The 230,686-nt window shown below is 56.1% G+C and carries 214 protein-coding genes, 1 tRNA gene and 1 pseudogene (2 of these 216 only partly in view); 93 read left to right on the top strand and 123 right to left on the bottom strand.

Features of this window, described 5'->3' with window-relative positions:
* On the bottom strand, window positions 1-1,419 hold the 5' portion of the coding sequence (locus ACFQUU_RS00230; protein ID WP_382240913.1) for a PAS domain S-box protein. Its footprint begins 495 nt before the window's first position; the window shows 1,419 of its 1,914 coding nt (coding positions 1-1,419); it begins with the start codon at window positions 1,417-1,419; its stop codon lies off the left edge, out of view.
* A gap of 172 nt (window positions 1,420-1,591) precedes the next feature.
* Between ACFQUU_RS00230 and ACFQUU_RS00235 the strand changes: the two genes are divergently transcribed.
* Entirely contained in the window at window positions 1,592-2,005 is a 414-nt protein-coding gene (locus ACFQUU_RS00235; RefSeq protein WP_382240916.1) for a response regulator, read from the top strand.
* Between the two features lie 47 nt (window positions 2,006-2,052).
* Here the strand turns inward: ACFQUU_RS00235 and ACFQUU_RS00240 are convergent, their stop codons facing one another.
* The 10 genes from ACFQUU_RS00240 to ACFQUU_RS00285 form a co-directional block, all read right to left on the bottom strand.
* Window positions 2,053-2,583 carry an aspartate carbamoyltransferase gene (locus ACFQUU_RS00240; protein ID WP_382240919.1) on the bottom strand — a complete coding sequence of 177 codons (531 nt, stop codon included), beginning with the start codon at window positions 2,581-2,583 and terminating at the stop codon, window positions 2,053-2,055.
* A gap of 65 nt (window positions 2,584-2,648) precedes the next feature.
* Window positions 2,649-3,398, bottom strand: coding sequence for an MBL fold metallo-hydrolase (locus ACFQUU_RS00245; RefSeq protein ID WP_382240922.1), 750 nt, complete (start codon window positions 3,396-3,398; stop codon window positions 2,649-2,651).
* 267 nt (window positions 3,399-3,665) lie between these two features.
* Window positions 3,666-3,881, bottom strand: coding sequence for a molybdopterin-binding protein (locus tag ACFQUU_RS00250; RefSeq protein WP_057289462.1), 216 nt, complete (start codon window positions 3,879-3,881; stop codon window positions 3,666-3,668).
* A 111-nt stretch (window positions 3,882-3,992) separates the two neighbouring features.
* Window positions 3,993-4,835, bottom strand: a complete 843-nt coding sequence (locus ACFQUU_RS00255; protein WP_382240926.1) for an ATP-binding cassette domain-containing protein — start codon at window positions 4,833-4,835, stop codon at window positions 3,993-3,995.
* 63 nt (window positions 4,836-4,898) lie between these two features.
* Window positions 4,899-5,729 (bottom strand): aliphatic sulfonate ABC transporter permease SsuC, encoded by an 831-nt coding sequence (gene ssuC / locus ACFQUU_RS00260; RefSeq protein ID WP_382240928.1) that lies wholly within the window; start codon window positions 5,727-5,729, stop codon window positions 4,899-4,901.
* A gap of 10 nt (window positions 5,730-5,739) precedes the next feature.
* Complete coding sequence (gene ssuD, locus ACFQUU_RS00265) at window positions 5,740-6,897, bottom strand: FMNH2-dependent alkanesulfonate monooxygenase (protein ID WP_382240931.1); 1,158 nt, start codon at window positions 6,895-6,897, stop codon at window positions 5,740-5,742.
* 12 nt (window positions 6,898-6,909) lie between these two features.
* Window positions 6,910-7,890, bottom strand: coding sequence for a sulfonate ABC transporter substrate-binding protein (locus tag ACFQUU_RS00270; RefSeq protein ID WP_382240934.1), 981 nt, complete (start codon window positions 7,888-7,890; stop codon window positions 6,910-6,912).
* A gap of 215 nt (window positions 7,891-8,105) precedes the next feature.
* Entirely contained in the window at window positions 8,106-8,705 is a 600-nt protein-coding gene (ssuE, locus tag ACFQUU_RS00275) for an NADPH-dependent FMN reductase (protein ID WP_382240936.1), read from the bottom strand.
* 33 nt (window positions 8,706-8,738) lie between these two features.
* Window positions 8,739-9,746 carry a sulfate ABC transporter substrate-binding protein gene (locus ACFQUU_RS00280; protein WP_382240939.1) on the bottom strand — a complete coding sequence of 336 codons (1,008 nt, stop codon included), beginning with the start codon at window positions 9,744-9,746 and terminating at the stop codon, window positions 8,739-8,741.
* 210 nt (window positions 9,747-9,956) lie between these two features.
* Window positions 9,957-10,178 (bottom strand): hypothetical protein, encoded by a 222-nt coding sequence (locus ACFQUU_RS00285; RefSeq protein WP_382240941.1) that lies wholly within the window; start codon window positions 10,176-10,178, stop codon window positions 9,957-9,959.
* 196 nt (window positions 10,179-10,374) lie between these two features.
* Between ACFQUU_RS00285 and ACFQUU_RS00290 the strand changes: the two genes are divergently transcribed.
* Window positions 10,375-10,545 carry a hypothetical protein gene (locus ACFQUU_RS00290; RefSeq protein ID WP_382240944.1) on the top strand — a complete coding sequence of 57 codons (171 nt, stop codon included), beginning with the start codon at window positions 10,375-10,377 and terminating at the stop codon, window positions 10,543-10,545.
* Window positions 10,546-10,630: 85 nt separating this feature from the next.
* Here ACFQUU_RS00290 and ACFQUU_RS00295 read toward each other — a convergent pair whose 3' ends face one another.
* The 5 genes from ACFQUU_RS00295 to ACFQUU_RS00315 form a co-directional block, all read right to left on the bottom strand.
* The gene (locus ACFQUU_RS00295; RefSeq protein WP_382240947.1) at window positions 10,631-11,149 is read right to left on the bottom strand and encodes a GNAT family N-acetyltransferase; all 519 of its coding nucleotides are present in this window, start codon (window positions 11,147-11,149) and stop codon (window positions 10,631-10,633) included.
* Between the two features lie 65 nt (window positions 11,150-11,214).
* The gene (locus tag ACFQUU_RS00300) at window positions 11,215-12,018 is read right to left on the bottom strand and encodes a dienelactone hydrolase family protein (protein ID WP_382240950.1); all 804 of its coding nucleotides are present in this window, start codon (window positions 12,016-12,018) and stop codon (window positions 11,215-11,217) included.
* 132 nt (window positions 12,019-12,150) lie between these two features.
* On the bottom strand, window positions 12,151-13,332 hold the full coding sequence (locus tag ACFQUU_RS00305; RefSeq protein WP_382240952.1) for an alpha/beta hydrolase family esterase: 1,182 nt from the start codon (window positions 13,330-13,332) through the stop codon (window positions 12,151-12,153).
* An 18-nt stretch (window positions 13,333-13,350) separates the two neighbouring features.
* Window positions 13,351-13,782 carry a CopG family transcriptional regulator gene (locus tag ACFQUU_RS00310; protein WP_382240955.1) on the bottom strand — a complete coding sequence of 144 codons (432 nt, stop codon included), beginning with the start codon at window positions 13,780-13,782 and terminating at the stop codon, window positions 13,351-13,353.
* Window positions 13,783-14,000: 218 nt separating this feature from the next.
* Window positions 14,001-14,423, bottom strand: coding sequence for a DoxX family protein (locus tag ACFQUU_RS00315; RefSeq protein ID WP_382240958.1), 423 nt, complete (start codon window positions 14,421-14,423; stop codon window positions 14,001-14,003).
* 319 nt (window positions 14,424-14,742) lie between these two features.
* On the opposite strand from ACFQUU_RS00315, the gene ACFQUU_RS00320 reads away from it, so the two are divergent.
* Entirely contained in the window at window positions 14,743-15,303 is a 561-nt protein-coding gene (locus ACFQUU_RS00320; protein ID WP_382240961.1) for an NADPH-dependent FMN reductase, read from the top strand.
* Between the two features lie 33 nt (window positions 15,304-15,336).
* On the opposite strand, the gene ACFQUU_RS00325 is transcribed toward ACFQUU_RS00320, so the two are convergent.
* The 3 genes from ACFQUU_RS00325 to dnaE all read right to left on the bottom strand — a co-directional run bounded on the left by ACFQUU_RS00325 (window position 15,337) and on the right by dnaE (window position 22,492).
* Entirely contained in the window at window positions 15,337-17,271 is a 1,935-nt protein-coding gene (locus tag ACFQUU_RS00325) for an ABC transporter ATP-binding protein (protein WP_382240964.1), read from the bottom strand.
* Between the two features lie 340 nt (window positions 17,272-17,611).
* Window positions 17,612-18,604: an aldo/keto reductase gene (locus ACFQUU_RS00330; protein WP_382240968.1), complete on the bottom strand. Its 993-nt coding sequence runs from the start codon at window positions 18,602-18,604 to the stop codon at window positions 17,612-17,614.
* Between the two features lie 438 nt (window positions 18,605-19,042).
* Complete coding sequence (dnaE, locus tag ACFQUU_RS00335; protein ID WP_382240971.1) at window positions 19,043-22,492, bottom strand: DNA polymerase III subunit alpha; 3,450 nt, start codon at window positions 22,490-22,492, stop codon at window positions 19,043-19,045.
* A gap of 215 nt (window positions 22,493-22,707) precedes the next feature.
* Here dnaE and ACFQUU_RS00340 point away from each other — a divergent pair, with 215 nt between their 5' ends.
* Window positions 22,708-23,586 (top strand): sulfurtransferase, encoded by an 879-nt coding sequence (locus tag ACFQUU_RS00340; protein WP_382240974.1) that lies wholly within the window; start codon window positions 22,708-22,710, stop codon window positions 23,584-23,586.
* Window positions 23,587-23,779: 193 nt separating this feature from the next.
* Here the strand turns inward: ACFQUU_RS00340 and ACFQUU_RS00345 are convergent, their stop codons facing one another.
* From ACFQUU_RS00345 to ACFQUU_RS00355, 3 genes are read right to left on the bottom strand one after another with little or no spacing between them, the layout of a single operon-like run.
* Window positions 23,780-25,261: a TolC family outer membrane protein gene (locus ACFQUU_RS00345; RefSeq protein ID WP_382240977.1), complete on the bottom strand. Its 1,482-nt coding sequence runs from the start codon at window positions 25,259-25,261 to the stop codon at window positions 23,780-23,782.
* A 9-nt stretch (window positions 25,262-25,270) separates the two neighbouring features.
* Window positions 25,271-26,620, bottom strand: a complete 1,350-nt coding sequence (locus ACFQUU_RS00350) for an HlyD family type I secretion periplasmic adaptor subunit (RefSeq protein WP_382240980.1) — start codon at window positions 26,618-26,620, stop codon at window positions 25,271-25,273.
* 5 nt (window positions 26,621-26,625) lie between these two features.
* Window positions 26,626-28,437, bottom strand: a complete 1,812-nt coding sequence (locus ACFQUU_RS00355) for a type I secretion system permease/ATPase (protein ID WP_382240983.1) — start codon at window positions 28,435-28,437, stop codon at window positions 26,626-26,628.
* A gap of 965 nt (window positions 28,438-29,402) precedes the next feature.
* On the opposite strand from ACFQUU_RS00355, the gene ACFQUU_RS00360 reads away from it, so the two are divergent.
* The gene (locus tag ACFQUU_RS00360; protein ID WP_382240986.1) at window positions 29,403-30,266 is read left to right on the top strand and encodes a DUF4214 domain-containing protein; all 864 of its coding nucleotides are present in this window, start codon (window positions 29,403-29,405) and stop codon (window positions 30,264-30,266) included.
* Window positions 30,267-30,467: 201 nt separating this feature from the next.
* On the opposite strand, the gene ACFQUU_RS00365 is transcribed toward ACFQUU_RS00360, so the two are convergent.
* From ACFQUU_RS00365 to ACFQUU_RS00385, 5 genes are all read right to left on the bottom strand, one after another.
* Window positions 30,468-31,235 (bottom strand): ABC transporter substrate-binding protein, encoded by a 768-nt coding sequence (locus ACFQUU_RS00365; protein WP_382240989.1) that lies wholly within the window; start codon window positions 31,233-31,235, stop codon window positions 30,468-30,470.
* 87 nt (window positions 31,236-31,322) lie between these two features.
* Window positions 31,323-32,096: an ABC transporter permease gene (locus ACFQUU_RS00370; RefSeq protein ID WP_382240992.1), complete on the bottom strand. Its 774-nt coding sequence runs from the start codon at window positions 32,094-32,096 to the stop codon at window positions 31,323-31,325.
* Window positions 32,097-32,234: 138 nt separating this feature from the next.
* On the bottom strand, window positions 32,235-33,230 hold the full coding sequence (locus ACFQUU_RS00375) for an ABC transporter substrate-binding protein (protein WP_382240995.1): 996 nt from the start codon (window positions 33,228-33,230) through the stop codon (window positions 32,235-32,237).
* Window positions 33,227-34,000 (bottom strand): ABC transporter ATP-binding protein, encoded by a 774-nt coding sequence (locus ACFQUU_RS00380; protein ID WP_382240998.1) that lies wholly within the window; start codon window positions 33,998-34,000, stop codon window positions 33,227-33,229. The genes ACFQUU_RS00375 and ACFQUU_RS00380 overlap by 4 nt, the downstream gene beginning before the upstream one ends.
* Before the next feature lie 237 nt (window positions 34,001-34,237).
* Window positions 34,238-34,648, bottom strand: a complete 411-nt coding sequence (locus ACFQUU_RS00385) for a diacylglycerol kinase (protein ID WP_382241001.1) — start codon at window positions 34,646-34,648, stop codon at window positions 34,238-34,240.
* 261 nt (window positions 34,649-34,909) lie between these two features.
* Between ACFQUU_RS00385 and ACFQUU_RS00390 the strand changes: the two genes are divergently transcribed.
* Window positions 34,910-35,701, top strand: coding sequence for an IclR family transcriptional regulator (locus ACFQUU_RS00390; protein ID WP_382241004.1), 792 nt, complete (start codon window positions 34,910-34,912; stop codon window positions 35,699-35,701).
* A 52-nt stretch (window positions 35,702-35,753) separates the two neighbouring features.
* On the opposite strand, the gene ACFQUU_RS00395 is transcribed toward ACFQUU_RS00390, so the two are convergent.
* Both ACFQUU_RS00395 and ACFQUU_RS00400 read right to left on the bottom strand, forming a co-directional pair.
* Window positions 35,754-36,584 carry a CheR family methyltransferase gene (locus tag ACFQUU_RS00395; protein ID WP_382241007.1) on the bottom strand — a complete coding sequence of 277 codons (831 nt, stop codon included), beginning with the start codon at window positions 36,582-36,584 and terminating at the stop codon, window positions 35,754-35,756.
* A gap of 56 nt (window positions 36,585-36,640) precedes the next feature.
* Window positions 36,641-42,364, bottom strand: a complete 5,724-nt coding sequence (locus tag ACFQUU_RS00400; protein ID WP_382241010.1) for a HAMP domain-containing protein — start codon at window positions 42,362-42,364, stop codon at window positions 36,641-36,643.
* Window positions 42,365-42,461: 97 nt separating this feature from the next.
* Between ACFQUU_RS00400 and ACFQUU_RS00405 the strand changes: the two genes are divergently transcribed.
* On the top strand, window positions 42,462-42,686 hold the full coding sequence (locus tag ACFQUU_RS00405; RefSeq protein ID WP_382241013.1) for a hypothetical protein: 225 nt from the start codon (window positions 42,462-42,464) through the stop codon (window positions 42,684-42,686).
* A 66-nt stretch (window positions 42,687-42,752) separates the two neighbouring features.
* Here the strand turns inward: ACFQUU_RS00405 and ACFQUU_RS00410 are convergent, their stop codons facing one another.
* From ACFQUU_RS00410 to ACFQUU_RS00430, 5 genes are all read right to left on the bottom strand, one after another.
* Window positions 42,753-44,090: a response regulator gene (locus ACFQUU_RS00410; protein WP_382241016.1), complete on the bottom strand. Its 1,338-nt coding sequence runs from the start codon at window positions 44,088-44,090 to the stop codon at window positions 42,753-42,755.
* 257 nt (window positions 44,091-44,347) lie between these two features.
* Window positions 44,348-45,472, bottom strand: a complete 1,125-nt coding sequence (gene pbpG / locus ACFQUU_RS00415; protein ID WP_382241019.1) for a D-alanyl-D-alanine endopeptidase — start codon at window positions 45,470-45,472, stop codon at window positions 44,348-44,350.
* A gap of 278 nt (window positions 45,473-45,750) precedes the next feature.
* A complete protein-coding gene (locus ACFQUU_RS00420; RefSeq protein WP_382241022.1) occupies window positions 45,751-46,191 on the bottom strand; it encodes an acyl-CoA thioesterase in 441 nt (146 codons plus the stop codon).
* Between the two features lie 3 nt (window positions 46,192-46,194).
* Complete coding sequence (locus ACFQUU_RS00425; RefSeq protein ID WP_382242138.1) at window positions 46,195-47,040, bottom strand: DMT family transporter; 846 nt, start codon at window positions 47,038-47,040, stop codon at window positions 46,195-46,197.
* 59 nt (window positions 47,041-47,099) lie between these two features.
* Window positions 47,100-48,017: a histone deacetylase gene (locus ACFQUU_RS00430; protein WP_382241025.1), complete on the bottom strand. Its 918-nt coding sequence runs from the start codon at window positions 48,015-48,017 to the stop codon at window positions 47,100-47,102.
* A 245-nt stretch (window positions 48,018-48,262) separates the two neighbouring features.
* On the opposite strand from ACFQUU_RS00430, the gene phaP reads away from it, so the two are divergent.
* Complete coding sequence (phaP, locus tag ACFQUU_RS00435; RefSeq protein ID WP_382241028.1) at window positions 48,263-48,838, top strand: TIGR01841 family phasin; 576 nt, start codon at window positions 48,263-48,265, stop codon at window positions 48,836-48,838.
* A 101-nt stretch (window positions 48,839-48,939) separates the two neighbouring features.
* On the opposite strand, the gene ACFQUU_RS00440 is transcribed toward phaP, so the two are convergent.
* Window positions 48,940-50,601 (bottom strand): ABC transporter permease, encoded by a 1,662-nt coding sequence (locus tag ACFQUU_RS00440; RefSeq protein ID WP_382242141.1) that lies wholly within the window; start codon window positions 50,599-50,601, stop codon window positions 48,940-48,942.
* A gap of 85 nt (window positions 50,602-50,686) precedes the next feature.
* Between ACFQUU_RS00440 and ACFQUU_RS00445 the strand changes: the two genes are divergently transcribed.
* The 13 genes from ACFQUU_RS00445 to ureG all read left to right on the top strand — a co-directional run bounded on the left by ACFQUU_RS00445 (window position 50,687) and on the right by ureG (window position 62,882).
* Window positions 50,687-51,802: an ABC transporter ATP-binding protein gene (locus ACFQUU_RS00445; RefSeq protein ID WP_382242143.1), complete on the top strand. Its 1,116-nt coding sequence runs from the start codon at window positions 50,687-50,689 to the stop codon at window positions 51,800-51,802.
* Between the two features lie 318 nt (window positions 51,803-52,120).
* Window positions 52,121-53,374 (top strand): urea ABC transporter substrate-binding protein, encoded by a 1,254-nt coding sequence (urtA, locus tag ACFQUU_RS00450; protein WP_382241031.1) that lies wholly within the window; start codon window positions 52,121-52,123, stop codon window positions 53,372-53,374.
* 143 nt (window positions 53,375-53,517) lie between these two features.
* Window positions 53,518-55,122: an urea ABC transporter permease subunit UrtB gene (gene urtB / locus ACFQUU_RS00455; RefSeq protein ID WP_382241034.1), complete on the top strand. Its 1,605-nt coding sequence runs from the start codon at window positions 53,518-53,520 to the stop codon at window positions 55,120-55,122.
* Window positions 55,119-56,204: an urea ABC transporter permease subunit UrtC gene (gene urtC / locus ACFQUU_RS00460; protein WP_382241037.1), complete on the top strand. Its 1,086-nt coding sequence runs from the start codon at window positions 55,119-55,121 to the stop codon at window positions 56,202-56,204. The genes urtB and urtC overlap by 4 nt, the downstream gene beginning before the upstream one ends.
* The gene (gene urtD / locus ACFQUU_RS00465) at window positions 56,201-57,046 is read left to right on the top strand and encodes an urea ABC transporter ATP-binding protein UrtD (protein ID WP_382241040.1); all 846 of its coding nucleotides are present in this window, start codon (window positions 56,201-56,203) and stop codon (window positions 57,044-57,046) included. The genes urtC and urtD overlap by 4 nt, the downstream gene beginning before the upstream one ends.
* 53 nt (window positions 57,047-57,099) lie before the next feature.
* Entirely contained in the window at window positions 57,100-57,798 is a 699-nt protein-coding gene (gene urtE / locus ACFQUU_RS00470) for an urea ABC transporter ATP-binding subunit UrtE (protein WP_382241042.1), read from the top strand.
* A gap of 8 nt (window positions 57,799-57,806) precedes the next feature.
* Window positions 57,807-58,667 (top strand): urease accessory protein UreD, encoded by an 861-nt coding sequence (locus ACFQUU_RS00475; RefSeq protein ID WP_382241045.1) that lies wholly within the window; start codon window positions 57,807-57,809, stop codon window positions 58,665-58,667.
* A gap of 42 nt (window positions 58,668-58,709) precedes the next feature.
* Entirely contained in the window at window positions 58,710-59,012 is a 303-nt protein-coding gene (locus ACFQUU_RS00480; protein ID WP_382241048.1) for an urease subunit gamma, read from the top strand.
* A gap of 8 nt (window positions 59,013-59,020) precedes the next feature.
* Window positions 59,021-59,329: an urease subunit beta gene (locus ACFQUU_RS00485; protein ID WP_382241051.1), complete on the top strand. Its 309-nt coding sequence runs from the start codon at window positions 59,021-59,023 to the stop codon at window positions 59,327-59,329.
* Entirely contained in the window at window positions 59,326-61,026 is a 1,701-nt protein-coding gene (gene ureC, locus ACFQUU_RS00490; protein ID WP_382241054.1) for an urease subunit alpha, read from the top strand. Before ACFQUU_RS00485 ends, ureC begins: the two co-directional genes overlap by 4 nt.
* A 9-nt stretch (window positions 61,027-61,035) precedes the next feature.
* Window positions 61,036-61,554, top strand: coding sequence for an urease accessory protein UreE (ureE, locus tag ACFQUU_RS00495; RefSeq protein WP_382241057.1), 519 nt, complete (start codon window positions 61,036-61,038; stop codon window positions 61,552-61,554).
* Window position 61,555: 1 nt separating this feature from the next.
* Window positions 61,556-62,236, top strand: coding sequence for an urease accessory protein UreF (locus ACFQUU_RS00500; RefSeq protein ID WP_382241060.1), 681 nt, complete (start codon window positions 61,556-61,558; stop codon window positions 62,234-62,236).
* Between the two features lie 16 nt (window positions 62,237-62,252).
* On the top strand, window positions 62,253-62,882 hold the full coding sequence (gene ureG / locus ACFQUU_RS00505) for an urease accessory protein UreG (protein ID WP_382241063.1): 630 nt from the start codon (window positions 62,253-62,255) through the stop codon (window positions 62,880-62,882).
* Between the two features lie 125 nt (window positions 62,883-63,007).
* On the opposite strand, the gene ACFQUU_RS00510 is transcribed toward ureG, so the two are convergent.
* The 5 genes from ACFQUU_RS00510 to ACFQUU_RS00530 form a co-directional block, all read right to left on the bottom strand.
* Window positions 63,008-63,808: a competence/damage-inducible protein A gene (locus ACFQUU_RS00510; protein WP_382241066.1), complete on the bottom strand. Its 801-nt coding sequence runs from the start codon at window positions 63,806-63,808 to the stop codon at window positions 63,008-63,010.
* A 75-nt stretch (window positions 63,809-63,883) separates the two neighbouring features.
* On the bottom strand, window positions 63,884-64,723 hold the full coding sequence (locus ACFQUU_RS00515; RefSeq protein WP_382241069.1) for an EI24 domain-containing protein: 840 nt from the start codon (window positions 64,721-64,723) through the stop codon (window positions 63,884-63,886).
* On the bottom strand, window positions 64,723-65,709 hold the full coding sequence (locus ACFQUU_RS00520; RefSeq protein ID WP_382241071.1) for a sterol desaturase family protein: 987 nt from the start codon (window positions 65,707-65,709) through the stop codon (window positions 64,723-64,725). The genes ACFQUU_RS00515 and ACFQUU_RS00520 overlap by 1 nt, the downstream gene beginning before the upstream one ends.
* A 102-nt stretch (window positions 65,710-65,811) precedes the next feature.
* A complete protein-coding gene (locus tag ACFQUU_RS00525) occupies window positions 65,812-66,564 on the bottom strand; it encodes a polysaccharide deacetylase family protein (RefSeq protein ID WP_382242146.1) in 753 nt (250 codons plus the stop codon).
* Between the two features lie 29 nt (window positions 66,565-66,593).
* A complete protein-coding gene (locus tag ACFQUU_RS00530; protein WP_382241074.1) occupies window positions 66,594-67,562 on the bottom strand; it encodes a cytochrome D1 domain-containing protein in 969 nt (322 codons plus the stop codon).
* A gap of 282 nt (window positions 67,563-67,844) precedes the next feature.
* Between ACFQUU_RS00530 and ACFQUU_RS00535 the strand changes: the two genes are divergently transcribed.
* From ACFQUU_RS00535 to ACFQUU_RS00550, 4 genes are all read left to right on the top strand, one after another.
* Window positions 67,845-68,150: a hypothetical protein gene (locus tag ACFQUU_RS00535; RefSeq protein ID WP_382241077.1), complete on the top strand. Its 306-nt coding sequence runs from the start codon at window positions 67,845-67,847 to the stop codon at window positions 68,148-68,150.
* Between the two features lie 104 nt (window positions 68,151-68,254).
* Window positions 68,255-68,611, top strand: coding sequence for an FKBP-type peptidyl-prolyl cis-trans isomerase (locus tag ACFQUU_RS00540; RefSeq protein ID WP_382241080.1), 357 nt, complete (start codon window positions 68,255-68,257; stop codon window positions 68,609-68,611).
* 144 nt (window positions 68,612-68,755) lie between these two features.
* Window positions 68,756-68,968, top strand: a complete 213-nt coding sequence (locus ACFQUU_RS00545) for a hypothetical protein (RefSeq protein WP_382241083.1) — start codon at window positions 68,756-68,758, stop codon at window positions 68,966-68,968.
* 306 nt (window positions 68,969-69,274) lie between these two features.
* Window positions 69,275-69,529, top strand: a complete 255-nt coding sequence (locus ACFQUU_RS00550) for an acyl-CoA-binding protein (protein ID WP_382241086.1) — start codon at window positions 69,275-69,277, stop codon at window positions 69,527-69,529.
* A gap of 116 nt (window positions 69,530-69,645) precedes the next feature.
* On the opposite strand, the gene ACFQUU_RS00555 is transcribed toward ACFQUU_RS00550, so the two are convergent.
* Genes ACFQUU_RS00555 through ACFQUU_RS00565 form a run of 3 tightly spaced genes read right to left on the bottom strand, consistent with a single transcriptional unit; the run spans window position 69,646 to window position 72,352 of the window.
* A complete protein-coding gene (locus ACFQUU_RS00555) occupies window positions 69,646-69,930 on the bottom strand; it encodes a polyhydroxyalkanoic acid system family protein (RefSeq protein ID WP_382241089.1) in 285 nt (94 codons plus the stop codon).
* 4 nt (window positions 69,931-69,934) lie between these two features.
* On the bottom strand, window positions 69,935-70,939 hold the full coding sequence (locus tag ACFQUU_RS00560) for a 2-hydroxyacid dehydrogenase (protein WP_382241092.1): 1,005 nt from the start codon (window positions 70,937-70,939) through the stop codon (window positions 69,935-69,937).
* A 6-nt stretch (window positions 70,940-70,945) separates the two neighbouring features.
* Window positions 70,946-72,352, bottom strand: coding sequence for a sodium:proton antiporter (locus ACFQUU_RS00565; RefSeq protein WP_382241094.1), 1,407 nt, complete (start codon window positions 72,350-72,352; stop codon window positions 70,946-70,948).
* Between the two features lie 462 nt (window positions 72,353-72,814).
* On the opposite strand from ACFQUU_RS00565, the gene fdxA reads away from it, so the two are divergent.
* Complete coding sequence (fdxA, locus tag ACFQUU_RS00570; protein ID WP_057289519.1) at window positions 72,815-73,138, top strand: ferredoxin FdxA; 324 nt, start codon at window positions 72,815-72,817, stop codon at window positions 73,136-73,138.
* A 173-nt stretch (window positions 73,139-73,311) separates the two neighbouring features.
* On the opposite strand, the gene ACFQUU_RS00575 is transcribed toward fdxA, so the two are convergent.
* Both ACFQUU_RS00575 and ACFQUU_RS00580 read right to left on the bottom strand, forming a co-directional pair.
* Window positions 73,312-73,809, bottom strand: a complete 498-nt coding sequence (locus ACFQUU_RS00575; protein WP_382241097.1) for a hypothetical protein — start codon at window positions 73,807-73,809, stop codon at window positions 73,312-73,314.
* A gap of 296 nt (window positions 73,810-74,105) precedes the next feature.
* Window positions 74,106-74,381, bottom strand: a complete 276-nt coding sequence (locus ACFQUU_RS00580; protein WP_382241099.1) for a hypothetical protein — start codon at window positions 74,379-74,381, stop codon at window positions 74,106-74,108.
* A 295-nt stretch (window positions 74,382-74,676) separates the two neighbouring features.
* Between ACFQUU_RS00580 and ACFQUU_RS00585 the strand changes: the two genes are divergently transcribed.
* Window positions 74,677-75,846, top strand: a complete 1,170-nt coding sequence (locus tag ACFQUU_RS00585; protein ID WP_382241101.1) for a GNAT family N-acetyltransferase — start codon at window positions 74,677-74,679, stop codon at window positions 75,844-75,846.
* 18 nt (window positions 75,847-75,864) lie between these two features.
* Here ACFQUU_RS00585 and nadE read toward each other — a convergent pair whose 3' ends face one another.
* The 4 genes from nadE to ACFQUU_RS00605 all read right to left on the bottom strand — a co-directional run bounded on the left by nadE (window position 75,865) and on the right by ACFQUU_RS00605 (window position 80,871).
* The gene (gene nadE, locus ACFQUU_RS00590; RefSeq protein WP_382242149.1) at window positions 75,865-76,716 is read right to left on the bottom strand and encodes an ammonia-dependent NAD(+) synthetase; all 852 of its coding nucleotides are present in this window, start codon (window positions 76,714-76,716) and stop codon (window positions 75,865-75,867) included.
* Window positions 76,717-76,956: 240 nt separating this feature from the next.
* A complete protein-coding gene (locus ACFQUU_RS00595) occupies window positions 76,957-77,478 on the bottom strand; it encodes a CinA family protein (RefSeq protein WP_382241103.1) in 522 nt (173 codons plus the stop codon).
* A 196-nt stretch (window positions 77,479-77,674) separates the two neighbouring features.
* A complete protein-coding gene (locus ACFQUU_RS00600) occupies window positions 77,675-79,984 on the bottom strand; it encodes an NADP-dependent malic enzyme (RefSeq protein WP_382241106.1) in 2,310 nt (769 codons plus the stop codon).
* Between the two features lie 98 nt (window positions 79,985-80,082).
* A complete protein-coding gene (locus ACFQUU_RS00605; protein ID WP_382241109.1) occupies window positions 80,083-80,871 on the bottom strand; it encodes an FRG domain-containing protein in 789 nt (262 codons plus the stop codon).
* A 367-nt stretch (window positions 80,872-81,238) separates the two neighbouring features.
* On the opposite strand from ACFQUU_RS00605, the gene rpoD reads away from it, so the two are divergent.
* Window positions 81,239-83,893, top strand: a complete 2,655-nt coding sequence (gene rpoD / locus ACFQUU_RS00610) for an RNA polymerase sigma factor RpoD (protein WP_382241112.1) — start codon at window positions 81,239-81,241, stop codon at window positions 83,891-83,893.
* A 132-nt stretch (window positions 83,894-84,025) separates the two neighbouring features.
* Here the strand turns inward: rpoD and ACFQUU_RS00615 are convergent, their stop codons facing one another.
* Genes ACFQUU_RS00615 through ACFQUU_RS00625 form a run of 3 tightly spaced genes read right to left on the bottom strand, consistent with a single transcriptional unit; the run spans window position 84,026 to window position 87,184 of the window.
* A complete protein-coding gene (locus ACFQUU_RS00615) occupies window positions 84,026-85,285 on the bottom strand; it encodes an ATP-binding protein (RefSeq protein ID WP_382241114.1) in 1,260 nt (419 codons plus the stop codon).
* Entirely contained in the window at window positions 85,275-86,756 is a 1,482-nt protein-coding gene (locus ACFQUU_RS00620; protein WP_382241117.1) for an RAD55 family ATPase, read from the bottom strand. Before ACFQUU_RS00620 ends, ACFQUU_RS00615 begins: the two co-directional genes overlap by 11 nt.
* On the bottom strand, window positions 86,753-87,184 hold the full coding sequence (locus ACFQUU_RS00625; RefSeq protein ID WP_382241120.1) for a hypothetical protein: 432 nt from the start codon (window positions 87,182-87,184) through the stop codon (window positions 86,753-86,755). Before ACFQUU_RS00625 ends, ACFQUU_RS00620 begins: the two co-directional genes overlap by 4 nt.
* A 9-nt stretch (window positions 87,185-87,193) precedes the next feature.
* Here ACFQUU_RS00625 and ACFQUU_RS00630 point away from each other — a divergent pair, with 9 nt between their 5' ends.
* On the top strand, window positions 87,194-87,358 hold the full coding sequence (locus ACFQUU_RS00630) for a hypothetical protein (protein ID WP_382241123.1): 165 nt from the start codon (window positions 87,194-87,196) through the stop codon (window positions 87,356-87,358).
* Between the two features lie 120 nt (window positions 87,359-87,478).
* On the opposite strand, the gene ACFQUU_RS00635 is transcribed toward ACFQUU_RS00630, so the two are convergent.
* From ACFQUU_RS00635 to ACFQUU_RS00650, 4 genes are all read right to left on the bottom strand, one after another.
* Window positions 87,479-88,105: an FABP family protein gene (locus tag ACFQUU_RS00635; protein WP_382241126.1), complete on the bottom strand. Its 627-nt coding sequence runs from the start codon at window positions 88,103-88,105 to the stop codon at window positions 87,479-87,481.
* A gap of 371 nt (window positions 88,106-88,476) precedes the next feature.
* The gene (locus ACFQUU_RS00640) at window positions 88,477-89,721 is read right to left on the bottom strand and encodes a b-glycosidase (RefSeq protein WP_382241129.1); all 1,245 of its coding nucleotides are present in this window, start codon (window positions 89,719-89,721) and stop codon (window positions 88,477-88,479) included.
* Window positions 89,722-89,737: 16 nt separating this feature from the next.
* Window positions 89,738-90,202 (bottom strand): DUF2269 family protein, encoded by a 465-nt coding sequence (locus ACFQUU_RS00645; protein ID WP_382241131.1) that lies wholly within the window; start codon window positions 90,200-90,202, stop codon window positions 89,738-89,740.
* Window positions 90,202-91,527 carry an NAD(P)H-binding protein gene (locus tag ACFQUU_RS00650; protein WP_382241134.1) on the bottom strand — a complete coding sequence of 442 codons (1,326 nt, stop codon included), beginning with the start codon at window positions 91,525-91,527 and terminating at the stop codon, window positions 90,202-90,204. The genes ACFQUU_RS00645 and ACFQUU_RS00650 overlap by 1 nt, the downstream gene beginning before the upstream one ends.
* A gap of 176 nt (window positions 91,528-91,703) precedes the next feature.
* Between ACFQUU_RS00650 and ACFQUU_RS00655 the strand changes: the two genes are divergently transcribed.
* Both ACFQUU_RS00655 and ACFQUU_RS00660 read left to right on the top strand, forming a co-directional pair.
* Window positions 91,704-92,183, top strand: a complete 480-nt coding sequence (locus tag ACFQUU_RS00655) for a hypothetical protein (protein ID WP_382241137.1) — start codon at window positions 91,704-91,706, stop codon at window positions 92,181-92,183.
* A gap of 704 nt (window positions 92,184-92,887) precedes the next feature.
* Window positions 92,888-94,633 carry a YsnF/AvaK domain-containing protein gene (locus ACFQUU_RS00660; protein WP_382241140.1) on the top strand — a complete coding sequence of 582 codons (1,746 nt, stop codon included), beginning with the start codon at window positions 92,888-92,890 and terminating at the stop codon, window positions 94,631-94,633.
* A 241-nt stretch (window positions 94,634-94,874) separates the two neighbouring features.
* Here the strand turns inward: ACFQUU_RS00660 and ACFQUU_RS00665 are convergent, their stop codons facing one another.
* The gene (locus ACFQUU_RS00665; protein WP_382242151.1) at window positions 94,875-95,210 is read right to left on the bottom strand and encodes a thioredoxin family protein; all 336 of its coding nucleotides are present in this window, start codon (window positions 95,208-95,210) and stop codon (window positions 94,875-94,877) included.
* Between the two features lie 143 nt (window positions 95,211-95,353).
* Between ACFQUU_RS00665 and ACFQUU_RS00670 the strand changes: the two genes are divergently transcribed.
* Window positions 95,354-95,728 (top strand): hypothetical protein, encoded by a 375-nt coding sequence (locus ACFQUU_RS00670; protein WP_382241143.1) that lies wholly within the window; start codon window positions 95,354-95,356, stop codon window positions 95,726-95,728.
* 89 nt (window positions 95,729-95,817) lie between these two features.
* Here the strand turns inward: ACFQUU_RS00670 and ACFQUU_RS00675 are convergent, their stop codons facing one another.
* On the bottom strand, window positions 95,818-96,348 hold the full coding sequence (locus ACFQUU_RS00675; protein WP_382241146.1) for a hypothetical protein: 531 nt from the start codon (window positions 96,346-96,348) through the stop codon (window positions 95,818-95,820).
* Between the two features lie 335 nt (window positions 96,349-96,683).
* Complete coding sequence (locus tag ACFQUU_RS00680) at window positions 96,684-96,857, bottom strand: DUF6726 family protein (protein WP_382241149.1); 174 nt, start codon at window positions 96,855-96,857, stop codon at window positions 96,684-96,686.
* 291 nt (window positions 96,858-97,148) lie between these two features.
* Here ACFQUU_RS00680 and ACFQUU_RS00685 point away from each other — a divergent pair, with 291 nt between their 5' ends.
* Window positions 97,149-98,102, top strand: coding sequence for a diguanylate cyclase (locus ACFQUU_RS00685; RefSeq protein WP_382241152.1), 954 nt, complete (start codon window positions 97,149-97,151; stop codon window positions 98,100-98,102).
* Here ACFQUU_RS00685 and ACFQUU_RS00690 read toward each other — a convergent pair.
* The gene (locus ACFQUU_RS00690; RefSeq protein WP_382241155.1) at window positions 98,034-98,612 is read right to left on the bottom strand and encodes a hypothetical protein; all 579 of its coding nucleotides are present in this window, start codon (window positions 98,610-98,612) and stop codon (window positions 98,034-98,036) included. The two genes, ACFQUU_RS00685 and ACFQUU_RS00690, sit on opposite strands and share 69 nt — an antisense overlap.
* Before the next feature lie 45 nt (window positions 98,613-98,657).
* Here ACFQUU_RS00690 and ACFQUU_RS00695 point away from each other — a divergent pair, with 45 nt between their 5' ends.
* Window positions 98,658-98,981, top strand: coding sequence for a hypothetical protein (locus ACFQUU_RS00695; protein WP_382241158.1), 324 nt, complete (start codon window positions 98,658-98,660; stop codon window positions 98,979-98,981).
* Window positions 98,982-99,081: 100 nt separating this feature from the next.
* Here the strand turns inward: ACFQUU_RS00695 and ACFQUU_RS00700 are convergent, their stop codons facing one another.
* Window positions 99,082-100,413, bottom strand: coding sequence for a hemolysin family protein (locus ACFQUU_RS00700; RefSeq protein ID WP_382241161.1), 1,332 nt, complete (start codon window positions 100,411-100,413; stop codon window positions 99,082-99,084).
* 126 nt (window positions 100,414-100,539) lie between these two features.
* Here ACFQUU_RS00700 and ACFQUU_RS00705 point away from each other — a divergent pair, with 126 nt between their 5' ends.
* Window positions 100,540-101,595: an EamA family transporter gene (locus tag ACFQUU_RS00705; protein WP_382241164.1), complete on the top strand. Its 1,056-nt coding sequence runs from the start codon at window positions 100,540-100,542 to the stop codon at window positions 101,593-101,595.
* 276 nt (window positions 101,596-101,871) lie between these two features.
* Here the strand turns inward: ACFQUU_RS00705 and ACFQUU_RS00710 are convergent, their stop codons facing one another.
* Window positions 101,872-102,888: a zinc-binding dehydrogenase gene (locus tag ACFQUU_RS00710; protein WP_382241167.1), complete on the bottom strand. Its 1,017-nt coding sequence runs from the start codon at window positions 102,886-102,888 to the stop codon at window positions 101,872-101,874.
* Complete coding sequence (locus ACFQUU_RS00715) at window positions 102,889-103,428, bottom strand: VOC family protein (protein ID WP_382241169.1); 540 nt, start codon at window positions 103,426-103,428, stop codon at window positions 102,889-102,891.
* Window positions 103,429-103,675: 247 nt separating this feature from the next.
* On the opposite strand from ACFQUU_RS00715, the gene ACFQUU_RS00720 reads away from it, so the two are divergent.
* The 5 genes and pseudogenes from ACFQUU_RS00720 to ACFQUU_RS00740 all read left to right on the top strand — a co-directional run bounded on the left by ACFQUU_RS00720 (window position 103,676) and on the right by ACFQUU_RS00740 (window position 109,242).
* A complete protein-coding gene (locus ACFQUU_RS00720) occupies window positions 103,676-104,275 on the top strand; it encodes a TetR/AcrR family transcriptional regulator (RefSeq protein WP_382241172.1) in 600 nt (199 codons plus the stop codon).
* 229 nt (window positions 104,276-104,504) lie between these two features.
* Window positions 104,505-105,029, top strand: a complete 525-nt coding sequence (locus ACFQUU_RS00725; RefSeq protein ID WP_382241175.1) for a hypothetical protein — start codon at window positions 104,505-104,507, stop codon at window positions 105,027-105,029.
* A gap of 364 nt (window positions 105,030-105,393) precedes the next feature.
* Complete coding sequence (locus ACFQUU_RS00730) at window positions 105,394-106,332, top strand: LysR substrate-binding domain-containing protein (RefSeq protein WP_382241177.1); 939 nt, start codon at window positions 105,394-105,396, stop codon at window positions 106,330-106,332.
* Between the two features lie 255 nt (window positions 106,333-106,587).
* Window positions 106,588-107,817, top strand: a pseudogene (locus ACFQUU_RS00735) (allantoate amidohydrolase); the annotation flags it as partial.
* 57 nt (window positions 107,818-107,874) lie between these two features.
* Window positions 107,875-109,242, top strand: coding sequence for an 8-oxoguanine deaminase (locus ACFQUU_RS00740; RefSeq protein ID WP_382241180.1), 1,368 nt, complete (start codon window positions 107,875-107,877; stop codon window positions 109,240-109,242).
* 132 nt (window positions 109,243-109,374) lie between these two features.
* On the opposite strand, the gene pyk is transcribed toward ACFQUU_RS00740, so the two are convergent.
* From pyk to gcl, 5 genes are all read right to left on the bottom strand, one after another.
* Window positions 109,375-110,802 (bottom strand): pyruvate kinase, encoded by a 1,428-nt coding sequence (gene pyk, locus ACFQUU_RS00745; RefSeq protein ID WP_382241183.1) that lies wholly within the window; start codon window positions 110,800-110,802, stop codon window positions 109,375-109,377.
* A gap of 105 nt (window positions 110,803-110,907) precedes the next feature.
* Complete coding sequence (locus ACFQUU_RS00750) at window positions 110,908-112,176, bottom strand: glycerate kinase (protein WP_382241186.1); 1,269 nt, start codon at window positions 112,174-112,176, stop codon at window positions 110,908-110,910.
* A 190-nt stretch (window positions 112,177-112,366) separates the two neighbouring features.
* Window positions 112,367-113,254, bottom strand: a complete 888-nt coding sequence (glxR, locus tag ACFQUU_RS00755; protein ID WP_382241189.1) for a 2-hydroxy-3-oxopropionate reductase — start codon at window positions 113,252-113,254, stop codon at window positions 112,367-112,369.
* Between the two features lie 38 nt (window positions 113,255-113,292).
* Entirely contained in the window at window positions 113,293-114,072 is a 780-nt protein-coding gene (gene hyi, locus ACFQUU_RS00760; protein WP_382241192.1) for a hydroxypyruvate isomerase, read from the bottom strand.
* Window positions 114,073-114,089: 17 nt separating this feature from the next.
* Entirely contained in the window at window positions 114,090-115,865 is a 1,776-nt protein-coding gene (gcl, locus tag ACFQUU_RS00765) for a glyoxylate carboligase (protein ID WP_382241195.1), read from the bottom strand.
* 682 nt (window positions 115,866-116,547) lie between these two features.
* Between gcl and ACFQUU_RS00770 the strand changes: the two genes are divergently transcribed.
* Window positions 116,548-117,459: a LysR family transcriptional regulator gene (locus ACFQUU_RS00770; RefSeq protein WP_382241198.1), complete on the top strand. Its 912-nt coding sequence runs from the start codon at window positions 116,548-116,550 to the stop codon at window positions 117,457-117,459.
* Window positions 117,460-117,710: 251 nt separating this feature from the next.
* On the opposite strand, the gene ACFQUU_RS00775 is transcribed toward ACFQUU_RS00770, so the two are convergent.
* A complete protein-coding gene (locus ACFQUU_RS00775) occupies window positions 117,711-118,409 on the bottom strand; it encodes a glycine-rich domain-containing protein (RefSeq protein WP_382241200.1) in 699 nt (232 codons plus the stop codon).
* 368 nt (window positions 118,410-118,777) lie between these two features.
* Between ACFQUU_RS00775 and ACFQUU_RS00780 the strand changes: the two genes are divergently transcribed.
* Entirely contained in the window at window positions 118,778-120,979 is a 2,202-nt protein-coding gene (locus ACFQUU_RS00780; RefSeq protein ID WP_382241203.1) for a CHASE domain-containing protein, read from the top strand.
* Window positions 120,980-121,009: 30 nt separating this feature from the next.
* On the opposite strand, the gene pcaQ is transcribed toward ACFQUU_RS00780, so the two are convergent.
* Window positions 121,010-121,954, bottom strand: coding sequence for a pca operon transcription factor PcaQ (pcaQ, locus tag ACFQUU_RS00785; protein WP_382241206.1), 945 nt, complete (start codon window positions 121,952-121,954; stop codon window positions 121,010-121,012).
* Between the two features lie 162 nt (window positions 121,955-122,116).
* On the opposite strand from pcaQ, the gene pcaH reads away from it, so the two are divergent.
* From pcaH to ACFQUU_RS00800, 3 genes are all read left to right on the top strand, one after another.
* Window positions 122,117-122,860 (top strand): protocatechuate 3,4-dioxygenase subunit beta, encoded by a 744-nt coding sequence (gene pcaH / locus ACFQUU_RS00790; protein WP_382241209.1) that lies wholly within the window; start codon window positions 122,117-122,119, stop codon window positions 122,858-122,860.
* A complete protein-coding gene (gene pcaG, locus ACFQUU_RS00795; protein WP_382241212.1) occupies window positions 122,857-123,486 on the top strand; it encodes a protocatechuate 3,4-dioxygenase subunit alpha in 630 nt (209 codons plus the stop codon). Before pcaH ends, pcaG begins: the two co-directional genes overlap by 4 nt.
* A 212-nt stretch (window positions 123,487-123,698) precedes the next feature.
* Window positions 123,699-124,562, top strand: a complete 864-nt coding sequence (locus tag ACFQUU_RS00800; RefSeq protein WP_382241215.1) for an NAD-dependent protein deacetylase — start codon at window positions 123,699-123,701, stop codon at window positions 124,560-124,562.
* A 1-nt stretch (window position 124,563) separates the two neighbouring features.
* Here ACFQUU_RS00800 and ACFQUU_RS00805 read toward each other — a convergent pair whose 3' ends face one another.
* The 5 genes from ACFQUU_RS00805 to ACFQUU_RS00825 all read right to left on the bottom strand — a co-directional run bounded on the left by ACFQUU_RS00805 (window position 124,564) and on the right by ACFQUU_RS00825 (window position 130,114).
* On the bottom strand, window positions 124,564-125,376 hold the full coding sequence (locus ACFQUU_RS00805) for an HpcH/HpaI aldolase/citrate lyase family protein (protein ID WP_382241218.1): 813 nt from the start codon (window positions 125,374-125,376) through the stop codon (window positions 124,564-124,566).
* Between the two features lie 24 nt (window positions 125,377-125,400).
* Window positions 125,401-126,753 (bottom strand): MmgE/PrpD family protein, encoded by a 1,353-nt coding sequence (locus tag ACFQUU_RS00810; RefSeq protein WP_382241221.1) that lies wholly within the window; start codon window positions 126,751-126,753, stop codon window positions 125,401-125,403.
* A 100-nt stretch (window positions 126,754-126,853) separates the two neighbouring features.
* Complete coding sequence (locus ACFQUU_RS00815) at window positions 126,854-128,032, bottom strand: CaiB/BaiF CoA transferase family protein (protein WP_382241224.1); 1,179 nt, start codon at window positions 128,030-128,032, stop codon at window positions 126,854-126,856.
* Between the two features lie 9 nt (window positions 128,033-128,041).
* On the bottom strand, window positions 128,042-129,202 hold the full coding sequence (locus tag ACFQUU_RS00820; RefSeq protein WP_382241227.1) for an acyl-CoA dehydrogenase family protein: 1,161 nt from the start codon (window positions 129,200-129,202) through the stop codon (window positions 128,042-128,044).
* A gap of 63 nt (window positions 129,203-129,265) precedes the next feature.
* Entirely contained in the window at window positions 129,266-130,114 is an 849-nt protein-coding gene (locus ACFQUU_RS00825) for a MaoC family dehydratase N-terminal domain-containing protein (protein ID WP_382241230.1), read from the bottom strand.
* On the opposite strand from ACFQUU_RS00825, the gene ACFQUU_RS00830 reads away from it, so the two are divergent.
* Window positions 130,107-130,277, top strand: coding sequence for a hypothetical protein (locus ACFQUU_RS00830; protein WP_382241233.1), 171 nt, complete (start codon window positions 130,107-130,109; stop codon window positions 130,275-130,277). The genes ACFQUU_RS00825 and ACFQUU_RS00830 overlap by 8 nt on opposite strands.
* Before the next feature lie 125 nt (window positions 130,278-130,402).
* Here the strand turns inward: ACFQUU_RS00830 and ACFQUU_RS00835 are convergent, their stop codons facing one another.
* Window positions 130,403-131,302 carry a LysR substrate-binding domain-containing protein gene (locus ACFQUU_RS00835; protein WP_382241235.1) on the bottom strand — a complete coding sequence of 300 codons (900 nt, stop codon included), beginning with the start codon at window positions 131,300-131,302 and terminating at the stop codon, window positions 130,403-130,405.
* 186 nt (window positions 131,303-131,488) lie between these two features.
* Window positions 131,489-131,764 (bottom strand): hypothetical protein, encoded by a 276-nt coding sequence (locus ACFQUU_RS00840; RefSeq protein WP_382241238.1) that lies wholly within the window; start codon window positions 131,762-131,764, stop codon window positions 131,489-131,491.
* Window positions 131,765-131,909: 145 nt separating this feature from the next.
* On the opposite strand from ACFQUU_RS00840, the gene ACFQUU_RS00845 reads away from it, so the two are divergent.
* Window positions 131,910-132,083 (top strand): hypothetical protein, encoded by a 174-nt coding sequence (locus ACFQUU_RS00845; RefSeq protein ID WP_382241241.1) that lies wholly within the window; start codon window positions 131,910-131,912, stop codon window positions 132,081-132,083.
* A gap of 23 nt (window positions 132,084-132,106) precedes the next feature.
* Here ACFQUU_RS00845 and ACFQUU_RS00850 read toward each other — a convergent pair whose 3' ends face one another.
* Both ACFQUU_RS00850 and ACFQUU_RS00855 read right to left on the bottom strand, forming a co-directional pair.
* Window positions 132,107-133,201 carry an acyltransferase family protein gene (locus tag ACFQUU_RS00850; RefSeq protein ID WP_382242153.1) on the bottom strand — a complete coding sequence of 365 codons (1,095 nt, stop codon included), beginning with the start codon at window positions 133,199-133,201 and terminating at the stop codon, window positions 132,107-132,109.
* Between the two features lie 182 nt (window positions 133,202-133,383).
* Window positions 133,384-133,521 (bottom strand): hypothetical protein, encoded by a 138-nt coding sequence (locus ACFQUU_RS00855; protein WP_382241244.1) that lies wholly within the window; start codon window positions 133,519-133,521, stop codon window positions 133,384-133,386.
* A gap of 327 nt (window positions 133,522-133,848) precedes the next feature.
* Here ACFQUU_RS00855 and ACFQUU_RS00860 point away from each other — a divergent pair, with 327 nt between their 5' ends.
* Both ACFQUU_RS00860 and ACFQUU_RS00865 read left to right on the top strand, forming a co-directional pair.
* On the top strand, window positions 133,849-134,607 hold the full coding sequence (locus tag ACFQUU_RS00860; protein ID WP_382241247.1) for a type 1 glutamine amidotransferase domain-containing protein: 759 nt from the start codon (window positions 133,849-133,851) through the stop codon (window positions 134,605-134,607).
* A gap of 323 nt (window positions 134,608-134,930) precedes the next feature.
* Window positions 134,931-135,242 (top strand): DUF2471 family protein, encoded by a 312-nt coding sequence (locus tag ACFQUU_RS00865; protein WP_382241250.1) that lies wholly within the window; start codon window positions 134,931-134,933, stop codon window positions 135,240-135,242.
* Between the two features lie 396 nt (window positions 135,243-135,638).
* Here the strand turns inward: ACFQUU_RS00865 and ACFQUU_RS00870 are convergent, their stop codons facing one another.
* The 5 genes from ACFQUU_RS00870 to ACFQUU_RS00890 form a co-directional block, all read right to left on the bottom strand.
* Window positions 135,639-135,833 (bottom strand): hypothetical protein, encoded by a 195-nt coding sequence (locus tag ACFQUU_RS00870; protein ID WP_382241253.1) that lies wholly within the window; start codon window positions 135,831-135,833, stop codon window positions 135,639-135,641.
* A gap of 564 nt (window positions 135,834-136,397) precedes the next feature.
* On the bottom strand, window positions 136,398-136,607 hold the full coding sequence (locus ACFQUU_RS00875; protein ID WP_382241256.1) for a hypothetical protein: 210 nt from the start codon (window positions 136,605-136,607) through the stop codon (window positions 136,398-136,400).
* A 371-nt stretch (window positions 136,608-136,978) separates the two neighbouring features.
* Window positions 136,979-137,449 carry a host attachment protein gene (locus ACFQUU_RS00880; RefSeq protein WP_382241259.1) on the bottom strand — a complete coding sequence of 157 codons (471 nt, stop codon included), beginning with the start codon at window positions 137,447-137,449 and terminating at the stop codon, window positions 136,979-136,981.
* A gap of 76 nt (window positions 137,450-137,525) precedes the next feature.
* Entirely contained in the window at window positions 137,526-138,212 is a 687-nt protein-coding gene (locus ACFQUU_RS00885) for a methyltransferase family protein (protein WP_382241262.1), read from the bottom strand.
* Window positions 138,213-138,254: 42 nt separating this feature from the next.
* A complete protein-coding gene (locus ACFQUU_RS00890) occupies window positions 138,255-139,124 on the bottom strand; it encodes an alpha/beta fold hydrolase (RefSeq protein WP_382241265.1) in 870 nt (289 codons plus the stop codon).
* Between the two features lie 300 nt (window positions 139,125-139,424).
* Between ACFQUU_RS00890 and ACFQUU_RS00895 the strand changes: the two genes are divergently transcribed.
* The gene (locus ACFQUU_RS00895; protein ID WP_382241268.1) at window positions 139,425-140,438 is read left to right on the top strand and encodes an isopenicillin N synthase family dioxygenase; all 1,014 of its coding nucleotides are present in this window, start codon (window positions 139,425-139,427) and stop codon (window positions 140,436-140,438) included.
* A 116-nt stretch (window positions 140,439-140,554) separates the two neighbouring features.
* Here the strand turns inward: ACFQUU_RS00895 and ACFQUU_RS00900 are convergent, their stop codons facing one another.
* The 6 genes from ACFQUU_RS00900 to ACFQUU_RS00925 all read right to left on the bottom strand — a co-directional run bounded on the left by ACFQUU_RS00900 (window position 140,555) and on the right by ACFQUU_RS00925 (window position 143,977).
* Window positions 140,555-140,947, bottom strand: a complete 393-nt coding sequence (locus ACFQUU_RS00900; protein ID WP_382241271.1) for a nuclear transport factor 2 family protein — start codon at window positions 140,945-140,947, stop codon at window positions 140,555-140,557.
* 156 nt (window positions 140,948-141,103) lie between these two features.
* Entirely contained in the window at window positions 141,104-141,406 is a 303-nt protein-coding gene (locus ACFQUU_RS00905) for a hypothetical protein (protein WP_382241273.1), read from the bottom strand.
* 479 nt (window positions 141,407-141,885) lie between these two features.
* Window positions 141,886-142,095 carry a hypothetical protein gene (locus ACFQUU_RS00910; RefSeq protein ID WP_382241276.1) on the bottom strand — a complete coding sequence of 70 codons (210 nt, stop codon included), beginning with the start codon at window positions 142,093-142,095 and terminating at the stop codon, window positions 141,886-141,888.
* Between the two features lie 201 nt (window positions 142,096-142,296).
* Entirely contained in the window at window positions 142,297-142,872 is a 576-nt protein-coding gene (locus tag ACFQUU_RS00915; protein WP_382241279.1) for a DUF3455 domain-containing protein, read from the bottom strand.
* A gap of 161 nt (window positions 142,873-143,033) precedes the next feature.
* The gene (locus tag ACFQUU_RS00920; RefSeq protein WP_382241282.1) at window positions 143,034-143,588 is read right to left on the bottom strand and encodes a fasciclin domain-containing protein; all 555 of its coding nucleotides are present in this window, start codon (window positions 143,586-143,588) and stop codon (window positions 143,034-143,036) included.
* Between the two features lie 215 nt (window positions 143,589-143,803).
* Window positions 143,804-143,977, bottom strand: a complete 174-nt coding sequence (locus tag ACFQUU_RS00925; RefSeq protein WP_382241285.1) for a hypothetical protein — start codon at window positions 143,975-143,977, stop codon at window positions 143,804-143,806.
* Between the two features lie 278 nt (window positions 143,978-144,255).
* Between ACFQUU_RS00925 and ACFQUU_RS00930 the strand changes: the two genes are divergently transcribed.
* A complete protein-coding gene (locus ACFQUU_RS00930; RefSeq protein ID WP_382241288.1) occupies window positions 144,256-145,485 on the top strand; it encodes a DUF2325 domain-containing protein in 1,230 nt (409 codons plus the stop codon).
* Window positions 145,486-145,633: 148 nt separating this feature from the next.
* Complete coding sequence (locus ACFQUU_RS00935; protein ID WP_382241291.1) at window positions 145,634-147,592, top strand: cytochrome c/FTR1 family iron permease; 1,959 nt, start codon at window positions 145,634-145,636, stop codon at window positions 147,590-147,592.
* Between the two features lie 167 nt (window positions 147,593-147,759).
* Here ACFQUU_RS00935 and ACFQUU_RS00940 read toward each other — a convergent pair whose 3' ends face one another.
* The 4 genes from ACFQUU_RS00940 to ACFQUU_RS00955 form a co-directional block, all read right to left on the bottom strand.
* Entirely contained in the window at window positions 147,760-150,255 is a 2,496-nt protein-coding gene (locus tag ACFQUU_RS00940; protein WP_382241294.1) for an EAL domain-containing protein, read from the bottom strand.
* A 585-nt stretch (window positions 150,256-150,840) separates the two neighbouring features.
* On the bottom strand, window positions 150,841-151,482 hold the full coding sequence (locus ACFQUU_RS00945) for a response regulator (protein ID WP_382241296.1): 642 nt from the start codon (window positions 151,480-151,482) through the stop codon (window positions 150,841-150,843).
* Entirely contained in the window at window positions 151,479-153,611 is a 2,133-nt protein-coding gene (locus ACFQUU_RS00950; RefSeq protein WP_382241299.1) for a PAS domain S-box protein, read from the bottom strand. The genes ACFQUU_RS00945 and ACFQUU_RS00950 overlap by 4 nt, the downstream gene beginning before the upstream one ends.
* A 10-nt stretch (window positions 153,612-153,621) precedes the next feature.
* Window positions 153,622-156,741, bottom strand: a complete 3,120-nt coding sequence (locus tag ACFQUU_RS00955) for a CHASE domain-containing protein (protein ID WP_382241302.1) — start codon at window positions 156,739-156,741, stop codon at window positions 153,622-153,624.
* Window positions 156,742-157,284: 543 nt separating this feature from the next.
* Between ACFQUU_RS00955 and ACFQUU_RS00960 the strand changes: the two genes are divergently transcribed.
* Window positions 157,285-157,446: a hypothetical protein gene (locus ACFQUU_RS00960; protein ID WP_382241305.1), complete on the top strand. Its 162-nt coding sequence runs from the start codon at window positions 157,285-157,287 to the stop codon at window positions 157,444-157,446.
* Between the two features lie 361 nt (window positions 157,447-157,807).
* Here the strand turns inward: ACFQUU_RS00960 and ACFQUU_RS00965 are convergent, their stop codons facing one another.
* Complete coding sequence (locus tag ACFQUU_RS00965; RefSeq protein WP_382241307.1) at window positions 157,808-158,212, bottom strand: FKBP-type peptidyl-prolyl cis-trans isomerase; 405 nt, start codon at window positions 158,210-158,212, stop codon at window positions 157,808-157,810.
* 321 nt (window positions 158,213-158,533) lie between these two features.
* Between ACFQUU_RS00965 and ACFQUU_RS00970 the strand changes: the two genes are divergently transcribed.
* Entirely contained in the window at window positions 158,534-158,998 is a 465-nt protein-coding gene (locus ACFQUU_RS00970) for a DUF3293 domain-containing protein (protein ID WP_382241310.1), read from the top strand.
* A 94-nt stretch (window positions 158,999-159,092) separates the two neighbouring features.
* Here ACFQUU_RS00970 and ACFQUU_RS00975 read toward each other — a convergent pair whose 3' ends face one another.
* Window positions 159,093-160,502 (bottom strand): alanine/glycine:cation symporter family protein, encoded by a 1,410-nt coding sequence (locus ACFQUU_RS00975; protein WP_382241313.1) that lies wholly within the window; start codon window positions 160,500-160,502, stop codon window positions 159,093-159,095.
* Window positions 160,503-160,703: 201 nt separating this feature from the next.
* A complete protein-coding gene (locus ACFQUU_RS00980) occupies window positions 160,704-162,221 on the bottom strand; it encodes a BCCT family transporter (RefSeq protein ID WP_382241316.1) in 1,518 nt (505 codons plus the stop codon).
* Window positions 162,222-162,924: 703 nt separating this feature from the next.
* Here ACFQUU_RS00980 and ACFQUU_RS00985 point away from each other — a divergent pair.
* Window positions 162,925-164,766 carry a DEAD/DEAH box helicase gene (locus ACFQUU_RS00985; protein WP_382241319.1) on the top strand — a complete coding sequence of 614 codons (1,842 nt, stop codon included), beginning with the start codon at window positions 162,925-162,927 and terminating at the stop codon, window positions 164,764-164,766.
* 34 nt (window positions 164,767-164,800) lie between these two features.
* Here ACFQUU_RS00985 and ACFQUU_RS00990 read toward each other — a convergent pair whose 3' ends face one another.
* Window positions 164,801-164,968, bottom strand: a complete 168-nt coding sequence (locus ACFQUU_RS00990) for a hypothetical protein (protein WP_382241321.1) — start codon at window positions 164,966-164,968, stop codon at window positions 164,801-164,803.
* A 59-nt stretch (window positions 164,969-165,027) separates the two neighbouring features.
* Here ACFQUU_RS00990 and ACFQUU_RS00995 point away from each other — a divergent pair, with 59 nt between their 5' ends.
* The 4 genes from ACFQUU_RS00995 to ACFQUU_RS01010 all read left to right on the top strand — a co-directional run bounded on the left by ACFQUU_RS00995 (window position 165,028) and on the right by ACFQUU_RS01010 (window position 168,227).
* Window positions 165,028-166,119: a tyrosine-type recombinase/integrase gene (locus ACFQUU_RS00995; RefSeq protein ID WP_382241324.1), complete on the top strand. Its 1,092-nt coding sequence runs from the start codon at window positions 165,028-165,030 to the stop codon at window positions 166,117-166,119.
* 373 nt (window positions 166,120-166,492) lie between these two features.
* A complete protein-coding gene (locus tag ACFQUU_RS01000) occupies window positions 166,493-166,876 on the top strand; it encodes a hypothetical protein (RefSeq protein ID WP_382241327.1) in 384 nt (127 codons plus the stop codon).
* 66 nt (window positions 166,877-166,942) lie between these two features.
* Complete coding sequence (locus ACFQUU_RS01005; protein WP_382241330.1) at window positions 166,943-167,518, top strand: hypothetical protein; 576 nt, start codon at window positions 166,943-166,945, stop codon at window positions 167,516-167,518.
* Window positions 167,511-168,227 (top strand): hypothetical protein, encoded by a 717-nt coding sequence (locus tag ACFQUU_RS01010; protein WP_382241333.1) that lies wholly within the window; start codon window positions 167,511-167,513, stop codon window positions 168,225-168,227. Before ACFQUU_RS01005 ends, ACFQUU_RS01010 begins: the two co-directional genes overlap by 8 nt.
* A gap of 200 nt (window positions 168,228-168,427) precedes the next feature.
* On the opposite strand, the gene ACFQUU_RS01015 is transcribed toward ACFQUU_RS01010, so the two are convergent.
* From ACFQUU_RS01015 to pepN, 4 genes are all read right to left on the bottom strand, one after another.
* Window positions 168,428-168,922 (bottom strand): hypothetical protein, encoded by a 495-nt coding sequence (locus tag ACFQUU_RS01015; RefSeq protein ID WP_382241336.1) that lies wholly within the window; start codon window positions 168,920-168,922, stop codon window positions 168,428-168,430.
* A gap of 141 nt (window positions 168,923-169,063) precedes the next feature.
* A tRNA-Thr gene (locus ACFQUU_RS01020) sits at window positions 169,064-169,139 on the bottom strand.
* Window positions 169,140-169,249: 110 nt separating this feature from the next.
* Window positions 169,250-170,251 (bottom strand): class 1 fructose-bisphosphatase, encoded by a 1,002-nt coding sequence (locus tag ACFQUU_RS01025; protein WP_382241338.1) that lies wholly within the window; start codon window positions 170,249-170,251, stop codon window positions 169,250-169,252.
* Between the two features lie 165 nt (window positions 170,252-170,416).
* A complete protein-coding gene (gene pepN / locus ACFQUU_RS01030) occupies window positions 170,417-173,104 on the bottom strand; it encodes an aminopeptidase N (RefSeq protein WP_382241340.1) in 2,688 nt (895 codons plus the stop codon).
* Between the two features lie 72 nt (window positions 173,105-173,176).
* Here pepN and ACFQUU_RS01035 point away from each other — a divergent pair, with 72 nt between their 5' ends.
* Complete coding sequence (locus ACFQUU_RS01035; protein WP_382241343.1) at window positions 173,177-173,518, top strand: hypothetical protein; 342 nt, start codon at window positions 173,177-173,179, stop codon at window positions 173,516-173,518.
* 326 nt (window positions 173,519-173,844) lie between these two features.
* Window positions 173,845-174,477 carry a DUF4136 domain-containing protein gene (locus ACFQUU_RS01040; RefSeq protein ID WP_382241346.1) on the top strand — a complete coding sequence of 211 codons (633 nt, stop codon included), beginning with the start codon at window positions 173,845-173,847 and terminating at the stop codon, window positions 174,475-174,477.
* A 76-nt stretch (window positions 174,478-174,553) separates the two neighbouring features.
* Here ACFQUU_RS01040 and ACFQUU_RS01045 read toward each other — a convergent pair whose 3' ends face one another.
* From ACFQUU_RS01045 to ACFQUU_RS01070, 6 genes are all read right to left on the bottom strand, one after another.
* The gene (locus ACFQUU_RS01045; protein WP_382241349.1) at window positions 174,554-176,488 is read right to left on the bottom strand and encodes a DUF1631 family protein; all 1,935 of its coding nucleotides are present in this window, start codon (window positions 176,486-176,488) and stop codon (window positions 174,554-174,556) included.
* A 40-nt stretch (window positions 176,489-176,528) separates the two neighbouring features.
* Window positions 176,529-176,687, bottom strand: a complete 159-nt coding sequence (locus tag ACFQUU_RS01050; RefSeq protein WP_382241352.1) for a hypothetical protein — start codon at window positions 176,685-176,687, stop codon at window positions 176,529-176,531.
* Window positions 176,687-177,661: a quinone oxidoreductase family protein gene (locus ACFQUU_RS01055; RefSeq protein WP_382241354.1), complete on the bottom strand. Its 975-nt coding sequence runs from the start codon at window positions 177,659-177,661 to the stop codon at window positions 176,687-176,689. Before ACFQUU_RS01055 ends, ACFQUU_RS01050 begins: the two co-directional genes overlap by 1 nt.
* Before the next feature lie 29 nt (window positions 177,662-177,690).
* Window positions 177,691-178,080: a methylglyoxal synthase gene (locus tag ACFQUU_RS01060; RefSeq protein WP_382241357.1), complete on the bottom strand. Its 390-nt coding sequence runs from the start codon at window positions 178,078-178,080 to the stop codon at window positions 177,691-177,693.
* A 134-nt stretch (window positions 178,081-178,214) separates the two neighbouring features.
* Entirely contained in the window at window positions 178,215-178,994 is a 780-nt protein-coding gene (locus ACFQUU_RS01065) for an SDR family oxidoreductase (RefSeq protein ID WP_382241360.1), read from the bottom strand.
* 40 nt (window positions 178,995-179,034) lie between these two features.
* Complete coding sequence (locus tag ACFQUU_RS01070) at window positions 179,035-179,955, bottom strand: DMT family transporter (protein WP_382241363.1); 921 nt, start codon at window positions 179,953-179,955, stop codon at window positions 179,035-179,037.
* A 227-nt stretch (window positions 179,956-180,182) separates the two neighbouring features.
* Here ACFQUU_RS01070 and ACFQUU_RS01075 point away from each other — a divergent pair, with 227 nt between their 5' ends.
* Together ACFQUU_RS01075 and ACFQUU_RS01080 are read left to right on the top strand one after the other, a co-directional pair.
* Window positions 180,183-180,629, top strand: coding sequence for an AAC(3)-I family aminoglycoside N-acetyltransferase (locus ACFQUU_RS01075; RefSeq protein ID WP_382242156.1), 447 nt, complete (start codon window positions 180,183-180,185; stop codon window positions 180,627-180,629).
* 197 nt (window positions 180,630-180,826) lie between these two features.
* On the top strand, window positions 180,827-182,275 hold the full coding sequence (locus ACFQUU_RS01080) for an FAD-binding oxidoreductase (protein WP_382241366.1): 1,449 nt from the start codon (window positions 180,827-180,829) through the stop codon (window positions 182,273-182,275).
* Between the two features lie 69 nt (window positions 182,276-182,344).
* On the opposite strand, the gene ACFQUU_RS01085 is transcribed toward ACFQUU_RS01080, so the two are convergent.
* Window positions 182,345-183,919 (bottom strand): helicase HerA-like C-terminal domain-containing protein, encoded by a 1,575-nt coding sequence (locus ACFQUU_RS01085; RefSeq protein WP_382241369.1) that lies wholly within the window; start codon window positions 183,917-183,919, stop codon window positions 182,345-182,347.
* A gap of 151 nt (window positions 183,920-184,070) precedes the next feature.
* Between ACFQUU_RS01085 and ACFQUU_RS01090 the strand changes: the two genes are divergently transcribed.
* The 15 genes from ACFQUU_RS01090 (at window position 184,071) to ACFQUU_RS01160 (ending at window position 196,489) form a co-directional block, all read left to right on the top strand.
* The gene (locus ACFQUU_RS01090) at window positions 184,071-184,796 is read left to right on the top strand and encodes a YebC/PmpR family DNA-binding transcriptional regulator (protein ID WP_382241372.1); all 726 of its coding nucleotides are present in this window, start codon (window positions 184,071-184,073) and stop codon (window positions 184,794-184,796) included.
* A 116-nt stretch (window positions 184,797-184,912) separates the two neighbouring features.
* On the top strand, window positions 184,913-186,187 hold the full coding sequence (gene purD / locus ACFQUU_RS01095; RefSeq protein WP_382241375.1) for a phosphoribosylamine--glycine ligase: 1,275 nt from the start codon (window positions 184,913-184,915) through the stop codon (window positions 186,185-186,187).
* A 323-nt stretch (window positions 186,188-186,510) separates the two neighbouring features.
* The gene (gene hemF, locus ACFQUU_RS01100) at window positions 186,511-187,392 is read left to right on the top strand and encodes an oxygen-dependent coproporphyrinogen oxidase (RefSeq protein ID WP_382242158.1); all 882 of its coding nucleotides are present in this window, start codon (window positions 186,511-186,513) and stop codon (window positions 187,390-187,392) included.
* Window positions 187,383-188,033: a nicotinate-nucleotide adenylyltransferase gene (locus ACFQUU_RS01105; RefSeq protein WP_382241378.1), complete on the top strand. Its 651-nt coding sequence runs from the start codon at window positions 187,383-187,385 to the stop codon at window positions 188,031-188,033. The genes hemF and ACFQUU_RS01105 overlap by 10 nt, the downstream gene beginning before the upstream one ends.
* Entirely contained in the window at window positions 188,033-188,656 is a 624-nt protein-coding gene (rsfS, locus tag ACFQUU_RS01110) for a ribosome silencing factor (RefSeq protein WP_382241381.1), read from the top strand. The genes ACFQUU_RS01105 and rsfS overlap by 1 nt, the downstream gene beginning before the upstream one ends.
* 6 nt (window positions 188,657-188,662) lie before the next feature.
* A complete protein-coding gene (rlmH, locus tag ACFQUU_RS01115) occupies window positions 188,663-189,133 on the top strand; it encodes a 23S rRNA (pseudouridine(1915)-N(3))-methyltransferase RlmH (protein WP_382241383.1) in 471 nt (156 codons plus the stop codon).
* A 13-nt stretch (window positions 189,134-189,146) separates the two neighbouring features.
* The gene (locus ACFQUU_RS01120; RefSeq protein ID WP_382241386.1) at window positions 189,147-189,779 is read left to right on the top strand and encodes a Maf family protein; all 633 of its coding nucleotides are present in this window, start codon (window positions 189,147-189,149) and stop codon (window positions 189,777-189,779) included.
* A 218-nt stretch (window positions 189,780-189,997) separates the two neighbouring features.
* On the top strand, window positions 189,998-191,461 hold the full coding sequence (gene rng, locus ACFQUU_RS01125; RefSeq protein WP_382241389.1) for a ribonuclease G: 1,464 nt from the start codon (window positions 189,998-190,000) through the stop codon (window positions 191,459-191,461).
* A gap of 311 nt (window positions 191,462-191,772) precedes the next feature.
* Window positions 191,773-192,525 (top strand): molybdate ABC transporter substrate-binding protein, encoded by a 753-nt coding sequence (gene modA / locus ACFQUU_RS01130; RefSeq protein WP_382241392.1) that lies wholly within the window; start codon window positions 191,773-191,775, stop codon window positions 192,523-192,525.
* Entirely contained in the window at window positions 192,522-192,926 is a 405-nt protein-coding gene (locus ACFQUU_RS01135; protein WP_382241394.1) for a molybdopterin-binding protein, read from the top strand. Before modA ends, ACFQUU_RS01135 begins: the two co-directional genes overlap by 4 nt.
* Window positions 192,923-193,603: a molybdate ABC transporter permease subunit gene (gene modB, locus ACFQUU_RS01140; protein WP_382241397.1), complete on the top strand. Its 681-nt coding sequence runs from the start codon at window positions 192,923-192,925 to the stop codon at window positions 193,601-193,603. The genes ACFQUU_RS01135 and modB overlap by 4 nt, the downstream gene beginning before the upstream one ends.
* Complete coding sequence (locus tag ACFQUU_RS01145; protein ID WP_382241400.1) at window positions 193,604-194,476, top strand: ABC transporter ATP-binding protein; 873 nt, start codon at window positions 193,604-193,606, stop codon at window positions 194,474-194,476.
* Window positions 194,477-194,793: 317 nt separating this feature from the next.
* A complete protein-coding gene (locus ACFQUU_RS01150; RefSeq protein WP_382241403.1) occupies window positions 194,794-195,138 on the top strand; it encodes a hypothetical protein in 345 nt (114 codons plus the stop codon).
* 395 nt (window positions 195,139-195,533) lie between these two features.
* Window positions 195,534-195,905, top strand: coding sequence for a hypothetical protein (locus ACFQUU_RS01155; RefSeq protein ID WP_382241406.1), 372 nt, complete (start codon window positions 195,534-195,536; stop codon window positions 195,903-195,905).
* Window positions 195,906-195,931: 26 nt separating this feature from the next.
* A complete protein-coding gene (locus tag ACFQUU_RS01160) occupies window positions 195,932-196,489 on the top strand; it encodes a dihydrofolate reductase family protein (protein ID WP_382241408.1) in 558 nt (185 codons plus the stop codon).
* A 243-nt stretch (window positions 196,490-196,732) separates the two neighbouring features.
* Here ACFQUU_RS01160 and ACFQUU_RS01165 read toward each other — a convergent pair whose 3' ends face one another.
* The 3 genes from ACFQUU_RS01165 to pyp form a co-directional block, all read right to left on the bottom strand.
* On the bottom strand, window positions 196,733-197,221 hold the full coding sequence (locus tag ACFQUU_RS01165) for a GNAT family N-acetyltransferase (RefSeq protein ID WP_382241411.1): 489 nt from the start codon (window positions 197,219-197,221) through the stop codon (window positions 196,733-196,735).
* Between the two features lie 602 nt (window positions 197,222-197,823).
* Window positions 197,824-199,047 carry an AMP-binding protein gene (locus tag ACFQUU_RS01170; RefSeq protein WP_382241413.1) on the bottom strand — a complete coding sequence of 408 codons (1,224 nt, stop codon included), beginning with the start codon at window positions 199,045-199,047 and terminating at the stop codon, window positions 197,824-197,826.
* A gap of 24 nt (window positions 199,048-199,071) precedes the next feature.
* Window positions 199,072-199,458, bottom strand: a complete 387-nt coding sequence (gene pyp / locus ACFQUU_RS01175; RefSeq protein ID WP_382241416.1) for a photoactive yellow protein — start codon at window positions 199,456-199,458, stop codon at window positions 199,072-199,074.
* Window positions 199,459-199,710: 252 nt separating this feature from the next.
* Here pyp and ACFQUU_RS01180 point away from each other — a divergent pair, with 252 nt between their 5' ends.
* Window positions 199,711-201,162 (top strand): amidase, encoded by a 1,452-nt coding sequence (locus tag ACFQUU_RS01180; protein ID WP_382241419.1) that lies wholly within the window; start codon window positions 199,711-199,713, stop codon window positions 201,160-201,162.
* Between the two features lie 103 nt (window positions 201,163-201,265).
* Here the strand turns inward: ACFQUU_RS01180 and ACFQUU_RS01185 are convergent, their stop codons facing one another.
* On the bottom strand, window positions 201,266-202,597 hold the full coding sequence (locus ACFQUU_RS01185; RefSeq protein ID WP_382241422.1) for a voltage-gated chloride channel family protein: 1,332 nt from the start codon (window positions 202,595-202,597) through the stop codon (window positions 201,266-201,268).
* Between the two features lie 336 nt (window positions 202,598-202,933).
* Entirely contained in the window at window positions 202,934-203,131 is a 198-nt protein-coding gene (locus tag ACFQUU_RS01190; RefSeq protein WP_382241425.1) for a hypothetical protein, read from the bottom strand.
* 249 nt (window positions 203,132-203,380) lie between these two features.
* On the opposite strand from ACFQUU_RS01190, the gene ACFQUU_RS01195 reads away from it, so the two are divergent.
* From ACFQUU_RS01195 to ACFQUU_RS01210, 4 genes are all read left to right on the top strand, one after another.
* Window positions 203,381-203,980, top strand: a complete 600-nt coding sequence (locus ACFQUU_RS01195) for a TetR/AcrR family transcriptional regulator (RefSeq protein WP_382241427.1) — start codon at window positions 203,381-203,383, stop codon at window positions 203,978-203,980.
* Between the two features lie 298 nt (window positions 203,981-204,278).
* A complete protein-coding gene (locus ACFQUU_RS01200) occupies window positions 204,279-205,385 on the top strand; it encodes an alkene reductase (RefSeq protein ID WP_382241430.1) in 1,107 nt (368 codons plus the stop codon).
* A gap of 59 nt (window positions 205,386-205,444) precedes the next feature.
* Complete coding sequence (locus ACFQUU_RS01205; RefSeq protein ID WP_382241433.1) at window positions 205,445-205,624, top strand: hypothetical protein; 180 nt, start codon at window positions 205,445-205,447, stop codon at window positions 205,622-205,624.
* A complete protein-coding gene (locus ACFQUU_RS01210; protein WP_382241436.1) occupies window positions 205,621-206,610 on the top strand; it encodes an LLM class flavin-dependent oxidoreductase in 990 nt (329 codons plus the stop codon). Before ACFQUU_RS01205 ends, ACFQUU_RS01210 begins: the two co-directional genes overlap by 4 nt.
* A 103-nt stretch (window positions 206,611-206,713) precedes the next feature.
* On the opposite strand, the gene ACFQUU_RS01215 is transcribed toward ACFQUU_RS01210, so the two are convergent.
* Together ACFQUU_RS01215 and senA are read right to left on the bottom strand one after the other, a co-directional pair.
* Window positions 206,714-207,097 (bottom strand): DUF2237 family protein, encoded by a 384-nt coding sequence (locus ACFQUU_RS01215; RefSeq protein ID WP_382241439.1) that lies wholly within the window; start codon window positions 207,095-207,097, stop codon window positions 206,714-206,716.
* A 22-nt stretch (window positions 207,098-207,119) separates the two neighbouring features.
* On the bottom strand, window positions 207,120-208,322 hold the full coding sequence (senA, locus tag ACFQUU_RS01220) for a selenoneine synthase SenA (protein ID WP_382241442.1): 1,203 nt from the start codon (window positions 208,320-208,322) through the stop codon (window positions 207,120-207,122).
* 33 nt (window positions 208,323-208,355) lie between these two features.
* On the opposite strand from senA, the gene senB reads away from it, so the two are divergent.
* The 4 genes from senB to ACFQUU_RS01240 all read left to right on the top strand — a co-directional run bounded on the left by senB (window position 208,356) and on the right by ACFQUU_RS01240 (window position 212,755).
* Complete coding sequence (gene senB, locus ACFQUU_RS01225; RefSeq protein ID WP_382241445.1) at window positions 208,356-209,381, top strand: selenoneine biosynthesis selenosugar synthase SenB; 1,026 nt, start codon at window positions 208,356-208,358, stop codon at window positions 209,379-209,381.
* A complete protein-coding gene (locus tag ACFQUU_RS01230) occupies window positions 209,378-211,726 on the top strand; it encodes a response regulator (RefSeq protein WP_382241448.1) in 2,349 nt (782 codons plus the stop codon). The genes senB and ACFQUU_RS01230 overlap by 4 nt, the downstream gene beginning before the upstream one ends.
* Before the next feature lie 307 nt (window positions 211,727-212,033).
* Window positions 212,034-212,507, top strand: coding sequence for a hypothetical protein (locus tag ACFQUU_RS01235; RefSeq protein WP_382241451.1), 474 nt, complete (start codon window positions 212,034-212,036; stop codon window positions 212,505-212,507).
* Window positions 212,504-212,755, top strand: coding sequence for a MoaD/ThiS family protein (locus ACFQUU_RS01240; RefSeq protein ID WP_382241454.1), 252 nt, complete (start codon window positions 212,504-212,506; stop codon window positions 212,753-212,755). The genes ACFQUU_RS01235 and ACFQUU_RS01240 overlap by 4 nt, the downstream gene beginning before the upstream one ends.
* A gap of 52 nt (window positions 212,756-212,807) precedes the next feature.
* On the opposite strand, the gene ACFQUU_RS01245 is transcribed toward ACFQUU_RS01240, so the two are convergent.
* From ACFQUU_RS01245 to ACFQUU_RS01260, 4 genes are all read right to left on the bottom strand, one after another.
* A complete protein-coding gene (locus ACFQUU_RS01245; RefSeq protein WP_382241457.1) occupies window positions 212,808-213,263 on the bottom strand; it encodes a hypothetical protein in 456 nt (151 codons plus the stop codon).
* A gap of 217 nt (window positions 213,264-213,480) precedes the next feature.
* Entirely contained in the window at window positions 213,481-214,146 is a 666-nt protein-coding gene (gene nth / locus ACFQUU_RS01250; protein ID WP_382241460.1) for an endonuclease III domain-containing protein, read from the bottom strand.
* Between the two features lie 320 nt (window positions 214,147-214,466).
* A complete protein-coding gene (locus ACFQUU_RS01255) occupies window positions 214,467-214,856 on the bottom strand; it encodes a hypothetical protein (protein ID WP_382241463.1) in 390 nt (129 codons plus the stop codon).
* A gap of 271 nt (window positions 214,857-215,127) precedes the next feature.
* Complete coding sequence (locus tag ACFQUU_RS01260; protein ID WP_382241466.1) at window positions 215,128-218,751, bottom strand: indolepyruvate ferredoxin oxidoreductase family protein; 3,624 nt, start codon at window positions 218,749-218,751, stop codon at window positions 215,128-215,130.
* 99 nt (window positions 218,752-218,850) lie between these two features.
* Here ACFQUU_RS01260 and ACFQUU_RS01265 point away from each other — a divergent pair, with 99 nt between their 5' ends.
* Complete coding sequence (locus ACFQUU_RS01265) at window positions 218,851-219,756, top strand: LysR family transcriptional regulator (RefSeq protein WP_382241469.1); 906 nt, start codon at window positions 218,851-218,853, stop codon at window positions 219,754-219,756.
* A 7-nt stretch (window positions 219,757-219,763) separates the two neighbouring features.
* Here the strand turns inward: ACFQUU_RS01265 and ACFQUU_RS01270 are convergent, their stop codons facing one another.
* Window positions 219,764-220,174, bottom strand: coding sequence for a PaaI family thioesterase (locus tag ACFQUU_RS01270; RefSeq protein WP_382241472.1), 411 nt, complete (start codon window positions 220,172-220,174; stop codon window positions 219,764-219,766).
* A 214-nt stretch (window positions 220,175-220,388) separates the two neighbouring features.
* On the opposite strand from ACFQUU_RS01270, the gene ACFQUU_RS01275 reads away from it, so the two are divergent.
* A complete protein-coding gene (locus ACFQUU_RS01275) occupies window positions 220,389-220,736 on the top strand; it encodes a four-helix bundle copper-binding protein (protein WP_382241475.1) in 348 nt (115 codons plus the stop codon).
* Window positions 220,737-220,949: 213 nt separating this feature from the next.
* Complete coding sequence (locus tag ACFQUU_RS01280; RefSeq protein WP_382241478.1) at window positions 220,950-223,742, top strand: EAL domain-containing protein; 2,793 nt, start codon at window positions 220,950-220,952, stop codon at window positions 223,740-223,742.
* A 58-nt stretch (window positions 223,743-223,800) separates the two neighbouring features.
* Here ACFQUU_RS01280 and ACFQUU_RS01285 read toward each other — a convergent pair whose 3' ends face one another.
* Entirely contained in the window at window positions 223,801-224,505 is a 705-nt protein-coding gene (locus tag ACFQUU_RS01285) for a GntR family transcriptional regulator (RefSeq protein ID WP_382241480.1), read from the bottom strand.
* 292 nt (window positions 224,506-224,797) lie between these two features.
* On the opposite strand from ACFQUU_RS01285, the gene ACFQUU_RS01290 reads away from it, so the two are divergent.
* Both ACFQUU_RS01290 and hutH read left to right on the top strand, forming a co-directional pair.
* On the top strand, window positions 224,798-226,039 hold the full coding sequence (locus ACFQUU_RS01290) for an allantoate amidohydrolase (protein ID WP_382241483.1): 1,242 nt from the start codon (window positions 224,798-224,800) through the stop codon (window positions 226,037-226,039).
* A 76-nt stretch (window positions 226,040-226,115) separates the two neighbouring features.
* Entirely contained in the window at window positions 226,116-227,744 is a 1,629-nt protein-coding gene (gene hutH / locus ACFQUU_RS01295; protein WP_382241486.1) for a histidine ammonia-lyase, read from the top strand.
* 124 nt (window positions 227,745-227,868) lie between these two features.
* Here hutH and ACFQUU_RS01300 read toward each other — a convergent pair whose 3' ends face one another.
* Window positions 227,869-229,410, bottom strand: coding sequence for a methyl-accepting chemotaxis protein (locus ACFQUU_RS01300; RefSeq protein ID WP_382241489.1), 1,542 nt, complete (start codon window positions 229,408-229,410; stop codon window positions 227,869-227,871).
* Window positions 229,411-229,565: 155 nt separating this feature from the next.
* Here ACFQUU_RS01300 and ACFQUU_RS01305 point away from each other — a divergent pair, with 155 nt between their 5' ends.
* Window positions 229,566-230,686, top strand: partial view of a sensor histidine kinase gene (locus ACFQUU_RS01305; protein ID WP_382241492.1) — the 5' portion only. The gene runs 355 nt beyond the window's last position; the window shows 1,121 of its 1,476 coding nt (coding positions 1-1,121); the start codon lies at window positions 229,566-229,568; its stop codon lies beyond the right edge, outside the window.

The raw sequence follows: 230,686 nt of genomic DNA on the forward strand, positions 1-230,686 counted from the left end.
GCCTAACCCGGTACCCTTGCCAACTTCCTTGGTAGTAAAGAAAGGCTCAAATGCCCTTGAGATGACTTCAGGCGACATGCCAAAACCAGTATCAGATACCGACACCTTGACATACTGACCCGCAGCGAGACCTGAAACCTGTTGATCGGATAACGCCACGTTGGATGTGGAAATCGAGATTTGTCCACCATGTGGCATGGCATCACGTGCATTCACTACCAGGTTCAGCAATGCGGTCTCGAAACGCGGCGCATCGACCATCACGGTATTCAAGCCATTTGCAAGAATCAGGTTGAAGGAGATAGTCGAATTGCCTGCGCGGCGCAGTACCGCTTCAAATCCGTTGATGACGCTATTCAGATTGTACTTTTCCGGGCGCAGCGGCTGCTGTCGGGCGAAAGAAAGCAATTGCTGGGTAAGCGTTGCGCCACGGTCGACGGCGCGTTTCATGCTCTCAACAATTTTCAGCTCAGCAGGCTCCTCCGTTTTCAACGGTAGCACTTCCAGCCCACTGCTAATCACAGAGAGCAGATTGTTGAAGTCATGTGCGATGCCACCGGTCAGCTGGCCGATGGCTTCCATTTTTTGGGATTGAAAAAGCGCGGTGTTCGCACGCTCCAGTGCTTCGGCAGCATTCTTTTTTTCCGTGATGTCGCGGGTAATCTTGGCAAAGCCGGCCAGTGACCCGTCATCGTTGTAAATCGCGTCAAGAATTACATGCGCCCAGAACCTGGTCCCGTCTTTGCGCATGCGCCAGCCTTCGCGTTCGAAGCGGCCTTCCCTCGCGGCTGTGGCCAAGGCAGCAGCGGGCAATCCTGCAGCCTGGTCCTCCGGTGTATGGAAGCGGGAAAAAGACGTCCCGATGACTTCGTCGGCGCTATAGCCCTTGATACGCTCAGCCCCTGCATTCCAGTTAGTGACCTCGCCGGTTGGCGATAACATGTAAATCGCATAATCGGTCACACCCTGCACCAGCATGCGAAACCGTTGTTCACTCTCACGCAATGCTTCCTGAGCCTGGCGACGTTCGGTGATGTCGCGCGTGACTTTTGCAAACCCGATATGCTGACCGCTGGTATCGTAAATGGGATCGATGACTACACTAGTCCAGAACTGTGTACCGTCTTTACGAACCCGCCACCCCTCCGCCTCGAACTTGCCTTCTCTTAAGGCAGTCGCAAGTGCTTTGGCCGGCAGGCCGGTTTGTTGGTCTTCAGGGGTGTAGAAGCGAGAAAAGTGTTGGCCAATAATCTCATCGGCGGTGTACCCCTTAAAACGTTGCGCTCCGGCATTCCAGCTTGTCACAATGCCGTCTGTGTTCAGCATGTAAATTGCGTAATCACTAATTCCGGAAACAAGCAGTTGAAACCGGTTCTCGGTCGGCGGGTTCTGGGACGACGAGGCGGACATGTCATTCATAGTAGGCTTATTCCTGTAAACTGCCGGACATGCGCGGCTAAGGCGTAATGTTACACTTCTACCGCCCGGCATGTCCGGGTGGCCGCTCCAATACTTGAGACAAAGCAACGCCAGCTGGTCGGCTTCTCTTATTTATTGCCGATTTTACATTTATATTCCGTTTTCTGATTAGATGACCCGCCCGATTCTGCTTGTAGAAGATGCCCCGAATGACATTGAATTTGCGCTACTTGCATTAAAGAGGTGCGGTGTAAGCAACGAAATAATTGTCGCTAACGATGGCGAAGAGGCGCTTGATTATCTTCTATGCAGGAAAGAATACCAGCATAGGTCACCGGGCAACCCGGGCTTGGTGTTGCTGGATCTGAAATTGCCGTCAGTGGACGGCATTACCGTACTGAGTACGATAAGGGCCACATCTGCGCTGGCCTCAATCCCGGTAGTCGTCCTGACCAGTTCCGCGCTGGAAGCGGATATCAATACGACGGTTGCACTGGGTATTGAGGAATACATAGTCAAACCGATGGATATTCAGCAGTTCATAAAGACGATGTGCGGCCTCGCGTCCCGATTCATCAGACATTGAGATCGACTGCAAGCTGCGCTTACACCGATGTGGTGAAACAATAATTCTTAACGACGATGTTGGCCATGATGGTGATGTAACTGACGATTGCCATCCGTCGCATCATTGCCATGATCAGATAACTGCGCATCGAACCATTGGTGCAGCGCGGCTGTGAACTTTGTTTCAGCCGTATGGTATTGCAGTTCGGCCCCGCCTTTTATGTCTCGGTATGAAATTGAAATCTGTCCTGGCCTGGCCTCACGCAGTGTGGAAAGGCCCGGCATGTTTTGACCATGAATATGCGAAGGGCCGGAAAAATCACCGGCCTTGAACTGCTGTTGAATATCACGAAGATGCTGGCGCACGAGTTTGACTTGCGCGTTGTCGTTACGGCGTTTAGTGATCACGCGTTGTATTCCGCCGTCTTTTGTTTTGGTAAATATATGCGTGGTTGCAGCAAGATCGAAAGGCATGACATCGGCACCACGCTGTGCCACTTCGGCCTGCCGCTGGTGTACCGACGTGGCGTGCTGGGCAAACACTGTTGCCCCTGGAACGGCAGCGGCAAGAACAACAAAGATAAGCGATCGTTTCATGGTCGGTGGTTTCGGCTAATACTCACTATACCCTGTGGAATCCGCGGCAACGCCAGATGCAAACGTTATCCTTGCGGGCTGTCGGTCATCTGCCTGCAATATTTTTCCAGGTTTTCCGGCAGCCCGCTGGGGCACACACCACACTGCCGGTTGCCGGGAACGGCATAATCAATGAACTTCGGATAAGGTAAATTCAGCCCCGCCATTATCTGCCTGAATTCATCCAGCGTCCTTTCCTCTCCCAATCGGGGATTCCGCTTCTTTTCCTGTCCAATGGTAGAGACGCGTCGGTCATGGTAATCATGGGCTGGATACACGAGTACGTCCTCCGGCAAGCTGAACAATTTTTCATGTACGCTTCTGTACAGGGCACCCGCGTCACCATTCTGGAAGTCGGTACGACCACAGCCATCGATTAACAGCGCATCGCCCGTGAAGACCCGCTCGCCAAACAAATAAGCAAAATGCCCGTCGGTGTGGCCGGGCGTATGCAAGGGGTGCAGTTCAATGCCGCCCGCCCGAAACGGCTTACCCTCTTCCAGACCAATGTCGGCGCAAGGCAGGTGGTCATGCGCCGGCGCAGCAATCTTGCTTCCCACCGCCCTCTTCAGTTCCAGTGCGGCAGTGATATGGTCTGCATGGATGTGTGTATCAACGGTGTAAGCGAGTGTCAATTCAAGGCGCCTGACTTCAGCGAGATCGCGGTCCATGGCGACAACAACTGGATCGATCAGGATGGCCTGTCCGGTTTCTTCGCAGCCGAGAAGGTAGGTGTAGGTACTCGACAATGGCTCAAACAGCTGGCGAAAAATCATGGCAACTCCTGATGATTACGGGAAATGCGATTCAAGCTGGTTAGTACGCTGAGGGCAAGCCGATTTTTTTATCACCACCATAAGGAAGCGATGGTCGGCGTGCCTGTCTTGTACAGCTTGTATTGTAAGCCGATATATTTGCACCTGGAGGTAATGCCCTTTCTGCTATTCCTGATATCAATGCTGGCCGGCATGCTGAAGTGTGAAGCAGGTGAATAGTGCAAAAATCAGTCCACCCGTCAACAGAATGAGCATCTTTGCGCAGGGTTAGAGCTTCGCGATCGACACTTCGGTGGCCTTGACCAGAGCCACGACTTCCACGCCAGGCGCCAATCCCAGGTCCCGCACCGAGCGTGTCGTAATGACGGAAGTGACAATGCCGGCAGGTGTTTCCACATCGACTTCCGATACCACCGGACCATCGATGATAGCCTTGACCTTGCCACGGAATTGATTGCGTACGTTGATTGCCTGGATGCTCATAATTTCTCCTCGGAAGAGCGATAAAAGATAAAAAATACCGGTTGTCGCCGGGCCTTAATGACTGACGATGGTTGAGATGGTTGACTATCGGAATTGGGTCCAGGACTGGTATTACACCGCCCACGACACCTGATTGACCGTCTTTAACAAGGACAGATCGCCAAGCGGGCCATCGAGCCGCGATGCAGGATGCTGCAGGACGCGCGAAAGAATCAGTTCCTCCAGCCGGGCAAATGCGGGATTACCACGCGCACGCGGGCGCGCCAGCGTAATCCGTTCGTCGAGGGTGATCCTGCCATCTTCAATCAGCACAACGCGATCGGCAAGCGCAATCGCTTCCTGTACGTCATGAGTGACCAGCACAGCGGTAAATCCCCTTTCCTGCCACAAGTCTTCGATAAGCTGCTGCATTTCGATGCGGGTTAATGCGTCGAGTGCGCCGAGCGGCTCGTCCAGCAAAAGCAACTCCGGGTCATGTACTAGAGCGCGGGCTAGCGCAACACGCTGACGTTGACCACCCGACAGGACCGCAGGCCATTCTCTGGCGCGCTCCTTCAACCCGACGTTGCTTAACGCCTGCGCAGCCTTGTCGCCGGGGTCATCCAGGCCCAGCGCGACATTATCCAGGACACGCTTCCATGGCAGCAGGCGCGAGTCCTGGAACATGATGCGGGTATCGGGCCGCCGGCCGGCATTGTCTGGGGTAACGAAAGCAATCTGCCCGTTATCTTGCCTTTCGAGATCCGCAATGAGCCGGAGCAAGGTGCTTTTCCCGCAACCGCTGCGACCCACAATGGCGATAAATTCGCCGGGCCGGATATCCAGCTCCACTGCTTTCAGCACGGGCCTGCCGGCGTATGATTTCCACAGGGCGTTCACGTTGACGCGCACGCCACGTTTGCCGGATGTGCCCGCTTTGACTGCCTGGTGATGCTCAATCGAGTCATTGATCATGTTGCTCTGTTCCTGTCATGTTTTTTCTGCGTGGTAGTCTCTATTGCATTGATGTGCATTCGCTCACTGATAACCGGGGTGCCAGCGCAACGTGTAACGTTCCAGCAGACGCGCGAGTACGTCGGCAAATTTTCCCAACAGTGCGTAGAGCAGGATGCCGACGAGAACCACATCGGTCTGCAGAAATTCACGGGCGTTCATCGTCATGTATCCAATCCCGGATTGTGCGGAGATGGTTTCGGACACGATGAGCAGCACCCATACGAGGCCCAGCGAAAAACGCACGCCGACCAGAATGGATGGCAGCGCACCCGGGAGGATCACATCACGATACAGTGCCCATCCCGACAGCCCGTAGCTCTGCGCCATCTCGATCAATCCCTTGTCCACCGAACGGATACCATGAAAGGTATTCAGGTAGACCGGAAAAAATACGCCGACGGATACCAGGAATAACTTTGCCGCCTCATCGATGCCAAACCACAGGATCACCAAAGGAATGAGCGCCAGCGCCGGGATGTTGCGCACCATCTGAATGGTGGTGTCGAACAAGGTTTCCGCTTGCCGGAAACTGCCGGTGAGCAGCCCCAGGAACAATCCGAGCCCGCCGCCGACGGCAAATGCCGATAGTGCACGCCATGTGCTGATTCTGACATGAACGAATAGCTCGCCCGACGCAGTCAGTTCCCATGCCGCCTTGAGGACGGCCATTGGCTCTGGCAGGATACGGCTGGACAGCCAGCCAAATTGCGCCGCGAGCTGCCATGTTGTAATCATAAGGATTGGCACGATCCAGGGAGCCAATCGTGTGGCCACGATCCTGCTCCACGACAGGTGTGCCGCATCAGTGGCAGGCGGCGTCAATGCCTCGAAATCTGCGGTAGTGACATGCATGATGACCCCTTTAGCTTTGTGATACCTGTGGCAGGATTTCGTTGGCGACGATTTCACCAAACGGTCCGGTCAGCGATCCCTGATGCAACTGACCGGGGGCTTGCTTGCCGATCAGCGGGAACACCAGTTCGGCAAAACGGTACGCTTCTTCAAGATGTGGATAACCGGAAAAGATGAAGGTGTCGATCCCGAGATCGGCATACTCTTTCATGCGTGCGGCGACGGTTTCGGGATCGCCCACCAGCGCAGTGCCTGCGCCACCGCGTACCAGTCCGACCCCCGCCCACAAATTGGGTGAGACTTCCAGCCTGTCACGTCGTCCGCCATGCAGCGCAGCCATGCGTTTCTGGCCGACCGAATCCATTTTCGAAAACGCGGCCTGGGCCTTGACAATGACGTCATCGCTGAGGTGGCTGATCAATTCATCGGCCGCCTTCCATGCGGCTTCATTGGTTTCACGCACGATGACATGCAAGCGAATGCCGAAGCGTACGGTGCGTCCGTGCCTTGCCGCACGCGCCCGGATATCCGCGATCTTTTCGGCGACTGCCGCCGGAGGCTCGCCCCAGGTGAGATAGACATCGACCTGTTCCGCTGCCAGCTCGTGCGCGGCGTCCGACGAGCCACCGAAATACAAGGGTGGATGTGGTTTTTGTACCGCCGGGTACAGGGTTTTGGCTCCCTTTACCTTGATATGCTTGCCATTGAAGTCAACGCCCTTGTCACCGCCTTCTCCGGCGAGTGCGTTGCGCCAGACATGCAAAAACTCCGAAGAGATTTCATAACGGGTCTCGTGATCGGCGAACAGGCCGTCGGCTTCCAGTTCCCCCTGGTCGCCGCCAGTCACGACATTCACCAGCAGGCGTCCGTTAGATAAGCGGTCAAAGGTTGCTGCAGTTCGCACGGCGAGGCCGGGAGTGCTGAGACCCGGTCGAATCGCGACAAGAAACTTCAGGTTCCTTGTCGCACCGATGAGACTGGATGCGACCACCCATGGGTCTTCGCATGAGCGCCCGGTTGGAATCAGCACCCCGTCATAGCCGTTCGTGTCGGCTGCAACGGCAACCTGCCGGAGATAGTCATAATTGACGGGACGCGCGCCACGGGAGGTGCCGAGATAACGGCTGTCGCCGTGTGTGGGTAAGAACCAGAAAACATTGAGGCTCATTTTTGCTCCTAATTACAGCCTTGCGCCAGTGACGGCACTGCGCACGTTGATCTTCTTCGGAATCAGTTTCAGATTGGCGAACACGTCGGCAATTTTTTGCTGTTCGTGCAAGACTGCGTCGTTGACCGGCGTGACGCCATACGCGTAACGTGACGCGGCCAGTTCGACGATATCGGCTGGCAAGCCAATCTGCCCGGCCAGGATGGCGGCGACTTCCTTCACGTTCTGACGGCTCCATTCATCCGTCCTGACCAGTTCATCGACGATGAGCTTTACAATGTCGGAATTTCTCTCTGCGTAAGGACGCGAAGCAAGGAAGAACTGGTGGTTTGCGACCAATCCCTGGCCATCAGCGAGTATGCGGGCACCGAACTGCTTTTCTGCAGCGGCGAGGAACGGATCCCAGATCACCCACGCATCGATGCTGCCACGTTCAAACGCTGCGCGTGCATCGGAAGGCGGAAGATAGATTGGCTCGATATCCTTGTAGTCGAGCCCAGCCTTTTCTAGCGCCTTGACCAGCAGATAATGCACGTTCGAGCCCTTGTTGAGGCCAACTTTTTTGCCTTTCAAATCCTTCACTGTTTTCAGCGTGGAAGTCTTCGGTACCACGATCGCTTCCGATAAGGGTGCTGGCGGTTCATTGGCGATATACACCAGGTTTGCACCCGCTGCTTGCGCAAATATCGGCGGTGCTTCGCCTACGGTACCGAAATCGATGCTGCCAACGTTCAGTCCTTCCAGCAGTGCCGGCCCCGCCGGAAATTCCGTCCATTTGACATCAATACCTTGTGCCGCAAGACGCTTGTCCAAGGTGCCTCGTGCTTTTAGGATGGTCAACGTCCCATACTTTTGATAACCGATGCGCAGACTGCCGGCTTTCGATTGTGCCAATGCGGCACCCGGCAATGTCGTGGCAATAGCGCCCAGTGCAGCCGCTGAAAGAAGTCCCAGGGTACGGCGCCGGGCGCTGCGTGTATTATTGTTGTCCATGTCATGTCCTTTCTTGCAGTTGGTATGCTTTGTATTCGTTGCGTGTGTTGATTGATCAGGCAAAAGTTCTCCCTGCCATCGCTCGCATTAGGCGCGATGGTCGCTCCCGCCACGACCAGGATCGGGCGGTGGATGTGTAATCAGTGAGGGACTAGAGCAGGCGATGCATTTGGAACGCTTCTGGCCTGACTGGGCCAGATGACGCCGACGGTGCTCTACACGCTACATCGCACCTGGGCGAAAGGCACCGATGTGAATTCGGTGGCGGAAGAAGTTTTTGTACGCCGCAGCGCATACAGGTTTGCCGAAAGATGTTCGATTCCTTCGGTAATGCGCCCGGCAATTGCGGGGTCGACAGTCAGCCCCTTGTCCGCGGTCCAGATGATCTGCGCTTCCGTTGCATAAATACTGGGCAACACATGCCGCGCTGCGAGCGCTGACAGCACAGGACGCAATGCGTAGTCAAGAGCAAGCATATGCGACTGGCTGCCACCGGTAGCGATCGGCAGGACCAGCTTGCCGGCCAACCCGTCCTGCGGCAGCAGATCGAGGAAGGCCTTCAGCACGCCACTGTATGCCGCCTTGTAGACCGGTGTCGCGATGACGACTGCGTCGGCCTGTTCGACCTGGGACTTCGCGAGCTTGATGTCCGCATTACTGAAATCAGCCTGCAACACCGCTTGCGCCGGCAGATCAAGGACGTGCAGCTTGCTGTAACGATGTCCCAGCAAAGCCAGGCGCTCGCCGACATGATGCAGCAGTCGCGTCGAGCGCGAAGGAATGGACGGACTGCCCGCTAACAAAAGGATGCTCATGGTGAATCCAGTCGGTGTCGGTTCTTGTGGTGATTACCTTTTGCCCGGCTGGTAAATCTGGTCGAACGAGCCGCCGTCGGCGAAGTGTGCCTTCTGCGCCTTGCTCCATCCGCCGAAGGTTTCATCTATCGTGAACAGCTTTACTTTCGGGAATTGCGCAGCGTACTTTTTTGCTACCTTGTCGGAAATCGGACGATAGTAGTTTTGCGCAGCGATTTCCTGACCTTCATCGGTGTACAGATATTGCAGGTACGCTTCAGCGACCTTACGGGTACCGCGCTTGTCGACGACCTTGTCGACGACGGCGACCGGTGGCTCGGCGAGGATGCTTTGCTGCGGCGCGACCACTTCAAACTTGTCAGGACCGAGTTCCTTGATCGCGAGGATCGCTTCGTTTTCCCACGCGATCAGCACATCACCGATGCCACGCTCAACGAAGGTGGTCGTCGCACCCCGTGCGCCCGAGTCCAGAACGGGAACATTCTTGAACAGACGTCCGATGAATTCCTTGGCTGTGGCGTCATTGCCACCGGGTTGCTTCAATGCATAGCCCCATGCCGCAAGATAGTTCCAGCGCGCGCCGCCCGAGGTCTTGGGATTTGGCGTAATGACGGATACACCGGGTTTGACCAGGTCGTTCCAGTCCTTGATGCCTTTCGGATTGCCTTTACGAACCAAAAAGACAATGGTGGAGGTGTAAGGCGAGCTGTTATGCGGCAGGCGCTTCTGCCAATCCTTTGCCAGCAGGCCCTTGTCGGCGAGCTCATCGATGTCATAAGCTAGCGCCAGGGTGACGACATCGGCGTCCAGCCCGTCGATGACCGAGCGCGCCTGCTTGCCGGAGCCGCCATGCGACTGTTTGATGTTGATGTTGTCGCCGGCTTTCGCTTTCCATTGCTTGGCGAATTCTTTATTGACGTCCTGATAGAGCTCACGTGTCGGATCATAGGATACGTTGAGCAGGCTGGTATCGGCGGCCCATGCGGCGGGCGCAGCGAAAGCCAGCAGCAAGGCGGACTGGACAAATTTCTTGAGCAACATCTTTATTCTCCCTGGCGATGATTCCGGTTTCAGAAGTCGTCAGGTTAAAGAAGTGCTTGTGAAATAAGAACGAATAGTTTTGCGGTTCTTTATGCGCTTTTCGTATTAAGCCGCAGTGTCCGCCGCCCCGCGTCACAGTCAGAAATTATCCGCAGTGCGTTGGTTACAGGAACCAGGCAGTACGTTAAGCAACCCGAGAAGGGAAGCCCATCAACGACCTTCAATAAAGTCCTTGATCGCCTTTCTCGCCTCGTGTTCGCGAGCAGACTTTACATTCCCTCGGCGCTGAAACATACCAACTGCGGTTACCACGGCAACGGGGGCTAGACAGGTTGCGACGGTCCATGGCGTCATCACTGTCAAGCCTGCCATCATCGATTCGGAGCCGGGCGCAAACAGAAGTGCAGGAAGATGTCGGGAATTATTCATCATTGCCATTCCTTTTTTCCATTGGCTTGGGTTGAATGTCGATGATGCGCGACGTGAAGTCTTTAATCTATATCAAGCTCTCCGGCATCGATAGAATCGAAATAATCGTTAGGTCGAGACGGAAGTTTCCTCTTGTGTCAGTCCACCGATTCAAAACCGGTGTAAATTGCAAGATAACCAGACAACCGGAAACCATGTCATGCACCCGATTAATTATGAACAGTTGAAAGCCGACCTGCGCAATCTGCTAAAACAGTCTGATCAGCCGATGCATGTACGAGATACGATCGCAGCAAGCCTGGAAGCGATCGAAGATCTGGAAAGGCAACTGGATGATGCAAGAGACCGGCTCGCGGACCGTCATACTTGAGCATTCAAGAATTTCCAGATGACTATATAAATTCAGATGGCCTTGCGATGTGCGAAGGCCTGTGTAGATTCATCCAGCTGAACTGCTAGGCCTCGGCAGCGCCGCACCGGCATGGGGCTTTCTTGCCATAACTTGCAGTGAGCCGCTTGGTAAACACAATGCCTTCCGTACCAAAGGCGGTCTGGGCGGTAGTGCCCTCAAGATAGCCATTGCGTGCATAAAAACATTTGGCGGTAATCGTGCTTGTGACCTGCAGGTTTGACAGGCCCAGTTCGGCCGCGCGCGTTTCCAGGGTGCGGAGCAAAACCTTGCCGATACCGAGAAAGCGCGCTTCAGGACTCACATAACAGAGGACGATCTTTCCCTGTCTCGTCATGATGGCAACGCCGGCGAGTATGCCGTCGGTCAAGGCCACGATGGAATAATTGGCGGGCGCAGCGAACCAGCTGGTTACGGTATCGGGAGTCTTGTTGCCAAGCCATGCTGCAAGAATGGCGGCATCATTGCGATGGTCAACCGTGCAACATTCGGATATCGAACGGCGAAGCACGTTGCAGGCATCATTGGCGTCTTCCGATCTGGCTGTTCGTATCTCGATGTTCATGTTCGCTGTCACTGGGTGTCACGGTGCAACTATAGGGTCTTTTTCAGGTCCTTGTCACGTCGCAATCACACGCCATGTTGCGCGAACCACGACTGCAGACGCTGCCAGCCATCTTCCGCGTCATCTTTACGATAGCTGGGACGGTAGTCCGCATAGAAAGCATGCGGGGCGTCGGGATACACGTAAATCTTCGATGCGTGGTTGCCTGCCTGCGCCAGCGCATCCTGCATTTGCTTCACGGTGGACAGCGGAATCCCCTGGTCCTGCCCGCCGTATAGTCCCAGTACCGGCGCATGCAATCGGGCGGCAACGCCAACCGGGTGGACTGGATTAAGCGAATTTGTATCGCCGGCCAATCGGCCATACCAGGCAACGGCCGCCTTGAGGTTGGGTTGATGCGCGGCGTACAACCAGGTAATCCGTCCGCCCCAGCAAAACCCGGTAACGCCAAGCCTGCGCGTATCACCGCCATGTTGTCCGGCCCATGTGACACAGGCATCGAGGTCGGTCATCACTTGTGCATCGGGCACGGTAGCGACGATCTTGCGGATTTCATCAATGGTTTGCAACGGCGCCACGTCACCCTGGCGAACATAGAGCTCCGGTGCGATGGCAAGATAGCCAAGCTTTGCAAAACGCCGCACGACATCCTTGATGTGTTCATGCAGGCCAAAGATCTCCTGCACAACAAGGACCACCGGATGCGGACCGCTAGTCGACGGTGCCGCGTAATAGGCGGGAATCGCCTGGTCGCTGGTCGCGACCTCGGTCATGCCGGCCACCAGGCCTTGCGTATCGGTTGTGATGACGGTGTCTTGTGCCACCGGTGTGGTGGCTGCTGCGAAGGTCTGCGTTGGTGTCGTTGTCACGATATATCCTCTGGAAGACGCCTTGTACGGCAAGCGTGCCTATTATGCAAGACTTCAGAGGTCCGTGTTCGGGGCGCGCAGACATGTCCCTTTCCACACCGACACGATGGCCGGTGTGGGGGAGTGCTCGCATTACTGCTTGGGCAAGCTTTGCGACAGGAAGAACCGCAGCATTTCCTGCGAGGCGTTCGGGCCTTTCGGATCGGTATAGGAACCGCGTGAGCTGCCGCCGAGCCAGGTGTGTCCAGCACCGTGCACGAGCCAGTGTTCCGCGGTCGAGGTGCCCTCCGCATTCTTGCGCAAACGTCGCGTATAACGACGTCCGCCAGCCTCGCCTGACTCTTCGCTGACTACATCGGCAGCCTGCTTCGATGCACCGGCACTTTGCATGAATGCCTGTTCCGCATTCATCGGATGAACCGTAGCGTCGCGATCGCCATGGAACACGATAACCGGAACCGCTTTCGGCAACGGCGCCAAGGGCTTCTTTGTGCTTTTCGGCAGGCCGGTTTTCATTTTGGCACCGCTCATGGCGGCAAAGGCAGACGGTACATCTTGCGCAACGCCGTAGGGCAACCCTGAATGAACGCCGACCGCCGCATACAGATCGGGATAGGTAGCCCCCATCACCAGCGACATTGCACCGCCGGCGGACAAGCCGGCCACATAGACGCGTTGTGCGTCAATGTGGTATTCGGCAATCACCTTGCGCGTCATGTCGGCGATGATCGAAGGTTCCCCGGCGTCACGTCGTTGATCCTGCGGCTGGAACCAGTTCCAGCAACCAGAGTTATTGGCCGATTGCGCCTGGCCAGGATAAAGCACGAGGAAGCCTTGTTCTTCCGCCAGTTTGTTCATGCCGGTGCCGGCCGCGAAATCGCTCGGGTTTTGTTTGCATCCGTGCAGCAGAACGATCAGTGGCATCGCCTGGCCGTTGTAGCTGGTCGGAACATAAAGCTTATAGTCGCGACGACCGGCCGCATTGGTCAGAGAGCCGGCGAGGAATTGGCCCGGCTCTGATGCGGTGTGCGTTTCCACATCTTCAACCGGTTGGCGGTCTGCCGAGGGAGACCATTTGCCGACCCATTTACCGGCTCGAAACGGATTTCTGGGCCGCTGGGCTGTGCCGGATGCTGTCGTGTTGGGCGCCTGCGTGCTTGTATCAGTACTTGTCTTTGGCTTTGGTTGGTCATCAGTTGGCGTTTCGCCGTGCAAGGCGCGCTGGATTGCCTCCGTGGCTGCCATGGGGCCGGCGCTTTGCAGCAATTGGGCGGCTTCGCGCATCCGCGCGAGAAAGCCTTCATCGATTTTCATGGAATTCCTTCGTGAGGTTTAGTGTATCCGTCCGGCCAGGGCGGCCTTGACGGGGGCACTGGCGTGTAGCGCACCCAGTACCGTGACAGACTCAATGGTGGCGACGGCGAGTTCAGGCGTGACATCGGCGGCGATGCTGGCCAGTCCCAGCACCTGGATCTGCAGCATCTGTCCTGCAGCCTGTACTGCTTCGAGATCCGCTTTTGAATAGTGCTGTAGGCCCAAGACCAGGCTCTTGCGGGCAACCGTCTGCCGGATCGCTTCGCCGTGAGATTGCAGCTGGTTGCGAATTGCCGTACGGATCAAATCCGTACGGTTTGTGTAAAAGCCTTCCTGCACAAGCAGATCAATTTGTCCCAAGTCCACGGGGCCAAGGTTGATCGTGATTTTTTCGCTATCACCAGCCTTCAGTCTCTGCTCTGTAGCAACAATGTTCTTACCATTCGCCATCTATATACCATCCATTAACCATCTGCATGGATGGTAGATTAGGTCGACGGCATAGAGTTCAAGAGGTAAATACCAAGAAATCGCACGGATGGGAAAAATCGCCGATTCATACGTTTTAAAAGAAGTACGGCGCGATGCCCTTGAGAAAGAACATCGCGCCGCATACAGACATATTATGTGAGCGTTTGTCTCAGGCTCGCCAGCCTGTGGCTCTGGTGTTAATTCCAGCGGCCGCTTTGTCCGCCAACACTGTAGCGACCAGCACCCAGGAAAGCCACCGCCAGCGCAGCAGCCAGGAACATACCTTGCAGCTCTAGTGCCCAGCCGCCGGTTTTGGCTAAGGTGAGTAATTCCGGCATGTGTACCAGCCCAACTGCCACGACCATGTTGATAGCGATGACAAGCGCTGCGGGACGGGTCATCAGGCCAAACAAAACCAGCAAGGGGGCAATGACTTCACCGACATAAACAAGGTAGCCAAGAGCTGGCGGCAAACCGGCTTTGGCGACCAGGCCGGTAATAAAATCCGGTCCATTAATAATCTTGGCTACCCCATGGAAAAGGATCAGCAGCGCAAGGCTGGCGCGGAGAATCAGCTTCCCAAAATCTTCGGATACATTGCCGGTCTGCCTGTTATTCATAATGTTGTTCCCTTCTTTTTGTTCAAAAATAGCTGTGGACGTTAAACTGGTCAGCGTCGTCCGGTTTTTGGCCGTATGATTATTTCAATAAGTTTCAGCTGCATCATATCGCCGAATCTATATTTGTGCCTATCTGAACCGCCCTTGGCATGCGGCACATCATGCCATTGCCGCAGGGTTGACCAATTGGACAGAACAAACATTCGAGCGGTCGGTCTACAGCCTTTAGGCGACATACCGTTCCATCAATCATGAGGGCCGGAAAGAACCGTTGCAAGCCGGCCTCTTCAGCCGTCTCATTCCAGAACAAAGGAGCACCATGAGTACAACAAGAAACGTTGCCGTCATCGTCGGCAGCCTGCGCAAGGAATCGCTGAATCGCAAACTGGCACTTGCCCTCCAGAAAATCGCACCTGATTCTTTAAAGCTTAACATTGTTGAAATCGGCAATCTGCCACTGTACAACCAGGATTTCGACCCCGACCCGCCGCAACCGGCGCACGATTTCAAGCAGCAGATTCAGAACGCGGATGCCGTGCTGTTCATTACGCCGGAATACAATCGCTCCGTGCCCGGCGTACTGAAGAATGCAATCGACATTGCCTCAAGGCCTTATGGGCAAAGTGCGTGGGACGGCAAGCCGGGTGCCGTTATCAGCGTGTCGCCTGGGGCGATTGGCGGTTTTGGCGCCAACCATCATCTGCGCCAGTCGCTGGTATTCCTGAATGTTCCAGTGATGCAGCAGCCGGAAGCTTATATCGGTGGAGCGGGTAACCTGTTCAATGACAACGGCGACATCGCAAACGATTCCACACGTGACTTCATGCAGAAATTCCTGCAGTCATTTGCACAGTGGGTGGAGCGCAACGCGCCGCGTTAATTCACACGTCCTGCCCGGCCGTTCTCACAACATTCAGTTGAGTGCCGAGACGCCGCCGTAAATACGGCGTCGGCCTGACTCGGCATCATTCAGCGGGGCCTGGCCGGGCACTTCGCCAACGTCGTGCTCCAGTGCTGCTGAGATATCACCGTTGACTGAAACGACATTATCGTCTGGAAGAAAACCATCGGACTGCTTGCTCCATAGCTGGAAATAGGTCCCCTGCTTTGCCAGTAATTGGGCATGGCTTCCGTCTTCGACAATCCGTCCTTTTTCAAAGACCAGAATCCGGTCGAGATGTGCAATGGTGGATAACCTGTGCGCGACTACCAGCACCGTCTTGCCTTTCATGACTTCATCGAGTGTGTCCTGAATCGCCTTTTCGGTCACGGTATCCAGGCTGGACGTTGCTTCGTCAAGAATAAGGATGGGCGCGTCTTTCAGAATGACCCTGGCGATCGCGATTCGCTGCCGTTGGCCGCCGGATAATTTCACTCCGCGCTCGCCGACCATGGACTGATACTGTTCCTTGATTTGCATGATGAAGTCGTGCGCATACGCTTTGCGCGCGGCATCGATCACCTCCTCATCGGTGGCGTCGAGACGGCCATAGCGGATATTGTCGAGCAGACTTCGATGGAACAGGCTGGGGTCCTGCGGAATCAGGCTCAACTGCGCATGCAAGGAGTCCTGACGCATGTCGCGGATATCGATGCCGTCGATGAGGATCTGGCCTGACTGGCTGTCGAAAAGTCGCAGGATGAGGCTGACAAAGCTTGATTTCCCGGAGCCCGAAAAGCCGACGAGCCCGACCCGCTGTCCTGCCGGAATATGCACATTGAGCTTGTCGAACACCTTACGATCCGGTGTGTAGCCGAATTCAATGTCTTTAAACGTAATCTCGCCACGCCGGATTGTTGGCGACTCGGCGCCAATCCCATCGACCAGTTCATGCGGACGCAGGATGGTTTGCACACCGTTGGCAACGTTGCCGATATATTCAAAGAATTCCAGGAAGCGCCGGCTCAGGTTACGCGCTTCGTTGATGATCAGCAGCGACAGGCTGACTGCCATGACAAAATCGCCAACACCGATTTCCCCCTTCCCCCACAAGGTCAGGGAGTAGTACAGCACGCCGACCTTGAGCAGCGCCGCAGCAGAAAACTGGAACCAGCGCACGCGCTCGTTATAGCCATTGGACTTGCGGATTGCCTTGAGTTCGCTGGACAGGGATTGCTCCAGCAGTTCACGCTCAAAACCCAGGCGGGCGAACAGCCGAGCACTACTCAGGTTGGTTACCGAGTCCACCACTTTTCCTGTCGTCTCGCTGCGCGCCGCGGCTGCCTTCAGTGCATAGGGCTGGCAGCGCCGGGCCAGCAGGTAGGAAATACCAATGAAGAAGAACGCCCAAACCGAGACGAAGACGCCGAGCTGCGTATGCGCATGGAATAACAGGACAATCGAGACGCTGAACACAATGGCTACTGGCCAGAACTCGGTAATGATGGCCCATAGTGTCTGGGTCACGCCCATCGATGTTTCACTGATGCGATGCGCAAGCGCTCCGGCAAAGTTATTGCTGAAGTAGCGATGCGAGTGATACTGCAAATAGTGATAGACCGCGCGCGTGACGTTTTGTCGCTGCCGCGGGCCCAGGCGTATATGGATGCTGCCAGCAATGCGCCCGAATACCACCTCACCGGCGGACAGGGCGATGAACAGCATGAGCGGCGCATGCAGGGCCGCGACCACTTCCATCGAATGGACTTTCGCACCTGTGACACTTTTAATAATGACATTGAGCGCATACGGAACCAGGATGCCGCAGGTTGACGTGGCGGTCTCACAGAGTATGAGAGCAAGGTAGCGCCAGCGATAGGCAGACACAAAGTGCCAGATGAAGCGAAATGGCGTAACAGGCAATGCCGGCGCGCCAGGTGCACGTTGAATATTTTCTTGGGTGGCCATAGTGCTCCATGCAGCACTCACGGCGCCACAACAATGCGGGTAGTGCGTCTGCTTATTTCTATTGGAAGGGGAAGAGATACTTTGGTGGGACAGACGGTTTATTGCCCGCACCAGGTACCCGTGGGAAATTTCGCAATAAAGTTAACAATGGAGTTAACAACGCATTGCTAAAATTCGCCTGACGTGGTTCGACCCGCGTCTGGTGCGGGTCGTTCATTCATCGCATAAAAAACTGTCACCGCCAAACTGATGCAACAGCGACGTGTTTGTATCGACCTCTATGCGCTACTGTGCGTTTGCATCAATGGCAATACATCCTTTGCGGACCATTCATTGATTATTACCTTGGCGCGTCCCCGCGGCGGTACTCGGCGGTGATTTCATCAAGTCGATTCTTGAGTGACGGATCAAGCCGCAATTCCACGGCGCGCAATGTATCGTCCAGCTGCTCGGCACGGCTGGCGCCAATAATTGCCGAAGTCACCACAGGATTGGCCAGCACCCACGCGACCGCAACCGTCGTCAACGGCAGGCCGGCCTCTTCAACGACAGCACGCAAGGCTTCGACCGTGCGGAATTCGCGGTCGTGCCAGTATCGTTCCTGATAGCGTTCTGCTGCGGTACCCAATGTGAAGCGTGTGCCCTGCGCAGGTCCCTCCTGCAAGCTGTGTTTCCCCGTCAGCAATCCGCCGGCAAGCGGGTTGTACGGAATCACACCCAATCGATCTTCAGCCGCAAGCGGCAACAGTTCACGTTCGATCTCGCGAAAGAGCAGGCTATAGCGCGGCTGTACCGACACGATCTTGGTCAGGTTACGCACTTCCGCACGTCCAAGTACCTTGGCAATCCGGTATGCGAGAAAGTTCGACACGCCGATATAGCGCGCCTTTCCAGAGCGGACAATGACGTCAAGGGCTTCCAGCGTTTCATCCAGCGGCGTAGTCGGATCGTCGGAATGCAATTGGTAAAGATCGACATAGTCGGTCCCCAATCGCAGCAACGATGCGTCAATGGCGTCGAGCAAATGCTTGCGCGACGCTCCTTGATCCCAGGCGCAGGGGCCGGTTCTGCCGACGGCCTTGGTTGCGAGGACGAAGCGGTTTCGTTTTCCTTTTAGCCAGCGCCCGACAATTTCTTCGGTGTTGCCGATACTGGCATCATTGCCACCAAGTGGATAAACGTCAGCGGTGTCGATGAAGCTCACGCCGGCTTCTGCGGCCCTGTCCATGATGGCCACTGCGCCTGCATCGTTGGTTTGCAGGCCGAACGTCATGGTGCCGAGGCAAAGGCGGGAAACAGTGAGGCCTGTAGCCCCGAGCTTGGTATATTGCATGACATCCTCCGGTCCGAGTAAAACATAAGAAGAGTGTGTGATCGGGCATTCCAGGGTATGCGTCCCGCCCGTGAAGTTGATACTAAAGCATTTAAGAATGTGCGGCTTGGGCGGCTGCTGAGCCGGCAGGGGAGCTATGGGAGGTACGACATGACGGAAAGCAAAGCTGGATTGCCAGGCGTTCTCCGTCACGCCGAGGATCAGTACCAGCCGTGTCGAACGCAGGAATAGCGGCAGGTGTCACTGTTACCGCCCGAGAAATTAAAGGAAAGTGACTCCAGCACTATGAACTTCATTTGAGTGACACATGTACGATACGCTAGCTGCGCCACGTCCGCCATCTCATGGACGCAGGAAGGTCTGGAGCGATTGTGTTGCTCTGCTTTCGTAAAAAACAACAACACTATTCGCACATTGACCAAAGCCGTACCTTGTCTGTCAATACTCGACGGTGGCGCCCTTCACTCCCAGCTTATCGGCCAGTAGTTGCTTCAAGCCGTCAGCGGGCGCGACACGCCAGTCGTCGGCCAGCCGAATTTCGCAACTGCCGACACCTTCCTGCATGTAACGCATCGTCAGAGGCAAGCCCGTATCGGAGCGGTATGGCGCAAGGATCTGTTTGATCTGCGCCGCGTCGATACGCGTATTCACAGAGAAGCAGAATTGGCGTCCGAACTGCACACGCGCCATGGCGATGTCCATCACCTTGTCGGCGGACACGCGTATCCCCCCGGCGAAACGGTCTTCCGACACCTTGCCTTGTACGGCAAGGAATTCGTCTTCCTTGAAGAGCTGCTTGTTGGGTTCATAGAGTTCGTTGTAGACCGTGACATCGACCGTGGCCGTGCCATCATCGAGCGTAACAATGACGATCTTGCCGCGTTGCGTCATCTGGGTACGCAGCGCACTGATGATGCCGGCCATCAGGCGAGGCTCGCGTGACGGCTCGAGGCTGGACAGTTTGGCGCGAGCGAACTTGCGTACTTCCTGTTCGTAGGCGTTGAACAGGTGGCCGGAAAGATAGAAGCCCAGCGCAGTCTTTTCCTCGGTGAGTCGTTGCTTCTCGGTCCAAGGCGCTGCCTTCACGTATTCGAGCGGCGCTTCCATACCGTCATCGGGTCCGCCAAACAGGCTGACCTGATTGGCCGACGCTTCCGCCTGGTCCGCGCACTCCATCGCGTAATTCACGGATGCGATCAGCACGCCACGGTCGACACCGAAGCAATCCATGGCGCCCGCACGAATCAAGGCTTCAATGGTGCGGCGATTGATCTGCCGCTTGTCGACCCGCTTGACGAAATCAAACAAATCCTTGAACGGGCCTTCCTCGCGCGCAGCAAGGATGGCTTCGATGGCGTTCTGTCCCGAACCCTTGACCGCACCCAGCCCGTAACGGATCTGCGTGGCCTTCTTGCCTGCCTCGCCGACCGGCGTAAAGCGGTAATCAGACAAGTTGATGTCCGGCGGCAGCAGTTTCAGGCCGCAGATATCAATGGCATCCTCGACCAGGATCTTGATCTTGTCGGTATCATCCATGGCCAGCGACAAGTTGGCTGCCATGAACGCGGCAGGATGGTGAGCCTTCAGGTAGGCGGTGTGATACGACAGCAATGCATAGGCAGCGGCGTGCGACTTGTTGAAGCCGTAGCCCGCAAACTTTTCCATCAAGTCGAAGATTTCGTCGGCCTTTTCCTGGGACAGGCCGTTCTTGGCGGCGCCTTCGCGGAAGATCAAACGATGCTCGGCCATTTCCTCCGGCTTTTTCTTGCCCATCGCGCGACGCAGCAAGTCCGCGCCGCCGAGTGAGTAGCCACCGATGACCTGGGCCATCTGCATCACCTGTTCCTGATACACCATGATGCCGTAGGTTTCGGAGAGGATGCCTTCGGTACGCGGATCCGGATAGTCGAATTTTTCGCCGTGCTTGCGTCGGCAGAAATCCGGAATCAGGTCCATCGGGCCCGGACGATAGAGCGCGACCAGCGCAATGATGTCTTCGAATCGGTCGGGACGCGCATCCTTCAGCATGCCCTGCATACCGCGGCTTTCCAGCTGGAACACGGCGACCGTCCTGGCCTTGGTCAGCAGTTCGTAGGATGGCCTGTCGTTCAGCGGCAGTTTCTCCAGCGAGAAATCCGCCATCGCCGGGTCGAGCTGCTTGATGTAACGCACCGCGCGGTCCAGGATGGTCAGCGTGGTCAGCCCCAGAAAGTCGAACTTGACCAAGCCGACCGCTTCCACGTCATCCTTGTCGTACTGCGACACGACACCGGAATCGCCGCCCTGCGTGTACAACGGACAAAAATCGGTGAGCTTGCCGGGCGCAATCAGCACGCCACCGGCGTGCATGCCGATGTTACGGGCAATGCCTTCTACCTGCTGCGCGAGATCGAGCAGCTGCTTGACCTCTTCCTCTTTTTCCATCCGCTCCTTGAGCAGCGGTTCTTCTTCAATCGCGTCGGCAATCGTCACCAGCTTGCCCGGCTTGAAGGGAATCAGTTTCGAAATGCCGTCGCAGAAGTTGTAGCCCATGTCGAGCACACGGCCGACATCACGCACCGCACCCTTCGCCGCCATGGTGCCGAATGTCGCGATCTGCGACACCGCTTCGCGGCCATAACGGTCTTTCACGTACTGGATCACGCGATCGCGGTTTTCCTGGCAAAAGTCGATATCGAAGTCGGGCATCGATACCCGTTCCGGATTCAGGAATCGTTCGAACAGCAGGTTGTATTCGAGCGGGTCGAGGTCAGTAATCTTGAGCGCATACGCGACCAAGGAGCCCGCACCCGAGCCGCGTCCCGGCCCCACCGGTACGCCATTGTTCTTGCCCCACTGAATAAAGTCGGCCACGATCAGGAAGTAGCCGGGGAAGCCCATCTTGATGATGGTGTCGGTTTCAAACTTCAGGCGTTCTTCGTAACGCTGTCGGTTCTTCTCGCGCTTGGCTTCATCGGGAAACAGCTGGACCAGGCGTTCTTCCAGGCCCTGCGTCGCCTGCTGCACGAGGAACTCGTCGAGCGACACGCCATCCGGTGTTGGGAACAGCGGCAGTTTCGGCTTGCCGAGTTCAAGCTGCAGGTTGCATCGCTTGGCGATTTCAATCGAGTTCTGCACGGCTGCCGGCATGTCTGCGAACAGCTCGGCCATCTCGGCCTGCGTCTTGAAGCACTGCTGTTCATTGAAGCGCCTGGCACGACGCGGATTGGCAAGGATTTCGCCTTCGGCGATACAGGTACGCGCTTCGTGCGCGATGAACTCCTCCCGCTTCAGGAATTGAATCGGATGCGTCGCCACCACCGGCAATTTGAGCTTGGTCGCCAGTGCCACCGCCTGCCGCACATGCGCTTCCATATTCGGCTGGCCATAGCGCTGCACTTCGATATAAAACTGGTTCGGAAAAATGGCTGCCCATTTTTCGGCGCAGCGTTGTGCGGCTGCCGGATTGCCATTGTCGAGCGCCATGCCGACATCACCGGAATGGGCGCCGGACAAGGCGATCAGATCGCTTGCGCCGCCCTGCTCCAGCCACTCGGTGCGAATCTCGGCGCGTCCGCGGTGGACGTTGGTCAGCCAGGCCTTGGACAACAGCTCACAAAGCTGCAGGTAGCCTTTGTGATTTTTCACCAGCAGCAGCAGCCGCGACGGTTTGTCGCGGTCATCATCGTTGGTAATCCATACATCACAGCCGGCAATTGGCTTGATACCCTTGCCACGGGCCGCCTTGTAAAACTTCACCATGCCAAAGAGATTGGCAAGGTCGGTGATGGCCAGTGCGGGCTGGGTGTCCTTGGATGCCGATTTCACCACGTCGTCGATACGGACCAGGCCGTCGACGATGGAGAATTCGGAATGCAGGCGGAGATGAATGAATTGCGGTGAGGTCATCCTGATATTTTACCGCGAGCCCTCCTTCCGGAAAGCAAGCGATTGTGACGTTACACACAACGTGGCGAGAACTGTGGCGACATTGACTATTGACAGATGGAATCGCGTTCTTCGCCTGTCCCTGCCGCCAGACTGATTTTGTAGCGCGGCAGACTACCTGATCGGCTGACGCAACGTATATAATGTCGGCAAATCAAAGACTTACCTAAATACTTATGCAGTCAAGCAATACTTACGTCAACATCGCCGCCTATAAATTCATTACCTTCGATGATACTGCGGAAAAACGTCCGCAATTCCGTGCTCTCTGCGAGGAATTGAACCTCAAAGGTACGATTCTGCTCAGTCCCGAAGGCATCAACCTATTTCTCGCCGGCCTGCGCGAATCGATCGATCAGTTCCTTGCGTTTCTGCGCTCCGATCCGCGCTTTGCGGATATCGAAGTCAAGGAAAGCTACTCCGACCGCCAGCCTTTCACCAAGATGCTGGTAAAGCTGAAGCGCGAAATCATTACGATGAAAAACCCGCTGATCAAGCCGGAAGAAGGTCGTGCACCAGCGGTCGACGCCAAGACACTCAAACGCTGGCTCGATCAGGGCGTGGACGACAACGGCAAACCGGTGGTCATGATGGACACCCGCAACGCCTTCGAAGTCGACGTCGGCACCTTCGAAAACACGCTGGATTACCGGATTGAAAAATTCAGCGATTTCCCTGAAGTTGTCGCCAGGCATAAGGACGAACTCGCGGATAAGACCATCGTGACTTTCTGCACCGGGGGCATCCGCTGCGAGAAGGCGGCGATCCATATGCAGAATGTCGGTTATGACAGCGTGTACCAGCTGGAAGGCGGCATCCTGAAGTATTTTGAGGAAGTGGGCGGTGCACACTACAAAGGCGACTGCTTCGTTTTCGATTACCGTACCGCGCTGAATCCCAAGCTGGAAGCGACCGATACCAAACAGTGCTTTGCCTGCCGCGCCGTCGTCACGCCACGCGAACAGTTGTCACCGTATTACATTCCGGGGCGGTCCTGCCCGCACTGCAAGAAGGAAATGAAGGAAGATGCTCAGCAAGCTCAGGAACAGGCCTGAGAAAAATCTCGATAGTTGTCGAGAGTCTTGCAGCATCAAAAAGGCAGCACGAAAAAAGCCGGTCTCCGTATTTTACGAGGACCGGCTTTTTTATTGAATAGCCATTACGGTGAAACCAGCAAAATCACGTAGCGCTGAGTTTGCCTTCTCAATGTGACAGCAGGATGCACGGCGCATCCTGCACACACTTGTACTAGTGGCTTGCCGATTGCTTCCCGGATTTTTTCGCATCGCTCACCGTCACTGTACGTGACAAATCCATCGACACTTTCGGCATACCTCCATGCGTGCCCGGACCGACCGGCATTGCTTCGGCACGCCCTCCCGGAACGAAATAGCTGGCAACCGTCTGCAGGTCATCCGAATTCAATGTCCCTGCCGCAAACCGCAGGCGCAGATAGCTGATCAAGTAGTTATAACGTGCCTGGGCAAGGTCACGCTGAGCCGTGTACAACTGTTGCTGTGCATTGAGCACGTCGAGGTTGATACGGACGCCACCCTTGACGCTCTGTTGCGTTGCCTGCACCAGCAGGCGAGCCGAATCAACTGACTTCACCAGTGCATCGATGCGTGAAGTGCTGCTCAGCGCGAGATTGAACTGCTTGCGCAGTTCGACCAGGATCTGGCTCGTCTTGGCGTCGAGATCGGACTTGGCTTTCTCATGGTTAGACACCGCCTGGCTGGTTGCCGCATTGACTGCGCCGCCGGAGTAGATGGGAATATTGACCTGCACGCCCACTGCGCGTACGGCTGAATCCTGATTCCGCGCGTTCACGGTCTCTGAGCCGCTCTTGTTATAGGCAGCGATGAAATCAACCCGTGGAGCATGTCCAGCGCGATTTTTCTTGATTTCCTGCTCGGCCACTTCCACTGCGTAGCGCTGTGCAGTGATTTCTGAATTGCGCGACAGCGCCAGTGCCTTCCACTCGTCAAATGACGAAGGCTGCATTGGACGGACACGGAAGTCATCTGCCAACGGATCAAGCTGTGTGACATCAGTGCCGACAATGGCCGCAAGGTTGTTGCGTGCTGTCGTCATGCTGTCGCGGGCTTCCAGCAATTGTGCCTCGGCGAGGTCGTAGCGCGCCTGTGTTTCCAGCATGTCGGTCTTGGTGCCTTCACCCTTTTGAAACATACGGTCGTTGACTTGACGCTGTTCGGCAAAGGTGTCGCGCTGGATGGTCGCTAATGCCAGTTGATCTTCAGCATACTTTGCTTCCGCATAAGCGCTGACCAGGCGTAAAACCAAATCCTGGCCACGCGCGGTAAACAGCGCATCGCTATAGTTGGTCTGGGCAATCCCTTGGTTATAGCGGGCGACGCCGTCCAGATTGAGCAGCGGCTGACGCAATGTCACGCCGGCGGCCTTGCTCGTATAGTCCAGAGGATCTGTTGTTTCGCCGGTCGGGCGTCCCAGGATATCCGTCGATGGCCGCGTAAGATCGCCCTTATTCTTATAAGTCGAATAGCTCGCGCTCAGACTGGGCAGCAAATTGGAACGTCCAAGGATCCTGTTCTGCTGCCCTGCTTCGTTTTCATGAACAGCCGACCGATAAGTCGGATCATTCTGCAGTGCCGATTCATACGCCTGAATCAAACCGATTGCCGAGGCCTGACCGGCCTGCGCGAACAGCGCAGCGGCCAGGACGGAAGCAATTACGCGCTTCTTCATCATCACTCGCAATTACTCCTCAGTCAGTGATGTCTTGGCACGATCGAAGATCGGCTTGAGCAGGTAACTCATCATGGTGCGCTCACCGGTCTTGACGAACAATTCCACTGGCATACCCGGGCGGACCTGGTGGTCCTTCAGCAACTGCTTGCCTTCCGGCGTTACCATGGCCTTCATTTTGTAGTAAGGCTGGCCGGTCTTTTCTTCAACCAGGCGGTCGGCCGAAACCTGCGTGACCTTGCCCGGAATATTTGGCGTCTGGTTCTGGTTGAATGCCGGGAAGATCAGCTCTACCGGCAGATCTGAATGCACCTTGTCGATCAGGTGTACCGGCACCTGCCCTTCGATGATCAGCGGATCATCGGTCGGCACGATATCCATCATGCGGAAGCCGCTCGGGACCACGCCGCCTTGGGTAAAGATATTCATGCCGACGATCGTGCCATCCACCGGGGCCTTGACCAGCACATTGTTCAGCTCGAAATCCTGACTCTTCAGGCGGTTTTCCAGCGCTTCTGCTTCCTTCTGCACTTCGGTCAATTGCGTACGCACTTCCTTTTGATAGTCCTGCTGGCGCTGCAGGCGGCGCAGGCTCAGTTCCGCGATTTGACGCTGCGAACGGCCGATGTTGCCGACGTTTTCAGAGATGCCGGCATTAACTTGGGCATAGGTACGCTCGACATCCAGCAAACGATTACGGGCGATATAGCCTTCTTTGGCCAGGTCGCGCATGCCGTCGAGTTGCTCCTTGAGGAAATTCTGCTGTTGCTTCTGGCTTTCGAGCGCGTCCTTCAAACCGGCAACCTGCGCCTTCAGGCCGGCGATACTTTCGTCGACGCCGGAAATCTCGCTTTGCAGCGATGCCTGACGTGACGTGAACAATTGCTGCTGCAGACTGATGTTGTTGGCAACGCGCGGATCGTTCTTGGCGCTTTCCAGTTCAGTCGGAAAAGCGATGGTTTTCTTGCCATCGCGCTCTGCGACAAGGCGTGCCTCAGCCGCACGTGCGGTGAAGTACTGCACACGCGTCATTTCCGCTGCGGCCTTGGCTTGCACATCGTTCATCTTCACCAGGGTCTGGCCGGCTTTGACCACATCGCCTTCCTTGACCAGGATTTCCTCGATAGTACCGCCGGTCTGGTGCTGGATTGCCTTGCGGTTGCCCGAGACTGTGACTGTTCCGCTAACCGGCACGCCCTTGTCAAGCGGCGCAAACATTGCCCACAACAGGAAACCGCCTACGCCGAGCAAGACGATCAGCCAGCCGAGCCGAGCGTGGCCGGTAGGATCAGTATCGACATCGATCTGGGTAACGTCATGAGCGACAACTTCTGTCGCTTCTTTGCTTTTCAACAGTTTCATATTGTTTATTCCTGTTCTGTCGCAACAGCTTCAGCGGTCGGAGCTTGCTGTTGTGCCTGCTGAGCTTGTTGCGCTTTTTGTTGCGCCTGCAGGGCCTGCTGCTGAGCGAGCTGTGCCTGTTGTGCCTGTTGCGCCTGCTGTGTCAATGCGGCCAATACATCGTTGGTCGGACCAAACATCTGCGCGACGCCTTCGCGTACCAGCAGAAGCTTGTTGGTGACGCCAATGATGCTGGTGCGATGCGTGATCAGGACAATGGTCTTGCCGCGACGACGAAGATCGAGAATTGCGGCGACCAGCGCCTGTTCGCCGACATCGTCCAGGTTGGAGTTAGGCTCGTCGAGCACGATCAGCGACGGGTCGCCATACATGGCGCGCGCCAGGCCGATACGTTGCTTCTGACCGCCGGACAAGCCTGCGCCAGCTTCGCCGAGCGGCGTGTCATAACCTTTAGGGAAGTGCAGGATCATGTCATGCACGCCAGCACGCTTGGCCGCTTCAATGACCTTTTCGGAATCGACCTCACCGAAACGGGCAATGTTTTCGCTAACCGTGCCGCCGAACAGCTCGATGTCTTGCGGCAGGTAGCCGATATGGGGACCGAGTTCGTCCTTGTTCCATTGGTAAATGTCAGCGCCGTCGAGACGCACCTTGCCTGCCGCAGCGGGCCAGACACCCACCAGCAGACGGGCCAGCGTCGATTTGCCGCAACCGCTGGGGCCAATCACGCCGAGCGCATCGCCCGGCTGGATACCGAAGCTCAGGCCTTTGATCACGGCGACTTGTGCACCAGGTGGCGCAGCCATGACGCCTTCAACACTCAGCGCACCCTGAGGCTTCGGCAAGGACATGCCAGCCTGACGGGCAGGATTGTCGGTCAGCAGCTTGGCAAGGCGCTCATAGGCGCTGCGTGTACTGCTCCAGGATTTCCATACGCCGATCACTTGCTGCACCGGACCAAGCGCCTTGCCCATCAGGATGGAAGCAGCGATCATCATGCCCGGGGTGATCTTTCCTTCCACGGCGAGCAACGCTCCGTAGCCGAGGACCAGGGATTGCAGGGATGTCTGGAAAAATTTGGTTATTGCCGTCACGATGCCGGCCTTTTCGCTGGCTTCGGCCTGCAGTTGCAGGAAGCGACCATGCAGCTTGAACCAGCGCTGCATCAGGTTGGGCAGCATGCCCATGGACTCAATCACCTCAGCGTTGCGCAGGTTGTTGGTGGCGAGCGTATTGGACGCGATAGCCAGCGTATTGGCTTCGCTCAGCGGCTTCTTCGAAACTCTTTCATTGATAAACGCAAGCGCAACCAGAATCGCGGTACCGACCAGCGCGAACACGCCGAGCGCGGGTTCAAACAGGAAGATGACGATCAGGTAGATCGGGAACCATGGCGCATCGAAGAAGGCGAACAACGCATTTCCGGTCAGGAACTGGCGCAGGTTAGTCAGATCCGCCAGCGCCTGCCCGGCGTTGCCACCGCCGCGTTTTAGGTTTTGTTCGAATGCCGCAGTGTAAACACGTTTGTTTAACTGCATGTCAAGTTTGGCGCCAACGCGAACCAGTACGAAACTACGCACAAACTCAAGCGCACTCATGAAGAGATAGGCACCAAGCATGATCAATGTAAGCATCAACAACGTAATTTCGTTGCGACTAGGCAGCACACGGTCATATACTTGCAACATATAGATGGAAGGCACCAGCATGATCAGGTTAATGATCGCGCTGAAAACGCCTACCGTTCTAAATGCGCCTTTAAAACTGGCCAGTGCCTGGCCAATCTCATTTTGCGGAATCTGAAATTTGGGTTTCATCGGTATGGGAATGGCTTATATATGCAGAAAAGTGGCAGTTCCGTGCAAAAACACGGGCAAATGAGCAATCCGACCACGATTTCTGGAGCAAATCGCTCGAGCGGCAATCGATCGTCGCCTAAAGGCAGCCTTCGAAAACCCCTCAAAAATGTGACGGATATCACATTTTTGGAAGCTTACCACAGCACAATCTTGACTACCAGACTTTTTCAGCACGGAAAAGAAGTGGTTTACGCGCCACACGTGGTGACTTGTAAAGGCGTCTGGCGGCGTGTCGGATAAGCATGGAAAACCAACCAATCCTTACAGGCCTTCGCTCTCTTCCTCACGCGTCGCACCGGCGAGCCGTAACCAGCAGTCACCATTCATCATGGAAACGTCAGTTGCGAACGATTAGTGTGCGGTCCGGCACATATGTTCCTCGTCGCAAAAAAAATTGAGTGGACGAAATAACCAGATGTGTACAGCATCCTAATTTGATTGCTCAAACCAGAAGCAGACAAGCAGTTTCAAAGACGGAGCAGGTAGACGGGGTTCATACAGCAGTGGAAGTATGAGTCTCACAAACAAGCGAAAGATATTTGTCTAATCGAGACGGCTTTTGCGCTACTAATTAATACACCTACAGAGAGCAGGCACTAAAACTGGAGTAGGTAAAAAACATTTGTGATGCGTCGATGTACGGAGCTCCGCATGCGCCATGCGTGTCGAGGTTTCTTGATACTGCAGAACGTTTGCACGACATATGCATTGCCATTTAGTTCATCCCTTTGAGCAATGTCCAATAATAATTTCAACCACGCACAATCCTCTACGTAAGTTTGCAATCCGTCAAAAATTCCTGAGTGCCACTCAATACACTTCCCTTACCGCAACCAGACACGCTTGCATTAAGCAGCATTGCCTGACGCGCTCGGACGCAACCGAGTCAACAAACGTGTTTTTAATTCAATAGGGGAATACAAATGGCACTCACCGCAAATCAAACCGCGATCACAAAACTTTACGTCGGCGCATTCCTTCGCGCTCCTGAACGTGAAGGCCTGATGTTCTGGGATTCGCAAATGTCCGGCGGCACGCCGTTCTCGGAAATCGTTAATACGGTGTTCAGCCTGCCAGTGGTAAAAGCGATTTACCCGGACTCGATGAGCAATGAACAGTTCCTGACCACCGTCTACACCAACGTGTTTGGCAAAACACCGGACGCACAGGGCCTGGCATTCTGGAACGCACAGATTGCCGCTGGCGAGCAGCGCGGTCAGGTTGTCACCCGGATGATTGACGCCGGTCTCGGTTCGCCGGACGGCACTGAAGGTAAAGCTTTCATCGTGAATCGTGTTGAGGCGGCAAAATATGTCGCCGAACTGCAGCTGATCCGCGGCACCACCGTCGATCAGCACAAGCTGATCGAAATCATCACCAGCATCGACGGCTCCCCCGAGAGCTATGCGGCTGGTTATGCAGCGCTTGACCGTGCGGTGGCGACACCGATCGATGCAGCTCCCGGCCTCAACGTCGCAACGGCAACTGCCGGTACGGATCTGTTCAGGTTTGGCGCAGTCGAAGCAAACAACTTCGACGTCATCAATGGGCTTACTCCGGGGGATCTCGTCAATGTTGCAACCCCGGCAGATACCAACGGCGACTACCAGCTCGTGTCCGCAGGCAGTGCGGCAGCCGTAGACGTACGCGGCGAATGGTTTTTTGATGCAGCAAGCGATAACCTGACTTACTTCAACGTGCTGACGAATTCGACTTCTTCGGTGCGGCTTACCGGCGTCAATACTGTCACCGTCGATTCAAATGCCGTTTTCACAGTTGTTAGTTAAATCTTATCGCCGCTGCAGCGCATAGTTCCAGCTACGCTGAAGTACGCGGCGACTCAAAGCTTGTCCACCGAGTGGACAAGCTTTTTTGCTTTGGTGTTTGGAAAACTTCGGCTGATGAGTGAGGCGCCGGGTAGCCGCACATGGCAGTTCACGCGATGTTCAAGCCTGCGTCCAGAGCAATTTCAAATTGACCCAGTGCAGTCAATGACAATCAGGCACGTCCTGATCAAGATATACCTCGAAGGCAATCTGACGTGCGCGTTTTTTGCTCAGCTGGTTCATGGCGTCACTGGACGACCATGCATTCACAACCCGCTTCAAGTTCGCCTGTCCTTGATTATCTGTAGCGGGAATAAGGAATACCAGTGAACTCGGCGAGCCCGGTGATAAACGTGCCGAAAACTTTTTCCATTCCGGCAGCCGGCTGATTTCTTCCAGCAACGCACTGTCATGTACCGCCGCATCACAAGCACCGGTACGCAAAGCCAGCAACGCGTCCGCCGGAGCTCTGACGACCTGCTCGATGGCGCCGTACTTTGCTGACAGCTTGCCGACGTATAAGCCGCCTTCCGACACGCAGACCTTACGGCCTTTCAGCTGCTCCCATGTCTTGATATCGGTATCGGAACGCATGATCGCCATTGGCCTTGAGGTATACCCGGTGTCGATCGCCATCATGGAGGAAGGAATGGACGCACGGTCGGAAATGACGGCCAGGACTACATCGACCTTCCGCGACGCCAGCATTCCGTTGGCTGATGGCAGATCCGACCGGATGAAGGAGACAGGCAATTTCAGTTGCTGTGCGGCGTCCTGCATCAGTTCGACATCGGGCGCTTCGGCGGTTCGGAATTTCATCCCGCCTTTGTATTCCGGAACCACGTAGTGGACACCGGCCACCAGGCCATGACGTGTCTTTGCTCTGTCAAGCAAACCTTCGGCCGATGTCGATACGGCCAAACCCGTCATTACCATGCCAGCGGCGGCAATGACCAGAATTTGAAAACGACTGTGACTGAAGGTGCGCATGACAAACAATATTATTAAACGGAACGATTAAACATACTGGTAACGCAGTACCCGATGCCTGAGGTTTTCCAACAGCAGTTGATCGATCAGCGGCGCCAGGATGGCAATGGCCAGAATATTCGTCATGACGCCAACCATGTCCGCGGTTTCTCCGGCATAGGAGAGGGAACGCCCGAGACCCTTGCCAAAGCCGACCAGCATTTCCGCTGAAATCAGCGCGCGCCATGCATTACCAAACGCCAGTTGGGCACCGGTAATCAGTTCCGGCATGACAGCAGGAAGGTACACGCGCTTGAGCATATCCCAGCGCGATGCACCCATGACGCGTGCCGCCGATACATGAACGTGCTGCACGCTTTCTGTCGCGTTCATGACCGACAAGGCTGCAGGGAAAAACGCGGCAATAGCCACCACCACAATGATCGGCATGCTGCCGAACCCCATGACGATCAGCAGCAACGGCACCCAGGCGATCGATGGAATGGATTGCAGGATGATAATCGCGGATTTCAGCACTTCGCGGAAGAAAAACTGCACCGCACCGAACAGGCCGAAACCCACGCCAAGTACGAGGGCCACGCCATAGCCTGCACCAAGCCGGCCGAGACTGCCTTGCAGCGCTTGCAGGAAGTTCGCCGACTGCAGTTCCTGCACCAGGCGGGCGATCACGGTGGGCACACCTGGCATCAGAAAGTCAGGCAGGGCCCATGCAGCGGCCTGCCAACCCAAAAGAATCAAGACGACCGCGAGAGCGAAAGCGAGTTTCTTCTGGTGTCCGGAAATGCGATTGCGAGTACTCATAATCTATCAAGTCAGATGGCCGGCGTATGCCGGCCATCGATAATGTTATTGGCGGTTGTCGAAGTCCGCATAGCTGGTCCGGTGGCATGCATACCGCACGCCGGACACAACAGTTTGCCTACCTTAAGCTTGGTGACCTTACAGCTTGCGGTCCTTTTGCCAGCTCAGATCGAGGATGGAGTTTACATTAAATGGCTTGCCATCCCGTGTTTTCAGCGAACCCTGCTCCTGGAGGATGTTGGCGATTTCCTGCATGCGTGCCTGCTCCTTTTGATTGAGAACCGGGCTGAACGTCTGGCTCTTGATCGCGTCGGTAATCACTGTTTCGCGCGGAACGTCCCCCTTCTTCAGCGTCTTCAGGGTCGGTTCAGAGATGAAATAGCCGGCAATCAGCTTGGATGCATCAGCGGGTTTCTTTTGCAGCAGATCGATGGCTTCCTTCTGCGCATCGAGCGACTTCCAGACGTCATCCTTGCGTTTCTTCAGCGTTTCGCCCGAGGTGATGACGACCATGCAGGGGAAAGGCCACACTTCGCCAATTTCATACACTTGTTTCACCGGTGCGATCAGCTGCGCAATGCTCGCCTGGGGCTCAAACAGGAAAGCCGCATCGACACGCTTGCCGACTAGCGATTGCACGGCGACCTGCGGACTCACGCCCATCACGTTGACATCATCCGGCTTCAGGCCGGCATCCTTCAGGACCACACCTTTCAGCACGGTGTCCGCAGTACTGCCTTCCGCCTGCGATGCAAGTGTCTTGCCCTTGAGGTCGGACACCTTGTTGATACCCGTGTCGTCGCGCGCGATGATGGCATGGTAACCATGCTGGGCACCACCCACGACTTTGAGATCCGCGCCCTTGGAAGCCCAGGCCACGGCGTTGGTGAATCCAAGAACACCGGAATCGAGCTGACCGCCGACGATGGCCTTGATGAGGTCGGTACCGGACTTGAATTCGACCAGCTCGACATCGAGGCCCTGCTTTTTGTAGTAGCCGGCTTCGTACGCGACGATGGCCTGTGCATCATCCATGACGCGCAAGTAACCAACCTTGAATTTATCGGCTGCAAACGTCTGTCCTGCGAATGTCAACGCCAGCAGGGCAGGAATCGCGAGTTTCATGAATTTCATACTTCTGCTCCTTCGAGTAATTTTGCCACTTCGTCCTGTTCCGCATGAATGCCGAGCAGTCCCAGAATTTGTCTACGCATCCCCGCGAACTCAGACAAGTCATGCGTCTTCTCATGCTGTGTCAGGTTGAATTCCCTCAGCACCGTTGCGGGACGGTGACTGAACACCAGAATCCGGTCTGCCAGAAACAATGCTTCATCCACATCGTGTGTCACCAGCAAGACGGTCGGTCGCACTTCGCGAATCAGGTCGCGCAGCGCATCCTGCAGCGTCATTCGGGTCAGCGCATCCAGCGCGCCGAATGGTTCGTCCAGCAGCAGCACCTTCGGATTGGAGACGAATGCGCGCGCCAGTGCGGCCCGCTGGCGCATCCCACCCGAAACCTGGTGCGGAAAATAATTCTCGAAGCCTTTCAGGTTGACCTTTTCAAGCCACTCGTACGCTTTGTCCTGCGCCTGCTTCTTGCTCACCTTCTGGAACTCGAGTGCCAGCGCAACGTTTTGCGCCAACGTCAGCCAAGGGTACAAGGCATTTTCCTGGAACATCAATGTGCGTTCCGGATGTGGCCCCTCGATGGGTCGATCATTAGCCAGCACCGTACCAGCGGTCGGCTTCTCAAGGCCGGCGGCAATATGCAACAGGGTCGACTTGCCGCAACCGGAAGGTCCTACCAAGGCAACAAGCTGACCTTCTTCAAATTCTCGGGTGAAATCCTCAATGACGTGCAGGTCACTGTAGTGTTTCTGGATATTGTTAAAGTTTAACTTCATGGAAACAGTTTCTCCTGAACGCAAATACATTTGATTTACGTACTACGATGCGGTTTCTTATTACTTTTTTCTATATAAGACTTTAATGACAATGGCTTTCCGCTACAACGACTTTAAGTTGCTTTGCTTATATGGATGAGGAATAAAGGAGGCGATCGTTCTTGGATAGGGGGCTTCTACTGTTGACTATTAATCATCATGTATGAGCTCGCCTTGCCGGACAAAAGCTTTCACAGTTCAAAGATCTGGCCTGCCTAGAATGACTGGGAAAAGAATAATTCCCCAGGTAATGGCTGCTAAGGTCAATGCAAGAAATACAGCGGCACTACCAAAGTCCTTCGCGTTTTTGGATAAAGGGTGGCGTTCAAAGGAGACACGATCAACCACTGCTTCGATTGCGGAGTTAATCAATTCCACAATCAGTACCAAGAACAGGACCGCGACCAGCGCAACTCTCTGCAGCACCGGCACGGGCACCAGAAATGCGATGATGCAAGCAGGTATGACCAACATCAGTTCCTGCCTGAAGGCGTGCTCACTTTTCCAAGCGGTTCTCAAACCGGCAATTGAATAACCAGTTGCGCGAAGAATTCTTTTCAAGCCGTTCTTGCTTTTAAATTCGCTAATCTGTAAATGGCTATCGTTCATGCGGTGACTATTTGATATTAAATCATTGCCAAAAACATACTTCGTCAATTGGCAGCATGATATTCGAGGTTCCTGAAGCGTACACCTATTTGCCAATATGGTTGGCCGATGCAGATCCTTCCGGCCCCACACGAAATCGCAAAGATGTGTCTTTTACGAGAAAACACGGCAAGGCAAAAACACCTCGAACTGCATGAATACGACTTTTTCATTTTTTCACAATGTGGTATAACCTTGTTATTGCAACGCACCAACCACATTATGAAAACTGAACAAGCTAACGAAAATAGTCAGATTTCGATTCAGGTGATTGAGCGCATGGTTTCACTGCTGGATGCACTCGCGCAATATCCGGACCCTGTCAGCCTGAAAGAGCTGTCGACCGTCACTGGCCTGCATCCGTCCACCGCCCACCGCATTTTGAACGATCTTGTCGTCAAGCGTTTCGTGGATCGTGCGGAAGCAGGTTCCTATCGGCTCGGTATGCGCCTCCTCGAGCTGGGCAACATCGTGAAAAGCAGACTGGATGTACGCGAAGCCGCGCTCGAGTTCATGCGAGCGTTGCACCGCAAAACACACCAGACCATCAACCTGTCGGTCCGGCAGGGCGACGAGATCGTGTATATCGACCGCTCTTTTTCGGAGCGTTCGGGCATGCAGGTGGTGCGTGCGATTGGTGGGCGTGCGCCATTGCATCTGACATCAACCGGCAAGCTGTTCCTGTCCGCCGACGACCCCAAGCAGGTACGTGCCTATGCAACCCGCACCGGCCTTGCCGGCCATAACAAAAATTCAATTACCGATCTGGTGAAACTGGAACGCGAGCTGAGCCTGGTCAGGGCACGCGGCTATGCAAGGGACAACGAGGAGCTGGAACTCGGCGTGCGCTGCATGGCAGCCGGCATCTATGATGATTCAGGAAAGCTGATCGCAGGCCTGTCGATTTCTGCACCGGCCGACCGCCTGCAGGAAGAATGGGTAGAAGACCTGATCAACACCGCAAACGAAATCTCCTCGGTGCTGGGTCACGTACCACAGGGCGCGGCTGCCTGAAGAAGCGTAGCCCGGGTACCCCTGTCGGTGCCGCACCACGCGCGGCCAACCCTCAGGCAACCCGACGATACAAGCCGCTCTCAGCGGAAAGCGGCTTGTATCGGGATACGAAAGGCGCCGCCATCAATCCGTCGCTTCGGTCCACGCTCAGGATGCCGAATAACGGCATGCTTTCATAAAACAGTTGCAGTGTCCGCCGCTGCAAATAAGCGCCGAAGTCCGGCATCGCTCGACGACAGACAATCAGCTGGAACTCATTGAACGATGCATCGGTTGCGAGGCTGTATTGCGCCCAGGTGATATTGCTGCGCAATTGCTCGCTGAATACCGCCCTTCCGTGCCGTTCATCGCAATAATCGCTCAGGCTGCGTTTTCCGCCGCTCTCTTCATAGTTCTTTGCATAAGCAGACAGTCGATCAAGCGAGAAACTGCCATCGCTCGCCTCTTCCAGCAGGCAAGGATTTTCCGCTGTCGCAAAGATTTGCGTCCTGTCATGCAAACCTTCTTCCGCAAGCAGAATAGCGAGGCCGCAGACGTCTTCCGCGGCCACGCATTCAGCGACCCAGATACGTGGTGACGGACAGGAACGCAGCCAGGGAACCATGGCATCACGTAGCGACCGATAATAAGCAGCATCGTCGAACAACGCGGCCGGACGGGTGCTGAGGCCGCGAAGCAACGCTGCAGCAGTGGCGGGCTGGTGCAAGACTTGTTCTTGCAACGCGGAGATGGTGGTTGCACCGACTTCTTTCATCATTGCGTGCAAACGCCGCTTCACCGGCTCGCGCTGGTATCCACGAAAATCATGGCCGAAAAGCCGGAAGACGCCCTCCAGCAGGAGGTCGACTTCCAGGTCTTCAACGTTGTGCGGCTGATCGTCCACTATGGGTCCTGTAGGTCCTATGGTTCTCTGTTCTTTTCCCCCATCCGCGCTGACGACTATTGATGCAGCCACACGCGCATGAGAGACAGTAACTGAGCAACGTCCACCGGCTTGGTGATGTAATCCGACGCGCCGGCCGCCAGGCACTTGTCACGGTCGCCCTTCATCGCTTTTGCCGTCAAGGTAATGATGGGCAGCGATTTGAACTTCGGAATTGCACGGATCGCCCGCATGGTGTCGTAGCCATCCATTTCCGGCATCATAATGTCCATCAGGACGATCTCGATCGTCGGATCCTTTTCCAGTACTTCAATACCGTCGCGACCGTTTTCCGCAAACAGCACTTTCATCTGTTGACGCTCAAGGACAGAACTCAGCGCAAAGATGTTACGCAGGTCGTCGTCGACGATCAGTACCTTGCGTCCAACCAATCCTCCATCGGACTCCTGGATATCGGCAAGCATGCGGCGCTGCATTTCCGGCAGACTGGTCGGCGAGCGGTGCAGGAACAACGCCGTTTCGTCGAGCAGGCGTTCAGGTGAACGCGCATCCTTGATCACGATGGTTTTCGCGATACGCTTCAGGTTCGTGACTTCCTTGCGGCTCAGTTCCTTGGCCGTGTAAATCACCACTGGCAAATTGCGCAGGCTGGCATCGTCACCAATTTTTTCCAGCAATTCGAAGCCGTTGATATCCGGCAGCGTGAGATCAAGCACCATGCAATCGAACTGGTTCGCATGCAAGGCTTCGAGTGCCTCCTTGCCGCTTCCGACAGCAACGATATGCACGTCGCCGGTGCCGATCAGGTTGACGATCGCGTCACGCTGCATGACGTCGTCTTCGACCACCAGCAGGCTGCGCTTGCCGCGAATTAGGAACTGCTGGATCCGGGTAAACTCTTCCTGCAGCCGCTCCCGATTCACCGGCTTGTGCAGGTAAGAAATTGCTCCCTGCCGAAGGACCCGCTCGCGCTCCTTCAGGTTGGTCATCACATGCACCGGAATATGACGGGTCCCGGGATCGCGCTTGAGGCGATCCAGCACGGTGAAACCATCGATGTCCGGCAAGTCAATGTCGAGCAGGATCGCAGCGGGCAGATAATCCCGGGCCAGTGTCAGCGCCGAATCGCCATGATGCGTCACAATGCCCTTGAAGTTCTTTTCGCGTGCGTAATCGAGCAGGATACCGGCAAAGCGCGCATCGTCCTCCACGATCAGCACCGACGGATCGCCGGGCGCGACGAGCGCACGGTCATCCGATGTGTTTTCAAACCCGGTCATCGGCGCCTGTACGCTGATCTGCGAGGGATGCAATTCTTCGACATCGGTCACCTCGGCAGACGTGTACATTGATGCCGAGTTGATTGCGATGGCAGGTGCTGATGCCTTCACCGTTTCCTGGTTGATGAAACCGGCGCGGTTGTAGGGCAGGAAAAGCGTAAACGTACTTCCCACGCCGACCACACTCTCAACGCGGATTTCACCGCCAAGCAGTCGCGCCAGCTCACGGCTGATCGACAGACCAAGGCCGGTACCGCCGTATTTACGCGCGGTACTGCCGTCAGCTTGCTGGAACGCTTCAAAGATCAGTTGCAGTTTGTCGGATGCAATACCGACACCGGTATCCGTGACGGAGAATGCAAGCACGGCGTCGGCGTGGTTCAGGTTTGGATGATCCGGCGTCCAGCCTGTCAACGCGCGGCCAATGTGCAGCGACACCTCGCCATGGCTGGTGAATTTGAATGCGTTGGACAACAGGTTTTTCAGGATCTGCTGGAGACGCGTGGTGTCGGTCATCATTGCGACCGGCAATTCGTCAGCCAAATCGACCGAGAAATTCAACTGTTTCGCTTCGGCCATGTGACGGAAAGTCCGCTCGACATAGCCGGACAGCGTACGGAAACGATACTCGCTGAGTTCGAGCGTCACGGTACCCGACTCGATCTTCGACAGGTCCAGAATGTCGTTGATCAGTGTCAGCAGGTCGCTGCCGGAGCCATAAATGGTTTTTGCGAATTCGACCTGGCGCTCGCTCAGGTTGCCGTCGGGGTTGTCCGAAAGCTGCTGCGCGAGAATCAGCAAACTGTTGAGCGGGGTACGGAGTTCATGCGACATGTTGGCAAGGAACTCGGACTTGTACTTGGACGACAGGGCCAGCTGCGTGGCTTTTTCTTCCAGCGCCAGTTTCGCCTGTTCCACCTCGCGGTTCTTGCGCTCCACCTCGATGTTCTGTTCAGACAGCAAGCGTGCTTTTTCCGCCAGCTCAAGGTTGGTCTGTTGCAGCTCTTGCGCCAGCGACTGGGACTGGGTCAGCAAGCTCTCGGTACGGCTATTTGCTTCAATGGTGTTCAACACGACGCCAATCGATTCCATCAACTGGTCAAGGAACCAGAGGTGGGTTTCGGTAAAGCGGTCGAGCGACGCAATTTCAATCACGGCCTTGACCTGTTGCTCAAACAGGATCGGCAAGACCACGATGTTGGTCGGTGGCGCAGCGCCGAGGCCAGACGACACCTGGATGTAGTCACGTGGCACATTGGTCAGCCAGATACGCTGCTTCTCGAGCGCGCATTGTCCAACCAGGCCTTCGCCTGGCAGGAAGGACGTCGGCAGCTTGCGGCTGGAACGATAACCGTAGCTGGCGATCATGCGCAGGCGGGCATCCTGTTCCTGCGAGTCCATCATGTAGAACACGCCGTGGTGTGCCGATACCAGCGGTGCCAGTTCCGACAGAATCAGGGTGGTCACCGCGGTCAGATCGCGCTGGCCCTGCAGCAAACGGGTGAAGCGTGCAAGGTTGGTTTTCAGCCAGTCCTGCTGCGCGTTCTTCTGCGTCGTTTCTTTCAGGTTGCGGATCATCTCATTGATGTTGTCCTTGAGGTCCGCTACCTCGCCTCGGGCTTCCACCTGGATCGAGCGTGACAAGTCGCCTCGCGTCACCGCAGTCGCCACTTCCGCAATCGCACGCACCTGCGTGGTCAGGTTTGCCGCGAGCTGGTTAACGTTTTCCGTCAAGTCTTTCCAAGTACCGGATGCGCCCGGCACCGATGCCTGTCCACCCAGCTTGCCTTCGACACCCACTTCACGCGCCACGGTGGTCGCCTGGTCCGCGAACACCGCGAGGGTATCGGTCATTTCGTTGATCGTATTGGCGAGCGCCGCGATTTCGCCTCGTGCCGCCACGGTCAGTTTCTTCTTCAGGTCACCGTTCGCCACCGCCGTCACCACGCCCGCGATACCGCGCACCTGCGCGGTGAGGTTCGCCGCCATGAAGTTCACGTTGTCGGTCAAATCCTTCCAGGTACCGGCCGCGCCCTCGACCTGCGCCTGACCGCCGAGCTTACCTTCGGTACCCACTTCACGGGCCACGCGGGTTACTTCCGACGCGAATGAAGACAACTGGTCCACCATCACGTTGATGGTGTTTTTCAGCTCAAGAATCTCGCCCTTCACGTCCACCGTAATCTTCTTCGACAGGTCGCCTCGCGCCACCGCCGTCGTCACTTCCGCGATGTTACGCACCTGACCTGTCAGATTGGACGCCATGAAGTTCACGTTATCGGTCAAGTCCTTCCACGTACCAGACGCACCAGGAACGTTCGCTTGTCCACCGAGGCGGCCTTCGGTGCCCACTTCACGCGCCACGCGGGTTACTTCCGATGCGAAGGAACGCAGCTGGTCCACCATGGTGTTGATCGTGTCTTTCAGCTGCAGGATCTCGCCGCGCACGTCCACCGTGATCTTCTTCGACAAGTCACCGTTCGCCACCGCTGTGGTCACGTCCGCGATGTTACGCACCTGTGATGTCAGGTTACCGGCCATCGAGTTCACCGAGTCGGTCAAGTCCTTCCAGGTACCCGCAACGCCAGGCACGTTCGCCTGACCGCCGAGCTTGCCTTCGGTACCCACTTCACGGGCCACGCGGGTTACTTCCGACGCGAATGAAGACAACTGGTCCACCATCACGTTGATGGTGTTTTTCAGCTCAAGAATCTCGCCCTTCACGTCCACCGTAATCTTCTTCGACAGGTCGCCTCGCGCCACCGCCGTCGTCACTTCCGCGATGTTACGTACCTGACCTGTGAGGTTGGACGCCATGAAGTTCACGTTATCCGTCAAGTCCTTCCACGTACCGCCGACGCCTTTCACCTGCGCCTGACCACCGAGCTTGCCTTCGGTACCCACTTCTCGCGCCACGCGAGTGACCTCCGATGCGAACGAGTTCAACTGGTCCACCATCACGTTAATGGTGTTCTTCAGCTCGAAAATCTCACCGCGCACGTCCACCGTGATCTTCTTCGACAAGTCGCCGTTCGCCACCGCTGTGGTCACGTCCGCAATGTTACGCACCTGTGATGTCAGGTTACCGGCCATCGAGTTCACCGAGTCGGTCAAGTCCTTCCAGGTACCCGCAACGCCAGGCACGTTCGCCTGTCCACCGAGCTTACCTTCGGTACCCACTTCACGGGCCACACGCGTTACTTCCGATGCGAACGAGTTCAACTGGTCCACCATCACGTTTATGGTGTTCTTGAGTTCAAGAATCTCGCCCTTCACGTCCACCGTAATCTTCTTGGACAAGTCGCCGTTCGCCACCGCTGTGGTCACGTCTGCAATATTACGCACCTGCGCAGTCAGGTTACCGGCCATCGAGTTCACCGAGTCGGTCAAGTCCTTCCAGGTACCCGCAACGCCCGGTACCTTTGCCTGGCCGCCGAGCTTGCCTTCGGTACCCACTTCACGGGCCACGCGGGTTACTTCCGACGCGAATGAAGACAACTGGTCCACCATCACGTTGATGGTGTCTTTGAGCTCAAGAATCTCGCCCTTCACGTCCACCGTAATCTTCTTCGACAGGTCACCGTTCGCCACTGCCGTCGTCACTTCCGCGATGTTACGCACCTGACCTGTCAGGTTGAACGCCATGAAGTTCACGTTATCCGTCAAGTCCTTCCAGGTACCGCCGACGCCCGGCACATACGCCTGTCCACCGAGCTTGCCTTCGGTACCCACTTCACGCGCCACGCGGGTTACTTCCGATGCGAAGGAACGCAGCTGGTCCACCATGGTGTTGATCGTGTCTTTCAGCTGCAGGATCTCGCCGCGCACGTCCACCGTGATCTTCTTGGACAAGTCACCGTTCGCCACCGCTGTGGTGACGTCCGCAATGTTACGCACCTGTGATGTCAGGTTACCGGCCATCGAGTTCACCGAGTCGGTCAAGTCCTTCCAGGTACCCGCAACGCCAGGCACGTTCGCCTGTCCACCGAGCTTACCTTCGGTACCCACTTCACGGGCCACACGCGTTACTTCCGACGCAAAGGAGGACAACTGGTCCACCATCGTGTTTGCAGTTGATGCCGCACGCAAGAATTGCCCCTTGAGTGGCCTGCCGTCCACATCGAGCGCCATGGTTTGAGAAAGATCGCCTTTTGCGACCGCGCCAATGACGCGCGCCATTTCAGTAGTTGGGTGTACCAGGTCATCGATTAGGGTATTCACCGATTTGACGATGGTTGCCCATCCGCCGGCGACACTTGGCACCGATGCGCGCTGCGTGAGACGCCCCTCCCGACCGACAACGCGGCTCACTTCCGTGATTTCACGGGTAAGCTGCTCATTGGTTTCCATGATGTCATTGAGAATATCGGCGATCTTGCCAGCCAGGCCGGTCAGATCGGACGGCATCCGGATCGAGAAATCGCCTTTTTTCAGTGCAGTCAGAACACCAAGCAGCAGCTTGGCGTCCAGCTCGTCGGTCAACTTCGTCCTGGTATCCATTTACAATCTCCGATGCTTCATGCAAGGTTCAAATTGAGTGACGCAGCGCCCATGCCGGGCCGCCGGTTATTAGTTCGTTCAAGTACGAAGAAGCAGCATGGCTACCGTTACCGAAACGGCACAGCCAGCGACGCATCATCGCAAGCATAATCTGGTAAAGAGTGTTGTGCACATTGAATTACCCCGTACGCAGAATGCTACTACCGCCAATATGTCGCGCGAGTTCATTTCCAAAAAGCAAGTAATTCCGTATTTTGTGCTAAACAGTGATGACAGGCAATTAAAGCGCGCGGCGAAAATCGGCAAGACGACCGAGATTTGAGAAAAATCAAATAGCCAACGTGCCGCAGATGAGTCGGTGTTGTGATTCGTGCCGGAAAGCGTCCAGTCAGGCTACGTCAACCTTGCGCCGACTAATGGCGGTCCGTTTGCGAGCCGGTTTTTGTGTCAGCGGAACATCGGTTGCACGACGGTCATAACTGGTCGACGAATTGTCCGCTGCGGCGAGAGGCATGCCGGATCCATGCTCAGTGTTTTCCAGCGGGATCGATACGGTCAGCGTGGTGCCGATGTCCTGCCCGGTATTAATTGCAAAGTCTCCGCCCAGGGTGCTGACGCGTTCCTTGATACCGACAAGCCCAAAGGAATTTGCTTTTCGCCGGCATCCAGGGAAGATGCCTACGCCATTGTCTGCGATGCTCATCAGCAGACGCGATCCCGTATGCTCGAGCTTAATCGTGGCCTTGGATGCCCGTGCGTGCCGGAAAACGTTGTTCAATGATTCCTGCAGAATACGGAACAACGCAGTCGCTCTGCCGTCATCCATCACCAGTTCGGCTTCCGGCATGAGAAGTTCGCAAGTAATGCCAGTACGACGCTGGAATTCCTTGACTTGCCATTCGAACGCCGCGTTCAAGCCCAGATCAAGCACAGTCGGTCGCAGGTTATTGATGATGGCGCGCATGGCTTTCATCGTGCTGTCGATGTGGTCAAGGACCGAATGCACCTTCTTGTTCAGTTTGGGATGGGTAGCGCCGGTGCGAGCATGCAGCATGGCGATATCGATCCGCAGCGCCAGCAAGTTCTGCCCTAGCTCGTCGTGGATCTCGCGCGCGATACGTTTGCGCTCATCCTCCTTGATGCGTTCCTGATAACTAGCCAGCTGGCGCAACTCTTCCTGGGATTGCCGCAATGCTTCTTCGGCAAGGCGCCGTTCGTTGATATGCTCCAAATCCTGCTTACGCTGTTCCTTGAGGTCGAGGTTCAGCTTTTCGAGCTCTTGTTTTTGATGCTGCAGCTGTAGATTTTTCTTGGCCAGTTCGACGAAGACGGCGACTTTGGTCTGCAGGATTTGCGGAATAATCGGCGTAAACAGATAATCAACGGCACCGCGCTGGTAGCCCTTGAGTCGATTCATTTCGTCAGCGTAGTGCGCCGTCACGAAGATAATTGGCACCGCAGCGGAGCGGGGATGCGAGTGAATTGCTTCGGCCGCTTCAAAACCATCCATGCTTGGCATGCTGACATCAAGCAGGATGACCGCAAAATCATTGGTCAATACTTGACGCAATGCTTCTTCGCCTGAGCGTGCGGTGATGACTTCATAGTCTTCACGGTCGGTGAGCAGGCTGGCGAGGGCGAGCAGGCTCGCCGCATCGTCATTGACAAGTAAGACCTTGGGCGTAAACACAGGTGATGAAGGCTTTTGCAATAGAAAGGCGGCCATGATTAACCTGCAAGTCCACAGCCGTTGACTGCAGCGCGAAGGTCGTTGAGGCCGCCATTCGTAATGGTTAATAAAAACTTCTGCACGAAGTCGTATGAGCGGGCTTCAGCGCCTTTTTGGCATTACATTACAGAAACATTCCGCCCATCACCACGAGTCAATGTAACATAAAATCGACTAACCCCTCTTGCCCACACATCGCGCACGTGGCGCGGACAACACGCGCAGCTCGCCTTCAAACGAGTTAAGTATCGAGATCAGCTTTGGTTTGCAGAGGCTTGCACGACCGTTTGCGGTCTCATATTGCCGAGCCATTTGCGAATACGCCCAGCGTCGGCGAGACGGGAATCCTTGCCTTTTGAATCAAGAAACACCATGACGACCGGGCGGCCATCGATGCGTGTCTGCATGACCAGGCAACGACCGGCTTCCGAAATATAGCCGGTTTTTTGCAGGCCGATTTCCCAGTCCGGATTCATCACCAGTCGATTGGAATTCATGTACTGCAGCTGATGACCGGTGCCGGTATCGACCGCATAGCGTGGATCGGTAGAGTATTCGCGGATGATTGGGTACTGATAAGCGGCAACCACGAGCCTGGAGAGATCACGCGCGCTCGCAATGTTCTGACTGGACAGACCGGTTGAATCAACAAAACGCGTATCAGCCATGCCGAGTGCCTTTGCCTTGGCATTCATGGCCGCAACAAAGGCAGACAGTCCGCCTGGATAATTGCGACCGAGCGCCGACGCAGCGCGATTTTCGGAACTCATGAGGGCAATATGCAACATGTTGGCACGCGTCATGTGCGCGCCAACACGCAGGCGGGAGCTGCTGTTTTTTTCACGATCGACGTCATCGGATGTCACTTCAAGAATTTCATCCATGTTTTGACGCGCTTCGACCACCACGACAGCAGTCATCAGCTTTGTCAGTGAAGCGATTGGCAGGGCAACCTTGGCATTCTTCTCAAACAGAACCTGAGAAGTCACTTGGTCAATGACCACCGCAGCACTGGATTTCAAGCCGACAGCGTCGCGGGTCAGGTTCAGGCCAGCGATGTCGCCGGCTGTCAGAACTGGCGGAGCAGGCGGCGTGGATGGAATGGACGGAGCAAATGCAACACGTTGATAACCCGACTTGGGAGGACGCTTGTGGGCGACGGCACCACGCATGGACGTCTTGACAACTGGGTGGGAGGCTTTAAGTGCGATTGCTTTCCTACTTTTGACCGCCGTTTTTTTTACTACCTGCTTTTTGGCGGTTTTCGTAGTTTTCGCCGTTTTAGCGGTTTTGGCAGCAGAGCTTTGCGCACTCGCTGCAGGTGCAGCCACGCTAAAGGCAACTAAAGAAATAAAGACACCCAGCGCGGACCTGAACATCTGCACCTCTCCCTGATTTTACAAGCTGGCATTATATCTTGCAGTCTAGCAAAATAGTGAAAATCAGCAAGCAAATTAAGAGCTTAGCGCAGGCTATTAAACAACTTTCTTACAAGCCGTTGAGAAATCGCAATCTTGAGGTGACCGCATTCCGATGCGGCCATCAATGCTATATCGATCCAGCATGCTCTTGACGTGCAACGCAAGAAACGTAGCGACGGTGTACCGTCCACCCCATGCCAACCGAGGATTTTAATACCGGCAGGGGCCGTCGGGGTTCAGGAGGGTGCGACTTCGACTGTCTTTAGCAACGCGCGCATTGCCTCGGGAATGGCACTTGGTTTTCGTGACTCCCGGTCGACGTAGACGTGCACGAAATGTCCCTGCGCGGAGGCCGTATCCTCGTCTTCCTTAAAGATCCCGACCTCGTAGCGCACGCTTGAATTACCAAGTTTTGTTACTCGAAGGCCGGCTGTGATCGGTTCAGGAAACGCAACCGACGCAAAGTAGTTGCACTGCGTTTCAATGACCAGGCCAATGACCGGACTACGTTCCACGTCGAGTACACCGTTTGCTATCAGGAACTGATTGACGACTGTGTCGAACCAGCTGTAGTACACCACATTGTTGACGTGTCCATAAGCGTCGTTGTCCATCCAGCGTGTTGTAATTGTGTGAAAGTGCTTGAAGTCGCACCGTTTTTTTGCTTCAGCTCGCATACGTTATTTTCTCACTACCAAAGCCACTCCAATAACGGCCAGCACCATGCCGATCATGCCAACGATGCTGAACGCCTCCCCGAACATCGCCCACGCCATCACCGCAGTGGTTGGCGGGGTCAGATACAACAAACTGGTCACCTGCGTTGCCGCGCTTTTTCGGATCAGGGCAAACAACAGGAATATCGCACCGATCGACAGTGCCAGGATGGACCACAGTAAGGCACCGACGAAACGCGGCGTCCATTGCACAGTGTCGACCAGAGGAGTGAGCCCCTCAAACATGATCGCAAGCGGCAACACGACGACAATGGAGGCGGCAAACTGGATGATCGTCCCGGTTCGCAGGTCGAAGCTCGCGCAATAACGCTTTTGATAAAGCGTACCTATCGTGATCGACAGTAGCGCAAACACACACAGTGCAATGGTTTGCCATGATAAGCCGATCAGCGAAATCTTGTTTGCAACCACCAGGCCAACGCCGCAAATACCGAACCCAAGTCCTATCCATTGGCGTCCCCGTACCGATTCGCCGACGAGAGGTGCGGCAAACGCAGTAAGGATGGGCTGCATGCCGACAATCAGGGCTGATAGGCCCGCCGGCATGCCAAGCTTGATGGCGCACCAGACGCCCCCAAGATAGCCGGCCTGAACCAGAACTCCCGCCAGCGCAATATGACCGATTCGCCCATGCGGCCAAGGTGCGCGCATGATGAACACTAACGGCAGCAGTACCGCTAGAACGCCAAGAAAACGCAGTAGCAGAAAAGTCAGCGGTGGCGCATACGGCAATCCGAACTTGGCGACGATAAAGCCCGTACTCCAGATCAGGACGAACACGAACGGCATGGCCGACAGCCAGGGACTTTGGGATGACTGCACAATGGGCTTGGATGATACTGAAGAACTCATGAATGGAGGGTGACCTGCGTGGGCCATATATATTGTGAAGCGATACCGATAGTCTGGACGTGGATTGCAACAGTGTCTTGGATGTTCTTGCCATAACCGCCGGCCATGGCAATGGCAACTGGAGTCTGACTTGCAGCCGCATGGTCCAGTACCATACGGTCGCGTGACGCCAATCCCTCCATCGTCAATCGCAGCCGTCCCAGCCGATCACCTTCGTGCGGGTCGGCACCGGCCAGGTATATGATGAGTTCGGGCGAAAACCGATGCGTCATCGAGGCGAGCGCCTGTTCCAGAGCAGTCAGGTAAGCCTCGTCGCCGGTTCCGTCCGGCAAAGCGACATCCAGATCGCTGCACTCCTTCCTGAATGGATAATTGTGTTCGCCATGAAGCGACAGCGTAAAGACGGAGTCGTCGCTGGCGAGTATGGATGCCGTTCCGTTTCCCTGATGGACGTCGAGATCGACGATAGCCACGCGCCTGACACGCCGCTCAGCTTGCATGAGCCGGGCAGCGATGGCTGCGTCATTAAACACGCAAAAGCCTTCGCCGTGATCGGCGTAAGCGTGATGTGTCCCCCCTGCCAGGTTAACGGCGACGCCCGATTCAAGCGCGATGCGGCAGGCGCTGATGGTAGCGCCGGCGGAACGCCGGGAGCGCTCGACCATCTGGCGTGTCCATGGGAAGCCAATTGCCTTTTGCTCCGCAGTTGACAGGCTGCCGTTCGAGACGCGCTCTATATACAAGGGATGATGAGCAAGTGCGAGAACCCCGTCCGTGGTGAACGGTGCTTCGTGAAACTCTATCGAGGGGACGTGTACCTGCACACCTTCGCGCACCAGCCGATATTTCTGCATCGGGAAACGATGTCCTTCAGGCAGGGGGAGAACGAAATGATCGCTGTAGAACGCTTTCACTGAGCAAGGGCGGAATAATCGGGACAAGCTGATGAGTTTAGCACGCAGTCACAAATGAACGCTTTCCCGAGAAAGTTAAATAAAAGCTAACTAAACTGGGAGGCCCATCATTTTTGTGCTTTGCAACAAAGTTGTTGACTGCACCCAAGTTTTAATGAAAAATATGTTTGTTGCGACGCACAAAAAGAGGGACTGTGTGTCACATATCCCAAATTTGAGCCGTACTTTCTCTTGAGGAGACCGTCATGTTTGCAATTCCCGAGCAGTTTTCCGCGACTTCCAAGGCTAACTTCGAAGCACAACTTGCCTTGTTTAACAGCTTGACCGCCAAGACCTTTGAAGGCGTCGAGAAGCTTATCGAACTCAACTTGAACACTGCAAAAGCTTCCCTGGAAGAATCCAATGCTGCAGCGAAGCAATTGTTGAGCGTAAAGGACCCGCAAGAATGGCTGTCTATCGCTACTGCGCAAGCACAGCCAAACGCTGAAAAAGCCCTCGCATTCGGCCGGCAGCTGAGCGCAATCACCAGCGGCGTGCAAGCTGAATTCGCCAAGGCTGCAGAAAGCCAGATCGCGGACAACAGCCGCAAGCTGCTTGAGTTACTGGACGAAGTCACCAAGAATGCTCCTGCCGGTTCAGAAAATGCGATCGCCCTGTTTAAATCCGCGATCGGCAACGCCAGCGCGGGTTACGAGCAGTTCACCAAGTCCACCAAGCAAGCAGTTGAAACGATTGAAGCGAACGTGAACAATGCGGTGACGCAGTTTGCACAGCCTGCAGCGACTGCTGCCAAGGCAGCGGCACGCGCAGCGAAGAAGTAATCGGCATTAGCCGGTAAGTAAAATAGCCTCGCAATGCGGGGCTATTTTTTTGTCCGCACGACGATCCGCACAAGGTTGGACGGAGTTGGAAAGTGCTGTCTTTAGCGATCGGCTTTTGCAATGGATCGAGCCAGAACGGCCACCGGGATGAACGCAATCAATACGATAGTCAGTGCCGGCAATGCTGCTTCACCCAGCCTTTCATCGGCAGCCAGCTGGTAAGTAATCACGGCAAGGGTATCGAAATTGAATGGCCGTATCGTTAGTGTTGCCGGCAGTTCCTTGATCACATCCACGAACACCAGCAACCCGGCGGTCGCAACACTACGCCATAACAGAGGCGCATGGACCCTCAATAGCATGGAGCCAATGCCATGCCCAAGGACGCGCGCACTGGCGTCCATACTGGGCGTAATCTTAGTCAGGCCGGCTTGCACAGTCTGGTACGACACGGAGAGAAAGCGCACCAGATAGGCATACACAAGCGCCGCCGCGCTGCCGGTCAACACCAATCCCAAGCCACGTTCAGCACTCCAGGCATCGAGCCGCGACAGGGGAATCAGGATACCGACCGCAATGACCGCGCCGGGGACTGCGTAGCCCATGCTGACAACGCGGTTGCATACGCCCTGAAGCTGACTGCGCGTCACACGCGCTGCATAAGCCAGAAGCACGCAAACCATAATAGCGATCAGTGCCGTCACGCCAGCCAGGAGGACGCTGTTATATAGCCAGCCATAGAAACGCTCTCCAAACTCTACCGTATCCTCACGCGCGACCAGACGAAGCAGAATCCCAACCGGCACCAGAAAACCGACGAACACCGGCAAGGCGCAAAATACGACCGCGCCTATCGCATGAATCCCGTTGAGGCGCATGGGCATTTGTAGCCGGGTACGACTTCCCACTGCGTAGTAACGCGCACGCCCACGGCTGGTCTGCTCAATGAGCATGAGCAGCGTGATGGCCATCAGCAGCACGGCGGCGATCTGTGCTGCGGAGGTGCGGTCAGAAAATGCATACCAGGACTTATAAATTCCGGTAGTAAGGGTGGGCACGCCGAAATAGGCAACCGCGCCGTAGTCAGCCAGCGTTTCCATCAGAGCCAGCGCAATGCCGGCGACAGCGGCAGGCCGGGCCAACGGCAGGCTGACCTTGGCGAATGCCTCCCATGGTCCGGCGCCCAAAGTGCGGGCCGCATCCCACATCCGGGGACTACGCTCCAGAAAGGCCGTCCGGGCCAGCAGATAAACATACGGATACAGCACCATTGCAAACACGATTCCGGCGCCACCGATGGAACGGATCTCGGGAAACCAGTATTCCCTCGCTTGCCAGCCGAATGTTGCGCGCAGCGCTGACTGTACCGGTCCGGAAAACTGCAGGAAATCCGTATAGGCATAGGCGACGACGTACGCGGGCATCGCCAGTGGCAGGATCAGCGCCCATTCGAATATCCGTTTTCCGGGGAAATCAAATACAGCCACGAGCCAGGCACAGCCTACTCCGCCCATGCCGCCCAGCACGGCGACAATTGCCGCAATAGCAAGACTGTTGAAAAGATATTCTGGCAGGACAGTTGCCCAGAGGTGAGTAAAGGTTCCGGCACCACTTCCGGATGCATCGCCTGTTGCAAGTAGATTGGACAGTACGCCAACAATTGGAATGCCAACCAGAATGGCAACTGCCAGGGATATGAGCAGCAGAGGATGGATACGGCCTCTGCTTATGCGGCTTTGGCAGCTGCCGCGCGGAAGCGCCATCGGAATACGCTGGAAATCCACAATCGCCTGTCTAGGTAGGTAAATGAGAATTATAATCAATATCGAATTCCAAACCAGCAATCCTATGCATATGAATACGCCGTATTTTTCTCCAGAGGTCCATCTACGGGTCCAATCCATCCGCGTGGGCTACCCACTTGGCAGGACGATCCAGGAAATTGTCCATGGCTTGTCCTTTTCCTTGGGCAGGGGCGAAATTGGCTGCCTGCTCGGACCTTCGGGTTGTGGGAAGACGACGGTGTTACGTGCCATTGCCGGTTTTGAGTCCGTACTGGACGGAAGTATTTCGCTTGGCGGCCGCGAATTGAGCAATCCAACCCGAACAGATGCGCCGGAAACCCGCCATGTCGGCGTGGTGTTTCAAGACTATGCCCTCTTCCCACATTTGTCGGTGTGGGAGAACATCGCATTTGGCTTGCGCAAGTTGTCAGCCAGCGAACGCAAGACACGCGTCGACCGTCTGCTGGGTATTGTCGGCCTGGCGACCCACGCACGCCAATATCCGCACGAGCTCTCGGGAGGCCAGCAGCAGCGCGTCGCTCTCGCACGGGCGCTGGCGCCACAACCGGACTTGCTCCTGCTGGACGAGCCCTTCTCCAATCTAGACGTCGACCTGCGCGAACGGCTTGCACTGGAAGTGCGGGACATCCTCAAGGAACTCGGGACGACTGCCGTGCTGGTCACCCATGATCAGCATGAAGCGTTCGCGATCGCCGACCAGATCGGCGTAATGCATCAAGGTGTGATCGTCCAATGGGACAACGCTTATAACCTTTACCATCGACCCGGCGATCGCTTTGTCGCCGACTTCATTGGCCAAGGAGTGTTCGCTCCAGGCACTGTCGATCTGCCAAAGCAACAGGTGCATATCGAACTTGGAAGCCTGCCGCTATGGCAGGGTATTGATGTATGTGGCACCGGCGACAAGGAACAGGAACGCGTCGATGTTTTGCTGAGGGCCGACGACGTCATTCATGACGACGCAAGTTCGCTACAGGCAGAGGTCGTACGCAAGGCATTCCGCGGCGCAGAGTTTTTGTATACCCTCAAACTCCCGAGCGGACAGACGCTGCTGGCGTTGGTGCCTTCACATCATGATCACGCGATCGGGGAGAAGATCGGTATACGATTAGGTGCTGATCACGTGGTGACCTTCCCTCCCGAACCTGAAGCATCCTGATGGCCTAATAATAGACAACAGACTAACCAGCATACCAACAGCCCTACTACGGACCACGACACCGCTTAGCGCATGAGCGAATTCAAATCCCGCCGCACGCTCGCCGTGCGGCGCTCGGTTTACGCACCAATACTGTAAGCGAGATCCCGAAAAAAGGGCACTATCAACGGCTGCGCTGCAATCCAGCGCACTCTTATCGCGCATATTCAACACGCAGCACGGGACGTTCCTCCGGGTCATGCTTGGCACGCAAACTGCTAAAGATTGCTTGCGAGCTATCGCACACCATCGACCCCATTCATTACAGTAGGAGCAAAAATGTCTCGTCGCACCCTTTTGAAAGCGACCGCAGCCGGCGCTTTGATGCTTACCGCGTCCGCCTGGATGCCGCAAGCCCTGGCCGCCGACACCATTAAGGTCGGTATTCTTCATTCGCTGTCGGGCACGATGGCGATCTCTGAAACCTCGTTGAAAGACGTGGCGTTGATGACGATCGACGAAATCAATGCCAAGGGCGGCGTGATGGGTAAGAAGCTCGAGGCAGTCGTCGTCGACCCTGCATCGAACTGGCCGTTGTTTGCCGAAAAGGCACGGCAGCTGGTGACACAGGACAAGGTGGCGGTGGTGTTTGGATGCTGGACATCGGTATCGCGCAAGTCCGTGCTGCCTGTCTTCAAGGAACTGAACAGCCTGCTGTTCTATCCGGTCCAGTATGAAGGCGAAGAGCTCGAGAAGAATGTGTTCTACACCGGCGCGGCACCGAACCAGCAGGCGATCCCCGCGGTGGAATACCTGATGTCGAAAGACGGCGGCGGCGCCAAGCGCTTCGTCCTGCTTGGCACTGACTATGTATACCCGCGTACTACGAACAAGATCCTGCGTGCCTTTCTGAAATCCAAGGGCGTGAAGGAATCCGATATCGATGAAGTCTACACACCGTTCGGTCATTCGGATTACCAGACCATCGTCGCCAACATCAAGAAGTTCTCCTCGGGCGGCAAGACTGCCGTGATCTCCACAATCAACGGTGATTCCAACGTACCGTTCTATAAGGAACTCGGCAATGCAGGCCTGAAGGCAACCGACGTACCGGTTGTCGCGTTCTCGGTCGGTGAAGAAGAACTGCGTGGCGTCGATACCAAACCGCTCGTCGGCCACCTCGCCGCATGGAATTATTTCCAGTCGGTGAAGAACCCGGTCAACGATACCTTCATCAAGCAATGGAAAGCTTATGCCGCAGAAAAGAAGCTGCCTAACGCCAGCACCGTTGTCACCAACGACCCGATGGAAGCCACTTACGTCGGCATCCATATGTGGAAGCAGGCTGTAGAAAAGGCCAAGTCGACCGATACCGACAAGGTCATCGCAGCGATGGGCGGACAGACCTTCAAGTCACCTTCCGGCTTCGAGCTGACCATGGACAAGACCAACCACCACCTGCACAAACCGGTGATGATCGGCGAAATCAAGCCGGACGGTCAGTTCAGCGTCGTATGGAAGACAAAGGGCCCGATCCGCGCGCAACCGTGGAGCCCGTTCATTGCAGGTAACGAGGCCAAGCAGAAGATGTAATTTGTCTTGACTACATCCTGTGCCCTTGGCGAACTAAAGGGCACGTAAGCGAAACTGTACTACGGGCCGGAGCGTGGCTCCTTGTTCCACACTCCGGCCTTTTTACGCATGTCGTTTCTAAGTTGCTTGCCAAGACATCGCAAATGAAATCTATCAAACACTTATTCGCCATCGGATGGTTGTGCGCAATGGCGCTCACGGCCCATGCGGCGATTGATCCGGCGCTGCTCAAGCCGCTGGCAGGTGACGATCCCGATGCGCGCATCGAAGCGGTCAACAAGATTGCGGCGCTCGCCAATGACGATGCGTTCAAGCTGCTGAACGCACTGAAGAATGACAACCTGTACGCCAATCCAGATGGACAGGTTTTCATCGTCGAAGATAACAAAGCCTACGATCCCGAAACCGACAAGACCGTACCGACGCCGGATGGCATCGATGGAATCACGGTGAATAACCGCCTGCGCGGTGCCGTGGAAGGCGCGCTGTCGGGCTTCCGCCTGCTCTCCCATGACAATTCGGAACGACTTGCCGCCGCGCTCGCCATGCAGAAAGGTGCCGATCCCGGCCAGCTGCCGCTGATCACCAGGGCACTGGAGAAAGAAACCGATCCGCAAATCAAATCGGTCCTGCAGATGGTTGTCGCGACGGCGAACCTCCAGTCACCGGATGCCGCAACGCGCAAGTCTGCGGTGGAAGCGCTCAAGGGCAGCTCGAACGCCAACCTCAAACCCGCGCTCGAAAAAATGTTGGAAAAGAACCCGGACGGCAGCTATCTCGAACCGGATGAATCGGTACGTGTGGCCACCGTCGGAACCATCAGCGCAATCAATGCGCGTCTGGCCCGCACGGAGTTCGTCGGCAACCTGTTCTATGGCGTCTCGCTTGGCAGTGTACTGCTGCTGGCGGCACTCGGACTTGCGATTACGTTTGGACTAATGGGCATCATCAACATGGCGCACGGCGAATTGCTGATGATCGGCGCCTACACGACGTACGTGTGCCAGTCGCTGTTTCGCCATTACATGCCGGGCGCGACTGACTATTACCTGCTTGTGGCACTGCCCGCCGCGTTTCTTGTTGCCGGTATGGTTGGCATCATCCTGGAGCGCACCGTCATCCGATGGCTGTATGGCCGTCCGCTGGAAACGCTGTTATGCACCTGGGGCATCAGTCTGATACTGATGCAACTGGTGCGTTCGATCTTTGGCGCGCAGAACGTCGAAGTTGCCAATCCTTCGTGGATGTCGGGCGGCGTCACGGTGATGGGCTCGCTGGTGCTGTCGTATAACCGCATTGTCATCATATTCTTTGCAATGTTCGTCGTTGCCGCTGTCTGGGTGATCCTGAACAAGACACGCCTCGGTTTGTTCGTGCGTGCGGTCACGCAGAATCGCCGCATGGCGGATTGTGTCGGCGTTTCCACTGGCAAGGTCGACATGATGACCTTCGGTCTCGGTTCCGGCATTGCCGGCCTCGGCGGGGTCGCCTTGTCACAGCTCGGCAACGTCGGCCCAGATCTTGGTCAAAGCTATATCGTCGACTCCTTCATGGTGGTCGTGCTGGGCGGGGTCGGTCAGCTTGCCGGCACCGTGATCGCGGCGATCGGCCTCGGCGAAGTCAACAAGTTCCTCGAACCGGTCGCCGGCGCAGTGGTGGCCAAGATCGCCATCCTTGTCTTCATCATCGTTTTCATTCAGAAACGTCCGCAAGGATTGTTTGCCATGAAAGGCAGGAGCGCAGAATGACTTCTTCCCTCTTTTCCCGACCGGCCTGGGCCGGTATTGTGGTGTGCGCGGCGCTGCTGGCACTGTTGCCCATCCTGAATCTTTCCTTCCCTTCCGGTCATGCCTTGCATGTATCAAGTTATACCGTCGCACTGATCGGCAAGTTCATGTGCTACGCGATGGCGGCGCTGGCGCTCGACCTGGTATGGGGCTATACCGGTATCCTCTCGCTGGGCCATGGCGTGTTCTTCGCGCTTGGCGGTTACGCACACGGCATGTACCTGATGCGTGCCATCGGCACGGATGGCGTGTACCAGAGCAATCTGCCGGACTTCATGGTTTTCCTCGACTGGAAAGCCTATCCCTGGTACTGGTCGTTCACCGACAGCTTCTGGTATTGCCTGGCGCTGGTGGTGCTGGTTCCGGGCGTGCTCGCGTTCGTGTTCGGTTATTTTGCTTTCCGTTCGCGTATCAAAGGCGTGTACTTTTCCATCATCACCCAGGCGATGACCTTTGCCTTCATGCTGCTGTTCTTCCGTAACAATACCGGCTTCGGTGGTAACAACGGATTCACCGACTTCAAGCGTATTCTCGGCTTCTCGATTACCGAGCCGACGACCAAGGCGGCGTTGTACATGATCACGCTGGCTGTGCTGCTTGGCGCACTATTGCTGTGTCGCTGGATCGTCACCTCCAAACTGGGTCGCGTGTTGCAGGGCGTGCGCGATGCCGAGTCACGACTGATGTTCATCGGTTACAACCCGCTGTGGTTCAAGCTCTTCGTGTGGACCTTGTCTGCCGTGCTGTGCGGTATCGCAGGCGCTCTTTATGTCCCGCAGGTTGGCATCATCAACCCGTCCGAAATGTCCCCCGGCAATTCCATCGAGATGGTGATCTGGGCAGCGGTCGGTGGCCGTGGTTCACTGCTGGGTCCCATCATCGGTGCGTTCTCGGTCAATGGGTTGAAGAGCTGGTTCACTGCCGCCTTCCCCGACCTCTGGCTGTATGCCCTGGGCTTGCTCTTTATTCTGGTCACGCTATTCATGCCGCAAGGCATACTCGGCCTGACACGCAAATTCAAGAAGACACGGGAGGCAGCATGAACGACCTGTCGAAAAACATCGCGTTCCCGGTACAGACAGAGCACGCCGAACACGGCACCTCGTATGGCCGCATCAAGCAGGAAGGCGTCGATACGACGCACGGTGCGATTCTGTACCTGGAAGACATCACCGTTTCGTTCGATGGTTTCAAGGCGATCAACAAACTGAACCTCGATATCTCCGTAGGCGAACTGCGCTGCATCATCGGACCCAATGGCGCCGGCAAGACAACCATGATGGATGTCATCACAGGCAAGACGCGGCCGGCATCGGGTACCGCCTACTTCGGCCAGACCATGGATCTGACCAGGATGACCGAATATCACATTGCGCATGCGGGCATCGGCCGCAAGTTCCAGCGCCCGACCGTGTTCGAGCAGCACACGGTGTTCGAAAACCTTGAACTCGCAATGAAGATGGATAAACGGGTCAAGCCGACGCTCTTCTTTCGCCTTACGTCCGAACAGAATGGCAAGATTGAAGAGATCCTCAAGCTGATCCGTCTTAACGGTCAGGAGCATCGCCTCGCCGGCCTGTTGTCTCATGGCCAGAAGCAGTGGCTGGAGATTGGCATGCTGCTCATGCAGGAGCCCAAGCTCTTGCTGCTCGATGAGCCCGTCGCCGGCATGTCGGATGCCGAGACTGCGCGTACCGCGGAGTTGCTGAACGAACTGCGCGGCAAGCATTCCATCATGGTGGTGGAACATGACATGGCTTTCGTCAACGAGATCGCGCGCAACGGCAAGGTCACGGTGTTGCACGAAGGCTCGGTGCTTGCCGAAGGCACCATGCAGCAGGTGCAATCGGACGAACGGGTCATCGAAGTGTATCTGGGCCGATAGCGGCGTACGACATAACGCACGTCGCCATCCCTCAACCTGACAGAATCTCTCACATGCTCAACGTCGAAAAATTGAATCAGTATTACGGCTCTTCCCATACCCTGCGCGGCGTCTCGCTGGAACTGGAAAAAGGCCAATGCCTTGCACTGCTCGGCCGCAACGGCGTCGGTAAAACTACGCTGCTGAAATGCCTGATGGGCGTGCTGCCGGTAGCGGGCGGACAAGTCAAACTGGAAAATCGCGATATCACCAGGCTGAAGCCACATGAACGTGCCGAACTCGGCATCGCTTACGTACCGCAGGGACGCGAGATTTTTGCGCGCCTGACCGTCGAGGAAAACCTGCTGATGGGAATGGCGATCAAGCCGGGCCGGCAGGCTTCGAAGATTCGCAGCGAAGTATTTGAACTCTTTCCGGTGCTGAAGGAAATGCTACACCGGCGCGGAGGCGATTTATCGGGCGGGCAACAGCAACAGCTTGCGATTGCGCGCGCCCTGCTTGCCGATCCCAAACTCATCATCCTCGATGAACCAACCGAAGGCATACAACCCTCCATCATCAAGGACATTGGCCGTGTGATCCGCATGCTGCGCGAACGTGGCGATATGGCCATCCTGCTGTGCGAGCAGTACTTCGACTTTGCCCATGAACTGGCGGACAAGTTCCTTGTCATGTCACGTGGTGAAGTGGTGGCTGCCGGCACACAAGCCGAGATGCACGGGGACGACGTCAAGCGCCATCTGGCGGTATAGTTTTGCAGATGAAGCGCATCGTCACAGATCCGGTTCTTGCATCACCTTCTCATGCTCGGTGGCAAGCCCGGCTAACGCTCGGATTCGCAGCCGACTGCGACACCACCCGGTTAATGGAACGCACGCATATTGGTCCACTGCGGGTCCAAAAGCCACTGTATCCCGAAGGCGGGCAGGTTTGTCACGCCATCGTTGTGCACCCGCCCGGCGGCGTGGTGGGCGGCGATGAACTCAGCATCGATGCCAGCGTTGGCCAGAATGCCAGTGCCTTGTTGACCACGCCCGGCGCAGCGAAATGGTACAAGTCCAACGGCCATATCTCGCGACAAGATGTGCATTTGCGGGCGGGCGACAGCGCTACGCTGGAATGGCTGCCGCAGGAGACGATATTCTTCGATGCCGCGCATGTCCGGCTGGACACGGCAATAGAACTTGGGAAGGATGCGACGTATATCGGAACTGAAATCCTGTGCTTTGGCCGAACCGCCTCCGGCGAGTCCTTTCATAGCGGGATGGTTGAGCAAACAACCAGCATCCGCCGCGACGGCAAGCTGCTCTGGTTTGAGCAGGGCATGCTCGCCGCCGGCAGTGCGGCGATGACCAGTTCGTTTGGACTTGCAGGCAACTCCGTGTGCGCGACACTGATAGCAGTCGGCACGCCGCTTGCCGGCAACATGATGGCAACGCTGCGTGAAGCCGAAGCAAACGACGGCGCATTTGGTGTCACGCAAATGAAATCAGTCGTCGTTGCACGCTATCTCGGACACTCCAGCCAGACTGCAAGGCGACTGATGATGCATACCTGGCAGCGACTGCGCCCAGCCCTTACCGGCCGGGAAGCCGTCGTACCCCGTATCTGGAATACCTGATCACCTCATCCGGGATCGGATCAACCTGTTAGGAGAAAATGGATGGAGCTGACTCCACGCGAAAAAGACAAACTCCTCATCTTCACTGCCGCCCTGCTTGCCGAAAGACGCAAGGCACGCGGCCTGAAACTGAATTATCCGGAAGCGGTCGCGCTCATCACCGCCGCCATCATGGAAGGGGCGCGTGACGGCAAGACTGTCGCCGAACTGATGTCAGAAGGCACACGCATCCTGACACGCGATGACGTGATGGACGGCGTGGCCGAGATGATTCCCGATATCCAGGTCGAAGCCACCTTCCCCGACGGTACCAAGCTTGTGACTGTCCATCACCCGATTCCATAGGAGGCCACGTGATTCCAGGCGAAATGCTGATTGAACCCGGCGACATCGAACTCAATGCCGGTCGCGCGACGGTCACCGTGACGGTCGCCAATAGCGGTGACCGTCCGATCCAGGTGGGCTCGCACTTCCACTTTTTTGAAGTCAACCCGGCACTGCAATTCGACCGTCCGCTTGGCTATGGCATGCGGCTCAATATCGCTGCGGGCACGGCGGTTCGCTTCGAGCCGGGGCAGCAGCGTACGGTCGAACTGGTCGCACTGGCAGGGGACCGCACTGTGTATGGCTTCAACGGCAAAGTAATGGGGAAACTCAAATGACAAAAATTTCCCGCCAGGCCTACGCCGAAATGTTTGGGCCGACCGTCGGTGACCGGGTACGGCTTGCTGATACCGAACTGTTCATTGAAGTCGAAAAGGATTTCACCACTTACGGCGAAGAAGTGAAATTCGGCGGCGGCAAGGTGATCCGCGATGGCATGGGTCAGTCGCAGCGCAATCACAAGGATGTGATGGACACTGTAATTACCAATGCACTGATCGTCGACCATTGGGGCATCGTCAAGGCCGACATCGGATTGAAGAGCGGGCGCATCGCCGGCATCGGCAAGGCGGGCAATCCCGATATCCAGCCTGACATCACCATGGCCATTGGCGGTGCAACGGAAATCATCGCCGGCGAAGGCATGATCGTGACGGCGGGCGGCATCGATTCGCACATTCACTTTATCTGTCCGCAACAGATCGAGGAAGCGCTGATGTCCGGCATCACCACGATGCTGGGCGGAGGTACCGGCCCGGCCGTCGGCACGGCGGCGACTACCTGTACGCCGGGACCCTGGCATATTCATTCGATGCTGGCTGCCGCCGATGCCTTTCCAATGAATCTGGGCTTCCTTGGCAAGGGCAATGTGAGCCTGCCGACGCCGCTGGAAGAGCAGATCCGTGCCGGTGCCATCGGACTCAAGCTGCACGAAGACTGGGGTACGACGCCGGCCGCCATCGACAACTGTCTTTCGGTCGCCGACCGCATGGATATTCAGGTAGCCATCCATACCGATACGCTGAACGAAGGCGGCTTTCTCGAACACACATTGGCGGCGTTCAAGGATCGGACCATTCACACCTTCCATACCGAAGGTGCGGGCGGCGGTCACGCGCCTGACATCATTGCGGCAGTGGGACAAGGCAATGTCCTGCCATCTTCAACCAATCCCACCCGTCCGTACACGGTCAATACACTGGACGAACACCTGGACATGCTGATGGTCTGTCACCATCTGGACCCGGCGATCGCGGAAGACGTTGCATTCGCGGAATCTCGCATCCGTCGCGAAACCATCGCCGCCGAAGATATCCTGCATGATCTCGGCGCGATTTCAATGATGTCGTCCGACTCCCAGGCAATGGGGCGTGTGGGCGAAGTCATCATGCGCACCTGGCAGACCGCGCACAAGATGAAAGTGCAACGCGGCTCACTGGCGGAAGATAGCTTGCGCAGCGACAATTTCCGTGTCAAGCGTTACATCGCCAAGTACACGATCAACCCGGCGATCACGCACGGAATTTCACATGTTGTCGGCTCACTCGAAGTCGGCAAGATCGCGGACATTGTGTTGTGGAAGCCGGCATTCTTCGGCGTGAAGCCGTCAATGATCCTGAAGAGCGGCATGATTGCCGCTGCCCAGATGGGCGATCCGAATGCGTCGATTCCGACCCCACAGCCGGTGCATTACCGGATGATGTTCGGTGCCTTCGGTGGGGCGCTGCGCACTTCGTTTACCTTTGTTTCACAGGCGGCAGTCGATGCGGGGATCGGCGATGCGCTCAAGCTCAGCAAGTCGCTGATCGCCGTGAAGAACACGCGCCAGGTGCGCAAGGCCGACATGATCCATAACGGATTGACGCCACGCATGGAGGTCGACCCCGAGACTTATGAGGTGCGCGCCGATGGCGAATTGCTGGTGTGCGAACCGGCGAAGGTTTTGCCAATGGCACAACGCTATTTTCTGTTCTGACATAAATCGATGCTGACACTTCACACAAAAATTGAAACCGCTGACGCGATCAGTGGCGAACTGACCCTCCCTTTCGAGCTTCGCGAGAAGAGCCGCCTGCGCGCGCAACTTGCCTCTGGCGAAGAAGTCGCGGTATTTACTGTGCGCGGAACAGTGCTGCGCAACAACGATCTGCTCAAAGGCGACGATGGCCGTGTCGTCCGGATCGTCGCGGCGAAGGAACGCACATACCGTGTGGAGTGCGACACACCACGCACGTTGCTCCGTTGCGCCTTCCATCTCGGCAATCGTCATACGCAGGCACAGGTGGGTGGTGACGGTGCGCAGGGCTTCCTGCGTATCCGGAAGGATCCGGTACTTAAGGAGATGCTCGAAGGCCTCGGCGCAAACGTGATTGAAGAACTGGCGCCGTTCGAACCGGAATCCGGTGCCTACGGCGGCGGCCACCATCACCATGGCGATGACCATCATCCTCTGGCGCCGATTCCCGTGCGCCAGAAGATTCATCGTCCATCCGACAAGGACTGACATGCAGGCAACCGCCTTGCTGCATCTGCTGCAATTGGCTAGCCCATCCCTGCCGATTGGTGCATACAGCTATTCACAAGGCCTGGAAGCAGCGCTGGAATCCGGCATCGTGCGTGATGACACAACGGCGCGGCGTTGGATCGTGGATGCCCTGCACCATGTCATCGCGCGATTTGAGGCGCCAGTGCTTTGCCGTCTGATGCAGGCTTTCGCGAACCGTGACGGCCAGGCTGTCGCCGAATGGAATGAACGTTTTATCGCAGCCCGCGATACCGCCGAGTTTCGCGCCGAAACCATACAGATGGGCTACTCGCTGTCGAAACTCGCATTGGAACTCGGGCTAGGCGATGAAGCGCTGCGCGACATCCTGCAGGCGCAAACAGAAATTCCCTTGCCGACCGCGCTGGCTTTTTCCGCCGTCGCCTTGCAGGTTCCGCCTGATGCCGCCCTGCTCGGCATGCTGTTTTCATGGGCGGAGAACCAGGTGCTGGTGTGTGTCAAGTCTGTTCCGCTCGGCCAGGTCGCCGGGCAGAGGCTGCTTCTTTCCTTGCAGCCAGAACTGGAGGTGGCGGCACGACATGCCGAACAGTTGCAGGATCACGAGTTATCCAATTGGTCGCCCGGCCTGTCGCTGATGTCCATGCAGCATGAAATGCAGTACAGCCGACTTTATCGTTCCTGAATTTTTTCTGAAGACTATGAATACATCCTCCAATCCTTTGCGCGTCGGCATCGGCGGTCCTGTCGGATCGGGCAAGACGGCACTTTGCGAAATGCTTTGCAAGGCTATGCGCAACCATTACGACATGGCCGTCATCACCAATGATATCTATACCAAGGAAGACATGGAAATCCTGCTGCGGGCGGATGCCTTGCCCGCGGAGCGGTTGATGGGCGTGGAGACCGGTGGCTGCCCGCACACCGCGATACGCGAGGATGCCTCGATCAACCTTGAAGCGATTGCGCGAATGAGCGCGGATTTTCCAGATCTGGATCTCATTCTGGTCGAATCTGGCGGGGATAATCTTGCGGCAACCTTCAGTCCGGAATTGTCGGACCTGACGATTTACGTGATCGACGTCGCAGGCGGAGAAAAGATTCCGCGCAAGGGCGGACCGGGCATCACGCGGTCGGATCTGTTAATCATCAACAAGACGGATCTCGCGCCTTATGTGGGCGCGAACCTGGACGTGATGGCAAGTGATGCGAAGAGAATGCGGGGCGAGCGGCCGTTTATCTTTACCAATCTCCGCAGTGGCGAAGGAGTGGAGAAGGTGGTGGACTTTATTCGCAAGCAGGGATTACTGGATGAGGTGAAGATGCGGTAAGTAACAACGCTTGCTCATGGTCCTGGCGCGATGATTTTTCGCGCTTCTTTAGGAGGAACTTTCGACGTATCCTCAACCATGAACCCTTCACGGGTCCAGGCTGGGGATGGGTAAAAAGCACCCTCTTAGACGCCTTGATATTCCGCCCCCAGCCGATCAAGTTCGCCCACCATCTTCCCAAACGCCGCCTCCACCTGCGAAGGCTCGCCCTTCACGCCGAGTTCAATATGCCGGCGGATCGTCGCATCCCCCACGCTCGGTAAACTAAATACTTTCACCAGCGGAAACTCGCTCTCCAGTGCTTCCATTAATGGCGTCAACCTCGACTCCGCCTGCTCAAACACCAGCACCGCCTTTTCCAGCCTCGGCACCTTCTCGAACAGGTGCGAATACTTGTTATCAAGCACCCACTCGATCATCGGCCATGCCATTACCGGAAAACCGGGCACGAAATACGTCGCCCCGCCCACACCGTGTTCAACATAGAACCCGGGAATTTTATTGTAGGGATTTGGAATGATCGACGCGCCTTCGGGAAACTCGCCCATCTTCAATCGGTGCGCATTGTCCGCCACGTTATAGTCCGGCTCCTTGCCGGCCTCTCGCGCCACATCCGCGATACGTTCCTCGATCTTTGCCTTTGCCTCGGGATGCAAGACAAGCGGCAGGTTCAACGCCGCCGCCGCACACTGGCGCGTGTGATCGTCCGGGGTCGCGCCGATGCCGCCGCAAGAAAATACGATGTCGTCAGTGGCAAACGCACGCGTCAGGACATCCGTGATACGGGCACGGTCGTCTCCAACATATTCGGCCCAGGAAAGCTGCAGGCCGCGGGCGTTCAACAATTCGACAACTTTGGGAAAATGCTTGTCGGTACGTTTTCCGGAAAGGATTTCGTCACCGATGATAATCAGTCCAATGGCCATGGCAGCAAGTTGATTGGCAAAAGGGCATTATGCCTCAGCCATTGAGATTCATCCTGTCGCCACCTTTGATGGTTCTCAGTTGATATCCTTCATGGGCGGCGAAGTTGTTACCGGCATATTGGCTGCGCCACGAGATTGCGCCAGCGCATCAAGGCAATAGTGCTCAAACCACAGGCCTGTAAACACGAATACCAGGACGTAGAGCCAGATCGCACCCGCCGCCAGCAGGGGAAAGAAAATGACCGACAAGGCGCCGCCGAGCCAGAGCAAGGTAGGCGCCGCGCCCATGGCGCCAGTGATGGCGCCGATGGCTAGCAGCGGCCAGCGATGCTGCCTGAGGACGAGCTTTATTTCCGAGGCATCCGCATGGTCGGCCAACGCGTCGTAGGCCATGACACGGTAAGTCAGCCAGCCCCAGAGTGCAGGCTGCACGATAAACGTCAGTGGCGGAAACACGGACAGCGGCAAAGTGATCACCCACAACACCGCAAAGATAAGGAAGGAATAACTCGCAATCCACAGGCTGCCCAGCACGGTCCCGCCCTTGCGTTGTTCCAGCAACGGATAATGACGGCTGCCGATGTGGCGCGCAATGATGGGCATGGCAAAAACGCCGACGAATATCAGCGCGGTCAGGATCATGAGTGGCAGCAGCACCCACATGGCGATCAGCGGAACAATCACCGTTTTGATGGCACCAAGTCCGAACCAGCCGAGCATCTCGCCGGCCATCTGAAAACCATTGTTGTCGGCAAAATAGGCATGCAGCCAGTCGATCATTGGCTGCAGCCCCCACCACAGCAGAACGCCCCAGAGCGCGACGGACAGTACGAAGGGAAGGATGGTCAACAGCAGCATACGGAAATGCAGCTGCGACAGCAGCGCCTTGCCAAAGGCGACCAGAACCTTTTTCATCAGGACGTTTTCCTGCGCGCGAACTCGCGCATATGCTTCAACCCCAGCCATTGCTGTGCCCAGAAGCCACGGCCGTAATCACGGCCTTTACCTTCAGGTGGTGGCAGCTGGTCACGAATACCTGTCATGGCAAATTCCCTGCTGAAGCGGGCGGTACGAAACACGATATCCCATACCGGAAACAGAACCGCGAAATTGCAGCCGCCGAGGGTTCCGCCGCCTTTTGACTCATGTCCGATTCCAATCGCATGATGCGTGCGATGGTAACGTGGAGAAACCAGCAAACGCTCACCGATTGCGCCGAAGTGAACACGTACATTGGCATGCTGCAAACTCTGCAGCATGCGCGAGGCGGCAACCAGCAATACATATTGCGACGGTTCGACCCCAATGACCAGCGCAATGACAGCCAGATAAATGTCTCGCAGCAAGTCGTCGAGCAGATGGTTACGGTTATCCGACCACAGGTTCATATCCAGCTGACTGTGGTGCAAACTGTGCAAGCCCCACCACCATCCGAACTGATGGCTGGCGCGGTGATACCAGTAATCGAAGAAATCGAGCACCACGAGATAAATCAGGAAAGCGACTAAGGGGACATCCGTCACACCTGGCCACAGCGCTTCCAGATTGAAGTGAACGACCCCCAGCAGGCGCAAATGTCCGGCGATCAGGTCGAATAGCGGGTCCAGAAGAAAAAACACGACCAGCGTAAAGGCGCCCAGGCGGTGGATGCAGCTGTAAAGAAAATCGATACGCCGGGCTGACGGGTCAATCTCTTTTTTGACCGGAACCCATGCTTCAAGCGGGCGCAGGACAATGAAGAGTATGGCAAGCTCAAGCAGGCCGAGTAAAAACCATTCGGTGCCGTCAAACGCTTCTTCAGTGACGTCGCCAAGTGTCAACATGTACAGCAAAGGCTGCACGACGGTCTGGAATAACCAGCCATGGAAATCCGAAAACCATTCGACAAGGGTGTGGATCATGTTGTCAGTGTCTGAAGGTTAATACGTTAAGGCAGTCATGCGTCGGGCCGATACATGCATGCCCGCGCGAGTGTACGCCCATCCCGGGTTATGCAGGAACTGTCAGCGTTTCCTGTGGTAGGCGGGATGGTCGCGCAATGTGGCAAAGCAAAAGCCCTTTTCCTTCAACCCCGTGATCAGGGGATCGAGGACAGCAGGCGCCCATGGATCCTTGCGCGACCAGATGCCAAGATGCGCGACGAAGATATCACCGTCTTTCAATCCGTTCAACGCACGCTGAAGCAGACGACTGTTCGGCCACGTCTCGCTGGGCAATTCGTCGCCGGAAAAACCGGCACCGTCCGTCCACCCCACATGAGCATAACCGCAGGCTTCGCCCGCAGCGCGCAGTCCCGGTGTAAGCCGGCCTCCCGGGGCGCGCCACAGCGGATCGAGCCTGGCACCGGTAAGCTCGGTGAATCGCTGTTCGACCCGTCGCAATTCATTGCAGTATTGTTGCGCTGTCCACACCTGCTGCTTGCCGGCGTTCGGACCAAACTGAGGCTTCATTGCAAGCCGGCCGTCCGGCAGGTCACGCTGGACATAGACATGGTCAAAAGTGTGGGTGCCGAATGCATGTCCTTCCGCTACCCGGGCCTTCCAGTAAGGTGCCCAGGACGGGTCCAGGGAATAGTCGCCGTTGACGGTCTTCTCGTTAGCCAGGAAGAACGTCGCCTTGATACGATGCTTGTTCAGTGTGCTGGCGATATGGTCGGCCTGCGACTGGCTACCGGTGTCGAAAGTCATGTAAATGGTGCCCTTGCAAGTCACATCCGCAGGCCCGGCGATGACGTGCAGGGGAACGACCACTGTCATCAGGCTCGCGACGCCCAGCAGGATTTTCATCACATCCGCGGAGCGTGGTTGGCAAAATACACACCGTGCGGCGAACGGCCGACGGGAATGGTCTTGACTATCTTCTTCGTTGCGACATCGATGACGGCAACCTTTTTCACCCAGCGCAGCGTTGCCCACAGTGTCTTGCCATCATTGGTCAGCTCCATGCAATCCGGACCGCCGGGTACATTGATGGTGCCAACATTCTCCAGGGTCTGCTGGTCAATGATATTGATTGTGTTGGATACCCGATTGGAAACGAAAATGTGCCGCTTGTCACCCATTGAGCGGAAGTTGTGCGCGCCTTCGCCGGCCTTGATCTTCTTGACCGTCTTTTGCGCGCGCCAGTCGATGACTTCAACGTAATCGCTGCCCATGATGCCAACTAACAGATGCTTGTCGTCGGGCGTCATGGAAATCCCCGCAGGAAGCTTGCCCACCGGGATGGTCCATTTCACGGTCTGGGTAGCAAGGTCAATTGCGCTGACCTGATCGGAACCCTGCTGGGTAATGAAAACAGTTTTACTGTCTGCGCTAAAGGCCATATGGCTGGGCAGTTTCGCAAGCGGCATACGCTTGGCAAGCTTGAAGTCCTTGCCGTCATAGCTATAAATGTCCACATGGTCGAGTCGCAGCGCATTCGACACAAACCATTTCTGGTCTGGCGAAAAACCTATCTGGTAAGGATCGATGATGTCCTTGACACGGTTCTGGATCTGCCCGGTTTTAGGGTCAAGGAAAACCAGCTCGTTACCGACCGCGCTGCCGACAATCAGTGACTTATTGTCGGGCGTGGCCATCAGGTGATGCGGCTCTTTGCCTACGCTGATCGTGCCAATTTCCTTGTGCGAGGTCTGGTCCAGCAGACTGATGCTGGCGTCGCGCGAATTAAGTACGACAACCACATTCGCATGAGCAGCGGTCGCCAGCAACAAGGATGGCAGGACTGATAGAAGAAAGGCGGAAGGACGGAGCATGGGAACCAATTAGTGAAAGGACGCCGCTTATTTTAACGCGCAGAAACCCCCGCCCAAGAACAATATCGACCGGATGTTGCGTCAATTGGAGCATTCGCTCCTTTCATTGGTCTAAGCGGGAGGATCTACGTTGCTGAGCGGCGCAATGCATCATGACGAATTGCAAAGACTTGCGGCGGATACCGAGCAGCGAACACTGCACTAACGAACAGTGTCGCGAGGGCGTTGACCGCGTCGAGTCAACTACGTCGCATTTTGTATGAATTCCATTCCGATCTTCCCATGCACCTCGTCCAGATTTTTTTACCCCTTTATGACAACGCCGGCAATCGCTTGCCGCCTCACTTGTTTACGGCCACCCGGGACGAGATGATGGATCGCTTCGGTGGAATGACATCATATAACCGCGTGCCGGCCAGTGGCCTTTGGCAGGATGAGGGAAAGACTGTCCATGACGATCTCGTCATCTACGAAGTCATGACGGAGCCGTTGGATATGGCATGGTGGCGACACTATCGGGGTCAGCTAGAACACCGGTTCAGCCAGGACACCATCCTGATCCGGGTGCAGTGGATCGAATTGGTGTGATACCAGTTCTGGCTGCGATATAAAGCGAACTTCTGCGTTCGGGATGATATTGACGACAACTGCTACAATTTCGCCAATCTTGAACAAACGACAAAGGAAAACTCATGTCCACCACAATGACCGCATCCGGGCTGCAATATGAAGACATTACCGTCGGTTCCGGCGACGAAGCCAAAGCCGGCCAGCACGTGCAGGTACATTACACCGGCTGGCTGCAAAACAGCGACGGCAGCGCAGGCAAAAAGTTTGATTCCAGCAAGGATCGCAACGATCCTTTTGATTTTCCGCTGGGTGCCGGCCATGTGATCAAAGGTTGGGATGAAGGTGTACAGGGCATGAAGGTCGGCGGCGTTCGCAAGCTGATCATTCCGGCTTCGCTTGGTTACGGTGCCCGTGGCGCGGGTGGCGTGATTCCCCCGAATGCAACACTTATTTTTGAAGTGGAACTTCTCGGCGTCTGACGACTCTTTCTCAAGAGCATCATCTTCCCGAATTGATGGTTGGATAAACCTAGGTCTTGTCCGCTTTCCTCGCGGACGGTGCGATTTTCCAACCGGGCGGCCGTCCTAGCATGGCCGCCCTTCTCCTTCTGATCGGGACTGCGTTTGAAACACCTGCTTATCCGCCTCATCTCCGTCTTTCTTCTTATTCTCTGTACCGGTTGTGCGGTCGTCACCGTGGCAAGCACTGCGGTCTCGGTTGCGGGCACCGCCGTCAGCGTCGGCGTGACGGCGGGCTCGGTCGCCGTTGGCGCAGCGACCACTGTCGCCAAAGGGGCCGTTGCGGTTGGCGGCGCTGTCGTCGGGGACGACGAATAGGCATCCTCAACGGATGACACTCCGCAAAATCCGGCCACGGCCTGCCAGTTCGCGCTACCGCGCTATCCATTGAGACTTACGGTCCCGGCAAAGTCGTACCGGATGTTTTTCGCAACCTTCAAAGCTTGACGCCCACTTGAGCATGTCCTCTAGAGCATTGCTTTGGGAGCAGGTTTTTCTATGCTATTTTGGCAGCATTCTGGGTCGCATATCGCCGCGCGACCGCCCTGTATGCGTCGGCGCATTCGGGCTTCTCGCAAGCGAACCATACTGATTCCATACCGATCCATTTCCAAAGGAGCATGCATGAGCCTTCAAGCCCAGTTCGACCAGGCTGTCCTCGATTCAAAGAACTTGCCGGAACGCCCGGACAATATGACCTTGCTCAAAATTTATGCGCTCTTCAAGCAGGCGAGCACTGGCGATGCCAACGGTGATCGCCCGGGTTTCACCGACATGATTGGCCGCGCGAAGTACGATGCATGGGATGCGCTGAAAGGCACCGCCAAGGAAGACGCCATGCAGCAGTATGTCGATCTGATTACCGATCTAAAGGGCTGATTGCCCGATTTTTGGCGTTTTTCTGATTATTGACTATTGATTGTTGTCTGACCGGCGGTGTGAGCTCACACCGCCGGCATGAGCAGGCTGGGTTGGGTTCTCTCCGACCTCAGTTTTCAGGCGTGGGCCGCAAAGACCTTCTGCATTTTTGCCGCCACCTTTTCCTCAATCGCCGCAGCAAACGCCTTGAACAGGAAGCCCAGGCTGATTTCCACGTGTGCTTCCCGTTCCGCCAGCGTGAGTGAACCGGTTACACCTGCACGGTTGAACAGCAATACGTCGCCATCCCATTCGGATGTCATGTCATATTCCTGCGCCAGCTGGTCTGCAATGTGTTGCGCGGCGGCCCTAGCATGATGATGCGGAAGCGTATGTCGCTGGATGATGCTGATATCTGCCATTCGTCTAATCCCTTGCCGTTCCCTTTGTCTTTGTCATTGCCTCGGGATTGAGTAGATTGGGCGGGCTTATCCCGCCCAGCGCTGCAATCAGATTGTCGGCGGCGCAGTTGGCCATTGCGCGGCGTGTCGGTTCGGACGCGCTCGCGATATGCGGGGTCAGCACCACGTTTGACAAGGTCAGGAAGCCCGGATCGAATGCCGGCTCATTTTCAAACACATCAAGCCCGGCCGCTGCGAGGCGGCCCGCGCGCAAGGCAACGATCAGGGCTGCATCATCGACAATACCGCCGCGCGCAATATTGACCAAGGTGGCGGAAGGCTTCATCTGCGCCAGTTCGGCCGCACCGATGGTGTGATGCGCTTCCGGCGAGTAAGGTAAAGCCAACATCACATGGTCGGCTGTGCGCAGTAACTCTTCCTTGCTCACATAGCGCGCATTATTGGCACGCGCTTCCAGCTGTTCCGGTACACGCGACCGATTATGATAAATCACATTCATGTCGAAACCCATGGACCGTCGTGCGATTGCCTGACCGATGCGGCCCATACCGATGATGCCAAGTGTGGTGCCATGGATATCAGCGCCAAGCAAGGTGTCGTAGCGCCACTTCTGCCATTTTCCGGCGCGCAGCCAGTGTTCGGATTCGGTCACGCGCCGAGCGGCCGCCAGCAACAATGCCCAGGCAAAATCCGCAGTAGTCTCATTTAGCACATCAGGAGTATTGGTCACCAGGATGCCTGCCTGCGTAGCGGCTGCCACATCAATGTTATTGAAGCCGACCGCCATGTTGCAAATGGCCCTGAGCGATGGACAGGCTGCGATGACTTCAGCCGTGATGCTGGAACTTGGCGTGGTGAACACGCCCGCCTTGCCTTGCAGTTTCGCGATCAGTTCGTCCTTCGAATAGAGTTGATCGTCCGGATTCGCTTCGACTTCGAAGTACTGGGACAGACGTTCAACGACGTCGGGAAAGACAGCGCGCGTTACGAGGATTTCAGGTTTGGTCATGCCGCCTCAACGAAAGAAAATAAAGGTCATCACAATGAACAAGGGCACCAGCACCATGCACGACCATGCCATGTAACCGAAGAAGGAAGGCATCTTGATGCCGCGCTCTTCCGCGATCGCTTTCACCATCATGTTTGGCGCATTACCGATATAGCTGTTGGCGCCCATGAATACCGCCCCACAGGAAATTGCGGCTAGCGTGCCCGCAAGCCTGGTCATCAACACGCCCGCATCGCCGCCGGCCGTATTAAAGAATACCAGATAGGTTGGTGCGTTATCGAGGAAGGACGAGAGAGCCCCTGACGCCCAGAAATACATCGCGTTGATCGGCTGGCCATTGCTGTCCGTCACTGCACGGATAACGGAAGCAAAAGCGCCCTCCTCGCCGGCGCGCAACATGGCGATCACCGGAATGATGGTGATAAAGATACCGGCAAACAGCTTTGCGACTTCCTGGATGGGCCCCCAACTGAATTCATTGCCTTCGCGTGCGGACTTCGGCGTGATCTTGAGCGAAATAAAAATGACCGCGACCAGGAGAACATCGCGCACCACGTTCTGTAATTCCAGTTCGACACCGAATACGTTGAACACAACTCCGGACTTCCAGAAACCGCTCATCAGCACCAGGCCGACAATGACCGCTAACAAGACAAAGTTTGCCTTGCCTTCGAAGCGAAGCGGAGCGTCGGGAGTAGGGTCAAGCGAGACTGGCTTGATTTCTTCCTTGTTGCGGTAGTAGTGCAGATCGAGCAGGTAAAAGATCGCCAGTAGCGCCGTGCAAAGAAACAGCGTTTCCGGAAAGATGTTTTGCATTGTCCAAAAGAAATCAACGCCCTTTAAAAAGCCAAGAAAAAGCGGCGGATCGCCAAGTGGCGTCAGTGAGCCGCCGGCATTGGCTACCAGGAAAATAAAGAAGACCACGATATGCACTGCATGCTTGCGATTATCGTTGGCACGGATCAGTGGCCGGATCAGCAGCATTGATGCACCAGTCGTCCCCATGATGCTGGCTAGCAGCGTGCCTAGTGCAAGCAGGCCGGTGTTCAAGGCTGGCGTTCCATGCAGGTTTCCGTATACGCAGATACCACCTGCCACGACGAACAGTGATGTGATCAGGATGATGAAGGGTATATATTCCCCGGCAAAGGCATGCAGCGCCCCGCCGCCGGCAGTGCCGGCACCGTAAATGAAGGCGCAAGGCAACAGAAAAGCCAGCGACCAGCCGAGCGCGATCTTTCCAAAGTGGTGATGCCAGAACATCGGCGTCAGTAGCGGACAAAGGGCGATAGACAGCAGTAGCCCTGCGAACGGCACACCCCATAGCGCGGACACGCCGCTGCCATTGAACTCGGCCGCCTGGCTCAATGCCGGCAGCAGTCCTGCCAAACCGATCAGGATCTTTATGCGCACTTTCTGTCTCCCCTATTTTTAATGGGGGCCATTTTATCTCGGAAAAACTACTGATCTGGTGGTAGAGCCCTACGTAGTGATACGTACCGGCGGCTGGTTTTCAACGCCATTTCCCGCTTCCCCATAAGGGAAATCGAGTTAACACCGTAAATTTCATTTGACCCTGGGTGAAAGCGCCAGCTATCAGGGAGCAGCTAGCCGAGGCTCTAGTTGCATGCTGGACAACTACCGGAATGTTTTTCAAAGTCCCTCTTAGAGGGTATCAGGTCATTGCCACCGAACGGACTTCGCATTTGCTTATTTGTAATCTATCTAAGTCCCGTTTGTTAGAAACAGTCAAATATCTTAAAATACAAGGCTTTGCAGCGGGCCGCATTATTTGGTGCGTCATACTGGCGCTTTTCAACCAGCCGCCCGGCTTTAACACAGATCAGCTTTAAAAAATTTTCAGATAGGACTGTTATGACCCACGTTGTGACCGAATCCTGCATCCGCTGCCGTTATACCGACTGCGTGGATGTATGCCCGGTAGATTGCTTCCGCGAAGGCCCGAACTTTCTGGCGATCGACCCCGATGAATGCATCGACTGCGCGGTGTGCGTGGCCGAATGTCCGGTCAATGCAATCTATGCCGAAGAAGACGTGCCGGCCGATCAGCAGCACTTTATCAAACTGAACGTCGACCTTGCCCGCAAGTGGCCTTCGATTACCAAGACCAAGGATCCGCTGCCAGACGCGGATGACTGGAAAGACGTCAAGGACAAGCTCAAGGAACTCGCCGAGTAAGCGTGTAGAGCATTTCCTCGCAATACCGGCATGCTGCTTTGACCAAGGTTGGGTCAGAGCGGCATGCCGGAGCAGCATTGCCATCTTCATTTCTGCCTGCCGTATTTCCCCTTCACGCTGTGCCGCCATCTTGGCCTTTTTATCCACCTTCCACATCGCGGTCGGTGCTCAGCCTATTTTTCATGCATATATAAATCCAGTAGTTCTTGCAAGGCCCTGACGGTCGACGCATGATCGCCGGTATGGAGAATTCCATAGCCACCGTGCTCCACCCAGCGCTCAATGTTTTCCGGTGTATCGTCGATCAGCACCTTGTGCGGGCCGCTGAATTCCTGTTTGAGTTTTTTCGGGACGACATGCACGGTGAATTCGGGGCCAAATATGCGGGCTACCCATTCGCGTTTCTGTTCCTGGAAAATTCTTGAGGAAGGCGCCCCGGTCAAAAAAATCGGCTCCAGGTCGCGCGTTGCTTCCCACAGCACCATGCAACCTTCGATCAGTTCCAGTTCCGCAAAAAATCGCTTGTCGGAATTCACCATCTTCCATAGACGGTTGCGATCGAGTTCGCTGGGGTGCTTCCCGGTGAGATGCCTGACCCGTGCATCAAAGTCGGCAAATACGCCATCGAGGTCAAGAAATACCTGAAGCTTCGGTCGTTGCGACAGCGTCATGTGCTTTTCCTTTTCATTTTGCCTATGCGTTTTATTGGTGTCCGTGCCGGGCATCGGTGTTGGCGCAATTGACATCCACGCATGATGATATTGAGCCAACTGTTCTACAAAAGTGCAAGGCAAATGATTGGGGACATGTAAAGAACATTAAAATTTTTCAGATAGCCAAAAACACAAAGGCCACCTTTCGGCGGCCTTTGTGTTTTTCATAGCATCGATTTACAAGGCGCAACAACCTTACTTCGTACTGGCACCCTACCAGTGCGAATCATCTGACGTGCAGTACGGCCTGCAGCTTAAGATCCCGAACGCATGAAATCCGGTGTAAACACCATGGCGGAGCCACCTTGCGCAGGGTCTGCACCTTTTGCTGCCGCCTTGCGCGGCGATACCTGGCGGCTACGCACCCGACGGGAAAATGCAGTGATGAATGCAGCATAGCCATTCGATCCCGGCCTGATCCCCTCCTGTGCCGCTTTGACAATCCCCATCTCGAACGTGTCGTCGAGGTCGTACGCAAGGTCGCCTTTGTCCCATGCGGATTCGTCGCGATGAACTAACTTCGGTTGCATTTTGTTTCCCAATATCAGACTAGAAGAATTCGTTGAACGCGCGGTGCTTGCATCGACGCGCGCCGTAATCAACTTTACCTGCGCGGCGTGCCTGAATTCAAGAGTTGTGTGTAACAGTTTGTTGAACCGTTAGAGCCGTACAACAAGCTTTACAAGCTGTCATTGCGAACCTTGCCACGCTTGTGACGAAGATACGCCGAATGATGTCGTGTCCCTTGATCCATCTCTACACCGGCAACCGGACAACCCCTATGTTGTCAGCAGATGAACACGAATTGTCTGACGAGAAATGCCTATGCGACAGAATGCGAAGATCAATGTGGACCATGGACAATTTGCCTACGATGACTCATCGTCAATGCTTTCGTCTGGTACTGCTGAAATAGTTGATTCTCGGATTTATGACGCCGAGATTCCCGACTTTGCAGGACCAGAACTGGACCGTCTGTATGGATCGCTGTATTCATCACTGTCACACTTCCGCCTCAACGGTGGACTCGAAGATGCCAGTACCTACATTTTAGAAAGAAACGGAAAGCCGGCTGTTATTCTTTTGTTCCGTATCGAGCGGGGAAACGCCCAGGTGATCAATGAGGGCATGCGTCTGCGCGCCGAAGACGTCGAGCGGTTTTGCGCCAGTTTGTTTCAGCGCCACCCCTTGGTGACTTCAGTCACTTTCCATGCGGTGCGCATCATGAATACAGCGCGACGCATCTCCTATGTGCAGCAGCGCTTCTTTTGTGCCGAAGACTTCGTCGCCGATCTGCCGGACGGTGCCGAAGCTTATCTCGCCATGCTAGGGAATGCGACGCGGAAGAATCTCAAACGTCATCGCAACCGGCTCGAGCGAGCATTCCCCGACTTCTCGTTCCGGGTCGATGAAAAAGACGCCATCCGCGAAAACGATGTACGTCGCATCATCGCATTCAACCGCGTACGCATGGCGCAGAAACAGAAAGAGTCTTTCATTGACGAAGAAGAAACGCAGCGCATCCTGCAGCTTGTAAAAGCATGTGGAACGGTCTCCATCGTGACTATCGGCGGAGAACTCGCTGCTGGTGCAATCGCGGTCCGGATTGGTGACAGCGTCATATCCAAGGTCAATGCGCACGACTCCCGCTATGACGATTATCGGCTAGGCATGCTGTGCTGCTATCTGACGGTATGCGCGGCTATCGAGGCGGGAGCCCGCCGATTTCATTTCGGACATGGGCGGTACGACTACAAGACTGCCCTGCTCGGCGCGCATGAAACTTATGACCACCTGGTGCTGTATCGCTCGCGCCTGCAACAGTTGCGCGACGGTCGCCGCGCTCTGAAAACCGCGTTATCCGGATATCGTGTAGAAGCAAGCAGATGGCTACTTGACAAGATAGAGCGTAACGGCGGCGCCGGCTGGGGTGTACTGCGCAAGGCCCTGAGCGCCTGGCGTTCCCGGAAGCAGCGTGGCGTCACAGCGACCTGACAGGCGATCCTTCCATATTCAGCTCAGCGGTGTGGCCGGCAACGCTCGCTTGTGAGCGGTTGCGTGATACTGCTTCAGGATAATGTCGAGGTCGCTTGCGCCGATCGGCTTACCTTCCAGGAAATCATCAATGACTTCGTACGAGACGCCGAAGGCAGTTTCGTCGGGCTTCAAGGGTGCCAGGTTTTCCAGGTCGGCGGTCGGCACCTTGTAGACCAACGCGTCCGGTGCATTGAATGCCGCCGCAATCGCACGGACGCGTCGTTTCGTCAGTCCGGTCAGCGGTGCCACATCACAGGCGCCATCACCGAACTTGGTGAAGAAGCCCATCAACGCTTCGGCTCCCTGGTCGGTACCGACGACCAAGCCCGCGGTCGCCCCCGCCACCGCGTATTGCGCAATCATGCGCTGCCTTGCCTTGATATTACCGAGGATGAAATCTTCCTGTTCGGCGCTAGGGAAGTTCTGTCCACCGGCTTTGATGGCGGCAAGCATGGCATCACTCGCCGGTCGGATATCGACTGTCATGATTTCATCGGGTGCGATCACGTCCAGAGAGCGTTGCGCATCATCTTCATCTTTTTGCACGCCGTACGGCAGGCGCATGGCGATAAAGCGTGCCTCATGTCCGCGTTCTCTTGCCTGTCGTACCGCCAGTTGCGACAAGAATCCGGCGGTCAATGAATCCACGCCGCCACTGATTCCGAGCACAAGGCTGCCCCGTCTATAGCGAACGAGCTGTTCGCAAAGAAAATCCGCACGACGCTGGATCTCGGCTTGCGGATCGAACGTTGGCGCGATACCGAGTGCCTCGATGATGTGACGCTGCTCTAACGAAACAAGCTTTTCATTCCGGGTTTCTTGCTGCATGGCTTCCTCTATGCTGTCCATGGGTATCTGAGACCGGCGCGATGTAGTTGCGGGGATTTGTTGCGGCCTGCACGCACGCGTCTAGAGCGGGTTTCATATTGATATACTGTCGCCTCAGGCCGCCTTGACGCGCCGGGCGGCGTTGCTTGTCGCTTGTGTGGCCCGCCACACGGCGCTCCGCGCGCCTTGCCCTGCACGCCAAATCGACCCGCTTCTCCGCACACCAATATGAAACCCGCTCTAGGCGGAGTCATTGCTTTCAATGACCGGCGCCGGCACCTGGTTGTGGTAATGCCAGATGCGGCTGAGTGCATATTCGGTACCGGCTTGCCGCACCTCATTGCGATCGCCGTTGAATCGGCGTGTTTCTGAAAAGGTGGTTATGTTTCCATCGGTCTGAAATGACCATGCGAAGCAGATCGTGCCCGCCGGGATATCACCGTCGCCATTCTCCGGTCCGGCGACACCCGTATCCGATATCGCGACGTTAGCTTTACTGATGCGGAGTGCACCTTCCGACATTTCGCGTGCGACTTCTTCGCTGGTCAGGTTATAGGTATCGATGGTTTCGCGCCTGACGCCGAGACAGCGTATTTTTGCGTCGGGAGAATAGGTCACGAATCCACATTCAAGCCAGCTTCCGCAGCCAGGAATATCCCCCAGCGTAGATGCAATCATGCCGGCGGTACAAGATTCGGCGGTAACGAGTTTAAGACGGTTTTCTTCAAGGTAACGAACAACGCTCTCAAGGTGATGATTCATAGAATGTCCGGAATGTAGCAGGAAGCCGTACGCAGGTTGATAGCGCGCCATGCAGTACATGCGCTATATCGCGCAACGGCAACGACGATGTTTTTTAACCATCAATTGGACGTGCTTATAGCGAAAATGTTCGCGGGCCGAAGTATTGTCCCTTTCATCCTTCGACCCTGCGGCCCTGCAACATACCGCCTCGACGCTACGCGTTGACTTGTGAACGCAGCGCCGATACATCCGCGACCGCTACTGCCGTCATATTGACGATACGCCTCGACGTCGCGGCCGGATTAAGGATGTGGACCGGTTTGGCAGCGCCAAGCAAAATCGGACCTACGGTGACACCATAACCGCCGGTAATCTTGAGCAGGTTGAACGCGATATTGGCCGCATCAAGGGACGGCATGATCAGCAGGTTTGCGCTGCCGCTCATCTTGGTACCTGGCAGGAAATGACGCCGGACTTCTTCCACCAGCGCAGCATCGCCCTGCAATTCGCCCTCCACATCCAGTTGCGGCGCAATGTCGGCGAGGATATCGCGTGCCGCCCGCATCTTGCGGGCAGACGGGCGGTCGGATGAGCCGAACATCGAGTGGGACAGCATCGCGACCTTGGGCTGGATGCCAAAACGCTGAATTTCAGCTGCGGCCAGCCGTGTAATGGCGGCGAGCTCCGCTGCGCTCGGGTCGTCGTTCACATAGGTATCGGCAATGAACAAGGTATATTTTTCCAACATCAGCGCATTCATTGTGGCGAACACACCTGCGTCAGGCGCCAGCCCGATCACATTGCGCACATGCTCAAGGTGGGCATCGAAGCGTCCTACCGTACCGCATAGCAAGGCGTCGGCGTCGCCCATATGAACCAGCATCGTGCCGATCAGGGTGTTGGAGCGGCGCAATGCGGTCTTGGCCATATCGGGCGTGACACCGTATCGCCCGCGCAGTTCATGGTAAGCCTCATGATAGGCACGGTAGCGCGGATCGTTTTCCGGATCGACGATCTCGACATCGATCCCGGTTTTGATGCGCAGGCCAGCCTTCTTGATACGCATGTCAATGACATGCGGCCGGCCGATCAGGATGGGTTTTGCCAATCCCTCGTCGACCACCGTCTGGACAGCACGCAAGACGCGTTCTTCCTCCGCTTCGGCGTATGCCACGCGCTGCGGTGCGGCCTTCGCTGCGGAGAAAACCGGTTTCATCATCAGGCCGGTGTAGTACACAAGATGGCTGAGCTGCTGGCGGTAAGCATCGAGGTCCTGGATCGGCCGGGTCGCTACCCCCGATTCCTGCGCCGCACGGGCAACCGCCGGCGCAATCTTTTCGATCAGGCGCTGATCGAAGGGCTTGGGAATAATATATTCGGGCCCAAAGCTCAATTCCTGGCCGGCATAGGCGGTAGCCACCGCATCATTGGTTTCGGCTTCCGCGAGTTCCGCGATGGCCTTCACGCAGGCCAGTTTCATTTCCTCGGTGATCTTGGTCGCACCGCAGTCGAGCGCCCCGCGGAAAATATACGGGAAACACAGCACGTTATTTACCTGGTTTGGATAATCCGAACGTCCGGTCGCGATAATGCAATCCGGACGCGCAGCTTTGGCAACTTCCGGGCGGATTTCCGGCTCAGGGTTAGCCAGCGCCAGGATGATCGGCCGGTCGGCCATGGTCTTGACCATGTCGCCGGTCAGTACGCCGGACGTCGAGCAGCCGAGAAAGACATCCGCTCCCGCAACGATATCGGCAAGCGTCCGGGCGTCGGTCTGTTGCGCGTAACGCGCCTTGTTTTCTTCCATGCGTGCATCGCGGCCCACATGGATGACCCCGCGAGAATCCACCACATAAATGTTTTCGCGTTTTGCGCCCAGGCTCACCATGGTGTCGAGGCAGGCAATGGCTGCCGCGCCGGCACCGGAGACCGCGATCTTGACCGAGGCAATCTGCTTGCCGACAACCTTTAGTCCATTCAACAGCGCCGCTGCTGAAATGATGGCGGTGCCGTGCTGGTCGTCATGAAACACCGGGATATTCATGCGGTCGCGCAGTTTCTTTTCGATATAGAAACACTCCGGCGCCTTGATATCCTCAAGGTTGATGCCGCCTACCGTCGGCTCCAGCATGGCGATCGCATCAACCAGTTTGTCGGCATCATGTTCGGCCAGTTCAATGTCGAAGACATCGATGCCGGCAAATTTCTTAAAAAGGCAACCTTTACCTTCCATCACCGGTTTGCCGGCAAGGGGGCCGATATCGCCCAGGCCAAGCACTGCGGTGCCATTGGTGATCACCGCCACCAGATTGGCGCGCGATGTGTATTCCGCTGCAGTTGCGGGATCACGGGCGATTTCTTCGCAGGCATAGGCGACGCCAGGCGAATAGGCTAGCGACAGGTCACGCTGGTTGGATAAGGCCTTGGTGGCATTGACTTGGATTTTGCCCCTGGTGGGACTGCGATGGTATTCCAGCGCCGCTTCGCGCAATTGCGCATCCATGGTGGATTTGGTGTCAGTCATGTCGTTCCGTATGGTTGTTGCATTGGAAAGAAGACGACATCACCATGCGCCGCTGGTTCTGGTTCTATGGCTGTGCGCGACTGGCAACCTCCGTCAGGTCAAGGGTTGCCCGGGCCGGGTTCAGCCTGCCAGATCACTTCCAGCTCGACCCGGATCGAGCGGGCCAGTCCGTCAAGATCCGGAAACAGCGTCGCATTGGTGATGTTCATCCGGTACAAGGCTTTCATTGCCTGCTCTCGCATGGTTTGCGATAGCACAAGCTTTTTGATCAGACAGGTTCCGACGTGGTATTCATTGAGGATTTCATCGAGGGATTTGTCGACCACACCAGGAACCACCATGGTGCCGGACTGCGCGACCAGCCGCCGGTCCATTTCTTCCGGTTCGCCAATCCATAGGAGATCGCTATTGTTTTGCAGGAAATAGCGGTCAAAGTTCCCGTCGATGCGAGGATCAATCGCATCGCGGCTGAGCCCTGGGTTGCTTGCCGGAGTGGCATGCCAGAGTTTCGGGGTATTGAGTGCAAATACGGCAGCATCCGAGTCGGCTTGTTCCAGCGCAAAGAACGCCGCGACAAACGGCGATTTGGTGAAATCCAGCAAACGGGTTGGCGCGCCGTGATGCTGCATGAGGGCGAGACAGCGTAAATCATTGTCAAGAACGCGTGGATCGGGCAGGTAGTTGTGCGCTTTGCGCCGGAAAATACGGATTGCGCGCTCCTCCCGGCTGCGCCATGTCGTCTGGTCCGGGATAAAAGAATTCAGATAGCGCGACAGGGAACTCAGCAAGGCCCAGCCTGCTTCCTGCTGTCCACGAAACGCCCACCCATCCAGTTCGGATGATAGTCCGACAAATTCATTCCAGTTTGAAACGAGAATCTCTTCCAAAGTGACGTCCTTTGACATTGCGAGGGGAACCAGCGCGGCGCTGTGTGATCGGATGATTTTAAATTTGATGGTGCGCCGTGAAGATTTCCTAAAACACCAATATAATACGCCCCCTGCTCCACCGACTGCATCGAGTTCATTCTCAGCCCGCCGTCGAGAACCGGGCTAGTTTTCACAGCTGCAGTATCACTGATCTTTCATCCGAATTTGAATACCCTGAACATCGACAAGAAAGCCTAGCGCATTCATGAAGGCATGGCGGAATTGTTAGCGTGCGGTTTGCCGGCGCGCCGATTCTCCCTGCCAATGTCGCGCCGACCCAGGTCGCGCGCCCGTGATGTCTACTTTGTTGCCCATTGATTACGCAATGACAAAGCCTGCCAAGACCCTGACTCTGACTGCAAAACCTCGTACTGATGCTGCATCTTCCCCCGGACTGGTGAGGACGGTAACGCACGCGCTCGATCCGGAACAGACGCCCACTACGGTAAAAGTGCTGACCAAGCGCTCACGCCTGGTGTCCACGGCCGTTCAGGCCGCCCCCGATGCCGGCGCGGTTTATGTGGCACCGGAAACCGATGCCGCTCCGGATACGGAGCTGCCGGCCGAATCGACGTCGCCAGCGCCCGCACCAAAGGTTACCGTCGTCGTACGCAAGGCGCCGAAGGTGATGGCAGCGCCGGTGCCGACCGATGTTCAGACGCCCGAACCAACCCCGACGGCATCGGTTTCTGCCGATGCTCCGGTCGCCACTGAAACCGCGCCGACGACAAGTGCGGCACGGCCCGCGGCCGAAAGCGCTCCCGCGCCCAAAGCCAGGGTAGTGCGCCGCAAACCGGCAGCCGATACGACACCGGCAGCGAAAAGCATCTCCGGCACAAGCACATCGCGCGCTGCGGCCACCGCTGTACCTGACGCTGCTCCGGCCGCGCCGTCCATCGCTGAAATCGACACCTCGGGTTATGAACTGCCGGCTGTCAAGGTGCCGGCACGTCGTGGACGCCGTCCGTCCGAATACCGCCCTGAGCAGGATGAAGTCGCGGCGCTCAATGCCGTCGAACGCGCGGAAATCAATGCCGCGCGCAAGGCACGCGACCGCCGCACCGGCAAGGACGCGGAATCCGGTATGAGCGACGAGGAACTCGCCGTTCGCCGCCAGAAGGTTGCTGCACTGGTCCGTGCCGGCAAGGAGCGCGGTTACCTGACACACGCCGAGATCTATGACCACCTGCCGGAAGATTCAACCAGCCAGGAAGTCATCGAAGGTCTGATTTCGACCCTTGGCGACATGGGTATTACTGTATACGAACAGGCACCCGACGCCGAGACGCTGCTGTTGTCCGATAATGTTGCCAACGCAACCAGCGACGAAGATGCTGAAGCCGCTGTGCAAACCGCGCTGTCGACCGTCGATGCCGATTTTGGTCGCACCACCGACCCGGTACGGATGTACATGCGTGAAATGGCGTCGGTACCGCTGTTGACCCGCCAGGGCGAAATCGACATTGCACGCCGTATTGAAGCCGGCTTCAAGGACATGATGCAGGCCGTCTCCGCCTGCCCGACAACGATTGCCGAGATCCTCGCCCATGCGGAAAAAATCCGCAACGAGGAAGCGCCGATCGATGAGCTGGTGGACAGCTTGGTCGATCCAACGACTCTGGACGACGCGCCCATGGTCGTGGCGGCAGCAGCGGCTTCCGACGACGAGGAAGAAGAAGACCTGGACGACGAGATCGAGGACGACGAAGAAGAGGAAAGCAGCTCCAGCGGTGGCGGCGCAGCCAACATGTCTGAACAGCAGCTGGGTGAACTGCGCAAGCAGGCGCTGGAGAAGTTTGCCCTGGTGGCAACCGAATTCGGCAATATGCAGACCGCACTCGAGAGCGACGGCTACAATTCGCCGTCTTACTTGCGTGCGCAGCAAGTGATTTCCCAGGAACTGCTGGGCATGCGCTTTACCGCCAAGCTGGTCGAGAAGCTGTGTGACATGCTGCGTTCGCGCGTCGATGAAGTACGCCAGATCGAAAAGCAGATTCTCGACATCGCCGTCAACAAATGCGGCATGCCGCGCAGCCATTTCATCAGCGTTTTCCCGGGCAAGGAAACCGATCTTGAGTGGGTCGACCGTGAAGCGGACAGCGACAAGACTTATGCGCCGATCCTGCGCCGCAACAGCCCGGCCATCAAGGAATACCAGAAAAAGCTGCTGGAACTGCAAAAGTCCGCAGGCGTGCCTTTGTCAGAGCTGCGCAAGATCAACAAGCAGATGACGACGGCCGAAATGCGGGCGCGGCAGGCCAAGCGTGAAATGACCGAAGCCAACCTGCGCCTGGTCATTTCGATCGCCAAAAAATACGTCAATCGCGGCCTGCAATTCCTGGACCTGATCCAGGAAGGCAATATCGGCTTGCTGAAAGCAGTCGACAAGTTCGAATACCGTCGCGGCTACAAGTTTTCAACATACGCGACATGGTGGATCCGCCAGGCGATCACCCGCGCGATTGCTGACCAGGCCCGCACGATTCGCGTGCCGGTGCACATGATCGAAACGATCAACAAGATGAACCGTATTTCGCGCCAGATCCTGATGGAGACAGGCTCGGAGCCGGACTTGCCGACACTGGCCGCGAAGATGGATCTGCCAGAGAAAAAACTGCGCGAGATCATGAAGATCGCAAAGGAACCGGTGTCGATGGACATGCCGATGGGCGACGATGGCGATTCGCAGCTTGGCGATTTCATCGAGGACAGCACAACGCTGGCACCGGCCGATGCGGCGATGCATGCATCGATGCGCAGCGTCATCCGTGACGTGCTCGATTCACTGCCACCGCGTGAAGCAAAAGTATTGCGCATGCGTTACGGCATTGACATGGCCAGCGATGCGACATTGGAAGAGGTAGGCAAGCAGTTCGATGTAACACGTGAGCGTATTCGCCAGATCGAGAACAAGGCGATGAACAAGCTGCGTCACGCATCGCGCGCGGATCGCCTGAAGACCTTCCTGGAAAGCGATTAAAGATCAACCACGTGAGTATGTTCACTTGATGCTGCGATCTCATACTCGGATCGCAGCATCACAGACGACTCTGACGCGTTGCGAGGCGGCCGGACACCGCAGGTAAATTGCCTGCGGTGTCCGGCCGCTTTTTTATTCGGTGGTTACGTGCTTTGCAATGAGCGAAAGCAGGGATTGCACGTTGATCGGCTTGACCATCAGTTCGTCAAAACCTGCTTCGATGGCGCGCATCCGATCTTCAGGCTGACCATAACCGGTAAGGGCAACGAGTAGCGGCCCAGCTATGCCGGGGAGCGCACGCATTTCCCTGGCGACGGCAAATCCATCGATGCCCGGCAGGCCGATATCGCAAATGATCGCGTCGTAGATTTCCATCTTTGCCATGGCCAGTCCGCTCAAGCCGTCATAAGCGGCACGGACCACGTGACCTTGCAGGGAAAGGAAGTCAACCAGCGTCTGGTTGGCGTCCATGTTATCTTCAATGACGAGTATCCGACGTGCGCTTGACACGCCATGGCTATTTGGCGTGACATCGTTGCCCGACGTCGTGGATGCCGTACTTGGCAGTATCACGGTAAAGCTGCTGCCACGCCCTTCGCCGTCGCTGTGTGCGGCGACGGTGCCTCCATGCATTTGTACCAGGCTGCGCACGACACTCAGGCCAATGCCGAGGCCGCCTTCGGAGCGTGCCAGCGAACGCGGTCCTTGCACGAAAAGATCAAAAATGCCCGGCAAGACATCGGCCGGAATGCCGACACCCTGATCGGTGATGACGACGGACAGCTGGCCAGCGCCTCGCTCGTCATCCTGCTTATTTACCGTGAGGCTGATCACGCTATGGTCGGGGCTGAATTTGGACGCGTTCAGCAGCAGATTGGAGAACACCTGTGCGAGGCGTACCGGGTCGCCTTCCAGCATGGTATCGACAGCAGGGATATCAAGACGCAAGGTTTGCTTGCGTTTTTGCAGATTTGGGTGACTAGCCTCTGTCGCCCGCTCGATAATTTCCGATAACAGAATCGTTTTTTTCTTGAGCACGATACGGCCGCTGCTGATCCTTGCCGCGTCGAGCAAGTCATCGAGCAGACTTGCCATTTGCTCGGACTGACGCTGAATAATCGCATGCAGCTTTGGCAGGTCAGGATGAGCGTCTGCAATTCCCTCCAGCAGGGTCGCCGCCATGCTGATCGGTGCCAGCGGGTTGCGCAGCTCATGCGCGAGCATGGCGAGAAATTCATTTTGCCGGCGATTGGCGGCTTCCGCCTCATCCTTCATGGTCTGCGCATGCACGGTGGCGAGCACCAGGTTCTCGTTTGCGCTACGCAGCTGCCGGACCAGGTCAGTCAGGTCTTCGTGGCTGTCGGGAGTGGGTGTCCTGTTGTCAGAAGTCATGGCGAATATCTGTGCCGGCCGCAGAAGGATGCGCCGACAATACTCCTTCATAAGCGACCATACTGTCCCCCACTTCTATGCCCTGGTCGGTAATCTCGAACTGCCTGAGTTCCCGGCTGTGGTTGCTGCCCCTGACCTTGACGATGGTAAGCACTTTGGTCAGTTTGCCTTCGATCGCCACATAGCGCATGGCGATCACGGCATCGGTTAAAAAGGACAGGTCGGAACGGCTGAAGCGCATTTCAGTAAACCGATCTTCCATGCCAAGCGTGACCATGACAGTCACGCCAGTCTTGGCCAGGGCAGTCAGTATCCGGAACACCGATTCCCTGAAATCCTGCCTGAACTCCGGCGCAAGATAGAGTCCGAACTCCGACAGCGAATCGATCACGACGCGCGTTGCGCCCGTACGCGCTATCGTATCGAGTAAGCCTTCGAGAACCTCTTCGACTGACAAATCCAGCGACCTGTTCTCAAACACGGCAACATTGCCGGCCTGTACCATCTGCTCGAGGGCGACATTGCGAAGTCGGGAGGTGCCTTTTTCAAAAGAAGCGATCACGCCTTTTTCACCGTGATCGACACCGTTTTTGAGAAAGGCCGTCGACAGGATGGTTTTACCCACGCCGGTCGGGCCAACCACCAGCAGCGAATGTCCGGCAGGCAGGCCGCCTTCCATCATGCGGTCGATGCCCGCCACGCCGGTTGGTACACGCGGCACATTCGTTTCGACCGGATCACCGTTGGTTCTTTCACCGGCGAGCGGCGGCAACAGCCGGGGATAGACATGGATGCCACTGTCGCTGATGCGGAAGATATGGTAGCCGGCCATATGGTGCTGACCGCGCATTTTGACGACACGTATCTTGCGCGTGACCGAATTGACCGCAACGTTTTGCGACAATGAAATCAGCCCGTCGGCCACGGTCAGAATCGGGTTCGCTTCGGCTTCCGGATGTGCGTATTCGCCAATCAGGAAGGTGGTCGCCTGCCAGCTTGCCATTCGGGTGCCGAGTTCCTGCACAAAGTACTGCAGGTCAGCAACCCCCTCGGTACCGTTCCGGGCAGTCTGCACCACCGAGCGGAAGGAATCGACGAATACCAGATCAGGGGAAAAAGCTTCTACTTCGCGTGAGATACGTTCAAGCACACCACTGAAGTCTCCCATGCGCAGATCTTCGGCGAGATTGATGTATTGAATATTCTTGCCTACCTGGCTGACATCGAAAAACGCATACTGCTGCTGATAGCGCAGCATCTTGATCGGCGGCTCGCCCAGGACAGTAAAGAAAATCGCCTTGCGACCGGACTGGGTGAGCGAGAACATGATCTGGTGCGCCAGCGTGGTTTTGCCACTGCCCGGCGCCCCGGCAATCAGGTTGAATGAAAACTCGGTGAGTCCACCTCCCAGCAAGGTATCCAGCCCTGGAACACCCGTCGACAGTTTCCCGAGGGTCACTTTGTCGCTCATTTACTTTTCTCCTGAATGTTCATGCCGTAAGACTCGTCGATCGATGCCGAGTTTAAGATTTGATTGGTAAGTACCTCGCCGATCAGCGTGGACATAAGTCTCTTGAAGGTGGCCAGCAAAACATACTGGGCCTGGCTGGCGCTGTGCGGGTCGGCTGCGCGCAAATCCAGGAGCAAACGCTCCAGTGCGGCGCGGGAAGGCTGTCCGGCGACAGGGGCCGTCAGCCACGAGAAATGAGGTTGGGTCAGCCGCAATGCACGGCCATACAGTGCGGAAAACCCGGCGTCCCCGATAAGAGGAGTAAGCTGGCTTTCAAGCTTGTGCCAGCATCGTAGTGCAGCCTCCGGCGGATCGTTGTCACCGTTCGGCGTCGAACCGGCTGGCGCATCGGTGAGCAATGGCTCGCGCTCGTCGTCTCTATTGTGCATGCGTAGCAGATGAAAAGTACATTTACTGCGTCAGCGTCGCTTGGGCGAACCACTCTGACACAGACCTACGTTCATTCGTTTCCAGGCCAATTCCTGGAACAGGTAAAGCCAACTGTCACCATCGACTGGCAACTGTCGACCATTGACCGCTACCCTGAACTCACGAGCCATTAAGGCATCGTCTTGACAAGCGTGCTGCTACTGTTCCGCGCATTATACCTGTTCCATGCAGCACTTCATTTCTGCCGCCAGGCGGCGAATTTCAGCAGAGCAGCCCTGCTTTATTTCATTAAATCATCGTGCCAGGGGATTGGGTGTCGGCTCGGCGACCTTGGTGAGCGTATTGCGGTCGCGGTGATGAAAAGCTTCCTCCTGATCCTTGATCATCATTACCGTATCTTCGTCATAGGACCATGTTCCGTCGGCGTGAATATTGACCTGAATCCGGTATTCGATGGTCTTGAATGCGTATTCCAGGAACGGGTTGGACAGGATCCCGTAGCTGTCGTCGCCACGGGTTGCCAGTAGTTCGAAACTGACCGCATCGGCACTGGCCTTACCCATCGCCATGGCAATTTGCCCGCGTGGAATAGCGAGCGTCTGAATGACCGTGCCGGTAGCCGGCTCCCAGAGCCAGTAACCGACCTGATCGTGGTAGGTTTTTACCTGGTCGGGTTTTGTGACATGGGTATGGTAGCGCAGTCCGTAGAATAGCTGCGGTCCGTTGGTGACAGGATCGATGGGTTGCAATTCGATGCGTTCCACGAAAGCCTGCTTGCGCGGGCCGTCCGCCTTGGGTTTGATATCCAGGCCGCGGGTGCCTTCCCATACGCCGGCCATTGCACGCAAAGGGCCAAGGTTGTTTAAGGTAAGCACGTCCATAGACGGCTCGGTAAAGATGTCTTTCGGGAAATCGCTCATGTGAAATCGGTGCAAGCAGTGAGTTAGAAAACGACATGCCGCGCATGTCTGTCTTGCACCATATTACGCGAAGTTGAGAAAAGGCAAGGTTTGCGGCATTACGCGCTGCCCACTCGCACATCTTTCCCAAGCACTTGCCGCTGACAGCCATCCATCGCCTCGAAAGAGCGGATGTCGGCGTCCTGAAATGCCACTGCCGCCTCGACTAGAGCGGGTGTCATATTGGTGTGCGGAGAAGCGGGTCGATTTGGCGTGCAGGGCAAGGCGCGCGGAGCCCGGTGTGGCGGGCCACACAAGCGACAAGCAACGCCGCCCGGCGCGTCAAGGCGGCCCGAGGCGACAGCACATCAATATGACACCCGCTCTAGGATTCAGCACCAGTTGGCATCGGGTCGATGTTGCAGGCGATGTGCCGCTTCGACGACATCCTGCAGGTCGACGGGATCGCTAAACGGGTCAGCATCCAGCCTAGTGACGCGATTCAATTCTTTTTGCCAGCGACGCAGTTCATTGACATAGTCGCGATCGGCTACCGGCTTGAGCACGCCATCCGTATCCAGCATATCGCAGATGCCGTTATGCAGCCATTCACCGGTATGCCAGTCCGGCATGTCAACCGCCGGGAACAGACAGACGCCCTGCAGGTCCATGCCGCGATCGACTGCGGCAAGCGATTCTTCCATCACGTCCTTAAGCCATGCGTCCCGCCCTTTTCCCATGCCGCTGGTTTCGCCAATGATCATTGGCCGTCGGTAACGCTCCCAGACGGTGCCCAGCATATCGCATAGCGGCACGATGCGATCGTCGTCAGGTGGCAGCGCGGCATGCGGTCCTTGTTCACGGTATTCCATCTGGCCGAAGGAATAGTTATTGGCGCCGACGATATCAAGCACCTCCGGCGTACCGCCGAGTTCTGGGTGCTCCTTGCCGAACAGGATGTCCCACGCCAGGAACGTATCGACGCAGGTTTCATGACGCGCCGCCTCAATCAGATCGGGCCGGTCACGCGGTGCAACGACCTGTACCAGTGGATCAATATGAATCATGCGGGCGTCCGGGTCCACCTCGCGAATAGCCTTGACGCCGGCGATGGCTGCCTTGCACAGCGCCAGGCGAAACGCAATTCGGTCTTCCCTGCTGTTGCGATAAGGTGCAACCCATCCCCATTCGCCACCGCAAAAGGAAAAGAAGGTAATTTCATTGATCGGCGTAAAGCAATGCGGCCCACGGGTCCTGGGCACCACGTATTCCGCCGCCGCCCTGCAGTAGTCAGCAAAGCGACTGCTGAAGTCATCCGAGAATGGATCCGTATCTTCCGGATAGCCGTAGTGGCACAGGTCCCAGATCGGCAGGATCTGCGCTTTGTCCATTGCTTCGAGATAAGGATCGATCATGGAAAAATCATAGTGCCTGTCCTTGTCCACCAACGGCCAGGGTATTCCTTCACGTGCGACCGCAATGCCCAGTTCACGCAGGATGTGATAGTCCTCCATGGCACGGCGGTCATGCTGGGTTTCCGCGACCAGGTTGCGCCTGCCCTGATCCTTCCATAAAAAGGTCGAGCACTCGAAACCGGAAATGAAGAACGTAGGGAAGATGCCGGGACGTCTGGCCATGGAACACTCCTTGTTATCAGGACGGCTTGGCGACCATCAGGTAGAAAATCGTCACGAAGGCGAAAAAGGCCGGAACACCGAGCAATACCCAGTAACGGAAATAACGCCAGTAGGCATCGGGTAGCGGCGTACCGGAGTCCGCCGCAACGCTGGAAAGCTGCTTGAGCTGCATCTGCAGCCACAGTACTGGCAGCCAGCAGGCAACGGCGATGACGTAGAGAATGACGGACCACATGATCCAGCGGCTGCTCATCGGAAATCCCGCCGTACGCATCATCAGATAGCCGGTGAGCGGCTGAATGATGACGGTGGTTGAGGTGAACAGCCAGTCGGCAAGCACGACGATACGTGCCACCACTGCAATCGCACGAACGTCGCGGCTCATGGTAGTGAACAGCAGATAGAATGCCGAGCCCACACCGGTGCCGAACAGGAAGGTCGACGACATGATATGCAGCCATTTAAGAACGACATAGCTCATCAGCGCTCCTTCAGTTCGGGCTCAAGTTCAAGCAATAACCAGATTGCGGCCAGCATCGGCAGGTTCTTCAGCAATGGCCCATAGGGATGAAGCCAGAATTCGGGCAGTCTCCAGGTGATGATGGCAGTATAGAAAAGAATGACGACAATCTGTGCCAGCCACAGCCAGCGACGGCGCTTCATCATCAGCGTAGCCACGCCGAAGACGAAGTCCATCAGTGCCGCGCCGTACAACATCAGAGGTAAAAGGATGCCGCTGATGCCTACGCGTTCCAGCAGGGCATAGCTATCGGCAACCGGATACAAACCCATGGACACAATGCCGGTGACAATCCACACCAGGGCAATGCCGACACGCAGCATCGGCAGCAGCCAGTTCAGCTTGGCATGCAGCCGGGTATTGGCGACGTTTCCCGGCGCAACGAAATCTCGGACTGCACGCGGTGCGTGACCGAGTAAGGAAGTCATTGCTGAAGCACTGCCGGTATTGCCACGTTCAAGCATCTGCAACGTTTCCGGATCGAGAAGGCTGCCGGGAAGAAGATTGGCAAGACGCGCCCCCAGCCGCACCAGCGGCATGGGCATGGGGATGCAACGCGGGCGCCCCATCCGCATCGCGGTCCGCAGGGTCGAAAGGAAATCGCGCAATGAAAGCGGCTCCGGACCAACCAGCGCAATACGCGTCCCTTTCTGAATATCGAATCGCGCGACCTTGTCCAGCAAGGCCAGGATGGCTGCGACCACGTCGTCGATATACACCGGTTGCACCTTCTGCGTCCCCGTGCCAGGCAAGGCAATCAGAGGCAAGCTCGCCAGCGTAGTGAACAAACGGGCGCTGGTGCCGCCCGGTCCATATACCAGGGACGGCTGTACGATGACCGAAGGCAGATCCAGGCTTGCAAGAAAGTCGTCCGCCTGCTTCTTGCTGAGGTGGTAGCGGCTTTGCGCATGCTGGTCCGCACCCAGTGCGGAAATCTGCACGACCAGCTTTACCTTGCTGTCGGCGGCGGCCTTGAACAACGCGACCGGTCCGCGCACATGGATCGCATCAAAGCTTTGCTGGCCCGTCTCGCGGATGATGCCTACTGCGTTGATGACGACGTCAACATCGGCCAGACGGGGAAGCCATGCACTACTGTCAAAGTCACGGGTGAAGTCGGCGGCAATGTAGCCAAAGCGCGGATCGTGATGCGCGCCTGGCTTGCGAACGGCGCATATCACGCGATGCCCGGCGGCGGCAATCGCCTTTGCCAGATGGCTTCCTATGAATCCGCTTGCTCCGGTCAGCAACACGACCAATTGCAGCTCCTTTGTTATGGGTGGCACCACACCGCATGGGCAATACGTGCTTGTCACTTCCCGCTTGGTTGCATTCCGCCGCAGGGAACCAGCCTTGTTTTTGCACGTCACAAATGCATGGTAAATACGACCGGTGCCGACCACCGGGAGTTCATTGCGGGCACGCCAACTTTCCTGCGCGTGTCATATTGCATGGAGGAAGCATGAAGTCATGGCGTCAGGCGATGCGGGATGGTCTTATCTCAGGAAGCATTGCCAGCGTGCTGTCGACAATTGTCCTGAGTGCACGCGGGGAGCAGGAAGAAGGTACGCCTTACGCGCCCACCAATGCGATCAGCCACTGGTTCTTTGGCGATCACGCCTTCTATCGTAACGGGAGGACACTGCGTTACACCGGAACCGGCTATGCGATCCATCATGCCTCGTCCACCTTATGGGCAGTAGTCTACGAACGTTGGTTCGGAGAACGTGCGGACAGACGCGACTTGCCAACGGCATTGACAGGCGGAGCGGCCGTTGCGGCGATGGCCTGCTTCACCGACTATCACCTGACACCGCGGCGGCTGCACCCTGGCTACGAAAAACGACTTTCCTCTGCGTCCCTTTTCCTTGTATATGCCGCATTCGGTGCCGGACTGGTTGTACGTGGCTTGACGACAAGCCCGGCTCGAACATACCGATAGTTGCCTCACTGCGGCCGTGTCAATGTGCGGGCATCACCGCCTATCCCGGACTGCTAACACTTCGTTACCGTATTGAGCAAAGTCGACGTTACGCGCCACAGCGCAAACTTTCTGCGCAGGTCCTGCCTCGAAAGAGCTTTCGTAGATACGGGGTATTGGATGATCGCCGAGGATGTCGTTGCGAATGTGTTATTCGCAATTGTGGCCGTAACTATCGCTTACTGGCTATTCGCATAAACCAGGGGTGCGTGCTCCGGCATGCTCCCAATTCCCCTTCCCGTTTCCCTTCCTTTCCCTGGTCAGGGTGACTGCATCTCATTGTCGACTTGTCGCGCCGTGGGGAAAGATCATACCGCGCAAACCTTAACGGGCGGCCACACATTTACCGCGACTGTCTCGCCTGACAGTGCAGCGCGCTCCCTTTCATTTCCCATTCAAACTAATTGCATCGCTGCCTTTTTTGCTAGCAATTGGTTAAGGAACTTCACGGGGCTATCGGCTTCTTACAAAACCATTGTGGATTCGTCAACCAGTAACTGAATAGCTGACAGGAATCTTGCGCAGGACGCTTTGGCAATGCATGGTTCGGTGTAAAGGAGTTCAGACGTACGCCTTCGAGGAGTCTTTCAGGTGTGAAAGTTTAGTCGAAGCGCACTGTTGAATGCGAACCCGTGCTTCATACGTAATCTGAATAGGAGATAGAAATGGAAACAACCTCGACCAAGAAGGATCCGGGAATGCTAACTGGCCTGTTCTACGATAGAGACAGCGCAGAGCGCGCATATCAAGGTCTGTCGGAACGTGGGTATTCCAAGGACGATATCAATGTCGTCATGTCGGACGACACTCGCAAGCGCTATTTCGCCGATGGCGATTCTGCAACCACAGAGTTGGGCAATAAGGCCGCTGAAGGCGCCGGTGTAGGCGGGGCGGTCGGTGGCACCCTGGGCGCCGTGCTGGCAGCAATGACTGCCGCTGGTACAAGTATAGCCCTCCCAGGCCTTGGCCTGGTGATTGCCGGCCCACTTGCAGCAGCGGCTGCAGGCGCAGGTGCAGGCGCTGCCACGGGTGGCTTGCTCGGCGCGCTGATCGGCTGGGGTATACCGGAAGAGCGCGTCAAGCGTTACGAGAGCGGCCTGAAGGAAGGCGGCATTCTGATGGGCGTGAAACCCCGTTCGGATGAAGACGCAGCGCATTTCGAGCAGCACTGGCGGAGTAGTAACGGCCAGCAGATCTATCGCGAAGGCAGCACCTCGATTGACGACGGAGGCAGTGACACCGTGGTCGGTGTCTACGACAACTTCACCGATGCGGAAAATGCGGTGCAAGCGCTTTTAACTGCCGGTTTCGAACGCTCGCGTGTTCAGCTCAACCCGGATCGTGACGATGCCGGCACGACGGCCACGGCCACCGGCACTTCGACTACCGATACACACGGGGCAAGTGGTATCAGTGGTTTCTTCCGCTCCTTGTTCGGCGGTGACGACAATACGCAGCACCATGATGTCTATGCCGAATCGGTACGTCGTGGCAGCTATGTGCTGACCGTTGATGTCGACAGCGAGCAGGAGCAGGACCGTGCCGCTGACATCATGAACCGCTTCAATCCGGTTGATGTCGATGAGCGCAGCAGCCACTGGAAACAACAGGGCTGGTCCGGCTACGATGACAGCGCACCGCGTTATTCCCGAGATGAAATCGACAGGGAGCGCGCCGCCTATACGCAAGCCCGTAGTACCACCGGCACCACTGGCGCCACCGGCAAGACCACGACAACCGATACGACAGGATCGTCCCGCATTCCGGTGATCGAGGAAGAATTGAAGGTCGGCAAGCGCCAGGTCCAGCGCGGCGGTGTGCGCGTGTTCCAGCGCGTTCGTGAAACACCGGTACATGAATCCGTGCAATTGCGCCAGGAGCATGTAAAGGTTGAACGTCATGCGGTCGACAAGCCAGCTACCGAGGCCGATCTCGCCGCATTCAAGGAAGGCTCGATCGAACTGCGCGAAACCTCCGAGGAAGCCGTCGTCTCCAAAACTGCCCGGGTCGTTGAAGAAGTGGTCGTCGGCAAGGAAGTCTCGCAGCGTACCGAAAGCATCAACGACACGGTGCGTCGTACCGACGTTGAAGTCGAGCAGCTGGGTGCCGGCCGAACAACTGCGACCAGCGGCACAACGGGCAGTACACTGACTGGCGATGATGCAGACTTCCGTCGTCACTGGCAGACTGCCTATGGCACTTCGGGCGGACGCTATGAAGACTATGATGCCGCCTATCGTTATGGCTCGACCATGGCCGGCAGTGATCGCTACAAGAACTACCAGTGGAACGACGTAGAACCGCAACTGCGTAGCGACTGGGAATCCAACCATCCCGGCAGCACCTGGGACAAGGTGAAGGACGCTGTCCGTTACGGTGCCGAACGCGTGACTGGTAATCGTCGCCACTAAGGTCGGGTTCGCGGGTTCTCAGTTTCTCAATCGCTGAGTTACTGAGCCGCTTAGTCGAAACGGATACAGCGGGTTGGCGACACCCCGCTGTATTCAGCACCGGCGCGGACTGCATGTATTTGCATTGCAGTCCGCGTTTTTTCGCGCAACATTTGCAATATGCGTTCTACACGTTGCGAAGCGTTGCTTGACCCATAGCTAGAGCTAGCTGTTAGTACAGGGCCAGTAAATACATGTCGTTTTACTGACCGCGTGGATCGATCTTCCGCAGCGCGTCCCGTATCGATTTTTCGTCAGCCGGCCTAACGAGCCGCGCAACTTCCTGACCATTATTCAGGAACACGAGTGTTGGCCATAGCTTGACCTTGAACGAGCGTCCAAGACGACGGCCGCTGCCGTCCTCAATCTTGATATGACGTACGTCCGGATGCGTGGCAAACGCAGACGCAATTGGTGCCTGCGCCGCAAGGCAGAAGCCACACCAGGGTGCGCCGAACTCCACCACCGCCGGTCCCTCCAGCGCATCGATTTCCGACCGATCCGGCTCCTGCGTCGCATATTTATCATTCATTCCCATGGCATATCCCTTCATTACCGCATGTGCATGAATAGTCGCACATGCCATCATCATCGCAAATCCTCATGTCGGATTGTTGCGCAACTTGTAGCGCCTTGTACGCTCTCATCAACGTGGACAATTATTCAACCAGGAGATTCATCATGGCAAGCAACCAGCAATCGGCAGACAAGGGAAAAAGCGTTCAGGCAATGCCGCAAGGCCATCCGCAGCTTGATGAGAGTACGCAGTCGGAGCACTCGCTGTCGCAGTCTTCCGAGGACAATCCGCAAGACGGCCGCTATTCGGTCGCAGAGGAACAAAATTTCGACGAACAATCCGATGAAGCTCGACGGGTTGGCCGCATGCCGCAGAATGTCGGCGCGGAGGGACTGACGACACAGGCAAGCCCTTCAGAAGCGGTTGCAAAAACCGTCAGGGAAAAATCCCCTGAAACCGCAGACCCGCAGCCAGAGTCGACGCAAGATGACGCGACCCTCAAACAATCAATCGAGAGGGCTGTGCCGCCATCGGGTTAAAAGAAAGACGACTCGCAGGGAATGCCGGCAACATCGATTCGGTGCACATGCTGCCTGCTACACCAACTGCAAGCCTCCTTTACAGTTGATCAGGAATAGTACTTGGCAACCACTTCATTAAACGCATCGGCGGCCGACTTACCGTTCTGCATCAGCGCGGTGATTTCATCGCTGTGTTCAGAGATCGTTGGCGGCAGGGTTTGCCGGTTGTTCTTGAAGTACTCGTAGCGTTCTACCGCGAACAGTTCGTTTACCTTCGCTGCCGACGTGCGCTTGGTTCCCGGGCTGGCGCGGGTGACCCGCACTGATTTCGCCATCGATCCAGAGTTGAGACCCACGCCTGCAATGGCCGCTTTGATCTGGTCAATAGTCAACATGCCGGTTGCATTGGCGCCTGCAAAGTCCGCCTCGTCCGCATTCAACAAATGATGATTGCGGTCGAACGCCATTTTTTTCCCAAGTGTATTTGTTACCTGGTAGCTTGGATGCCCGCCACCGCTGACCAGGGAAAACTGAACCTTGTCGCCGTAGGATTCCATTTTCGTCTGTACTTCCTTCAGGAAGTCGCGCGGAAGGCTGTCAAGATGTCCATTCCAGCGCTTGTTTCGTGTGGTATTCAATCTGCTATCAATCCTAAAGTGTTGACAATGAAAAAGCATGCAGCGGCCGCGGGCAAAGCTACGCAACAAATCACGCGGCTGCGCGGCGGCTACATACCAGTTTACTGTGTCGGGGAAGCGCGCGTTTTGATCGCGCAGGGTCCAACATCGAATTCATTTGACAATGACATGCCTGTTTCATGGATTCGCATGCCGTTAGCCGCTGAACTTGTTATGCCGGAAACGTCGATGTCCCCGTCAGCCGAAACGACAGGGACCGAGAGTATAAGCCTTTACGGCCGAAGATGTCTTTTTGCACATAGCCGTGAAAGCCATGCGGAGTGAACGAAACGGGTTCAGGGGTCGATCACCGCAGCGCAGGCGTCGGTAGGTACGGCGGCCACATGTCCGACAATGGGCACCATCTTGATGCCAGCCGAAGCGACCCGGCAAGGCGCTGCAAGAACACCGCAACCCGAAAGTGCGAGGGGAAGAAGAAGAGCTGCAACGCAATACTTGAAGAATTTCATGGTGAAAAAAATATGCCTGAAGCGTTTCATGCAGGCAGAGCAAAGGAAGGACAAGCAATATACCGTGAGCAACAAAGTCCGCACAACAGCGTAAGTACTACGATTTGTTATTGTTGTTGCGTTGCATCTGTTGATTTAACTCTCCAACTGCACTATTTCTGCTTTTGGCTATGATGCCGAAAATAAGCAACTATAAGATAAAGATAAGGTATTTCTTTTCAGAAATTTATGGCAAGCTAGCCAGTATCCCGAGAGCAGTGTGTAGCTGCTCTGTTAAGCCGAGGTAACCTAATGACAATTGAATTGCCTGCTCGCGAAACCACGTATGAAGACCCAAGCTTCTACCGAACGCTGCTCGAGTCAACCAAGGCTATTCCGTGGCGAATCGACTGGAGCACCATGCAGTTCAGTTATATTGGGCCGCAGATCGAAAAACTTCTTGGTTGGACGCAAGCCAGTTGGGTGTCCGTCAACGACTGGGCCGACCGTATTCACCCTGAAGATCGCCAAAAGACGGTGGATTTCTGCGTTTCGCAGTCTCAACAAGGGGTTGACCATGAGGCTGACTACCGCGCCATTACGGCGGATGGAGAATACATCTGGATTCGCGATGTGGTGCATGTCTTACGCAAGCCGGATGGTACGGTTGATTCACTCGTCGGGTTCATGTTTGACATCAGTGAGCGAAAAAAAGCCGAAGACAAGATCTTGAAGTTACAGGAGGAACTTGAGACCTTGTCCTACAAGGACAGTTTGACTGGCGTAGCCAACCGACGGATGTTGGATGCACTCCTCGACGTTGAGTGGGCAAAATCCCGCGCAAGCCGGCTCCCGATTTCTTTGATCCTTGTCGATATCGATTTCTTCAAACAGTACAACGATCACTACGGACACCGGGCTGGCGATGAATGCCTCAAGCGTGTCGCGCATGTGCTTGATACGGCCGCTGGCCGTTCGCGCGACCTCTGCGCTCGCTTGGGGGGTGAGGAATTCGTACTGGTACTGCCGGAAACTGATGCTGCCGTCGCACTCCAAGTCGCCGAGCGTTGTCGCAAACTGCTTACGAGGGAAGGCATCCCCCATGCCCAATCCCATGTCGCCAGTAGCGTGACTGTCAGCATGGGCATTGGAACGGTGGTGCCTGACTCGCAGGATGAATTAAGCGAATTCGTGGAACTAGTCGATCGCAGGCTCTATCAGGCAAAAGCCAATGGGCGTAATCGGATCGAAGCTGGCGTTGATTAAGCGCGCATTGCTGGCTTCAGAAAACGACTCTTGCCGGGGACCGTCGCCATCTCCGAAAGCGGATGTCCGACACAGCAAATGATTGTTGCTGTCATTTACTGCCCGTAGCGCGTTGTGGGTGAAATCATCAAAGACGGTCACGCTGTGAGCTTTGGTCCAGACGCCTACTTTGCCTGGACCGGAAATGTGACTGTCCCTTGTGTCGATATACGCTTTACCATTCAGTGAAACCTGGATGCTGTTCCCTTTATAGCTCATCCGCAAGGCATGCCAGACATGTGGCGTTACGGGTGCGTCGACATACTTGATCGTCTTGCGAACGCCATCAACGGTGTAATACAGCGAGACGTTGCTTTCCAGCGCGTTGGCCCGGGCTACATAATAAGCACCTTCCCGCAACGCGACACAACCGAGCGCCTTGATACCTCGCCAGAGGCGCATCCATAAGTAAACTATTCGGATAACCAAGAAATACTCCGTTACAGTTTTTGCACCTCCTGTCTGGTTCATTGCAACCAATATCTCTATGATGAGAAAGAAAACCCTTAACTGACCATGAAAAAACTTTCCATATATTTACTTTCTGCAGCGATTCTCCTTCCGATATCGGCCTTCGCTGACCCCCACAAAGATGAAAGCGGGCACGGCAAGGGACGTGGCCGCGGCCACGATCGTCACGAGTACAAGGAAGAGTATTGGGACGGCAACTGTAAGGTGGAGCGTAAACTCGAGAAGAATGGCGAATACAAAGAGGAGCGCAAGTGTAAGGGAGCACGCCATGGCCACTACGTGCCCGCGCCAGTGTATGTTCCGGTTCCTCCACCCATAGTCGTCGAACCAGGAATTACCGTTCACGGCACTGTGAGAGTGCCCTATTAGGGGATGACTTCCCTTACAAGAAAAAACCCGCATGAGGCGTTTGTCCATGCGGGTTTTACTTTGTGATGTGCATCCGTGCACAGTATAGAAAGTGGATTACCTACTGAGCCTGTTCAGTGATTGTGGTCCCGGCTTTCGGTATGCGCGAGATGAGAAGGCGGTCAATCCGCTGGCGGTCCATATCGATGACTTCGAATCGGTACTCATTCCATTCAAAGTGTTCGGAAGCTTCGGGGATATGACCAAGCTGTGCCAGAACAAAGCCTGCAAGCGTATGGTAGTTCCCATTCGCCTCTTCGGGGAAGCGGACATTAACATCCATAATATCGCGGAAGCGGTCGAGCGACACCCCACCATCAATCAACCACGAACCATCTTCCCGCTGTACGGCATCGGCCTCGTGTTCGTCATCATCAATGACCGACACATCGCCAACCAGGGCACCCATCACATCGCTTAACGTGACCATCCCTTGGATTTCACCATACTCATCAATAACGAGAGCCAGTTCGGAACGATGTTTCTTCAATGTTTCCAGCAAATCCATCGCGCTGACCGATTCAGGCACGTATAACGGTGGTTTGACGGCCTGCTCAATATCGACACTCGACATGGCCTTGCCGCGAATCGCTTGCTCGAACAAGTCGCCGGCATGGACAATGCCAATCACTTCAGAACGGTTGCCGCGGCAGACCGGGAAGCGGCTGAACGGACTATCTGCAATCTTGGCCAGGTTTTGTTCAACCGTGTCGTTGAGGTCGATGAATTCAAGGTCCGTGCGCGGCGTCATCAGCGCGCCAAGACGCTGGTCGTCGAGTCGAAGTGCACGCGTGACAATGTCATGCTCGGTTTTTTCGAAGACGCCGGCATGTGTGCCTTCCTTGATGAGGCCGGTGATTTCCTCTTCTGTCACCCTTGCCTCCTCATGCTTATGCAATCCAAGCAGGCGCATGATGGCTTCGGTGGCGACAGAAAGGATCTTCACGAAAGGCGAGACAATTCGTGACAGCCACTGCATCGGCGTGGCAATGACTGTGGCAACGGCTTCCGGGTATTGCATGGCGATTCGCTTGGGGACGAGTTCGCCAAGCACAATCGATGCAAAGGTAATGCCGACAACCACAATACCAAGTGCCATTTCGCGTGCGTATTCGGCCAAAGCCGGGATGCTTGCAACTTGTGGCGTCAGACGCGCGACAAGGGAGGCTTCACCGAAAGCACCGTTGAAAATGCCAATGAGGGTAATGCCTACTTGAACGGTAGAAAGGAAGCGACTTGGGCTATCAGCCAGCTGTAACGCTGCGCGCGCTCCGCGGCTGCCGTTTTCAGAAAGTTTTTCGAGCCGGATACGTTTGGAAGAAACGACGGCTAGTTCAGACATGGCGAAAACGCCATTGAGAAGAATGAGTCCAAGGATAATTAATATATCCACTGAGGCAGGATTACACGGTTATCCCGTTGATCCCTGTTGTTAACGAAGCGGTATTGTACATGCACAACTAAAGACTCCTAGATGTGTCCCTAAACTGGAATAGCAAGATACGAATGGAGAATTTTTATGCATAGTGGCGTCTTTTATGCACTGGTGGCTGCAGTGCTTTTTGGCGCCAGCACACCATTCGCAAAGACACTGGTCGGCCAGATTGCGCCCGTTACCCTGGCGGGGCTGCTGTATTTAGGCAGTGGGCTCGGATTGCTGACCTGGTTTGTTTTCAGAAAAATTGCGACTCGGAACAATCAGCAAACTAATGTAGCTCCCTTGACCAAGCCGGATTTGCCATGGCTGGCTGGCGCGATTGTCGCAGGCGGCATCGCCGGGCCGTTGCTCTTGATGGTCGGCCTGACTCTCACACCCGCATCTTCGGCCTCGCTTCTGCTCAACATGGAAGGCGTACTTACCGCGCTTCTGGCCTGGTTTATCTTCAAGGAAAATTTCGATCAGCGAATTTTTGCCGGCATGGTGTTGATTGTGGTGGCGGGCGTACTCCTGTCCTGGAGCGAACGTCCAGCGCTGGGGGTGCCCTGGGGTGCCATTGCAATTACAGCGGCTTGCCTCTGCTGGGCGATTGACAACAACCTGACCAGAAAGGTCTCCGCGAGCGATGCGGTACAGACCGCGGGCATTAAAGGTCTGGTAGCCGGTTCGGTCAATCTGGGACTTGCCTTTGCTCTGGGATATGAGCTGCCGGAAACAAGAACAGCTGTCACCGCCGGTGCCGTCGGCTTTTGTGGTTATGGCCTGAGCCTGGTCATGTTTGTGCTCGCACTACGTCACCTGGGCACAGCCAGGACCGGCGCTTACTTTTCGGCCGCGCCTTTTGTCGGGGCGGCGCTTTCTCTCTTCATGCTGGGTGAATCCCCGGAGCTGGTGTTCTGGATTGCGGCGGCGTTGATGGGAGCGGGTATCTGGCTCCATCTGACCGAATCGCATGAGCACGAGCATACCCATGAGCCGATGGACCATACCCACGCACATCGACATGACGCACATCACCAGCACAAGCACGATTTTGATTGGGATGGAAGCGAACCGCACGTGCATCCGCACCCTCATGGCGTACTTCGGCATTCGCACAAGCATTACCCGGACATCCACCATCGACACGGGCACTAGATGACAAAGCACTAATGAACAAAAATGAAATATCCATGAGCAGATTGCTACCTGCTTCCACACAACTTTGAATGCATGGGCTCCTTGCTATAGTTTGGCAATTCATTGCCTTCTTTTCCGATCAACAAACGCAAACGACATGAGCTTTGAATTGGTTAGCAAGGATGGCAAGGTCTTGGGCGCCGGCCGCATGCTGGCGGGTGCGCACCGTGGTGCTGTCAGTCATTGCCATGAACCCAATCGACATCCACCGATTCATGACTGTCTTGTCTTGCCTTACCCGCCGGGCATAACCAATACCTTCGCCGAAGCATGTGGGTTAGCGGCAGTTTGATAGGCTTTGTCGATCTCGCCGAGAGCAAAGCGGTGACTGATCATCGCCTCTACCTCGAATGTCCCGGACGCTATCAGGTCAAGCGCCGCCGCGAATTCCGTCGGGTAGCACATCGTGCCGATCATCTCCAGCTCTTTGACCAGCAAAATCGAAAAGTCAATCGATAGCGGCTGCTTATAAGTACTGGCCACCGTTATACGTGCTCCGTCGCGCGCATGACTGATCGCGTCATGCAGTACACTGCCCACGCCAGAGCTTTCGAAGATCACGTGAGTGGCGGGTGCTACAGTGCCGAGAAGCGTTGGAACCGTGCCGTGGGTTTGCGCGAGCGATTGCCATACATCCTGGTGTCCAGGATCGATCAGCACATCCGCGCCGAGTCTGGCCGCGATCTCCAGACGCTTGCTGGACACATCGGCCACTGCAATCTGCGCAATGCCACGCTGCTTCAGACTTGCAACGATACCCAGACCGATCGCACCTGCACCCAGTACGAGCGCGCGCTCGCCAGCCGTTATTCGTGATCGGTTGACCGCATGTAGAGACACTGCCAATGGCTCAACCAGTGCGGCGAGTTCGGTGGGAACGTGGTCGGGCAATGCATGAAGAATCGGACCTCGGCTCACATTGCGCACACAGACGGTCGGTGACAATGCGCCGTCGTCGCTTCCTATCCCGATCATGACGCCGTTTGCCATCGGATTGACGACGATGCGCATGCCGGGAACGAAGTGCTGGACGCTCGAACCCACAGCGCGTATCACGCCGGAAAACTCGTGGCCCAGCGGCATCGGCTGTCCGTCACCACGTATGCTGCCGCGTTCGTAGAATCCGAGGTCGCTGCCGCAAATGCCGCAAGCCGATACATCGACCAGCACATCATCGTCGTGCATGGTTGGAAACGGCACTTCCTCGACGCGCAGGTCCCGCGGCCCATAGAGTCTTGCTTGACGTATCATCTAATTCCCCGTTTGGTCCAGATTGATATCCTCGACGTGGTAGCCGCCATCCCACGATCGACTGACCTCGATGCCGCGCAAGAACATGGCCTCTACTTCGTCGGTCACCTGAATCAGTTCGAAGCGCGTACCCGGCAAGCCAGGCTGCTCAAGATAAGCCACGCGCGTCGATGCGTTTCCACCCTGAAAGCACATCTCCAGACCGCTGGCAGTCACCCGGGCAATATCGTGCTCGAGGTTACGGCTTAACCACGCAATGTGATGCATCCCGACCAGGAGACACCCGTTCGCTCCCCGATACGGCGACGGCGTATCGTTCAACGGTTCAATCAACTCGATCTGTAATTCTCCCTGGTAGGCAAGACCGACATTCATCCTGATATGGGTCCCTTCGCCGTGCTGCTGCCCCTCCATTGTCACGTTACGAAAGCAGGTCCAGGGGCCGATTCCGGTGTGGCGTGTCCAATGTGCCATGGCGGCGTCTACGCTGTCGACGACGTAGCCTATCTGCCGAATCGGACCAAGCCAGGCTGGGTTCATGGATATTCTCCTGTTGATGGTTGATCGTTGCGTTGCGATATGTTGCTGTTGTTTATTGACGCGCACTTCAGACACAAGTGGGGCGACATGCGGCTGACCGCTTCCGAGTGTCTATGGCACGAAATTAATTAAATGTGTCACGATTGTGGCACGAAATTTAGAATTTGTGCAATAGCCCGAGGGTTCATGCAATACTAGAGGCACTTCGCAACGAAAAGCGCACCGCGTATCAAGAGGAAAGATCTGTATGAGTCGACAACTTCGCTGGGGCGACGCTACCCGGATGGATTATTTTGAGGACGGGCGATCCGTGATCTTGCGTTCCGCGCTCGATTGCATGTCCGAACTCGGCATCGAAGGATTCACTGTCGACGATGTGGCCAAGCGCGCCAACATCTCGCGCAGAACCCTGTATCGCTATTACGGTTCCAAAAACGAACTGATTGAAGCCGCCGTCAGTGCGGAGAACCAGTCGTTTTTCGAAGAGATGCAACGCAGTTTGTCAGACTACGAGCGTGACTTCGGGGCGTATCTCGAAGAATGCATCTGTTTCATTGCCCTCTACCGGCAGCGTCACGCGGGGTTTCATCACGACTATCTGGCCAGGAGTGTGACCACGGCAGTGCTCCCCTACATCGTCGAGAATATCAAGCCCTTGTGGCACAAGGTGCTTGACGAACCGTACCGGCGCTACGTCGAACAGCATGATGGGACGCACGCATCGCTGGATGACGTCATTGCACTGATTAGCCGCATCGGGCTCGCCTATAGTTTGATTCCTGCAGACAAGGACGCCATCCGGAGCCACATGCGCAGTTTTCGCCATCTCTTTGGCAGTATGCGCTAGCGTTCTATTTCGTAACAATTGCGCAAACCAAATACACCTGAAAGCTTCTTATTAAGCCCTGTAAGTAGCTGATTTTTTCATAACGCTTTTAAAGCAGGTAACTTTTCGCTACAGATGGTTCTGGTGCTTTTTCAAGAATCGCGCTTATACTGTATAAATATACAGTTCACTTACCGTGATGACATGTCGCCAATCCAGACTTGAATCGGATGGCGACCGGAGAGCCGCCATGAACACTACTTCCTTGATCGTTACCGATGCCCAACCCCTGATCGACCTGGCCGATGTCGACGAACTTGATACCTTGCTATCGCTTGCACCGGACATCCGCATTCTGATTCCCGACATGGTCAGGCATGCCCTGCTGTCCCACATCGACATCCCCGGCGTGCCGGATGCCCTTGAATGGATACGTTCAAATGACGGCCACGGCGTCAGCGTGCAGTGCACCGAAGAGTTCGAAGAATTCATTGTGCTCAAGCGCAGGCACAGCGACGAGATGGCGCGTCACCAGAACGAGCAGGCGGCGGGAGAAATCCTCGGAAGGGAACTGGCGCGCGGAACGGAAGCGATCGTGCTGCTGATCGGCGACGCAGAAGCCGAGCATGCAAGCGTGCTCTCCAATTTGCCGGAGCGGGTTGTGCCTATGTCGACTTCTACCTATCTACAGGGCTTGCGCAGCAAACAGCGCCAGTTCAAGGTTGGGGCACTCCTGCAGCGCGTGCTGGCATTAGGTCGTCCAACCGCATCGTAAGCGCTAGCATGCGGGGCGATCGAAAACGCTCTGTATTACCGGTACTACCTCGACGTCCACGACCAATAAAAAAGGAGGCAGGTCTCCCTGCCTCCAACTCACACTCCCTTGGGAGTACTACAGAACTCTGTTGGCACCGCGTGCGACCATCCGGCTCGCATGAGTACATGATCCCAGCTGTGCCGTCCCGATTAAATCGGGTGGCTTTGGCACGCTTCGCATGCCGGAAATGTTGAACTTCCGATATACCCGGCATTCATCCAATGCGGTTTGATGCGCCACCATGACAAGATAGACTTTTTTGTAGCCCGAAGCATGGCGCATAAAGTATATTTTGCATACCCAACCCAATATAGAGGCTGTAATGGCAGGCTTGCCAGATCACTTGGACATACATCTTATCCGCATTCTGTACCTGCTTTTGTCAGAGAAGAACGTCTCGCGCGTCGCGCTGAAGCTCAATCAGCCGCAACCTTCCATTTCCGCCTCGCTGCGCAAGCTGCGTGAACTGACCGGTGATCCTTTGCTGGTACGGGGTGCCCGGGGAATGGTGCCAACCCAGCACGGCGAAAGCCTGCTGAAACCGGCCAAGCAGATCCTCGACGAAACGGAAAAGCTGTTTGCACACAAGGCGGCTTTCGCACCGCAGCATGAGGCTCGCACTTTCCATATCGCAGCGCCCGACTATCTCGACAGCCAGTTTTTGCCCAACATTGTCGCTGGCGTGCGCCGTGAATCGCCTCGCAGCCGGGTCGTCATCCATGGACTGGGGCCGGAGATCGACTATCTGAAACTGCTGTCGGATGGTGAGCTCGACCTTGTCATCGCCAACTGGGAAGAACCGCCTCAGCACCTGCACATGTCCAAGCTGTTCGAAGATGAGATCGCCTGCATCATGCGCGCCGACTGTGCGTATGCGCTGCGCACCGGCCCCGAAGAGATGACCGTTGAAGATTACCTGTCGCTGCCGCATGTCGCGCCATCGCAGATGCTGGCCGGCTACTTTGGAGTGATCGAATCCTTCCTCGCGCGCCAGAACCTGCACCGCAATGTCGTGGTCGAGTCAGCGTATTTCGGTCTGATCCCATATATGCTCACCCGTAGCGACCTGGTACTGACGACTGGCCGGCAGTTCATGCGTTTCTATGAGAAGAACCTGCCGCTGAAAACCTTCACCGTGCCGATCAAGTTTCCAGCCATGCGCTTCTATCAGCTATGGCATGAACGTGTCCACCATGCTCCCGAACATAAATGGTTGCGCGAACTGATTTCAGGAACGGCCAAGTCGCTATTGCCAAAATAGAGCGTAAATAACGAGGCAGGTGCATCGGACCGGTGGCCTGCCCGTATGGCAGACTGAGTTCTTCCTCGTCACTGGCAGTGGCTCCCGGCTTATATATATCGACACACTGAAGCCATCTATCATTGGATTCATATACTCCCGCAGGCGGTGGGCTTTACTATCGGTCATGATGACATCCTGTCAGCACTCCTGCCCATGTAAAGCGTGACCGATCTCTCTATCAAAACCCATTTCTTTTCCAGTACGCCACCGGCGCCGGTGCTCGGCCGCACCATCATGGATTGGGCCGACGTCATTGGCAGCTGGAGCGATGACGATGAGGGGCTAACCTGCGCCTACATGACCATGGCGCACCGCAAGACCGCGGTACAGCTTGCCACCTGGATGCGTGAGGCCGGCATGGAAGTCGCTATCGATGCAGTCGGCAATGTCAGTGGCCGTTATCTGTCAGATGACCCGAATGCGAAAACCTTGATGACGGGCTCGCATTACGACACGGTGCGCAACGGCGGCAAATACGATGGCCGGACAGGCATTCTGTTGCCGATTGCAGTCGTGAGGCTTTTGCACGAGCGTGGCCAACGCCTTCCCTTTCATCTCGAGATCATCGGCTTTGCGGAAGAGGAAGGGGTGCGTTTCAAGAGCACTTTCCTGGGCAGCAATGCCATCGCCGGCCGCTTCGATATGTCCCTGCTGGACAAATACGACGCGGAAGGCATCACGATGCGTGCAGCCCTCCTGGATGCCGGACATAACCCGGACGACATTGCGCGGATCGCACGACGCCGGGAAGACCTGCTCGGGTTCGTCGAAGTGCATATCGAACAGGGGCCGGTCCTGCTGGAGCGCAACCTGCCGGTCGGCATCGTGACTTCCATCGCGGGCAGTTCCCGGCACATGATCAGCATCGCCGGCGTGGCGGGTCATGCAGGCACGACGCCGATGGCGTTGCGCAGGGATGCCGTAGCCGCCGCGGCCGAACTGGTGTTGTATATTGAAGAACGCTGTGCCAGGTATCCATCGCTGGTGGGCACCGTGGGCCAGATCGAGGTTCCACACGGTTCTGTGAATGTCATCCCGGGCGCATGCCGATTATCGTTGGATGTACGTGCGGCTGAAGACAAGACACGCGATGCGGCGCTGGCGGATATCCTGCATGAAATGGACGCCATCTGCGCGCGCCGGAAAGTGCAGGCGTCGGTGGAGCACCTGATGACTGCTGCGGCCATTCCCTGTGCGAGCCGGCTCATGACGCAATTGTCCGATGCCGTTACCCATGCGGGTGTCACACCATTCATGCTGACATCCGGGGCTGGCCATGATGCGATGGCCATGGCGGCGATCACCGACGTAGCGATGCTGTTCATCCGTTGCGGCAATGGCGGCATCAGCCACAATCCGATGGAGACGATGACAGCCGAAGATGCCGAGGTATCGGCACAGGTATTTCTGCATTTCCTGATGAATTTCGGCAGCAAGCGATAAGCGCGAGATCGCCCGTACGGAATAATGGCATAACACACGCAACATCAATCGAACATCATGAGCAAAACCCTTCTTATCAAGAATGCACATGTGCTGGTAACGATGGACAAGGACCGGCGTGAAATCGCCGATGGTGCCGTGTTCATCCGCGACAATGTGATCGAACAGGTTGGCTCCACCGACGCGCTGCCGGCGATGGCGGACGAAGTCATCGATGCACGCGGCCATGTCGTCATGCCCGGCCTGATCAATACCCATCATCACATGTATCAAAGCCTGACGCGTGTCGTCCCGGCTGCGCAGAACGGCGAACTGTTTAACTGGTTGCAGAACCTCTACCCTATCTGGGCCAACCTGACACCGGAGATGGTCAGCGTGTCGACACAGACCGCGATGACCGAACTGCTGCTGTCAGGCTGCACCACGACCAGCGATCATCTCTATATCTATCCGAACGGTTGCCGTCTGGACCACAGTATCGAAGCGGCGCATCAGATCGGCATGCGCTTTCATGCAGCGCGCGGTTCGATGAGCGTGGGGGAGAGCAAAGGGGGCTTGCCGCCAGATCGGGTCGTCGAAGAAGAAAACGCCATCCTCAAAGATACGCAACGCCTCATCGAAACCTGGCACGACCCGTCACGGCATGCGATGCAACGCATTGTCGTTGCGCCCTGCTCGCCGTTCTCGGTATCGCGTGACCTGATGCGCGAATCGGCAACCATGGCGCGCCACTTCGGTGTTTCCATGCATACGCACCTCGCCGAGAGCGTGACCGACATTGACTACAGCCGCGAAAAATTCAACATGACGCCGGCGCAGTACGCAGAAGACTGCGGCTGGATAGGGCATGACGTCTGGCATGCGCATTGCGTACAGCTGGACGATGACGGCGTGCGCGTGTTCGCGCATAGCGGTACCGGTGTTGCACACTGCCCCTGTTCGAACATGCGCCTGGCCTCGGGTATTGCACCGGTACGCAAAATGATCGATGCCGGTGTGCCCGTGGGTCTGGGTGTCGATGGCTCGGCATCGAACGATTCAGGCCACATGCTCGGTGAAGTGCGACAGGCGATGCTGCTGCAGCGCGTGGGTTATGGACCCGATGCCATGACGGCGCGTCAGGCACTGGAGATTGCGACGCTGGGCGGGGCGAAGGTATTGAACCGCGACGACATCGGCGCACTGGCACCCGGCATGTCGGCGGATATCGTGCTGTTCGACCTGAACCACATCGGCTTTGCCGGTGCGCTGCACGACCCGGTTGCCGCGCTCGTGTTCAGCACGCCGGTCAATGTCGCCTACAGCATCGTCAATGGCCGCGTTATCGTGCGCGAAGGTCGTTGCATCACGGTGGAAACCGGCACACTCATCGAAGCACACCAGAGACTGGCGAGACAGCTTGCGGAGAGTGCGCGCAGTATGTAATTACCGAAGAACCATCTGGCGCGCCATGGCAATGAGCAGGCCGCTGCTGCCGCGCACAGCCTGCAGGACCAGACCCGCAAGCTGGTGCGAGCGCTCAGCGTATTCCGATCCTGAAGCACCGCCCTTTTGCAATCATGTCGGCTGGTCCCAGATTTCGGCAATCCGTAGCAGATTGGTGGTTCCCGATTCGGCGAACGGCATACCGGCGGCAATTGCCACCTGATCGCCCGGCTGTGCAAATCCTTCCCTCAATGCGGTACGGCAGGCTGCAGCAACCATTTCATCAACGCTGCGCACATCCGGGCTGACCGTGGTGTGCACACCCCAGGCTAGCGCCAGCTTGCGGGCGGTCGACATATGCGGCGTGATGCTCAGGATCGGTGCCGCGGGTCGTTCGCGAGCGGCGCGCAAGCTGGTATGGCCGGAAGTCGTATAGGTGATCGTGACGCGCGCACCAAGAATTTGCGTCACGCTGCGTAGCGCCGCACAAATCGCATCGCCACGCGTCGGCAGCGGATCGCCGCGCTGCGCATCGATGAGACTGCGGTAGAGTGGATCACGTTCGACTTCGACAATAATACGGTCCATCATGGCAACCGCCTCGACCGGATAGGCGCCGCTTGCCGATTCGGCTGACAGCATCACGGCATCCGCGCCGTCATAGATTGCGGTGGCGACATCGGAGGCTTCCGCCCGTGTTGGTACCTGCGCCGAGATCATCGACTCCAGCATCTGAGTGGCGATGACTACCGGTTTACCCTGTTGGCTGCACGTGCGCAGGATACGCTTCTGCACACCGGGTACGCGTTCTGGCGGCAGCTCCACTCCCAGGTCGCCCCGCGCCACCATGATGGCGTCGGACACACGCACGATATCGTCGAGACGATCCAGCGCAGCAGGCTTTTCCAGCTTGGCCAGCAGGCCGGCGCGCCCCCGGATCAGTTCGCGAGCTTCCAGCAGGTCTTCCGGCCTCTGCACGAAAGACAAGGCGATCCAGTCGACACCGAGAGCCAGCGCGAAGTCGAGATCGCGCCTGTCCTTTTCAGTCAATGCGGGAATCGGCAACACGACATCCGGTACATTGACGCCCTTGCGGTCGGAAATGGTGCCGCCGGCGACGACGGTGGTGCGAATCGTGTATCCGTCGCTCTCGATGACTTCCAGCCGCAGTTTGCCATCATCGATCAGCAGGGACTGACCTGCGGCGATGACATCGAACAGTTCGGCATGCGGCAGGCAGACACGCTTGCGGTCTCCGGGTGCAGGATTGCGATCGAGCGTAAATTCCTGGCCGGCTTTCAGCACTTCCTTGCCTTCAGCGAATTGCCCGATACGCAGTTTCGGTCCTTGCAGGTCGGCCAGGATGGCAATCGGGCGGCCAACACTACGCTCGACCTCTCGCACGATGTCGTAACGGGCGCGATGGTCGTCGTGGGAGCCATGGCTGAAATTGAAACGGAAGACATCGGCACCCGCTTCAAACAAAGCCTGTATGGCTTCCTTGCTCGAAGTGGCCGGCCCGAGAGTCGCTACGATTTTTGCCTTGCGTTGACGTCGCATATTGTTCACTTTGCAGTTCGAACAGGCGCAAGCCGCCACCGAGCCCGGCATGCGGGACTCGCGCTGTTGGTTAAGAATGAATCAGGTTATAGCCGCCCTGGTAACTCAAAGAATCAGGATCGCCCTGAAGTCATTGACGTTGGTGCGCGTCGGACCAGTGACGACCAGGTCGCCCAGTGCGCTGAAAAAGCCATAGCCATCGTTGTTGTCGAGCATGGCGCGCGCGCGCATGCCGACCGCTTCGGCGCGCGAGACCGATTGCGGGTTGTACAACGCCCCCGCGTTGTCTTCGGAACCATCGATGCCATCGGTATCGCAGGCGATTGCATGGACGCCCGGCATGCCGTTCATGGTGGCCGCAAAGCTGAGCAGGAATTCGGCATTGCGCCCGCCACGTCCCTTGCCGCGCACGGTGACCGTCGTTTCGCCGCCGGAAATGATGACGCATGGTTTGCTGAAGGGTTGGCCGCGCAAGGCGACCTGACGCGCGAGGGCCGCATGCACCATGCCGACGTCACGTGCTTCGCCTTCCATTTCGTCGGACAGAATATAAGGCGTAATGCCTGCGTTACGGGCAACATCGGCTGCCGCTTCCAGCGCCTGCTGGGCGGTCGCAAGCACATGATGGCTGTTGCGCGCAAAGCGAGGATCATCCGGTTTGGGTGTTTCGCCTGCGCCGGATGCGAGATAGTCTTCCATGTTGGGAGGAATTTCGATCTCGTACTTGCGCAGGATAGCCAGCGCTTGGGCGCAGGTTGTGGGATCGGGCAAGGTGGGGCCGCTGGCGATGACGCCCGGATCGTCTCCCGGCACATCGGAAATCAGCAGAGTCACGACGCGTGCCGGCGCGCATGCGAGCGCAAGACGGCCACCCTTGATGGCAGAGAAGTGCTTGCGCACGCAATTCATTTCCGAAATGGTTGCACCGCTCTTGAGCAAGGCCTTGTTGACCGCCTGCTTCTGCTCCAGCGTGATGCCTTCGCCCGGCAGGGCCAGCAACGCGGAGCCACCACCGGAAATCAGACACAGTACCAGGTCGTTCTCAGTCAGTCCCGTGACCATCTCCATCATGCGCCCGGCGGCACGGCGTCCTGCTTCATCCGGAACCGGATGTGCCGCTTCCACCACCTCGATGCGTTTGCATTCCGCACCGTGCTCGTAGCGGGTAACCACCAGCCCGCTGATGTCACCTTCCCAATGCTGCTCGACAGTCCTTGCCATTGCCGCTGCGCCTTTGCCTGCACCGATCACCAGCGTACGGCCGTTTGGAGACGGTTTCGGCAGGAAGGCAGGAAGACATTTGTCCGCACTGACGGCGTCGACGGCCGCAGTGTACATGTCGAGCAGAAGCTGGCGAGGATTGAGGTCAGGCATGAGCGTGATGTGGTTCGTTGACGAGCGGATGGTGAGTTATTTTACGCAATTACGGGGGTGAAGGAATTGATGGGCTTTTTGATGCTTGATTCCGCTTCTGCTGCCCGCTTCATGCGAACCTTCCTCCCTTGGCGGACGAAGGCGGCGATCAGCGGGCTCCAGCTAGCATGAAGCGTAACTTTTCCGCTTCTTACCCTTTGGCAATCTCGTGATTCGACATCAACTCGATCGCACGGCACAAAGCCGAGTGATCCAGCCCGCTCATGCCGTTCGCCGCACAGGCATTCATCAATTCCTGCGCAGTTGCGGTGTTCGGCAGCGACACGCCCAGCGCCTTCGCGCCCTGCAATGCCAGGTTCAAATCCTTCTGGTGCAGTTCGATACGGAACCCCGGATTGAAGGTGCGTTTGACCATGCGTTCGCCATGCACTTCCAGGATGCGCGACGATGCAAAGCCACCCATCAGCGCTTGCCGCACACGCGCCGGATCGGCGCCGGCCTTGGAGGCAAACAGCAACGCTTCCGCCACGGCCTGGATGTTCAGCGCAACAATGATCTGGTTGGCAACCTTGGTCGTCTGGCCGTCGCCGTTGCCACCGACCAGTGTGATGTTCTTGCCCATCAGTTCAAACAAAGGCTTCACATCGTTGAAGGCACTCTCCGATCCGCCGACCATGATGGTCAGCGATGCGGCTTTTGCACCGACTTCGCCGCCGGAGACAGGAGCGTCCAGATACTGACAGCCAAGTTCATTGATCTTCTTGGCAAAGCCCTTGGTCGCGATCGGCGAAATCGAGCTCATGTCGACGACTGTCTTGCCTGCAGTCAAACCGCTGGCAACACCATTCTCGCCGAACAGTACAGCTTCAACATGCGGTGTGTCGGGCACCATGATAATGATGATGTCGGCGCGCTTGGCGACTTCAGCACCGGACGTGCAGACGGTGGCGCCGCCTTCGATCAGTTGAAACGGCGGGTTTTTTTGATCGTGCAGATACAGCTTATGTCCGCCGGCCTGCAGGTGACCCGCCATTGGCGCGCCCATGATTCCCAATCCGATAAAGCCTACTTTTGCCATTGTGTTCTCCAAGGTTTTCTAATGTTCTATAACGTGAGTCATACGCCGTGTGCAGCGCGCCAGCCGAGGCCTTCGACGGTACCGGCACGCGGCTTGTATTCGCAACCGATCCAGCCGTCGTAGCCGATTTCATCAAGCATCTTGAACAGATAGCGATAGTTGATTTCACCCGTGCCCGGTTCGAAGCGTCCCGGGTTATCGGCAAGCTGGATATGCTTGATGATGTCTCGGTTGGCCTTGATGGTATTGGCGATTTCGCCTTCCATGCGCTGCATGTGATAGATATCGTACTGCACATAGATATTGCTCGATCCGGTGTCGCGGATCAGGTCCACGGCCTGTTGCGTGCGGGTCAGGAAGAAGCCGGGAATATCGAAGTGGTTGATCGGCTCTATCAGCAGACGCAGATTGTGTTCCTTGAGCATATCGGCGGCATACTTGAGATTGCTGACCACCGTCTCGCGTGCCTGCTCATGGCTCACGCCTTGCGGCACCTTGCCAACCAGGCAGTTGAGCTGCTTGGTGCCGAGCACTTTTGCATAACGGATTGCTTCGTCGACACCTTCCTTGAATTCAGCGACGCGATCCGGATGGCAGGCGATGCCACGTTCGCCCGCGTCCCAGTTGCCTGCCGGAAGATTGTGCAGCACCAGGTCAAGCTGGAATGCATTGAGTTTGTCGGCGATCTGGTCGGCGTGGAAAGCATACGGAAACAGAAATTCCACGCCGCGAAAACCGGCACGCGCCGCCGCTTCGAAACGATCCATGAACGGCTGTTCATTGAACAGCATGGTCAGGTTGGCCGCTAACTTTGTCATGTATCCTCCTCTTCCTCTTAATCCAGCAAGGCAATCGCGGTCGGAGCATGCTCCGGCTTTTCTGCCAGTTCTTCAAACTCGTTGACGTTATTGATCTCGGTGCCCATCGAGATATTGGTCACGCGCTCGAGGATGATCTCGACCACGACCGGCACGCGGTGTTGCCGCATCAGCGCACGTGCCTGGCCGAACGCATCCTGGATATCCTGCGGACGGGTAACGCGAATCGCCTTGCAACCCAGGCCTTCGACGACAGCGACGTGGTCGACGCCATAGCCGTTGAGTTCCGGCGCGTTGACGTTTTCAAATGCCAGCTGCACGCAGTAATCCATATCGAAGCCGCGCTGCGCCTGGCGGATCAGGCCGAGGTAGGAATTGTTCACCACCACGTGCAGATACGGCAGCTTGAATTGCGCACCGACGGCAAGTTCTTCGATCATGAACTGGAAATCGTAATCGCCTGAAATCGCGACAACCGGACGATCCGGATCAGCGGCGCAGACACCGAGCGCAGCCGGAATCGTCCAGCCCAAGGGACCCGCCTGACCGCAGTTGATCCAGTTACGCGGCTTGTACACATGCAGGAATTGCGCGGCGGCGATCTGCGACAGACCGATGGTGCTGACGTAGCAGGTTTCGCGGCCGAAGGCACGGTTCATTTCCTCGTAGACGCGTTGCGGCTTGATCGGCTCGTTGTCGAAGCTGGTCCGCCGCAGCATGGTGCGCTTGCGTTCCTGGCATTCGGATACCCACTGCTTGCGGTCCTTGAGCTTGCCCGCGGCCTTCCATTCTTTCGCAACTTCGACGAAGAGTTTCAACGCCGCGCCGGCATCGGAGACAATGCCTAGGTCAGGACCAAATACGCGGCCGATCTGTGTCGGTTCGATATCGACGTGGACGAACTTACGTCCCTTGGTAAACACATCGACCGAGCCGGTATGGCGATTCGCCCAGCGGTTGCCGATGCCGAGCACGAAGTCGGATTCGAGCATGGTGGCGTTGCCGTAACGGTGACTGGTCTGCAGGCCGACCATGCCGGCCATCAGCGGATGGTCATCGGCAATCGTGCCCCATCCCATCAGGGTCGGGATCACGGGCACGCCGGTGACTTCTGCGAATTCGACCAGCAGCTCCGACGCGTTGGCGTTGATGATGCCGCCACCCGCCGTGATCAATGGACGATCAGCATCGTTCAGCATGTTCAGCGCTTTTTCGACTTGCGCCCGGGTCGCCGACGGCTTGTAGACCGGCAGCGGCTCATAGGTATCCGGATCGAACTCGATCTCGGCCATCTGCACATCGAACGGCAGGTCGATCAGCACCGGACCCGGACGTGCGGAGCGCATCAGGTGGAAAGCCTGCTGGAAAACGCGCGGCACCAGCGCCGGTTCGCGCACTGTGACCGCCCATTTGGTCACAGGCTTGGCAATGGATTCAATGTCCACGGCCTGGAAATCTTCCTTGTACAGACGCGCACGCGGCGCTTGGCCGGTCACGCAGAGAATAGGAATGGAGTCAGCCTGAGCCGAATACAAGCCGGTGATCATGTCGGTGCCTGCAGGCCCGGAGGTACCGATACACAGGCCGATATTGCCCGGCTTGGCACGTGTATAGCCCTCAGCCATATGCGAAGCGCCCTCCACGTGGCGCGCGAGGATATGCTTGATGCTCCCCCGCTTGCGCAATGCCGCATAGAACGGGTTGATCGCCGCACCCGGCACACCGAAGGCCTGCGTCATGCCTTCCTTCTCCAGCACATACACTGCCGCTTCCGCTGCGGTCATTCTTGCCATACAACCTCCTATAAACAGTCGAAATTTTGATGTCTCGAGTCTATAGGCGACCAGATAGATTGATAAGACGATAAACGATCGTTGTATTCGGTACTTTGAGTATGGAATAATGGCTAGGTAACAGGAGCGCGGCGTGCAGCCACTGTTAAGGGGTTGCTGGTTGGGAAGGCTGTGCAGGTGAAGGGAGTTCTTTCAACCCATCCCCACCCTAGCCCTCCCCTTGAAAGGGAGGGAACGTTCTTGATGTTGGGAGCGATAGGGTTGTATCACCGTCTGCAGAAGGCAGTGTCACCAAAAAAACGAAAAACGGCAACGCGATGCGTAGCGAGCGAGCCGAAGTTCCCTCCCCTTCAAGGCGGCCCGCGTAAGGGGAGGGTTAGGGTGAGGATGGGTTTAAAAAATCCCCTGTGCAGACGCCAAAAGAGCACGGGCCAAAACGGATAAAGAAGCGAAACCTGTCTGAGCCGCAGGCGAGTTTGTTTCGCTTCCCGTTTTGGCCCGCGATCTTTTGGGAACCCGAAGGGCGGCGAACCGGGGTCGCCTTTCTTTGCCTTCTTTCTTTGGCGAAGCAAAGAAAGAAGGTGGCCCGCCGGGGCCAGTCCCGGCAAGCCCGATCGAAGAGCTAACAGCACCGATTCACCGAAGAAACGAAAACCCCAGCAACACAACAAACCAAAGCCCCATGGACAAATTCAAACAAATCGAAGCCTTCGTAGAAGTAGTAGAAAAAGGCAGCCTCGCCCGCGCCGCCCTAGAGCAAAACATCACCCCCGTCATGCTAGGCCGCCGCATAGACGCCCTGGAAAAACGCCTCGGCGTAAAGCTGATGCACCGCACCACCCGCCATCTCACCCTCACCGAAGAAGGCACCGTCTTCCTCGACCACTGCCGCAAACTGCTGGATGAACTCGACCACGCCGAAAAAATCATCTCGGAAGGCCGTCACAAGGCCACCGGTCACCTGGTCGTTTCCGCCCCCGCTGCCTACGGCCGCAAGCACGTCGCCCCGCACGCCCCCGGCTTCATCGCCGCCAACCCCGACGTCCAGATCTCTTTCAACCTGACCGACCGCGTCGTCGACCTGGTACGCGAAGGCTACGACCTCAGCATCCGCATCGGCGGCGCAATCGATCCCAATTTCGTCGCGGTCAAACTGGCAAGCAACCGCCGCGTCGTCTGCGGCACCCCGGAATACTTTGAACGCAATGGCATCCCGCGCACACTCGACGACCTGGAACACCACAATTGCCTGGCATTCAACCTGCAAGGCGGTCAGCAGCGCGGCTGGTATTTCCAGCAGCATGGCAAGCCGGTCACCATCAAGGTCAACGGCAGCCTGGACTGCAACGATGGAGAACTACTGCACCGCTGGGCCTGCGAAAGTCTCGGTCTGGCATGGCGTTCGACTTGGGAAATCCAGAGCGAACTGGCTTCCGGGCAACTGATCACCGTTCTCGACGACTACGCGCTCGACAACTACGACATCATGGCGGTGTATCCTCAACAACGTCATCTTCCCGCCAAGATACGGTTCTTTATTGACATGCTGAAATCGGTGTATGCGCAGCCCGGATACTGGAGAAGAAGCGTGTAGCTCCTGGGGGCAAGATGAGATGCAACTAAAAGTGTATTTTGAGCGTGTCCGCAGTAGACGCGGCTCTGAGGGCGCGCTTCAGGCCTTGTATCAGGCAAAAGCGAGTGGAGGAAATCTGGTAGTGGTCAGGTAAAAAGGCCGTTATAGGCGTGCGGCGACTCTCACATAAGCGCCGGCCGATTCCCACTCCGTTGCGGGGAGAAGGAACCGTACCGAGGCAGACTATGCGCTGCTCACTGAATATGCATTGACTAAGACGCCCTGTCGCTACCCAGGCCCGGACGCCCCTTGCCGACTATCTTTGCGTAATACGCTGGTTGCGCCGATTCATAATAGCCGGTCGCAACACGCGCGCAATAAGTAGCGTCCTCAACCGGGGCGGCAACGCGTGCACAGTAGGATGCTTCAACCGGGGTAGCGACACGTGCGCAGTAGGATGCTTCCACTGGAGCAGCCACCCGTGCGCAGTAGGAAGCTCCTTGGCTCGCAACACGAGCGCAATAAGATCCCTCTTCACTTGTCACCCGCGCGCAATAGCTCTGCGCTGCATCGGATGTCTTGCCAAATTCCTGTTCATACAAGCGGCGCGTCCGCGCTGCGGCTTCCGCCAGGTTGGCGGCATCTTCGTCGTCACGCATGCCGAAATACGGAAAATGATGCAGGAAGTAGCCGAACACATGTGCACAGTCTTCCGCATATTTCATGGTATCGAGGATGTGCCCATGCCAGAATTTATCAACGTCGCTATTCGGCGTAATCGCCTCCTCCGGGTACTTCGCGATCAGTGCGAGAAAACGACGATATTCCAGCTCGTGGCGGTCGGCTTCTTCGCGGCTCCAGCCATGACCTTCCTTGGCATCCATCAGCTTGAATTTGATTGCATCGAGATCCAATGCAAATACGGCATCAATCATTTGTTCCGGGGTCTTGTTGTGTGCTTGCTTATGCATGTTCTGCCACCTTTCGCAGTGAGTGAACGGGAGGTCTGGTTGTTTATCTTTACAAGAAGCACAACGCGTCTTGCAACGTGGAAAATGTAGCACGCAGACAATCTTGTAATCGTGTAACTTAATTGAGCCAGCGCAAGCTTTTTGCATAGCGTATTTCTTCGTGTCAATATACGCTTTGGTTATACGCACGAGCTTGAAAAACCGCTGTGACCAAGTGTGTCATTGATGACGGTTTGCCATAAAAAACCGTTACACTGCATTAATGCGTATGAGTCTCGTGTCAAGGACAAGAGTGACTTGTGCGCTCAGCCGTGTAGTCATCGCGCCATGCAAGGCTGATACGGCGAACAAATGGATTAAAAAGCAAGATGAGCATTTCACGCCGATTTCTGATTTCTCTCGTCATGTCTCCCGTCTGGTGGCTCGGCGTTGCCATCTCGCTTTTGCTCCATCTGCTCGTGGTGCAGATTGTGGATGACAAAGCTCGGTCCCAGTTCGATTATCTTGCCGACAATGCGCAGACTGCGGTGCAGAGCCGGGTACGTTCGTACATCGACGTTTTACGCGGCACGGCGGCACTGTTCCAGACCAACGAAAAAATCACACGCGAACAGTTCCGCGCCTATGTCCGCGAACTCAAGCTCGACAGCAGTTTTCCCGGCATTACCAATCTCAATTTTGCACAGTACGTCGCCGGGGCTGACAAACGCGCCTTTGAAGCATCGGTACGCCGCGATACCAGCATTTCGTCGGTAGGTTATCCGGCCTTCGCCATCAAACCGGCAGGCGAACGCAAGGAATACAACGTACTGACCTATATCGAACCGATGGAAACCAATGCCGTGTCTTTCGGGATCGACATGGCGGCAAACAGCATTGCGGCAAATGCACTGGCGGTGTCGCGCGATACCGGCCAACTGGTGTCATCCGGCAGGCTGATTCATATTACGGGACCGAATCAGCATATCGGCCTGGCCATGCGCGTGCCGCTGTATCGACTTGGCATGCCTGTGAAGACTGTCGCGCAACGGCGCGCCGCCTACTATGGTTCGGTAGGCGCCGGTTTCGATATCAATCGCCTGATGCTGGGAGCCATCGACAAGAAAGTGCTGAGCACCATGCGGGTCCGGATATTCGATACGGGTCGCGATGATGAAAAGCGCGCCGCCGGGACCATGGATCCGCAACATCTGATGTTCGATAGCGCGGCTTCTTCAACCGATGAGAACCGGTCTCCGGCGATCGATCCTTCCGCCGATGATCTGTTTGTCAAGCGGGTATCAATGACCGTCGGCCCGCGCGTATGGGAAGCGGAAATCCTGGCGCGCAGGTCAGCCATGATCAACGGCTTCGATGTTTCCCTGTCCTGGATCGTGCTGATCGGCGGCCTGCTCGGCAGCACACTGCTGTACAGTATTTATTATTCGTTACTGACCGCGCGCCGGCGCGCCGTAGAACTGGCACGGGAAATGACGACTGATTTGCGCAACAGCGAGGCCAGCCTCGCCGAAGCGCAGCACATGGCGCGTCTGGGTAGCTGGACTATGGACCCTGCGTCCGAAGCCATGAGCTGGTCCGCGGAAACGTACCGGATATTTGGCATGAGCCAGTCCCGCGACAAGCTGCGCTACCAGGAATTCCTAGCCCGGATTCATCCCGAAGACAGGGACCGCGTGCGCAAGGGATTGATCAATGGCCAGCCAGGTGATGAAGGATTCAATCATGAGCACCGCATCGTGCAGCTTGATGGCACAGTCCGATGGGTGCATTCGATCGTCCGCTTCGGTAGCGATATGCAAGGCAAGGCCCTGCTGCGCGGAACGATCATGGACATCACCGAGCGCAAGGAGACGATGGAGGCCCTGAAGCGCTCGCAGGAGTTGTTACGCGAGCTGACCGCGCACCAGGACCGCGTCAAGGAAGATGAACGCAAACGCATTGCCCGCGAAATCCATGACGAACTGGGCCAGACCCTGCTGGCGTTGCGCATCGATGTTTCCATGCTGGATGCGCGCACGGGGCAATCCCATCCGCGCCTCAATCAGAAGGTGCGCGATGCACTCAACCATCTCGATGCGACGGTGAAGACCATCCGCACCATCATCAACAATCTGCGGCCCGCCGTACTTGACCTCGGACTGACCGCGGCGATCGAATGGCAGGTCGCGGAGTTCCGCCGCCGCAGCGGCATCACATGCGATCTCCTGATGAGCGAGAAGGAGTTTTATCTTGACGATACGCGTGCGACCTCGCTGTTCCGCATCCTGCAGGAATCGCTCACCAACGTGATCCGTCATGCCAAGGCCACGCACGTCGTCATTGAGTTGTATCGTGAGGCGGGACAGCTGGTCATGAAGATTACCGACAACGGCATCGGCATCTATCCTGAAACACGCAATTCGGCCAATTCGTTTGGATTGGTCGGCGTGGAGGAGCGCATTCATGCACTCAATGGAAAGTTTGTCATTACCAGCGCGCCCGGCAATGGCACGACGCTGACAACTTATATCCCGATAGACAGCGACGCGCTGGGAAACGCGCCGTTTAACCTGGTCGATACAGCCGGATAGGCACGGCCGACGCGAGCAGCAATGGATTTTTCAGGCATGAAGCAGAGGCCTGCGCTCGGCGGTGGCGGCACGCAAAATATTGATCAGGTCGCGCGCTGCCATGGACAAACTTGCATCGCTGCGATGAAAGAGTCCAACCGGCTCTTCAGTGCCTTCCGTGGGCAGCGCAAGACGCGCCAGACTGCCTTCGGCGATATCGTGACGCACCGCGCCGAGTGGCGTCAGCCAGACCGTATCGGATTGCATTACCAGGCGGCGTGCAAGCGATACGGACAAGGTTTCAGTGTAGTGCAAGGGCATCGTTGCGCCACGCGATTGCAGAAAACTCTCCGCATGGTGACGTGGGATCGTCCCCCTGGGCGACAGTACGACCGGACAAGCCATGATTTCCGCGAGCTTGAGCGGTGCCGTTGCGAGCAGCGGATGACCGGCGCGCACCACGAAACATAAAGGTTCGATATACAGCAGCTCGAACGACAAGCCGATCAGCATATTGGGGTCAGCCATGCGTCCCATCACCAGATCCACGGTACCGGCCTTCAGTTGATTCAGCAAGGCTGCGTTGGCGGCGGTGTCGATGGCAACCTGCGCATGCGGATGCAGCTTGCGGAACTCGAGCAGCGCCGCCGGCACGAGATCGGCACCGACGCTCGGCAGCACGCCAATACGCACCACCGGATTCTCCTGCTGCGGCGCCAGTCCGATGGCGCTACCAACCGCATCGAGTGCATCCAGCACGCCCAGTGCATGGACACGGAAGCTTTCTCCTTCGGGAGTCAAGCGCGCACCTTGGCGGTTCCGTTCGAAAAGTTTGCAAGCGGCAATATCTTCCAGTTCCGACAAGGTTTTCGATACGGCTGGCTGTGTCAGCATAAGACGCTCGGCTGCCTTGCCGAGATTGCCCTCTTCGGCGACAGCAAGAAAGCAGTGTATGTGCCGCAAACGGACGCGCTGGCGAAAAACATGTTTATCCATAACTTTATTTTATGGAAGTAACGCCATTTTTTCAATTTACATAAAAAATATTCAGCAATACATTGTGGCTTTGTCGTCCAGCTGATGACCGTGTTGGATCCTCTTCGTGGGTTCAATACGCGACGCATTGCGCATACGGCCACTTTCCAGAAGGAGAAAACCATGCCCGGTCTGCTCGACCAGTTCGGCGAATACCTGCAACGTGATCGTAGCGTGCATCCGCCGGCTTATACGCCCCAATACAAGACCAGCGTACTGCGCTCGCCGAAGAATGCACTGATATCGTTGCAAAATTCGCTGTCCGAAATCACCGGTCCGGTTTTCAGTCCGGACGAACTCGGTCCGCTCGACAACGACCTGATCATGAATTACGCCAAGGAAGGTTTGCCGATCGGTGAACGCATCGTTGTGCATGGCTATGTGCTCGATGAATTTGGACGCCCGGTGCCGAACGCTTTGGTCGAGGTGTGGCAAGCCAATGCGGGTGGTCGCTACCGTCACAAGAAGGATCAGTACATCGCGCCCATCGATCCCAATTTTGGCGGCTGCGGACGCATGCTGACCGATGCCAATGGTTATTACTTTTATCGCACGATCAAACCAGGTCCCTATCCATGGCGCAACCGCATCAATGACTGGCGGCCGGCACATATCCACTATGCGGTATCAGGCTCTGGCTGGGCGCAACGCCTGATTACGCAGATGTATTTCGAAGGCGATCCTCTGATTGCACAATGTCCCATCCTGCAATCGATCGGCAATGAAGAAGCGGTGCGCGGATTGATCGCGCCGCTGGATCGCGGCGCCTTCATCCAGCTCGACAGCCTGGCGTACCGCTTCGACATCGTGCTGCGCGGGGCGCGCGCGACGCTTTTTGAAAATCGTGTACAGGGAGGCGGCAAATGAAGCCGAACCAGATCGAGATGCTGAAGGAAACCGCATCGCAAACCGCAGGACCCTACGTCCATATCGGCCTGGCGCCAAAGCAGGCCGGCTTCGATATTTTTGAAAAGAACTTCACCAATGTACTGATCGGGCCGGATACCCGAGGTGAACGCATCCGCGTTGAAGGCCGAGTCATCGACGGCTCCGGCACGCCGGTACGCGACGTGCTGATAGAGATCTGGCAAGCCAATGCCCAAGGCAAGTACCAGCATCCCGCTGATCGGCAGAACAAGGATCTGGATAAGGATTTCCGGGGCTGGGGGAGAGGCTGTTCGGATTTCGAAACCGGCATTTACACGTTCGACACGATCAAGCCTGGTGTCGTGGAAGGTCGTAACGGCCGGCCCATGGCACCGCATATCAACTTCTGGATCGTGGCGCGCGGCATCAATATCGGACTGAATACGCGCATGTATTTTTCCGATGAGGTCGATGCAAATGCGAAGGACCCGGTGCTGAACCTGATTGAATGGGAAGTACGGCGCAAGACCCTGATTGCGCAGCGTAGTGAGAAGGACGGACAGGTAGTATATCGGTTTGATATACAGCTGCAAGGGCCGGAGGAAACCGTGTTTTTTGATATCTAGCGAATTGCTTACGTGATTAAGCGAGCATTACGATAATCGCACAATTCTGTACGGTTCCTTGCCATTGCAAGGGCAAGGAACCTGACATGCGGCGAGACTTCCCGTCTTCGGGTAAGCTTTCTGCGATATGCAGAATCCGCTTTCAAATCTGAGTTGCCCCAGTGTCACAGCACACATATGGATGACGGGCCAGCATGCAGGCAAGGACCGCCATGGCTGATAGCACAATATCCCTGCCCGACAACGGCGTGCTTGAACTGGCGCAACTGCTCGCCCCTCACTCCCGCATCCTCCTGCTTACCGGCGCCGGCATCAGTACCGCGTCCGGCATTCCCGATTACCGTGACAGCGAAGGCGTCCGACGTGGACGAGCACCAATACAGGGGCCTGAATTCCGAAATTCTCAATTCATCCGCAAGCGTTACTGGGCACGGGCCATGGTCGGCTGGCGCCTGTTGGCAAAGGCGGAACCGAACGACGGGCATCTGGCGATTGCCGCACTTGAAACTTCAGTCAAACATACCGTGATCGTCACCCAGAACGTTGACGGCCTGCATTCCTTGGCCGGCAGTTCGCATGTGATCGAGTTGCACGGAAACATACATCGTGTTGCATGTCTCGATTGCGGCGCGCTCCATGAACGGCATCTGATTCAATCCCAACTGGAACAGCACAATCCCGGCCTTGCCAATGCAACGGCGCTTCCGGCTCCGGACGGCGATGCCCATCTAGAGCCGGAAGCGCTTGCGGATTTCGTGCTGCCGCACTGTCCGGCGTGCACAGGCACATTACAGCCGGATGTGGTGTTCTTTGGCGATGGCGTGCCGCGTGCACGCACCGAACAAGCCGAACAGGCTGTCAGCGATGCCGATGCCATCCTGGTGGTGGGATCATCGCTGATGGTGCACTCAGGCTATCGCCTGTGCAAGCTGGCGGCGGAAGCAGGCAAGCCGATCGCAGCGATCAATATCGGCAAGACGCGCGCCGACCCTTTGCTGTCGTTGAAGGTAGAACAGCGTTCCGAGCAAGCGCTGCCATTACTGGCGACGCTGCTGCGCGATCTGCGTAACAGGTAATCTACCTGCGTGCTGCCTCGGCAGCAATATCCTGCGCCTTGCGAATGACCGGCAGGTCGATCATCTTTCCATCCAGCGCTATTGCAGCACCGTTGGCGCGCGATGCCGCTTCAAGCACTCGTTCAGCCCATGCAATTTCGTCGGCACCCGGATAAAAAGCATCACCTACGACCGGCAGCTGGCGTGGATGAATGCATAGCTTGCCACCAAATCCGAGACGGCGCGCGCGCAAGGTATCGACGTGAAGTTGGGCAGCATCATCAATGGCAACAGTCACGCCATCCACTGGCGGCTGTATGCCGGCAAGCCTTGACAGCAAGACCAGTTGCGAACGGAAGTAAAGCAATTCCTCTCCTTCGCCGTCGATGCCCATGTCGAGCTGGAAGTCGATCGAGCCGAACATCAGTCGCTGTACGCCTGCGACCTTCGACAACGCACCGGCATGTGCGAAGCCCTGTGCGGTTTCGATCAGGGGCAGTACCGCTTTTGCCCCCTGAGCGGTAACGCGCTCAAGGTCTTCGGTGCGCTCAGCCTTGGGCAGAACGATACCGGCAACTCCGGCTTTTCCGCACAAGCCCAGATCGGCTGCGAACCACTCCGTGTCCGCGCTGTTGAGTCGGATCAGCACATCCCTGTCAGGTGACAACCAACTGGCGACGGCGGCACGCGCCTGGTCCTTGTCGGCCGGAGGGACGGCGTCCTCCAGATCGATGATGACGGCATCGGCGCCGGCGGCGCAGGCTTTGTCGAAACGCTCGGGACGGTTGCCGGGTACAAACAGGTAAGAACGTGCGATCAACGATGTGGAAGGCATGGTATCGGGGCTTTCAATCGCATGTCAGTCAAAGCAGCGGCCGACACGTTCTGTGCGCGCCAGATTCCATATCCGAGAAAATGCGGTGCGCATTTCCACCTCGCTGGCAGCGCCGCCAAAGTCAGCCAGTCGCAATGCCTTTTGTTCCAGTTCTTCACGCGACAAGGTATTGCCGGGATCACCTTTCGGCTCATCGACGCGACCGTTCAGCGTGCGGCCATCGCTGGTTTCCACGGTCACCTTGCCGATCCAGCGTACCGGGTAAGCCGTGTCGACTTCACTGTCGAGCTGCATGCTCACCTTGTCACGAAACGCGGCGATGCGGGGTTGCCTGAACTCATGTTCAAATTCCTTCATGCCGGCCTGTTCGAACTCTGCGATCAGACCCAGCACGGTACCCATGGAAAATTTTGCCTGGTGCACCGTCTGCGGATCGACTACCGGCCCCAGCACGTCGATGGCGCCCTGGTGCACATGCGCGGTAACGCGTGCGATCTGCTCGGGCCTGAGTTGGTGTTCCTGCACTACCTGCAGCAAGGCATCGGCGGCCGGATGGGTATGCCGGCATGAGGAATGGAACTTGAACGACGTCTCGGCCAGCGCCCAGCGCTGGCCGAGGCGATCGGTCAGGCGTGCCGGGTCCGCATCCTTTGACATGCCGGCCGCCAGTCCTTGCGGGCCTTCGAGAATATGCCTTGCGCCGGTAAAGCCATCCTTCGCGAGGTAGGCGGCAGTCAGACCGGCAGCAGCAGCGTGCGCGGTATGCAACTGCTTCGAGTCCGCCGCATCGCGTAAAAATTCCCACAGTCCCGCTGCCTGCGTACCCGCCGAGCCGAATGCGTGCAGCATCTGCTCCGGCGACAGGTTCAGCAGGCGACCGGTTGCTGCTGCTGCGGCGACGGTGCCGGCGGTGCCGGTGGTATGAAAGATCCGATAGTGCGAACGCCCGAGGAATTCGCCGACGCGAATGCCGACTTCATAGCCGGCCACCGCGGCCACCAGCAAGTCACGCCCGGAACTGCCCAGTGCTTGCGCCACTGCCAGCACCGGCGGAAACACCACTGCCGCAGGATGGAATACCGATCCGTTATGCACATCATCCTGCTCGGCAAAATGCGACGACGCGGCATTGACCATGGCAGCAAACAGCGGTGTGGTCTTGCGACGTGATATCAGGACTTCGGCATCGCCGCCCGGCCCCATCGTGGTGGCGAAGCGTTCTATGGCCTCTACCGGACGCGCACCCTTGCCAGCCAGTGCTGAGCCGAACCAATCAAGGAATAGGTCTTCTGCGCGCCGTACGACGGTCTCGGGAATGTCTTCAAACCGTAGCGTGGCGGCGAAGGTGGCAAGTGTTTCGCTCGAATGCTGTGTCATGGTGGCTTCCTGTGCGATAGGTTGTCTGGTCAATAGATAGTGCGTATGGGTCGCTTGTTGCGGGGTGCGTTGTGACGCCTGGACTCGCTCTCATGCATCATCAGATTGCCCTGCCTTCGCGCAATTCGGCGAGCGCCTTGTCGTTATAACCCAGCTCCTTCAGGATCGCGTCGGTATGCTGGCCCAGCGCCGGCACTGCATCCATGCGTGAGCTGTAACTGTCCGGTATGCCCGGCGGCAGCAGGGCCGGCACGACACCATTAGGTGTAGCGACGTCGACCCAGCGTTTGCGCGCTTTCAGCTGCGGATGCTGCCAGACATCGTGCATGTCATTGAGCTGCGCGTTGGCGATCTGTGCGTCATCCAGACGTGCGATCACCTGCTCGCCGCTCAGTGTGGAAAAGACATCAACGATGATGGCGCGCAGTTCATCACGTGCGGCGCTGCGTGCTGAATTGGTCGCGAAACGCGCATCGGTGGCGAGTTGCGGCTGCTGCAAGACCTTGCTGCAGAAAACGGCCCACTCACGTTCATTTTGCAGGCCGAGCATCACGGTCTTGCCATCGCCTGCCGGGAAAGGCCCGTAGGGGTAGATCGTCGCATGCGATGCGCCTGCGCGCGGCGGCGGTGCGGCACCGTCATAGGCGTAGTACAGCGGATAGCCCATCCATTCCACCATGCTTTCAAGCATGGAGACATCGATGTTGCACCCTTGCCCCGTCTTGCCGCGCTGGATCAGCGCCGCCAGAATATTGGAATACGCGTACATGCCGGCCGAAATATCGGCGATCGAGCAGCCTGCCTTCGCCGGATCATCACTGGTGCCGGTAATTGACAGAAAACCGGACTCGCTCTGGATCAAGAGGTCGTAGGCTTTCTTGTCACGGTAAGGGCCATCGGCGCCATAGCCGGAGATATCGCACACGATCAGGCGTGGGTAGTGCTCCTTCAATGCGTCGTACGACAGGCCGAGTCGCTCTGCGGCACCGGGAGCGAGATTCTGCACCAGCACATCGGCGGTCTCCAGCAGTTTGTGCAAAATGATTTCGGCTTCCGGGTGCTTGACGTCGAGCGTCAGACTTTCCTTGGAACGATTGGTCCAGACGAAATGCGACGCCAGCCCATTGACGCGTGTGTCATAAGCACGTGCAAAATCGCCGACGCCGGGACGCTCGACCTTGATGACGCGGGCACCCAGATCGGCAAGCTGGCGGGTACAGAATGGCGCTGCGATCGCATGTTCGAGCGTGACGACGGTAATGCCTTCCAGGGGACGCATGCAATCTCCTTAAAACGAGCGTGGCAGTCCGAGGATATGCTCGGCCACATACGAGAGGATGAGGTTGGTGGAAATCGGTGCGACCTGATAGAGACGCGTCTCGCGGAACTTGCGTTCGACATCGTATTCGCAGGCGAAGCCGAAACCGCCATGGAACTGCAGGCAGGCATTGGCCGCTTCCCATGATGCATCGGCGGCAAGCATTTTCGCCATGTTGGCTTCCGCCCCGCAAGCCTGATGCGCGTCAAAGAGCTGGCATGCCTTAAAGCGCATCAGGTTCGCCGCCTCCAGGTTGACGTAGGCCTTCGCAATTGGAAACTGCACGCCCTGGTTCTGTCCGATTGGCCGGCCAAAGACCATGCGTTCATTGACATATTTAGTCACCTTGTCGATGAACCAGTAACCGTCGCCGATGCATTCGGCCGCAATCAGGGTGCGCTCGGCATTCAGGCCATCGAGGATGTACTTGAATCCCTTTCCTTCTTCACCGATCAGGTTCTCTTCCGGGATTTCCAGGTTCTCGAAGAACAGTTCATTGGTCTCATGATTGACCATATTGAGGATAGGCTGCACCGATAAGCCCTTGCCGATGGCGTCGCGCAGATCGACCACGAAGATTGACATGCCTTCCGATTTCTTTTTGACTTCGGCGAGCGGCGTTGTGCGGGCAAGCAGGATCATCAAGTCGGAATGCTGTACGCGCGATATCCAGACCTTCTGACCGTTGATGACGTAACGATCGCCTTTTTTGACGGCGGTGGTCTTGATCTTGGTGGTGTCGGTGCCGGTAGTCGGTTCGGTCACCGCCATCGATTGCAGGCGCAGTTCACCGCTGGCGATCTTTGGCAGGTAGTCACTTTTCTGGCGTGGAGAACCATGACGCAACAAGGTTCCCATGTTGTACATCTGGCCGTGGCAGGCGCCCGAGTTGCCGCCGGAACGATTGATCTCTTCCATGATGACCGATGCTTCGGTCAGACCGAGGCCGGAGCCGCCGTATTCCTGCGGTATCAGCGCGGCAAGCCATCCGGCCTTGGTCAGCGCATTGACGAAGTCCTCCGGGTAACCGCGCGCTTCATCGATCTTGCGGAAATACTCGGCGGGGAATTCGGCGCACAGCGCGCGTACGGCATCACGTATATCCTGGTATTGGTCCGGGGCATGCAGCATGGCGGGTTCTTTCCTGTCAAGGCGGTTTGCTCAGTCGTGCTCGATAGTGCTCTATAAAAAACGTCAGTCCAGTGTGGCGCTGGCTTCCATGGTGAGCCAGCCGTCGGCATCCTTTGCCCACAGGCGCACGGTCTTGCCATCGTCTTCCGGGCGTCCGCAAACGGAGAACGAGGCAATATCGAAGACAGGCTTCACCGCACGGAATGAGAATTGCTGTACCGTGCGGTCTGGCATATTGCGGCGCAACAGATCCATCAGCAGTGTCGCGATCAGTGGCCCGTGGACGATCAGTCCCGGGTAGCCTTCAACTTCAGTGACATAGCGACGGTCGTAATGAATGCGATGTCCGTTGAAGGTCAGCGCGGAGTAGCGGAACAACAGCACATCGTCAGGATGGATCTCGCGCGACCACGCATGATCTGCAGGAGCGGCCTGCGGCTTGGGCAGGGGATCGCCGGGCCTGGGTGTATCGCGGTACACGATGTCGTGTTCTTCGGTAATGGCGATTCCGGCGGGATGACTGATTTCATGCCGTACCAGCACAAACACCAGCGAACCGGAGCGGCCTTCCTTGTGACTGACATCAACGATCTGCGATTCGCGCGAGATCGCTTCGCCAACGCGCAAAGGCTGGTGGAACCGCAATCGTCCGCCGGCCCACATGCGGCGCGGCAACGGCACTGGCGGCAGAAAGCCGCCACGTTCCGCATGACCGTCAGGTCCGAGTTCGGATTGCCGATGCAGCGGCAGGAAATACAGCCAATGCCATAGCGCGGGAAGCACGTCGCCGTTTTTTGGCGCCGCATCATCGCGGTCAAGCGTCGCCGACAGGGCGGCGATCGGCGTTGCTGTTACCTGGTCAGAACGCGATTCGGTTCGTCCCAGCCATTCGCGCAGGTAGGGCATGTTCATACTGGTCTCGGCTTTGCGATCGGGTGGCAAGAAAAAACAAGAGAACCCAGGGCGTGGCGCGACCATTGACGATGGCAAGGATGGTCAGACATTGCGCAATACCAGCCCGGAATTTCATTACCGGGCTAGTGTGCGCCATAGCAGGCAGGACGACAATTCTTGAATTTGGAAGCAGGACTTTTGCTCTACTTAACCTGCGGGAAGTGTTCGAGCTGCGAGTACATACGCGGCTGCCGTCTCATCATGACGGTAATGCCGCATCGTTACCCGTACGATCGCGTCGTCTGGTCAAGCCGCGGCATCCGCTTCAAGCAACTCCACCAGTTCACGCGCAAACTGCGGCAGCAGGTGGCGGCTGCGCATACATATCTGCAACTTCCGCAATGCCCACTCATCGGTCAACTGCACAATATGGATCGCCATGGTTTTCGCATGGCGGCGCGCGGAGGTTTCAGGCAGCACGCCGATACCTGCGTTGGCCTCGACCATGCGGCATACCGCCTCGAAGTTACCCGCCTGTATGCGGGTCTTGAGCGTCTTGCTCAAGGCACCTGCCGCCTGTTTGACGAAGGCGTGGATAGCGCTCGACTCATGCAGCCCGACGTGATCGTATTCCAGCGTTTTTTCGAAATCGATGACTTCAATTTTTGCCAGAGGATGATTCATCGCCGTGACCAGTACCAGGCGGTCTTCGTGATAAGGCAGCACCTCGAGTCCCTCGGTGCGCACATTGCCGGCAACGATCCCTATATCGGTCTTGCCTTCGCTGACCGCCCGCACGATATCCTGACTCAGGCGTTCACGCAGATCCACGCTGACATCAGGATGGCTTGCGAGAAATGACGACAGGATAGCGGGAAGAAATTCCGTGATGGCCGTGGTATTGGCAAACACGCGTACATGGCCTTTCATGCCCTGGGCATATTCCTGCAGTTCGCTACGCAGGTATTCCAGTTGCTGTAACACCAGCCGCGCATGATGCAGGAAGGCCTGGCCGGGCGGTGTCAGGGTCACACCCTGGCTGGCGCGGATCAACAGCTTGGAGCCAACGCTGTCTTCCAGATTCTTAATGCGGGTGCTAGCCGCCGGCAATGACATGTGTGACCGCTCGGCACCGCGTGTCAAGCTGTTCTCTTCGGCGATATGTACAAAGAGGCGCAAGTCTGTCAGGTCGAAATGGATAGCCATGGGTCTGCGGTCTCCTTTATCCAGGTACTTTGTTTCTGGCGACAGACGATCTTGTTTGCAGCCAAGCTTCCATTGTGGCACAGGTCGGTACGACATCCGAACGACATCGGCACGCCCTTCAATCGTACAGAACTTGGCCGGTTTCTCATCCTCTAAACACTCTCGCGTTCAACATTGACGTGCAATTCACGCGTGACGGCGGCGTGCGACACAGAGACTTTGCATCGCCATCCACGCTAGCAGAAGGAGTTCATGATGAAGATGAGCAATCCCAATCGCGATCGAACCCAGACAGCCGATCGTTTTGAAACGCAGCAAAAACAATCCGGCGATCAGCACATGCTTCCGCGAGACGAACCCGGCATGGATCCGCACCGCCCGCATCGTATCAACCGTGAAGACATGCAGAAATTGCGTCCTGCCGACCAGGACCCGGATGATCCGGCCCAGCCCTGATGCCATGATCATCTGCACATAAGCATAACCGGCAGGCGCTTACATGGTGGCTGCCGGTTGTAGGACAAACTCTGTCCCATGCTTATGGGGTACCCTGCGACGCCAAAGCAAGGTCTAATTGCATCTTTATGCATATTGAAAGTGAATTGCAATGGAACGCAGGGAATACCGGCTGATGCAGATGGTTGGCATTGTCGTGCTGTGCGGCGCAGCAAGCGCGCTGTATGTGGATGCGACACTTGCCGCCGCCATTTCCCTGGTGGTCGGTACGCTGATTCTTTTCGCCGGCGTCGTCGGCGCATGGATCACGAAAGACGACAGGTAACCAAGGACAAATCCGCGCCAGGTTCAGGAAACAACCTCCGGACGATGTCCGGACTTGACATCGATCCTCGGTGGCAGGGCGATCAGGCGGCCCAGCGGGATTTCGATAAAGTGATGGAACAGCGCGCCTGCCAGAATGCTTGTCATCCATGCGAATAACATTCCCCCTCCCTGCACTAACGGCGATGGGCTACCCCAATGCGTGAACACGGCATTGACCAGTACGCATACCGGGAAATGCATCAAGAAAACACCATACGAAATACGCGCCAGGTAGTTGAGCAATGGAATGTTCCACCCTGTCACCGACTGCCGGTAACGATATACCGCAAACAGTGCGAGCGAAATTGCCAGGGAAACCGCGATGCGGCTACGGAATTCGATTTCCAGCGCCAAACCGCCTAACAGGATCATTGCGCCAACCAGCATCATTGCACTTTTTCCTTCACGTGCCGCTTGCGATGCCCACCATGCAAGCGCACCCAATCCATAGCTTCCAAAAAAATACGGCGCCCAGTTATCCCATGCCGGATCACAATTGAAATAAAAGAGCGAGGCTGCTACACCCAACGCAACCAGCGCATGCTGCACTTGGCGCACATTGCCGTTTTTCCCCATCCAGGCTGACAACTTGAGCAGCATGACTAACGCGAAGTACAACTGGAAATCGATTGCGACATACCAGGCGCCAGCCGACAGGGACTCGACACCGAGTACGCCATGCAACAAAAGGCCATGGGTGGCAAGCTGAAACCAGGTCGGCATGGCGGTCAGCGAATAATGTTCCATCCACAGCGAGGCCAGACGCGAAGCAGCTACCGCTGCAACCATGGCTACCAGAAAGGGAGGAACCAGCTTGATGTAGCGGCGTACCACCAGTTGCATGGCTTGTATGCGGCCGACGTTACCGCCTGCGGTCAGGGATTTGGCAGCCAGGAATCCGCCGACAACAAGAAATACCTGGACAGCGATGCGTGCAGGCCCTTCCAGCCATGCCATCAGATCGGGCAAGACAGGCTTGACGTGATCGGCCATCGGGCCATAAAAAACCAAATGATGAAAAACGATGAGATTAAAGGCAACGACCTTCAGCAGGTCGAGAAAACGATAGCGGATCATCAAAACAGTAAGCTACGGAAAATGCATCAAAGATGCCATTTTCTCACGCCTTCCTGAAACTTGTTCTGATGCAAAGCGCGCCTTGTAAAAGGACATGGGACATTAACGCAACACGGCTGGTCGGCATGCAGTGATCTGAAATTGCGCCGGCGGCTTTCACACCGGCGCAATGAATTGCCGCGTCAGATAGCTTTGAGTACCAGGACTACCAGACCGGCACTAATGGTTGCGCCGACACAAGCTGCCGTCTGCATGCGGCGCAGGTGAAACAATGCGGCACGGCGGGCCGCTCGCGATTGGTCTTGCAGCATATTTTCCATAACTTGTCCCACGTTCCAGATCCGAATAGTGCACGTTGCACTGTAGCTTCAGTATAAGGACGCTTTAATTTCCGCAGTGTGATACATCGCACATACCTGCAGCAACAGCACTAAAAAGCAACACCTTGCGGCCGGATGCCAACTCGCCAGTACCTAAACGATGGTCGACCAAACCTCAGTCGATGTTCGGGTTCGACATCCGCAAAGAACTTCGCCGACGCATTGATATCAGAATGGCCATGCGAGCTTGTTATCTGCTGCGTTGCAGCAGGTCTTGTCTTCGTCAGTGTTCAGTTATCCAGTTTGTCTTTCCAACAAGGAGAAACCATGCCGAATTCAAACGCCCTTAAGGGCCGTCGCATTGCCGTGCTAGCAGCCGACGGCTTTGAAAAAATCGAACTGACCGCACCGGTTGCGGCGCTAGAAGCGGAAGGCGCTGTCGTCGACATTGTGTCATTGCATTCCGGCAGTATCCGTGGGGTCAACCTGCATGAACCGGCGAGCAAGGTGCGCGTCAATAAGACACTGCGCAAGGCAGACCCGGCTCGCTACGACGGCTTGCTGATACCAGGCGGCTTCATCAGTCCGGACCTTCTGCGTCAGTCGGCAGAGGCTCGGGCTTTTGTACGCGCCTTTGACCAAAGGCGCAAACCGATTGCAACGCTATGCCATGGACCCTGGGTGCTTGCTTCTGCCGGGCTGGCGGCTGGCCGCACCATGACATCCTGGCCGGGTATTCGCGACGATATTGTCAATGCCGGTGCAACCTGGCTCGATGCAGAGGTAGTCCGCGACGGCAACCTTGTCACCAGTCGGGGACCACAGGACATCATTTCTTTTATGCGCGCCATGACTGAACTGTTCATGGAACAGGCCCCCATCTTTGCCGGTATAGCACAGGCTGCGCATTCCGATCCGCAGCGTGAAGCGCCACCCGAACTGATGGTGCAGGCAATACGCTGGATGCCACGACCTTCTTTCCGCACGGTACTTGGCCTTGCAGCGTTAGGCGCAGGCATCATCGCGATGAACCGCACGCGCAACGGAAATATCGGCGCAACACAAGCCAGCCCTTCCATAATGTAAGCAACTAATCAACAAAAGGCAGGACAACGTGGTTTTTGCTGCGCCACATTGTCCACTTGTCAGGCCCGTCACGTTGCCTGTTCAACAAAAGGCAGGACAACGTGGTTTTTGCTGCGCCACATTGTCCACTTGTCAGGCCCGTCACGTTGCCTGTTTATTCATCAATCAAGCGGCTGTTTCGCACACCGAAAAGCCGCTTGATCACTAACACAAAATCCACCCTCGCAGACTGGCAATACAGAGTGAAAACTGCGGTAATCCTGCGTCCGTAAAGGCCCGTTTTCGCTTATACTGTGCACCCATACAGTATCGCAGTTGTTGTCATGATGAACTTGTTTGAAGGCTACAAACTTAACGCAGTAAAAGCACGTCTGGACGTCGCTATCACTAACATCGCAGAACGCCACCGCACTGCCGGACGCGTGCTGACCTGGCGCCTGATTCACGAAATTGAACAGGAAGCTCTCGAGACACTCAAGCAGGCTGGCGACCTTGAAATGAAGTACATCCAGATGGTCCGCTCTTCTCAATGGGGCTATGTGCCACGGGTCAACCAGCCAGCCGATCTTGAAGGCTATGAAGAATTACCGGTTGCAGTCACTACGATTCGAAAGGCTTATAAATCTTTTCACTAATCAAGCATTAGCGAATCAGTAAAGCAGCAGGCAGAAGTAAAAAACACCGCGGCCGTCATAAAGACGGCCGCGGTGTTTTTGTATCAGCACTGTGAGTTATACCAATCCCAACCCATAACGCACCATGACATCGCGTCTTTTCCCGCCTGCCTGCGTTGCACTCGTCGTCAATAGCCCGCTATTGACTCCTCCTGCGCCTTGCCAGTCAAAAAAATCCATCGATCTCATTTGTCACGTTATAGGTTGGGATTGGTATTAGACGCGAGTTGGCCACGCCGCATTTCTCTCATCGGCCATTGCTGCAGACTAACCAGTTTCTACATGCAAAGCCTATGTCTGCTGTCGCTTCACCAAAGACGAAACTGACGTAAATGAAGCGTCCTTTTGTTGACACCATTAACTACGGAGTAGCAAAAGTTCAAGATCTTCCAGCGTCGGTGGTGCGTACGCAGACACGCCTTCGTCTCGGGTGAAATATGACAGGGAGCCGTACGCATGAATGAATGTTGCACCGGCAAGCACAAACAGCAAAATAGCAAGCAAAGTCACCATTTCCATTCCCCCTATAAATACACGCAATGATTTCATCATGCATGCTTCTAGGCGATATTGATTTATGACAATGCGGTAATTTGTTTTGAACCGGAAATACATCATCAATCGTCAATTAGGCAGAACGTTGCATTGACGCTTTGTCTTCGCATTAAAACTCGGAAGCCGGGTGCAAAAAACCAAACAAGAAACACGCGCTGTGAAGTTCGCCAAGGTTTCATCAGGGAATCAGCGAGCCATTGTAGTTCCTCTATCAATTCAATCAACAACCACAACATTGCGATTGAACAATGCTCGTCACTTTTCCACTGGCATCCTATGCTTATTATCAAGGAGGCCGCAATGCAAACATTATTACTGGAAGCGCACGATCAGTGGGTCATCCTTTTTTATATCGCTTGCTCTGTTGGGGCAATGCTTTGGTCCATGCGTAATCGTGGATAACATCTGGCAATAGTGGTTGTCTTACCTGCTTATTTCTAGTGTGTCTTCACGTAAAAAACTGGGAATGATGCCCCAAGAGTAGTGAGCACTGACATGCATTATTGCCGTGCATGCGGAGGCGCCTCATGCACGCCCCGGTCGCAAGCCAATCAAAGTAAATCAAATTACGAGCGTCGCATCGGATGGTATTACCTGCAATACCTTGCCCATGCTGCGCTGCACTTCCACCTTGTATTCCGCTTTGGCCAGACGCACAAGATTGAGCAGCGATTGGCGCAATACATATTCTTCTCGTGCAGTAGCGTCTGCACCCAGGGTGGCGTTTACAAGGTTCTCGATAGCGACTGCAGTGGTAAACTCGGTATGCATCGTGGACTCGGTGAAAAGTGATTTAAGGAAACCAGAGTATCGCCTGTCATCCCTCGGTCACACTTGACGATGCGCAACCTTTCTTCGGAATTGTCCTACAAGACCTCAGGATAACCGTCGTAGTCATACGGTCGTTGTCCTAACGGCTTTAACACCAAGATTTCTTGCATTTTCGCAATTCGATCGAGCCAGTTTGCGGTTAGTGCAATCGTACTGCCCGACGACCGGCATACTGTGTCGACCGTCGAGACCATGCATGGCTTCCTTTCATCGCAGAAACCTGTCGTCAAGATCATGCGGAAGCCACATTAAGATGCAGGGCTATGTGCTTGCAAACCTTGCGTCTCACGAGCTTCACGAGTCGGCGCGTATCAGCTCTTCGCGTTATGCGCACGAATTTGCTCCAGCAATTGCTGCGGACTGAACTGCGTATAGTCCTTATCGATTTCAAAACTCACAGCCGATTCCAGTTCTGGAGCAAGCAAGGTTCGCAACATGCCGAGAAACTTTGGCGATACGACCAATGAAAGCTTCTGGAACTTTCCATCACGATGCGCCTGCAACAGGTAATCGGCAATATCCCTGGCAAACAATTCTGCTTCATGCTTGTCAGGTGTCTGCGGCGGTTCGTACGTCTTGCCAGGTACCGGTGCCCCGGTGTTATGGATGCTCTTTGATGCGGAGGTCGGGCCACGCTTGTCGCTTTCCGTACTTTCCACCATGCGCAGTCGCGAAGCTTCATTGACCATGTCGTTGATTTCTTCCAAAGAGTCCGAAGGCTGTGCCTGGGAAAAGAACCTTGCCCGGCTTGCATTTGCTGAAACGATCCAAGTTGCGTTCATATCATCCTCGTTAATACATTGGAAAAATCTTCGATGCCCGAAGCACCGCAAACGTTCCGTTTAGTGGAGGGAAAGCTTAGCGCGATTGCCGAGGCAAAACTGCATCTTTCGGGGTCTTCACAAAAGGCAATGACGGCCAGAAAAATGGCATGCCCTTGTTGCGATACGCGCGATAGACATCGCCATAGGCATCAACAAGCCGCGCTTCTTCATGCGCCGATCCAAGCACGAAATACACTGTACTGACGATATTGAATCCAAGCCGGCGCGTCGTCATGTGCGGCGTCAGCCAGAACAGCGGAATGCCGGAAAAATTAAGCGGATGCCTGCTTGACTGAAAGGGTCCTCCGGCGGCGAGGCAGCCGTTATCCATAATCTCCGGACCTTGTGCGACGGGTCCGGCAGGTATGGGCCGGCCTTCGCGATACGCGCTGAAATTGCGCAATCCCGCCCAGCGTGTAAAGCCGATCGCGTGCAAACCTGACAGCAAATGCAGTGCCCCTGCCGCCTGCCCCAGGCGCATGAGCAACGCAGCAGGGCCAGTGATCCGATACACCGTCTTCTTGGGCAGGGATGCCGCATACGTGACCAGCCACGCAAAGCCCAAGACCGACTGCCCGACAAACACTAACCGGTACCCGGCATCGCGCCGATGATTCCCGATAAGCTTGCCGGTTGCCTGCTTGGCGGTGCGCGTCGCCAGGGCGCTATGAACGGCGGCAAAGGCAACGGTCGCCAGTGTGATTCTCAACATGGTTCGCATGTAGCTCTCATTCACTCCAGAGTGAAACAGCAAGGGATGACATCAAACGGAAACACCGAGAAACGCCAGCAGTGCGCGATTAACCTCGTCCGGCGCTTCGTTCTGTACCCAGTGGCCGGCTCGCGGGATACGATGGATACGTACGCGCGGCGCAAAGCGCGCCACACCATCCAGCAAGAACAAGCCAAGCGCCGGATCGCGCTCGCCCCAGATAACAAGGGACGGCACCTCGGTGCGTGCCGACCGCGCCAGGTCCATGCCGTCTGACATCATGTTCTCCCGGTAGTAGTCCACCGCCGCCTTCAATGCACCGGGCTGCGACAAGCTTTCAACGTACTGTGCAATGTCTGCGTCACTGAATGCATCTCTGCAAGCGGGAAGGGTCTTGAACATCTGCCGCACCAATGAAAAGTTTCCCGCAGAGAGCAGCTTTTCAGGAAGATAAGGCAACTGGAAAAAGCCGACATAAGTGCTACGCAAGAATTGCGACGTGCGCCAGACTTTTTCCATGTACACCTGCATGTGCGGCGCATTGAGAATGACGAGCTTATCAAGCATGGCAGGATAAGCACCAGCAAAGGCCCAGGCAATGATTCCACCCCAGTCGTGCCCGACGATCGTTGCCCGCTGATGCCCTGTTGCGCTGACGACGGCGGCGACATCGTTCACCAGCTTGTTCAGATTGTAGTCACGGCGCTGGGCTGATACATCCGACGGCGGATAACCGCGCAGGTTGGGTGCCCAGACGGAAAAACCGGCTGACGCCAATGCCGGAATCTGGTGGCGCCAGGAATGCGCATTCTCGGGAAAGCCGTGCAACAGGATGACTGGACGGCCTTTACCCGCGACCTGCGTGTAAAGGCGCAAGCCGTCTGCCCTGATCATCTGGTATCCATTGAGCACTTGTGCCACGCAATCTCCTTTCGCCAATGCGTGATGCAAGTGACGTGCCTGATCCACGTTCAGTCGGATCGTAATGATGCATCAACGCCAGAGTGCTTGATGGCATACCAGATCATGAGCAGAAGAATGACACGTGAAGCATGAAATGCTTCTTCCGCTCGAAAGGGCAAGCACCGCCTGTTTTTGGATCAAGGTAAGATACCGAGAGCGTCGGATCCAGAGAATGTCTCGACATGGATTTTTATGTGACCGCAACATGCGCGCGCCGCGATTGCTTACCGATATCCGAATATTTTTTCAGGAGTTCTGATGCAAGTTCCCGTCATTGATATCTCGCCTTTGGTCGCAAGGTCATCCGGTCGCGATGAGGTCGCACGACAGATCGGCGCAGCCTGCCGTCTGCACGGATTTTTCTATATCGTCGGCCATGGTGTCGACCCGGCTTTACGGGCGCGTCTCGAGTCTCTCAGCCGTGTGTTTTTCTCGCAGAGTGAGGATGACAAGATGCGCTTGCGCATGGCACTCGGCGGCAAGGCATGGCGAGGCTACTTTGCCGTCGGCAATGAGCTGACGTCAAACCGGCCGGACTGGAAGGAAGGACTGTACCTTGGAACCGAACTAGGCCCAGACGATCGCAGAGTGCACGCAGGCATACCGCTGCATGGACCAAGCCTGTTCCCCGCGTTGACTGGTTTCAGAGAAACGGTGCTGACTTACCTTGACGCGCTCACCAGCGTCGCGCATCGGCTGATGGAAGGCATTGCCCTGAGCCTTGATTTACCGGCTGATTATTTTGCGGCGCGCTACACGACTGATCCTTTGATCTTGTTCAGGATCTTTAATTATCCAAGCCGCCCTGCACCAGAGGACATGGAGGTGCTTTGGGGTGTTGGCGAGCATACCGATTACGGATTGCTTACCATTCTTGCGCAGGATGATGTCGGTGGACTTCAGATAAAAACCACGGAAGGCTGGATCGATGCGCCGCCAGTGCCCGAAAGCTTTGTCTGCAATATCGGCGATATGCTCGACCGCATTACGGGCGGGCGCTACCGCTCGACGCCTCACCGTGTGGCGCTGAACAACTCCGGACGCGACCGTCTTTCCTTTCCTTTCTTTTTCGACCCGAGCTTCGATGCCATGGTCCGTCCCATCGAAGGCTTGCCTGGTGCACCCGACGATAGTGCCGCGCGATGGGACCGCGCGAACGTCCATGCATTTTCAGGCACCTATGGCGATTATCTGCTCGGCAAAATAGCCAAAGTATTTCCTGAATTGCACAGCAGTGTAGAAATCAATGATGCCGGCTTTGCCGAAAAATAACGCAAAGATCACTGCGCATTTTTTACTCGGATTACTTAATCGTGCTCAGTGCAAAAATTGATATCGTATTGATGGGCGAGGCAAGGATTTAAGTTAGAGCGCTTTCGCCCATTCGCTCAGCTCGCCTCATATTTATTGCCGGCGGTAGCGCGAATCGGATGGGTATCATAGATAAGGGTAAGGTAACTTACCTTATCGCTCCCTTCTTCAAACTCGAACAAGTCCATGACCTTGAAGGTGATCAGAGTGCCGTCGGTGACAGTCCAGTCGTACTGAAAATAGGCGGTGGCGCGATTGGAACCTGTCGTGCTGGTGAATACGTCGATGGGTGTGATGAGGTTACGCGTGGATGCGCCCTGCAAGCGTGCAAAGAATGGGCCGGCGTGCATTTCGCCGAGAAATGGTGACAGCACTTTGCCATCGGGGGCGAAGAGATCGACGATGGTGCCGTAGTCGCTCTCTCCCAGCGCTTTCATGTATTTGTGAAGCACTTCAATATAGGCTTGCATAACCGTCCTTCGAACAATCGGAATAGACAATCATACCGCAAGGCTACCGGCCTTATCTCGTGCCTGGACACTCACTCCGTGCTTAACAAGCGCCGAGAACGAGCGTGCGCGATGCTTCTGCGAGACGCTGTACCGTTCCAAGCGTGACGACAGGACTTAACGCCGCCAGCCGCCATATCCGCGTCCATAACCGCGTCGATGGTGATGATGATGTCCCCCACCACTGCGGAAATTCAGGCCAAAGCCGAAATACACAGGCGGCCCTACGTAAACGGGGGCCGCATACACAGGAGCCGGCGCAGCATAAACAGGGTCGACCGGATAAGCTTGAGGATAGGCGGATTGTTGGGAATAGACGGGAGCGGAAGAATAAGCTCCGTATGGCTGGTCATACGGTACGACAGCACATCCGGAAAGTGCCATGGCAATAAAAACCGGAATCAGAAGACGCTTCATCATAGACCTCGGGTAATTTATCCATCTTAGATGTGTATTCCCGGGAATCGCTCGCTTGTACCAATTTGTTACCTTTATCGTCGCATCGAGCCGACACGGCGTTGCGCCTCGCGTTTTGATCTTATATTTACACCTGTCAATTTCTGCAAAATTTGATTCATAACAATAAACCAGCAGGCTTAGGGATGTAGTCGCGCCCGTTTCTGTAACATGCCACCCCATGCAACTCGACGAGTAAGCCGGCGTCTTTAGTGAACAGGCCGCATCCACCGGAGCTGGCGGTCGGAAGGAATACCAGCACCACTTTATTATCAACATCGTTAATCAGTTTGGCCTAGGGCTGACATTAACGATGATTCTTATTGGCAATAGAAAGCAGGAAAGGCCATTGTGATGGTAAGACACAATGATCGCTCGCTAGTGCGTGAAGATAGCTGCAGTGCTGCGCTTGTTGGCGTAACATCGTCCCCGATTGAATAGCCTTACTCCGGCGTCGGCATTTTGCCGTAGGAATGTACCAGGTTAAGCACCCGCATCAGTTCTTCCGGACTTTTCGCATTGAAGTCGCCAAGATGGTCGTTGGTCAGCGAGTAAAGCTTAAGAATGGTTCCGGCACCACCTTGGTCTACAACATGAATCTTTGCGATATGCGCCAGGTTGACGTGCCAACCATCACCAATTTCAATGAACATACATGGCCCTCAGCTCAGTTTCTATTGAAGCAATAGACCACGGGTTCATAAAACAATTCTTGGTCCGAAAAATTAGCGGCTACGAGCCTTCGGTCAATTTTCCGATCTTCAACATAGATTCACTCCCCAAGTGATTTTCACGTAGCTAAGTGCCAACATCTCGCCGGCGGCATGACCGGCGGCCCTGTCGGTGATGGTAAATCAGGCGGCCTTCCAGAATATATAGTCAGCCTGATACCTGACGATCTCGCGTTTTCCCTTCGTCGCAACCTTGCATTCTGATGCCGGCGCTACGCCCCCTTTCAGGGCGACGCGCTGAATGAAAGTAATACCATTCATCAGACCGCTGCCACTGGCAGGGTTTGCCTTGACGAGTTGGTAAGGCAGGTTGCCGGTACCTGCCGGTGCGACAGCCAACTGCGCGCCGGTTACCTTCGAACCATCCATGGCTTCCCAAGTGGCCGGCGGGCCATAGTAACTGCCAAGCTGTTTGCCGCCGCGATCATTGAGCGCCGCCTTCGGGCCAACAAACACCCATTCGGTCTGACCCGCAGCGTTTGCCTTGTCGCGGCATTCGTAAGTAATTTCGCCCACCCCAACCGTCTCCAGCGCTACCTTATTTCCGCTCGGGACCTTGATTGCATCCGGGAGCGAATCCTGTGAATAGGTACTCGTCACGGGCGACATGGATGACATCGAGCCGCATGCGGTAAGGAGTGCAATGGCGCAGGCCTGGGTGGCGGTTGCAAGGACTTTGAACTGACGTGATCGATACATGGTTTCCCCGTAAATTGGCACGAGAGCAGCAGCGCCACAAGGTAGTGCGGCGACATGAACGGGCGAGACAGTCTCCCGGAAGAAAGGCGCCGTCAGGCGTCACTTCATGCTCTCGCTATGGTTTGGAATAGCCGCGCGTGGTATAGCGGGCCTTACGCTGTTTACTGCGGCATCAGCACGGTATCCACCACATTGATAACGCCATTCGACTGCATGACATCATAGGTACTGATGTTGGCGGCGGCGCCCTTCTCATCCATCACCTGAATGTTATGCATGCCGTTCATGGCAAACGTCAGCTTGCCGCCTGCTGCTGTAGCAAGTGTTGCTTTGCCATTCTGTTTCTTGATTTCCTGCTGCAGGCTGCTGAAATCATATTTTCCGGGGACAACGTGGTATGTCAGCACTTTGGTCAGTGTCGCCTTGTTCTCGGGTTTGAGCAGTGTGTCGACTGTCCCGGCAGGAAGTTTGCCGAATGCGGCGTTAGTAGGCGCGAACACAGTAAACGGTCCTTTGCCCTTTAGAGTATCGACCAGACCAGCTGCCTTCACGGCTGTGACCAGGGTGGTGTGATCGGCTGAGTTGACGGCGTTGTCCACGATGTCTTTTGTCGGGAGCATGCTTTGTCCGCCCACCATAACGGTATTCTCGGCCATGGCGAAAGGTGCGGTGGAAAATGCAGAGGCGATAATGATTGCTGCGGTCAGTTTGCGCATGATGGGTCTTCCTTCGTGTGATTGGTTTGAATTGGCACTGCGAAGGGATATACGCGGCAGGTAGAAAAACGGATTCAGGCACATGCAAAGTTTTTGTTCGTGCGCTTCCTGTCAGTCATGCAGATATCTAAACGTTTCTACAAACGCATCGGCTCCGTGTCTGGAAATGCTCGCAACGAGTGTTGGAACATGAGGCGGCACGAACGCAGGCGTAACTACACCGCAGTACGATCAGGGTCGGCGTCCAGCCTGTGTTTATCGAAGGTAATCCATGCTTCGCCTGCCTGCTCATGGGCATGCCGGTAGCGTGTGGCCCATACTTCCACACGCCCTCGCACCGACTCGGCAAAACTTGCTTCAAGGCTTTTTTTGAGCTGACTCCATTGCATCGGAAAGCGCCATCCTTTCAGAACGAAAAACCATCCCCTGTCTGATCCGATTCAATGCTTGCCTTTCGTGAATGGGGCGAATGACTTGTAGGTCTCTACATCCGTTCGCTGGACACTTTGCACTTTTAGACCATCCCTAAATCCTTGTACTTACGGAAACACTTCACAGCGCTCGCATTGCAAAGCAAAACAAATGCGAATAATTCTCATTTATAATGAGATACCAAAGGAAGCCTCCAGCCACCTTTCCCTGGCCGCTTTTGCAATGGAGTCAATTCATGTGTCGTACAGAACGCACTCTTTCTACTTCCTGCCCTCAACCGCAGTCGACGCCATCCGGATTTGCCCGGCGTCGCCTTTGGGAGTTGTCGTCGCATTGTCACTGTCCGTTGATCGGCGTGTGCCTGCCACTGGCGACGCTGCACAGATTGCTAGCAAAGGCCGTGGGGCCGTGCATGGAATTGAGCGATTACGAGGCACATACAAGGACGGTGGCCGCCTGCCCCGGCCGCAGCCCGTTTACCAAGCTTCTGCAGCGCGAGCTGGACCAACGGCATGCTTTGACGATCGTGCGCTTCAGAGCGGCGAAAACGGCAGAAGAACTGGAAGGCCTGTGGATGCAGGCACTTGATTCCGGTGATATCGCCGGCGCGTTCTGGGCAGCTGTCACGCACGGCCGATGCCATGCGGTGCTGGAGGAGCGCCTGTGTCGCGACATGCATATGCTTCAGCACCAGGCGGGCGCGGAAATGCGCGAAAGCCGTGTCCGGCTTGCCGCCATGAAGAAAGAAAATCAGGAACTGGCCGATGAGCTGCGCCGCACCCAGGAACGAAGCAAGCGAGTACAAAAGGAAAAGCTCGAAAAACTGGAGTGGCTCGATGCAGCATTGATACGTGCACGCGCTGACAACATCGCCAAGGATACTTTGATCGGCAGCCTGCGCGCGGAACTCGACGACCTGAAGCAAGCGGTTCCCGACCTGTTGCCTCGCTTGCAGCTTAAACAGCAGATTGCACGATTACAGGAACGTGTTGCCATGCTTGAGCAGCAGAACATGATGGCGAAAATGGCATGCACAATGATCCCAGGAGAAGCAGCCAACAGCAATCTGCCCCAAAACGAAGTTACCGTGCCGCAGGCATCGACACATGAAGACGCTACGGGCACCGTGGCGCTCGCCAGGAAGCACGTGCTATGCGTCGGCGGGCGCGACGGCAACGTGGCCGGCTATCGCAAGCTGATCGAACACGTGGGTGGCCGGTTCGCGCATCATGACGGCGGACGGCAAGACAACCTCAAGCAACTCGATAACAGCCTTGCGGCAGCCGACCTTGTCATTTGCCAGACCGGCTGCATCAGTCACAACGCGTACTGGCGAGTCAAGGAACATTGCAAGCGCACTGGAACGCGCTGCATGTTCATTGATAATCCAAGCATGTCGACACTATCGAAAAGTCTCGACGAATTATCGACTACCGCGACCGCATTGAAGGACGAGCGAAAATGATCTCGCTCATGACTTCGCTTGCGACACGTTCTGCAACAGCCGGATTGTTTCGGATAAGCGTATTCCTATGCATCATCAAACAGAGCGTCTACCTGGATCATGCAGGTCAGGCAGCCCACGTCGACCAAAGCCCAGATCAAGTCATTCCATGAAACCGCCTGTCCGACACGCGCTGCCGAGCAACGCCCTTTTACTGCGCGCCTGCATGCTACTGTTTATCGTGGCCTGTATCGTGACTATCAGCATGCCTGCCGTCGCAGCACCCGGCGACAACGAAAAAGCTCAAACTGTTGTCCACATGCTGGACTATATCGGCGTGGATTATCCCGAGTTTGTGCAGGACGGCAAGATCATGAATGCCGAGGAATACCAGGAGCAGCGCGAATTTGCGACACAATCCCTTGCGCTGCTTGCGCAACTGCCGGTGGTTGCAGGTCATACGGCGCTGCTGAACGACGCGCGGCAACTACTTGCGAAAATCGACGCCAAGGCAGCGGGATCAGAAGTCTCGGCGCTGTCGGGCAGACTGCGCGCCGATATCATCCGCGCTTATAAGCTAAGTGTCGTTCCAAGGCAGACGCCCGATCTGACGCAAGGCGCACGCCTGTTCGCCGCACAATGCGCGGCATGTCATGGCGCCGAGGGTCGCGGTGACGGCCCCCTCGCAAAAGGCATGGAGCCTTCGCCCAGTGACTTCCATGACGAAGCACGGATGACGCAGCGCAGTCTGTACGGCTTGTACAACACAATCAGCCTAGGCGTCGGCGGTACGCCGATGCGCGCATTCAGTGAGTTTTCCGAAGCTGACCGCTGGGCGCTCGCGTTCTTTGTCGGCAGTTTGCGCAGTGATGACGACAGCGTGGCAAAAGGCGAGGCCGCCTGGCGTCAGGGTAAAGGCAAGACGCTGTTCACGGGCATGCAGCCGCTTGTAACGCTGACGCCAAACGAAGTCGCGGACAAAGATGGCAACCTGGACGCTGTGCGCGCCTATCTGACGCGCCATCCGGATGCCATCCAGGCAGCCAAACCGGCGCCACTTGATTTCACGCGTACCAAGTTGGAAGAGACTGAACAGGCATACCGCAAGGGTGAGCGCGAAGCCGCGCGTCAACTTGCGATTGCCGCTTATCTGGAAGGCTTTGAACTGGTAGAAAGTGCGCTGGATAACGTTGATGCACCGCTGCGCACGGACATCGAACGCGAAATGATGGCACTTCGCGCCGCGGTCGGCGATGGCAAGCCGGCAGACGCGATTTCCGAGCAGGTCAAACGCATCAATGCATTACTCGAACGCGCCGAAGAAAAGCTTTCCGGCGGCAATCTCTCGCCCACCGCTGCCTTTGTCAGCTCGCTGCTGATCCTGCTGCGCGAAGGACTGGAAGCCATCCTGGTGCTGTCCGCGATCACGGCATTTGTGGTCAAGACCGGCCGGCGCGATGCGCTGCCCTACATCCATGCAGGGTGGATGGGCGCGGTAGCGCTAGGTATCGTCACCTGGCTGGTGGCGCGCTATGTTCTCAGCATCTCAGGCGCCAACCGTGAACTGACGGAAGGATTTACTGCCCTGCTCGCGGCCGCCATGCTCTTGTATGTCGGTTACTGGCTGCACAGCCGCTCCAATGCGCAGGCCTGGCAAAACTTCATTCGTGATCATGTCAACGCGGCACTCGGCAGACGTACACGGTGGGCCATGGCAGGCATTTCCTTTCTTGCCGTTTATCGTGAACTGTTCGAGGTCATTCTGTTCTATGAAACCCTGTGGGCCCAGGTCGACGCGGAGGGACAGGGAGCGGTCATCGGCGGCATCATCGCGGCGGCAATCCTTCTGATACTGCTTGGTGGCGGCATCCTGCGCTACAGCGTGCGCCTCCCGATTGGCCCATTCTTCGCGGCGACATCCGGACTGCTGGCATTGATGGCGATCGTGTTTGTCGGCAACGGTGTAGCAGCGCTGCAGGAAGCCGGCGTGCTGCCTTCCACCCTCGTCAACTTCTTCTCGCTGCCGTTGCTGGGCATTCATCCCACTTCACAGGGATTGGCCCTGCAAGCGGCCACCTTGCTTCTGGTAATAACTGGCCTGTGGTTTAACCGGCGCAAGGGTGCGTGACGGACTGTTCGCTGATGTCAAGGCTGGTGCAGAATGAGAAAGGGCTGGATCCCGTATCAAGCAGTTAAGCCGTACGAAGCCACCATGAGTAAAGCGAGTCTTGCGCGGATAGGCACATGCCTGCAATTGCAGACATGTGCCTTAGAAGTGCACACCGTTGCGCCGTTCTAGCGCGCGTCTTTCCCGTTCTGTATGTACATCATGAATTCATCGATGATGACAGGCTTGGAGAACAAAAAACCTTGATAGGCATTGCAGCCGTGCCTGGATAGAAATTCCAGCTGGGGCTCGGTTTCAACTCCTTCGGCAATTATGGTCAAACCAAGGTTATGGCCCATTGCAATGATGGCTTGCACGATGGCGGCATCAGTCGCATTGTCGGGAATCCTGCCGATGAAGGAGCGATCAAGCTTTAACTGCTCCAGTGGCAGGTACCTTAGGTAGGAGAGTGACGAATATCCTGTACCAAAGTCATCGAGGGAAAACCGGATGCCATGTTCTTTCAACGCAGAGATCTTGGTGACAGCATCCTCGATGTCCTTGACCAGAACGGTCTCGGTCAGCTCCAGTTTGAGCATTTCAGGATTGGCCCCGCTCCGACGAACTGTATCCAGCACATCGCTGACAAATTCAGGTTGATGGAACTGGCGGGCGCTCACGTTCACCGCAAGCGTAAGTTGCGCTGTATGCGGTGCCTGCGCCCATTTCACCAGTTGTGCGCACGCTGCTTCCAGCACCCAGTGGCCCAAATGGATAATCAGCCCGCAGTCCTCTGCGACCGGAATAAACACATTTGGCGGGACGTTCTTGTATGCCGGATGGGTCCATCGTAACAGCGCTTCGGCACCGATAGCCTGTCCCTGATTGTTCAACTGGGGTTGGTAATGCAAGACGAACATGTTGTTCTGGATGCTTTCTCGCAAACCGGTTTCCAGCGCCACTATTGTGCTGACAGCATCCTGCATTGCTGGATCATAAAAGCGGGCTGTATTGCGACCGGCCGCCTTGGCCCGGTACATCGCCAGATCTGCACGCTTGAGCAATTCGTCGATGCTACTGACCTGGCTGTCCAGCAGTGTGATGCCAATGCTCGCCGTGCTGGTGTGCTGGAATCCGCCAACTTCACAGGGTTGGCCGAGGGCGGAAAGGATTTTTTCACCAATCGACTCTGCCTGGGTTGCAGCCTCTATGGCATCATCGCTGAGTTCTTCAACGAGCACGACAAATTCATCACCACCAAGACGCGCCACCGTATCAATTTCCCTTACGCACGCAGTCAATCGCCTGGCTGACTCTTGTAACAGCACATCCCCCTTTTGATGGCCTTGCGTATCGTTGAGAAGCTTGAAGTTATCCAGATCGACGAACATCACCGCTCCCATACGGTGAGTGCGCTTACTTTTTAGCATGGCACGTTGCAAGCGGTCACGCAGCAGTTGTCGGTTAGGCAGCCCCGTCAACTGGTCATAGAACGCGAGGCGCAGGATTTCAGATTCCGCGTTCTTACGTTCAGTAATGTCGCGGACGTAGACGGATACGCCGTCTTCCGAGGGATAGACCTTGACTTCAAACCAGCGATCGACAAGAGGGGAAAAGAATTCCGATTCAACTGCAGATGCCGTTGCTACCGCGCGTTGGCATTCACGGTATATCCTGCTTTCTACCAATTCAGGAAATTCATCCCACACCACTTTCCCGAGCACGCTGGATCTTGGCTTCTTCAGCATGCGTTCTGCCATGCCGTTCATATAACTGACATGCCAGTCCTGATCCAGTAACACAAAGCCGTCCGACATATTCTCCAGTGTCGTATTCAGGCGATGTGCTAGTGACTGGGCTCGTTGATCGGCGATCTTTCGCTCATGGATATTGGTGGCGATGCCATACCACTTTACTATTTTTCCCGCTGCATCCATGACTGGCTTGGCGGTGACTGCATACCAATGATATTCGCCCGAGTCGACATGGATAACGCGGAACTCGATGTCGTACACGTTACCGGTACTCACTGACTCGTCCCACGCTGCAACACAGCGCTCAACGTCGTCCGGATGGAGCGCAGCCAGCCAGCTATCGCCGGTATCATCCAGGGTTACCCCGGTACAGTCTGTGTAGACCTGATTCAGGTAATCGAGCGATCCGTCAGGTTTCGCTGTCCAAAGGATATGTGGTATGGAATCGGCAAATTCCCGAAAGCGCTGTTCGGCATGCGTAAGAAGGACTTTCTGGTCATTTACCTGTTGTGTCAGCAAGCGATTATTGTTGCTGACAATGTCGCTGTACTCCTTTAATCGCAACAGGTTACGTATCCGCATCGACAATTCAAATCGGTCTACCGGCTTGGACAAAAAGTCGATGGCACCTGCATTCAGACCTAGCATCCCGGACTGGCGATCATCGAGCGCACTTACCATCACGACAGGAATCGATGTCGTCTCGGAATTCAGCTTAAGCTGGCGCGCCACCTGAAATCCGTTCATTTCAGGCATCAGTGCATCAAGCAGAATCAAATCCGGTGGCGATTCTGCGACGATGGACAGAGCCTCTCGACCGCTAGTCGCCGATTGGAGGATATACCCTTCCGGAGCCAGCATGGTCTGGATCATCCGGATGTTTTTAGGTTCGTCGTCGACAATGAGAATGCGTGAAAACCGGTTAGACACGACGGTCTCCTATACCGTTGAATTTTTTGTAAGTGAGGATGAATACGGGCGGCCAACTCTGGGGCTGGCGCTGCCAGCAATCAGATCAAGTCGAATCGATTGAAGTTGAAACGAGAAGGCACTTGACGATCGCCGGTCGCAAGCGTTTCGCCATAGGGGAACGCCGATGCGTGTGGCACAAACTGCACAGTACGGATGGACGCGAGATGCGATGCTACATTCTCCAATGCTTTTGAGAGGCATATCGCTAATCGAAACAGCTCTCCGCTATCGACAACTTTCTTTTCATTTGAACACTCAAATTCGATCGGCCGTCGATATGTCTAAGGCACTTAATGCGATGGTTGGTATGAATCAGTATCTTGAATCAACGCGCAGGCGGTCACAAGTCGTCTGCACGCCGAATTGACCGCTAGTTGCAACGCAATATTATGAGATGCGGCCTATATACACTATCAGTGATTTCTGATCCGATTGTCGTCAATGTGACGTGCTTCTGTCGTAGTTTTTACGACAGGATGTCGGCCTGGTTCAAGATAATGGCAAAACAGGAAATCGGCATCTGTGCGTCCGACGGATTTATCCTCAAGGACCTTCATCGACTATGCCATGTTCGATGGCATAACGAATGATCGCCGCATTCGATGTCAGACCTATCTTGTCAAAAATGCGTAAGCGGTAGGTATTGACAGAACTGATACTGATCGCCAGTTCCGCGGCAATCTGTTTGATCGGCTTGCCGGCGCCCAGCTTCGCCATTACCTGCAATTCACGCCCGGTGAGAGACTGATGAGGAACCACGCTTGCCGGCTGCCGCACATCCAACGCCAAAAGCTCCGCCAGGCGCGAGCTGACGTAGGTCCCGCCGGCCATGATTTTTTTTATCGCCTTGATCAGTTCCTCGGCTGCCATGGCTTTGGTAATGTAGCCGGAAGCGCCAGCCTTCAATGCGCGGATGGCAAAACGCTCTTCAGCATACATACTCAGTATCAGCACAGGAATCTGTGGAAAACGCCGGCGTAGCTCTTCCAGACCTTCGAGTCCGTCGCATTCCGGAAGGCTGATATCCAATATCACCATATCAGGTGCATATTCACTGGTAGCCCGCAAGGTCTGCGCAAGATCGGCAGCATCGGCAACAATCTGAATGTCTTTCTGTGGACGGATGATTTTTCTTATCCCCTCGCGAATAAGTTCGTGATCATCCGCTATGACAACGCGTATCAAGTTTGTCCTCCACGCAAGGCTCCCAGCGTGGCCGCTTGGGAATAATGGTTCCCGTTTTCTGCAAGCGGAACCGTCGCGGCGACCAGCGTCCCGCACGTCTTTAGCGCTCCCACAATCAACTTCCCTCCGACGATTGTCGCTCGTTCGCGCATGCCCTTTAATCCGATCGACTTCTTGCTCCGTACCTCGGCCAGTGCGATACCGACCCCATTATCCATCACATGAAGCCGTGCACGGTTACCGCGGGAATCGATGATGATGTGTACCCGGGATGCATTGGAATGCCGAAGAATGTTGGTCATCGCTTCCTGAAATATGCGGAATAATGCAATCGTACCGGCATCGCTCAATTGATGCACATCCAGCCTTGCATCGAGTTTGCAGCGGATTTTCGTGCGTCGTTCGAAGTCACGCGTATGCCACTCGATCGCTGCAACGAGGCCCTGGCTTTCCAGTTCGGGAGGACGAAGCTCTGTCGCCAGCCGTCGGACGACCTGAATCGACCTGTCGATGGTGTGGCGGGCAGATCGCAGTTCCTGCAACACTGCCTGCTGCGACATGATACTGGCTTCAGAAGCAAAGTCATCCTCCAGTAGTTTGATGTCGATCTTTGCTGCAGACAAAATCTGACCCAGCTGATCATGCACCTCCCTTGCCAGTGCGCAGCGTTCTTCCTCCCGTGCCGATTGCAGACGTTCATACAGGCTGCGTAATTCCCTTTGCGAAGCCATCATATTTTCTTCGGTTCGCTTGCGCTCGGAAATGTCGAAGCAGGTGCCGATGTATCCGAGAAATTCGCCATTCATGTCATAGCGCGGCGTCGCTTCATCCAGCACCCAGCGGTAAGTGCCGCGCGCATCCAGAAGCCGATATTCGGTTGTAAAAGCGATGCGTTGATCGATATTTGCCTGCGCCCGTTCTATTGTTTCAATATCGTCGGGATGTATTCCTTGCATCCAGCCCGTGCCGGCTTCTTGCGCGAGCGAACGTCCCCTGAAGGCCAGCCAGGTGCGGTTGAAGAAAATGTATGACTTTTCCGTATCCGACATCCATACCATACAAGGCAACACCTCCATGACTGTATGGAACTGATGCTCCCTTTCCCGTTTTTCGATGTCAAACCTGTTAACGCGACGGACCGTGTCTTCAAGTCTTGATCGCAATGCTTCATGAAAATCCGCCTGCGTATCGTCATTCGGCCGCATTGGATTGACAGCCAGGACTATGTATCCGTTAGGACGGCGGCATTGGACGTCGCACAGCGGCATGATACAAACCTGTGTCGGCTCGGCCATGGGGAGACTGTCCCTGGCCCAGCGCAGTACGCCGTTTGGTAAGGGCTGTGTGAACCTGACAGGCGTCGTCAGGTCCATCAAGCCTTTGTAAAAACCATCATCTTCCGGATCGAGACGCTCGGGGCTAAGCGGCGAACCACGTTGAATACCTGCGGCGGCGACCAGCTCCATGCCGGATCGATCCGGTTTCGTCTCATACCAGAGTCCAAACGGCAGATCCTGCGCACATTCAAGCACCGTCTTTTCGAAGGCCGCGTAGGCACCATGCATGTCAGCCGCGTTTGACAGGTTTTCGAGGTGCATGCGTGCGACATGGTCACGCCGCTTGTGGACGAATTCTGTTGTGGTTTCCCAGACCGTGACGAATACGCCGATGACTTGCCCCGTCTCATCGGCCAGCGGGCTATACGAAAACGTGAAATAGCACTCTTCGAGAAATCCGTTTCGCAGCATCGGGAGTAACTTGTGCTGCATGGACACCGCCCGATTGGATTGCATGACCGCGGTGAACTGCGTCTCTACAAAATCCCAGATCTCATGCCATGTTTCGGCGGTCGTTATCCCGAGTGCTTTCGGATGTTTGACTTCACCAAGAATAGGAATATAGGCATCGTTATATAGCTGGATGAAACGCGGCCCCAAGGCAATGTAGACGGGGACTGCACAATCGAGCATGATCGACACGGCCATTTTAAGACTGGTCGACCAGGCACTCGGACAGCCCAGCTCCGTCCTGCTCCAGTCGAACTCCCTGATGCGCGCCCTCATTTCTCCTTCCCGCAATAGAAAGCTCAGGCTTGGGTCCGAAGCAAAAATGGCGGTATTACAAGTCATGTAGCCATCTCTATTTTGTGGAGGCAGTCGATAAGAGGGATCTTGATGTCAGGACCTGACGTACTTTCTTGGCTAACTGTTCTTCATTGTATGGTTTGCTAAGTAGCTGTACACCTTTTTCCAGGCGCCCCCCGGTAGTAAGGGCATTGCGCGTATAACCTGACGTGAAGAGAATGCCGAGCCCCGGCAAAAGTTGGCTCGCTTCTTGTGCTAATTGCGTGCTGGATACAGGACCAGGCATAACGACATCAGTAAATAGGAGATCCACGTTATGGTTGTTTTTTAACATTTCCAAACCGGCACTTCCATCATGGGCCTCCATCACCTTGTATCCGAGGCGCGTAAGCATTCCAACGACTGTCATCCGCACTTCGGAATCATCTTCCACCACGAGGATGGTTTCATGGCCTCCAATGATCAGTCCCTGGTCTGGCGACGTGTCCGGCTCTTCCTGCTGTAGCACCCTTGGCAGATAGATCGTGATGGTCGTCCCTCTACCTGCTTCACTATCAAGCCGGATGTGTCCACCGCTTTGGGTGACGAAGCCATAGGCCATGCTTAATCCAAGTCCGGTGCCTTCGCCGATTGACTTGGTGGTAAAGAAGGGCTCAAATGCCTGTTCGGCTATTTCAGGCGCCATGCCGATACCATTGTCTATAACAGCAATTTGCACATACTCGCCATAGTGAAGAGATGTCGGCAGAGATATTCCCTTAAATCCCTGGTGAACGTTCTTCATTTCAATGAGCAAGCGGCCGCCGTTCGGCATCGCGTCACGCGCGTTGATAGCAAGGTTGAGAACAACGTTCTCTAACTGTCCGCGGTCGGCAAAGATATTCCATAGCTCTTTGGTCGCTCTGGTCTCGAGTTCGATGGTCTCGCCCAAAGCGCGCCGCAGCAGATCATCCATTGCCTGTATTACCCGTAAAGGATTTAACGCGATCGGCTGCAGTGGCTGACGTCTGGCAAATGCCAAAAGTTGCGATGAAAGTTTTGCGCCCCGGTCTACCGCTGCCATGATGCTGGTCAGGCGCTTCTCCACTGCAGGTTGGCCGGCCAAGATATGTTTGAGCAATTCAATGTTGCCCCCGACTGTCTGAAGTACGTTGTTGAAGTCATGCGCGACGCCACCGGTAAGCTTGCCCACTGCCTCGAGCTTTTGCGCATGCTGAAGTGCTGTTCGGGTTTCTTCAAGGGCGCGGGCGCGTTCAGCTTCGTTTTTCTCCGCCGCCTTCCGTTCTCTGATGTCCCTGATAAATGCGCTGCCGGCATATCCGGAGGTCTGTGGAATTCCGGCGACTGCCAGTTCGACAGGAATAAGGTTTCCGAACTTATCGACGGCATCCATTTCGATGACCTGGCCAATCACGCTTTCAACTCTGGATGAGGTAATGCGCAATATTTCAGCGCGGTGTTCCGCGCGTGCATCGGGTGGGACGATAAGCTTCGGCAGTTCGGTGCCAATTGCTTCTCCGGCGGTCCAGCAAAAAATCTTTTCAGCTTTCGCATTCCAGTCCGTGACACGGCCTGAAGCATCCCAGGCAACAAAAGCATCGTGGGAATTTTCCAGAATCACCTGTATACGGCGTTGCTCCATGGCGAGCCGGTTGTTCGATTCACGAAGTGCATCTTCATCCTGTTTGCGTGGCGTGATGTCGGTATGCGTCCCGATTGCACGAAGCACCGTACCGTCTTCCTTTCGACTAACCGCGGTACCCCGCGCCAGTATCCATTTCCAGCTGCCGTCCTTGCAACGCAACCGGAATTCGTTGAAGTAGCCCTGGTCCCTGCCTTCCAAGAATTGCGCAGCGACGCGCGATGCGCGCTCTTTGTCGTCAGGATGAATGAGTCGCTCCCATTCGGATCTCTGACCCCTGATGTCTGTATCCGCATACCCCAGCATCTCTTTCCAGCGCTTTGAATACATCATCTCGCCCGTTTCTGTATTCATGTCCCAGACCCCATCACCCGCGCCTTCAAGCGCATACTTCCAGCGAAACTCGCTTTCACTTAGGTGGTGAGTCATGTCGTTTGCCAGCGAGAGGGCACGGCGACGCCCCGAAGCGAGCGCCCAGACCAATGCGGAAAGCATAGCGCTGGTCAGAACGCCGCCTAGCGCAATAATCGTCGGCATGGCACTGCCGAGGCGCTTTTCGAACGATGGACTTGATCTTATTTCAAGCGTCCACGGACGGCCACCGACCAGAATTCGGCGTTCCGTATGAAAAAAGGACGGCTGATACCTTAAGGTCGGCGCCGAGGCGTTTTCAAGCGAATAGTAGAGTTTTGAACGTTCTGAAACTTCGTTGCCATCATAGATAGCGAGAATAATGTCGCTGGAGCGCTCGCCGCCAAGACCTTCCATCAAATCGTTCATCCGGAAAGGGGCTCCTATCCACGCAAACAGACTGGCTCGCCTATCCGCAACAGTCAGTGTTGGGGCGCCACGGCGATAGACCGGGAAATACATGACCAGCCCAGGTTGCTCGTCTTTGCCATTTTCCTGAATCAGTTTTACCTTCCCCGAGGCAGCGGCCTGACCGGTATCCCTGGCACGCTCCATTGCTTCACGACGAATGGGATCTGTCAGCATGTCAAATCCCAGAGCGCGCAGATTCAATCCCGAGAACGGTTCAATATGCGTAATGGACGAATAAATAGCACGCTCGGATACCGGGAAAATTTTGTAATCCGGAAATCCTTCTTTTCGTACGGATTCTTCATGCGCCTGCCTGTCGGCGCTGTGCACGATCTTCGATATCGCGATGCCCTGGATGCCTGGGTAAGTATCTTGCAGGCGCAATGATTCAACGTACAAACGGAAATCTTCACGACGGATATCTGGTGAGCCAAGCAAGAACGCCTGAACACCGCGCTGCACTTGCTCGTACGTCGCCATGCGCTCTTCGATATGCCGGGATGTCTGGCGGACCTGGAAGTCGAACTCTGTCTGGAGCGCGCTTCGAGCATCATTTTGAGCATTCCGCCACAAGCCTATGGTGGTAAGGAGGCCGAGCAAAAAAATGAGGGCCGCCAATAGTTCCGGAGCCAGGAACATCCTGTCAGCGGAGCTTGGCTTAACGTTATCCGGCTTTCCGGCGCCAGCATCTGTTACATCTGGAGAAGTCATAGTCCTTATTGCATACGAATGCGATCGCCGATCAAAGTCCTGCTTCAGGTGGCCAACATTGAATTAACGACAATGAAATCCGGTAGCTTAAGCACGTTAGACAAGTTGTTTGACCATATAGAAACTGTTCGACCAATGGTTTTCAAATTAGTGGCCTGGTATCAAAAGAATACGTTATTCATCAAACGAGCCCACTGATACGCGGAGGACCGCTTTCATCCCATTGTCCTTTAGGAAGACTTTGTTCTTTGTTATGTGCGATGTGCGACCTCTGCAGGCAATTTCGCTTATAGCGATTTCCTGTAATCAACAGATAGTTGAAAAAACGCATAGGTCCTATCTGTACGCAGGGTAAAGCAGGCTAATGGAAGCGACCCGTAGAGGATGCACTTTCTCACGTTGATATCTATTAAATTGAAAGCATTTTCCACAAACATTCACAAATCGAATAACTTCACATCACTACTTGAAATTGGGAATGTTGATGGGCGAAGCCTATATTGTCTTCAAGAGCACAAGACATTTAAAGTTAAAGGAAAAGCCATGACAACTCTCGCACTCAACGCCGCTAACCGTTCTTATACATTCCTGACAAGCTTCATCGACGCCTTGGACAAAGCCGTCGCAATGGCCAAAGCCATTCATCACGACCGCCCGAGCGCAGAAGACATGCGAAAAGTACGTGCGATCGCTGAGACGATCTAAGAAGCTTTCGGCAGTTATCGCAATGGCATGGCCCGCTAGAAAAAGGCCAGTATGCATTTGAGCAGACACGGTCTGCTCAAATAACATTAAAGCAGTCTTTCGATGTCGCGTAATAAGCGGGACTGGCGGGCACCGGTAAGTGCAGCACACATCAACACGGATTCTACGTATGCATGCTGCACCGTGACGGCAGGTAGTCACCGACTACAAGAGCTTGTAGCTTAGGGCTTGCACCATCGGCAAAACGACATGCCATACGGCTAATAAAACCCGTTTCGCCATCGTCGTAGTGCATTTGCTTCCCTTGCCTTAGCTGCCACCCAGACCGTGTTGTCCATACCGCTTTGAAACTCGAAGAACTCTATTGAATCCCGAGGAGTTCAACTTCGAAGTTAAGGTCCGCGTTTGGCGGAATCACGCCACCAGCTCCGCGCGCACCGTATGCAGTTTTTGCCGGGCAAAATAATTTTGCTTTCTCGCCTACGTTCAATTTTTGAACGCCCTGTGTCCAACAGGGGATGACTCCTGACAAAGGAAAGCTAATAGGCTCTCCGCGCTTGTACGAACTATCAAACTCGGTACCGTTCTGCAGTGTTCCTCGGTAATGTACCTTTACGGTATCCGAAGCCTTGGGACTCGGTCCCTTTGCGGTCTTGATTTTCTGCACTTTGACACCCGAATCGAGCGTTTCAACCGCCTCGTCGGCCATAGCCGCAGTACCTGCCATCATGGTGACCACGGCGAACAGTATGGAAAATTTCTTCATGCAAACTCCTGTAAAAGTAAAAGAGACGTAGGAGCCTAGCAGAGTGTGGGCTCTCTCGCATGATTGCTTAACGTGCAGGGCTATACCAAAATTTTCTCATACTGGATTGCCGGCTTGATACGGGCGGCATGAATAAGTACCTCCTTCAGATACCGCGTTCAAATACCACGCCCGGCGCATTGTTTTATCTGCCGCCTACTTTTAGAGAAAGATGTCGCTTCCGGGACACGGAGATTCATGACAAAATACTGTATGCTTGTACAGTACAAGCATTAACCTATTACTTCATCTCTCCCCCTGTTAATCCGCCTGGCGGCACTCATGAAGGCTCTTACCATTTCGTCCATTGACCACGCAAACCTGACTGCTCAGCAGCGTGCCGTGTGCCGCGCGACAATGTTCACAGTTCACGCACCACGCCGTCTCAGGCTCCAGGCCGGAATACGTAATTCCGACCTGACGCAACTTCTTAAGACCCATAACGCTTTAACTGCGGTTGTGGTGACGGCATATAATCCGGCGGGACAAAAACTTCCGACAACAAAAAACAAAGCGCGCCATGCTGCGCTTGCTGCCGCCATCAAAAGGCTTAAGCTGGCAGCCCTTCCTGCCGAGCGTGAAGGATGTAATGACGCTTCCGATGAAGCGTACCTGGTGCTCAATATCAGCGGTGCCCAAGCCGAAGACCTTTTGACGGAATTCGATCAGCATGCATTGTTATGGTGTAATCAGTCCAGCGCACCAGAGTTGATGCTGCATCCACTGATGCGTCTGCAGGGACGTTGAAGTATCAATCAATGATATGTAAGAACGGAGAGGCCACTGGCATAAAGACTTATGCCAGTGGCCTCTCTCATGTTCTTTTCTGAATAGCGGCCGCTTATGAGCGCCGCGACCAAATGGAGGCATCGACCCCTTCAGTCAGTTCCGGGTAGTCGTTGAGATGGAATTCAGGCCGGCGCCCCGCTTTGCGCTGGGCGATGTAATCCCGGGTAAGCTTGACGACGGTGCCGGACAATAACGCAATAGAAATGATATTAATCGTTGCCATTAATCCCATCGCTGCGTCTGCTGCGTTGAATACGGTGCTCACACTTTCATAGGATCCCCAAACCACCATCGCCAATGCACCGACGCGTAACAGGCCGATCCACACGGGCCCGCCCAACCGCAGGAAGACCATGGCGTTCTCTGCATAAGAATAGTTACCAATGATGGAGGTAAAGGCAAACAGGAGAATGGCGAACGCCACAAACCAGTCGCCGGCGACGCCGATATGTTCCCGCAATGCTGCTTGTGTCAGTGGTGTGCCCGTGAGATCCGAGCCCGGCACCATTGCGCCTGACAGCAGGATCATTAGCGCGGTCGCTGTACAGATCAGCAAGGTGTCGATAAAGACGCCGAGCGACTGAACCAGGCCCTGCGATGAAGGGTGATGCGGATCGGGCGTAGCTACTGCTGCTATGTTCGGGGCTGAACCCATACCGGCTTCATTCGAAAACAACCCGCGTTTGACGCCATTGAGCATCGCGCCAGCAACACCTCCAGCCGCTGCTTCGAGGCCGAAAGCGCTGGTCACAATATGCATCAGTACCGTGGGCACTTCAGTGAAGTTAATCGCTATCACGTAGAGTGCCACCAGCAGATAGGCCAACGCCATGAATGGCACGATGAATTCGGACACGCGTGCGATCTGTCGGATGCCGCCGAAGATCACCACCGCGCTGATGATTGCAATCACAATCCCGACCCCCAGCTTGGGAACGCCAAACGCGCCTTCCATCGCTTCGGCAATCGAGTTTGCCTGCACTGCGTTGAACACCAGTCCAAACGCCAGAATCAGACTGACTGAAAAAATCGCCCCCGCCCAGGGAGCCCTTAATCCCTTTGCCATGTAGAACGCAGGACCGCCGCGATACTCCCCATCCTTATTGCGGGTTTTGTAAAGCTGAGCAAGCGTCGACTCCGCGTAGGCGGTGGCCATGCCGACCAACGCCACCATCCACATCCAGAACACTGCGCCAGGTCCGCCAAGATGAAGAGCGACCGCCACGCCTGCAATATTACCGGTACCGACCCGGGATGCGAGGCTGGTGCAAAGCGCCTGGAAAGGTGTAATGCCCGCCCTGTCCTTTTGACCACCGCCAAGGACCGTGCGGAACATCTCCGGAAACAGCCGGAATTGCACGAACCCAAGCCTCAATGTGAAATACAGTCCGATCGCCAGCAGGCCGTAAATAAGGATGTAGCCCCAAAAGATGTCGTTAATAAAATTGATCGCGGCATCCATCGCTCGCCTTTCTAAAAAGTGGTATTAAATGCAATTCGTAGAGTGTTAACTGGTTACCAGTTAACTATCATGAGCTTTTGTAAATTTTGTAAATCCTGTATCTGCAAGAACGCGTTTGCTGTCGTGGCCTGCGCCGCTTCCATGCCACCGCCGTCGGCCTCCAGACAGATCGCTGTTCGATCGAATGCTTCCTGCGCTACTTCATTGCGCCATAAGTTGGCGTAGCCGCAGTCGCAGTTCGCGCTCCTTGCGCTGCTCTTGCTGCCAGTCTTCACGGACTCCACGCCACAGCGATACCACCATCAGGAAAATCACCAAGGTGAACGGCAGGGCGAAGACGATGGTGGCCGTCTGCACCGCCTTGATGCCGCCAGCCAGCAACAGGCTGATCGCGATGCCCGCAATCAGCGAACCCCAGACGATCTTGATCCGTGCCGAAGGATTGGGGTTGCCGCGCGTGCTCATCATCCCTAATACCAGGATTGCCGAGTCGCCGGACGTGACGAAGAAAATCAGCACCAATAGCGTGGCGACGATCGACATCGCCAGTCCCATCGGCATGGCGCTGAGCATGGTAAACAGCGCCGTGGATACGTCCTCTTTTACTGCGGCAGCAATGGGTACGTTCTGCCAGATTTCCATGTGAAGTGCCGTTCCACCGAACACTGAGAACCAGATAAACGCAAGCAGTGAAGGCACCAGCACGGTCCCGATGACAAATTCGCGGATAGTGCGCCCGCGTGAAACGCGAGCAATGAATAGCCCGACGAAGGGCGACCATGACACCCACCAAGCCCAGTAGAACACTGTCCACCCGCTGACCCAGCTGCTCTCCCGGAAGGGCGTCATGCGCAGGCTCATGCGCACGAATTCACTGAGATAGCTCCCCAATGTATTAGTAAACGTATCGATAATGGCGACAGTAGGACCCAGCAGGAACACGGCCAATGTCAGTACCGCGGCCACCACCATGTTGAAATTGGACAGCCACTTGATACCTTTGCTAACGCCGGTGACAGCGGAGGTGATGAACAATGTGGTGGTCACGACGATGATACCCACCTGCGCGCTCTTGCTGACTGAGAGCCCGAAGACCACTTCCAGGCCGCTGTTGATCTGCAGAGCACCCATGCCGAGCGAAGCTGCCACGCCAAATGCCGTTGCGATCACCGCCAAACCGTCGAACAGGCCGGCCAGATGCCGCACCGGTTGCCATGGCAGGGTCACAATGGACTCGCTGACCAGCGCCGGGCGCTGCCGCCGATACTGGAAGAAGGCAATGGACAGGGCGACGATGCTATACACGGCCCAGGGGTGCAGGCCCCAATGGAAAAAGCTGTAGCGGACTGCGGCATTGGCTGCTTCCGGCGTCGCCGATACGAGTCCGGGCGGTGCATCGTTGTAATGCGAGATCGGTTCTGCCACACCCCAAAACACAAGCCCGATCCCCATCCCGGCGGCGAACAGCATGGCAAACCAGGCGCCCAGAGAAAATTCGGGCTCGTCTTCATCGTTTCCCAGCTTGAGGTTGCCATAGCGGCTGAATGCCAGGTAGACCGCGAAGATCACAAGCGCCAGGGCTGCCCAAAGATAGAGCCATCCAAAGTTCTTGGTGATTGACGCGAGCGCCGTATCAAATACGGCGGCGAGTGAAGTCGGTGACAGGATGCCCCAAAGCACGATGCTGAGGATCAATCCAACAGAAACAATAAGTTGCATGAAATCTCCTGTAGCGAACGGGACGCGCGAGGCGCGCAGCCGTCGATGAAAATGTTTGCGATGGCGCAGTCGCCTGCCTTTGGCATGCCTGTCAAACGCACACCAGCGGTAATGCAAATCGGGCGCACCTTGCAAGTAAAACATTCTTACCGTGCCGCACGACGGATGGAATGTATGGTCGGTCCCTGCAGCTAAGCCGTTTATGCCGCTACCCGCTACTCAAGGTAGAGATCCATGTACAGATTAGGTGCATTGACCGGTATGAAGAATGTCAACGCTGAACTCACCGTTCTTTCGAACGGCGTTCTTGTGTTATTCCATAGGCAGTGCTTGAGGCACGATGGGTAAGCGCCGGAAGGTATGAAACTGCACCCCGTTCAACTTTTAAAAACAGGCCGCGACTGTACCGCGATTCCCTTATGTGAAACTTAAGGCGCATCGCAGTTCAGCAGGGAGTGGCGGGAGGATGCCCGCTCTTCGGTGCCCCACCACTGCGTAACAGATGGACCTCTTCTTATAACGTTAATACAGAGTCATTTTCGTGACAGGGAAATCAGCCTGCGACCATGTGTTTATTACAAGATGGCTGAATCATTTACTCCACGCTCTGCGCTGTATTGGGAAAGATCACTGAAATTACCAATAAGCTGACTAGAAGTATTACTAAAGGTAATATCTGGTTAAACTTGGTCGGAGGATAACTATGGCAGCGCTAATACCAGCAATCGGTTCATGTCTGTCCCGAATGACGTCCGGCGAAAGGCGCTTTGCATACCGCCTGGAAGAAAAGCTTGAGGACGATTACCTATGCTGGTACGACGTGTCCATCGGCGAGCGTACTCAGCATCCTGATTTTGTCGTGTTCCATCCGAGCAGAGGCCTTCTGGTCCTGGAGGTTAAAGACTGGAAGCTTGACACCATCCATAGCATGGACAAGCAGCACGCGGCGATCTTGACTGATCAAGGAATAAAGCATGTGCTCAATCCGCTTGAGCAGGCACGGCAGTACATGTTTGCAGTGACAAGCAAGCTTGAGCGGGACCCGCAGCTGATATGGCCATCGGGCTCATTGAAAGGCAAACCGTTTTTCCCCTACGGACATGGCGTAGTGCTGTCCAATATAAATCGCAAACAGTTTGATGGCGCAAATATTGGCGACGTGTTACCTGCGCATCTTGTCATTTGCCAGGATGAGATGACGGAGGCCGTTGATATTGAAGCATTCCAGAAACGTCTGTGGGATATGTTTCCTGTCAAGTTCACAATGCATCTCACCTTGCCGCAGATCGACCGCATACGCTGGCACATGTTTCCTGAAGTTCGCATACCGGCTCAGACAGATATGTTTTCCGAATCGGGCCAGATTGCGACAGAGATACCGGACATATTGCGCGTCATGGATTTGCAACAGGAGCAGCTCGCACGCAGCCTCGGCGAAGGCCACCGCGTAATACATGGTGTCGCCGGCTCGGGAAAGACACTTATTCTTGGATACCGCGCAGAACACCTTGCACAGGTATGCCAGCGTCCAATTCTCGTGCTTTGTTATAACAAAACGCTTGCCACGAAGCTGGGCAGCATAATTGAAGCGAAGGGGCTACAGGATAAGGTCAACGTGGTGAACTTCCATGCCTGGTGTGTCCGTCAACTGAATACCTACAACGCCGGCAAACCCGCAAAAAATGCCGACCTCAATGCCTACTTCGAGGCATGCGTTGAGCGTGTCATCCGCTCCGTCGATCAGAAACTCATTCCGACTGCGCAGTACGATGCCGTCCTGATCGATGAAGGGCATGACTTCAAACCGGAATGGTTCAAGCTGATTGTGCAAATGATCCACCCCGACACTAACTCGCTTCTGGTTTTGTATGACGATGCGCAATCGATTTACAACGGACCGAAGAAGCTGCGCTTCTCGTTTTCCAGTGTCGGTGTGCAGGCGAAAGGACGTACAACTATCCTCAAGCTGAACTATCGTAACACGGCTGAAATTTTATCGGTTGCCCGCGCCTTTGCTGAAGACCTGCTGTCGGCCCAAGATACCGAAGAAGATCAAGCTCCAACGGTGCAGCCAATGAGCACTGGCCGTCATGGACCCAAGCCTCTGCTGATAAAGCTGCCGACATTAAAAGAGGAAGCAGAGTATCTTGCGAATCGGCTGACAGAAGCCAACAGGACCGGTATGGCATGGAACGATATGGCGATTGTCTATCGGCGTTATGGTGTCGGGCAGTTAGTTGCCGACGTGTTGGCGCGAAGGGGCATTCCGTATCAATGGCAGCAGGACAAAGCGCATTCCTACTCACCGCGACACGACAGCGTCAAACTGATCACTATGCATAGCAGTAAAGGATTAGAATTTCCGTTGGTGTGCATACCGGGTGTTGGCGCGCCTTCAAAAGAGCAAGGTGAATTACAGGATGAGGCGAGGCTTCTCTATGTGGCGATGACGAGAGCGACACATGAGTTGGTGATGACGCACGGTGATACATCGATGTTGGCTGAGAGGATGCAGAAGGCGATGGGTGTACTTAGTAGTTTTTAGAAAAACACGATCTCCGTCTTGTTTTAAGCAGAATTTAGCCGTTATGTCCTGTTTGTTTATCATGGCGGAAAGAAAAACCAGAGAATGCAATTCGGGCGCAAGAGCTTGCCAACTGGCTGACACGGCCAAACATCTTCAATTCGAAGATACAGTAGTTTACGGGCAAGGGAGCATTCGACAGCATGCCTTCAAAAATCGGCATTGTATTCTTTCAGCATTACTGGAGTCCCAGCGAACAAGGGAGTTATATCGACCTGTGGAATGGCTTGGGCAAAGACGCAAGTTGCACAGAGCGAAGAATGGATTAAACCCAAAAAGGATCTACGTCGATTTCGTGAGCTAATTGATCTTTGGTTTGATCTTCATGGAATGCAATTGAAGCGCGGTATAGAAAGAAAGAAAGCGCTAATACATATGTGTGATGCCCTCGGCAATCCCATTGCATCGACAATCGATGCAAATATGTTTGCGACCTATCGTAAAGAGCGGCTCGAAGGAAAGCATGTGCCGTTAAACGACAAACGCAAGCGATCGCGCGGGATTTCTGTCAACTCTGCAAATCGCGAGCATGCATATTTACGCTCGATGTTTAATGAGCTGCGCCGAGTTGGCCAATGGAGCGGCCCTAATCCGATTGAGCACGTCCGTCAGTTCAAAGTCGATGAACAAGAACTGTCTTACTTGAGTTTGGCAGACATTGCAAAACTGCTTGCTTCCCTCGAAAAGGGGAGCGAACTTGACGCCCTATTGGTGACAAAAGTGTGTCTTGCAATCGGCGCCAGGTGGAGCGAGGCCGTCAATCTACGGCGCTCACAGTTAAGAGGCGGGAAAGTACAGCTAGCAAAAACGAAGTCCGGGAAGATCCGTGCCATACCGATCGCTGAAGATCTTGAACGAGAACTGCTGAATTTTTCCAATATACGTGTTGACAGAAAAAGTGATTTGGACGAACCACTATTCCGCGAATGCTACGGGGCGTTTAGAGAGGCCGTGGAACGTGCGAAGATTACTTTACCTAAAGGACAGCTAACCCACGTGTTAAGGCATACCTTTGCTAGCCATTTCATGATGGCGGGCGGCAATATATTAACGCTACAGCGAGTATTGGGACACGCTGATTTAAAGACCACCATGCGCTATGCCCACTTGTCGCCAGAACATTTGCAAGAGTCGGTACGGCTCAATCCCTTAGCTCAGTTACACCTCACCTTCACGTCCGAAAACGAAGTGAAGCAACTAAAACCAAGCACATTGAGAGATTTGATCGCTCAATGCGATATTACAGCATCTGAGCCGAACGATATGGCGCTATGGCGCGGTGCTCCTGCCGTTGGAAAAGAAGTTGATCTGTAGCAAACCAAGTCTGGGCTGCCAAGAAAGGCTAGATATCCTCACACCTTGAACCTCCGGAACTTCCAAGCCCGGTCGGTAGCAGTCAGTTCGTAGTTACTCCATAAACAGCCGATTGCCTCCAGCATTTCGTGCATTTGTTGCCTAATATGCATGCTTAGCTTACACTAGGCGCCGCCTAAGAAGTACAAACGGTACCCGTCTTTTCTGATCTGTATTGTTACTGTTAAGTCGCTTGATCACATGAACTCAATCCTCTACAGTCCGGCCGTCAATAGATGCCAAAACATAACGACGCGCTAAATGTGGATTACAGGGCAATCAAGCGTTCTAACTTTCAATTAGACGTAGGCATCCACACACAACGGAGACTTGCATGAAATTGGATGAATTCATTAAAGAGGTCCTTAGTGAAATTGTTTCAGGCATTAGAAGTGCTCAAGAGGTCGACGGCGGCGCCTTTATAGTCCCGGGAGGCGATGGAGGCCATCAATACGCTAACCATCCTCGTGTCTCGTCTAGCGCACGCCTCAAGTCCACGATTGTAGATTTCGATATTGCACTTACAGTCGAGGAGTCAAGTAAGTCCTCTGGTAGCGGCGGTGTAAAAGTCGTTGGAATTGGTGCGAATATTCAAGGTGAATCGACCTTAAAAGACACGAAGGTCAGTCGAATTCAGTTCGCAATTCCAATCCTCTTGCCCGAAAGCCAAAAGGACTGGTTCAAGGAGCTTAACGAGAAAAGGAATACCGGTGCTTAAGTTGTCAATGAATTCTAGTCCTACGCTGTTGATCATCTCGTGGGTCAATGCGATAGGGAGGGTGCTATGACAGTTACTGATTACCTCACAGCTATTCTTGTTTTTATTACGGCTATCTATTCCTATCTAACGCACAAGATGGCAAAGGCCAGCGAAGCTTCCGTCCAAGCGATGCGCGAGCAATCTGAAGCGATGTTTAGGCCATACGTCACTATCTCACCGTATGTGAGGCCGCACACTACTGTGCTCTATCTCCGAATTGAGAACACTGGAAGGAGCGCCGCTGAGAATTTGCAACTCTCAATGGACAGAGATTTCTTTCAATTTGGGGAGGTAACGCGAACTGACCACAACCTGCGGACAAAAGCAGCGTTTGTAGAACCCATACAAAACCTACCTCCTAGTGAGAAGCTTGTATTCGCGCTAGCGCAGGGCTTCTTAATCTTCGGCTCCGGTGCAGACCCGAACCGCCTTCCCCAGCAGTTCAAAATTACGGCGCAGTATCGATTCGGGGAAAAGGAGTTCACTGAAGTCAATTGCATTGATTTACGTCCCTATATTGGTAGTGAAGGTGAGCGCGATCCAGTTGTTGAGGAGCTTGAAAGGCTACGCAAGGTTGCTGAAAAGTGGAGCAATGTCTAACGCTATAGATGAGATCATGCTTCTTGCCCGCACCTTCGACGAACTACATTCCCGACTTTCAAGCATTAATGTGAAGGTTCCACCGCGGGCAGCAGGACGCAAAAAGGAGCATGTTGAGGTCTACTCAATTGTTCGCCTTTTGGGAAGCTTGCCGCGCACACCCAGCGACTTTCCCCTTCGATTAATGAAACGAGAACGTCCTGACTTTCTTCTTCAATGCGGTGCTCGTATGATTGGCGTTGAACATACCGAAGCGATATCTGAGAATGCTGCGAAGGAGGCGTTCCTTCGCTCTAAGGGGCATGGACCGGATGTGCATTTTGTCCGTGGCACTTCTGTCGGTGAGCCGCGCAAATCTAGCAAGCAACTGATTTCACAAATTGAAGCTGATCGCGCTAGTCCACCTTGGATGGGTGATTCCGTGGAACGGGAGTGGGCTAAAGCCTTATCGCATTTTATCGGCCAAAAATTAGCATGCGCTAACGCCGCCGGCTTCGATTTGTTTGATGAGAATTGGCTGATTGTTTACGACAATTGGACTGCTCCTGCCTTGGAGCGCGAAGAGGGTCTGTTGTTACTTCGTGCTGATCTGGACGCTATGGACCCATGGCGAGTTTTCAGCCGCATTTTTTTACTCGACGAGAAGGTCCTTCTTGAGATTTTCTCTACCAGTTCCTTTTTTCATCACGTCAACCATTGTAGGTCATAATTAATCTACTGAAAATGTAGACTACCGGTAGATATTGATTTCTCAATGTGGCGTCTAAAATTTGCTCTGGCTGCAACCAGTACAAATGCCATTGAACGGCCGCTTTGGCGAGTTTCGAGTTCCCACTTTGGTTTAGACTTGTAAGTAGGTAACAGGACACATCCTGTCAGATTAAGTCACAACTTATACAGCTGATTCCTTCAGTTCTTATTGAAGTAGCTGTGCCAAAAATTCATTGCCTGCCTAAATATTTCGTGCAACGAAACCTGTTCACCTTCATCTAGCACAACTGCGAAGTCTGCAGTTTGTTCTGATATTGGGCCATAGGGCGTACTAAAGCAAAAGACCGCTCCAGTCAGTTCGCCAGCATCCACTGAAGCAGCGCCACGAGGAGCGCGGACAGTGTAGTGCTTTCCATGGGTTCCCAAATCATGCACGATACCTAGCGCGGGACACTTCCCTTGAAAGTGCTGTCGAATCTCTTCAATTTTAAGTTGTTGCATTCCATGAACAGGATCGTGTCGTATCCAATCCATTACGCTCCATAACGACGTTGCGAGGTTAAATGCAGTCCTTGGCGTTGGTGTGTTTTCGAAATTGACCCAGTTTGGCTGAATCACTTCAATCCAATAATTGTACGCATTGACTATGCCAAACCGCAGCTGATTTGAATCATTGTCGTTCGCCATTAACATGATGCTCACTTCCTAGTGACACCTGTCCAATATAGTGCCGTCTTTTACATAGCCCGGTAACCTACGGGCGGCATGGTTGGCACTTCGTTGACAGTAACAAAATGAAAAAGGGCTTACATTTCCGTAAGCCCTTGATTTTTCTGGTGCTGATGAGAGGAGTCGAACCTCCGACCTACTGATTACGAATCAGTTGCTCTACCAACTGAGCTACATCAGCAATGACGCATATTCTAGCAAAAACATTTGCCACCTTGCCAGACCGCCAACCCTTCCACCGCTAGCAAAAGACCCCTCCTCCAATCTCCCGCCAACGGCGTAGGACAACGTTTACTCGTTGTGATAACTAGTCACCCGTTCCACTTCACTCTTCGACCCGAGGAACACCGCAACGCGCTCGTGTAGCTTGTTCGGTTGAATGTCCAGAATACGCTGCTTGCCGTTTGTCGCAGCGCCACCGGCCTGCTCGATAAGGAAGGCCATGGGGTTGGCTTCGTACATCAGGCGCAGCTTGCCTGGCTTGTCCGGTTCACGCGCATCTGCCGGGTACATGAAGATGCCGCCACGGTTGAGAATGCGGTGTACGTCGGCCACCATGGAGGCGATCCAGCGCATGTTGAAGTTCTTGCCGCGCGGGCCGGTGTCTCCGGCTTGCAGTTCGTCGATGTAGCGCTTGACGGGCGGGTACCAGTGGCGGGCGTTGGAGGCGTTGATCGCGTATTCCTTGGTTTCCTCCGGGATCTTCATGTCACGCTCAGTGAGTACCCAGGAACCCATTTCGCGGTCGAGCGTGAAGCAGTTGACGCCGTCGCCGGTGGTCAGCACGAGCACGGTCTGCGGGCCATAAACGGCGTAACCGGCGGCGACCTGTTTGCTTCCCGGTTGCAGGAAGTCCTTTTCAGTCGGCTCCTTCATGCCTTCCGGCGCTTTCAGTACCGAGAAGATGGTGCCGATCGAGACGTTGACGTCGATGTTGCTGGAGCCGTCGAGCGGATCGAACAGCAGCATGTATTCGCCCTTTGGATAGCGATTGGGAATCGGATGGATGGTTTCCATTTCTTCCGATGCCATCGCCGCGAGGTGGCCGCCCCACTCGTTGGCTTCGAGCAGGATTTCATTAGACAGGACGTCGAGCTTTTTCTGCACTTCGCCCTGGACGTTTTCGCTACCTGCGCTGCCGAGCACTTCGCCGAGCGCACCCTTGCTGACCGCATGACTGATGGTCTTGCAGGCGCGGGCGACGACTTCGATCAGCAGACGCAGTTCGGCGGGGATGCTGTTATGGAGGCGTTGCTCCTCGACCAGGTATTGCGTGAGGCTTACTCGTTTCATAGGCGTTCCAGTAGTGATGATGTTAGGAATTGCGGCGTTATGTGATGGCCTCTTTCCGTGGCGTGCCTGCGGTATCTGTCTTCTTTGTCGACTGTTACCGCGGCAGCCTTTCGGTGTCTTGAGGACTCTGTGTTTTTACGTTGCTTGTTGTGTTGCGTGTTGTCCTTAATCGGCAAGCGACTTGGTGACCACTTCGAGCACGTCTTTCGACAGCGACTTGGTGGCCGCGACACGCTTGAGCGCTGCGCGCATTTTTTCCTGCAGGGTAGGCGTGTATTTCCGCCAGCGATCCATCGTGCGCGCAAGGCGTGCGGCAACCTGCGGGTTGATTGCATTGAGTGCAATCACCTGGTCGGCCCAGAATTCATAGCCGCTGCCATCGATCGCATGGAATTGCGATGGATTGCCATTGCAGAAGCTGAAGATCAGGCTGCGTGCGCGGTTAGGGTTCTTGATGGAAAAGGCCGGGTGTTTCATCAGTTCGCGCACGGTCGCCACATCGGTATGTCGCGCCATGGCTTGCAGCGAGAACCACTTGTCGACGACCAGCGCTTCCTGCTTGAAGTCTTCATAGAAACTGGCGAGTGCGGCGTCCCTGCTCGGTGCAGTACTGTTGACCAGCGCGGATAGCGCGGCAATGCGGTCAGTCATGTTGTTTGCATTGTCGTACTGGTTCTGCGCGAGTCGGTGGGCATCGGCATCGTCGACTTCAATTACGTAGGACAGAGCGAGGTTCTTGAGGCCGCGCTTGCCGGCAGAGACAGGGTCGGGACTATAGGTGCCGGGAGTGCGATTGTCCTGATACGTGACCAGCCAATCGACCTTCAGCGCGGACGCGAGTGAGCGGCGCAAGAAAACGCGCACCGCATGAATGGCGTGCGGGTCGATCACATCCATCTGTTCAGCGACCACGGTTTCCGATGGCAGGGTCAGCGCCAAGTCACAGAAGGCGGGGTCGAGCGTGGTATCGGTCAGCGTCGCGCGGAAGGCCCTTTGCAATGCAGTATCTTCCCGCGCGGTGTCATTCAAGGGTTTGCCATCCTGCACCGTCTGCGATAACGCAAGCATGCGACGCATCGCGAGTCGTTGACCGGCTTCCCAGCGATTAAAGGCATCACTGTCATTGGCCATCAGGAAGGCAAGATCGCCATCGCTGTAGTCGTATTCCAGGATGACCGGCGCGGAAAAATTGCGCAGGATCGATGGGATCGGCACTTCGCTGACGTTGGTGAAAACGAAAGTCTGGCTCGGCTGCCTGAGTTCAAGCACCATGGTGGTTGGCGCCGCGCCATTATTACGTGCCTGGCCATCCTGCGATTCGTCCTGCAATACCAGTGGCATGTCGCGGCCACTCCCGTCGAGCAGACCGACGGCAACCGGAATATGGAAAGGCAGCTTCTTGCTTTGTCCCGGCGTCGGCGGGCAGGATTGCGTCAGCGTGATGGTGTAGGTCTTTGCATCGCGGTCGTATTGCGTTTCGGCCTTGACGCGCGGCGTGCCGGCCTGGCTGTACCAGAGTTCGAACTGGCTCAGGTCCCGGCCGCTGGCATCGGCCATCGCGGCACGGAAATCGTCACAGGTGACCGCCTGTCCGTCATGCCGCTGAAAATACAGGTCCATACCCTTGCGGAAGCCGTCGCGGCCGAGCAGGGTCTGGTACATGCGCACGACTTCCGAACCTTTTTCGTAAATCGTGACGGTGTAGAAGTTGTTGATCTCGACATAGGAATCGGGACGCACCGGATGCGCCATCGGGCCGGCGTCTTCCGGGAATTGCGCCTGGCGCAATACGCGCACGTCCTCGATACGCTTGACCGCGCGGCCGCTCTCGCTGCCGATCAGATCGGCAGAAAATTCCTGGTCACGGAAAACCGTGAGGCCTTCCTTGAGCGAGAGCTGGAACCAGTCGCGGCAGGTCACGCGGTTGCCGGTCCAGTTGTGAAAGTATTCATGGCCGACCACCGATTCGATGCCGGCGTAATCGGCATCGGTAGCGATGCGCGGGTTGGCCAGCACGTACTTGGTGTTGAAGATGTTGAGACCCTTGTTTTCCATCGCGCCCATATTGAAGTCGCCGACGGCAACGATCATGAAGCGGTCAAGGTCGAGCTCAAGGCCGAAGCGCTCAACGTCCCAGCGGATGCTGTTTTTGAGCGAATCCATTGCATGCTGGGTCTTGTCGAGGTTGCCCTCTTCCACCCATACCTGCAGCAGGACTTCGCGGCCCGACTGCAGCCTGTAGGTTTCTTCCTGGCAGACCAGTTGACCGGCGACCAGCGCGAACAGGTAGGACGGCTTCTTGAACGGATCTTCCCACACGGCGTAATGACGGCCATCGCCCAAATCGCCTTCTTCGATGAGGTTGCCATTGGAAAGGAGCACTGGATAACGTTGCTTGTCAGCACGCAGCATCACCTTGTATTTCGCCATCACGTCGGGGCGATCGGGGAAAAAGGTAATCTTGCGGAAACCTTCCGCTTCGCATTGGGTGAAAAAGTTGCCGTTGGATGTGTACAGCCCCATCAGCGAGGTGTTCTGGCTCGGATGGATGGCTGTTTCGATTTCCAGCGTGACGCTGTCAGGCGCGTTGAAGATCTCAAGAATACCGTTGCCCAGCGTATAACCGCGCTTGGCGACTTCCTTGCCGTTCATGCGCAGCTGCACGAGTTCCAGGCTGTCACCGTACAAGACAAGGCTCTTGTTGCGGCTTTGGGTATTGCGGTGCATGGTCAGCCGGGTGGCGACGCGTGTGAGGTCCGGATCGAGGTCAAACCCCATTTCAACGGTATCGACCCAGTAGGTCGGCGGCGTGTAATCCTTGCGATAAATCGTGTGGGCGGTGTCGGTACGCATAGTTGGATTGGTTTCGCGAGATAATGACGCAAATAGCCATTTTACCAACCAACACGGCGGGAGCCTATCCTGATGAAATCATACTTTGCGCTTTTCGTAGTTGCCATTTCTGCACTACTTGCCGGCTGCACACAGGAGCAGCAGAACCAGATCAGCCGCTCGGTTCAGAATTGGACCGGCACTAACGGTGTCCTGGAGTTTTATGCGGGCGATAAACTGATGCGCCGCTTTATCAAAATCGACAAGATGACCACTGCGTCCGGGACCAATGACGGGCAGGCACGTTCCTACCGGTTTGGCTATGGCGTGCTCGATGAGAATCAGAACCTGATTGCTGACCCGGACGAGAAAAAAGTGTATTTCGAGATCAGTGATTTCGGGTCGAATTACATCTTTTTCGAGAATCCGCGATAGGGGTTTATTGGGGGATGTGCTTGCCTGATGGGGTTTGCTGGTGATCGTTGCCGGGAAAGCGAAGAATTTTTAGGTTGTATCGGCTGTTGAGCCGACGTGGGCACTCAACCCCATCCCAACCTTCCCCCTGCTAGGGGAAGGGGCCAGCCTGGAGCATGTTGGATGTCATGTGATTTGTTGCCGCATCCTTTGGATTTGCAATGACGTTCTCAAAGTGGTCGGTCAGCGCTACCCGGGTCACAGAATTACAAAAATTTACGGAATTTTTAACGTGTTTTCACATTCTCAGTTTCTATAAAGAGACATTGCAAGACCGGAGAGAAGTTATGAAACGATGGCTGGTCGCCGGCATGATGGCGATAACGACCTTGCTGCTGGGCGGTTGTGCGACCAGCACCATCCGAAGCGATGTGACGGCGTTTCATGAATGGCCCGATACCCTGCCGGACAAATCGTATGTCTTCGAGCGGACCAAGGACCAGAATGACAGCCTCGAATATCGCAGCTATGAGGACCTGGTGCGTGCCGAACTGAGCCGGCTCGGTTTTACGGAGGCGCCTGCTTCCACCACGCCCGCATTGAAGGCTGCGCTAAGCTACAGCATCACGGGCCGCGATGTGCGCGAGGTCTATCCGGTCGTGGTTAACCCCTACTGGTATGGGCCTGCCTGGCGTGGCTACTACGGACCTTTCTATGATCCATTCTATGATCCGTTCTGGTATGGACCTCCTGTCGTGGAGCAAAGGGTCTCGCAATACCAGTTGTTTACACGACAGCTGAAGATCGTACTGGCGCGCATGGCCGATGGCAAAAAACTCTATGAGACGACCGTCGTCAGTGAAGGCACCAACCGGTCACTCGCGGCGATCATGCCCTATATGGTGCGTAGCGCATTCGTCGATTTCCCTGGCAGGAGCGGCGTGCCGCGCCGGGTCGAACTCGAGGTCGCAAAGCAGTAAAAACAAGTTGTTGCAACGGTTCTGCCTACCGGGCTGCTGCGTTGCCAGGCAAGCCTGCTGCCTAACTAGGGCTTCCCTATGGCACGCCTAATTCCTGCAACGCGGCATCCAGCGCCTTTCCGATAACCGCGTCACTCGCGATGGCATTGGCGCGGTTGGCGTGCAAGGCTTGCGCAAGCGCCTCGTCGCTGAGTGTGAACAGCACCTGCGTTGACGGCGACACAAAAATGAAGCGCCCGCGTGCCGGACTGGCCCATAACAGCCGGCAATTTACCCGCGTCCCGTTATTGCGTACAAACTCCATCCAGCTTCCCGGTTTGAGGCGGTCGATCACCGGTGCAAATCCGGCCAGCGCCGCCTGCTGTTGTGCGCGGGCACGACGTGTCAGTTGGTGCTCGCTGGCGCGCTGTACCGTGTTCATCGTCAGTTCCAGCTGTTGCCGTGGTGAAGGTGCGACTGGGGCGCGCATTGCCGCCGCCTGTCGTTCGGCCAATTGACTCAGAAATTGCTCACGCTCGGGTCCGTGCCACTTCACCACATTGAGCCAGGCATTCAGCATGGAGAGCATGCCCGGCAAGCGGGCGAGCAATTCTTTGCGGTCCTCGGGACCACCTTTAGGCTGCACGCTCCAGATCAGGTCGTCCATTGCCTTGATGACACTTGGCAGCACGTCCGGTTTGGCACTGCGTACGCTGTGCCCAAACGCCAGCACCCGGGTCCATTGCGCAAGCAGAAACTCTTCCAGAAAACCCGGCACTTCACCTGTCTCGATGCGTGCCAGCACGTCTGCTTCGGCGAGCGTCTGTGCATGTGCTTGTTCTTCCTCGCGCAATGCCTGTTCACGCCGAGTTGCAAGCTGGGACTCGAGCGGCAGATAAAGCTGGGCAGCGCTCGCCTGCAAGTCACGCATGAGCGTATCGAATACCGAGGTGGGCAGGGTTAACTCCGGCGCCAACCCGTCCAGTACATCGTCAAGCCGCTCTACGGTGCGTACCAGTGCCTGATACAGTGGATCGTCGGCGCCGGATGCATCGTCGCAACCGATGCCGGTGTTGATCATTTCATGCAGGAGACGACGCGCGGGATGTGCATCGCTGAACAGGAAATCGGTGTCAGCCAGGGCGAGCTGGGTGAGCGGCTCTTGCAGACGCAACAGCAACGTGCGCACACGCCCGGGAATGATGGTATTGGTGATGATATGGCTCGACATGCTGTCGAGCAGCGACACCACGCGCGCTGCAATGACGTTGAGCGTACCTTCCGGCGCGAGCCAGGCGCGCAGGCGATATTCGAGAGATGGGGCGGACAGATCTGCGTCAACGACGCGCGGACGATACGTGGCTTCAAGGTCGGGCAGGATATGGCGAGCTATCAGTTCGCGATTCAGCGTTTGCCAGACCGGTTCCAGCCGCAGGAAAACATCCGGTCGCATCTGTTGCATCACCAGCCTGTGTGCGATGTCGCCGGGATGGAACTTGATCCATGCCGCCGATACTGCCTGCAGAAAGGTTTCCGAACGAAACGGATTCTGCGCGATGCCGATCGCATCAGAACCCACGCAGTGGGCGATGCGCAGACTGAGCGAGGTCAGCGTGTCCTGATGCGCGGTATCGAGCACCTGACTGAGATTGTCGAGCAAGACCCTGGCTTCCATCGCATCGAAGCTAAGGAGCGACAGATCCATGGCACCGCTTTCGATGGGTGCCACGCCGTGCTCGGCGGTCGAGTCGGCCGCCTGAAGCAATTTTTCCTGCAGGTCTTCGGCAACAAATTTACTGAATAGAGCCGGTTGGTCGCGCAGTCGTGCAAGCGCGGCACGACAGGCATCGATTTCATCGGCCTGCAGTTCGGGTAACTGCATCTGGGCAGCCAGTGCCTCATGCAAGCGCGTTGTAAAACCGTCCAGCTGCACCGATGCAAGCCGCAACGCGTTGAACGCCAGTGCGTGCAGCATGGCGACGCGCTCGGCAACGGCTTGCACCGGACCACATCCGGTTGATTGCTCGCTCATGATCGGCGGTATCGGCGATACAAGGCCTGCGCCCTCCCGTTCAGGAATACAAGGCTTCGGATGCCAGCGTGATGGCAACGATCAGCAGGACCGCACCGATCAGCACCAGCAGCAACTTGCCAAATTTTGGCGTGCCATCGGTGCCGGTTGGCTGCTCGGCGGGATGCTCCATCGGGTTGTTGCGCGGTTCTTCGGTCATCAGGGCACCAGGATGGTCGATCCGGTTGTTTTGCGGGCTTCGAGATCGTGATGGGCCTGGGCGACATCCTTGAGCGCATAGCGCTGATTAATGTCGATTTTGATTTTGCGGCTTTCGACCATGCTGAACAGGTCGGCTGCCATGTCTTCCAGATCGTTGCGCTTGGCAGCATAGGTAAACAGGGTCGGGCGCGTGACGAACAGCGAGCCGCGCGAGGCGAGTTCATTCAGGCCGAAGGGCGGCACCGGACCGGACGCGCTGCCGAAGCTGACCATCATGCCCAGCGGAGACAGGCAGTCCAACGAACCGATGAAAGTATCCTTGCCGATCGAGTCATACACGACCGGCACGCCCTTGCCTTCGGTAATTTGCTTGACACGCTCGACAAAGTTTTCGGTGTTGTAGTTGATGGTGTGCGTACAGCCATGCGCTTTGGCAAGTGCAGCCTTTTCGTCGGACCCGACGGTGCCAATCATGGTGACGCCGATGGCGCGCGCCCACTGACAGGCGATCAGGCCGACGCCGCCGGCGGCGGCATGGAACAGGATGGTTTCGCCGCCACGCAGCGGGAAGGTGCGACGGAACAGGTATTGCACGGTCAGGCCCTGCAGCATCATCGCGGCACCGGTCTCGAAACTGATCGATTCCGGCAGCTTGACCAGAATGGCCGCCGGCATGATGCGCGCTTCGGCATAGGCGCCGGTCGGACGGCCGGCGTAGGCAACGCGATCACCGGGCTTGATATGGGTAACACCTTGGCCGACGGCTTCCACTACACCGGCACCCTCCATGCCCAGACCGGCGGGCAGTGGCTGCGGATAAGCGCCGGTACGGAAATAAACGTCGATATAGTTCAGGCCACAGGCATGCTGGCGCACCAGCGCCTCGCCTGGCCCGGGATTGCCGAGTTCGACGTCCACGTATTCCATGACTTCCGGTCCGCCGACGGAATTGATGCGGATAGCCTTGACCATTTCCTGCTCCTTGTAAGTTATTCAGTTATTCAGTTGTGATGGTGATAATGGGGAACAATCTGCGATAGCAACATTTTCGCAGATGTGACATTGGTTGCGCAGGGAACATTGTGCACGTCGCACGCGCGGATCAGGGCATTGATGTCAGGCTCATGCGGCTGCGGGGTCATGGGATCGCGCAGAAAGATGACGCAATCGATCTTGCCCTCCACCAGCTCGGCGCCGATCTGCATGTCGCCGCCGTATGGTCCGGAATGTTTGCGCTCGATCGTCAGGCCTACTTCGTCATGCAAGCGTTTGCCGGTCGTGCCGGTGGCCACCAGGATGCATTGCCGCAGAAGATCGGCATATTCGGATGCCAGCTCGACCATGTCATCCTTTTTCTTGTCGTGCGCAATCAGCGCGATACGTTTTTTCACTGCTGCCTCTTCGTGTCAAAAATTGGTTGCGGAGAAATGGACGCGCCGCACACACGCCGGCTTGCATCCGTCCGGAATGTCGTTCGACACCTGCCCCGGCAAACGGGTTGCCTGCGCAAACTACTTTTTCAAACTTAAAACGTACCGGGATAATTGCCGCCGTCCAGCAATACATTCTGGCCGGTCATATACCCGGCGTGCACGCTGCACAGGAATGCGCAGACCGCGCCGAATTCAGCCGGATTGCCGAAGCGATGGGCGGGAATCTGCTGGCTGCGTGCTTCCAGGACTTCCTCCAGTGTTTTGCCGGTAGCGGCCGCAGCGGCTCCCAATGTTTTCTTCAGCCGGTCCGTATCGAACTGGCCAGGCAGCAGGTTATTGATCGTGACGTTATGGCTGACCGTCTTGCGTGCAATACCGGCGACAAAACCGGTCAGGCCGGAACGCGCGCCGTTCGACAGACCAAGGATATCGATCGGTGCCTTGACCGCGCTCGAGGTAATGTTGACGATGCGGCCGAAACCGCGATCTATCATGCCGTCCACGGTGGCCTTGATCAGTTCGATCGGGGTCAGCATGTTGGCATCGAGCGCGGCAATCCAGTCATCGCGATTGAATTTACGGAAGTCACCCGGCGGCGGCCCGCCCGCATTGGTAACCAGGATATCCACTTGCGGGCAGGCAGCCAGTGCTTTGTCGCGCCCCTCCGGCGTGGTGATGTCGCAGGCCACGGCATTGACCGTGACGCCTGTCTTCTGGCGAATTTCCGCTGCGGTTGCTTCGAGCGCATCCTGGGTGCGGGCGACCAGCGTAACGTGCACCCCTTCTCCGGCGAGCGCTTCCGCGCAGCCCCGGCCGAGTCCCTTGCTTGCGCCGCAGACCAGCGCATGTTTACCAGCAATTCCAAAATCCATGACTTCTCCTCTATGTACCGTCGGTAATGTCTGTAATGCGTTATACCCGTTTTTTTGACAATAAATAAATGCCGGTCAGGACCAGCGCGGTTCCTGCAAGTTGTATTCCGGTAATTGGCTCTGCCAGGATGAGGGCACCAAGGAAGAGCGTGGATACCGGTCCGATCATACCGGCTTGCGAAGTCGTCGGTGCGCCGATGCGCGCGACCGCCACCATGGTCATGAACACCGGTAATACGGTGCAGAACACGGCGTTAAGCAATGACAAGCCGTAGACCTGCACTGGCTGAACCAGCAGCGAAACAGGCCGCAACAAAAAGAATTGCAGAATACAGGCAACACTGGAGACGCACATTGCATAGGCAACCAGTCGTATCGAACCGACCTTGCGCACCAGCTCGCCCGACATCAGCAGGTAGACTGCGTAGGTGATTGCGCTGCCAAGCACGAATGCGCCGCCCAGCAGCACGTTGGAACCACCGAGCCGCACATCATGCAGGAAAACCAACACGGTACCCGCATAGGCGGTACCGAGCGCGAGCCATTCGAGTCTGGTAATGCTTCTTTTCAGGAAAAGTACGGACAACAACAGAACGAACGACGGCGTCAGAAAGAGGATCAGACGCTCAAGGCCGGCCGAAATATGTTCCAGCCCGAGAAAATCAAGAAAGCTCGACAGGTAGTAACCGAGCAGACCCATCACCGTGATCTTCGCGAGTTCGCGCTTTGTCAGCGCGGGTTCGGTACGGGCTTTCCAGATCGCCACCGCGGCAAAGAAAGGGACGGAAAACATCATGCGAAAAGCGATCAGCGTCACCGCATCGATATGGTAGCGATACAGCAGCTTGGCGACGATGGCTTTGGCAGAGAACAGAATGGCGCCGGCGATAGCGATGGTGAGGCCAATCAGGAAGGCCTTGCGGTCAAGGCCGGAGATAGAAGGCGAGGAAGTCGGTGGCATCCCGCAATTTTACGCGTTGAATCATTTTCTGACTTGCCATGTCGCTGACCGTGGTAATCCGGTGGAATATTCAGAGTCAGGCTGATACCTAAAGCTCAAGGATGAACTACGATACCTCGGTGGGTAGAATTGGCTTAAGGGTCTGACTTTTCTACACTACCTAAAAAGATCGAATGGATTCACGCCAAACGAAAGGAGGCAACATGCAGGAAAACATCCATGTCCGAATGCTTGGAGAACAAGACATTTCCCAATTACGCGCAATGATGAAAATGTTTGGAGAAGCGTTTGGAGACCTCGCAACATATACCGACAGGCAGCCTGACGACGCGTACCTGCAGGATCTGCTTGGAAGCAGGACTTTTCTTGCCGTAGCAGCCTTTGCCGGCTCGGAAGTAATTGGCGGCCTTGCCGCCTATGTTTTACCCAAGTTCGAGCAAGCCCGATCGGAGCTGTACATCTACGACCTTGCCGTTAGCGAGTCTTATCGCCGGCAAGGCATCGCCACTGCCATGATAGAAGAACTGAAGAGGCAGGCCGCTGACCGCGGTATCTGGGTGATCTTCGTTCAGGCTGACTATGGCGACGATCCGGCGATTGCGCTCTACACAAAACTGGGAGTTCGTGAAGATGTACTGCATTTCGATATCTTGCCAACAAGTGGAGCCGCCTGAACATTCATTGAGGAAATACGCGACCCGCCCGCATTTCGCACACAGCGCCTTGCAGCCAGAGCGCCCGACATGCCGGCCTTCAGCGAAGGTAAGCTGACTAACACCGTAAATATTAACTTTTAATACTTTAGGGATGCGTATTGGTCCAACGGCTTGACCTCTCCTACAGTGGGTCTTTCATCAAGCAGGAGACTTCAATGACCTACAAGACACCTGAAAAGCACCCACCCGTGCTTCTTCCTCGACGGTCCTTTCTTGTTTATACCCTTGGCACAATCGGATTAAGTTCGGTTGGCATGACCCGTTCCGCGTGCGCAGCGGACGTCGTGGTATCGAATGTGACAGGACTGTATTCCGTCAATGTTGCCAAGGTCGAGCAGCCTTCGTCTGTGGCGGAAATATCGGAACTAGTGCGCACATGGCCTGGAAAGATTGCAGTAGGTGGCGCTCGGTACAGTATGGGTGGTCAGGTTGCGGTGCAGGCCGGGTTGCATCTCGATATGCGGAAGATGAATCGCCTGGTCTGGTTCAGGCCCGAAGAACGAACCGTCAGAGTACAGGCGGGCATGCGCTGGCGTGAGCTGCAAGAGATTATCGACATGCAGCAACTCGCGGTAAAAACGATGCAAAGCTATTCCAACTTTACGGTTGGCGGCTCTGTATCCGTGAATGCTCATGGCCGTTATGTCGGGCACGGACCGATCTGCAATTCGCTCAGGGCACTTCAGATGGTGCTGGCGGACGGCAAAGTTGTTGAAGCCAGTCTGAATCACAATCGCTCTCTATTCAGGGCTGCTATTGGCGGCTATGGCGCCGTCGGCATCATTACCGAGATAGAACTGGAACTCAGCCGCAATGTCCCCATCGAGCGGATCATACAGACGGTGCCACTGGAACAGTACGTGGATTTTTTCAAATCACGGATTGAGTCGGATTCCAGGAATATCCTGCACAACGCAGATCTATTACCACCAGCGTTTAATGCACCCGTTTCTGTCACCTGGAAAACCACAGACAAGCCGCTCACGGAGGCACAACGACTTATTCCAGGCGGCCTGTCCTACCCTATGGAGCAGAATGTCCTTTGGGCTGTGACGGAAATACCCGGAGGAGAAACGTTACAGTCGCAAGTCATCCGCCCCCGCATTCTGAGTAAGCCAGTCGTAAAGTGGCTCAACCATGAGGCCAGCCGCGATACCGCTGAACTGGAGCCCCGAACGCGGATGATGAGCACTTACGCGTTGCAGGAATATTTCATCCCGACTCGCCACTTTGTCGATTTTGCCAAGGGAATGGCGAAGATTCTGCAACAACAAAACGTTGAGGCGCTTAATGTCTCAATCAGGCATTCGCGGGTTGATACCATCAGCTTGCTTCCGTGGGCAAAGGAAGAGGTGTTCTGCTTCGTCATTTATTACAAGCAGCGTACTTATCTGAAGGCCAGAGAAGATGTCGGTCGCTGGACTCGTGCATTGATTGAGCTAGCGTTGGCGCATGGAGGACGGTACTACCTTCCTTACCAGTTACACGCCACAAAACGGCAGTTCCATCGGGCATATCCGGAAGCGGATGCGCTTCGATCCATAAAAAGTATGGTGGACCCCGCCGATAAATTTTCTAACGAATTATGGAGAAAGTATCTGTAAGCGCGGACATGTCGCTGCGCATTAACACAAGCGTGCCGTCACCGAGGCACGGCACGCCGCACACCGGCCTCAGCGTTTCATGATCGAGCCGAGCACACCGCGGATGATTTCCCGTCCGACCTGTGAGCCGATACTGCGCGCCGCGGATTTCACCATGGCTTCGACCATGGTGTCCTTGCGGCGTCCAACGCTGCTGCCGCCAAACAGCCCGCCCATTGCGTCGCGCACCGAGTCGCCAAACGATGAGCCGGTATCCGCTTCTCGCGATGCAGGCTCTGCGTCGCGGGATGTAGAAGCCGAAGAAGCCGATCCCGCGCGACCGCGTTTTGCCGGCTGGACATCTTCCTTGGCCGGCATTTCACGGGCTACGCGGCCTTTCAGCTTTTCGTAGGCGGATTCGCGGTCGACGACTTTTTCATAGACCCCGGCCACCATGGAATCGGCCATGAATGCGCTGCGCTCGGCATCGGTGATCGGACCGATCTGCGATGCCGGGGGTACGATGTAGGCGCGTTCGACCATATTTGGCCGGCCCTTTTCGTCGAGGAACGACACAAGCGCTTCGCCGACGCCAAGTTCAGTGATGACCTGGGCGGTATCAAGCTTGGGATTTGGGCGAAAGGTCTCGGCGGCAGTCTGTACCGCTTTCTGGTCGCGCGGCGTGTAAGCGCGCAAGGCGTGCTGGACGCGGTTACCCAGCTGGCCGAGGACGGTATCGGGAATGTCGAGCGGATTCTGCGTGACAAAGTACACGCCAACACCTTTTGAACGGATCAGGCGGACCACCTGCTCGATTTTTTGCAGCAAGGGTTTGGGTGCTTCGTCGAACAGCAAGTGGGCTTCATCGAAGAAGAAAACGAGTTTCGGCTTGTCGAGGTCGCCGACTTCGGGCAGGTGTTCGAACAATTCGGCCAGCATCCATAGCAGGAAGATCGCGTACAGGCGCGGCGAGTGCAGCAGCTTGTCCGCCGCCAGGATATTGATCACGCCCTTGCCCTGCGGATCAGTTTGCATGAAATCGTCGATGTTGAGCATCGGTTCGCCGAAAAAGCGGTCGCCGCCCTGCTCGTCGATGGCAATCAAACCGCGCTGGATGGCGCCGATGCTGGCTGCGGAGATATTGCCGTATTCAGTCTGGATTTCCGCGGCATTTTCGCCCACATGCTGCAGCATCGCCCGCAAATCTTTCAGGTCCAGCAACAACAAGCCGTGGTCATCGGCGACCTTGAACACCAGTTGCAACACCCCCTGCTGGACTTCGTTCAGGTTCAACATGCGCGACAGCAGCAACGGGCCAAGGTCGGAAACGGTGGCGCGGACCGGATGGCCTTTCTCGCCGAATACATCCCAGAACGTGACCGGGCAACCGGCCCAGGCCGGCTCGGTGATGCCGAGCAGGTCGAACCTTTCCTTGATGCGCGGCGTTTCAGAACCTGGTTTGGCCAGCCCCGACAGATCGCCCTTGACGTCGGCCATGAATACCGGCACTCCTATGCCTGACAGTGCCTGTGCCAGCGTCTGCAAGGTGACGGTCTTGCCGGTCCCGGTTGCGCCTGTGATACAGCCATGGCGGTTGGCCAGATTAGGGAGAAGAGCGAGTTCGAGGTCCTGATGTTTGGCAATCAGCAGCGGTTCGAGAGGCATGTTTGGTCAGTCTTTCAGGCAAATTTCACGAAGGGCGATATGGTAAAATTGTAGATTGCTTTTCGGCTTGGCACTTAGTTATTTTGGCGACAAATATGCGCCGGAACGGGGCGCCCGGCCTTCTCTCGTTCATTTCCAAGAAAGATTTGCCATGGCTGGACATAGTAAATGGGCCAATATTAAGCATAAAAAAGCCGCGACGGATGCAAAGCGCGGCAAGATCTGGACACGTTTGATCAAGGAAATCACGGTGGCGGCCCGTTTGGGCGGCGGCGACATGAACGCCAATCCGCGCCTGCGACTGGCAGTGGACAAGGCAGCCGACGCCAATATGCCCAAGGACAACGTGACCCGCGCAATCCAGCGTGGTACCGGCGGCCTGGAAGGCGCCAACTATGAAGAGATTCGCTACGAAGGCTATGGCATCAACGGCGCAGCAATCATTGTTGATTGCATGACTGACAACCGGGTGCGCACGGTGGCCGAAGTGCGTCACGCCTTCTCCAAGTTTGGCGGCAATATGGGAACAGAAGGTTCGGTCGCCTTTCTGTTCAAGCATTGCGGACAGTTGCTGTTTGCACCGGGCACGAATGAAGATGCACTGATGGAAGCAGCACTGGAAGCCGGCGCAGAAGACGTGATTACCGACGAAGAAGGCGGCATTGAAGTGCTGACCCCACCGCATGATTTTTCTGCGGTCAAGGAATCGCTGGAAAAAGTGGGTTTTAAAGCAGAAGTGGCTGAAATCCTGATGAAACCGTCAACAGAAACCGTTTTTACGGGGGACGACGCGGTCAAGATGCAAAAATTGCTCGACGCGCTCGAAAACCTTGACGACGTGCAGGAGGTCTATACCAACGCCGTCATCGAGGACTAAGGGTCTCATTTCCTTATTGCAACAAACGATCAATTGACGGCACAGGTGGTGCCTGCTCCGTCCTGCAGACGCCAGCGTCTGCAACAAGCAATATTCCATAACGCAAGTAGATTCTCATGAAAATTCTGGTAGTCGGTTCAGGCGGCCGCGAACATGCCTTGGCTTGGAAGCTCGCACAATCCGAGCGGATTCAAATGGTATATGTCGCGCCGGGCAATGGCGGCACTTCGCTCGACCCGCACCTGCAAAACGTCGACATCACCGATCCGGTATGGCTCGCGCAGTTTGCAATCAAGGAGCACATCGCGTTGACCGTGGTGGGTCCCGAAGTCCCGCTGGCGGCCGGCATCGTCAATATCTTCCGCGAGCAAGGCCTGAAGATTTTCGGCCCGACCAAGGAAGCTGCACAACTCGAAAGCTCGAAGGACTTCGCCAAGGCCTTCATGAAGCGCCACCGTATTCCGACCGCCGATTATCAGACGTTTTCCGATCCCCAGGCCGCGCGCAAGTACATCCTGCAAAAGGGTGCGCCAATCGTCATCAAGGCGGATGGATTGGCGGCCGGCAAAGGCGTGGTCGTTGCCATGACTATCGATGAAGCCCATGCCGCCGTCGACATGATGCTGTCTGACAACAAGCTGGGCGATGCGGGCGCACGCGTTGTGATCGAGGAATTCCTTGCCGGCGAAGAGGCCAGCTTCATCGTGATGGTTGACGGCAAGCATGTGCTGCCATTGGCGACCAGCCAGGACCACAAGCGTCTGAAGGACAATGACGAAGGCCCGAATACCGGCGGCATGGGTGCGTATTCGCCCGCGCCGATCGTGACGCCTTCGCTGCATGCGCGCATCATGCGCGAGATCATCAACCCGACTGTGCTGGGCATGAGCAAGGATGGCATTCCGTTCACCGGCTTCCTGTACGCGGGCCTGATGATCGATGCCAAGGGGAACCCGAGAACGCTGGAATTCAATTGCCGCATGGGCGACCCCGAAACCCAGCCAATCATGGCGCGTCTCAAGACTGATCTGGTGAGCGTGATGGAACATGCGGTCAACGGTACATTGGATCAGATCGAACTGGAATGGGATCGTCGCACAGCGCTTGGCGTGGTGATGGCCGCAGCTGGCTATCCGGATGCACCGCGCAAGGGTGACGTGATTTCGGGTATCCCGGCGGAAAACCCGGAATGCGTGACCTTCCATGCCGGAACAACGATATCGGACGGCAAGTTGATGACGTCGGGCGGTCGTGTGCTGTGCGTAGTCGGTCTTGGCGACAATGTGCGCATGGCGCAAAAGAATGCATACGACGTCGTGGACCAGATCCATTTTGATGGGGCGCAATTCCGTCGTGATATCGGCTGGCGCGCACTGAAGAGGCACGGATAAACACCGCGCCCGGCCGGTCTGATGAATGTTTCCTGACCGGCCAACGTAGCACCGCAGCACTGCATCATCGTAATGAATCAGCAATGAATAATCCGGCCGAACCGGTCGGGCGCATCATGAGTTTCCCGGGAATTGCGTATCGCCCCGGATGGCCGAGTGTCGCCCTGGCATGCAAACAGGCGGCAAGATGGCAGTCGCAAGGGCGCTGTGCGCCAAACCATCCACCTTCTCAGCTTGCGCGCCGCGACCCGGCGATAAACAGGACACTCCATATAAATAATATCGTGACCACTATTACTTCCACTGACGTCAAGACTTACCTGATGGATCTGCAAGCCAGAATCGTCGCGGCGATCGAGCAGGTCGACGGCAAAAGCTTCCTCTTCGACCAATGGCAACGTCCGCATGGCGAAGGCCCGATCGCGGGCGGCGGCATTTCGCGCATCCTCGAGGAAGGTAATGTGCTCGAACGTGGCGGCGTAGGCTTTTCCCATGTGAGTGGCACCACGTTGCCCCCCAGTGCGGCCGCGAATCGCCCCGAGCTGGCTGGCCGTACATGGGAAGCAATGGGTGTGTCGCTGGTACTGCATCCGCGCAATCCGTATGCGCCGACCGTGCACATGAATGTGCGTTTCTTTATTGCCAGCGCCGAAGGCAAGGATCCGGTATGGTGGTTCGGCGGCGGCATGGACCTGACACCGTATTACGGCTTCGAAGAAGATGCAAAGCATTTTCACCAGGCTTGCCATGATGCGCTGGCACCGTTTGGCGACGATCTGCATCCGCGTTTCAAGAAGTGGTGTGACGACTACTTTTATCTGAAGCACCGCAAGGAAGCGCGCGGCGTGGGCGGCATCTTTTTCGATGATTTCCACGAACTCGGCCTGGAACAAAGCTTTGCCATGATCAAAAGCGTGGGCGACCGTTTTATCGAAGCCTATGTGCCTATCCTGAACAAACGCAAGGACATGCCATATGGCGAACGCGAGCGCGATTTTCAGGCCTACCGGCGTGGGCGCTACGTTGAATTCAATCTGGTCTATGACCGCGGCACGCTGTTCGGATTGCAATCCGGCGGCCGTACCGAATCGATCCTGATGTCGATGCCGCCAATCGTGAAATGGCGTTATGACTGGACGCCGGAACCCGGCAGCGCGGAAGCCAGGCTATATTCCGATTTCCTGGTGCACCGCGAATGGGTGTGACCCGCTCCATCGCCTTGCTCGGGGGGAGCTTTGATCCCGTCCATAACGGCCATGTCGCGCTGGGGAATTACTTCGTCACCCTGCTGGCGCCGGATGAGTTGCGACTTCTCCCGGCCGGCAATCCCTGGCAAAAACCGCCACTCAAAGCCAGTGCACAGCAGCGTATCGCCATGCTGCGGCTGGCTTTCGAGCGCACTGCGGTACCGGTGATCATCGACGAGCAAGAGATTCACCGCAATGATGCCTCGTACACCATCGATACTTTGCGGGCCATGCGTTCACAGCTTGGAGCGGAAGTATCGCTGGCTTTTCTGATCGGTGCCGACCAGCTGCTGCACCTGCATACCTGGAAGGACTGGCAGGCATTGTTTGACCATGCGCATATTTGCGCGGCGTCGCGCCCTGGTTTCGATGTCACTACCCTGCCGGCCGAAGTAGCCCGCGAGTTCTCCCGGCGCGGGGCAACCGCAGAACAGATTCGCACGACGCCGCATGGCTTGGCACTGCTGGGCACCAACCTGGCGATCGATATTTCGGCTACGCAAATACGTGCCGCGCTTCAACACGACGAACCCGTCACCACGCTCGTTCCGGGCGGGGTGCTAGACTATATCCAACAACATCATCTCTATAAAAGCTAATGGACATCAAAAAACTCCAATCCACCGTGATCGACGCGCTTGAGGACGTCAAGGCCCAGGACATCCGCATTTACGACACTGTCCATCTGACCAGCATGTTCGACCGCCTGGCGATTGCGTCCGGCACCTCCAACCGCCAGACCAAGGCGCTGGCCGCCTCGGTACGCGACAAGGTGAAGGAAAAAGGTGGCAGTATCGTCAGCATCGAAGGCGAAGACACCGGGGAATGGGTATTAGTGGATCTCGGCGACATGATTGTGCACATCATGCAGCCGGCTATCCGCGAGTACTATCGCCTCGAGGAAATCTGGGGCGACAAGGAAGTCAAGTTTGGCGCGGCCAAGCGTGTTTCCAAGCGCACCGCATCCGAGGATATGGAAGAGGAAGCGCCGAAGAAGCGCTCGCGCCACCTCGCCGCAAGCCAGACCACGGTTGACGATGACGAGAAGAAGCCGGCGCGCAAGACGGCCGTGAAAAAAACCGCCGCCAAAACCACGGCAGCCAAGAAGCCAAAGGCACCAGTGGGCAAGACCGTCAAGGTCGCTGCGGGCAAGACCGCCGCACCGCGCAAGACGGCAACCAAAACCGCCGCCAAACGTCCAGCCCGTAAAACCGCTGAATAAGCCGTCATGCAACTTGTGATTGCCGCGGTTGGGCATAAAATGCCCGGCTGGATCGAGGACGGCTTTGGTGAGTACGCGAAAAGGATGCCGCCGGAATGCCGCATCCTGCTCAAGGAAATCAAGCCCGTCGAGCGCTCGGGAAGCAAGACCGCGGACACCGTCATGGCGCTGGAACGCGTCAAGATTGAAGCGGCAATTCCGAAGGGCTCACGCATTATCGCGCTTGACGAGCGGGGCAAGGACATGACAACCATGCAACTGTCCCGCTTTCTGACGGAGTGGCAACAAGACGGCCGTGATGTTACATTTCTGATAGGGGGCGCAGATGGTCTGGATGCCGGCCTGAAAGCTTCGGCCGACATGCTGATCAGGATTTCCAGCCTGACGCTTCCTCATGGAATGGTGCGCGTGTTGCTCGCCGAACAGCTTTACCGGGCCTGGTCCATCACACAAAACCATCCGTACCACCGAATTTAAAGAATCTGGTCTCATGAAACCGGCAGATAACAAGATTTACCTTGCATCCAAAAGCCCCCGACGTCGCGAGTTGTTGCGCCAGATCGGCGTTGAGTTCGAATTGCTCCTGCTCCGCGACGCCGCACCGCGCGGCCCGGAAGTCAGTGAAGAAGTCCTGTCGGGCGAAAAGGCCGAAGACTATGTTGTCCGCGTTACTCGGGAGAAGGCCGAATTCGCGAGCAAAATGATGATGATGCGCCGTCTGCCCCCACGTCCGGTGATGTCCGCCGACACCACGGTTGTCATCGATGGCCGCATTCTCGGCAAGCCCGCCGATCAGCCCGAAGCGATGGAAATGTTACGCTCCCTCTCCGGTCGTACGCATCAGGTGCTGACAAGTGTTGCGCTGCATCGTGACGATGAAACCTGGCAGACGCTGCAAGTCTCGGATGTCCGCATCGCTAGACTGAGCGAAGAAATGATGCGTGCATACTGTGCAACGTCGGAACCCTATGACAAGGCCGGTGGATACGGTATCCAGGGACTCGCCTCGGTGTTTATCGAGCATATTGCCGGCAGCTACACAGGCATCATGGGCCTGCCATTGCATGAAACTGCAAAATTATTGAATCAGGCAGGGATCCCGGTACTGGGCACTGTCAGCTAAACGGGTGAATGATGCGTTCATTCCAAAATGTGTGATTGTCGTTCCGGGCGCATGCGTCAACATTGAGTGTCGAATTTGACTAGAGAAACACGCGCGCGGCCGCATATTTTGGAATGAACCCATAAAAATGAACCATCTTTGCTTCAGCGCGACGCCGGTCAAAGGTGCCGCGCCTGTGGACATGGTTCGCTTGCAACTTAACATCACCCGACAGGCCCATGAGCGAAGACATCCTCATCAATATCACCCCCCAGGAAACCCGGGTCGCATTGATTCTTCAGGGGGCGGTGCAGGAACTCCACATCGAGCGCACGCTGTCGCGCGGCATGGCTGGCAACATCTATCTCGGCAAAGTCGTGCGCGTCTTACCCGGCATGCAATCGGCATTCATCGATATCGGTCTCGAGCGCGCCGCTTTCCTGCATGTGGCCGATATCTGGGAAGCCCGCCCGCATGACAATTCCAACACGCCGGCCACCCCCATCGAAAAGCTTTTATACGATGGTCAGGCCATCATGGTGCAGGTCATCAAGGACCCGATAGGCACCAAGGGTGCCCGCCTGTCGACGCAAATCTCGATTGCCGGCCGCATGCTGGTCTACCTGCCGCAGGATTCGCATATCGGTATCTCTCAGCGCATTGAAAATGAAGCCGAACGCGAGATGCTGAAGAGCCGGGTACAGAAGCTGCTGCCGCCGGAAGAAAAAGGTGGCTTTATCATTCGCACGATGGCGGAAGATGCATCGGAAGCCGATCTGCAGATGGACGTCGACTACCTGCGCAAGACCTGGGCGACCATCACGCAGCAGGCCAAGACAAGGCCTGCCCCCAACCTGCTGTATCAGGATCTGAACCTCGCCCAGCGCGTACTGCGCGATTTCGTCAATGATGAAACACTGACGATACAGATCGACTCGCGCGAAAATTTTCAGATGCTTCAGCAGTTCGGCAATACCTACACACCTTCGGTCCTGTCGAAGCTTGTGCATTACACCGGCGAGCGGCCGCTGTTTGACTTGTATGGCGTCGAGGAAGAAATCCAGCGCGCGCTTGGTCGCCGCGTCGACCTCAAGTCGGGCGGCTACCTGATCGTCGACCAGACCGAGGCGATGACGACGATCGACGTCAATACCGGCAGCTATGTCAACGGCCGCAATTTTGACGATACGATCTTCAAGACCAATCTGGAAGCGGCACATGCGATTGCGCGCCAGCTACGGCTGCGTAACCTCGGCGGTATCATCATTCTCGATTTCATTGATATGGAAAATGTCGAGCACCGCAACGCGGTGCTCGCCGAGCTGAACAAGGCGCTGTCGCGCGACCGGACCAAGGTGTCGGTATCCAGCTTTTCCGCGCTCGGTCTGGTGGAAATGACTCGCAAACGTACGCGTGAATCGCTGGCGCATATTTTGTGCGAAGTATGCCCCGCCTGTTCAGGCAAGGGCCAGGTAAAAACCGCACGTACCGTCTGCTATGAAATTCTGCGCGAGTTGCTGCGCGAAGCGAAACAATTCAATCCGCGGGAATTCCGTATCCTGGCGTCGCAGGTAGTGGTCGACATGTTCCTTGAAGAAGAGTCACCGCACCTCGCCATGCTGGGTGACTTTATCGGAAAACCGATTTCTTTACAGGTTGAAAATGTTTATCATCAGGAGCAATACGACATCATTCTGATGTAGCCGCTTACCCGCTTATTGCTCGTTTACTGTGCGCTTTTATTAAGTGCGAAGCGGGTTTTTATTGCTAATGACAATGCCGATGCACATATCTGTTGCAATAGCTATTAACACCAAGGGGCGTCGTAACCCAAAAGCCGCAAAGGGCAATGCAGCATCCTGGCAGCCACACCTGAGCTGAGTGGACATGCATATGCCGGATTACAATATAAGCGCAGTGATATAGTTGCCACAGTGCCTGGAGACATCTGCCATGCCAGCCGACTCCGCACAATGGCAGTTCACATTATTTTTCACGGACGGCGTTTTTCTGCATGCATCGCTTCTTCATTCCATTGCTTGGGCTGACCTTATTCATGTCCGGTGCGCATGCCGATACCTTGACCGTCGCCGTCGCGGCAAATGTGCGATATGCATTTGACGACCTGCAGGCCGCATTCAAAAAGGAAACCGGCCACGACATCAAACCGGTGTTCAATTCATCGGGAAAATTCTTTTCACAGATCGCCAACGGCGCGCCCTTCGATGTCTTCCTGTCCGCCGACATGGAGTATCCCGAAAAACTTTATAGCGAAGGTCACGCCACTGCTGCACCCAAGGTCTATGCCTACGGTGCGCTGGTGTTATGGACGATGAAGGATCTGGACCTCAACCGCTGGCAAACGGCATTGACAGGACCGGCGGTGCGCAAGATTGCCGTCGCCAATCCGAAGACCGCGCCGTATGGCCGAGAGACCATCAAGGCGCTCGCCTACTTCAAGCTGGACGAGTCCCTGAAGAGCAAGATGGTTTTTGGTGAAAGCATCGCGCAAACCAATCAGTACATTCATTCAAGTGCGACAGAAGCGGGTTTTACCGCCAAGTCGGTCGTGGTTTCTCCGGAAATGAAAAACCAGGGGAAATGGGTGGAGCTCCCCAAAGAAGCTTATCAGCCGATCGCACAAGGCATCGTGGTTCTCCGGCACGGTCAGCGAACTAATAGCCAGCTGGCACAGCAATTCCATGATTTCGTCCTGTCGGGCACGGCGCGCCGCATTCTGCAGCGCTATGGATATCTTCTGCCATGAATCAGCTTCCCGGCCAGATCGTCGCCATTGATAGTCATGGCAGCATCGCGCTGGTCGATGCAGTCGCCGCCGGGCAGCGTTTCACCGCCATGCTGATCGGTGCGGGCGAAGAAGTAGCGGGATGGAGGCCGGACATGAACGTGACGCTTTTGTTCAAGGAGGTGGAGGTGTCGCTAGCCAGAAATCTGGCGGGCCAGATCAGCTTGCGCAACCGGCTTGCGTGCACAGTGACGAGTGTCGAGCAAGGTCGCCTGATGAGCAGGGTGTTGCTGAACTTTCAGGGATACCGTATTGCTTCGGTGATTACGACACGGTCGGCGCAGGCCCTGGCGATTGCACCTGGCGTTTCGGTCGAGGCACTGATCAAGGCCAATGAAATGACGGTGGTACCTGCGCCATGATGATGGGCTATGACTGGCAACCCTTGCTGCTGACGTTCCGGCTTGCCGCGCTGACGACATTGTTCCTGCTGCTGATTGGCATCCCGCTCGCCTACTGGATTGCAACCACGCAAACGCGTTTCAAACCGGTGATTGAAACACTGGTCAGCATGCCCTTGGTATTGCCGCCATCGGTACTTGGTTTCTATCTTTTGCTGGCGTTCAGTCCGCAAAATGCGTTCGGGCAGTGGCTGGAGCAATGGTTCCATGTCCGTCTGGTGTTCAGCTTCACCGGACTGGTGGTCGGCTCCATCATCTTCAGCCTGCCTTTCATGGTGCACCCGGTCCAGGCAGGCCTGCAGGGACTTTCGCCCTCATTGCTGGAAGCATCCCGCACCTTGGGAAAATCAGACACGAGTACGTTATTTCGCGTGCTATTACCCAACATCAAGCCTGCACTGTTGACCGGCGTGGTGTTGAGCTTCGCGCATACCGTCGGCGAATTCGGCGTGATCCTGATGATCGGCGGGAATATTCCGGGTGTGACCAAGGTTGCATCGATCGCGATTTATGACGAGGTCGAAAGCCTTAATTACGCGGCGGCGCATTTTTATGCGCTGGTGCTGTTTGTGGTGAGCTTCAGCATTCTGCTGACTGTCTATATCGTGAACAAGAAATTGCTACGGGCCGGAGGCTGATTGCTGGAGATTTCGCTTCGTCATTTACTGCACGGCGCCGGCGGCAGCATGCCGCTGGCCGTTGATACACGGATTGCCGCGGGAAGCTTCGTCACTTTATTCGGACCGTCGGGTAGTGGCAAGACCAGCGTCTTGCGGATGATCGCCGGATTGATGCAGCCGCAGAGCGGTCGGATCGTAGTCAATGGCACTGTGTGGTTTGACAGTACCAGCGGCATCAAGCTGCCACCACAGAAGCGTTCGATCGGTTTCGTATTCCAGGACTACGCACTGTTTCCTAACCTGAGCGTGCGTGAGAACATCGGCTATGCCATCGACAAACGCGATACGGGCTGGGTCGACGAACTGCTCGAACTCACAGGACTTTCGGAACTGGCCGGCCGTAAGCCCGTCAGCCTGTCAGGCGGGCAGAAGCAGCGCGTGGCGCTGGCGCGTGCAGTCGCACGTAAGCCCAGCTTGCTGCTGCTGGATGAACCACTATCCGCGCTCGATTTGGCGTTGCGCGCCGATATGCAGGATGAACTGGCGAACCTGCATCGGCGCTTGGGATTGACTACCCTGCTTGTCAGCCATGACATCGGCGAAGTGTTCAAGCTGTCGCAACACGTGCTCAAGCTGGAGGCCGGAAACGTCGTTGCATCCGGCACACCGGCCGAGGTGTTTCTTCAGCATCGTCTTTCTGGGCGGCTGAATCTGCAGGCACAAGTCCTCGCGGTTCGCCGCGAAGAAGTGATCCATATCGTCACCTTGCTGGTTGGGCAGGACATGCTTGAAGTCATCGCGTCCGAGGACGAAGCTGTCACACTGAAGCCAGGTGACGTGGTTTCCATGTCAGCCAGGGCGCTCAGCCCCTACCTTTTCAAGCGGCGATAGCTGTAAGGTTTGTCCTGCATATCGTATCAGGCCGTTCATATAAACAACGATTGATTTGTTTAAGGCAGCATAGTGCTTTTATCGCATGCCAAGGAAAGTGAAAAAATACTGCCACAGGACCTGAAAATTCTCGTTTTCCGTACTCAGCAATGCAACACCAGGTAGTCATTTTGAGACCTGCGCTGCTGTCCATGTAAGCCGTGTCCGTATAATTAGGGATATGTCGAACATCCTTTTTCAAAACAATAACTTGGGCGCGTAACATGTCCGTGCATACCGGACGTTCGCTGTCCGTATAAGTACAGCAGTTAAAATTTATGAGTTTGTTTACTAAAGCGTTGATAATCATTTCTACCGGATTTTTTCTCCTAACAGGGATCATGTTTGCGTTCGAAGGCCACATGAAGGCTGCAGGCGGCGCCTTTCTTGTTTTTGGAATACTTGCATTTGTAGGCTCGAGTGGGTGGTTCTTCACTCGTTTTCGTTTGCCACCCATGCCACCGAATTCTCCAGCGCCGAACTTATTTTCCGAAGTAAAAAGATTTGCTGAGCATTATCCTGGATGGCCAAGTCGTATCGCTTGTATTTTTATGCTCGTCATAGTTGGCGGGATGTTGTTGAATCTAATCACAATCATGAAATCAATCTATGAAAAGCTTTAACTCACTGCTTAAATCGGACGTTTCGCGCCGTTTAGCTCGGCGTTAGGCATCAAGATGAGATTCCAGGAGACCCACGTTAATTCGTCGGAGCGATTTTCCGTCGGCCGGGAGCTAGACAGCGGGCGCTTTTATCTCTCTATACCCGTGAGCAATAGGCTTGCTGATTATGAGGAATACTACGAGATTTCAAGAGAGTGCCATGACCGTTACTTGCATAACCTCGCCAAGCTTTCTGAATTGGCGAGGAAGTGCCGTAGTCGTGAATGTGACCATCTTTTATTTATCAAGCCGGGAAGTGATAGAGGTATTGGATGAGAATACACGCTATGCATAACACGACAGTGAACACAGATTCGCCCGCGGTGACCTGATTACCTTGACGTTAGGAATCATTGATGAGCAAGCCTTGGTCATATCTACGCCGCCGATACGGTGAAGAAGTTGGGTCACCATCGGACTCTGACTGCAAGAAGGCAGCTTATGAGCTGTTCAATGAGAACCTGCCAGGAATGACGACCGCAGATTATATTGAGCACGGGTCAGCTCATCTTCGCTATGGATACGATAACGGGCCCATGTATGTGCTGGAGATCGACCGGACAGGACATGCAACGCTCGAAGTATGGGAAGATCAAGATTACGAAGTTGAGACTTGTGCACCGCGAAAAATCAAGATGGTCAGCGAAGGTCAAGCGACTGAGTTATGGGCTTGGTTAGCGTCGGGGCAGACAGAAAAAGTGGAGGCAGTTTTTAATGCAAACTCCTAACACATGTATCTCGAACGGAGGGCACTATGGGACTCTTGACCTTCAGTATCAACGTCACCCTGGACGGCTGCGTCGACCACCAGGAAGGAATCGCAGACGACGAGACACACGCCTTCTTCACCCGTCTCATGGACGAGGGCGGGGCGATGCTGTGGGGCCGCGTCACCTACGAGATGATGGAGAGCTACTGGCCAGCGGTTGCCCGCGGCGACGCGGAGGCACCGCCGGCGATGCGCGAGTGGGCGGTCAAGCTGGAGGCCAAGCCGAAGTACGTGGTGTCTTCGACGCGAAAGGACTTCCCGTGGACCAACAGCCACCACATCGCCGACGACCTGCGCACGGGCGTACAGAAGCTCAAGGACGCGACCCCAGACGGCGTACTCCTCGGTAGCGGCAAGCTCGCGACCGAGCTAGACCGGCTGGATCTGATCGACGAGTACAAATTGCTCGTCCACCCCAGGATCGCCGGCCACGGCCCGACCCTGTACGAGAGCGGGCTGCCCAGCACGCGACGGCTCGAGTTGATCTCGGCGAAGCCGCTCCGCAGCGGCGCGGTCGCCATGCACTACCGGCGCGCGCGCTGACTCGGAGATGAGTCATGTCGCCTAACAACGCGCCGCACTCGGGCGGGCCTCGCGTTGCTTGGCCGACCGGTGAGTGCGGGCGTCAGATTTTTCATTATCTACGGCACATGCTTGGCGTATTTTCAGCAACCACGTCAATGCGAACGCAATACTTGCCAAGGAATGTGAAAAAACATCGTGAAATCAAAGACCATGTTTTCACTTTTCGTGTCACCCGACAGCTTCCCCGGGGCCAGTCCTCTACTATGAATCCAACTTCCGATACATCACATAGGCATCCACATACCCCAATTCCTGATGCAAAAACGCCTCAGGCAAAGTCCCGACCACAGCAAACCCCAACTTCTTCCACAACCCCACCGCCCGCTCGTTGGTGCTGACGACAAAATTAAACTGCATCGCTTTGAACCCGGCCTTCTTCGCCTCGGCAAGACAATGCTCCCCCATCGCCGTCCCCAAGCCACGCCCACTATAGGCTGGGTCCACCATGAACGAAGCGTTCGCCACATGTGCACCCCTATCCCTCTGGTTTGCAACCAGCTTGTACATGCCGACAATACGCCCCTGTTCTTCCGCGAGATACGACGTCACTCCGTTGGCAAACCAGTAATCAAACGCGGTTTGCCTGCTGGTCTCCGGTCCGAAGACATAGGTTGTACCAGTCACAATGACCGCATGGAAGATCGGCCACATGGCAACAAAATCGGATTCAACTGCTTTACGGATAGGCATAAGTCTTGAAATAAGTAAGTGCTACATGAATCGGCACACGATGACATCTACCAGGAATTGTTGTAGCGCTCCTGCGCCTGTTCACGCTTTCACATCATCGTTTCGCCCTGCTTCTGCTGGTCGCTTCAATGGTGTAGAAATCCCGGAGATCATTCAGCTGGAGATTCCGCTCCAGTTTGTCAGCCGCAACCCGGTATTGTCCACGCTCGGTACAGGCTTCCGCAAGGCTTTTCATCGGCATGTGGCCGGGATGCGTTCGAGGCCATGCTTGTACCGTGCAAAAGCTGCCCTATGACCGCTGCAGCTTTCCGCAGCGTCGGCGAAAGCGCTACGCCCGCTCCGCTGAAATCCCGCGGTCATTCATCCGAACTTGCCTGTTATCGTTGAAGGCGTGCATTTACTCGGACGAACCTCTCTATAAGGGTACATGCGATCAACCCAAGACGCTGGGAAAGGGTAAGACGAGGAGGCGTCGGGATGCTGACATACCTTTTCGGGTCTGGCAATACGGCATTCATGGGATGTGCTTCCCTCGATCTGTCGCCGGCGATGGCTGTCTTTGTACCTTGATGAAAGGCCCTGGGTAACCTGATGGTTTTGGGTTACAACCGCCAGTCAGTCGCCTTGCCGGATGCGTTCGCAGGCAGTTGCTCACCAAAGGTAAATGCCTTCGGGCGCTCGACGGCGGTTAACTGGGCATTGGTCCAGGATTCCAGCGCGGCATGTAGCTCCGCATGACTACGGCCATGCACACGCGGCACGATAAACGCTTTCAGCCGACTCCCCTCCTCAGGGTGCATCAGGCGGACAGCGGCATCGCGCACGTCGGGATGCTGCAGCAGTAATTGTCTTACACGGGAGGGAAAAACATTGATGCCGCCGACCTGGACCGCATCGTCCATGCGCCCGTGCAGGTGAAACTGGTGATCGTCACACCAGGCCAGCTTGTCCTGTACGCGAAAGGCGATACGGTGTCCGTCAGGGAGGGTACGGACCAGTTCGTCCCCATCGGGGCTGGAACGTTTCCAATGGGGGAATAGCTGGTAGGCCGCACCGGCCAGATCACGCCATCCAAGGCCCGCGGTTTCCGAACTGCCGTACACCTGCACTAGTCGCCCGATGCCTGCGCGCATAAGCATTTGACTGACTTCATCGGGGCAAGGGGCAGTCGACGTGACGCCGATCGTACCAATCGACAGGCGCGGAACCAAGCGTGCAACCGCACCCCAGAATGCCGGATGGCCGATACCCAGATCACCATCCTGCAGCTCATGCGCCAGGCGGGCAGGCGATCCGCCGCGAAGATCGATGATGGGCTGGTCGGATACACCGAGGGTGCGCGGCAACAGTACAGTAAAGATAAAGCCAAAGATATGGTGGCTGGGTACCGCCGAATAGATGCGCCGGGTACCGGCAAACAGGGGAGCGAGCGCTTCAGTTTCCTGCATCAGTGCTGACAGCGCATGCTCGCATGACTTTGGCGTACCAGTGCTTCCGGAGGTACGAAAAGTCAGTCTGTCGGAAAAGCGGCGCAGGCCGGTTTGCATGATTACGACCCAATCACCTAGCGTGGGCCGGGCAAGCAGATAGTCCTCGATACCCGACTCATGCATGTGTACCGATTCGGCCAATGCACTGGCCAGCTCCATGAGTTCCAGAGAATCGGCGCCGAGATCTTCACACAAATGCAAAGTGGGTGACCACGGAAGCAGCGGCAAAGATACGCCCGTCCGTCGCATCGACGCAAACTCGGCAGCAATGAGATCGGAGACGAAGCGATAGCTAGCATGCTCCTCTTCCCACCATGCTTCGTGACGGCAGGCCACGCTGTTCGACTCTGCTTTCACGATTCACAGGCGCTTGACGAATATCCAGTAACTGCCGCCGCTGATGGATTTTTTCATATGAACCTTCACCTTGGTCGGCTTCATCTGGTAGTCAAACACATACTCAAACAGGGTGTTGAGATTGTCAGCCTTGACGCCAGCGTCGAACACACCTTTGAACTTCGGGGTTGCCGTGCAGGGCGCGACATCACGGAAGAAGTTTTTTCCAATTACGGATGTCGGGTTACGTCCGGTAATTGCGCCTTCTGCCGCGTTGTATTTCAAAACAGTTCCCGTTTTGTCCAGTTCAATCGCACCAAATGCAAGGTTGTCGATGTCTTTCGCAGACATTCTGTTGAGGACATTGTCAATATCTGCCTTGCCAAAACCTACGAGCTGAAGTTCTTGCATGAGAGTGCTCCTGTAGAGGGTAGAAAGCAAAATTTCTTCGGTCTGTGACATGAGATCGAAAGCCGCATTCTTGATACTTATAAAGTATTTCCATGTATCAACATAAGCCGGATAATCTCATGGACTTTTTCTGGTGTCAATATTTGTCCTGGACAATTATTGATCTTGACCAATTTTGACCATAGTGATCTCCCGCTGTGTTACTTGATGGAGAGACAACGCGTTATTAGCGTTAGGCCTACAATTCCATGCATGAACGCTACCTCTACCCTGCCCGCACTGGTCGCCCTGACCGCTTCGCAACTTTCCCTCGCCATCCGATCACGCGAAGTTTCCTGCCGCGACGTGATGACCGCTTACCTGCCCTGGATCGAGAAGATCAATCCGGCAGTCAATGCGATCGTGTCATTGCAGGATGCGGAGTATCTGTTGCGACAAGCAGACGAATGCGACAATCTGCTGGCACGCGGTGAGTATCTGGGCTGGATGCATGGCTTTCCCCAAGCACCGAAAGACCTCGCGGCAACCGACGGCATCATCACGACACTCGGTTCCCCCCTGATGAAGAAACATGTGCCCCGGTATGACGCAATCGTGGTCGAACGCGCGAAACGGTCAGGCGCAATCCTGATCGGCAAGACCAATACGCCGGAACTCGGGCTGGGGTCGCATACCTATAATTCGGTGTTTGGCACGACGCTCAATGCCTACGATCAACGCAGGACAGCCGGCGGCAGCAGCGGTGGTGCGGCGGTCGCCGTTGCACTGCATATGCTGCCGGTAGCCGATGGCAGCGACATGATGGGTTCGCTGCGCAATCCCGCTGCATACAACAATATCTTCGGCTTCCGCCCGTCGTTTGGCAGAGTGCCGAATGGTCCGGGCAACGAAGTGTTTTACCAGCAGCTCAGTACCGAGGGGCCAATGGCACGCACCGTTACCGACCTCGCAATGCTGTTATCGGTACAGGCCGGCTACGATGCGCGCGCACCCTTGTCGCTTGCTACGGATCCTGCTGTCTTTGCCGGTTCACTGCAACGTGACTTCAAAGGGACGCGCATCGGCTGGCTGGGCGACATGGACGGCTACCTGCCGATGGAGGATGGCATTCTGAACTTGTGTGGCAGCGCACTCACGTATTTCGAGGACCTGGGCGTAAACATCGAACGCCTGGGCCCGGGGTTTGACATGGATCGTGTATGGAGTGCCTGGCTTGCGTTACGCGGCTTCCTGATTGCGGGCAAGTTCGGGATGATGGCAACCAATCCGGCAACGCGCCGTATGTTGAAGCCCGAGGCGCTGTGGGAAATTGAACAAGGCCAGAAACTGTCGGCTGCCGATGTGTATCGCGCGTCGACGGAGCGTAGTGCCTGGTATGAAGCCGTCCGCAAATTATTCGAGCAGGTCGACTTCCTGGTTCTGCCAACGGCACAGGTCTTTCCTTTCGATGCGACACTCGACTGGCCAAAGCAGATCGCTGGCAAGCAAATGGATACCTATCATCGCTGGATGGAAGTCGTCGTTCCGGCGACACTAGCTGGTTTGCCAGCGATCAGCGTACCTGCCGGCTTTAACGACGCCGGGTTGCCGATAGGACTTCAGATTATCGGCAAACCACAGGATGATCTGTCGGTATTGCAACTGGCCTATGCTTATGAGCAAGTCATTCCCTATACGCAGATAAAGCCTCGCCTGCTTGCGTGAGATGGAGTGCCACGCTCTGTCGCTCGTCAACCTGTCATTCCGTCATTGCGCGGCGTCCGGCCTGCTTGCCCGCCTTCTTCTTCGCTCAATGCCAGCAACGGGTTCAGCGCCGATCGGGTTCGTTTGATGCCTGCCTGGCCTGTTTTCGTTCGCGCAAGGATTTGCGGTGGGCCGCAAGCTCGCCAATCCGGATACCTTCAGGGTCACGACGGTACGGTTTTGCATGGCCGATACGTTGTGCCCTGTAGATACCGGTATGGCCGGAGAACAGATAACTGACGACACACGCGATACCCGCGTACGGGCCGATCGCCGGACCGAACAGTTCGATCGCCATAATGATGCAAGCGATGGGTGTGTTGGCCGCACCCGCAAACACGGCGACGAAACCTAGTGCAGCGAGCGTGGAAAAAGGCAGATGCAACAATGGAGCAAGACTGTTGCCGAGTGTGGCGCCGATATAAAACAAAGGTGTCACTTCACCGCCCTTGAAGCCTGTCCCTAATGAAGCGATCGTGAAACCCATCTTTCCGATAAAGTCCCAAGGCGACAGCGGCGTCTGGAACGACTCCAGGATGACAGGTATCCCGAGTCCAATATAGCGTTGGCTGCCCACCGCCCACACGGCGACGGCGACGACGATGCCGCCGACGAATGTACGGAGCGGGGCATAGCGAATGTGCGCCTTCATCGTATCCGACAGCAGATGCGTGCAGGTCGCGAACAGCATCCCGATCAGCCCGAAAATCGCGCCCGCTGCCAGCACCGCAACGAGGGTCGCCGGCGTAATGGCGGGTATCAGCGACAGTGCGTAATGCGTATGACGCACCCCTAGCAGCAACCCTATCTGATCAGCCACGATCGCCGCGACGAAACAGGGCAGGATGGCGTCATAACGCATACGTCCGATCGCCAGCACTTCGAGGCCAAACACCGCACCGGCGAGCGGCGTACCGAACACCGAGGCAAAGCCCGCGCTGATGCCAGCCATGATCAGCATCCGCCGTTGCTGGCTATCCATGCGAACCAAGTGCGTTAACTGATCCGCAAGCGCTCCCCCCATTTGCACGGCAGTGCCTTCGCGGCCTACCGAGGCGCCGAACAAATGCGAAACGAGAGTGCCGCCGAGGACTAAGGGCGCCATGCGCAGAGGGATGACATTCTTTGGATCGTGGATCTCATCCAGCAACAGATTGTTGCCGGCCTCCACCCGGGTGCCGACTTGCAGGTAAATCCAGCTGACGGCGAACCCTGCAAAGGGCAGCAGCCAGATGATCCAAGGATGGGCTTCACGCCACGTGGTCGCCCAATCGAGGCTAAACAGGAAGAGTGCGGACGCTGTGCCGGCGAACGCTGCGACGATAAGCGCCAATACCAGCCATTTCGCGATATGCGGCAGTAACTTGATTTGTTCAGGACGCGCGGGAGTTTTCATGTGACCAGGGTCTTGTGCAAATAACCTGGTCGGAGAATGCACGGTGAGCTTGCCGATTATCGTTTGTCGACTGCATGCAGGTTGAACAATCGGCGGCCGCACTCGTGACAGACCGGGGCGATTGGAAAAACAATGTCTTCCCTGCATCGCGCCATGATCTTACCAAACTGTCGGTCACTGTGACCGGCGCGGCACGCGTTTATGGCGGGTCGGAGGCTGACCTGCATGGCATCGTCTTATCTGCTCATTCGATGAGGAGCACTGCTCCGGTGCGGCCAAGCGGTACTCGCTGATTGAAATGAAATGACCGGTGCCGGGCTTTAGCGGCTGGTTAACTTAGTTGCGCGCGGCCTTCTGGATCGCCAGCATAATAGCAACGGCCTTCTCGATCACCTCGGCCTGACTTGCCGCACCCATTGATTCTTTCAGATCGTGAAGACCTTCCCGTGTTGCGCGTGTGACGGGAACATTAATGAAACCATCCTGCTGCGAACCACCATTACCGTTGTTTGCTTTTGAATTTTTCTTTTGCATGAATTTCTCCTCAGGGTGTAGGTTTATTGTCTTAAGCCGCATCATACGCGCTCGCAGAGCGCGTCAGAATTTTTACAAGGATAGGCGGGAGTACTTCTCTAAACAACATATTCTTGCAAAACATACAAGCATCGACCCGGCGGAAGCTCAAATCGACGGTACAAATTGTCAGGTGTCTATCTGAACACAGAATAACGTTTCCAAAAGAAACCATGGCTATTAGACGACTGGTCTAATATAATGCGTTTCATGGATCGCAGCCTTCAATACCAGGACACCCGTGAACGCATCCTCTCGGTTGGAGAGGGCTTGATTCTTGCGCGCGGCTTTTCGGCTGTGGGGTTGAATGAAATCCTGGGCAAGGCTGAAGTCCCGAAAGGCTCTTTTTATCACTATTTTCGCTCGAAGGAAGGCTTTGGCGTAGCCTTGCTGGAACGATATTTCCAGGACTACGATAACCGGATTGCCGGTTTGTTCGGCCCCGGCAGAAAAGGCGGCAAGGAAGCCGTGCTGGCCTATTTCCATCAATGGCTGGAAATACAAAGCGCGAATGATCTCCATCATTCGTGTCTGGCGGTCAAACTGGCGGCCGAAGTCTGCGACCTGTCAGAGGCTATGCGTGAAGAATTGTCAGCGGGCATGAAGCACATTGTTTCCTGTCTGGCCAAGGCCTTGGGCGAAGCCCAGACATCCGGTGCGCTCAGCCAGAATGCGAGCGCGGAAGAATTGGCGGAATCCTTGTACGCGATGTGGATCGGTGCCTCACTCATGGCGCGTGCGAACGGATCCAACTTGCCTCTTGAACGGGCGTATCGCCAGACCAGAATCATGTTGGAAGCAGAAGCATGATGACCGCGCGTCATGCGTTTTTTTGGAAAAGATCTAGACGACTGGTCTAATTTCGATCCGTAAGCAGGCAGTATTAACCGTTGATCACACGGTGAAGGCAGTTCGCCGACAAGGTAATACAGCGGCTGCGGCTGTTGCTGTTGCTGGTGCGCCATCGGCGTGGTGCAAAGCGCCAGACGGCATGTGAACAGGCGCCAGACGCGAGGTCATCGGAGGGGCAGTTCCAGCTGCCTGTTTTTTCCGGCCAGTGCTAGTCGACTGGTCTAATGCAATGTAATTGTGTAATTGAGGAATATTCATGGTCAAACATTTGCTGTCGCCGGTCAAAGCCGGTTCCATCACACTGAACAACCGCGCCATCATGGCACCACTGACGCGCTCGCGTGCGGGTCAGCCCGGGGACGTCCCGACCGACCTGAATGTCGAATATTATGCCCAGCGTGCGGGTGCCGGATTGATCGTGTCGGAAGGCACACAGGTTTCACCGCAAGGCCAGGGCTATGCCTGGACGCCTGGTATTTATAGCGATGCCCAGGAAGCCAGCTGGAAGAAAGTGACGGCCGCGGTCCATGCGAAAGGCGGCCGTATTGCTGCACAGTTATGGCATGTTGGACGCATTTCCCATACCCTGCTGCAGCCGGGCGGTGCAGCGCCGGTCGCCCCTTCGGCAATCATCGCCGCGAACAGCAAATGCTTTGTCGTTCAGCCGGACGGAACACCCGCCAATGTGCCGACCTCCCAGCCCCGCGCGCTCGATGCATCGGAAATCTCCGGCATCGTCGACCAGTATCGCCAAGCGGCCGCACGGGCCGGACGCGCGGGTTTCGACTTCGTTGAAATCCACGGCGCCAATGGTTACTTACCACACCAGTTCCTGTCCACCAATACCAACCACCGCGCTGACCAGTACGGCGGTTCGGTCGAGAACCGCGCGCGCTTTCTGCTCGAAGTGGTCGATGCCGCAGTCGCAGAACTCGGCGCCGACCGCGTTGGCGTAAGATTGTCCCCGCACTTCATCGGTCACGACATCGCGGATGAGCAAGCCGATGAAAGCACCTTATACCTTGCAAGGGAATTCAGCCGTCGTGGCATCGCCTATCTGCATATCGCCGAGCCGGACTGGGTCGGCGGCCCTGAACTGTCGGATGAATTTCGCCGGCAAATACGCGCTGACTTCACCGGACTGCTGATCTTCTGCGGCGGTTATACCGCGGCAGAAGCGGAGACCCTGATCGCCAATGGCATCGGCGATGCGGTTGGCTTCGGACGCCCTTTCCTGGCCAATCCGGATCTGGTCGAGCGCTTCCGTGACGGTGCCCAACTGAACGCCCCCGACAAGAGCACTTTCTATGGTGGTGGCGCGCGCGGTTATACCGATTACCCGACCTTGAAACAAGCGGCGTAATAAACGTGTTGCACGTGTTTCCCTGAACGGCTTTCAGCCCCGAGTGCGCAGTGCGAACCATGCAGCGCATTCCGGGCGGCAAAGCGCTTATCCGAACGGGGAAGTTTGTAGTACTGCTCTATGTCATTGGCCTTGGCGAACGCGCAAATCCGCAACGTGGCATGCTAATGACACTCGTGAACGCCAACCCTTACGACGAGATCCCGCAAGTCGTCCCACCACAGGTATCGTTACCATGATTCCCTTTTCCGTCCTCGATTTGTCCCCCATCACTGAAGGTAGTGACGCGGCACAGTCGTTCAAGAATTCACTCGACCTCGCCCAGCATGCGGAACGCTGGGGTTACCAGCGATACTGGCTGGCGGAGCACCACGGCATGCCCGGCATTGCCAGTGCCGCGACCGCGGTGCTGATCGGGCATGTGGCTGCCGGCACATCGACGATCCGTGTGGGCGCGGGCGGCATCATGCTGCCCAATCATTCGCCGCTCGTGATCGCCGAGCAATTCGGCACGCTGGAGTCGCTGTTCCCGGGGCGCATCGATCTGGGCCTGGGTCGTGCGCCAGGTTCCGATCAGGTGACCGCGCGTGCCTTGCGCCGAAACCTGATGTCCGATGCCGATGAATTTCCACAGGATGTGGTGGAACTGATGGATTACTTTTCGGGTGAACAAAGACGAGCGGTCCGTGCCGTGCCGGGTGCTGGCCTGAATGTACCGATCTGGATCCTGGGATCGAGCCTGTTCGGCGCCCAGCTCGCTGCGGCTCTCGGTTTGCCCTATGCGTTTGCATCGCATTTCGCGCCGTCGCAGATGATGCAGGCCATTGCCTTGTACCGCGCCAACTTCCGGCCTTCCGCCCGCCTCGACAAACCCTACGTGATGCTGGGCTTTAATGTTTTCGCAGCCGATACGGACGAGGAAGCAAAATTCCGGGCGACCTCGATGCAGCAGGCTTTCGTCAACCTGCGCAGCGGCCGGCCGTCACGCCTGCCGCCGCCGGTCGCCGATTACTGGGACCGGATCGGGCCGCAAGAGCGCGCCTTGCTCGAACAGGTGCTGTCCTGCTCGGCGATTGGTTCTCCGGAAACGGTAGCGCGCGACATGCAAGCCTTTATCGAGCGTACTGGGGCTGACGAACTGATGATCACCTCACAGATTTTCGAGCATGCCGCTCGCTTGCGGTCTTACGAGATCACTGCGCAGGTGCACCGGTCGCTGGCTTGATTGGCCCAGCATACGCCAAACATGGCTCTGTGATACGTCGATGGCATTGCGGGCTTATGCGTACGTTCTGAAGCAATCCCGCAGGTCACCATTACCACCATTGCTACATCTGCCGATGATCGAATTGCTTCAGCACCTCTTCATCAATCAGGTCGAGCGCGCTGAAGTTCGTGCTCTCCAGCACCACAGGCGGCGCCATGCCGGCGGCGAGCGCCTCGTTCCAGCGCAATGCACACAAACACCATTGGTCACCCGGCTTGAGACCGGGGAAACCCCATTCCGGCACTGGCGTGGATAGATCGTTGCCGCGACTGGCGCTGAACTCAAGGAATTCCGCGGTCATGATCGCGCAGACCACGTGCGTGCCGACGTCCTCGGCACTGGTCTTGCAGCAGCCGTCGCGAAAAAAGCCGGTGACGGGATTGAAGGAACAGGGGACGAGCGGCTCGCCGTAAATGTTGCGTGCGGGTTGGGATGCGGTTGCCATATCTTTCGTGTCAGGTTTGATGCTATCTGGGTGCGCAGGTACGGAATCCGACAAAAATGTCGTCTCGGTGCGCCTGGTAATAGTTGCGGAAATGCGCGGAGCGCAGCCGGTCGGATGTAGCAAACGATGCGCCGCGTACCGATTGATGATCGCCAAAGTAAGGCGCCGAATATTCACGATAGGCGCCGGGCGAAAAACCGGGATAGGGTTGGAAACGGGAAGCAGTCCATTCCCATACCTGCCCCCATTGGAAATCCGGATGGCCGGAGCGCGCCGCCCGCTCCCATTCCAACTCGTCGGGCAGACGACGTCCGGCCCAGGCGCAGTATGCCTGCGCCTCAAACAGAGTGACATGGCGCACGGGTTCATCTTCGTTCAATTGATGCATTTTGCCAAAGCGCCGGCAGCGCCGTTTGCCATCGCCGTGCTCCCAACCTGCAGGAGCGGTACGCCCGGTATGTTCCAGCCATGTGCGACCCTCCTCGCTCCAGTGTTCCAGCTTAAGGTATCCACCACCATCGATGAAGGCGTAAAAATCCGCGTTGGACACCGGCGTGGCATCGATCTCGAAAGCATCGACCCGGCATGCATGCCGCCATCGTTCGTTGTCAAAGGAAAAACCTTTTCCGGGCTCGGCGCCACGTTCCAGTATGGCGCCGTCGAAATGCAATGCAGGTGCCCGTTCACACCGACCGGCATTGCATGACAGCGCGGCCGGCAACGCGATCTCTAATGTATTGAGCGTGTAAAAAAACGCTTCAATGTGCATGTCTTCATGCGAAAGAATCAACCGGTACGGATAGAGCGCCTCGTCGCTCTGGCTACCATTCTGAGCGGTCTGTGCCAGCCTTGCCGTTATACGCTCATGGACTTCGAAGAAATAATTTTTTACCTGAGCCGTGGACGGCAGGGCAAGACTCCAGCGCGTATCATGCCTGACCGTATTAGAATCGAACCATGCATCGGCATCCGGCAGCAATGACGGATGGCGCACCGAGCGCGGATCGCTGCTCGCCGCTTCGCGCAGCGTGTACCATTCGGCGAACCAGGCGATATGCCCCAGTTCCCACAGCGGCGGATTGACGATGTCCAACCGCGGGACCCGGGACGCGTGGTCGAAACCGGCAGCGGCAAGGCACTCAAACAGTGCAAGCGTGCGGTCATGGGCATCACGCAGGGCCGTGATCAGTTCAGCTGGTCCCGCGTGTCGAAACGAAGAAGTCATCAGGTCTGAAACCGCCTTCAGTAGGAAGCAGGATTGAAAAAACAGCACGTTACCATTATCAGTCCGGCAACGGCAAACGCCAACAACGGTAATTGGCAAACCGCAAGCCGATGGGCGGCTTTTCTTTCCTCCAAGTATGAAGTCCGCATCCTGGAACACTGGGACGGCCTTCCCTGCGACCTGATGATTGCCTTGCATGCGCGTCGATCGGCGACTTCCGTCATGCGTTTTTCACAATCCTTTCCCGACCGTCCCTTGCTTGTTGTTCTGACCGGAACCGATCTTTATCGCGACATTGTTGCTGACGAACAGGCTCGCGAGTCATTGCGTCTGGCCTCGAAACTGGTGGTATTGCAGGAGGCCGGACTCGATCAGCTGGATGACCGGTCCCGGGAGAAGACCCGCGTCATCTATCAGTCGGCACCCTCAGGCGGCGTGGCACATGAAAAGAAAGACAAGCAGTCATTCGATGTAATCATGATCGGCCATCTGCGTCCTGAAAAGGATCCGCTCGTCTTCATGCAGGCTGCAGCACATATCGCCCACGTCGATGCCGAACGCCTGTGCATGACTCATGTCGGCGGTGCGCTGGACGCCAAATTGCAAGAGCAAGCGCTGGCGACCCAGCGCCGTCATCAGCATTACCGCTGGCTCGGCAACCTGCCGCACGCAGAAACACTGGAACGCCTTGCGGCGAGCGATATTATGGTGATCGCGTCGCGCATGGAAGGCGGAGCGAACGTGATCATCGAAGCCGTCAACTGCGGCGTGCCGGTGCTGGCCAGCGACATTGCAGGCAATCGTGGCATGCTGGGTGATGATTACGCAGGTTATTTTGCGGTGGGTGACAGTATCGCACTCGCCGCACTGATCACTCGTGCATCGCACGATGCGACGTTTCGTCGCACCCTTCGGGAACAATGTGCAAAGCGTGCGCCGTTATTCCAACCCGAACGCGAACAAAAGGCTGTGCAGCAGGTAGTGAGAGAATTGCTGTCGAACGTAAACATAAATGCACCCGAACTCGATACCTCAACCCGTCCTCCATGCTCTCCATGATGAATAGTGGCAACCTTACTTCTGCACAACTGAACGGCATCCTCAGCATCGCGGACGACGCCATTATTTGCGTGGACGGCCAGCATAAGATCATTCTGTTCAACCAGGGAGCGGAGCGCCTGTTCGGCTGGACCGCGCAGGAAGCGAACGGTTTGGACCTGAATACGCTGTTACCGCAGCGTCACCACGCGACCCATCGCAACCACATCGCTAATTTTGATCGCTCGGGGCAGAGTGCGCGCAGGATGGGTGAACGCCGTGCGATCTTTGCCATGCGCAAGGATGGCACCGAATTTCCTGCTGAAGCATCGATCTCCCGCCTGGAAGCGGATGGCAGCGCGATTTATACCGTCATCCTGCGCGACATTTCCAGTAGAAAGGCCTATGAGCGCGAACTGCAGGAAGCACGCGACAAGGCGGAAGCGGCCACCCAGGCAAAGAGCATGTTTCTCGCCAACATGAGCCATGAAATCCGCACACCGCTCAACGCGGTGATCGGCATGACCAGCCTCTTGCTCAATACCGCGATCGACGACGAACAGCGGGATTACGCGGAAACCATTCGCGCCAGCAGCGAAGTGCTGCTGACCATCATCAACGATATCCTGGATTATTCAAAAATCGAAATCGGCAAGCTGGAAATCGAGCGTCAGCCTTTCGACCTCCGGCGCTGCATCGAAGAATCCCTGGACCTGCTGTCGCCGGATGCGAGCCACAAGAACCTCAACCTTGCTTATTTCATCGATGACGGCGTTCCGGCTTCCGTGGTCGGCGATGTCACGCGGCTACGCCAGGTGCTGGTCAACCTGCTGTCGAATTCCATCAAGTTTACGCATCACGGCGAAGTGGTCATTACGGTGTCATCAACGCTGGTCGGCGACGGGACACACGAAATCCGCTTTTCTGTACGGGATACCGGCATCGGTATCCCGCCGAATCGCCTTGGCGAACTGTTTGAAGCATTCACGCAAGTCGATGCGTCGACCACCCGCAAATATGGGGGGACCGGTCTGGGCCTGGCGATCAGCAAGCGCCTGACCGAGATCATGGGTGGACGCATGTGGGTGGACAGCGCGGTCGGCAATGGTTCGACCTTCCACTTCACCATTGTCGCCGCTGCTTCCGGGCCGGGGCTGGCACAAAACGTATTGCAGGAGCGCTCCTCCGCCCTGTCGGGCAAGCATGTGCTGATCGTCGATGACAACGGCACCAACCGCCGCATTCTCGTCAAACAGGCACTGCTTTGGGGAATGGTGCCCTCTGCGCTGGCGTCCGGCATCGAGGCTCTGGACCTGTTGCGGCACGGGCATGCCTTCGATGTGGCAATCCTCGACATGAGCATGCCGGAAATGGACGGCCTCGCGCTTGCACGCGAAATCCGCAAGCACCGCAGCGCCGATGCGCTGCCGATGATCATGCTCACGTCGGTGGCGCACCGGCCACCTGAAATCAGCATGAGGGAAATCCATTTTTCGGCTTATCTGAACAAACCGATCAAGCCTGCCGCGCTATTTGAAGTGCTATTGCATGCGATGCGCATTCAGCCACTGGCTCCAGGCAGGGACAAGGTCCGTGCGCCGCGCGGCAAGCTCGCCGAAACCTTGCCACTCAGCATCCTGGTTGCGGAAGACAATACCGTCAACCAGAAGGTGGTGCAGCAGTTGCTCGCGCACCTGGGTTACCGCGCCGACGTGGTGGCCAATGGTGTAGAAGTACTGGATGCGCTGGAACGGCAAACGTATGACGTGGTACTGATGGACGTGCAGATGCCTGAAATGGATGGGCTGGAGGCAACGCGCCGCTTGCGCGCCCGCTTCGGTGGGAATGGTCCCCGCGTAATCGCAATGACGGCCAATGCGATGCCCGGCGACCGCGAGAAATGCCTCGCCGTCGGCATGGATGCGTATGTATCGAAACCGATTGAACTTGATGATGTGCGCGCCGTGCTGACGGCGGTGGCGCCGCGCCGCAAGCAGGACGACAGCGGGACAATTCCCGTCATCGATCAGCGCCGCATTGACCAGTTGCTTGAACTGCAGGATGAGGAAAATCCGACCATTGCTGCCGATATCGTGCGCTTGTTCATCCAGGATGCACCGGGACATCTGGATAACATCGCACGTGCGATTGCCGATGCCGATCCAGCGCGATTGAAGGCGGCCAGCCATCGTTTCCTATCGAGCATCGAGAATCTCGGTGCGATGCGCATGCGTACACATTGCATGGAACTGGAGCGCATCGGCATCGGCGGTTCCGTGCAGGACGCCCAGAAGCAGCTTACGCAGTTGCAGCACGAATTCGATAGCGCGCGTGTCCATCTCGAAAACCTGATTGAGAAACACTGATCGCTAAAAAAGCTTGCGCCATATCATACGAGACAAGAACTGCAGGCATACGCTTTGCTCTGAAGCCGCTCGTTGCTGCAATTTGTGACAGCTTTCCGTTCCAGATCGGGGCAGTTATTTTGCCGTCATGTTTATTTTTACAACGCCTGATTTCCTGTGGCAGAATCAGTCTGCATTCAATTTGCATTAGTAAGCACAGCACTGTTTTAGTATTGCCCGACGTCGGCATGTTGCACAGACTCTGCCGTTTTGATTGTTGAAGAATTAGAGAAGTACGATTCGAATCAATACAAAAAGGAGACGAAACATGCAACGCTCCCTGCTTATCGAGCCGAACAAGTATACCGGTTGCCTGCAGTGTGAAATGGCCTGCAGCTATGAAAACTACGGTGCATTCAATCCCGCCAAATCCCGGATCAAAGTGTTCGAGTGTCACCAGACCAGCGCCAAGGTGGTCAACGAAGACATCTGCAATGGCAACGCCGCCGACCAAGCGTATTGCACGAACGCGACGGGGCGTCGCGCGCTGCAGCGCGAGGTCGCGCAGATCAATATGCTCGACACGTTGGGCCTGGCCTCGACATCGTTCGGTCAATGGCATGGCGTGCCGGGCAGCGCAAATGCCATAGGCTTCACCGAGCATGTTGGCATCCTGCGCGGACTGATCGAATCAAAAGTTAGACTGGGCGCGTGGAAACAGGCCTTGCTGGCCAATCCTTTATGCCTGCCCGAAGCATATATTGCCACCACGCGCAAACAACCTGACTGGCGACATGCATGAAAGTGACCTTCAAACTGTTTGCATCGCTTACGGACTATCTGCCGCCCGAGCGGAAATATAATGCGATTGAACTAGAGGTCGCAACCGATACCGTGCTTGGTGAACTTATCGCACACTTCAATATGCCACCCAAGCTGGTGCATCTGGTATTGGTCAATGGTATCTATGTGGAACCAAGTGATCGTGCTGGGCGCAAACTTGTCGATGGAGATGTGGTGGCAATCTGGCCGCCGGTGGCAGGCGGCTGATGCAGGACGAGGCGGATTTTCTATTTTAGGCACTTCTCTTCCCTCAACGCTCTCAATCTTTCTTTTCCCGGACTTCGACGTCAATAATGGTCGCATCCGTGCTCATTGGACGAGCCGGATCAAGGGAGGATCCGAAGAGAGACGACAGCGCGCGGTTGATAAACGCCTGTCTCATCCATCTATAAGCGAGCAGATAGCCTACTGCCAGACCGAGAAATAGCGACGGCACCAGTGCGCCCCGGTAAAGCAAGGTCAGCAAACAGACTGCGAGCAAGGCAAGCAATACTGGTCGCCGGGCATGTTTGGGGAGCAAGCCAATGGTACGAAGTTTCCCCTGGCTTATATAAGGCAGTCTGGCAAACAGGCCACCAAGGAGAAGTCCTGCTACAAAACGTCCGGTGCCCAAGTAGTCAGCGACAATGCCGACAACCAGGTAACCGGCATAGGAAATGGTGCCCGCGATAGCCACCAGCACTAATATCAACACAGCGATTGCCAGCTTTGGCATACGCATCGCGGCTGTTACCAATAATCGTAAGATTTGTTTTACTCCTGCAAAGTCGCGCAGCCATCCGGCAAGGCAGTTAGCTTAAACGTGTTAGTCAATGTTGTTTGCAATGGCTTGAGATCATCGGTAGATCAGTGCTCTCAGCGTTCTCCGTTCCATGCCCGCTTCCATGCCTTCTTCCGATGTACGTTTTTGCCATTGCCAGCGTCGTGCTGCGCTAACGATGCGCGGTCACACCAACCTGCTGGCACATATCCAGCACCGGACAGCTAGAGCAATGCGGCAATTTTCCGGTGCAGATATGCTTGCCGAATGGTACAAGCAAGCGATTGATATCTATCCAGTGGCGAGGCGGAAGCTTGGCTTCCAATGCCAGTAAAGTTTTTTCGGGTGCTGAAGTCTGTACATAGCCCCAGCGCCCAGTCACGCGATGGACATGAACATCTACGCTGATAAAAGGCTCTTCGCAGGCAATCCCCAGTACAAGATTTGCACACTTGGGACCGACTCCGGCGAAGGAAAGTAAGACCTCACGATCGCATGGAAGCTGGCCATCAAATTCATCGATCACCCGGCGGGCAATCGCAAGAATCTGATTCGCTTTGTGTTCATGGAAGGTACTTGCTTTGATCAACGTGTCCAGTTCCTCATAACTCAATGTACTCATTGCGGCCGGCGTTCGGGCACGCTCGAACAGCTTGCGCGACACGGGCAACGTCACTTCGTCAAAAGTGCGAATGGAAATAATACAGGCCACCAGTTGTTCGAAAGCCGACGTAAATCCTTCTTCAGCCAACTGAAAAAGTGCCGCCTTCGGCCATGGGCTTACGGCAGTTTCAATGCGGCTGAACGCCAAGCCAATATCCATTGGCTTTTTCTCCATCGGGCTTACCTCCGTTCGGATGGACGCAAGGTCATCAGGGGTTGAACCTACGCATCGAGACTAATACCAATCCCAACCTATAACGTGACAAATGAAATCGATGGATTTTTTCGACTGGCAAGGCGCAGGAGGAGTCAATAGCCATGCTATTGACGACGAGTGCAACGCAGGCAGGCGGAAAAAGACACGATTTCATGGCGCGTTATGGATTGGGATTGGTATAAGAGCATCCATCAAAACGACGCTTGCTGCATGGCCCCTTTGACAGGCGCGGTGCAACTGCGTTGGAGATGAATGGGGACGTATTCTGGCCCCGCATGTCATCTCAACGCAGTAACCAACGCCACGACAGCGACCGCAGCCACTACCGCGGTTGCACAACATAACCAGATAAAACGGACACGTTGGGTTTCGAGCCGCTGGATCAACTGGGCATTCTGGTCCGCGAGTGCCTTGATCAACTGTGATGAGGCGTGCATCTGTTCATGCAACTCCGCTGCCGTTTTTTCCGCTACGCTGATCCGTTGGTCCAGACCGTTGATTGCGTCGACGATTGTTGCCTGGTGGCTGGCAGCACCTGGCTGCGGCGGCGAGGCATGGGGTTCGGTGGCGTTCCATAACTTCCTGGCCCCTTCCGCCACCTTTGGTGCTGAACTGATAACGTCGGACCAGGGAACGTTCTTTAATAGCGATAACCAATTGTTTGCCACGGATGTTCCAGTATGAAATGTTCTGAAAGGTTTTGACAGGCAAGTATAGTCGCAACGTTTTTTACTGCAGTGTTCCCACGTTGTTTGTTAGAGGGTACAAATGCAGGTTCGTTTGAAAATACTCTATAGAATGATACCGGCTGGTTTGCCGATGTTATTTGACTTGACGCCATTGTGCTGTTCTCGGCCAATGTACTCCCCCATGCCAACAAAAAAGGCTGGAAACCCTGCGGGTTCCAGCCTTCTCTATCACATTGATTTGCAGCTTGTATCAGGCTGCATGCACCGCCGTCGTTCCCGGCACCTTCGGAGCATCGAACTCCTTCAGCAATGCCGCTTCCTTCTCCCTTGCCACCTTCAGATGACGCTCTTTCACATGGCCGAAGCCTCGGATGTCTTCGGGGATGCTGGCGATCGCCGCAGCCTTGGCAAGATTATCCTTGTTTAACCTGGGCAACAACACGGAGATCGTTTCCTTGTACTGAGCAATCAATGCGCGTTCGGTTTTGCGTTCCTCGGTGTAGCCGAACACATCAAGCGCTGTGCCGCGCAGAAACTTCAGTTTTGCCAGCATGCCGAAAGCCTTCATCATCCAAGGGCCGAACTCCTGCTTGATCAAGTGACCTTCCGCATCGCGCTTGGCCAGCAACGGCGGCGCGAGGTGGAATTTGACCTTGTAGTCGCCTTCGAACATGCCATCGATCTTGGCCTTGAATGCCGTGTCGGCATGCAGGCGGGCGACTTCGTACTCGTCCTTGTAGGCCATGAGCTTGAACAGGTAACGTGCTACCGCTTCGGTCAGGCGAGTCGACTTTTCTCCCGCGGCGTTGCGCTCCGAGTCCCTGACGCGCTGCACGAAATCACGATATTGCTGCGCATACTGTGCGTTCTGGTACTTGGTCAGGTAATCGACTCGGGTCGCAATCACGTCGTCCAGCGACGGTGTGCGCTTGAATTCGATCACTTGCGCGGCGGTATCATTGACCTTGGCGAGGCGCTCGACAGCAGCCCAGTCGTGCGCGGCATTGCGGCCCCACACAAATGCTTGCTTGTTGAACTCGATCGATACGCCGTTCAACTCGATGGCTTTGATGATCGCTGCTTCGGACAGCGGCACCCAGCCTTTTTGCCATGCATAACCGAGCATGAACATGTTGGTCGCGATGCTATCGCCCATTAGGGCGGTCGCCAGTTTACCGGCATCGATGAAGTCGACACGATCGCTGCCGCAAGCGGTGCGGATCTCGGTTTCAGCCGCCTGCCCCGGATACTTCCAGTCGGGATTCTTGACGAATGCAGCGGTCGGCGTGCCGGTCGCATTGACGGCGGCGTGCGTACGTCCCTCACCCATGCGTGACAGCGCATCGCGACTGGCAGTCACGATCACGTCGCAGCCGATGACAAGATCCGCTGCGCCGGTGCCAACACGGGTCGAATGAATCGCATCCGGCGTATCAGCCAAGCGGACGTGCGACATCACTGGTCCACCTTTCTGCGCCAGGCCGCTCATATCCAGCACCGAGCAGCCCTTGCCTTCAACGTGGGCCGCCATCGCCAGGATCTGGCCGACTGTCACCACACCGGTGCCACCGATACCGGTCACCAGGATACCGAAAGGCTCGCGTGTTGTGGGCAGAACAGGTTGCGGCAGATTGCTGCCTTCCAGGATCGGCAGCTTCTTGGCGCCAGCCGAATTGTCGACCGAGGCTTTCTTCGGCTTGCGCAACTGGCCGCCTTCGACCGTCACAAAGCTGGGGCAGAAACCCTTGACGCACGAGAAGTCCTTGTTGCACGACGACTGGTTGATCTGGCGCTTGCGGCCGAACTCGGTCTCCATCGGCTCCACCGACAGGCAGTTCGATTGCACGCTGCAATCGCCGCAGCCTTCGCACACGGCTTCATTGATCACCGCGCGCTTGGCCGGGTCGGGGAACCCCGGCTTCCCGTCCTTGCCGATTTTTTTCCGGCGGCGGCGCTTTTCGGAGGCGCAGGTCTGGTCATAGATGATGGCCGACACGCCCTTCACTTCACGCAATTCCTTTTGCACCGCGTCGAGCTCGTCGCGATGGCGGATCGTGACGCCGGGCGCCCAGTTGACACCGGCCGGATATTTTTCCGGTTCATCGGTGACGACCACGATCGGGTTCACGCCTTCCGCCGCAATCTGACGCGAAATCATCGCCGGATCCAGCGGGCCGTCAAACGCCTGGCCACCGGTCATCGCGACTGCATCGTTGAACAGGATCTTGTAGGTCATGTTGACCTTGCCGGCGACAGCTGCGCGGATCGCGAGCAGGCCGGAGTGGAAGTAAGTGCCGTCGCCCAGGTTGGCGAACACATGCTGCTCGGTGGTGAACGGCGCATGGCCGACCCAGGTCACGCCTTCCGCGCCCATGTGGGTGAAGGTCGCGGTCTGGCGATCCATCCACAACACCATGTAATGGCAGCCGATACCGGCCAGCGCACGGCTGCCTTCCGGTACCTTGGTCGAGGTGTTGTGCGGGCAGCCGGAGCAGAAATGCGGAATGCGATCCTTGTTCGGATCGGGCTTGCCGGTGCTGACCTTGAGGACGGATTCCTTGGCTTCCAGATAGGCAATGCGTTCCTTGACGCGCTGTTCAATCGGATGGCCGGCGAAGTACTTCGAGATGCGGGCTGCGATGGCGCGGGCAATCTGCGCCGGGTTGAGTTCATACGTCGCCGGCAGCAGCCAGTTACCATGGCCTTCGCGATGGTTGCCACTCCATTCGCCGGTGTCATCGAACTTGCCGACCACGCGCGGGCGTACGTCGTCGCGCCAGTTATAGAGTTCTTCCTTGAGCTGGTATTCGAGGATCTGACGCTTTTCCTCGACCACAATGATTTCTTCCAGGCCTTGCGCGAAGTGACGCACGCCTTCCGCTTCGAGCGGCCAGGTCATGCCGATCTTGTACAGGCGAATACCGATGTCGCGCGCGACTTCTTCATTGATGCCGAGATCGTCCAGCGCCTGCCGGGTGTCGAGATAGGATTTGCCGGCAGTGACGATGCCGATGCGGGCATGCGGGCTGTCCCAGATGATCTGGTTGAGCTTGTTGGCACGCACATAGGCGAGCGCCGCATACCATTTGTAATTGTTCATCCGTGCTTCCTGATCGAGCACGGCATCCGGATAGCGGATGTTGAGGCCGCCGGGCGGCAGTTCGAAATCGGTCGGCAGGATGATCTTGACGCGGTCCGGATCGAGGTTGACCGAGGCGCCCGATTCGACCACATCGGTCACGCACTTCATCGATACCCAGAGGCCGGTATAGCGCGACAGCGCCCAGCCGTGCAGACCATAGTCGAGGTATTCCTGTACCGATGAGGGAAACAGAACGGGAATGCCGCAAGCCTTGAGGATGTGTTCGCTCTGGTGCGCCGTCGTCGAGGATTTGGCCGCATGGTCGTCACCAGCGAGGACCAGCACGCCGCCGTTCTTGTCGGTGCCCGCCATGTTGGCATGCTTGAACACGTCGCCACAGCGATCGACGCCCGGGCCTTTGCCGTACCACATCGAGAATACGCCGTCATACTTGGCGTTCGGAAACAGGTTGACCTGTTGCGTACCCCAGACCGCCGTGGCCGCGAGGTCTTCGTTCATGCCGGGATGAAACTGGACATGATGTGCTTCGAGGTGTTTCTTTGCCTTCATGGCCGTCATGTCGACGTTACCCAGAGGCGATCCGCGATAGCCGGTGATATAGCCCGCGGTATTGAGGCCAGCCGCGACGTCGCGTTGACGCTGCATAATTGGCAAACGAATCAGTGCTTGTGTGCCTGTGATAAAGGCACGGCCGCGCTCCAGCGTGAACTTGTCATCCAGCGAGATGTTTTCCAGCAGGTTGCGCTGGTCAGCGGAAAGGGGTGCATTCATGACGATGGTCTCCGTAATTTTTTAACCCTCATTGAAGTATAGTAAGCCAGTTTGGTATCGTAAAATCACAAATACACAACTCTGATATCTGAAAAACGCATGGCTGAAAATGTCACCCTCCGGCAGCTCCGTTACTTTGTTGCGGCCGCCCGAACCGGCCAGTTTTCGATGGCGGCAAGCAATGAACATGTATCGCAGTCGGCGATCACCAATGCTGTCCTGGCGCTGGAACAGCAGTTGGGCGTCCGCCTGTTCGACCGGCTTCCGCAGGGCGTGTCACTGACTGCCGAAGGCGAAGATTTTTTTCACCATGCGCGGCACATTCTTGATTCCGTGCATGATGCAATGCACAAGCCACGCTTCCGGGCCAACAACCTGCGCGGCACAGTCAAGGTCGCTGCCTCGTACACTGTTTTAGGATATTTCCTACCGGAGTTGCTGGCGCGATTTCGCGCAAGTTATCCGGATGTGGAGATTGATCTGCGCGATATGGACCGCGCCGGTATTGAAGAGGCGGTGTTATCGGGGGAAGTCGAACTCGGCGTAGCGATTCTTTCAAACGTGCAAAAGCTCAACCGTTTCGGCCATGCAGTGCTGGTCCGTTCCCGACGCCAACTTTGGGTGGCCCCCGAGCACCCGCTTGCCAAGCTGGAGTCACCATCGCTCAGGGACATTGCCCACCATCCGTATATTCTCGTAACGGCGGATGAAGCGGAAGCATCGACCGCTGCATACTGGAAAGCAAAGCGCCTGAAGCCTAATATCGTATTCCGCACCAGTTCGATTGAAGCGGTGCGTGGCCTGGTGGCGCATGGTTTTGGCGTCACGGTACTGTCGGACATGGTGTTTCGCCCGTGGTCACTGGAAGGCAAGCGCATTGAAGCACGGCCTATCCTCGACGTCGTCCCGCATATGGAAGCCGGGGTATTGTGGAAAGAGGGGAGCCCGTTAAGCACACCGGGTGAAGCACTGCAGCAGTTTCTGTTGCACGCCTATGGAAGCTAATTGCGAGTTATTTCAAATACTTGAAGGTCCCGACTGCGCTTGCCACAAGTAAATCATCGTCGAGCCAAATTTCCGACCGTGTGAAATAGATCGATCGACCTTTTTTCTCCGCCATACCCTTTGCGGTCAGTTCGCGACCGACACCATTGCCAAGAAAATTTGTCGTCAGTGACAGCGTCACCGCATGACGGGCCGACTCGCCAGGCTGCGCATGCAGGCCGGAGTAGCCAGCCACCGCATCGAGCAGAGTGCAAATGATTCCACCATGGACCACGCCGCTACGATTGAGGAGGTTCTCATTGAGCAACAAGCGCATTTCTGCATAGCTGTCGCGCCATTGCGTCAATCTGACGCCGAGGAATTCGAGAAGAGGATTATCGAGCCCGGGTAAGGCGTCGAGTGGTAATGGTTGATCCATGAAGTTGTCCCTGAGGCGGTGCTAAGGATATGGACCGCCGTGTGTCCTTGAAAGCCGTCATTTTGCCGGGAATGCACGCACCCTGCCTGTGCTGAACATGGATATGGAACCTTTGGACGGTAAACGACCCTATCAATGACAAATTGACACCCTCCATGATCTGCACCGCTAGTGTGTCGTCACCCCATCTTGAATAACCGAAAGGAGAGCTGCCATGAGCACGACTTCCATGTCCCCCGAGATGAAACAATGCCTCGCCAATTGTATGGAATGCCATCGGATTTGTACCGAGACTGCCGCCCATGTCTTGCATGGTGGTCACGTCCATAGCGAAGCAAAGCACTTGATCGCGCTGCTCGACTGCGCGCAGATCTGTGGCTTACATGCCGATTTCATGGCCCGTCGTTCTCCGCACCATACCCATCTGGCAAAAGAATGCGCAGAGATCTGCAATGCATGTGCCGACTTGTGCGAAGAGCATGCTGATCCCGACGGAGAAATGGCTGCATGTGCTAAAGCCTGTCGTACCTGTGCGCAAACCTGCATGGCCATGTCGCAATAATTAAAGCGCCAATGATGACTTGAGGTAACACATAACTCCCGGCAATCAAATTTAGTTGCATGAGCTGTACAAGATGTGTCTGATCTGCATACACCATTGCGTTTGGTCGAGGCGTCAAGCCTACAAACGGGTATGATCGTTTTGTCATCATCTTGATGTGGAAAAGAACTAGATGCAAATCAGGGAGTATTGCATCTGTTCAAAGTGACGCCTATGTCGCCATTATTGCGCCTGCGTGCGCCGAGTCCGGCCGCCCTCGCTACATTTATCATCGGGCTGGTACTGACCGCACTGCTGTTTGGCCTGACCTATGAACTGGAAACCGATAAGGCGGATCTGGACTTTCGGCGTCGCGCGGAAAGCTATGTCAGCGATCTGCAGCAAGGTGTCGGCGATGCTGTCGCCAGTCTGCAAGCGGTCAATCAGCTGGTCGCGAGTGTCGGCGAAGTCGGCCAGGAAAACTTCAGCAGCTTTACCGACCCGCTGCTGAAGAGGCAGCCCTATATCCAGGGATTCAGCTACCACCGCTTTATCTCTGCCCGCGAGCGCACGATGTTTGAAGCGTCGATGCGGCGCTCGCGCCCCGGTTTTGTGATCCGAGAGTTTGGCGATGCGGGATCGGTCCCGGCAGGGGCGCGCAATCAATATCTGCCGACTATCTACGTTGCCCCGTTTGCGGGTAACGAATATCGTATAGGTAACGATGCCCTGCATAACCCGCAACGGGCGGCGGCTACCTGGCGCGCCATTGAACAGGGCGCTCCTTCCGCGACCGGGATCGTGCAAAGCATCCTCAACAAGACCCAATTACCCACCTTTTTTGTCGTCATGCCACTCTATCGCAGCGACATGCCGCTAGGCACCGCCCAAGAAAGACGTGCTGCGGTGTTCGGTGTGACGCAGGCAGTATTCAATGCGAACGACCTTGTTGCGAAAATTCTTGGTCGCGAGGCCTTGTCCATACCGGGCCTCGAGGTCAGTGTGCACACAGCCGTCGCAGGCGAGGCCGAGCATCTGGCCTTCCACCACCAGGTCGGCACCCTGAACGATGACACCGTACTGTCGAAATTGCGTCTTTTCGGCGCACAAACACTGACGGTATCCGAGTCCTTCGACGTGGGCGGCACGATCTGGAATATCCGGATTTCGGGCACGCCGGCAACATTTACCTACAGTCATCGCGCCTCCCTGCTGGTTCTCGTATTCGGTTTGCTGTTCAGCCTCGCCGCTGCCCTGAACCGGCAGTCGGCCGCCGCCAGGGCGATGCATATTGAACAGCTGGTAGAACAACGCACGGTGGAGCTGGGACGAGCCAGCCGAGACCTGCAGTTGCGTCAGCGCGCAATCGAGGCAAGCGCCAATGCAATCCTGATCACTTCTGCGGCGGGACCGCATTTTGCGATCGAGTATGTGAACCCGGCATTTACCCGCATCACTGGCTACCAGTCTGACGAAGTGATCGGCAAGCCTTTCGATTTTCTTTGCGGCACCGACCATGACCAGGCGGGCGCGATGGAACTCCGCGCAGCCCTGGGCGCGGGTACGGAAAGCCAAGCCATCGTTCGCCATTACCGCAAGGACGGCACCTTGTTCTGGAATAACGTCTATGTCGCGCCGGTGGCATTGGCCGGGCGGGTAGCCACCCACTTCGTCGTCACGCAGTATGACATCACCGAGACCAGACGCTATCAGGCCGAGCTGGAGTTCCAGGCGAACTACGATCTGCTGACCGGCATCGCCAACCGCAATCTGTTGCGCGACCGCGTCACCCAGGCACTGACCATGGCGGCACGCCATGACGAACACGTCTGCGTTGCCTTTATGGATCTGGATCGCTTCAAGTTCATTAATGACAGCCTGGGGCACAGGGCCGGCGATCTGTTTCTGAAAACGATTGCACACCGCCTCAAGCGCGCGGCACGTGACACCGATACGGTGGCGCGGTATGGCGGCGACGAGTTCGTGCTGGTGCTGCCGGAAGCGGAGGACATTGCCGAGTCGGCCAGGGTTGTTCAGCGCGTGATGCAGGCCTTGTCACGGCCGATCCCCATTAACGGCAAGGACTTTTTCCCGAGCTGCAGCGTCGGCATTGCAGTGTATCCGACTGACGGCGAAGACTTCGAGACCCTGCTTACCCATGCGGACATGGCGATGTACAGCGCCAAGGAAAAAGGCAGGAACACCTTCCAGTTTTATGCGCCGACCATGAACGAACGTGCCGCCAAGCGGCTACGGCTGGAGGGCGACTTGCGACGTGCGCTGGAACGGCGCGAACTACTATTGCATTACCAGCCGCAGGTCGATGTAATTACCGGCCGGATTGTCGGCGCCGAAGCACTGATCCGCTGGCAGCATCCGGAACTGGGCTTGATCCCGCCATCGGAGTTTGTCAGCCTGGCCGAAGAGACCGGCCTGATCGGCGCAATCGGCGACTGGGTCTTGCGCACTTCGTGCACGCAGGCGCGTCACTGGGAGCAGGCCGGCCTGGGCAAGCTGCGCATTGCCATCAACCTGTCGGCCCGGCAGTTCAGCCAGCCTAATCTTGTCAGCATGGTGGAAAGCGCCCTGGCCGACAGCGGCCTCAGCGCCTCCGACCTCGAACTGGAGATTACCGAGAGTACCGTGATGGTCGATGTCCAGCATGCGATACGCACGCTGCATGAACTCAAGAACATTGATGTGCACCTGTCGATCGATGACTTCGGTACCGGATTTTCCAGCCTGTCCTACCTGAAGCAGTTTCCCATCGACGTACTCAAGGTCGACCAATCGTTCGTGCGCGACCTGACCACGGACCCGGACAATGCGATGATCGTGATGTCGGTGATTTCATTGGCGCACAATCTGCGCCTGAAAGTGATTGCGGAAGGCGTGGAAACGGCAGAGCAGCTGGGTTATCTGCGCGACAACAAGTGCGACCAGGTGCAGGGATATTATTTCAGCAAACCGCTTCCGGCCGACAAATTCGAGCGCTTCCTGAAGCAGGAGCTAGGTACGGAAGCATGAGTGACGACCGACTCCGGCTGATTCTGCGGGGTGCGTAACGGTCGGCATACAGCCGACCTCAGGCCAGCAGGACCGACACCAGATCGCGTTTGGATTCTTCCACGCTCTTGTCGAAGTGCAGCGCCGATTCAACATGGTCAAGGTGTTCGAGGATCAGCTTGACCGCGCGCTCGGTCTTTCCTGCCTTGGCAGCCTCCAGAAATTCCGAATGCTCATCCGACGAGCACACGGCGTCCATATCGGTCTGATACAACATCGTGATGAGTGAGCTGCGTGCGACCAGTTCCTGCAGGATCTCTGTCAATACCTGGTTGCCGACGATTTGCGCCATCAGTACATGGAAATCACCGAGCAGTTGCGACCTCACCTTGGAATCATGACCTGAAATTGCAGCCCGCTCGGCCTTCAGGTGCTTTTCCAGCATGCGGTAATCGGCTGGACGTGCCTTGGCGACAAACTCTCTGGCAAGCGCGGCTTCCAGGATGCGGCGGGTGGCAAAGATTTCACGCGCTTCGGTCTCGGTCGGCTGGCTGACAAAAGCGCCGCGATCCGGGATGATATTGATCAGCTTGTCCTTGGACAGCGTCAGCAATGCAGCGCGGATCTTGGTCCGGCTGACCGAATAAAGTCGCGACAGCGCTTCCTCGCGTAGCTTGGTCCCTGGCGGCAACCGGCGCGCGCCGATCGCGGCGGCGATGTCTTCCGCGATTTCGTTGGCGCTTTTCGCTGCCGCCGTTTCTTCTTCTTTACGTGACTTTGGCATAACAATGGAATCAGGTGTCAGGAGCCGGGATCCGATCGTGTCGGACCCGGCGGCGCAAAGCTTAACATGAAGGCAATCTTTCCTTCATGCCGGTATGCTTTTACCGGCAACCGCACTTTATTAGAGCAGGCGGCGAACCATGGATGATGTCGTTCCGCTGATAGATACTATATAGCACCGGATTCGCTGAGAATAACATTTTTGCCCTCTATTTTTGTATACAATCTTTGAATACGATATTATACTTTTTACTTACCGCTATGCTGCAAATACGCCGCAACAAGGAGAAAGCATGAATCAGGCAAGCAACAAGGGCGCGACCATCATGCGCTGGGCCGACGATCTCGCCGGTCATAGTGAAGCAGAAGGTATGCTCACCCGGACCTATCTGACCGCGGCGCACAGCGGCGCCGCCGAACAGCTCGGGCAGTGGATGCGCGAAGCCGGAATGAACGTGCGGCGTGACGCTGCCGGCAACGTGATCGGCCGTTATGAGGGGCACACTGCGGATGCACCGGTGCTCCTGACCGGTTCGCACTTCGATACCGTGCGCGACGCCGGCAAATACGATGGCAACCTCGGCATTCTTCTTCCGATTGCTTGCATTGCGGAATGGAACCGACAGGGCAAGCGCTTCCCGTTTGCCATCGAGGTGATCGGCTTTGCCGAAGAAGAAGGCGTGCGTTTCAAGGCCACCCTGCTTGGCAGTCGTGCCTGTGCCGGCACCTTCGATAGCAGCGTGCTGGACAAGGTCGACGATCAGGGCCAGACCATGCGCCAGGTCATGCATGCGGCCGGCTTCAATCCCCAGGAGTTGCCGCGCGCCGCTTATCCGCGCGAGCAGGTCCTCGCCTTCGTCGAAGTTCATATCGAGCAGGGTCCCGTACTGCTCGACGAATCCTTGCCGGTCGGCGTTGTCACGGCCATCTCGGGCGCGACGCGCTTCTTGGTGCAAGCAACCGGCCTGGCCGGACATGCGGGCACCGTACCGATGACACTGCGCCGTGACGCCGCCATGACGGCAGCCGAAATCGGCCTGACTATCGAAAAGCGTTGCTCGGGCATTCCAGGACTGGTAGGCACAGTCGGTCAGCTCGAAGTGCCGAATGGTGCCGCCAACGTGGTGCCAGGTAAGGCAGTCTTTACCATCGACATCCGCGCTGAAACCGACGACGTGCGTGAAGCGGCTGTCAACGATGTGCTGCAGGCCATGCAGGAAATCTCGGCACGCCGCGGTGTCAGCCTCAATATCAACAAGACGCATGAAGCAAGGAGCGTCCCTTGCGCCGGCTGGCTGCAGCAGCAATTCGCAGATGCCATCACCACGTCCGGCATTCCTCTTCGCTACCTGCCTTCGGGCGCGGGCCACGATGCGATGGCCATCGCCGCGATCGCCGATGTCGCGATGCTCTTCGTCCGTTGCGGCAATGGCGGCATCAGCCACCATCCGGATGAAATCATGACGATCGACGATGCGGAAACCGCGGCAGAAGTTTTCAGCCGCTTTGTCGAGCATTTCAGGCCGCAGCACTGACACCCGTTACATCTTTTTCGTCCCAAGCCAATACTGATAATTCATCATTCAACAAACGAACACCACGGTACCCAACATGACAACAACGACATTGATCGACGGCTTCAATCTGACAGCGGAACAAGTAGTCGCCATTGCGCGCGATTCGAGCGTGCAGGTTGGCCTGGCCCAATCCTCGCGCGATGCGCTCAAGCAGAGCCGCGACTACATTGAATCGACATGGATGCATGATGAAGCGCCGATGATGTACAGCTTCAATACCGGCGTCGGCTTGCTGAAGGATACCCGCATCAAGGTCGAGCACATCGAGCTGTTCCAGACGCAAATGATCAAGGCCCATGCGGCTGGCATCGGTGAGCCCTTCTCTGAAGAAGTCAGCCGCGCCACCATGCTGCTGCGCGCCAATGCGTTCGCCAGCAATTATTCCGCGCCACGCGTCGAAGTGGTCGACCGCCTGCTTGCCTTCATTAACGCCGGCATTCACCCGATCATGCCGCAGAAAGGTTCGGTCGGCGCGTCGGGCGACCTCGCACCGCTGGCTTATCTTGCCGCAGCGATTGCCGGCTTTGAAGAAGCAGAAGTCATGTACCGTGGCAAGCGCATGAGCGCGCCGCAGGCGATCACCGAATCCGGCGTCGGCCCGGTCCAGTTCGACCTGAAGGCGAAAGACGCCTCCGCACTGATCAACGGCTGCACCGTATCGCTGGCTGTCGCGGTGCTGGCAGCGCATGACGCACGCAATCTGTTGTCGGATGCCTGCCTGTCGCTCGGCCTGACGCTCGAAGCGATGCGCGCCGAAATGTCCGGCTTCGACGAGCGCATCCAGCTGGCCCGTCCGCATGCCGGCCAGATCAAGACGGCGGCGATTATCCGTAACCTGCTCAAGGGTTCGACCCGCACCACCCACGAGGCACGCGCGGTGCAGTTTCCCGATGAACTGCGTCGTACCGATATCGCCTATACGCCGCGCATCCAGGATGTCTATTCGCTGCGCTGCGCACCACAGGTCTACGGTCCGGTGTTCGATGCGCTCGATTACATCGACACGATCGTGACACGCGAAATCAATTCGGCGACCGACAACCCGCTGATCTTCTCCAAGGATGGCGGCGGTTTCGAGATCATCTCGGGAGGCAATTTCCACGGTCAGTATCTGGCGCAGGCAATGGACTTGCTGGCCATGGCGGTGACTGACCTCGGCAGCATCGTCGAACGCCGCATTGCGCGCCTGATCGACCCGACCTTGTCATGGGGTTTGCCGCGCAACCTGATGAGCGGTATCCGCGGCGTCAACACCGGCTACCCTGTGGTGCAATGCTCGATGAGTTCGCTGGTAATGGAAAATCGTACCCTGTGCATGCCGGGTAGCGTCGACAGCATTCCATCGAAGGGCAACAGCGAAGACCACATTTCCAACTCGACCTGGTGCGCACGCAAGGCGGCGACCGTGGTGGCCAACACCCAGTACATCGTCGGCGTCGAAATGCTGCTGGCCGCGCAAGGTCTCACCATGACCGAATCGCTGTTGCCCGGCTTCGTTCTCGGCCAGGGTACACAGGCTGCGTACGACGAAGTGCGCCGCCAGATTCCGGCTTGCCTGGATGGCGACCGCTGGTTCCATAAGGATATCCACGTTGCGCAGTCCTTCGTCACCACCGGCTCGGTACGTGCCGCAGTTGAGCAGAAGATCGGCAAGTTCGCGTAAGTAGAATAAGGTATCTGCCCTTGGGAGGTGAGCTGAAAGGCTCACCTCTTTTTTTGTGTCGACTATGGTCCTCAAGCTTTTCAAACACAGCCGGCCTTGCGCCGGCTGTGTTTTCTTGCATCTGCTACAACCTGAATTCGGCGACCGCGCGATTCAATTTTTCCGCCTGCTCTTCCAGAGATTCGGCCGCTGCCGCTGCCTGCTCCACCAGCGCGGCATTCTGCTGCGTCACTGAATCCATCTGCGACACCGCCAGACTCACCTGATCGATGCCGGTGCTTTGCTCGACCGACGCGTGGCTGATCTCCGCCATGATGCTTTCCACCTTGGCCACGGCATGGACGATTCTTTCCATGGTTTGGCCGGCGCGGTCTACCATCACCGCGCCTTCGCTTACCTGCCGTACCGAGTTATCGATCAATTCCTTGATTTCCTTGGCAGCCGCAGCCGAGCGGTGAGCCAGGCTGCGCACTTCGCTGGCCACCACGGCGAATCCCTTGCCCTGTTCACCAGCGCGTGCCGCCTCGACCGCCGCATTGAGTGCGAGGATATTGGTCTGGAAGGCAATGCCTTCGATCACACTGATGATGTCGACGATGCGACCCGATGCACTGTTGATGCCATCCATGGTTTGCACCACCTGGCTGACGACTTCGCCACCCTCCTTGGCGATGGACGACGCTTCCAGCGACAAGGTGCTTGCCTGTTGTGCATTGCTTGCATTCCGGCGCACGGTCACGGCGAGATTCTCCATGCTGCTTGCCGTCTCCTGCAGTGAAGCGGCCTGCTCCTCGGTACGCTGAGACAGGTCGGCGTTGCCCATCGCTATTTCACGCGTTGCGGTCGCGATCAGTCCGGAACCCGAGCGCAGGTCGCCGACCATGTGCGACAGGCTGGCCTGCATGCGCTGCAGTCCGGCCATCAGATGGCCGATTTCGTTGCGGCCGGCATCGTCGATTTTTCCGCTCAGATCGCCGCTCGCAATACGATCGAACTGCACCATCATGTTGCCCAGCGGTTTGACAATGGATTTGCGGATCAGCCAGGCGACACCGGCGCCAAGCAATATGCCCAATGCGATGAGTCCCACCGCGTAACGCCTGAAAAGTGCGAACTCTTCCTGTGAAGCGGTGTATTCCTTGCGCGCACTATCGATCTGCCGCGCCGCCAGTTCGCCGCCACGTGCATTGAGTTCGCGATCCAGTGCCGGCACTATCTCCATGACATGTCTGGCAAGACTTTCCTTGTCGCCCGCCTGCAATGCCTTGATCAAACCCGAGACGCCGGTATTGAAAAATGCATCACGACGCCGGGCCACCTCCGCGGCAAGCGCCTGCTCTTCGGTAGTGTGCGCTAGCTTGGCATACGCTTCCCATGCCTCGTTGGACTTTTGCATGAAACCTTGAGCCGCCGTAATGCGCTTTGCCGCCTCCGGCGATTCGGGGGCGAATGCGGCCTGGTCCAGCAGTATCCGGACGAGCGCCTGATTGGCGCGGGCATCGGCCAGATGCATGCTGGCCGCCAGTTGGTTTTCATAGATATGGCGGGTGACTTCATTGCTTCTGTTCAGTGCGGCGAGGGAAGCCAGCCCCGCAACCAGAAGCATCACGCTGTTGAAGGCGATGAGATAGACAAGGCGCATGCCGACTGTCGTGTTGCGAAACATGGATCCTCCGATGATGTACTGCGGCATCCATATGCCGGCATGTTGATAAAGCTGGTCAGGATACATATACATACAATTTTTGTATACAATGTGTTTTTAAAGTGTTGCGCGAAAAATGACCGGCGGCTGTGCGGTCGTATCCTCAGGGGATGTCCATGTCGGTGTTGTCCATCTTTCAATCGCGGCGCATGCCATGGATATCGGCCTGGTGCCTGCTGGCTCTTGTCGGTACTGTTCTTATATGCCGCGCCGAACTGGCTTCGCTGCGACGCGCGTTTGAGGCCGACAGCCGTATAGCCCATCGACTGCTCACACAGCGCACGGTGCAGCACGACACCATTCTGGCAACGCTGGAGGCTGGTGCCGGCGCGCATGACGGTGACTGTGCGGCGTCAGCGCGTGCACAGATCACCGTCATTTATCCGCAGGTGCTTTCGGTACTTTGTAATGCCATCGAGTATCGCTGGGATGCCGGGCTGGTCGCTGCGGAGAACACGTCGCGCAGCCGACGCCACGCCGCGATCAGTGTCAATGCAAGGGATTTTTCCAAGGGGCGCTACTGGCTGGTGCTGGCCGGTGAATCGAGAAGCTGGGCATTGCAGATCGACATTCCACAAATGATCCCCCGTAATGAATGGCCAGCAACGCCCATGAACATGGAACTGCGCTCGGAGACACATCGCCTTGATCTGCAGCGTGTTGCGGATAAGGGAATGTGGAACCTGGAATTTGAAAAACATCTTGCGTCCGAGTCGCAGCCCTTCGACCTCAAGGTACGGCGCACATTGGGCTGGACCGATCTGCCATGGGGGTCGATCACGACCTGGTTGCTTGTCATGTCGGGCGCGCTGCTGGCTTACGCCAGTCTCCGCCGGCAGGCGGTTGGCCGCCGTCGGGCCGAAGGTCTGTTGCGTCTGCGTCGTGCGGAGCGGCTCAATACGATGGGAGAACTGGCTGCAGGTGTTGCGCATGAATTGAATCAGCCATTGACCGCGATCCTGTCAAGTTGCCAGGCCGCACGCCGCCTGCTGGAGCAGCCGCAGACTGAAACAACAGTCTTGAAAGAAGCTATCGAACATGCGGTAGCACAGGCGCGCCGAGCCAGTGCAGTCGTAAATCGCCTTCGCACCGCACTCGAACAGCCAAGCCAGCGCGGATGCATGCAACCTGTCCCGCTCGTCACTGCGGTCGAACGAGCCCTGCATCTGCTCGAACCAGAATTCCGCCAGCGGCATGTCGTGCTGACCAGGGACATCGCCGAACACGCCATTCATGT

The sequence above is a fragment of the Herbaspirillum sp. GCM10030257 genome (assembly GCF_042666555.1).
Classification (GTDB): Bacteria; Pseudomonadota; Gammaproteobacteria; order Burkholderiales; family Burkholderiaceae_D; genus Noviherbaspirillum.

Excerpts from the sequence above, each read along its gene's own strand:
- nth (WP_382241460.1), bottom strand. The coding sequence starts at position 214,146 with ATGGAGAAAAAGCCAATGGATATTGGCTTGGCGTTCAGCCGCATTGAA.
- ACFQUU_RS00900 (WP_382241271.1), bottom strand. The coding sequence starts at position 140,947 with ATGCAAGCCTATATTGAAGTGCTTCACAAATACATGAAAGCGCTGGGA.
- urtA (WP_382241031.1), top strand. The coding sequence starts at position 52,121 with ATGTCTCGTCGCACCCTTTTGAAAGCGACCGCAGCCGGCGCTTTGATG.
- ACFQUU_RS01285 (WP_382241480.1), bottom strand. The coding sequence starts at position 224,505 with ATGCCAAAGTCACGTAAAGAAGAAGAAACGGCGGCAGCGAAAAGCGCC.
- ACFQUU_RS00445 (WP_382242143.1), top strand. The coding sequence starts at position 50,687 with ATGCATATGAATACGCCGTATTTTTCTCCAGAGGTCCATCTACGGGTC.
- ACFQUU_RS00620 (WP_382241117.1), bottom strand. The coding sequence starts at position 86,756 with ATGAGCGACAAAGTGACCCTCGGGAAACTGTCGACGGGTGTTCCAGGG.
- rlmH (WP_382241383.1), top strand. The coding sequence starts at position 188,663 with ATGCAACTTGTGATTGCCGCGGTTGGGCATAAAATGCCCGGCTGGATC.
- ACFQUU_RS00320 (WP_382240961.1), top strand. The coding sequence starts at position 14,743 with ATGAGTACAACAAGAAACGTTGCCGTCATCGTCGGCAGCCTGCGCAAG.
- ACFQUU_RS00950 (WP_382241299.1), bottom strand. The coding sequence starts at position 153,611 with ATGACTTGTAATACCGCCATTTTTGCTTCGGACCCAAGCCTGAGCTTT.
- ACFQUU_RS01080 (WP_382241366.1), top strand. The coding sequence starts at position 180,827 with ATGACCTACAAGACACCTGAAAAGCACCCACCCGTGCTTCTTCCTCGA.
- ACFQUU_RS01165 (WP_382241411.1), bottom strand. The coding sequence starts at position 197,221 with ATGCCTATCCGTAAAGCAGTTGAATCCGATTTTGTTGCCATGTGGCCG.
- ACFQUU_RS00615 (WP_382241114.1), bottom strand. The coding sequence starts at position 85,285 with ATGACTTCTGACAACAGGACACCCACTCCCGACAGCCACGAAGACCTG.
- ACFQUU_RS01245 (WP_382241457.1), bottom strand. The coding sequence starts at position 213,263 with ATGCCAAAGCTGGCAATCGCTGTGTTGATATTAGTGCTGGTGGCTATC.
- ureC (WP_382241054.1), top strand. The coding sequence starts at position 59,326 with ATGACAAAAATTTCCCGCCAGGCCTACGCCGAAATGTTTGGGCCGACC.
- ACFQUU_RS00715 (WP_382241169.1), bottom strand. The coding sequence starts at position 103,428 with ATGAACCCAGCCTGGCTTGGTCCGATTCGGCAGATAGGCTACGTCGTC.
- ACFQUU_RS00600 (WP_382241106.1), bottom strand. The coding sequence starts at position 79,984 with ATGACTGACACCAAATCCACCATGGATGCGCAATTGCGCGAAGCGGCG.
- ACFQUU_RS00855 (WP_382241244.1), bottom strand. The coding sequence starts at position 133,521 with ATGGAAAATATGCTGCAAGACCAATCGCGAGCGGCCCGCCGTGCCGCA.
- ACFQUU_RS00990 (WP_382241321.1), bottom strand. The coding sequence starts at position 164,968 with ATGCCGATTTTTGAAGGCATGCTGTCGAATGCTCCCTTGCCCGTAAAC.
- ACFQUU_RS00585 (WP_382241101.1), top strand. The coding sequence starts at position 74,677 with ATGCGACAGAATGCGAAGATCAATGTGGACCATGGACAATTTGCCTAC.
- ACFQUU_RS00480 (WP_382241048.1), top strand. The coding sequence starts at position 58,710 with ATGGAGCTGACTCCACGCGAAAAAGACAAACTCCTCATCTTCACTGCC.
- dnaE (WP_382240971.1), bottom strand. The coding sequence starts at position 22,492 with ATGACCTCACCGCAATTCATTCATCTCCGCCTGCATTCCGAATTCTCC.
- ACFQUU_RS00560 (WP_382241092.1), bottom strand. The coding sequence starts at position 70,939 with ATGACCAAACCTGAAATCCTCGTAACGCGCGCTGTCTTTCCCGACGTC.
- fdxA (WP_057289519.1), top strand. The coding sequence starts at position 72,815 with ATGACCCACGTTGTGACCGAATCCTGCATCCGCTGCCGTTATACCGAC.
- ACFQUU_RS00635 (WP_382241126.1), bottom strand. The coding sequence starts at position 88,105 with ATGAGCGATTTCCCGAAAGACATCTTTACCGAGCCGTCTATGGACGTG.
- ACFQUU_RS00750 (WP_382241186.1), bottom strand. The coding sequence starts at position 112,176 with ATGCCTGACCTCAATCCTCGCCAGCTTCTGCTCGACATGTACACTGCG.
- ACFQUU_RS00380 (WP_382240998.1), bottom strand. The coding sequence starts at position 34,000 with ATGAAGTTAAACTTTAACAATATCCAGAAACACTACAGTGACCTGCAC.
- ACFQUU_RS00310 (WP_382240955.1), bottom strand. The coding sequence starts at position 13,782 with ATGGCGAATGGTAAGAACATTGTTGCTACAGAGCAGAGACTGAAGGCT.
- ACFQUU_RS01275 (WP_382241475.1), top strand. The coding sequence starts at position 220,389 with ATGAGCACGACTTCCATGTCCCCCGAGATGAAACAATGCCTCGCCAAT.
- ACFQUU_RS01200 (WP_382241430.1), top strand. The coding sequence starts at position 204,279 with ATGGTCAAACATTTGCTGTCGCCGGTCAAAGCCGGTTCCATCACACTG.
- ACFQUU_RS00255 (WP_382240926.1), bottom strand. The coding sequence starts at position 4,835 with ATGATCAATGACTCGATTGAGCATCACCAGGCAGTCAAAGCGGGCACA.
- ACFQUU_RS01150 (WP_382241403.1), top strand. The coding sequence starts at position 194,794 with ATGAGTTTGTTTACTAAAGCGTTGATAATCATTTCTACCGGATTTTTT.
- hutH (WP_382241486.1), top strand. The coding sequence starts at position 226,116 with ATGACAACAACGACATTGATCGACGGCTTCAATCTGACAGCGGAACAA.
- hemF (WP_382242158.1), top strand. The coding sequence starts at position 186,511 with ATGGATCTGCAAGCCAGAATCGTCGCGGCGATCGAGCAGGTCGACGGC.
- ACFQUU_RS01105 (WP_382241378.1), top strand. The coding sequence starts at position 187,383 with ATGGGTGTGACCCGCTCCATCGCCTTGCTCGGGGGGAGCTTTGATCCC.
- ACFQUU_RS00850 (WP_382242153.1), bottom strand. The coding sequence starts at position 133,201 with ATGATCCGCTATCGTTTTCTCGACCTGCTGAAGGTCGTTGCCTTTAAT.
- ACFQUU_RS01065 (WP_382241360.1), bottom strand. The coding sequence starts at position 178,994 with ATGGATTTTGGAATTGCTGGTAAACATGCGCTGGTCTGCGGCGCAAGC.
- ACFQUU_RS00305 (WP_382240952.1), bottom strand. The coding sequence starts at position 13,332 with ATGAAAATCGATGAAGGCTTTCTCGCGCGGATGCGCGAAGCCGCCCAA.
- ACFQUU_RS00385 (WP_382241001.1), bottom strand. The coding sequence starts at position 34,648 with ATGAACGATAGCCATTTACAGATTAGCGAATTTAAAAGCAAGAACGGC.
- rsfS (WP_382241381.1), top strand. The coding sequence starts at position 188,033 with ATGGACATCAAAAAACTCCAATCCACCGTGATCGACGCGCTTGAGGAC.
- rng (WP_382241389.1), top strand. The coding sequence starts at position 189,998 with ATGAGCGAAGACATCCTCATCAATATCACCCCCCAGGAAACCCGGGTC.
- gcl (WP_382241195.1), bottom strand. The coding sequence starts at position 115,865 with ATGGCAAGAATGACCGCAGCGGAAGCGGCAGTGTATGTGCTGGAGAAG.
- ACFQUU_RS00690 (WP_382241155.1), bottom strand. The coding sequence starts at position 98,612 with ATGAACCAGACAGGAGGTGCAAAAACTGTAACGGAGTATTTCTTGGTT.
- ACFQUU_RS01120 (WP_382241386.1), top strand. The coding sequence starts at position 189,147 with ATGAAACCGGCAGATAACAAGATTTACCTTGCATCCAAAAGCCCCCGA.
- ACFQUU_RS00640 (WP_382241129.1), bottom strand. The coding sequence starts at position 89,721 with ATGGCCAGACGTCCCGGCATCTTCCCTACGTTCTTCATTTCCGGTTTC.
- ACFQUU_RS00290 (WP_382240944.1), top strand. The coding sequence starts at position 10,375 with ATGCACCCGATTAATTATGAACAGTTGAAAGCCGACCTGCGCAATCTG.
- ACFQUU_RS00515 (WP_382241069.1), bottom strand. The coding sequence starts at position 64,723 with ATGAAAAAGGTTCTGGTCGCCTTTGGCAAGGCGCTGCTGTCGCAGCTG.
- pcaG (WP_382241212.1), top strand. The coding sequence starts at position 122,857 with ATGAAGCCGAACCAGATCGAGATGCTGAAGGAAACCGCATCGCAAACC.
- urtE (WP_382241042.1), top strand. The coding sequence starts at position 57,100 with ATGCTCAACGTCGAAAAATTGAATCAGTATTACGGCTCTTCCCATACC.
- ACFQUU_RS00530 (WP_382241074.1), bottom strand. The coding sequence starts at position 67,562 with ATGCTCCGTCCTTCCGCCTTTCTTCTATCAGTCCTGCCATCCTTGTTG.
- ACFQUU_RS01205 (WP_382241433.1), top strand. The coding sequence starts at position 205,445 with ATGCAGCGCATTCCGGGCGGCAAAGCGCTTATCCGAACGGGGAAGTTT.
- ACFQUU_RS00825 (WP_382241230.1), bottom strand. The coding sequence starts at position 130,114 with ATGAACATGCCCTACCTGCGCGAATGGCTGGGACGAACCGAATCGCGT.
- pcaH (WP_382241209.1), top strand. The coding sequence starts at position 122,117 with ATGCCCGGTCTGCTCGACCAGTTCGGCGAATACCTGCAACGTGATCGT.
- ACFQUU_RS00970 (WP_382241310.1), top strand. The coding sequence starts at position 158,534 with ATGAAGGCTCTTACCATTTCGTCCATTGACCACGCAAACCTGACTGCT.
- ACFQUU_RS01185 (WP_382241422.1), bottom strand. The coding sequence starts at position 202,597 with ATGAAAACTCCCGCGCGTCCTGAACAAATCAAGTTACTGCCGCATATC.
- ACFQUU_RS00980 (WP_382241316.1), bottom strand. The coding sequence starts at position 162,221 with ATGCAACTTATTGTTTCTGTTGGATTGATCCTCAGCATCGTGCTTTGG.
- pcaQ (WP_382241206.1), bottom strand. The coding sequence starts at position 121,954 with ATGGATAAACATGTTTTTCGCCAGCGCGTCCGTTTGCGGCACATACAC.
- modA (WP_382241392.1), top strand. The coding sequence starts at position 191,773 with ATGCATCGCTTCTTCATTCCATTGCTTGGGCTGACCTTATTCATGTCC.
- ACFQUU_RS00240 (WP_382240919.1), bottom strand. The coding sequence starts at position 2,583 with ATGAAACGATCGCTTATCTTTGTTGTTCTTGCCGCTGCCGTTCCAGGG.
- ACFQUU_RS00580 (WP_382241099.1), bottom strand. The coding sequence starts at position 74,381 with ATGCAACCGAAGTTAGTTCATCGCGACGAATCCGCATGGGACAAAGGC.
- ACFQUU_RS00525 (WP_382242146.1), bottom strand. The coding sequence starts at position 66,564 with ATGACAGTGGTCGTTCCCCTGCACGTCATCGCCGGGCCTGCGGATGTG.
- ACFQUU_RS00295 (WP_382240947.1), bottom strand. The coding sequence starts at position 11,149 with ATGAACATCGAGATACGAACAGCCAGATCGGAAGACGCCAATGATGCC.
- ACFQUU_RS00285 (WP_382240941.1), bottom strand. The coding sequence starts at position 10,178 with ATGATGAATAATTCCCGACATCTTCCTGCACTTCTGTTTGCGCCCGGC.
- ACFQUU_RS00520 (WP_382241071.1), bottom strand. The coding sequence starts at position 65,709 with ATGATCCACACCCTTGTCGAATGGTTTTCGGATTTCCATGGCTGGTTA.
- ACFQUU_RS01015 (WP_382241336.1), bottom strand. The coding sequence starts at position 168,922 with ATGTTAATGGCGAACGACAATGATTCAAATCAGCTGCGGTTTGGCATA.
- ACFQUU_RS00910 (WP_382241276.1), bottom strand. The coding sequence starts at position 142,095 with ATGTTCATTGAAATTGGTGATGGTTGGCACGTCAACCTGGCGCATATC.
- ACFQUU_RS01005 (WP_382241330.1), top strand. The coding sequence starts at position 166,943 with ATGACAGTTACTGATTACCTCACAGCTATTCTTGTTTTTATTACGGCT.
- ACFQUU_RS00985 (WP_382241319.1), top strand. The coding sequence starts at position 162,925 with ATGGCAGCGCTAATACCAGCAATCGGTTCATGTCTGTCCCGAATGACG.
- ACFQUU_RS00555 (WP_382241089.1), bottom strand. The coding sequence starts at position 69,930 with ATGGCAGATATCAGCATCATCCAGCGACATACGCTTCCGCATCATCAT.
- ACFQUU_RS00660 (WP_382241140.1), top strand. The coding sequence starts at position 92,888 with ATGGAAACAACCTCGACCAAGAAGGATCCGGGAATGCTAACTGGCCTG.
- ACFQUU_RS01210 (WP_382241436.1), top strand. The coding sequence starts at position 205,621 with ATGATTCCCTTTTCCGTCCTCGATTTGTCCCCCATCACTGAAGGTAGT.
- ACFQUU_RS01070 (WP_382241363.1), bottom strand. The coding sequence starts at position 179,955 with ATGCCACCGACTTCCTCGCCTTCTATCTCCGGCCTTGACCGCAAGGCC.
- ACFQUU_RS00835 (WP_382241235.1), bottom strand. The coding sequence starts at position 131,302 with ATGGCTATCCATTTCGACCTGACAGACTTGCGCCTCTTTGTACATATC.
- ACFQUU_RS01075 (WP_382242156.1), top strand. The coding sequence starts at position 180,183 with ATGCTTGGAGAACAAGACATTTCCCAATTACGCGCAATGATGAAAATG.
- ACFQUU_RS00805 (WP_382241218.1), bottom strand. The coding sequence starts at position 125,376 with ATGCCTTCCACATCGTTGATCGCACGTTCTTACCTGTTTGTACCCGGC.
- ACFQUU_RS01180 (WP_382241419.1), top strand. The coding sequence starts at position 199,711 with ATGAACGCTACCTCTACCCTGCCCGCACTGGTCGCCCTGACCGCTTCG.
- ACFQUU_RS00725 (WP_382241175.1), top strand. The coding sequence starts at position 104,505 with ATGAACACTACTTCCTTGATCGTTACCGATGCCCAACCCCTGATCGAC.
- ACFQUU_RS01025 (WP_382241338.1), bottom strand. The coding sequence starts at position 170,251 with ATGAAACGAGTAAGCCTCACGCAATACCTGGTCGAGGAGCAACGCCTC.
- ACFQUU_RS00360 (WP_382240986.1), top strand. The coding sequence starts at position 29,403 with ATGGCACTCACCGCAAATCAAACCGCGATCACAAAACTTTACGTCGGC.
- ACFQUU_RS01230 (WP_382241448.1), top strand. The coding sequence starts at position 209,378 with ATGATGAATAGTGGCAACCTTACTTCTGCACAACTGAACGGCATCCTC.
- ACFQUU_RS01085 (WP_382241369.1), bottom strand. The coding sequence starts at position 183,919 with ATGCCTCTCGAACCGCTGCTGATTGCCAAACATCAGGACCTCGAACTC.
- ureG (WP_382241063.1), top strand. The coding sequence starts at position 62,253 with ATGAATACATCCTCCAATCCTTTGCGCGTCGGCATCGGCGGTCCTGTC.
- ACFQUU_RS00325 (WP_382240964.1), bottom strand. The coding sequence starts at position 17,271 with ATGGCCACCCAAGAAAATATTCAACGTGCACCTGGCGCGCCGGCATTG.
- ACFQUU_RS00685 (WP_382241152.1), top strand. The coding sequence starts at position 97,149 with ATGACAATTGAATTGCCTGCTCGCGAAACCACGTATGAAGACCCAAGC.
- ACFQUU_RS00500 (WP_382241060.1), top strand. The coding sequence starts at position 61,556 with ATGCAGGCAACCGCCTTGCTGCATCTGCTGCAATTGGCTAGCCCATCC.
- ACFQUU_RS01010 (WP_382241333.1), top strand. The coding sequence starts at position 167,511 with ATGTCTAACGCTATAGATGAGATCATGCTTCTTGCCCGCACCTTCGAC.
- ACFQUU_RS00440 (WP_382242141.1), bottom strand. The coding sequence starts at position 50,601 with ATGGCGCTTCCGCGCGGCAGCTGCCAAAGCCGCATAAGCAGAGGCCGT.
- ACFQUU_RS01300 (WP_382241489.1), bottom strand. The coding sequence starts at position 229,410 with ATGTTTCGCAACACGACAGTCGGCATGCGCCTTGTCTATCTCATCGCC.
- ACFQUU_RS00695 (WP_382241158.1), top strand. The coding sequence starts at position 98,658 with ATGAAAAAACTTTCCATATATTTACTTTCTGCAGCGATTCTCCTTCCG.
- ACFQUU_RS00280 (WP_382240939.1), bottom strand. The coding sequence starts at position 9,746 with ATGTTGCTCAAGAAATTTGTCCAGTCCGCCTTGCTGCTGGCTTTCGCT.
- ACFQUU_RS00955 (WP_382241302.1), bottom strand. The coding sequence starts at position 156,741 with ATGACTTCTCCAGATGTAACAGATGCTGGCGCCGGAAAGCCGGATAAC.
- ACFQUU_RS00550 (WP_382241086.1), top strand. The coding sequence starts at position 69,275 with ATGAGCCTTCAAGCCCAGTTCGACCAGGCTGTCCTCGATTCAAAGAAC.
- ACFQUU_RS01280 (WP_382241478.1), top strand. The coding sequence starts at position 220,950 with ATGTCGCCATTATTGCGCCTGCGTGCGCCGAGTCCGGCCGCCCTCGCT.
- ACFQUU_RS00370 (WP_382240992.1), bottom strand. The coding sequence starts at position 32,096 with ATGAGTACTCGCAATCGCATTTCCGGACACCAGAAGAAACTCGCTTTC.
- ACFQUU_RS00810 (WP_382241221.1), bottom strand. The coding sequence starts at position 126,753 with ATGACACAGCATTCGAGCGAAACACTTGCCACCTTCGCCGCCACGCTA.
- senA (WP_382241442.1), bottom strand. The coding sequence starts at position 208,322 with ATGACTTCTTCGTTTCGACACGCGGGACCAGCTGAACTGATCACGGCC.
- ACFQUU_RS00375 (WP_382240995.1), bottom strand. The coding sequence starts at position 33,230 with ATGAAATTCATGAAACTCGCGATTCCTGCCCTGCTGGCGTTGACATTC.
- ACFQUU_RS00895 (WP_382241268.1), top strand. The coding sequence starts at position 139,425 with ATGCAAGTTCCCGTCATTGATATCTCGCCTTTGGTCGCAAGGTCATCC.
- ACFQUU_RS01040 (WP_382241346.1), top strand. The coding sequence starts at position 173,845 with ATGAAACGATGGCTGGTCGCCGGCATGATGGCGATAACGACCTTGCTG.
- ACFQUU_RS00915 (WP_382241279.1), bottom strand. The coding sequence starts at position 142,872 with ATGTATCGATCACGTCAGTTCAAAGTCCTTGCAACCGCCACCCAGGCC.
- ACFQUU_RS00625 (WP_382241120.1), bottom strand. The coding sequence starts at position 87,184 with ATGCACAATAGAGACGACGAGCGCGAGCCATTGCTCACCGATGCGCCA.
- rpoD (WP_382241112.1), top strand. The coding sequence starts at position 81,239 with ATGACAAAGCCTGCCAAGACCCTGACTCTGACTGCAAAACCTCGTACT.
- ACFQUU_RS01190 (WP_382241425.1), bottom strand. The coding sequence starts at position 203,131 with ATGCAAAAGAAAAATTCAAAAGCAAACAACGGTAATGGTGGTTCGCAG.
- ACFQUU_RS00250 (WP_057289462.1), bottom strand. The coding sequence starts at position 3,881 with ATGAGCATCCAGGCAATCAACGTACGCAATCAATTCCGTGGCAAGGTC.
- ACFQUU_RS00655 (WP_382241137.1), top strand. The coding sequence starts at position 91,704 with ATGAAGTCATGGCGTCAGGCGATGCGGGATGGTCTTATCTCAGGAAGC.
- ACFQUU_RS00780 (WP_382241203.1), top strand. The coding sequence starts at position 118,778 with ATGAGCATTTCACGCCGATTTCTGATTTCTCTCGTCATGTCTCCCGTC.
- ACFQUU_RS00410 (WP_382241016.1), bottom strand. The coding sequence starts at position 44,090 with ATGGCCGCCTTTCTATTGCAAAAGCCTTCATCACCTGTGTTTACGCCC.
- ACFQUU_RS00680 (WP_382241149.1), bottom strand. The coding sequence starts at position 96,857 with ATGAAATTCTTCAAGTATTGCGTTGCAGCTCTTCTTCTTCCCCTCGCA.
- ACFQUU_RS01260 (WP_382241466.1), bottom strand. The coding sequence starts at position 218,751 with ATGAATGCACCCCTTTCCGCTGACCAGCGCAACCTGCTGGAAAACATC.
- ACFQUU_RS00670 (WP_382241143.1), top strand. The coding sequence starts at position 95,354 with ATGGCAAGCAACCAGCAATCGGCAGACAAGGGAAAAAGCGTTCAGGCA.
- pyk (WP_382241183.1), bottom strand. The coding sequence starts at position 110,802 with ATGCGACGTCAACGCAAGGCAAAAATCGTAGCGACTCTCGGGCCGGCC.
- ureE (WP_382241057.1), top strand. The coding sequence starts at position 61,036 with ATGCTGACACTTCACACAAAAATTGAAACCGCTGACGCGATCAGTGGC.
- ACFQUU_RS00245 (WP_382240922.1), bottom strand. The coding sequence starts at position 3,398 with ATGATTTTTCGCCAGCTGTTTGAGCCATTGTCGAGTACCTACACCTAC.
- ACFQUU_RS00540 (WP_382241080.1), top strand. The coding sequence starts at position 68,255 with ATGTCCACCACAATGACCGCATCCGGGCTGCAATATGAAGACATTACC.
- ACFQUU_RS00420 (WP_382241022.1), bottom strand. The coding sequence starts at position 46,191 with ATGCGAGCTGAAGCAAAAAAACGGTGCGACTTCAAGCACTTTCACACA.
- ACFQUU_RS01135 (WP_382241394.1), top strand. The coding sequence starts at position 192,522 with ATGAATCAGCTTCCCGGCCAGATCGTCGCCATTGATAGTCATGGCAGC.
- ACFQUU_RS00705 (WP_382241164.1), top strand. The coding sequence starts at position 100,540 with ATGCATAGTGGCGTCTTTTATGCACTGGTGGCTGCAGTGCTTTTTGGC.
- ACFQUU_RS00960 (WP_382241305.1), top strand. The coding sequence starts at position 157,285 with ATGACAACTCTCGCACTCAACGCCGCTAACCGTTCTTATACATTCCTG.
- ACFQUU_RS00930 (WP_382241288.1), top strand. The coding sequence starts at position 144,256 with ATGTGTCGTACAGAACGCACTCTTTCTACTTCCTGCCCTCAACCGCAG.
- ACFQUU_RS00575 (WP_382241097.1), bottom strand. The coding sequence starts at position 73,809 with ATGACGCTGTCGCAACGACCGAAGCTTCAGGTATTTCTTGACCTCGAT.
- ssuD (WP_382240931.1), bottom strand. The coding sequence starts at position 6,897 with ATGAGCCTCAATGTTTTCTGGTTCTTACCCACACACGGCGACAGCCGT.
- ACFQUU_RS00820 (WP_382241227.1), bottom strand. The coding sequence starts at position 129,202 with ATGCTGCATGCCCCGGACCAATACCAGGATATACGTGATGCCGTACGC.
- ACFQUU_RS00845 (WP_382241241.1), top strand. The coding sequence starts at position 131,910 with ATGGAACGCAGGGAATACCGGCTGATGCAGATGGTTGGCATTGTCGTG.
- ACFQUU_RS00775 (WP_382241200.1), bottom strand. The coding sequence starts at position 118,409 with ATGCATAAGCAAGCACACAACAAGACCCCGGAACAAATGATTGATGCC.
- ACFQUU_RS01090 (WP_382241372.1), top strand. The coding sequence starts at position 184,071 with ATGGCTGGACATAGTAAATGGGCCAATATTAAGCATAAAAAAGCCGCG.
- ACFQUU_RS00330 (WP_382240968.1), bottom strand. The coding sequence starts at position 18,604 with ATGCAATATACCAAGCTCGGGGCTACAGGCCTCACTGTTTCCCGCCTT.
- ACFQUU_RS01290 (WP_382241483.1), top strand. The coding sequence starts at position 224,798 with ATGAATCAGGCAAGCAACAAGGGCGCGACCATCATGCGCTGGGCCGAC.
- ACFQUU_RS00665 (WP_382242151.1), bottom strand. The coding sequence starts at position 95,210 with ATGGGAATGAATGATAAATATGCGACGCAGGAGCCGGATCGGTCGGAA.
- phaP (WP_382241028.1), top strand. The coding sequence starts at position 48,263 with ATGTTTGCAATTCCCGAGCAGTTTTCCGCGACTTCCAAGGCTAACTTC.
- ACFQUU_RS00510 (WP_382241066.1), bottom strand. The coding sequence starts at position 63,808 with ATGGCCATTGGACTGATTATCATCGGTGACGAAATCCTTTCCGGAAAA.
- ACFQUU_RS01160 (WP_382241408.1), top strand. The coding sequence starts at position 195,932 with ATGGGACTCTTGACCTTCAGTATCAACGTCACCCTGGACGGCTGCGTC.
- ACFQUU_RS00830 (WP_382241233.1), top strand. The coding sequence starts at position 130,107 with ATGTTCATACTGGTCTCGGCTTTGCGATCGGGTGGCAAGAAAAAACAA.
- ACFQUU_RS00270 (WP_382240934.1), bottom strand. The coding sequence starts at position 7,890 with ATGGACAACAATAATACACGCAGCGCCCGGCGCCGTACCCTGGGACTT.
- ACFQUU_RS00340 (WP_382240974.1), top strand. The coding sequence starts at position 22,708 with ATGCAGTCAAGCAATACTTACGTCAACATCGCCGCCTATAAATTCATT.
- urtB (WP_382241034.1), top strand. The coding sequence starts at position 53,518 with ATGAAATCTATCAAACACTTATTCGCCATCGGATGGTTGTGCGCAATG.
- ACFQUU_RS01235 (WP_382241451.1), top strand. The coding sequence starts at position 212,034 with ATGCAACGCTCCCTGCTTATCGAGCCGAACAAGTATACCGGTTGCCTG.
- ACFQUU_RS00875 (WP_382241256.1), bottom strand. The coding sequence starts at position 136,607 with ATGCATACCGAGTTTACCACTGCAGTCGCTATCGAGAACCTTGTAAAC.
- pyp (WP_382241416.1), bottom strand. The coding sequence starts at position 199,458 with ATGCAAGAACTTCAGCTCGTAGGTTTTGGCAAGGCAGATATTGACAAT.
- ACFQUU_RS00595 (WP_382241103.1), bottom strand. The coding sequence starts at position 77,478 with ATGAATCATCACCTTGAGAGCGTTGTTCGTTACCTTGAAGAAAACCGT.
- hyi (WP_382241192.1), bottom strand. The coding sequence starts at position 114,072 with ATGACAAAGTTAGCGGCCAACCTGACCATGCTGTTCAATGAACAGCCG.
- ACFQUU_RS00935 (WP_382241291.1), top strand. The coding sequence starts at position 145,634 with ATGAAACCGCCTGTCCGACACGCGCTGCCGAGCAACGCCCTTTTACTG.
- ACFQUU_RS00365 (WP_382240989.1), bottom strand. The coding sequence starts at position 31,235 with ATGACGGGTTTGGCCGTATCGACATCGGCCGAAGGTTTGCTTGACAGA.
- ACFQUU_RS00870 (WP_382241253.1), bottom strand. The coding sequence starts at position 135,833 with ATGATGAAATCATTGCGTGTATTTATAGGGGGAATGGAAATGGTGACT.
- ACFQUU_RS00645 (WP_382241131.1), bottom strand. The coding sequence starts at position 90,202 with ATGAGCTATGTCGTTCTTAAATGGCTGCATATCATGTCGTCGACCTTC.
- ACFQUU_RS01265 (WP_382241469.1), top strand. The coding sequence starts at position 218,851 with ATGGCTGAAAATGTCACCCTCCGGCAGCTCCGTTACTTTGTTGCGGCC.
- ACFQUU_RS01050 (WP_382241352.1), bottom strand. The coding sequence starts at position 176,687 with ATGACCGAAGAACCGCGCAACAACCCGATGGAGCATCCCGCCGAGCAG.
- ACFQUU_RS01000 (WP_382241327.1), top strand. The coding sequence starts at position 166,493 with ATGAAATTGGATGAATTCATTAAAGAGGTCCTTAGTGAAATTGTTTCA.
- ACFQUU_RS00815 (WP_382241224.1), bottom strand. The coding sequence starts at position 128,032 with ATGCGTCCCCTGGAAGGCATTACCGTCGTCACGCTCGAACATGCGATC.
- ACFQUU_RS01035 (WP_382241343.1), top strand. The coding sequence starts at position 173,177 with ATGAAATCATACTTTGCGCTTTTCGTAGTTGCCATTTCTGCACTACTT.
- ACFQUU_RS00535 (WP_382241077.1), top strand. The coding sequence starts at position 67,845 with ATGCACCTCGTCCAGATTTTTTTACCCCTTTATGACAACGCCGGCAAT.
- ACFQUU_RS00345 (WP_382240977.1), bottom strand. The coding sequence starts at position 25,261 with ATGATGAAGAAGCGCGTAATTGCTTCCGTCCTGGCCGCTGCGCTGTTC.
- ACFQUU_RS00315 (WP_382240958.1), bottom strand. The coding sequence starts at position 14,423 with ATGAATAACAGGCAGACCGGCAATGTATCCGAAGATTTTGGGAAGCTG.
- ACFQUU_RS00730 (WP_382241177.1), top strand. The coding sequence starts at position 105,394 with ATGGCAGGCTTGCCAGATCACTTGGACATACATCTTATCCGCATTCTG.
- ACFQUU_RS00390 (WP_382241004.1), top strand. The coding sequence starts at position 34,910 with ATGAAAACTGAACAAGCTAACGAAAATAGTCAGATTTCGATTCAGGTG.
- ACFQUU_RS00905 (WP_382241273.1), bottom strand. The coding sequence starts at position 141,406 with ATGATGAAGCGTCTTCTGATTCCGGTTTTTATTGCCATGGCACTTTCC.
- pepN (WP_382241340.1), bottom strand. The coding sequence starts at position 173,104 with ATGCGTACCGACACCGCCCACACGATTTATCGCAAGGATTACACGCCG.
- ACFQUU_RS00995 (WP_382241324.1), top strand. The coding sequence starts at position 165,028 with ATGGCTTGGGCAAAGACGCAAGTTGCACAGAGCGAAGAATGGATTAAA.
- ACFQUU_RS01045 (WP_382241349.1), bottom strand. The coding sequence starts at position 176,488 with ATGAGCGAGCAATCAACCGGATGTGGTCCGGTGCAAGCCGTTGCCGAG.
- pbpG (WP_382241019.1), bottom strand. The coding sequence starts at position 45,472 with ATGTTCAGGTCCGCGCTGGGTGTCTTTATTTCTTTAGTTGCCTTTAGC.
- ACFQUU_RS00770 (WP_382241198.1), top strand. The coding sequence starts at position 116,548 with ATGGACAAATTCAAACAAATCGAAGCCTTCGTAGAAGTAGTAGAAAAA.
- ACFQUU_RS01215 (WP_382241439.1), bottom strand. The coding sequence starts at position 207,097 with ATGGCAACCGCATCCCAACCCGCACGCAACATTTACGGCGAGCCGCTC.
- ACFQUU_RS00355 (WP_382240983.1), bottom strand. The coding sequence starts at position 28,437 with ATGAAACCCAAATTTCAGATTCCGCAAAATGAGATTGGCCAGGCACTG.
- ACFQUU_RS00235 (WP_382240916.1), top strand. The coding sequence starts at position 1,592 with ATGACCCGCCCGATTCTGCTTGTAGAAGATGCCCCGAATGACATTGAA.
- ACFQUU_RS01240 (WP_382241454.1), top strand. The coding sequence starts at position 212,504 with ATGAAAGTGACCTTCAAACTGTTTGCATCGCTTACGGACTATCTGCCG.
- ACFQUU_RS00630 (WP_382241123.1), top strand. The coding sequence starts at position 87,194 with ATGAAAAGTACATTTACTGCGTCAGCGTCGCTTGGGCGAACCACTCTG.
- purD (WP_382241375.1), top strand. The coding sequence starts at position 184,913 with ATGAAAATTCTGGTAGTCGGTTCAGGCGGCCGCGAACATGCCTTGGCT.
- ACFQUU_RS01270 (WP_382241472.1), bottom strand. The coding sequence starts at position 220,174 with ATGGATCAACCATTACCACTCGACGCCTTACCCGGGCTCGATAATCCT.
- ACFQUU_RS01155 (WP_382241406.1), top strand. The coding sequence starts at position 195,534 with ATGAGCAAGCCTTGGTCATATCTACGCCGCCGATACGGTGAAGAAGTT.
- ACFQUU_RS00965 (WP_382241307.1), bottom strand. The coding sequence starts at position 158,212 with ATGAAGAAATTTTCCATACTGTTCGCCGTGGTCACCATGATGGCAGGT.
- ACFQUU_RS00885 (WP_382241262.1), bottom strand. The coding sequence starts at position 138,212 with ATGCGAACCATGTTGAGAATCACACTGGCGACCGTTGCCTTTGCCGCC.
- ACFQUU_RS00350 (WP_382240980.1), bottom strand. The coding sequence starts at position 26,620 with ATGAAACTGTTGAAAAGCAAAGAAGCGACAGAAGTTGTCGCTCATGAC.
- ssuE (WP_382240936.1), bottom strand. The coding sequence starts at position 8,705 with ATGAGCATCCTTTTGTTAGCGGGCAGTCCGTCCATTCCTTCGCGCTCG.
- ACFQUU_RS00800 (WP_382241215.1), top strand. The coding sequence starts at position 123,699 with ATGGCTGATAGCACAATATCCCTGCCCGACAACGGCGTGCTTGAACTG.
- ACFQUU_RS00865 (WP_382241250.1), top strand. The coding sequence starts at position 134,931 with ATGATGAACTTGTTTGAAGGCTACAAACTTAACGCAGTAAAAGCACGT.
- ACFQUU_RS00840 (WP_382241238.1), bottom strand. The coding sequence starts at position 131,764 with ATGGCATCAGGGCTGGGCCGGATCATCCGGGTCCTGGTCGGCAGGACG.
- ACFQUU_RS00925 (WP_382241285.1), bottom strand. The coding sequence starts at position 143,977 with ATGCAATGGAGTCAGCTCAAAAAAAGCCTTGAAGCAAGTTTTGCCGAG.
- ACFQUU_RS00975 (WP_382241313.1), bottom strand. The coding sequence starts at position 160,502 with ATGGATGCCGCGATCAATTTTATTAACGACATCTTTTGGGGCTACATC.
- ACFQUU_RS00720 (WP_382241172.1), top strand. The coding sequence starts at position 103,676 with ATGAGTCGACAACTTCGCTGGGGCGACGCTACCCGGATGGATTATTTT.
- ACFQUU_RS00740 (WP_382241180.1), top strand. The coding sequence starts at position 107,875 with ATGAGCAAAACCCTTCTTATCAAGAATGCACATGTGCTGGTAACGATG.
- ACFQUU_RS01195 (WP_382241427.1), top strand. The coding sequence starts at position 203,381 with ATGGATCGCAGCCTTCAATACCAGGACACCCGTGAACGCATCCTCTCG.
- urtC (WP_382241037.1), top strand. The coding sequence starts at position 55,119 with ATGACTTCTTCCCTCTTTTCCCGACCGGCCTGGGCCGGTATTGTGGTG.
- ACFQUU_RS00710 (WP_382241167.1), bottom strand. The coding sequence starts at position 102,888 with ATGATACGTCAAGCAAGACTCTATGGGCCGCGGGACCTGCGCGTCGAG.
- ACFQUU_RS00920 (WP_382241282.1), bottom strand. The coding sequence starts at position 143,588 with ATGCGCAAACTGACCGCAGCAATCATTATCGCCTCTGCATTTTCCACC.
- ssuC (WP_382240928.1), bottom strand. The coding sequence starts at position 5,729 with ATGCATGTCACTACCGCAGATTTCGAGGCATTGACGCCGCCTGCCACT.
- ACFQUU_RS00400 (WP_382241010.1), bottom strand. The coding sequence starts at position 42,364 with ATGGATACCAGGACGAAGTTGACCGACGAGCTGGACGCCAAGCTGCTG.
- urtD (WP_382241040.1), top strand. The coding sequence starts at position 56,201 with ATGAACGACCTGTCGAAAAACATCGCGTTCCCGGTACAGACAGAGCAC.
- ACFQUU_RS00425 (WP_382242138.1), bottom strand. The coding sequence starts at position 47,040 with ATGCCGTTCGTGTTCGTCCTGATCTGGAGTACGGGCTTTATCGTCGCC.
- ACFQUU_RS01055 (WP_382241354.1), bottom strand. The coding sequence starts at position 177,661 with ATGGTCAAGGCTATCCGCATCAATTCCGTCGGCGGACCGGAAGTCATG.
- glxR (WP_382241189.1), bottom strand. The coding sequence starts at position 113,254 with ATGGCAAAAGTAGGCTTTATCGGATTGGGAATCATGGGCGCGCCAATG.
- ACFQUU_RS00880 (WP_382241259.1), bottom strand. The coding sequence starts at position 137,449 with ATGAACGCAACTTGGATCGTTTCAGCAAATGCAAGCCGGGCAAGGTTC.
- ACFQUU_RS00860 (WP_382241247.1), top strand. The coding sequence starts at position 133,849 with ATGCCGAATTCAAACGCCCTTAAGGGCCGTCGCATTGCCGTGCTAGCA.
- nadE (WP_382242149.1), bottom strand. The coding sequence starts at position 76,716 with ATGCAGCAAGAAACCCGGAATGAAAAGCTTGTTTCGTTAGAGCAGCGT.
- ACFQUU_RS00475 (WP_382241045.1), top strand. The coding sequence starts at position 57,807 with ATGAAGCGCATCGTCACAGATCCGGTTCTTGCATCACCTTCTCATGCT.
- modB (WP_382241397.1), top strand. The coding sequence starts at position 192,923 with ATGATGATGGGCTATGACTGGCAACCCTTGCTGCTGACGTTCCGGCTT.
- ACFQUU_RS00405 (WP_382241013.1), top strand. The coding sequence starts at position 42,462 with ATGGCTACCGTTACCGAAACGGCACAGCCAGCGACGCATCATCGCAAG.